The organism is Capnocytophaga genosp. AHN8471 (assembly GCF_016806945.1).
Taxonomy (GTDB): domain Bacteria; phylum Bacteroidota; class Bacteroidia; order Flavobacteriales; family Flavobacteriaceae; genus Capnocytophaga; species Capnocytophaga periodontitidis.
The window spans coordinates 1-230686 of sequence record NZ_JAESPJ010000016.1; the positions used below are offsets into that span (position 1 = coordinate 1).

General features: G+C 39.0%; 230 protein-coding genes, 1 tRNA gene and 10 pseudogenes. 125 read left to right on the plus strand and 116 right to left on the minus strand.

Annotation, left to right across the window (positions count from 1 at the left end; translation table 11 throughout):
• A pseudogene (locus JMN12_RS06620) lies at positions 1-209 on the minus strand (hypothetical protein); the annotation flags it as partial.
• Positions 210-959: 750 nt separating this feature from the next.
• Between JMN12_RS06620 and JMN12_RS06625 the strand changes: the two are divergent.
• The gene (locus JMN12_RS06625) at positions 960-2324 is read left to right on the plus strand and encodes an ATP-binding protein (protein ID WP_198465789.1); all 1365 of its coding nucleotides are present in this window, start codon (positions 960-962) and stop codon (positions 2322-2324) included.
• A gap of 135 nt (positions 2325-2459) precedes the next feature.
• Positions 2460-2597, plus strand: coding sequence for a hypothetical protein (locus tag JMN12_RS06630; protein WP_203138425.1), 138 nt, complete (start codon positions 2460-2462; stop codon positions 2595-2597).
• A gap of 108 nt (positions 2598-2705) precedes the next feature.
• Here the strand turns inward: JMN12_RS06630 and JMN12_RS06635 are convergent, their stop codons facing one another.
• From JMN12_RS06635 to JMN12_RS06715, 16 genes are all read right to left on the minus strand, one after another.
• Positions 2706-3233 carry a hypothetical protein gene (locus tag JMN12_RS06635; RefSeq protein ID WP_203138165.1) on the minus strand — a complete coding sequence of 176 codons (528 nt, stop codon included), beginning with the start codon at positions 3231-3233 and terminating at the stop codon, positions 2706-2708.
• A 12-nt stretch (positions 3234-3245) separates the two neighbouring features.
• Positions 3246-3695 carry a hypothetical protein gene (locus JMN12_RS06640; RefSeq protein ID WP_203138167.1) on the minus strand — a complete coding sequence of 150 codons (450 nt, stop codon included), beginning with the start codon at positions 3693-3695 and terminating at the stop codon, positions 3246-3248.
• A 15-nt stretch (positions 3696-3710) separates the two neighbouring features.
• Complete coding sequence (locus JMN12_RS06645; RefSeq protein ID WP_203138169.1) at positions 3711-4175, minus strand: hypothetical protein; 465 nt, start codon at positions 4173-4175, stop codon at positions 3711-3713.
• Positions 4176-4378: 203 nt separating this feature from the next.
• On the minus strand, positions 4379-4828 hold the full coding sequence (locus JMN12_RS06650; protein ID WP_203138171.1) for a hypothetical protein: 450 nt from the start codon (positions 4826-4828) through the stop codon (positions 4379-4381).
• Positions 4829-5374: 546 nt separating this feature from the next.
• Positions 5375-6508, minus strand: coding sequence for a clostripain-related cysteine peptidase (locus JMN12_RS06660; protein ID WP_203138173.1), 1134 nt, complete (start codon positions 6506-6508; stop codon positions 5375-5377).
• Positions 6509-6622: 114 nt separating this feature from the next.
• Positions 6623-6937, minus strand: coding sequence for a hypothetical protein (locus JMN12_RS06665; protein ID WP_203138174.1), 315 nt, complete (start codon positions 6935-6937; stop codon positions 6623-6625).
• 50 nt (positions 6938-6987) lie between these two features.
• A complete protein-coding gene (locus JMN12_RS06670; RefSeq protein WP_203138175.1) occupies positions 6988-7440 on the minus strand; it encodes a hypothetical protein in 453 nt (150 codons plus the stop codon).
• 51 nt (positions 7441-7491) lie between these two features.
• Entirely contained in the window at positions 7492-7851 is a 360-nt protein-coding gene (locus tag JMN12_RS06675) for a hypothetical protein (protein ID WP_238423836.1), read from the minus strand.
• A 124-nt stretch (positions 7852-7975) separates the two neighbouring features.
• Positions 7976-9586 (minus strand): C10 family peptidase, encoded by a 1611-nt coding sequence (locus tag JMN12_RS06680; RefSeq protein WP_203138176.1) that lies wholly within the window; start codon positions 9584-9586, stop codon positions 7976-7978.
• 142 nt (positions 9587-9728) lie between these two features.
• On the minus strand, positions 9729-10484 hold the full coding sequence (locus tag JMN12_RS06685; protein WP_238423837.1) for a YiiX/YebB-like N1pC/P60 family cysteine hydrolase: 756 nt from the start codon (positions 10482-10484) through the stop codon (positions 9729-9731).
• A gap of 26 nt (positions 10485-10510) precedes the next feature.
• A complete protein-coding gene (locus JMN12_RS06690; protein ID WP_238423838.1) occupies positions 10511-11023 on the minus strand; it encodes a DUF4878 domain-containing protein in 513 nt (170 codons plus the stop codon).
• A 355-nt stretch (positions 11024-11378) separates the two neighbouring features.
• Positions 11379-11723, minus strand: a complete 345-nt coding sequence (rplT, locus tag JMN12_RS06695; RefSeq protein WP_002674637.1) for a 50S ribosomal protein L20 — start codon at positions 11721-11723, stop codon at positions 11379-11381.
• 99 nt (positions 11724-11822) lie between these two features.
• A complete protein-coding gene (gene rpmI / locus JMN12_RS06700; RefSeq protein WP_002674635.1) occupies positions 11823-12020 on the minus strand; it encodes a 50S ribosomal protein L35 in 198 nt (65 codons plus the stop codon).
• A gap of 121 nt (positions 12021-12141) precedes the next feature.
• On the minus strand, positions 12142-12639 hold the full coding sequence (infC, locus tag JMN12_RS06705) for a translation initiation factor IF-3 (RefSeq protein ID WP_203138417.1): 498 nt from the start codon (positions 12637-12639) through the stop codon (positions 12142-12144).
• Positions 12640-12746: 107 nt separating this feature from the next.
• On the minus strand, positions 12747-14690 hold the full coding sequence (thrS, locus tag JMN12_RS06710) for a threonine--tRNA ligase (protein WP_203138181.1): 1944 nt from the start codon (positions 14688-14690) through the stop codon (positions 12747-12749).
• An 89-nt stretch (positions 14691-14779) separates the two neighbouring features.
• Positions 14780-15562 carry an NUDIX hydrolase gene (locus JMN12_RS06715; protein WP_198472996.1) on the minus strand — a complete coding sequence of 261 codons (783 nt, stop codon included), beginning with the start codon at positions 15560-15562 and terminating at the stop codon, positions 14780-14782.
• A gap of 389 nt (positions 15563-15951) precedes the next feature.
• Between JMN12_RS06715 and JMN12_RS06720 the strand changes: the two genes are divergently transcribed.
• The 8 genes from JMN12_RS06720 (at position 15952) to JMN12_RS06755 (ending at position 28663) form a co-directional block, all read left to right on the plus strand.
• Positions 15952-18327: a hypothetical protein gene (locus tag JMN12_RS06720; protein WP_203082279.1), complete on the plus strand. Its 2376-nt coding sequence runs from the start codon at positions 15952-15954 to the stop codon at positions 18325-18327.
• A 29-nt stretch (positions 18328-18356) separates the two neighbouring features.
• Positions 18357-18731, plus strand: a complete 375-nt coding sequence (locus tag JMN12_RS06725) for a hypothetical protein (RefSeq protein ID WP_203082280.1) — start codon at positions 18357-18359, stop codon at positions 18729-18731.
• A 63-nt stretch (positions 18732-18794) separates the two neighbouring features.
• Positions 18795-21650, plus strand: coding sequence for a glycosyl hydrolase (locus tag JMN12_RS06730; RefSeq protein ID WP_203082281.1), 2856 nt, complete (start codon positions 18795-18797; stop codon positions 21648-21650).
• A gap of 13 nt (positions 21651-21663) precedes the next feature.
• A complete protein-coding gene (locus JMN12_RS06735; protein WP_203082282.1) occupies positions 21664-22320 on the plus strand; it encodes a porin family protein in 657 nt (218 codons plus the stop codon).
• A 5-nt stretch (positions 22321-22325) separates the two neighbouring features.
• Positions 22326-24602 carry a beta-glucosidase gene (locus tag JMN12_RS06740; protein WP_203082283.1) on the plus strand — a complete coding sequence of 759 codons (2277 nt, stop codon included), beginning with the start codon at positions 22326-22328 and terminating at the stop codon, positions 24600-24602.
• A 3-nt stretch (positions 24603-24605) separates the two neighbouring features.
• Complete coding sequence (locus JMN12_RS06745) at positions 24606-26078, plus strand: NAD-dependent epimerase/dehydratase family protein (RefSeq protein WP_203138183.1); 1473 nt, start codon at positions 24606-24608, stop codon at positions 26076-26078.
• 12 nt (positions 26079-26090) lie between these two features.
• Positions 26091-28448, plus strand: a complete 2358-nt coding sequence (locus JMN12_RS06750) for a family 78 glycoside hydrolase catalytic domain (RefSeq protein ID WP_203138193.1) — start codon at positions 26091-26093, stop codon at positions 28446-28448.
• A gap of 20 nt (positions 28449-28468) precedes the next feature.
• On the plus strand, positions 28469-28663 hold the full coding sequence (locus JMN12_RS06755) for a hypothetical protein (RefSeq protein ID WP_203138195.1): 195 nt from the start codon (positions 28469-28471) through the stop codon (positions 28661-28663).
• A gap of 129 nt (positions 28664-28792) precedes the next feature.
• On the opposite strand, the gene JMN12_RS06760 is transcribed toward JMN12_RS06755, so the two are convergent.
• Positions 28793-30223: a hypothetical protein gene (locus JMN12_RS06760; RefSeq protein WP_203082288.1), complete on the minus strand. Its 1431-nt coding sequence runs from the start codon at positions 30221-30223 to the stop codon at positions 28793-28795.
• Positions 30224-30510: 287 nt separating this feature from the next.
• Between JMN12_RS06760 and JMN12_RS06765 the strand changes: the two genes are divergently transcribed.
• The 4 genes from JMN12_RS06765 (at position 30511) to JMN12_RS06780 (ending at position 36615) form a co-directional block, all read left to right on the plus strand.
• Complete coding sequence (locus JMN12_RS06765) at positions 30511-31437, plus strand: PfkB family carbohydrate kinase (protein WP_203138199.1); 927 nt, start codon at positions 30511-30513, stop codon at positions 31435-31437.
• 61 nt (positions 31438-31498) lie between these two features.
• Positions 31499-32785, plus strand: a complete 1287-nt coding sequence (hemL, locus tag JMN12_RS06770; RefSeq protein WP_203138207.1) for a glutamate-1-semialdehyde 2,1-aminomutase — start codon at positions 31499-31501, stop codon at positions 32783-32785.
• A 59-nt stretch (positions 32786-32844) separates the two neighbouring features.
• Positions 32845-34947 (plus strand): GH92 family glycosyl hydrolase, encoded by a 2103-nt coding sequence (locus JMN12_RS06775; protein ID WP_203138208.1) that lies wholly within the window; start codon positions 32845-32847, stop codon positions 34945-34947.
• Between the two features lie 120 nt (positions 34948-35067).
• Positions 35068-36615, plus strand: coding sequence for a DUF4301 family protein (locus JMN12_RS06780; protein ID WP_009414051.1), 1548 nt, complete (start codon positions 35068-35070; stop codon positions 36613-36615).
• A gap of 266 nt (positions 36616-36881) precedes the next feature.
• Here JMN12_RS06780 and JMN12_RS06785 read toward each other — a convergent pair whose 3' ends face one another.
• From JMN12_RS06785 to JMN12_RS06825, 9 genes are all read right to left on the minus strand, one after another.
• On the minus strand, positions 36882-38060 hold the full coding sequence (locus tag JMN12_RS06785) for a site-2 protease family protein (RefSeq protein WP_203083905.1): 1179 nt from the start codon (positions 38058-38060) through the stop codon (positions 36882-36884).
• Entirely contained in the window at positions 38060-39889 is a 1830-nt protein-coding gene (locus JMN12_RS06790) for a prenyltransferase/squalene oxidase repeat-containing protein (protein WP_203083904.1), read from the minus strand. Before JMN12_RS06790 ends, JMN12_RS06785 begins: the two co-directional genes overlap by 1 nt.
• Positions 39890-39893: 4 nt before the next feature.
• On the minus strand, positions 39894-41033 hold the full coding sequence (locus JMN12_RS06795) for a carboxypeptidase-like regulatory domain-containing protein (RefSeq protein WP_203082296.1): 1140 nt from the start codon (positions 41031-41033) through the stop codon (positions 39894-39896).
• Positions 41034-41102: 69 nt separating this feature from the next.
• Positions 41103-41294, minus strand: coding sequence for a hypothetical protein (locus JMN12_RS06800; protein ID WP_203082299.1), 192 nt, complete (start codon positions 41292-41294; stop codon positions 41103-41105).
• 486 nt (positions 41295-41780) lie between these two features.
• On the minus strand, positions 41781-42917 hold the full coding sequence (locus JMN12_RS06805) for a carboxypeptidase-like regulatory domain-containing protein (protein ID WP_203138217.1): 1137 nt from the start codon (positions 42915-42917) through the stop codon (positions 41781-41783).
• A gap of 22 nt (positions 42918-42939) precedes the next feature.
• Positions 42940-44106: a hypothetical protein gene (locus JMN12_RS06810; protein ID WP_203138218.1), complete on the minus strand. Its 1167-nt coding sequence runs from the start codon at positions 44104-44106 to the stop codon at positions 42940-42942.
• Between the two features lie 37 nt (positions 44107-44143).
• Positions 44144-45421, minus strand: a complete 1278-nt coding sequence (purD, locus tag JMN12_RS06815; protein ID WP_203138219.1) for a phosphoribosylamine--glycine ligase — start codon at positions 45419-45421, stop codon at positions 44144-44146.
• Between the two features lie 67 nt (positions 45422-45488).
• The gene (gene nadE, locus JMN12_RS06820; protein ID WP_203080501.1) at positions 45489-46259 is read right to left on the minus strand and encodes an NAD(+) synthase; all 771 of its coding nucleotides are present in this window, start codon (positions 46257-46259) and stop codon (positions 45489-45491) included.
• A 2-nt stretch (positions 46260-46261) separates the two neighbouring features.
• A complete protein-coding gene (locus tag JMN12_RS06825; protein ID WP_203138220.1) occupies positions 46262-46840 on the minus strand; it encodes a Uma2 family endonuclease in 579 nt (192 codons plus the stop codon).
• A 102-nt stretch (positions 46841-46942) separates the two neighbouring features.
• Between JMN12_RS06825 and JMN12_RS06830 the strand changes: the two genes are divergently transcribed.
• The gene (locus tag JMN12_RS06830; protein ID WP_203138221.1) at positions 46943-47812 is read left to right on the plus strand and encodes a hypothetical protein; all 870 of its coding nucleotides are present in this window, start codon (positions 46943-46945) and stop codon (positions 47810-47812) included.
• Between the two features lie 3 nt (positions 47813-47815).
• Here the strand turns inward: JMN12_RS06830 and radC are convergent, their stop codons facing one another.
• Both radC and JMN12_RS06840 read right to left on the minus strand, forming a co-directional pair.
• Positions 47816-48484, minus strand: coding sequence for a RadC family protein (radC, locus tag JMN12_RS06835; RefSeq protein WP_203092826.1), 669 nt, complete (start codon positions 48482-48484; stop codon positions 47816-47818).
• A gap of 139 nt (positions 48485-48623) precedes the next feature.
• Positions 48624-49592: a bile acid:sodium symporter family protein gene (locus JMN12_RS06840; RefSeq protein ID WP_203138223.1), complete on the minus strand. Its 969-nt coding sequence runs from the start codon at positions 49590-49592 to the stop codon at positions 48624-48626.
• Between the two features lie 656 nt (positions 49593-50248).
• On the opposite strand from JMN12_RS06840, the gene atpD reads away from it, so the two are divergent.
• Entirely contained in the window at positions 50249-51757 is a 1509-nt protein-coding gene (gene atpD, locus JMN12_RS06845) for a F0F1 ATP synthase subunit beta (RefSeq protein WP_203080506.1), read from the plus strand.
• A 105-nt stretch (positions 51758-51862) separates the two neighbouring features.
• Complete coding sequence (locus JMN12_RS06850) at positions 51863-52099, plus strand: F0F1 ATP synthase subunit epsilon (protein ID WP_009414279.1); 237 nt, start codon at positions 51863-51865, stop codon at positions 52097-52099.
• A 69-nt stretch (positions 52100-52168) separates the two neighbouring features.
• Here the strand turns inward: JMN12_RS06850 and JMN12_RS06855 are convergent, their stop codons facing one another.
• The 4 genes from JMN12_RS06855 to JMN12_RS06870 form a co-directional block, all read right to left on the minus strand.
• The gene (locus tag JMN12_RS06855; protein ID WP_203138225.1) at positions 52169-52726 is read right to left on the minus strand and encodes an AAA family ATPase; all 558 of its coding nucleotides are present in this window, start codon (positions 52724-52726) and stop codon (positions 52169-52171) included.
• Positions 52672-53349 (minus strand): nicotinamide riboside transporter PnuC, encoded by a 678-nt coding sequence (pnuC, locus tag JMN12_RS06860; protein ID WP_203138227.1) that lies wholly within the window; start codon positions 53347-53349, stop codon positions 52672-52674. The genes JMN12_RS06855 and pnuC overlap by 55 nt, the downstream gene beginning before the upstream one ends.
• A gap of 27 nt (positions 53350-53376) precedes the next feature.
• Complete coding sequence (locus JMN12_RS06865; RefSeq protein WP_088593139.1) at positions 53377-53637, minus strand: thiamine-binding protein; 261 nt, start codon at positions 53635-53637, stop codon at positions 53377-53379.
• A gap of 56 nt (positions 53638-53693) precedes the next feature.
• Positions 53694-53775, minus strand: a tRNA-Leu gene (locus tag JMN12_RS06870).
• A gap of 238 nt (positions 53776-54013) precedes the next feature.
• Between JMN12_RS06870 and accD the strand changes: the two genes are divergently transcribed.
• From accD to JMN12_RS06890, 4 genes are all read left to right on the plus strand, one after another.
• Positions 54014-54868: an acetyl-CoA carboxylase, carboxyltransferase subunit beta gene (gene accD / locus JMN12_RS06875; RefSeq protein WP_009414283.1), complete on the plus strand. Its 855-nt coding sequence runs from the start codon at positions 54014-54016 to the stop codon at positions 54866-54868.
• 29 nt (positions 54869-54897) lie between these two features.
• Complete coding sequence (locus JMN12_RS06880) at positions 54898-55137, plus strand: hypothetical protein (RefSeq protein WP_198472969.1); 240 nt, start codon at positions 54898-54900, stop codon at positions 55135-55137.
• Positions 55115-55402, plus strand: coding sequence for a type II toxin-antitoxin system RelE/ParE family toxin (locus JMN12_RS06885; RefSeq protein WP_009414285.1), 288 nt, complete (start codon positions 55115-55117; stop codon positions 55400-55402). The genes JMN12_RS06880 and JMN12_RS06885 overlap by 23 nt, the downstream gene beginning before the upstream one ends.
• An 81-nt stretch (positions 55403-55483) precedes the next feature.
• On the plus strand, positions 55484-56515 hold the full coding sequence (locus JMN12_RS06890; RefSeq protein ID WP_203138228.1) for a diphosphomevalonate/mevalonate 3,5-bisphosphate decarboxylase family protein: 1032 nt from the start codon (positions 55484-55486) through the stop codon (positions 56513-56515).
• Here the strand turns inward: JMN12_RS06890 and JMN12_RS06895 are convergent.
• The gene (locus tag JMN12_RS06895; RefSeq protein ID WP_203138229.1) at positions 56503-56841 is read right to left on the minus strand and encodes a DUF488 domain-containing protein; all 339 of its coding nucleotides are present in this window, start codon (positions 56839-56841) and stop codon (positions 56503-56505) included. The genes JMN12_RS06890 and JMN12_RS06895 overlap by 13 nt on opposite strands.
• 82 nt (positions 56842-56923) lie before the next feature.
• Between JMN12_RS06895 and JMN12_RS06900 the strand changes: the two genes are divergently transcribed.
• The 4 genes and pseudogenes from JMN12_RS06900 (at position 56924) to dnaG (ending at position 62018) form a co-directional block, all read left to right on the plus strand.
• Positions 56924-58717: a chloride channel protein gene (locus JMN12_RS06900; RefSeq protein WP_009414288.1), complete on the plus strand. Its 1794-nt coding sequence runs from the start codon at positions 56924-56926 to the stop codon at positions 58715-58717.
• A 60-nt stretch (positions 58718-58777) separates the two neighbouring features.
• Complete coding sequence (locus JMN12_RS06905) at positions 58778-59590, plus strand: DUF2262 domain-containing protein (protein ID WP_203138230.1); 813 nt, start codon at positions 58778-58780, stop codon at positions 59588-59590.
• 1 nt (position 59591) lies between these two features.
• Positions 59592-59906: pseudogene (rhuM, locus tag JMN12_RS06910) on the plus strand (RhuM family protein); the annotation flags it as partial.
• Between the two features lie 141 nt (positions 59907-60047).
• Positions 60048-62018: a DNA primase gene (gene dnaG, locus JMN12_RS06915; RefSeq protein ID WP_203138233.1), complete on the plus strand. Its 1971-nt coding sequence runs from the start codon at positions 60048-60050 to the stop codon at positions 62016-62018.
• Positions 62019-62172: 154 nt separating this feature from the next.
• Here dnaG and JMN12_RS15565 read toward each other — a convergent pair whose 3' ends face one another.
• Positions 62173-62241 carry a hypothetical protein gene (locus tag JMN12_RS15565; RefSeq protein WP_353936366.1) on the minus strand — a complete coding sequence of 23 codons (69 nt, stop codon included), beginning with the start codon at positions 62239-62241 and terminating at the stop codon, positions 62173-62175.
• A gap of 18 nt (positions 62242-62259) precedes the next feature.
• Here JMN12_RS15565 and JMN12_RS06920 point away from each other — a divergent pair, with 18 nt between their 5' ends.
• The 16 genes and pseudogenes from JMN12_RS06920 (at position 62260) to JMN12_RS06995 (ending at position 73722) form a co-directional block, all read left to right on the plus strand.
• Positions 62260-63150: a DUF4837 family protein gene (locus tag JMN12_RS06920; RefSeq protein ID WP_410494239.1), complete on the plus strand. Its 891-nt coding sequence runs from the start codon at positions 62260-62262 to the stop codon at positions 63148-63150.
• 9 nt (positions 63151-63159) lie between these two features.
• Positions 63160-64308: an ankyrin repeat domain-containing protein gene (locus JMN12_RS06925; protein WP_009414297.1), complete on the plus strand. Its 1149-nt coding sequence runs from the start codon at positions 63160-63162 to the stop codon at positions 64306-64308.
• Between the two features lie 133 nt (positions 64309-64441).
• Positions 64442-64648: a twin-arginine translocase TatA/TatE family subunit gene (locus JMN12_RS06930; RefSeq protein WP_096088330.1), complete on the plus strand. Its 207-nt coding sequence runs from the start codon at positions 64442-64444 to the stop codon at positions 64646-64648.
• Between the two features lie 60 nt (positions 64649-64708).
• Entirely contained in the window at positions 64709-65143 is a 435-nt protein-coding gene (locus JMN12_RS06935) for a DUF417 family protein (protein WP_088593150.1), read from the plus strand.
• A 181-nt stretch (positions 65144-65324) separates the two neighbouring features.
• Positions 65325-65423: pseudogene (locus JMN12_RS15570) on the plus strand (IS1595 family transposase); the annotation flags it as partial.
• On the plus strand, positions 65420-65737 hold the full coding sequence (locus tag JMN12_RS06945) for a heavy metal-binding domain-containing protein (RefSeq protein WP_203138234.1): 318 nt from the start codon (positions 65420-65422) through the stop codon (positions 65735-65737). The pseudogene JMN12_RS15570 and the gene JMN12_RS06945, both read left to right, overlap by 4 nt.
• A gap of 53 nt (positions 65738-65790) precedes the next feature.
• A complete protein-coding gene (mutY, locus tag JMN12_RS06950) occupies positions 65791-66810 on the plus strand; it encodes an A/G-specific adenine glycosylase (RefSeq protein WP_203138419.1) in 1020 nt (339 codons plus the stop codon).
• A gap of 168 nt (positions 66811-66978) precedes the next feature.
• Complete coding sequence (locus tag JMN12_RS06955; RefSeq protein ID WP_203083885.1) at positions 66979-67440, plus strand: hypothetical protein; 462 nt, start codon at positions 66979-66981, stop codon at positions 67438-67440.
• Between the two features lie 246 nt (positions 67441-67686).
• Positions 67687-68214 (plus strand): hypothetical protein, encoded by a 528-nt coding sequence (locus tag JMN12_RS06960; protein ID WP_203083884.1) that lies wholly within the window; start codon positions 67687-67689, stop codon positions 68212-68214.
• 126 nt (positions 68215-68340) lie between these two features.
• Positions 68341-69018: a hypothetical protein gene (locus tag JMN12_RS06965; RefSeq protein ID WP_203083883.1), complete on the plus strand. Its 678-nt coding sequence runs from the start codon at positions 68341-68343 to the stop codon at positions 69016-69018.
• Positions 69019-69141: 123 nt separating this feature from the next.
• Entirely contained in the window at positions 69142-69858 is a 717-nt protein-coding gene (locus JMN12_RS06970; RefSeq protein ID WP_203083882.1) for a hypothetical protein, read from the plus strand.
• A 112-nt stretch (positions 69859-69970) separates the two neighbouring features.
• On the plus strand, positions 69971-70537 hold the full coding sequence (locus JMN12_RS06975; protein WP_203083881.1) for a hypothetical protein: 567 nt from the start codon (positions 69971-69973) through the stop codon (positions 70535-70537).
• A 7-nt stretch (positions 70538-70544) separates the two neighbouring features.
• Entirely contained in the window at positions 70545-71096 is a 552-nt protein-coding gene (locus JMN12_RS06980; protein WP_203083880.1) for a hypothetical protein, read from the plus strand.
• Positions 71093-72307: a DUF2931 family protein gene (locus tag JMN12_RS15230; protein WP_238423842.1), complete on the plus strand. Its 1215-nt coding sequence runs from the start codon at positions 71093-71095 to the stop codon at positions 72305-72307. The genes JMN12_RS06980 and JMN12_RS15230 overlap by 4 nt, the downstream gene beginning before the upstream one ends.
• 63 nt (positions 72308-72370) lie before the next feature.
• The gene (locus JMN12_RS06990) at positions 72371-73021 is read left to right on the plus strand and encodes a hypothetical protein (protein WP_203138237.1); all 651 of its coding nucleotides are present in this window, start codon (positions 72371-72373) and stop codon (positions 73019-73021) included.
• 65 nt (positions 73022-73086) lie between these two features.
• Complete coding sequence (locus tag JMN12_RS06995; protein ID WP_203083878.1) at positions 73087-73722, plus strand: hypothetical protein; 636 nt, start codon at positions 73087-73089, stop codon at positions 73720-73722.
• 370 nt (positions 73723-74092) lie between these two features.
• On the opposite strand, the gene JMN12_RS07000 is transcribed toward JMN12_RS06995, so the two are convergent.
• On the minus strand, positions 74093-74938 hold the full coding sequence (locus JMN12_RS07000) for a hypothetical protein (protein WP_198465847.1): 846 nt from the start codon (positions 74936-74938) through the stop codon (positions 74093-74095).
• Positions 74939-75095: 157 nt separating this feature from the next.
• Here JMN12_RS07000 and JMN12_RS07005 point away from each other — a divergent pair, with 157 nt between their 5' ends.
• From JMN12_RS07005 to JMN12_RS07015, 3 genes are read left to right on the plus strand one after another with little or no spacing between them, the layout of a single operon-like run.
• Positions 75096-75518: a single-stranded DNA-binding protein gene (locus JMN12_RS07005; RefSeq protein WP_095901562.1), complete on the plus strand. Its 423-nt coding sequence runs from the start codon at positions 75096-75098 to the stop codon at positions 75516-75518.
• 56 nt (positions 75519-75574) lie between these two features.
• The gene (gldE, locus tag JMN12_RS07010; protein ID WP_203080552.1) at positions 75575-76867 is read left to right on the plus strand and encodes a gliding motility-associated protein GldE; all 1293 of its coding nucleotides are present in this window, start codon (positions 75575-75577) and stop codon (positions 76865-76867) included.
• A 13-nt stretch (positions 76868-76880) separates the two neighbouring features.
• Positions 76881-77219: a MerR family transcriptional regulator gene (locus JMN12_RS07015; protein WP_009414313.1), complete on the plus strand. Its 339-nt coding sequence runs from the start codon at positions 76881-76883 to the stop codon at positions 77217-77219.
• A 199-nt stretch (positions 77220-77418) separates the two neighbouring features.
• On the opposite strand, the gene JMN12_RS07020 is transcribed toward JMN12_RS07015, so the two are convergent.
• From JMN12_RS07020 to JMN12_RS07060, 10 genes are all read right to left on the minus strand, one after another.
• A complete protein-coding gene (locus tag JMN12_RS07020) occupies positions 77419-77985 on the minus strand; it encodes a hypothetical protein (protein ID WP_203138239.1) in 567 nt (188 codons plus the stop codon).
• Between the two features lie 4 nt (positions 77986-77989).
• The gene (locus JMN12_RS07025) at positions 77990-78520 is read right to left on the minus strand and encodes a hypothetical protein (protein WP_198465856.1); all 531 of its coding nucleotides are present in this window, start codon (positions 78518-78520) and stop codon (positions 77990-77992) included.
• Between the two features lie 38 nt (positions 78521-78558).
• On the minus strand, positions 78559-79089 hold the full coding sequence (locus JMN12_RS07030) for a hypothetical protein (RefSeq protein ID WP_198465857.1): 531 nt from the start codon (positions 79087-79089) through the stop codon (positions 78559-78561).
• Between the two features lie 161 nt (positions 79090-79250).
• A complete protein-coding gene (locus tag JMN12_RS07035; protein WP_203138241.1) occupies positions 79251-80165 on the minus strand; it encodes a glutaminase in 915 nt (304 codons plus the stop codon).
• Positions 80166-80213: 48 nt separating this feature from the next.
• Positions 80214-80987: a DUF695 domain-containing protein gene (locus JMN12_RS07040; protein ID WP_203138243.1), complete on the minus strand. Its 774-nt coding sequence runs from the start codon at positions 80985-80987 to the stop codon at positions 80214-80216.
• A gap of 14 nt (positions 80988-81001) precedes the next feature.
• Entirely contained in the window at positions 81002-82087 is a 1086-nt protein-coding gene (locus JMN12_RS07045) for an SH3 domain-containing protein (RefSeq protein WP_203138245.1), read from the minus strand.
• Positions 82084-82215, minus strand: a complete 132-nt coding sequence (locus JMN12_RS15470) for a hypothetical protein (protein ID WP_009412042.1) — start codon at positions 82213-82215, stop codon at positions 82084-82086. The genes JMN12_RS07045 and JMN12_RS15470 overlap by 4 nt, the downstream gene beginning before the upstream one ends.
• 86 nt (positions 82216-82301) lie before the next feature.
• Positions 82302-83465, minus strand: a complete 1164-nt coding sequence (locus JMN12_RS07050) for a YhcG family protein (RefSeq protein WP_203138251.1) — start codon at positions 83463-83465, stop codon at positions 82302-82304.
• 18 nt (positions 83466-83483) lie between these two features.
• Positions 83484-84239, minus strand: a complete 756-nt coding sequence (locus JMN12_RS07055; protein WP_203138252.1) for an ankyrin repeat domain-containing protein — start codon at positions 84237-84239, stop codon at positions 83484-83486.
• 175 nt (positions 84240-84414) lie between these two features.
• Positions 84415-85389 (minus strand): M23 family metallopeptidase, encoded by a 975-nt coding sequence (locus JMN12_RS07060; protein ID WP_009412045.1) that lies wholly within the window; start codon positions 85387-85389, stop codon positions 84415-84417.
• A gap of 142 nt (positions 85390-85531) precedes the next feature.
• Between JMN12_RS07060 and JMN12_RS07065 the strand changes: the two genes are divergently transcribed.
• The 3 genes from JMN12_RS07065 to JMN12_RS07075 all read left to right on the plus strand — a co-directional run bounded on the left by JMN12_RS07065 (position 85532) and on the right by JMN12_RS07075 (position 87851).
• Positions 85532-85792 (plus strand): twin-arginine translocase TatA/TatE family subunit, encoded by a 261-nt coding sequence (locus tag JMN12_RS07065; RefSeq protein WP_203138253.1) that lies wholly within the window; start codon positions 85532-85534, stop codon positions 85790-85792.
• 320 nt (positions 85793-86112) lie between these two features.
• A complete protein-coding gene (locus JMN12_RS07070; protein ID WP_203138254.1) occupies positions 86113-86901 on the plus strand; it encodes a lipocalin family protein in 789 nt (262 codons plus the stop codon).
• Positions 86902-87062: 161 nt separating this feature from the next.
• Positions 87063-87851 (plus strand): lipocalin family protein, encoded by a 789-nt coding sequence (locus JMN12_RS07075; protein ID WP_203138256.1) that lies wholly within the window; start codon positions 87063-87065, stop codon positions 87849-87851.
• A 146-nt stretch (positions 87852-87997) separates the two neighbouring features.
• Here the strand turns inward: JMN12_RS07075 and JMN12_RS07080 are convergent, their stop codons facing one another.
• From JMN12_RS07080 to JMN12_RS07095, 4 genes are read right to left on the minus strand one after another with little or no spacing between them, the layout of a single operon-like run.
• Positions 87998-88252, minus strand: coding sequence for a hypothetical protein (locus JMN12_RS07080; protein ID WP_203138258.1), 255 nt, complete (start codon positions 88250-88252; stop codon positions 87998-88000).
• Positions 88253-88309: 57 nt separating this feature from the next.
• On the minus strand, positions 88310-89275 hold the full coding sequence (locus JMN12_RS07085; protein WP_262896518.1) for an acyl transferase: 966 nt from the start codon (positions 89273-89275) through the stop codon (positions 88310-88312).
• Positions 89276-89285: 10 nt separating this feature from the next.
• Positions 89286-89819, minus strand: coding sequence for a DnaJ domain-containing protein (locus JMN12_RS07090; RefSeq protein WP_203138260.1), 534 nt, complete (start codon positions 89817-89819; stop codon positions 89286-89288).
• A 17-nt stretch (positions 89820-89836) separates the two neighbouring features.
• The gene (locus JMN12_RS07095) at positions 89837-90223 is read right to left on the minus strand and encodes a hypothetical protein (RefSeq protein WP_203080540.1); all 387 of its coding nucleotides are present in this window, start codon (positions 90221-90223) and stop codon (positions 89837-89839) included.
• Positions 90224-90411: 188 nt separating this feature from the next.
• Between JMN12_RS07095 and JMN12_RS07100 the strand changes: the two genes are divergently transcribed.
• The 5 genes from JMN12_RS07100 to JMN12_RS07120 all read left to right on the plus strand — a co-directional run bounded on the left by JMN12_RS07100 (position 90412) and on the right by JMN12_RS07120 (position 96077).
• On the plus strand, positions 90412-90591 hold the full coding sequence (locus tag JMN12_RS07100; protein WP_009412052.1) for a hypothetical protein: 180 nt from the start codon (positions 90412-90414) through the stop codon (positions 90589-90591).
• Positions 90578-91135 carry a GNAT family N-acetyltransferase gene (locus tag JMN12_RS07105; RefSeq protein WP_088593179.1) on the plus strand — a complete coding sequence of 186 codons (558 nt, stop codon included), beginning with the start codon at positions 90578-90580 and terminating at the stop codon, positions 91133-91135. Before JMN12_RS07100 ends, JMN12_RS07105 begins: the two co-directional genes overlap by 14 nt.
• Before the next feature lie 22 nt (positions 91136-91157).
• Positions 91158-93797, plus strand: coding sequence for a transglycosylase domain-containing protein (locus JMN12_RS07110; RefSeq protein ID WP_203138265.1), 2640 nt, complete (start codon positions 91158-91160; stop codon positions 93795-93797).
• Positions 93798-93860: 63 nt separating this feature from the next.
• Positions 93861-94907: an endonuclease/exonuclease/phosphatase family protein gene (locus JMN12_RS07115; RefSeq protein ID WP_203092788.1), complete on the plus strand. Its 1047-nt coding sequence runs from the start codon at positions 93861-93863 to the stop codon at positions 94905-94907.
• A 9-nt stretch (positions 94908-94916) separates the two neighbouring features.
• On the plus strand, positions 94917-96077 hold the full coding sequence (locus JMN12_RS07120; protein ID WP_203138267.1) for a 5-(carboxyamino)imidazole ribonucleotide synthase: 1161 nt from the start codon (positions 94917-94919) through the stop codon (positions 96075-96077).
• A 121-nt stretch (positions 96078-96198) separates the two neighbouring features.
• On the opposite strand, the gene JMN12_RS07125 is transcribed toward JMN12_RS07120, so the two are convergent.
• The 4 genes from JMN12_RS07125 to JMN12_RS07140 form a co-directional block, all read right to left on the minus strand.
• A complete protein-coding gene (locus JMN12_RS07125) occupies positions 96199-96756 on the minus strand; it encodes a hypothetical protein (RefSeq protein WP_203138269.1) in 558 nt (185 codons plus the stop codon).
• Positions 96753-97304: a stage II sporulation protein M gene (locus JMN12_RS07130; protein ID WP_203138271.1), complete on the minus strand. Its 552-nt coding sequence runs from the start codon at positions 97302-97304 to the stop codon at positions 96753-96755. Before JMN12_RS07130 ends, JMN12_RS07125 begins: the two co-directional genes overlap by 4 nt.
• Positions 97305-97306: 2 nt before the next feature.
• Positions 97307-98104, minus strand: a complete 798-nt coding sequence (locus JMN12_RS07135; RefSeq protein WP_203138273.1) for a M48 family metallopeptidase — start codon at positions 98102-98104, stop codon at positions 97307-97309.
• Between the two features lie 148 nt (positions 98105-98252).
• On the minus strand, positions 98253-98543 hold the full coding sequence (locus tag JMN12_RS07140) for a hypothetical protein (protein WP_203138275.1): 291 nt from the start codon (positions 98541-98543) through the stop codon (positions 98253-98255).
• Positions 98544-98790: 247 nt separating this feature from the next.
• Here JMN12_RS07140 and JMN12_RS07145 point away from each other — a divergent pair, with 247 nt between their 5' ends.
• From JMN12_RS07145 to JMN12_RS07160, 4 genes are all read left to right on the plus strand, one after another.
• Complete coding sequence (locus tag JMN12_RS07145; protein ID WP_203138277.1) at positions 98791-99180, plus strand: helix-turn-helix domain-containing protein; 390 nt, start codon at positions 98791-98793, stop codon at positions 99178-99180.
• 419 nt (positions 99181-99599) lie between these two features.
• Entirely contained in the window at positions 99600-100376 is a 777-nt protein-coding gene (locus JMN12_RS07150; RefSeq protein ID WP_203092783.1) for an acid phosphatase, read from the plus strand.
• 12 nt (positions 100377-100388) lie between these two features.
• Positions 100389-101600 carry an OprO/OprP family phosphate-selective porin gene (locus JMN12_RS07155; protein WP_203092782.1) on the plus strand — a complete coding sequence of 404 codons (1212 nt, stop codon included), beginning with the start codon at positions 100389-100391 and terminating at the stop codon, positions 101598-101600.
• A gap of 98 nt (positions 101601-101698) precedes the next feature.
• Complete coding sequence (locus JMN12_RS07160) at positions 101699-102985, plus strand: histidine-type phosphatase (protein ID WP_203092781.1); 1287 nt, start codon at positions 101699-101701, stop codon at positions 102983-102985.
• Positions 102986-103248: 263 nt separating this feature from the next.
• On the opposite strand, the gene JMN12_RS07165 is transcribed toward JMN12_RS07160, so the two are convergent.
• The 11 genes from JMN12_RS07165 to JMN12_RS07215 form a co-directional block, all read right to left on the minus strand.
• Positions 103249-104544 carry an MFS transporter gene (locus JMN12_RS07165; protein WP_203138279.1) on the minus strand — a complete coding sequence of 432 codons (1296 nt, stop codon included), beginning with the start codon at positions 104542-104544 and terminating at the stop codon, positions 103249-103251.
• 304 nt (positions 104545-104848) lie between these two features.
• Positions 104849-105253, minus strand: a complete 405-nt coding sequence (locus JMN12_RS07170; RefSeq protein ID WP_203138280.1) for a hypothetical protein — start codon at positions 105251-105253, stop codon at positions 104849-104851.
• Between the two features lie 76 nt (positions 105254-105329).
• Positions 105330-105647 (minus strand): hypothetical protein, encoded by a 318-nt coding sequence (locus JMN12_RS07175; protein WP_203138281.1) that lies wholly within the window; start codon positions 105645-105647, stop codon positions 105330-105332.
• A 3-nt stretch (positions 105648-105650) separates the two neighbouring features.
• Entirely contained in the window at positions 105651-106145 is a 495-nt protein-coding gene (locus JMN12_RS07180; protein ID WP_203138282.1) for a hypothetical protein, read from the minus strand.
• A 39-nt stretch (positions 106146-106184) separates the two neighbouring features.
• The gene (locus tag JMN12_RS15235; RefSeq protein WP_238423843.1) at positions 106185-106826 is read right to left on the minus strand and encodes a hypothetical protein; all 642 of its coding nucleotides are present in this window, start codon (positions 106824-106826) and stop codon (positions 106185-106187) included.
• Positions 106827-106924: 98 nt separating this feature from the next.
• Positions 106925-107665: a hypothetical protein gene (locus tag JMN12_RS07190; protein ID WP_203138283.1), complete on the minus strand. Its 741-nt coding sequence runs from the start codon at positions 107663-107665 to the stop codon at positions 106925-106927.
• Between the two features lie 20 nt (positions 107666-107685).
• Positions 107686-108198 carry a hypothetical protein gene (locus JMN12_RS07195; protein WP_203138284.1) on the minus strand — a complete coding sequence of 171 codons (513 nt, stop codon included), beginning with the start codon at positions 108196-108198 and terminating at the stop codon, positions 107686-107688.
• A gap of 94 nt (positions 108199-108292) precedes the next feature.
• Positions 108293-109195, minus strand: a complete 903-nt coding sequence (locus tag JMN12_RS07200; RefSeq protein WP_203138424.1) for a histone deacetylase — start codon at positions 109193-109195, stop codon at positions 108293-108295.
• On the minus strand, positions 109195-110517 hold the full coding sequence (locus JMN12_RS15240; protein ID WP_238423844.1) for a hypothetical protein: 1323 nt from the start codon (positions 110515-110517) through the stop codon (positions 109195-109197). The genes JMN12_RS07200 and JMN12_RS15240 overlap by 1 nt, the downstream gene beginning before the upstream one ends.
• Before the next feature lie 106 nt (positions 110518-110623).
• Positions 110624-111352 carry a YggS family pyridoxal phosphate-dependent enzyme gene (locus JMN12_RS07210; protein ID WP_203082159.1) on the minus strand — a complete coding sequence of 243 codons (729 nt, stop codon included), beginning with the start codon at positions 111350-111352 and terminating at the stop codon, positions 110624-110626.
• Between the two features lie 14 nt (positions 111353-111366).
• A complete protein-coding gene (locus JMN12_RS07215) occupies positions 111367-112101 on the minus strand; it encodes a hypothetical protein (RefSeq protein WP_203138285.1) in 735 nt (244 codons plus the stop codon).
• A 150-nt stretch (positions 112102-112251) separates the two neighbouring features.
• On the opposite strand from JMN12_RS07215, the gene hutH reads away from it, so the two are divergent.
• The 9 genes from hutH (at position 112252) to JMN12_RS07260 (ending at position 125995) form a co-directional block, all read left to right on the plus strand.
• Positions 112252-113760 (plus strand): histidine ammonia-lyase, encoded by a 1509-nt coding sequence (gene hutH / locus JMN12_RS07220; RefSeq protein WP_203138286.1) that lies wholly within the window; start codon positions 112252-112254, stop codon positions 113758-113760.
• A gap of 62 nt (positions 113761-113822) precedes the next feature.
• Positions 113823-114557: a 3-oxoacyl-ACP reductase FabG gene (gene fabG / locus JMN12_RS07225; protein WP_009411948.1), complete on the plus strand. Its 735-nt coding sequence runs from the start codon at positions 113823-113825 to the stop codon at positions 114555-114557.
• A gap of 328 nt (positions 114558-114885) precedes the next feature.
• Entirely contained in the window at positions 114886-118773 is a 3888-nt protein-coding gene (locus tag JMN12_RS07230; protein ID WP_203138294.1) for a DEAD/DEAH box helicase, read from the plus strand.
• A 262-nt stretch (positions 118774-119035) separates the two neighbouring features.
• A complete protein-coding gene (locus JMN12_RS07235) occupies positions 119036-119611 on the plus strand; it encodes a transposase (RefSeq protein ID WP_203084601.1) in 576 nt (191 codons plus the stop codon).
• A gap of 153 nt (positions 119612-119764) precedes the next feature.
• A complete protein-coding gene (locus JMN12_RS07240) occupies positions 119765-120160 on the plus strand; it encodes a hypothetical protein (protein WP_203084602.1) in 396 nt (131 codons plus the stop codon).
• Between the two features lie 235 nt (positions 120161-120395).
• On the plus strand, positions 120396-120920 hold the full coding sequence (locus JMN12_RS07245) for a HEAT repeat domain-containing protein (protein ID WP_203084603.1): 525 nt from the start codon (positions 120396-120398) through the stop codon (positions 120918-120920).
• Positions 120921-121158: 238 nt separating this feature from the next.
• Complete coding sequence (locus JMN12_RS07250; protein WP_203138295.1) at positions 121159-122523, plus strand: TlpA family protein disulfide reductase; 1365 nt, start codon at positions 121159-121161, stop codon at positions 122521-122523.
• Positions 122524-122689: 166 nt separating this feature from the next.
• On the plus strand, positions 122690-123637 hold the full coding sequence (locus JMN12_RS07255; protein ID WP_203138296.1) for a hypothetical protein: 948 nt from the start codon (positions 122690-122692) through the stop codon (positions 123635-123637).
• A gap of 84 nt (positions 123638-123721) precedes the next feature.
• Positions 123722-125995: a hypothetical protein gene (locus JMN12_RS07260; RefSeq protein WP_203138297.1), complete on the plus strand. Its 2274-nt coding sequence runs from the start codon at positions 123722-123724 to the stop codon at positions 125993-125995.
• Between the two features lie 47 nt (positions 125996-126042).
• On the opposite strand, the gene JMN12_RS07265 is transcribed toward JMN12_RS07260, so the two are convergent.
• Together JMN12_RS07265 and JMN12_RS07270 are read right to left on the minus strand one after the other, a co-directional pair.
• A complete protein-coding gene (locus JMN12_RS07265) occupies positions 126043-126498 on the minus strand; it encodes a PIN domain-containing protein (RefSeq protein WP_088593202.1) in 456 nt (151 codons plus the stop codon).
• A complete protein-coding gene (locus JMN12_RS07270) occupies positions 126495-126761 on the minus strand; it encodes a glutaredoxin-2 domain protein (protein ID WP_203138298.1) in 267 nt (88 codons plus the stop codon). The genes JMN12_RS07265 and JMN12_RS07270 overlap by 4 nt, the downstream gene beginning before the upstream one ends.
• 271 nt (positions 126762-127032) lie before the next feature.
• On the opposite strand from JMN12_RS07270, the gene JMN12_RS07275 reads away from it, so the two are divergent.
• A complete protein-coding gene (locus JMN12_RS07275) occupies positions 127033-127884 on the plus strand; it encodes a GyrI-like domain-containing protein (RefSeq protein ID WP_203138299.1) in 852 nt (283 codons plus the stop codon).
• 39 nt (positions 127885-127923) lie between these two features.
• Complete coding sequence (locus JMN12_RS07280) at positions 127924-128406, plus strand: hypothetical protein (RefSeq protein ID WP_203138300.1); 483 nt, start codon at positions 127924-127926, stop codon at positions 128404-128406.
• A 171-nt stretch (positions 128407-128577) separates the two neighbouring features.
• Here the strand turns inward: JMN12_RS07280 and JMN12_RS07285 are convergent, their stop codons facing one another.
• Positions 128578-129348, minus strand: coding sequence for a lipocalin family protein (locus JMN12_RS07285; protein ID WP_203138301.1), 771 nt, complete (start codon positions 129346-129348; stop codon positions 128578-128580).
• Positions 129349-129827: 479 nt separating this feature from the next.
• Between JMN12_RS07285 and JMN12_RS07290 the strand changes: the two genes are divergently transcribed.
• From JMN12_RS07290 to JMN12_RS07305, 4 genes are all read left to right on the plus strand, one after another.
• Positions 129828-132866, plus strand: a complete 3039-nt coding sequence (locus tag JMN12_RS07290) for a SusC/RagA family TonB-linked outer membrane protein (RefSeq protein ID WP_203138302.1) — start codon at positions 129828-129830, stop codon at positions 132864-132866.
• Between the two features lie 232 nt (positions 132867-133098).
• The gene (locus JMN12_RS07295) at positions 133099-134583 is read left to right on the plus strand and encodes a RagB/SusD family nutrient uptake outer membrane protein (protein WP_203138304.1); all 1485 of its coding nucleotides are present in this window, start codon (positions 133099-133101) and stop codon (positions 134581-134583) included.
• Positions 134584-134748: 165 nt separating this feature from the next.
• A complete protein-coding gene (locus tag JMN12_RS07300; protein ID WP_203138313.1) occupies positions 134749-136188 on the plus strand; it encodes a SusF/SusE family outer membrane protein in 1440 nt (479 codons plus the stop codon).
• A 190-nt stretch (positions 136189-136378) separates the two neighbouring features.
• The gene (locus tag JMN12_RS07305) at positions 136379-138118 is read left to right on the plus strand and encodes a glycoside hydrolase family 66 protein (RefSeq protein ID WP_203138315.1); all 1740 of its coding nucleotides are present in this window, start codon (positions 136379-136381) and stop codon (positions 138116-138118) included.
• 71 nt (positions 138119-138189) lie between these two features.
• Here the strand turns inward: JMN12_RS07305 and JMN12_RS07310 are convergent, their stop codons facing one another.
• On the minus strand, positions 138190-138555 hold the full coding sequence (locus JMN12_RS07310) for a DUF4377 domain-containing protein (RefSeq protein WP_126371163.1): 366 nt from the start codon (positions 138553-138555) through the stop codon (positions 138190-138192).
• Between the two features lie 260 nt (positions 138556-138815).
• On the opposite strand from JMN12_RS07310, the gene JMN12_RS07315 reads away from it, so the two are divergent.
• From JMN12_RS07315 to galE, 5 genes are all read left to right on the plus strand, one after another.
• Complete coding sequence (locus JMN12_RS07315) at positions 138816-141002, plus strand: glycoside hydrolase family 97 protein (protein ID WP_203138317.1); 2187 nt, start codon at positions 138816-138818, stop codon at positions 141000-141002.
• A gap of 419 nt (positions 141003-141421) precedes the next feature.
• Complete coding sequence (locus JMN12_RS07320; protein ID WP_203138319.1) at positions 141422-142579, plus strand: hypothetical protein; 1158 nt, start codon at positions 141422-141424, stop codon at positions 142577-142579.
• 69 nt (positions 142580-142648) lie between these two features.
• Complete coding sequence (locus tag JMN12_RS07325) at positions 142649-144265, plus strand: DUF6377 domain-containing protein (protein ID WP_203138321.1); 1617 nt, start codon at positions 142649-142651, stop codon at positions 144263-144265.
• Positions 144266-144597: 332 nt separating this feature from the next.
• Positions 144598-145692, plus strand: a complete 1095-nt coding sequence (locus JMN12_RS07330) for an SH3 domain-containing protein (protein WP_203138323.1) — start codon at positions 144598-144600, stop codon at positions 145690-145692.
• A gap of 25 nt (positions 145693-145717) precedes the next feature.
• Positions 145718-146743, plus strand: coding sequence for a UDP-glucose 4-epimerase GalE (galE, locus tag JMN12_RS07335; RefSeq protein WP_203138325.1), 1026 nt, complete (start codon positions 145718-145720; stop codon positions 146741-146743).
• An 85-nt stretch (positions 146744-146828) separates the two neighbouring features.
• Here the strand turns inward: galE and JMN12_RS07340 are convergent, their stop codons facing one another.
• From JMN12_RS07340 to JMN12_RS07450, 23 genes and pseudogenes are all read right to left on the minus strand, one after another.
• A complete protein-coding gene (locus tag JMN12_RS07340; RefSeq protein ID WP_002679563.1) occupies positions 146829-147062 on the minus strand; it encodes a hypothetical protein in 234 nt (77 codons plus the stop codon).
• A gap of 7 nt (positions 147063-147069) precedes the next feature.
• Complete coding sequence (locus JMN12_RS07345; RefSeq protein WP_198473892.1) at positions 147070-147273, minus strand: hypothetical protein; 204 nt, start codon at positions 147271-147273, stop codon at positions 147070-147072.
• Between the two features lie 292 nt (positions 147274-147565).
• Positions 147566-147700: pseudogene (locus JMN12_RS07350) on the minus strand (type II toxin-antitoxin system YafQ family toxin); the annotation flags it as partial.
• A complete protein-coding gene (locus JMN12_RS07355) occupies positions 147681-147956 on the minus strand; it encodes a flagellar motor switch protein FliM (RefSeq protein WP_203138327.1) in 276 nt (91 codons plus the stop codon). The gene JMN12_RS07355 and the pseudogene JMN12_RS07350, both read right to left, overlap by 20 nt.
• Before the next feature lie 40 nt (positions 147957-147996).
• Positions 147997-148862 (minus strand): annotated as a pseudogene (locus tag JMN12_RS07360) (SDR family oxidoreductase).
• A gap of 4 nt (positions 148863-148866) precedes the next feature.
• The gene (locus JMN12_RS07365; RefSeq protein WP_203138328.1) at positions 148867-150198 is read right to left on the minus strand and encodes an NAD(P)H-binding protein; all 1332 of its coding nucleotides are present in this window, start codon (positions 150196-150198) and stop codon (positions 148867-148869) included.
• Positions 150199-150201: 3 nt separating this feature from the next.
• Positions 150202-150816: a CDP-alcohol phosphatidyltransferase family protein gene (locus JMN12_RS07370; protein WP_106099218.1), complete on the minus strand. Its 615-nt coding sequence runs from the start codon at positions 150814-150816 to the stop codon at positions 150202-150204.
• Positions 150816-151106: a hypothetical protein gene (locus JMN12_RS07375; RefSeq protein ID WP_009413820.1), complete on the minus strand. Its 291-nt coding sequence runs from the start codon at positions 151104-151106 to the stop codon at positions 150816-150818. The genes JMN12_RS07370 and JMN12_RS07375 overlap by 1 nt, the downstream gene beginning before the upstream one ends.
• Positions 151107-151240: 134 nt before the next feature.
• Positions 151241-151471: a hypothetical protein gene (locus JMN12_RS07380; protein ID WP_203138329.1), complete on the minus strand. Its 231-nt coding sequence runs from the start codon at positions 151469-151471 to the stop codon at positions 151241-151243.
• A gap of 63 nt (positions 151472-151534) precedes the next feature.
• Positions 151535-151927 (minus strand): hypothetical protein, encoded by a 393-nt coding sequence (locus JMN12_RS07385; protein ID WP_203138330.1) that lies wholly within the window; start codon positions 151925-151927, stop codon positions 151535-151537.
• Between the two features lie 81 nt (positions 151928-152008).
• Complete coding sequence (locus JMN12_RS07390) at positions 152009-152656, minus strand: hypothetical protein (RefSeq protein ID WP_203138331.1); 648 nt, start codon at positions 152654-152656, stop codon at positions 152009-152011.
• 175 nt (positions 152657-152831) lie between these two features.
• Positions 152832-154025 carry an NADH-quinone oxidoreductase subunit J gene (locus JMN12_RS07395; RefSeq protein WP_203138335.1) on the minus strand — a complete coding sequence of 398 codons (1194 nt, stop codon included), beginning with the start codon at positions 154023-154025 and terminating at the stop codon, positions 152832-152834.
• Positions 154026-154320: 295 nt separating this feature from the next.
• On the minus strand, positions 154321-155127 hold the full coding sequence (locus JMN12_RS07400) for a CPBP family intramembrane glutamic endopeptidase (RefSeq protein WP_203138336.1): 807 nt from the start codon (positions 155125-155127) through the stop codon (positions 154321-154323).
• Between the two features lie 31 nt (positions 155128-155158).
• A complete protein-coding gene (locus tag JMN12_RS07405) occupies positions 155159-157498 on the minus strand; it encodes a TonB-dependent receptor (protein ID WP_203138337.1) in 2340 nt (779 codons plus the stop codon).
• A 290-nt stretch (positions 157499-157788) separates the two neighbouring features.
• Positions 157789-158576: pseudogene (locus JMN12_RS07410) on the minus strand (DNA-methyltransferase).
• Entirely contained in the window at positions 158576-159097 is a 522-nt protein-coding gene (locus JMN12_RS07415) for a PD-(D/E)XK nuclease superfamily protein (RefSeq protein ID WP_096088391.1), read from the minus strand. Before JMN12_RS07415 ends, JMN12_RS07410 begins: the two are co-directional and overlap by 1 nt.
• Complete coding sequence (locus tag JMN12_RS07420) at positions 159094-160017, minus strand: DNA adenine methylase (RefSeq protein WP_203138338.1); 924 nt, start codon at positions 160015-160017, stop codon at positions 159094-159096. The genes JMN12_RS07415 and JMN12_RS07420 overlap by 4 nt, the downstream gene beginning before the upstream one ends.
• 23 nt (positions 160018-160040) lie before the next feature.
• Complete coding sequence (locus tag JMN12_RS07425) at positions 160041-162212, minus strand: glutamine synthetase III (protein ID WP_203138339.1); 2172 nt, start codon at positions 162210-162212, stop codon at positions 160041-160043.
• A gap of 187 nt (positions 162213-162399) precedes the next feature.
• Positions 162400-163242, minus strand: coding sequence for a YwqG family protein (locus JMN12_RS07430; protein ID WP_203138340.1), 843 nt, complete (start codon positions 163240-163242; stop codon positions 162400-162402).
• Positions 163243-163456: 214 nt separating this feature from the next.
• A complete protein-coding gene (locus tag JMN12_RS07435; RefSeq protein WP_203138341.1) occupies positions 163457-164227 on the minus strand; it encodes a hypothetical protein in 771 nt (256 codons plus the stop codon).
• Positions 164228-164433: 206 nt separating this feature from the next.
• Positions 164434-165198, minus strand: coding sequence for a hypothetical protein (locus tag JMN12_RS07440; protein WP_203138343.1), 765 nt, complete (start codon positions 165196-165198; stop codon positions 164434-164436).
• A 178-nt stretch (positions 165199-165376) separates the two neighbouring features.
• Positions 165377-165958, minus strand: a complete 582-nt coding sequence (locus JMN12_RS07445; protein ID WP_203138352.1) for a Uma2 family endonuclease — start codon at positions 165956-165958, stop codon at positions 165377-165379.
• Positions 165959-166039: 81 nt separating this feature from the next.
• The gene (locus JMN12_RS07450; protein ID WP_088593235.1) at positions 166040-166453 is read right to left on the minus strand and encodes a hypothetical protein; all 414 of its coding nucleotides are present in this window, start codon (positions 166451-166453) and stop codon (positions 166040-166042) included.
• A gap of 111 nt (positions 166454-166564) precedes the next feature.
• Between JMN12_RS07450 and JMN12_RS07455 the strand changes: the two genes are divergently transcribed.
• The 17 genes from JMN12_RS07455 (at position 166565) to JMN12_RS07535 (ending at position 182836) form a co-directional block, all read left to right on the plus strand.
• Positions 166565-166915, plus strand: a complete 351-nt coding sequence (locus JMN12_RS07455) for a hypothetical protein (RefSeq protein ID WP_227002936.1) — start codon at positions 166565-166567, stop codon at positions 166913-166915.
• A 22-nt stretch (positions 166916-166937) separates the two neighbouring features.
• On the plus strand, positions 166938-168122 hold the full coding sequence (locus JMN12_RS07460; RefSeq protein WP_088593236.1) for a helix-turn-helix domain-containing protein: 1185 nt from the start codon (positions 166938-166940) through the stop codon (positions 168120-168122).
• A 75-nt stretch (positions 168123-168197) separates the two neighbouring features.
• Positions 168198-169364 carry a dicarboxylate/amino acid:cation symporter gene (locus JMN12_RS07465; RefSeq protein ID WP_203094612.1) on the plus strand — a complete coding sequence of 389 codons (1167 nt, stop codon included), beginning with the start codon at positions 168198-168200 and terminating at the stop codon, positions 169362-169364.
• Entirely contained in the window at positions 169364-170683 is a 1320-nt protein-coding gene (locus JMN12_RS07470; protein WP_203138353.1) for a DUF4280 domain-containing protein, read from the plus strand. Before JMN12_RS07465 ends, JMN12_RS07470 begins: the two co-directional genes overlap by 1 nt.
• Positions 170684-170703: 20 nt before the next feature.
• Positions 170704-171669, plus strand: a complete 966-nt coding sequence (locus JMN12_RS07475; RefSeq protein WP_203138354.1) for a pentapeptide repeat-containing protein — start codon at positions 170704-170706, stop codon at positions 171667-171669.
• A gap of 291 nt (positions 171670-171960) precedes the next feature.
• Complete coding sequence (locus JMN12_RS07480) at positions 171961-175407, plus strand: leucine--tRNA ligase (protein ID WP_203138357.1); 3447 nt, start codon at positions 171961-171963, stop codon at positions 175405-175407.
• Positions 175408-175466: 59 nt separating this feature from the next.
• Positions 175467-176177 carry a hypothetical protein gene (locus tag JMN12_RS07485; protein ID WP_203081030.1) on the plus strand — a complete coding sequence of 237 codons (711 nt, stop codon included), beginning with the start codon at positions 175467-175469 and terminating at the stop codon, positions 176175-176177.
• A gap of 15 nt (positions 176178-176192) precedes the next feature.
• Entirely contained in the window at positions 176193-176696 is a 504-nt protein-coding gene (locus JMN12_RS07490) for an STM3941 family protein (protein ID WP_203081029.1), read from the plus strand.
• Between the two features lie 6 nt (positions 176697-176702).
• A complete protein-coding gene (locus tag JMN12_RS07495; protein ID WP_009413048.1) occupies positions 176703-177392 on the plus strand; it encodes a hypothetical protein in 690 nt (229 codons plus the stop codon).
• A 229-nt stretch (positions 177393-177621) separates the two neighbouring features.
• Positions 177622-178194 (plus strand): hypothetical protein, encoded by a 573-nt coding sequence (locus tag JMN12_RS07500; protein ID WP_203138358.1) that lies wholly within the window; start codon positions 177622-177624, stop codon positions 178192-178194.
• 96 nt (positions 178195-178290) lie between these two features.
• Positions 178291-179001, plus strand: a complete 711-nt coding sequence (locus JMN12_RS07505) for a porin family protein (protein WP_203138359.1) — start codon at positions 178291-178293, stop codon at positions 178999-179001.
• A 121-nt stretch (positions 179002-179122) separates the two neighbouring features.
• On the plus strand, positions 179123-179545 hold the full coding sequence (locus JMN12_RS07510) for a SufE family protein (RefSeq protein ID WP_203093688.1): 423 nt from the start codon (positions 179123-179125) through the stop codon (positions 179543-179545).
• 54 nt (positions 179546-179599) lie between these two features.
• A complete protein-coding gene (locus JMN12_RS07515; RefSeq protein WP_009413044.1) occupies positions 179600-179923 on the plus strand; it encodes an iron-sulfur cluster assembly protein in 324 nt (107 codons plus the stop codon).
• Between the two features lie 21 nt (positions 179924-179944).
• Entirely contained in the window at positions 179945-180868 is a 924-nt protein-coding gene (locus JMN12_RS07520; protein WP_009413043.1) for a DUF3078 domain-containing protein, read from the plus strand.
• Between the two features lie 130 nt (positions 180869-180998).
• Entirely contained in the window at positions 180999-181562 is a 564-nt protein-coding gene (locus tag JMN12_RS07525; RefSeq protein ID WP_203081026.1) for a Crp/Fnr family transcriptional regulator, read from the plus strand.
• A gap of 75 nt (positions 181563-181637) precedes the next feature.
• Positions 181638-182312 carry an L-2-amino-thiazoline-4-carboxylic acid hydrolase gene (locus JMN12_RS07530; RefSeq protein ID WP_203081025.1) on the plus strand — a complete coding sequence of 225 codons (675 nt, stop codon included), beginning with the start codon at positions 181638-181640 and terminating at the stop codon, positions 182310-182312.
• On the plus strand, positions 182309-182836 hold the full coding sequence (locus JMN12_RS07535) for a Crp/Fnr family transcriptional regulator (RefSeq protein ID WP_203081024.1): 528 nt from the start codon (positions 182309-182311) through the stop codon (positions 182834-182836). Before JMN12_RS07530 ends, JMN12_RS07535 begins: the two co-directional genes overlap by 4 nt.
• Here the strand turns inward: JMN12_RS07535 and JMN12_RS07540 are convergent.
• Both JMN12_RS07540 and JMN12_RS07545 read right to left on the minus strand, forming a co-directional pair.
• Positions 182833-183363, minus strand: a complete 531-nt coding sequence (locus tag JMN12_RS07540) for a hypothetical protein (RefSeq protein ID WP_203138360.1) — start codon at positions 183361-183363, stop codon at positions 182833-182835. The genes JMN12_RS07535 and JMN12_RS07540 overlap by 4 nt on opposite strands.
• 11 nt (positions 183364-183374) lie before the next feature.
• A complete protein-coding gene (locus JMN12_RS07545) occupies positions 183375-183644 on the minus strand; it encodes a hypothetical protein (protein ID WP_203138361.1) in 270 nt (89 codons plus the stop codon).
• A 135-nt stretch (positions 183645-183779) separates the two neighbouring features.
• On the opposite strand from JMN12_RS07545, the gene JMN12_RS07550 reads away from it, so the two are divergent.
• From JMN12_RS07550 to JMN12_RS07585, 8 genes are all read left to right on the plus strand, one after another.
• The gene (locus tag JMN12_RS07550) at positions 183780-184793 is read left to right on the plus strand and encodes an Acg family FMN-binding oxidoreductase (RefSeq protein WP_203081022.1); all 1014 of its coding nucleotides are present in this window, start codon (positions 183780-183782) and stop codon (positions 184791-184793) included.
• Between the two features lie 361 nt (positions 184794-185154).
• Positions 185155-186366, plus strand: coding sequence for a beta-ketoacyl-[acyl-carrier-protein] synthase family protein (locus JMN12_RS07555; RefSeq protein WP_203138362.1), 1212 nt, complete (start codon positions 185155-185157; stop codon positions 186364-186366).
• A gap of 283 nt (positions 186367-186649) precedes the next feature.
• The gene (locus JMN12_RS07560; protein WP_203081020.1) at positions 186650-187117 is read left to right on the plus strand and encodes a hypothetical protein; all 468 of its coding nucleotides are present in this window, start codon (positions 186650-186652) and stop codon (positions 187115-187117) included.
• 15 nt (positions 187118-187132) lie between these two features.
• A complete protein-coding gene (locus tag JMN12_RS07565; RefSeq protein WP_203081019.1) occupies positions 187133-188257 on the plus strand; it encodes a FlgD immunoglobulin-like domain containing protein in 1125 nt (374 codons plus the stop codon).
• Positions 188254-188610: a hypothetical protein gene (locus tag JMN12_RS07570; RefSeq protein WP_203081018.1), complete on the plus strand. Its 357-nt coding sequence runs from the start codon at positions 188254-188256 to the stop codon at positions 188608-188610. Before JMN12_RS07565 ends, JMN12_RS07570 begins: the two co-directional genes overlap by 4 nt.
• The gene (locus JMN12_RS07575) at positions 188607-188963 is read left to right on the plus strand and encodes a hypothetical protein (protein WP_203081017.1); all 357 of its coding nucleotides are present in this window, start codon (positions 188607-188609) and stop codon (positions 188961-188963) included. The genes JMN12_RS07570 and JMN12_RS07575 overlap by 4 nt, the downstream gene beginning before the upstream one ends.
• A complete protein-coding gene (locus tag JMN12_RS07580; RefSeq protein WP_203081016.1) occupies positions 188960-189322 on the plus strand; it encodes a hypothetical protein in 363 nt (120 codons plus the stop codon). Before JMN12_RS07575 ends, JMN12_RS07580 begins: the two co-directional genes overlap by 4 nt.
• Before the next feature lie 154 nt (positions 189323-189476).
• A complete protein-coding gene (locus tag JMN12_RS07585) occupies positions 189477-190529 on the plus strand; it encodes an NAD(P)/FAD-dependent oxidoreductase (RefSeq protein ID WP_203138366.1) in 1053 nt (350 codons plus the stop codon).
• A 5-nt stretch (positions 190530-190534) separates the two neighbouring features.
• On the opposite strand, the gene JMN12_RS07590 is transcribed toward JMN12_RS07585, so the two are convergent.
• On the minus strand, positions 190535-191362 hold the full coding sequence (locus JMN12_RS07590; RefSeq protein ID WP_203138368.1) for a prephenate dehydratase: 828 nt from the start codon (positions 191360-191362) through the stop codon (positions 190535-190537).
• A gap of 416 nt (positions 191363-191778) precedes the next feature.
• On the opposite strand from JMN12_RS07590, the gene JMN12_RS07595 reads away from it, so the two are divergent.
• The 16 genes and pseudogenes from JMN12_RS07595 (at position 191779) to JMN12_RS07665 (ending at position 204151) form a co-directional block, all read left to right on the plus strand.
• On the plus strand, positions 191779-192561 hold the full coding sequence (locus JMN12_RS07595; protein WP_203138370.1) for a hypothetical protein: 783 nt from the start codon (positions 191779-191781) through the stop codon (positions 192559-192561).
• Between the two features lie 172 nt (positions 192562-192733).
• A complete protein-coding gene (gene prfH / locus JMN12_RS07600; protein ID WP_203081012.1) occupies positions 192734-193426 on the plus strand; it encodes a peptide chain release factor H in 693 nt (230 codons plus the stop codon).
• 111 nt (positions 193427-193537) lie between these two features.
• Positions 193538-194023: a hypothetical protein gene (locus JMN12_RS07605; protein ID WP_203138372.1), complete on the plus strand. Its 486-nt coding sequence runs from the start codon at positions 193538-193540 to the stop codon at positions 194021-194023.
• 17 nt (positions 194024-194040) lie between these two features.
• On the plus strand, positions 194041-194487 hold the full coding sequence (locus tag JMN12_RS07610; protein WP_203081010.1) for a hypothetical protein: 447 nt from the start codon (positions 194041-194043) through the stop codon (positions 194485-194487).
• Between the two features lie 9 nt (positions 194488-194496).
• Positions 194497-195888: an RtcB family protein gene (locus tag JMN12_RS07615; protein ID WP_203081009.1), complete on the plus strand. Its 1392-nt coding sequence runs from the start codon at positions 194497-194499 to the stop codon at positions 195886-195888.
• 131 nt (positions 195889-196019) lie between these two features.
• Entirely contained in the window at positions 196020-196301 is a 282-nt protein-coding gene (locus JMN12_RS07620) for a hypothetical protein (protein WP_034555482.1), read from the plus strand.
• 699 nt (positions 196302-197000) lie between these two features.
• Positions 197001-197672, plus strand: a complete 672-nt coding sequence (locus JMN12_RS07625; RefSeq protein ID WP_088593261.1) for an MIP/aquaporin family protein — start codon at positions 197001-197003, stop codon at positions 197670-197672.
• A gap of 121 nt (positions 197673-197793) precedes the next feature.
• Entirely contained in the window at positions 197794-200376 is a 2583-nt protein-coding gene (mutS, locus tag JMN12_RS07630; protein ID WP_203081008.1) for a DNA mismatch repair protein MutS, read from the plus strand.
• A 94-nt stretch (positions 200377-200470) separates the two neighbouring features.
• A complete protein-coding gene (locus JMN12_RS07635; RefSeq protein WP_088593263.1) occupies positions 200471-200767 on the plus strand; it encodes a preprotein translocase subunit SecG in 297 nt (98 codons plus the stop codon).
• A 103-nt stretch (positions 200768-200870) separates the two neighbouring features.
• A complete protein-coding gene (locus JMN12_RS07640; protein ID WP_203138376.1) occupies positions 200871-201533 on the plus strand; it encodes a hypothetical protein in 663 nt (220 codons plus the stop codon).
• 368 nt (positions 201534-201901) lie between these two features.
• Positions 201902-202180: a SemiSWEET family transporter gene (locus JMN12_RS07645; protein ID WP_002666358.1), complete on the plus strand. Its 279-nt coding sequence runs from the start codon at positions 201902-201904 to the stop codon at positions 202178-202180.
• Positions 202181-202299: 119 nt separating this feature from the next.
• Positions 202300-202416, plus strand: a pseudogene (locus JMN12_RS15575) (IS1595 family transposase); the annotation flags it as partial.
• Positions 202417-202584 (plus strand): annotated as a pseudogene (locus JMN12_RS15580) (IS1595 family transposase); the annotation flags it as partial. It lies immediately after the preceding pseudogene.
• Between the two features lie 26 nt (positions 202585-202610).
• Positions 202611-203130: pseudogene (locus tag JMN12_RS07655) on the plus strand (DUF3828 domain-containing protein).
• A 153-nt stretch (positions 203131-203283) separates the two neighbouring features.
• A pseudogene (locus tag JMN12_RS07660) lies at positions 203284-203451 on the plus strand (IS1595 family transposase); the annotation flags it as partial.
• A 34-nt stretch (positions 203452-203485) separates the two neighbouring features.
• Positions 203486-204151, plus strand: coding sequence for a hypothetical protein (locus tag JMN12_RS07665; RefSeq protein WP_203081004.1), 666 nt, complete (start codon positions 203486-203488; stop codon positions 204149-204151).
• Between the two features lie 48 nt (positions 204152-204199).
• On the opposite strand, the gene JMN12_RS07670 is transcribed toward JMN12_RS07665, so the two are convergent.
• Positions 204200-204712, minus strand: a complete 513-nt coding sequence (locus JMN12_RS07670; protein ID WP_238423847.1) for a lipocalin family protein — start codon at positions 204710-204712, stop codon at positions 204200-204202.
• A gap of 257 nt (positions 204713-204969) precedes the next feature.
• Here JMN12_RS07670 and JMN12_RS07675 point away from each other — a divergent pair, with 257 nt between their 5' ends.
• Positions 204970-205578, plus strand: coding sequence for a hypothetical protein (locus tag JMN12_RS07675; protein ID WP_203081003.1), 609 nt, complete (start codon positions 204970-204972; stop codon positions 205576-205578).
• Between the two features lie 173 nt (positions 205579-205751).
• Here JMN12_RS07675 and JMN12_RS07680 read toward each other — a convergent pair whose 3' ends face one another.
• The gene (locus JMN12_RS07680) at positions 205752-206459 is read right to left on the minus strand and encodes a helix-turn-helix transcriptional regulator (protein WP_203138378.1); all 708 of its coding nucleotides are present in this window, start codon (positions 206457-206459) and stop codon (positions 205752-205754) included.
• Between the two features lie 88 nt (positions 206460-206547).
• Here JMN12_RS07680 and JMN12_RS07685 point away from each other — a divergent pair, with 88 nt between their 5' ends.
• Entirely contained in the window at positions 206548-208776 is a 2229-nt protein-coding gene (locus JMN12_RS07685) for an FAD-dependent oxidoreductase (protein WP_203138384.1), read from the plus strand.
• 41 nt (positions 208777-208817) lie between these two features.
• Here JMN12_RS07685 and JMN12_RS07690 read toward each other — a convergent pair whose 3' ends face one another.
• Genes JMN12_RS07690 through JMN12_RS07700 form a run of 3 tightly spaced genes read right to left on the minus strand, consistent with a single transcriptional unit; the run spans position 208818 to position 209972 of the window.
• Positions 208818-209009: a hypothetical protein gene (locus JMN12_RS07690; protein ID WP_203138385.1), complete on the minus strand. Its 192-nt coding sequence runs from the start codon at positions 209007-209009 to the stop codon at positions 208818-208820.
• A gap of 32 nt (positions 209010-209041) precedes the next feature.
• A complete protein-coding gene (locus tag JMN12_RS07695; RefSeq protein WP_238423848.1) occupies positions 209042-209335 on the minus strand; it encodes a hypothetical protein in 294 nt (97 codons plus the stop codon).
• Positions 209336-209363: 28 nt separating this feature from the next.
• The gene (locus JMN12_RS07700; RefSeq protein ID WP_009413053.1) at positions 209364-209972 is read right to left on the minus strand and encodes a hypothetical protein; all 609 of its coding nucleotides are present in this window, start codon (positions 209970-209972) and stop codon (positions 209364-209366) included.
• A 139-nt stretch (positions 209973-210111) separates the two neighbouring features.
• On the opposite strand from JMN12_RS07700, the gene JMN12_RS15475 reads away from it, so the two are divergent.
• Positions 210112-210243, plus strand: a complete 132-nt coding sequence (locus tag JMN12_RS15475; protein ID WP_262896519.1) for a hypothetical protein — start codon at positions 210112-210114, stop codon at positions 210241-210243.
• 156 nt (positions 210244-210399) lie between these two features.
• Here JMN12_RS15475 and JMN12_RS07705 read toward each other — a convergent pair whose 3' ends face one another.
• The 9 genes from JMN12_RS07705 to JMN12_RS07745 all read right to left on the minus strand — a co-directional run bounded on the left by JMN12_RS07705 (position 210400) and on the right by JMN12_RS07745 (position 219057).
• Positions 210400-211467 carry a hypothetical protein gene (locus JMN12_RS07705; protein ID WP_203083638.1) on the minus strand — a complete coding sequence of 356 codons (1068 nt, stop codon included), beginning with the start codon at positions 211465-211467 and terminating at the stop codon, positions 210400-210402.
• 66 nt (positions 211468-211533) lie between these two features.
• Positions 211534-213663 (minus strand): hypothetical protein, encoded by a 2130-nt coding sequence (locus JMN12_RS07710; RefSeq protein ID WP_203138388.1) that lies wholly within the window; start codon positions 213661-213663, stop codon positions 211534-211536.
• 52 nt (positions 213664-213715) lie between these two features.
• Positions 213716-214285, minus strand: a complete 570-nt coding sequence (locus JMN12_RS07715; protein WP_203138389.1) for a hypothetical protein — start codon at positions 214283-214285, stop codon at positions 213716-213718.
• Between the two features lie 63 nt (positions 214286-214348).
• Positions 214349-215047, minus strand: coding sequence for a WG repeat-containing protein (locus JMN12_RS07720; protein ID WP_203138390.1), 699 nt, complete (start codon positions 215045-215047; stop codon positions 214349-214351).
• Positions 215048-215302: 255 nt separating this feature from the next.
• Positions 215303-215800 carry a YfbM family protein gene (locus JMN12_RS07725; protein ID WP_203138392.1) on the minus strand — a complete coding sequence of 166 codons (498 nt, stop codon included), beginning with the start codon at positions 215798-215800 and terminating at the stop codon, positions 215303-215305.
• 12 nt (positions 215801-215812) lie between these two features.
• Complete coding sequence (locus tag JMN12_RS07730; RefSeq protein ID WP_203138393.1) at positions 215813-216532, minus strand: hypothetical protein; 720 nt, start codon at positions 216530-216532, stop codon at positions 215813-215815.
• Positions 216533-216570: 38 nt separating this feature from the next.
• On the minus strand, positions 216571-217311 hold the full coding sequence (locus tag JMN12_RS07735; protein WP_203138394.1) for a hypothetical protein: 741 nt from the start codon (positions 217309-217311) through the stop codon (positions 216571-216573).
• A 14-nt stretch (positions 217312-217325) separates the two neighbouring features.
• Positions 217326-218117: a hypothetical protein gene (locus tag JMN12_RS07740; protein WP_203138395.1), complete on the minus strand. Its 792-nt coding sequence runs from the start codon at positions 218115-218117 to the stop codon at positions 217326-217328.
• Positions 218118-218310: 193 nt separating this feature from the next.
• Positions 218311-219057, minus strand: coding sequence for an acid phosphatase (locus JMN12_RS07745; RefSeq protein WP_203138396.1), 747 nt, complete (start codon positions 219055-219057; stop codon positions 218311-218313).
• A gap of 319 nt (positions 219058-219376) precedes the next feature.
• Here JMN12_RS07745 and JMN12_RS07750 point away from each other — a divergent pair, with 319 nt between their 5' ends.
• A complete protein-coding gene (locus tag JMN12_RS07750; RefSeq protein ID WP_203138397.1) occupies positions 219377-219709 on the plus strand; it encodes a hypothetical protein in 333 nt (110 codons plus the stop codon).
• A 144-nt stretch (positions 219710-219853) separates the two neighbouring features.
• Here the strand turns inward: JMN12_RS07750 and JMN12_RS15585 are convergent, their stop codons facing one another.
• Positions 219854-219919, minus strand: coding sequence for a Hok/Gef family protein (locus tag JMN12_RS15585; protein WP_227003004.1), 66 nt, complete (start codon positions 219917-219919; stop codon positions 219854-219856).
• A 51-nt stretch (positions 219920-219970) separates the two neighbouring features.
• Here JMN12_RS15585 and JMN12_RS07755 point away from each other — a divergent pair, with 51 nt between their 5' ends.
• Positions 219971-220612, plus strand: a complete 642-nt coding sequence (locus JMN12_RS07755; RefSeq protein ID WP_410494240.1) for a class I SAM-dependent methyltransferase — start codon at positions 219971-219973, stop codon at positions 220610-220612.
• 458 nt (positions 220613-221070) lie between these two features.
• Positions 221071-221586: an OmpH family outer membrane protein gene (locus JMN12_RS07760; protein WP_009413068.1), complete on the plus strand. Its 516-nt coding sequence runs from the start codon at positions 221071-221073 to the stop codon at positions 221584-221586.
• A gap of 99 nt (positions 221587-221685) precedes the next feature.
• On the opposite strand, the gene JMN12_RS07765 is transcribed toward JMN12_RS07760, so the two are convergent.
• From JMN12_RS07765 to JMN12_RS07780, 4 genes are all read right to left on the minus strand, one after another.
• Complete coding sequence (locus tag JMN12_RS07765) at positions 221686-222351, minus strand: LysE family translocator (RefSeq protein ID WP_203138401.1); 666 nt, start codon at positions 222349-222351, stop codon at positions 221686-221688.
• A 122-nt stretch (positions 222352-222473) separates the two neighbouring features.
• Positions 222474-223025 carry a hypothetical protein gene (locus JMN12_RS07770; protein ID WP_203138402.1) on the minus strand — a complete coding sequence of 184 codons (552 nt, stop codon included), beginning with the start codon at positions 223023-223025 and terminating at the stop codon, positions 222474-222476.
• A gap of 432 nt (positions 223026-223457) precedes the next feature.
• Positions 223458-225686 (minus strand): ribonuclease R, encoded by a 2229-nt coding sequence (gene rnr / locus JMN12_RS07775; RefSeq protein ID WP_203138408.1) that lies wholly within the window; start codon positions 225684-225686, stop codon positions 223458-223460.
• Between the two features lie 504 nt (positions 225687-226190).
• Entirely contained in the window at positions 226191-227075 is an 885-nt protein-coding gene (locus JMN12_RS07780) for an NAD kinase (RefSeq protein WP_009413073.1), read from the minus strand.
• Between the two features lie 100 nt (positions 227076-227175).
• Between JMN12_RS07780 and JMN12_RS07785 the strand changes: the two genes are divergently transcribed.
• Positions 227176-227598 (plus strand): hypothetical protein, encoded by a 423-nt coding sequence (locus tag JMN12_RS07785; protein ID WP_203138410.1) that lies wholly within the window; start codon positions 227176-227178, stop codon positions 227596-227598.
• On the opposite strand, the gene nrdG is transcribed toward JMN12_RS07785, so the two are convergent.
• Positions 227577-228059, minus strand: coding sequence for an anaerobic ribonucleoside-triphosphate reductase activating protein (nrdG, locus tag JMN12_RS07790; RefSeq protein ID WP_198466848.1), 483 nt, complete (start codon positions 228057-228059; stop codon positions 227577-227579). The two genes, JMN12_RS07785 and nrdG, sit on opposite strands and share 22 nt — an antisense overlap.
• Positions 228040-229830, minus strand: coding sequence for an anaerobic ribonucleoside-triphosphate reductase (gene nrdD / locus JMN12_RS07795; protein WP_015781873.1), 1791 nt, complete (start codon positions 229828-229830; stop codon positions 228040-228042). Before nrdD ends, nrdG begins: the two co-directional genes overlap by 20 nt.
• A 394-nt stretch (positions 229831-230224) precedes the next feature.
• Between nrdD and JMN12_RS07800 the strand changes: the two genes are divergently transcribed.
• Positions 230225-230557, plus strand: coding sequence for a phage baseplate assembly protein V (locus tag JMN12_RS07800; protein WP_238423849.1), 333 nt, complete (start codon positions 230225-230227; stop codon positions 230555-230557).
• Positions 230558-230686 lie beyond the last annotated feature (129 nt).

Here is a 230686-nt window from a genome sequence, read left to right on the forward strand (position 1 = left end):
TTAAGATTACCATTTTCATAGTAATCATAAAAGTAATGGTAATAGGCAGGTAAGGGAGGAATTACATCATAAAAGATATAGCCTTTTCCTCCATAAAAAGGGCGGAAAGAAGATCCATCTTTTAATTTGTAATAATCTCCATATTTAGGATCTTTCTCGAAATCTTTGTACCTTGTATTCCATAGGTTAAAATCAAATTTTTCGAACATAATTGTATCTTTTAAAGAATTTTTATTTTCTTGTGCCATCATATGATTTATTGTTAATACTACAATGTATAATAATATTTTCCTCATAAGAGATTTATTTTAATAAATAATGTTTTCGTATAGTTTCCCATTGCCATTTCCATAATTGAAAACGATTTATAGGACTTCGTGCGTTGCCAGATACAGGATCTTTTACTAAATGAGAATAGTCCATTATATTGAAGCTGTTTAAACTTTTTCCTATAATAAAATAAAAGTTCCCGAAAATTAGTAATTTTGTGTTTGAGAAAAAAAGAACACCAAAATTCAGGAACTTTGGGCAAAGATACAATAAATAATTGGATTATTCCCTTTTTAAGTGTGGGAAAGTAAAGATGTTAGCTTTCAGCGAGTATGGTTGAATCTATTAAGCAAGAAGAAAAGAAAATTAGATATGTCTTTCGTTCAATTTCCTCAAAAAAGTTTAAACACATTTGATATTTAAAAATTGCACTTACTACTGGAACTTACAGTAATTGATAAGGAATGAGCGACACGCTCTTATTATAGTAGGCACGAGCTACAAGCTCGCGCCAGCAGGTGATTTGTGCTTTGAAACTTTTTCAGAAAAAGCAAATTATTTCTTTGGATTTTTACAAAAAACGGCAATTTATTTCTTTGGATTTTTGCAAAAAACAGCAAATTATTTCTTTAGATAATTTTAATTTTGTATCTTTGTCGCCTGATATATAACTTTTTATATTTTATAAGATGTATTACCCAAGACTAATAGATAGCTATCTAAAAGAATGGGCTTTACGCCCTGCTCGCAAACCTTTGTTGTTAAGGGGTGCTCGTCAGGTGGGTAAATCGACAGCAGTAAGAGAGTTGGGCAAACAATTTGAGAATTTCGTAGAAATAAACTTAGAAAAGCAACCTTCATTTATACAACTCTTTCAGGGAGACCTCGATGTAAAGCGTATAGTACCTCAACTCTCGGCTATGGTGGGCAAGCCTATTGTTGCTGGACAAACACTGCTTTTTATAGACGAGATACAAGCGGCAGGCGAGGCAATTATGGCATTGCGTTTTTTTAAAGAAGATATGCCCGATTTGCACGTGATAGCCGCAGGTTCTCTCTTAGAGTTTGCCCTCGAAACATTGCCAACCTTTGGAGTAGGGCGTATCCACTCTATGTTTGTCTACCCAATGACTTTTGATGAGTTTTTAAGGGCTTGTGGCGAAACTTTGCTATTGGAAGCGCGCAATAGTGCTACTGCCGAAGCGCCTTTACCACTACCTTTATACGAGAAGTTAGTAGGGTTATTTCGCTCTTATATGTTGGTAGGAGGGATGCCAGAGGTAGTAGCCAAATGGGTAGCCACACGCGATTATTTGGCTTGCCAAGAGGTGCAAGACGATATTGTACTCACCTATCAGGACGATTTTCCTAAATACCGAAAGAGAGTAGACCCTACCTTGCTTAGACTTACCCTGCAAAGCGTAGCCTTACAAATAGGCAGTAAGTTTGTATACTCGCAAGTAGGAGGAGGGGGATACCATACTAATGACGTAAAAAAAGCGTTGGAATTGCTTATTTTAGCGGGTATAATCACCCCTGTAACGCACACCGATGCCAACGGGCTTCCGTTAGGGAGTGAAGCCGACCCTACTTATAGGAAAATGCTACTGCTCGACAGTGGGTTGCTACTCCGTTGGCTTGATATGACAGGCGACATCACAGAGCTTACAACCCAAATACTCACCCAAAACCCTACCGACTTAGTAAACAAAGGGGCGCTTACTGAGATGATTGCGGGGCTTGAACTATTGCGATACCGCACCCCCAATATGCGACACGAGTTGTTTTACTGGGTGCGCAGAGCCAAAAATGCACAGGCAGAGGTAGATTATCTCATACCCTACGAGTCGGCAGTATTGCCTTTAGAAGTAAAAGCAGGCACACAAGGAGGAATGAAGAGTTTGTGGCAGTTTATGCGCGAAAAGAAGCTAAAGAATGCCATAAGAGCCTCATTAGAGAACTTTGGAACGTTTACCTATACCGATACTGAAGAAGGAGCAGAGCGCACGGTGAGGGTATGTCCGCTATTTGCATTATCGCAAATCAGGCAGTAGGTATCCTTGAGAGTTTATTAGAAAATAGGAAGAGGAAAGAAGCATATTATATCATAAAAGAAGTTTGCCCAAAGAGGGATATGCTATGAATCTATTAGACAAACTTAAAAGAACAACTAATATATTTTTACCATTATGAAAGAATTATTTTCAATAAAGTCTTTTCCAGCTGAAGAGTTAAACAAACGAGATGTTGAGGATAGTACTGTAAGTGAGGCTCTGCAAACTATCTATCCTAAAAATAAATCGCCTAAGTTATATGCAGAATCCTAAAACGAAAAAGATGATATTGTTACTATTTACAAGAAAAGGTAGCAAATAGAGTCACTTTCTAAGCTATTTAAGCAAAACTTTCCTTTATACTATTCTACAGATAGGGGGTTAGATTTTTACACTTACACCAACTTTGAATGATAGTACATTGCCAAAAGCTACTTGTCCGTTGAGACCTACATTTTTAAAGATGAAGTAACGGAAGCCCAAGTGAACGTTCCACAATGCGAGATTATCGGGGTGTTCTCTTCTGAATTTTTCGGAGATAGGGGAGGAAGAGGTCTCACAACCTCCAGAACTATAACTATCAGGAGTGTTGCTTTGCCAAAAGCAGTAGCCTACAGAGAGACCGCTATACCAATCGGTAGTGATGCGATGATCAAAATGCAAATCGGCGCTGAGCTCAGGCACATAAGCGGTTTCGTACTTACTATTGAGGTTAAAACTCTGATTAGAAAGATTAGCGCCTACCGAGATACGAGGCGTCACTCCATAGTGTACACCTCCGCCAATAATTCCTCCTATAAACGAAGCACCTGTTTGTACATCAATAAATACATTGCCTTTGTTGTAGGCTTCTTGAGCACTTATTTGCAATGCAAAAAACAATAGCATAAAGAATAAGAGATTTTTCATAAAGGATAAAGGTTATTTTGCTAAATAATGATTTTCTACTTTTACACCGTCTACACGGATTTCATTGGTTACAGCATACTCTCCACACTTATCGTTTTCCATATAACCATTTACTTCTATCTTATAAGTTTTGGTAGCATTTTGAAGGTAGAGCGTTTCAGTTTTACCTGTATACACATCGTTCTCAAACCAAAGCTGAGTTCCTATATGCAAATAGGTGTTTCCTCGAGGGTCTGTTTCATAAAGAAATCCTATTGGATAGTTTTTCTTTGTATTACCTACTTGTTTATATAAGGCAATATGAGTAGAGTCAATATTTCCTCTTTCGTTGATAAATTCCCTATGAACCTCAGAGTTTTTGTTTACCCACATACTAAAAGTAGGAGGTGGTGGCGAACATATTTCACTATCCTTACAACTCAATAGAATAGCAAAGAGACAAAATAATAAGATTTTTTTCATAGGGAATAGGTTTAATTATTTTGTATTATCTATTAGATAGGTATAATCACTAATGAGGTTGAGCTCTATTTTTTTATGGTTGAAATACAGCTCTGATAAATAAGCATTATCTCCACAACCTGAATCGTCATAATAGATTCCTTTTATTTGCAAAGTGTCTACCTTGCTATTGTACTCTAAATAAAAAGTTTCTACGTTTGTTGTGTAGAAGTTTTTTAGAGCCCTTCCTGCACTTGCAATGGCTATATTTCCGTTAGCAACGTGGCATTTACTTATGTCTACTCTTTTATTATCTACTCTTTTGTATAGAGTAGCTTCTTCTGTTGCATTCCGAAAACTGTACACCAACTCCTTTCTATCCATTTTATTATTCATAACTATAATAGCTAAAGAAGTAGGCTCATTCATACATCTTTCGGTATTATCTTTACAATTAGTAAATAAAAGTAGAAAAGTTATGTAGTAAATCACTTTTTTCATAGTAGTTATTTTTATGGGGCTGTCCTAAAAGTTTTTCTTGAGGGGGGCGTTTGCAGCACATACCCAGCTATTGCTGGCTTTCCTACATAACACACTCTAAAAGTGATTGATTATCAGGTTTATAGACTTTGACAAAGTTTTGGGACTTTGACAAAGTTTATGATGCAAAAGCGATTTTTAGACTTTTCGGACAGCCTCTAAGGTTATTTCACTAAGATGAAATCGTTGTTTTTTACGCCATCTATATACATTTCTTGGAAATGAGCAGAACAGCATTCTCCAATAGTACCTAAAAACTCTATTTTATAGGTTTTAGCTTTATTTTTAAGGTAAAAAGTTTCTGTTTTTCCTGTGTATAGGAAAGGTGCCGAATTTATGTACACTACAGCATATCCTTCCTTTTTAGGAGTATGAATAACTGAAAAAGTGTCGTACTTTCTTTCCTCATTGTTGTTTAATAGCTGATAGAAATACACATTTTGTTTGTCAAACTCCCCTTTATCATCCAAAAAATCTTGATATAGAGAAGAAGATTTGTTTACGAATAGATGAAAATCGGGTGGAGGAGAACAGCATAGGTAGTTGTTTTCTCTGTTACATCCTAAAGTAAAGAATGTAATTATAACAAGGACTATTAAAGTTGTTTTTTTCATATTATTTAGATTAGTAAATGTTTGTTATAATATGATTTCTAAACTGGTAATCATAAAGAATAGCTATATCATTATTTCTACCTGAGCCATCTAAATTCAAATCCAATTTATTTTCCCAATTAGAACCCCAACCGAAATTATTATGAAATAAAATAAGATATTCTTGAGTTCTATTTATATATTGCCTTTGGTAGGTACGTAAGGCTTGCGAGTGTTGCCTTTTACTACTTCAATTGAGCCAATTTTTAAGGGAGCTTTGGTAACAGTACCCTCTACTTCACGCATTTGCATTGGGTTTGCTCTGTGAGAGCCACCCAACCTAAAAGTCCATCGTTGGAAGCCTTCGTTTCAGTATTGGGCAATACTGAAATATCGGTGTCGGTTGCGAACGGGGCATTAGCCTCTTCGCGTTAGCAGGAAAAGAAGAGTCCTGCAATGGTTAAAATAAACAGATGTTTTTTCATATAAGGTTAGTTTTTAGGATTACGCGACAAAGGTAGGAAATAATTAGAAAATTAGCAAATTTGAGAATTAGAAAATTATAAGCTATTTATACGAGAAATGAAACCTTGTAGCTCTATACCACGACAATTGTTTGTAATAGTTGTTCAGCGTTTCATTCTTGCCAAACAAATAGACACTCAGTCCGTTGCAATGTGTCAGCGCAATATTAGCAAATCTCGGTGTGTGTTTTTCAGCCTTACAGAGTTGTTGCCAAATAGGTTCTATAGCCACAGTAGCTTTGCTCTCCGAAAGCACTTGTTTGAGGTCAAACAAATACTTTTCGTTATTCCTACTGTATTGTTGCAAATGGGCTAAAGACAACTCAGAAGTGTTGAGTTGTTTGCAGAAAGAAGCTAATGCCTCCAACGGCTCACTATCTACCAAAGTAACCGTAGCCGACTGTCGTGCGCCCTCCAAAGCATTGTAATAGTTGTAGTAAGCCTCGGTTGCTTTTTCTAATTGTAATTTCCCTATAAGGTAAGGCAATAGGTGGTGATAAGGAAAACCATCGGCAAGAATTTCGGCAGGCGAAGCAATAAAATAACGGGCAGAATGTCGTAATTCATAGAGCACCTCTACCGACCCCATAAAGCAAGCGTCGAAAAGGATATAATCAAAACGATAAGGGCCTAAAACTTCCGCAAGGTCAGGAAGCTCCATAGCCCCCTCTCGCGGACTCATATCTTTTCCAAACGATTTCACCTCCACTCCTGATTTGTTTTCGGTTTCTATATGATAACCTTCCGGCAACCAAGCATTGCCGTGCGACCAAAGCACAAGTCCTTTATAACGATTGTCGCCTTTGTAATAGCCCAAAGCATCTCTCAACACATTGCTCATTACAGTTTTATCAGTTGAATTTTGTTCGGGGTAAGAAGCGATGATTTTAGAGGCTATTATCTCGGTGGTATCGTGTACAATTTCTAAAAGTACAGGGTGTGAAGGCAAAGCGGTAGAAGTATTACTATCGATATACACCAAGAGTTTGTCTCTTCCGTTAGGCACAAACCCGCGTTCTATTTCGTTGAGGTCTTTTAAGGCATAGGGAGCGAGGTCGTTATCAGCGACCATATACACGAGTGTGATTTCGTGAGGAGGTAAAGGCTCAGGAGTTGGGCTATCTTTTTGGCAAGAAAGTAACCCCAAGCCAATAAGAAGCAAAGAGTAATAACGCATAGTTTATTTTTTAGTCTTGCACAAAGTCAGCGAAAGCCCCCGTTCCCCCGAAGGGGGACAAGCTGGAAGAACAATTGTAAATCATAACTTTAATATATTAAACTGATACAAAAATTAATGAACAATACTAATTTTTCCTTTTGGGCAAATATCGATTGTGAGTTCACTTTTACTACCTTGTATTTGTACTGTGCTTTCCAAGCGTAGGCGTGAAGCCGTGATAGCTACTACTTTATAAGTACCTTTAGGCAAAGTAAATACCTTGGAAACAGTATTGGGTGATAGTTTTTCAGAAAAATGCTCACCTACCGAAACAGTTACTGCTTCAAAATAGCGGTTTTGAATACGAAGGGTATAGTTTTCGGGCTCTATGGCTTCTTTAGAGCAAGATAGGGCAACGACTGCAAATAGATATATAAGGTAACGCATAGAAAAATGGTAAAAACCTCTGGCAGGGTTACTGCCAGAGGGGTTAAGGGTTATTTTATTAAGATAAAATCGTTGTTTTTTACGCCGTCGATACGTATTTCTTGAATCTGTCCAGAACAACATTTACCGAGAGTTCCTAAAAACTCTATTTTGTAGGTTTTAGCTTTGTTTTTAAGGTAAAGCGTTTCTGTTTTTCCTGTGTATAGAAACATTGACTCATCCATTGCTACTTCTGCATAATCTTTCTTTTTAGAATTATCTGTAAGCAGCAAAGTGTGGTATTTCTTCTCTGTATTATTCACTATTTGGTAGAAATACACATTTTCTTTATCAGCTTCTCCTTTGTCGTTTAAGAAATTTTGATACTCTGAAGCAGATTTAGATATAAACAAGTGAAAAGAAGTGGGAGGAGAACAGCAAGGAGCTGGTGTTTCATCCTCTCTTGTGTTTTGGTTACAAGCTATTACTATAAATAGCATTGTAAAGAGTAAGAGATTTTTCATAACATACTTTTTATACTCTTTGGCAGGGGATTCACTGCTAAAGGGTTAAGGTTATTTTGTATTATCTATTAGATAAGTATGATCACTAATGAGGTTGAGCTCTATTTTTTTATGGTTGAAATACAGCTCTGATAAATAAGCATTATCTCCACAACCTGTACTATCATAATAGATTCCTTTTACTTGTAAAGTATCAACTTTACTATCATACTCTAAATAAAAGGTTTCTACGTTTGTTGTATAGAAGGTTTTTAGAGCCCTTCCTGCACTTGCAATGGCTATATTTCCGTTAGCAACACGGCATTTACTTATGTCTACTCTTTTATTATCTACTCTTTTGTATAGAGTAGCTTCTTCTGTTGTATTCCGAAAACTGTATACTAACTCTTTTCTATCCATTCTATTATTCATAACAATAATAGTTAGTGTAGGAGGTTCATTCATACAAATTGGATCACGAGATTCGGTATTTTCTTTACCACAGGCTATACTCATAGCTAAAAAAAGTAAAAACAACATTCTTTTCATAACTCGGCTATTTTATATTGATGATTATTTTCTTTTTGAACTGATAATTTCCTTCAGTTCCTGATTTGTAGGTATTAGAACCTGCTTGTCTACCTGACTTAGCATTGAAAACATTTATGTTATACCAGCCCGTACCGTCATAATAATCCTTATTCCATTTGAAGTCAGATCCATCAAGATTTCCTCCCCATCCGAAATTGTTATGTATTAACACTAAACCTTCTTTGCTTTGTTCTCTAACAGAATCTTCTCCGTAGTTACAATCAATTTGAACTGTTACGATTCTTTCTCTCCTTACATAGCCATCTAATAACCAAGCGTGTCCCTCTTCATAACTATAATCTGTATGTGATTTTTTCCAAAACCACCAGCCTGTAGTATAGGTATGGGGTATTTGATAAGAATATCCCTCAATATAAACAGGTCTATTATTTTTAATTTCAGAAACAAACTCCCCATTGTTATAGTCCACTAAGGAAGCACTACTATATCCTAAACTATGTAAGGCTTCTAAAGCTCTACTTGATCCACTCCCTTTATCACAAGTGTATTCCATAGCAAGTAAATCACTATCTCCCAAACGAGCTAACAAGTGTTGAATATCTTCTACAGCAGTTGGGTTACTCCAAATGCTATAGCTATTCATATTAGAAAACATAGCACCAGCATCTATTTTGGTCATATCGTCCCAATGCATTGTCCTACCTTTAAAGACAGCTGGTTTTTTGTGATAGGCTAATAGTTGTCCTACAGCTACGGCTACACAACCTACAGGAGCTTGATCATTCCCGCATTGAACAAAAACTTTGTTATTATAATCATTACTTTGTGCCCATAGAGTTTTTATTAGGGGACCTTTAACTTCTTTGGTTTCCCATTCGCCATAAGCAATTCTTCTTTCTTGACCATCACCAGGATCCTCTATATCATCAAAATAACAGATTCTTCTTGGCCTTTTGAATTTGCTCATTATCCTTTTCCCGTTTTCATCAAAGTAGCCTTCTTTAATCAGTTCTGCTTGTTGTTCTTTAGAAAGCTGTTTGAAAATGGCTTCTTCGGCTTGGGTAATGAGTTTTTCTTTATTAGCTTCAAAGGCGACACGCTGTTCTTCTATATATGCCTGCATATAGCTAAAGAGTATCGCTTGGCCTGGGTTGGTGATAGTATCACCGAGATGACCGTAGGAGTTGTAGGCTAATACACTAGGGATACGCCTATCAGCTGAGGTAATTACATAACCTTGGTTATTAGCAAAGTTTACAATGTACACATCGGCTTGTTCGGGTTTTGCGTTACCTTTGGTAGGTACGTAGGGCTTGCGGGTATCACCTTTTACTACCTCAATCGAGCCAATTTTTAAGGGAACTTTGGTAACAATACCCTCTACTTCACGCATTTGCATAGCGGTAGCAAGAGCGGTTTCTTGGGCTTCCTCCGCCGAAATATGGGTTTGCCCTGTGAGAGCCACCCAACCTAAAAGTCCATCGTTGGAAGCTTTCGTTTCAGTATTGGGCAATACTGAAATATCTGTGTCGGTTGCGAACGGGGTGTCTGCCTCTTCGCGTTGGCAGGAAAAGAAGAGTCCTGCAATGGTTAAAATAAACAGATGTTTTTTCATATAAGGTTAGTTTTTAGGATTACGCGACAAAGGTAGAAAATAATTAGCAAATTAGCAAATTTGAGGATTAGAAAATTATACAAAATATAGAAAAGGTAGATTTTTCTACTAAAAGTGAGAATTTAGTATTTTTCTATAAGCTTTATTGCTTTTTATTTGGATATGTATTGATGATAATCTCGAAGTATTTAGGGTTGTAGAGCGTCGTCATAGTGGTGAAAAGTTGTTGACGTTGGGTTTTATCGGTAGGGAAAGCGACGAAATGAAGGTCGTTGTCTAAAATTTGGTAGATAAGTTCGGTGCAATAAAGTTGAGAAGGCTCATCGATAGTGCCTAAATGGTCGAAAGGAATTTGAGCTTTGAGGTAGTGTTTGGCGCGTTGCACTACAGCACGACCTTGCTCAGGGGTGCTGTGTAAGGGGCGCACGATCAAGATTTTCTCGGGCATAGAGTATTTAAGAAAAGTGTTTAAGGGCTGTTCTTGCATACCATCGATGTTGCTTACATCGGAAGAGAGGGAGTGAATTACCCACCAATTGCCATTTTTGAGGCAGAGAATACCACAGTGAGTAACATCAAAACGACCGTCGTTAAGACGTTTAGCAATCAGATCGCTGAATATACCATAACCACGCCTAAGAATGATATCGCCCTCTTGTAGAGAATCGAGTTGGGAAGGGGTAAGACGGAGGGAATGCTCGTTCTCGGCAACTTGTTTTTCTTCACTTCGATGGTCGATATAGAAAAAAATGCGAAAAACAGCGTAGGAGAGGAGCAAGAGCGCTGCGAGGAAAAAGAGAAGTTTTTTCATTGTCAGAAGGTTAGGGATAAAAAGAACTTTGCCAAAGGTGCGAGCCGCACGGGCAATGCGAGCCGTAGGGGCAGGGAACTTTGGCAAAGTTGTAGTTTAAAAGTGTTGTAATCTTACTTGTTAGTAGGGGTAGTGGTTTGTGTTTCTACATCAGCAGGCATATCGGGGGCATCGAGGTCGATATTAGGCTGCATTTCTGGCATATCGTGGTCGTGACCATCGCCGTGGTCGTGAGCGCCACCGCCGTTTTCTTTATTTTCTTTGTTCATAGAAACAATCCATTTGCCGTCTACTTTTTTGAGGTCGAGGGCGTTTTCTTTGCCGTTGCTATCTTCGGTAGTGTAGAATACTTTAGCTGTATCGCCGTTTTCTTCAACTTTGGTAATTTTAAAACCTTTGAACAATTGTTCGTTTTTAGCATCGGATGAAGGCACGGATTTCATAAACTCGCTGAATGATTTGAGCAATTGAGAGGTTTGAGCATCGCAATATTTGCCAGCTTCATCAAAATTGTTAGCGTTTACAGCTGTCATAAATTTCTCGGCAACGGTTTTAGGGGAGTTGCCAGAACAAGAGGTAAGCATTAAACTTCCGATAAGGAAGAGAGATAAGAAAAGTTTTTTCATTTTATGAGTGTTTAAATTAGACATTAACTATTATTAACGTGAGTTCGGCGTAAGTAATTATTTAACAATCAGTAAATTATTTTTAAACTCCCACGAATTTCACGAATTTTCACGAATTTGAAATTGCATAAAACTCTTTGTATTATCTCACGAATTTTCACCTGACGGTGAATTTTTTGTGAATATATTATGATACAAAGTTGTAAATCAATAGTCTGTTATATCGAACTGACGTATTATTAGGGGCAAAGGTAATAAAAAAATACGAATTACGAGTTACGAATGACAAAAAAAAATAGGCTGTCTTTTTATGAGGCAGCCTATTTTATACGGAATTATATCGTTAGTTAAACGTTTATTTTACTTTTTCTACAATAGCTTTGAACGCTTCGGGGTGGTTCATTGCTAAATCGGCAAGAACTTTACGGTTGAGCTGGATATCAGCTGCTTTAAGTTTACCCATAAATTGAGAGTAAGACAATCCGTGCAAGCGAGCCCCTGCGTTGATACGCACAATCCACAAAGCGCGGAAGGTTCTCTTCTTGTTACGGCGATCGCGGTAAGCGTACTGCATTGCTTTCTCAACAGCGTTTTTGGCTACCGTCCAAACGTTTTTTCTGCGGCCAAAGAAACCTTTGGCTTGCTTCATTATTTTTTTTCTACGAGCTCTACGAGCTACAGCATTTACTGATCTTGGCATAAATTCCTTTTTTTAATTTTTGTAGCAGGTGGTTTGTGCTTAAAACAAACTCTTAGGGGTACCTACTCCACGGTTATTAATTTCCTACTATTTAAACAATTATTTTAAGCCTAATTGTTTCTTCACGCTTGCTTCGTCGTTAGAGTGAACGAGCGTAGCGTGGGTGAGTGCTAACTTGCGTTTTTTAGCTTTCTTAGTTAAGATGTGGCTTTTAAACGCGTGTTTTCTCTTGATTTTACCAGAGCCGGTGAGCTTGAAACGCTTTTTAGCTCCAGATTTAGTTTTAATTTTTGGCATTTGCTTAGATTTTTATTGATATAATTCCGTCCTCCCCCTGCCCCTCCCAAGGAGGGGAGTTGTGGGAGTTTATTTTTGCCCTCACTTTTATCCTCCCCTTAGGGGAGGGTTAGGGAGGGGATTATTTTTTCTTGGGTAAGGGTGCGAGGAACATCGTCATACGTTTTCCTTCGAGTTTAGGCATTTGTTCTACTTTGCCGTACTCCTCGAGGTCGGTAGCGAGGCGCAAGAGGAGGATTTCCCCTTGGTCTTTATAGATGATAGAACGACCTTTGAAGAATACGTAGGCTTTTACTTTAGAACCTTCTTTGAGGAACTTTTCGCCGTGTTTTTTCTTAAACTCATAGTCGTGGTCATCGGTTTGAGGGCCGAAGCGAATTTCTTTGATCACTACCTTAGTAGCTTTCGCTTTTAGCTCTTTATCACGCTTCTTTTGTTCGTAAAGGAATTTCTTATAATCGATTACCTTACAAACAGGAGGCGTAGCGTTTGGTGAAATTTCCACCAAATCGAGTTCTAATTCATTAGCAATTTCTAATGCTTTACGAGTGGGGTATACGCCACCTTCGACGTTTTCCCCTACCAAACGAACCTCAGGAACGCGGATGTCGCGGTTGATGCGATGAGGTTGTTTGTCATCTCTGCCCGGTGTGTTACTTTTTTTTATGATGGCTATTTAAATTTAAAATTACTTTCACTATTCTAATTTGGCGATTTAGCGATTGACTAATTACCAAATTGTTTGATCGATGCGGCTACTTCGTCGTTGATGAGTTTGGCAAATGCTTCTACGCTCATACTGCCTAAATCTTCACCACCGCGTTTGCGCACTGATACGGTGCCTTCTTTCTCTTCATTCTCACCGACAATGAGCATATACGGGATTTTTTGGGTTTCGGCTTCACGTATTTTTTTGCCCATAGTTTCGGCACGATTGTCTATCAGGGTGCGAATATCGGAATTTTCTAACAAACTCAAAACTTTTTGAGCATAATTTTCATATTTTTCGCTCAAAGATAGTATGATAGCTTGATTTGGGTTGAGCCATAATGGGAAGTTTCCAGCAGTGTGTTCCAATAAAATGGCTACGAAACGCTCCATACTTCCGAAAGGCGCACGGTGAATCATTACAGGGCGGTGCATTTCGTTATCAGCTCCTTTATACCAAAGGTCGAAACGCTCTGGGAGGTTGTAATCTACCTGAATGGTACCCAATTGCCAACTTCTGCCTAAGGCATCTTTTACCATAAAGTCGAGTTTAGGTCCGTAGAAAGCGGCTTCGCCTGTTTCGATTACATAATTCAAACCTTTTTCTTTCGCTGCGTTGATGATGGCATTTTCGGCTTTTGCCCAATTTTCATCACTACCGATGTACTTGCTGAGGTTTTCGGGGTCGCGCAATGATACTTGTGCAGTAAAATTATCGAATCCAAGAGAGCCAAATACATAAAGCACTAAATCGATTACGTGTTTGAACTCGTCGTCTAACTGTTCAGGAGTACAGAAGATGTGTGCATCGTCTTGGGTAAAGCAACGCACGCGGGTGAGTCCGTGCAATTCGCCACTTTGCTCGTAGCGATATACTGTACCAAACTCGGCGAAACGCTTTGGCAAATCTTTATAACTCCAAGGGTGTGAATTGTATATCTCGCAGTGATGCGGACAGTTCATCGGTTTTAGTAAATATTCCTCGCCTTCGTTAGGGGTGGCAATGGGTTGGAAACTATCTTTTCCGTATTTATCCCAGTGACCTGAGGTTACATATAAATTCTTATGACCGATATGCGGGGTAACTACCTGCTCGTAACCAGCTTGTTTTTGGGCTTTGCGCAAGAAGGCTTCGAGGCGTTCGCGCAAGGCAGCTCCTTTGGGTAACCAAAGCGGTAAGCCTTGTCCTACCTTGTTAGAGAAGGTAAAGAGTTCGAGTTCTTTACCGAGTTTGCGGTGGTCGCGTTTTTTAGCTTCTTCAAGCAGTTCGAGATATTCGGTGAGTTCTTTTTGTTTAGGGAATGAGATACCATATACACGAGTGAGCTGAGGGTTGTGCTCATCACCACGCCAATAAGCCCCAGCGGCGCTGAGTACTTTTACGGCTTTCACGAAGCCCGTGTTAGGGATATGTCCCCCACGACAAAGGTCGGTGAAGGTGCTGTGGTCGCAGAAGGTAATTGTACCATCTTCGAGGGCTTCGATAAGTTCGGTTTTGTACTCATTTTTGCCTGCATAGTACGACAAGGCTTCGGCTTTGCTCACAGGGCGCATCTTAAATTCGTGTTTGCCACGAGCGATTTCCAAGAATTTAGCTTCGATAGCAGGGAAATCTTTTTCGGAAATCGGTTTGCCGTTGAAATCAACATCGTAGTAGAAGCCATTGGCGATGGCAGGTCCTATGGTGAGCTTGATACCGGGGTAGAGCTCTTCGAGCGCTTGTGCCAAGATGTGCGCTGAGGAGTGCCAGAAAGCTTTTTTACCTTCGGGACTATCCCAAGTGTATAGGGTGAGACTACCGTCCGTCGTCAGTGGGGTAACGCTTTCTACAGTCTTGCCGTTGAAAGAGGCAGAGAGTACGTTACGCGCCAACCCCTCGCTGATGCTTTGTGCTACTTGAGCGGGGGTGATACCACTTTGGTATTCTTTTACTGAACCGTCGGGTAGTGTAATTTTAATCATTTTTATCGTTGATTTTTAGTATTGTTGAGTTTGAAAGTGCAAAATTACAAAATAATTATGAATTACGAGGTATGAATGAGGAAAAAAAATTAGAATACTATAAACTCATCACCTTTTGCTAAAGCGTCGTATTGCGTTTGGTTAAAGCGATACAAAAAAGGCGAACGGTGTTTGCCTATATTTCTCTTCTCGTCCAATTTTTCTATCAGTCCTATATTAGTCATTTTCTTTACAAAATTCCGGTTGTCTAACTTCTTCCCTAAAATTGTTTCGTACAGTGATTGTAGCTCTGGAATGGTAAACTTTTCAGGAAGCATCTCCTTTCCTATGGGGCTAACGTGTGAAAAGAAACGCAAGCTCAACAGCGCTTGGTCTATAATTTCTCGGTGGTCAAAAGCCATTTCAGGGAGGTTGGTAATGTCCCACCATTGGCATTCTTCGGCATAGAAACTACCTGTAGGTTTTACTTCGTAGTAATCTACTAAAGTAAAGAAAGCTACGGATATAAAATTATCTAACAACCAATGGTCAGTAGTTACCTTTTGTCCGGTAATAGTTGTTAAGAGTTCTGGGGTAAAGTGAGTATTTTTATTTCTTTCGGGGTTGCTAAAGGCAAAAAATTGATGTAAATGAAGTTTTTTTAAGTTTGTACGGTAGCGCACTACCCTATGAGCTGCTTTCTCTAAAGTTTCATCTTTTTTTACATATCCCCCAGGTAATAACCATTTTTCTTGAGAGGTGTTTTTAAAAAGGAGTACTTTTAATTCTCTTTCGTGGTAACCAAATATTACGTTGTCTACGCTTATATTTCTATAAAAAATCTTATCGCCGTTGAGGATATCATCTAAGATAATGCGTTCTTTTCTATCCATTGTTTATTTTTTTAGGTTGCAAAGGTATAAATAATTTGCTAATTTGCTAATTTGTAGATTAGCCAATAAGCGCTGTGTTATTCAGATAAGTTTTTATTTATTTCTGTTGAAAATTAATTTTAACACATCATAATTCCATAAAAAAAACAAAAAGAAATCTGTTTATTACGTATTTTTTACGTAAAACAACTTCATTGTAAATAATTGATATATAATTTATTAAGTTACATGTGTTATAGATTTAACAAAATAAATATATTGCGTATATTGTACGTAATAAATTCTTTTATACCTTTGCATCGAAATTAAACAACAATAAATATAAACAAACAAAAAGGTATTTTATTTATCACACGAAAAATCTCATAACGAATTAATACATTACCGATATGAAAACGCTCATAACAAACTTTACTTCGCTTTGCCTTTTGGCTGTTACCTCAGCCTTTGCGCAAGAGCCCGTCACTCAGCCAACGGATACTATAGTACCTGTGGTTACTATGGATACCGTGCCTCCCGCACCTAAAGTAGATTCTTTACCTTCTACTTCTCCTGTTGCACCTAAAAAAGATGTTTTAGGTAAAGATGTGAAAGAACGCGATACCGAAAACCGCAACGTAATGCTCAACGCTAGTAGTGCTACCACTCCTCGTCAGTTGAACATAGGCTTGCCTTTTAACGGTGATATTCTTATCCTTGAGAACGACATTCCTGTAGTATACACCTTTTGGACACAAATACCTACCACCGCGTGGCGCTATGATAGCACCGTAGGGCGCATCGGGATGATGTCGTTCCAAGATGGTGCTCTTACTTATGGCAAAGTGGGTTATATCGTTACCTCTTGGGACAGAGAACCTGGTCGCAAGTTGCAAGGTTATGCTTCTACTTATTTTACCAATTATGGTAGTAGCCATCTCGACGCTTCGGTAACAGCCCCTATCGGCAAAAAAGGTTGGGGCTTTATGGCAGGCTTCAACGAAACTTTTGAACGTGGTAGTGGTGGTAATTACCAATTCACTCCTTTCCAAGACCGTTTTGAAATGTTTAAAATAGGAGTCTCTAAAAAGTACAGCAAAGGTTTTGTACGCGCTTACTACAAACACGCAACCGATATACCGATGCTCGGCGCTTATAGTCCTTTTGTGTACAAAGGCAAAGGTAAAACTAAAGCTATAGATGGTTTTGATTTAGGTAGAGATGTGTATATGCCTAATGATGGTCTGTTTCCATATAAGGACTACAACACAGGTGAAACCAAACTTGGCAACCTCAATTCGGATGAAGCCTCTAAAAACATCACTAATGCTATCTACCTCACTGGTGAACACCGCTTTAATAATGGTTGGAAACTCAACTACGCTAATATGTATATGAACTCCAAAGCTGCCTTTACCATTCTATACCCTTTGAGTATGTTTATTACCGACCCCGACCAACAAACAGGTATGACTTTTAAATACGTAGGCACCAACAAAGAGTACAAAGGTGCGGTACAACTCAATTCAGTGCAATACTACCCTCAGGTAGAAATCAACACTTGGATCACTCGTTTAGAGGCTACTAAAAAATTTGACAAACACAGCCTTAGATTAGGTACTACTTACCAATATTACCACGCTCCTGAGATACAACACAACGGTATGTTCTATCAAACGGTAGAAGCGAATCCTAAACGCTTAGATGCCTATGTAGGGGGAGGAACGGTTAATATTACCCCTCAATATGGTATTTTAGGAGACTCTTATGGAGGTTATAAAGTAACAAGTGATAAAAAGTTAGCTTTCTACGCTTCTGATGATATCAAACTGAACGACCGTTTCGATATTGGTTTCGGCGCTCGTATTGAGAGATATTACGACTATAGTACTCGCGATCCTTATACAAATCAATACGTGCAAAACCGCGATTTTATAAAGAAGAAATTCAAGGACTGGAACAAAGTAGGCTATTTCAACTTTGTAGCCAAAGTATCTAACGAGTTCGGTTTCTTGGGTGATATTACTTATAACGATTGGGCTGCACGCTATTGGGATAATGCTAATAACGAAAAAGACACTAATGGCAAGGAAATATTTGCGACTCCTCATACTACTACCCAAAGCGTACTGAACTACGGTGGAGGGGTGTATTGGAATCACGGCGATCTCATAAGTTTGGTATCTAAAGTAACTCGTATCTACAAAAAGAACAATATCGCCTCTGAGTCTATCGTAAATCCAGCAAATCCCAGCGAACAAAAAACTTTCTACCCTTTGTTCTACGATATTGCTACCCTTGGTTGGACTACCGATATCGTTTCTAAGCCGTTTAAGAATTTCAACTTGCACTTCCTACTCACACTCCAAAAACCAGAGTATAAAGACTATGAGTACAGTGCCTACGGGGTAAGCTATAGCTATAACGATAAAATCATTCCTGAGCTTTCAAAAACTCTTATAGAAATAGACCCCAGCTACTTTATGCTCAAAGGCGACCTCCGCTTGTGGCTCAGTTTCCGCTACTTTGGTAAGCAGTACGGTAACCCTACCAATGCGATTTCGTACAACGGCTGGTGGGAAAGCTTTGGAGGGGTGGATTACAAGCTCAACCGCAATATCGACCTCAAATTCCAAGTAGTAAATATTTTGAACGAAACAGGTATCAAAGGCGCTCTCGTAGGGGCTAATCAAATTCTCGACGATACTAATTACAAAGGTCGCAAAATCGTAGCAGGCGCTATTCGCCCGCGTACTTACGAACTCACTCTTAATTTCAAATTCTAAAACAGTAACATTTTTAATATTTTATCATTATGAAAAACATTCAAAAACTTTTAATCGTAGCAGTCCTCTTTTTTGCAGGATTTGCAGCTGCACAAGCACAATCTGAAGCCGAAAAATTCTTTGTAGGCAAATGGAAACTGATGGTCTATGGACTTCCTAACGGCGACAGCGAGATGGTTCTCAATATCACCAAAAACAGCGATGGTACTCTTGGTGGTACTATAGGTGGTGACGATGCCAATGCTAACAAACTCACTAAGGCTGAGATTGAGGGCAATACCTTCTATGCCAATTTCATTGGTAACGGTTACAACGTTCCTCTTTATATAGAGAAAAAGGGTGACAAAAATGTAGAAGGTAGTATGAACGATATGTTTGATATCGAAGGTACTAAAATCAAGTAGTCTTTCTTAAACCAAAGGAGGCGTTAGCTTGCGCCTCCTTTTTCACCTCTTATTTCTTAGCTTATGAAACGCTTATTTCCTTTTATACTCTTGGCAATCACCCCACTCAAGGCACAAACTCAAGCCGAGAAATACTGGTTGCCGTCGGTAACTTTCTCTGCTGAAAACTTTGCACATCCGGCACCTCAGTTTGCCCCTTTTACTCGTTGGTGGCTACCAGGGAACGATATCACTCCCGAAGAGCTAAAACGGGAAATCAACCTCTTTGCCGACAATCACTTCGGAGGGGTGGAAATCCAACCTTTCGCTTTAGTAATGCCCACGCGTGGCAAAGGTCGTGCCGACCGTATAATGAACTACGATACTCCTGCTTATTACGAAAACATCAAGCAAATGCTCGCTGAAGCTCAAAAACGCAACGTTACTGTCGATTTCACCAACGGCAGTGGCTGGCCTCCTGGTGGGCCACATATTGCTAAAGAAGAAGGTAATCTTACCCTTGAGTTTGGCATTGCTAATCTGGGTGCGCAACCTATTGCCCTGCCAAGAGCATCACATTCCGATGACCCTACTGCTAAATTAGTAGCTGTATTGGCTGGTAAATTCCTAAATGATACTACTGCTACCGATAAAACCTTCCGTATAGACCCTAAAACGCTCATCAATATTACCGATAAAGTAAAAAACAACACTATACAATACAGCGCTCCCAAAGGGTGGAAAGCCATCGCCTTTTGGTCGGTGCCTACTCAGGAAACGCCTATGCTCATCGCCAAACGCGAAGCGGGCTACGTGTTCAATCATTTCGATTCACTACAAGTAAAGAAAAATTACGACTATTTCTTTGGTAAACGTACAGGCTTAGCCCCTTATTTTGGCAAACCCGTACGTGCGATTTTCAACGATAGTTATGAGTTTAAAGCCAACAGACATTTCTCTGATGATTTTATCCGCATTTTCAAGCAACAACGCGGTTATGACCCTACCCCTTACCTGCCAGCTAATATGTGGCGTGGTTATAACAATATGTACGAACGTATGGCACATCCTGCTAATGCTCCCTATTTTAGTTTAGGAACTGACGATTGGCGCTTGCGTTACGACTACGACCTTACCCTTAGTGAGTTATTGCAAAAGCACTTTTTAAAAAGCTCTAAACATTGGACAAATGCTCGCAACCTCTTGCACCGCACTCAAACTTATGGACTCAATATGGACATAATGGCAGCGGCAGGCTTGGCTTCTATCCCCGAAGTAGAAACGATGCTTTTCTCCAAAGGTTCTGAAAATGGTTACAAACTCATTACTTCAGGAGCACACCTGTACAATCGCCCTATCATTAGTTGTGAAACAGCCGTTTATTTTAAACGCGCTTATATGACCACCCCTCACAAACTCAAGCTCACTTTCGATAAGCTCTTCAGTAGTGGGGTAAATCAAATTATCTATCATGGCACTCCCTATCGATATTTCCCTGAGGGCTACCCAAAAGAAGGGTGGTATCCATTCTACAATTCAGCCTTAGGCATTGACTTTTCATCGAATATCAATGAAAACAATCCTTTCTGGAAATATATTAGCCAAATCAACCAATACGCACAGCGCGCTCAATACGTATTGCGTTCTGGCAAACCTCACGCCGATGTGCTGATATACTATCCTTTCTTAAACTATAGCGAAGAAGTTGCCAACCCGCGCGAGGTAATGATAGCGGGTGAGTTGAAGGATACTGAGCCTCCACTTCCTGCCGAAAACAAAAATGTAGCCTATAGTCGTGCTATCGATACTGAATGGTTAAAACAGATAATGCCTCTTATTGATGAACTCAACCAGCTTGGCGTCACTTGGGATTGGATCAACGATGCTTCTTTGCGAGAACTTTCATTGTTACACAACAAACGCCTTAGCATACGAGGTAATGAGTACCAATCGCTCATATTGTTTCGGTTGCCATATATCCAACTCAAGAGTGCTGAAAACTTACAAAAGTTAGCTAAAAAAGGAGCAAATATATTGTTGATAGGCGATGTACCTACCCAACAACCTAACTATTTCAATTATCAGAAAAACGATATAAAAACCCAAAAAGCAATGCAGGCACTCGCTAAAACTATTGGCAGCCATCATATCAAAGAGCAAGCAGAAATGCTAAACAATTGGTATTCGTCTATTCAGTTGCCTATTACGTATATGCAGCCTAACCCCGCCTTGCGTCAGCAGCGCCGTAAGCTCTCAGACGACAGTTATGCACAATTCATCTGGAACGAAAGCGACAGTTGGCAAGAGGTGCCTATTCAAACTGAAAAAGGTTTGGGATACGCTTATTGGCTTGATGCTACCGATGGCAGTATTCGCGTTGCCAATCTTGAAAAAGGCGCTTACCGCTATCAGTTGCCACCTTATAGCAGTATTTTCTTTATGGTTTCTAAGCAGATGACCGAGATGCCTCTCAGCTCAAAAGTGCTTTACAATCCATCGGTTGCTAAAGCTGTAGCTACTCCTGAAAAGTGGCATATACAAGCAGGGACTATAAAAGTGGAAAACACCGCTCTTTTCGATTGGAAAACTCATCCACAGCTGAAGTACAACAGCGCTCCTGCTGTTTATACTACTGAGTTTGTAATCAGCTCACTCAGCCCTTCCAAACACTATTTCCTCAGCTTAGGCAAAGTGTATTACGCTACCGATATAGTAGTGAATGGCAAAAAAGTGAGCTCAGAAGTGTTTATGCCTTTTGTAACCGATATTACTCCTTATCTTCAACAAGGTAGCAATACCCTCGAAATTACTATCACAAATGCCGCTTACAACGATTTTGTAGGGCAAGCTGAAAAAGGAGAAAAAGTATTCAAAAAGCTCAAAGGCAGTGATACTATGAGTGCTGGGCTCATAGGTCCCGTACAAATAATGGAACAATAAAGCTTATTATGAAATGAAAAAGATATTATTTTTAACACTTGCTCTATGTGTTTCTATAACATTTTCGCAAGAAACTCGCTTTTCTTTTGGAGTAAAAGCAGGAAGTAACATTTCTAATATAAATGATACAAGCCAAACAAAATACAAAGTAGGCTTTGTAGGAGGTGTTTTTACAAATTATAAAATACTCCCATCTCTTAGTTTACAACCCGAAGTACTATACTCTATGCAGGGATATAAATCTAACATTACAGGAGATTATAGAGGAACTCCCGTAGTATATACAGATAATGTAAAAATGGATTATATCGGCATTCCTGTAATGGTACAATATACTTACAGAGGATTTTATGCCGAGGCAGGGCCTCAATTTGCTTTCAATGTAAAAAACTCACTTGATTACGAAGTTTCTCTTTCTTACTTTGGAAATAAAGTTACTTATAGCGACAAACTAAAAGACATTGCAAAAGATTTTGATTTTGCTATAGGTGTAGGTTTAGGATACCATATTCCTAATACAAAATTCAGTATAGGAGCTCGCTATACCTTTAGTTTAACATCCTATTATACTGATGGAGGTACTACCAGTGGAGGATATAATTTTATTGATCACGATAGTGGAAATCCTAAAAACCGTGTTTATTCATTGTCAATATCATATAAAATATAACAGCTATGAAAAATGTAATAACTATCACAACAATTTTAGCCTTTTCGCTAAGTTTTGCACAACCAGCCCCACAGCTTCGCAAAAACAACATTGACGAAGTAATCAAAGCGATGACACTTGACGAGAAAATAGCCCTGCTAAGCGGTATTGGCCTTTCAGTATCACAAAGCAGCGATGGTACTGTTGCGGGGCGTATTGAAGGAAGAGTGCCTGGGGCTGCAGGCGCTACTACAGCCATTCCGCGCTTGGGTATCCCTTCAGTAATAATGGCAGATGGGCCTGCAGGATTGCGTATAGACCCTACGATCGTCAACGGTGAAAAAATCTATACCACTGCTTTTCCTGTAGGTAGTTTGATAGCGAGTACTTGGAATACCACACTCACCACTTCGGTAGGTAAGGCGATGGGCAACGAGGTAAAAGAAATGGGAGTAGATGTACTTCTCGCCCCTGGTATGAATCTTATTCGCAATCCTCTATGCGGTCGTAACTACGAGTATTACGCCGAAGACCCTGTGCTCAGCGGTGAGATGGCTACTGCAGCGGTAAATGGTGTCCAAAGTCAAGGGGTAGGTGTATCTGTAAAACACTTTGTAGCTAATAATCAAGAGTCTAATCGCAATAGTGTGAGTGCTTTGGTGAGCCAGCGTGCTTTGCGTGAACTCTATCTTCGATCTTTTGAAATTGCTATCAAAAAATCTAATCCTTGGACAGTGATGAGCTCCTATAATAAAATCAATGGTACTTATGCCTCCGAAAATTCCGATCTGCTCACTGCGATTCTTCGCAATGATTGGCAATACAAAGGAATGGTTACTACCGATTGGCTCGCGGGACGCAAATACGCTGACCAAGTGAAAGCAGGTAACGACCTGCTAATGCCAGGGCGCAAGCAAGAAACAAAAAAAATAAAAGAAGCTATTGAAAACGGTAGCCTGCAAGAAGCTGAACTTAATCGCAATGTACAACGCATATTAGAATTAGTAGTCAAAACACCTACTTTCAAGCAATATCCGTACAACCAAAAACCCGATTTTACTACTAACAGAGCCATAGCTCAACAAGTAGCTGAAGAAGGGATGATTCTTTTGAAAAACAAGGCTGCTCTTCCCTTATCAGCCGGCAAAATAGCTCTCTTAGGTAACGCTTCTTACGATACTTTCGTAGGGGGAACTGGTAGTGGTGAAGTACAATCAGCCTATACGATTTCTTTTTACGACGGACTTAAAAAAGCAGGTTTTTTGTTAGACGAAAACCTCAAAAACGCTTACCTCAACTACATCATCGAAGAAAAGGCAAAGCGCCCTAAACGTGTGAGTATCTTAGATGTTGTCAAACCTGTAGAAGAGTTTCCTATAAGCGAACAACAACTTCAACAGATGTCACGCAATTGTGAGGCAGCTATCATCACTATTGGAAGAAGTGCCGGTGAAGGCTCCGATCGCAGTGTCGAAACTGATTATGTTCTCAACGACAAAGAGCTTGCCCTTATTAAAGCTACCGCCAGCGCTTTCCACGCTCAAGGTAAAAAGCTTATCGTTGCTCTTAATATCGATGCTTTAGTAGAGGTTACTTCTTGGCAAGACCTTGCCGATGCGCTACTCATCACTTGGTTGCCTGGTCAAGAAGCGGGGAATGCTTTTGCTAATATCCTCACCGGCAAAACCAATCCTTCAGGTAAGTTGCCTCAAACGATGGCACTTTCTTATAGTGATATCCCTTCGGCTACTGCTTTCCCTGGACTGCCAAAACGCACCCCTACTGAAAGTGTTTACAACGAAGGTATTTATGTAGGTTATCGCTATTTTAGTTCTTTTGGTAAACCTGTAGCCTATCCGTTTGGTTACGGACTTTCGTATACCCAATTTGAAATGAAAAAGCTTAAAGCGCCTACTAAATTCAGCAAAAAACTCAGTTTAAGTGTAGAAGTAACCAATGTAGGTGAAGTAGCAGGTAAGGAAGTAGTACAAGTATACCTTTCAGCTCCTGCAAAGTCTATGGATAAACCAGCCTTAGAACTCAAAGCTTTTGTAAAAACTGAACTACTCAGCCCTAAACAATCACAAACACTCAGTTTTACCCTCACCCCCAAAAGTCTTGCTTCTTTTGATACCGCACGCTCAGCTTGGGTAGTTGAAGCAGGTACTTACACTGTAAAAGTAGGCAATTCAGTCGAAAATATTTTGCAAACAGCAACTTTTACCGTACCTAAAGAAATTGTAGTGCAAAAAGTAGCTAATGTGCTCAAACCTAACAAAGCGTTCGATGAACTAAAGAGATAAAAAATGAAAACCGTATTTCTCACAGGTGCTACAGGCAATATGGGTAGAGAAGGAATGAAAGAACTCCTCAGCCGTAGCGACCGTTTTCAAATAAAAATATTAGTACTCCCTCACGAAAAGAACAAACCTTTAGTGCAAGAATGGGAGCAGAAACCCAATGTAACCATTGTTTATGGCGACCTTACCAATTACGACGATGTACTCGAATGCGTTACAGGAGCAGACTATGTGTTACACGTTGGCGGTATGGTTGCCCCTATGGCTGATTATCACCCAGCTCTTACCACCAAAGTGAATATTGGGGCAGCAAAAAACATCGTAAAAGCTATCCAGAGTCAGCCTAATAAAGATGCCATAAAACTCGTTTATATAGGCACAGTGGCTCAAACAGGCGACCGCAATCCTCCTATTCATTGGGGGCGTACTGGTGACCCTATCAAAATAAGTATTTACGACAACTATGCTCTTACTAAAACCATTGCCGAACGCGAGGTGATTGAATCTGGACTCAAATATTGGGTGTCGCTTCGCCAAACAGGAGTGCTCTACTTCGATTTGATGAAGAACACTAACGACCCTATTATGTTTCACGAACCTTTGAATGGCGTATTCGAGTGGGTAACTGCGCGCGACTCAGGCAGAATGCTCGCCAATGCCTGCGAAGACAGTGTGCCTGAGGATTTTTGGTGTCGTATTTACAACATCGGGGGAGGTGAAAAATACCGCTCTATGAATTGGGAGTTTATGCAAATGACCAGCAGCTTGGTAGGCGTAAAAGACTTTCGCAAGATATGGGAACCTAATTGGTTTGCCACCCGCAATTTCCACGGACAGTGGTATCTCGATTCCGATGAACTCGAAAAATACCTGCATTTCCGTTCAGGGTCGTTAGAAGAATTTGTTGCCGAAATGAAAGAGCACGCACCTAAAGTCGCTAAATTAGCTAAATATATCCCGTCGTGGGTAATTAAAAACCTCGTGTTTAAACCCGTTGCCAATAAGCCTTTTGGCACTTTGTATTGGTTCAAACACCATTGCGAAAACCGCATCACTGCTTTCTTTGGCTCTAAAGAACAATGGGAACAAATCCCCTCTTGGGAACACTTTACTTTTGAGCAGGCGTCTAAAGAACCTAAAAAGTTAGATCACGGCTACGACGAGAGCAAACCTAAAAGCGAATTAGACCTCAGCGATATGCAACAAGCAGCAGCCTTCCGCGGAGGTAAATGCCTCTCTACCGAAATGCAAAAAGGAGACCTCAAAACAAAATTGGAATGGGAATGTGCCTGCGGTCATCACTTTCAGGCGAGCCCTACACTTGTTTTGCTCGGCGGACATTGGTGCCCTGAGTGCCTCCCTATGCCTTGGAATTACGACGAGGAAGCCAAACGCAATCCTTTCTTTGCACAAGTTTGGACTCCCCTCCACAATCCCGATGAACACAACGTATACGAGGCTTCTATTTTAGATGAATAACAATTTAACGCTATGAAAAACCTATTCCTTCTTTTTGCTTTTCTCAGTCTTTCGGCAGTAGCTCAAACAGTAAACCCTGAGTTGCTCACTAAAAACTGGCGCGCTTTCTGGGTGTATGTACCTAATACTGACCCTAATGACTATGGCGTATATCACTTTCGCAAAGTGCTCTCGCTCGAGGCCAAACCTGCTACTTATGTGGTTCACGTCTCTGCCGACAATCGCTACAAATTGTTTGTAAACGGTCAGTTAGTCTCTTTAGGTCCCGCTCGCGGTGACCTCTACCATTGGCATTACGAAACAGTAGATATTGCCCCTTACCTAATGCAAGGCAACAATGTGATAATGGCTACCGTGTGGAATGATGGCAAGCACAAACCTTTGGCGCAAATCAGCTCACGGACAGCTTTTATACTGCAAGGTGATGGCAAAGCCGAAAGTGCTTTGAATACAAATGCTTCTTGGAAGTGTGTGCACGATACTGCTTATGCGCTTGTAAAACCCAACGCTATAGGCTTTTTTGTAGCTCCTTATGGCGAGTTTATCGATATGAACAAAGCTGTGCTCAATAGCGAAAGCCCTGAGTACAACGATAGTCATTGGGAAAAAGCTGCTACTATAGGCGCAGGGCTACCTAAAGGAGTCAATACGATGGGCGCTAACGACTGGATGCTCGTCCCTTCTGCCATTCCTCAAATGGAACGCACTCCTCAATACGGACTCAAAGTCAGAAAAACTGAAGGGCTCAGTCTCCCTAAAAAAATGCCTGTTGGCAAACTCAACTTTACCGTCCCTGCAAACACAAAAGCTACTATACTTTTAGACCAAACTTTTAACACCAATGCCTACCCCGTATTGCAATATAGCGGTGGCAAAAATGCGACTATCGCGCTCAAATATGCCGAAGCTCTTTACGATAACAATTACGATAAAGGCAACCGTGATGAAATAGAAGGCAAAAAGCTACAAGGGGTTACCGACAGCCTGATTGCCAATGGGAAAAAGCAACAAACTTTCACCCCCTTATATTGGAAAACCTTCCGCTATCTACAACTCTCGGTACAAACGGGTAGTGAACCTATTACTATCGAACAACTCTACAGTCTCGCAACGGGCTATCCTTTCCAAAGAGCAACTACTTTCTCTTCCGATGATCCACAGCTCACTCAAATACTAAATGTAGGTTGGCACACCGCTCGTATGTGTGCGATGGAAACTTATATGGATTGCCCTTACTATGAACAATTACAATACGTAGGTGATACCCGTATACAAGCGATGATTACCTACTACAACACTACCGACGATCGCCTTGCACGTCAAGCTATCAACGCAATTAGCGATTCTCGTTTGGCAGAAGGTGTTACCCAAGGGCGCTATCCTGCATCGGGCGATAATATCATTTCTACTTTCTCACTGATGTGGATAGGAATGTTGCACGACTATTACCGCTATTGCCCCGATAGTGATTTTGTAAAACAACACCTGCCTGCAATGCGCCAAATTCTCTCTTTCTACGAAAGCTATACCCAACCCGATGGTACCCTCAAAAATGCACCTTATTGGAAGTTTGTAGATTGGCCTGAGAATGCCAAAGGTTGGAAAATGGGCGAACCTCCTCTCAATCCCGATGGCGGTAGTGCCGTGTTAGACCTCCAACTGCTATGGGCTTACCAATGGGCAAATGAGTTAGAAATGGCGCTTGGCAATAGGGGGTTACAACAGATGTACCAACAGAAAGCTGCTCAATTGGCTCAGAGTATTCACGACAAATATTGGGATAACACTCAACAACTTTTCGCCGATACCCCTGCCAAAAAGAACTACTCTCAGCACGCTAACACTTTGGCGATTCTCACCGGTATTGTAGAGGGACAAGCTGCTCAAGACCTTTTCAAGCGAATGATGAACTTCTCTAATATCACACGAGCTTCTATCTATTTCCGTTACTATGTAAATCAGGCACTTGCCAAAGTAGGTTTAGCCGATGAATACCTACAACAATTGGACGTATGGCGCGATTACCTCAAACTTGGTATGACTACTTGGGGTGAAGATTCTAATATCAAAGCCACCCGCTCCGATTGCCACGCTTGGGGTGCCAGCCCCAATATAGAATTCTATCGTATGTTATTAGGCATAGATACAGCAGCCAAAGGTTTTGCCGAAGTGAAAATAGCCCCTCATTTAGGTACCCTTAAAGAAGTGTCTGGCTCTATGCCACATCCTTACGGCACTATCAAAGTAAGTTATAAATTGGATAAAAAGGGAAGCTCAATGCTAATATCACCCTACCCGAAAAGCTCAAAGGCACTTTTGTATGGAAAAACACAACAAAAGAACTCAAAGCGGGGAATAATACTTTTATAATGTAATTAAACTGAAGTCTTATGAATACAACCCTCAGTATCCTCCTAATGGCAATAGGCAGTATTTTATGTGCCTATAGCTGGATTTTCTTACAAGATGTACACAATGTACCCGTAAGTTCTTTATGGCAAGAAAATGAGGGGAAAGACATAAGAGCGTTTATCAAAAAAGGAAGTACTGCCGTAATAGCGCGAAATCTATCTTACAAGGGATAAGTATGGGCAAAATGGTAGCCATCAACGATGCTCAAGTAGCAGAACTGCGCGAGTATTTTAAGGCTGTGATGAGAATCTGCTAAATAATAGGCGCGTTGAAGATGTTCTCCTAACGCGCCTGATTTTTTATTATTTGCACTTTGCGGTGTAATCGTTGATGAGTGCTATGAGGCTTTCTTTATTTGTGGTGTTATAGTCAGCGGGGTTAATTGCAGGGCATTGGAGATAGTTTGATACAAGTTTTTGCACCTCTTCAGGAGTTTTAATACGTCGGAAAGAGTCTTTATCACCTACATACAGAGCAGGTTTGCTACCTATTTTGATGAGGTATGCCTCGGGCATTTTAGGATGTGAAAGCACGTAATTACCGTTGTTAGCATAGAGAATTTCGTAGAAATAAATATTTGTTTCACCTTCCACCTTAAAGATATAGCCCACTTCACGCCCGCTATCAGTACCTAAGAAAGTTCTATCACCTACCCCAAAAATTACGTTATCGGCGGCATTGTATTTAGTTTCTTTACCATCAGTAGTTTTAAGTTTTACTATATCGTTATCTACATTGGCAAAGACTACATTTTTATCGAGTATTGGAGCAATTGATTCAAATTCAATAGTGATAAGTCCATTGAGTTTATTGCCTTGGGAGTCTAACACATAACCCTCTACGTTGTATAAATTTACACTCTGTTTGCGAGCTTCAGCTATTCGCTGTTGTTGAAATGCGTTTTGAGCTGCTTTTTTATCTTCTTCATATTGGGCGAAGTAAGGAGCCATATCGCCAAAAGGATAACCGTTGGCATAGAGCTTCATCACTAAGCGTTTTTCTAAGTCACTTGAAAAACCGATGAGAGGCACAAATACGGGGAGTGTTTTGCCATCAAAAGTTTGGATAAGATAATATTCTTTATCTACCATTGAGGTAAAATTAGAAGAGGCTATTTGTCTACCCGTAATGTCATAGAAAACAAATTCATAGACAGTCATAGCTCCACCCATAGGAGTGATTTTTTTAGAGTAAGAACCTATCTTCATTTCTTTTCTAAAAATATTTCCTTCTTTTACTAAAATCTTATCTGTGTTTTCTAATCTATCTTCAACTTTGATTTCAGCAGTTACTTTCTCAAAAATAGGATCCCATTTTTGAGAGAATTGGCGGTCTTCGGTAGAGAAGAAAGCTTTTACTACTTCAGGGTCAATGCCTTTAACAGTAAGCAGGCCAGTGTTAGATTTGAGCATATTATCCACAATAGCTTTTTCACCCGAAAAGGTAAATTTTAGTTTATCGGGCAAGGGGATTTCCCGCACTTTACCATTGTTGCCAGTGAGTTCCACCCAGCGATGAGGAGCACGATTGTTTTGAGCAGTTTTTTCGGTGAGTACCGCTTTGTACATAAAATTACCGCTAAGGTCACTAAACTCGTACTTGCCCTCTTTCTTTTCTAATTTGGCTACCGGAGTACCTTCAATTTGTAACTCTCCCTTTTTTACTTTATAGTCTTGAGCCTTGAGGCTAAAAGTAATACAAGACAATAGGTATAATAAAAATATTCTTTTCATTAAAGTGTATTTTTTGTTATTTGTAACAAAAGTATAAAATAATTTTTAAATTACAAATCACGAATGATAAAAAACTTTAGTAAAGGTTGTAGCGTGAGAACTATTGGAAGTTTTGCAAAACACTCTTCTTGTAGAAAAATACACTATCTTCTTCAGGAAAAATTAGAAAAATACTACAATTCCCTTCGTTTATAATCCGTATTTCGTAATAATTTTGTACTTTTGCCCGAAATTTGCAAAGAGTAAGATTACTATATTTCTTACTTCTTATCTCTTACTTAAAATAAATGAGCAAACTACTTATTCTCGGAAGCATCGCTTTCGACCAAATAGAAACACCTTTTGGAAAAAGCAACTCTATTATGGGGGGCTCGGCTAACTATATAGCGCTCGCTGCCGCTCAGTTTGAAATCCCTGCTGCGGTCGTCTCTATCGTAGGCGACGACTATCCTCAAGAGTATCTACATCTACTAACTGAGCGCCGTATTGATGTGTCGGGCATTGAGATTGTACACGGTGGTAAAACACTCTTCTGGAGTGGCAAGTATCACAACGATATGAACCAACGCGATACCCTCGACACTCAGTTGAATGTTATCAACGATTTTAAACCCGTAGTCCCTGAGGCTTTTCGCGATGCCGAAGTACTTCTACTCGGCAACCTCCACCCTACCCTACAAATGGACGTGCTCAACCAAATGACTCAGCGCCCCAAATTAGTGGTTATGGACACGATGAACTACTGGATGAACCACACTTGGGATTTGCTAATGGAGGTAATCGCCCGCGTAGATGTGCTCACTATCAACGATGAAGAAGCACGACAGCTTACCAAAGAGTATTCACTTGTGAAAGCTGCTCAGCGCATTATGGCAATGGGTGTGAAGTATGTAGTGATTAAAAAAGGTGAACACGGCGCACTCTTATTCTACGACGATAAAGTGTTTTTTGCTCCTGCCTTGCCTTTAGCCGAAGTATTTGACCCCACAGGTGCTGGCGACACTTTTGCTGGTGGTATGGTGGGTTATCTCACTAAAACTCGCGACTACTCGTTCACCAACTTGAAAAACGCTATCGTTCAAGGGGCAAATATAGCCTCGTTCTGTATTGAAAAATTCGGTGCTGAACGACTGCTCTCCCTCACCCACAACGAGCGAACTGCCCGTTTACAACAATTTAGAGACCTTACACAGTTTGATATTCAACTTAAGTAAGAGATAAGAAGTAAAAGCGTTATCTGCTGCCTCTTATCTCTTACCCCTTACCTAAAAAGATATGCTTTACAAAAGAAGTAGCGAATTATTCGCAGCTGCACAACAAGTACTCCCTGGTGGAGTAAACTCTCCCGTACGCGCTTTCAATGCTGTAGGGGGACATCCTATTTTTATAAAAGAAGCCCAAGGCGCTTATCTCACCGATGAGGATAACCGCAAGTACATCGATTATATTGCCTCTTGGGGGCCTCTCATCTTAGGCCACGCCTACGCCCCTGTAATTGAGGCAGTAACCGAGCGCGCTAAAAAAGGCACCTCTTTTGGCATTCCTACTGAAGTAGAAGTGCAAATCGCCGAATTGGCGGTTGCAATGGTGCCTAATATCGATAAAATCCGCTTTGTGAATAGCGGTACAGAGGCTTGTATGAGCGCTATCCGCTTGGCACGTGGCTATACCGGTAGAGAGAAAATTATCAAATTCGCAGGTTGCTACCACGGACATTCCGATGCTTTCCTCATTGAGGCGGGTAGCGGTGGCGCCACTTTTGGCAGCCCTAATAGCCCTGGGGTAACCCAAGGCACGGCTAAAGATACACTTTTAGCAAACTACAACGATTTAGCATCGGTGAAGACCCTTTTTGAAGCCAATCCTCAGCAAATTGCTTGTGTGATTATAGAACCTGTGGCGGGCAATATGGGCTGTGTGCCTCCTGCCGAAGGATTTTTGGAAGGATTGAGACAACTCTGTACTGAAAATGGTGCCCTTTTGATATTTGATGAGGTGATGACCGGCTTCCGCTTGGCTAAAGGCGGAGCTCAAGAAGTCTTTGGCATCAAAGCTGATATTGTTACCTTTGGGAAAGTGATTGGCGGCGGACTCCCCGTAGGGGCTTTTGCTGCTAATAAAGAAATTATGGGTTACTTAGCACCTGAAGGGCCTGTATACCAAGCGGGAACCCTTAGCGGTAATCCTTTGGCGATGAGTGCTGGTTTGGCGATGCTCACCGCTTTGAATGAACAGCCCGAAGTGTTTGATAGTTTAGCGAAAAAAACAGCTTACTTACACGAAGGATTTGACAATGTGCTAAAACGTGCGGGCATTCCTTATCAAATCAACAGTTTTGGCTCTATGTTTACCCTTTTCTTTAACGAAAATCCCGTAACCGATTTCGCTTCTTCGGCTAAGAGTGATACAGCGCGTTTCCGCAAGTATTTCCACGGAATGTTGCGCGAAGGCGTTTATTTGCCACCAAGTGCTTTTGAAAGTTACTTCCTTAACGATGCGCTTACTTACGAGGATTTGGATAAAACCATTGGCGCTCTTAACAGAGTGATTATGGAGCTGTAGGAAATTAGAAAATTAGCAAATTTGGAAAATCCTGAAACCTAATACCTAATAACAAACTAATGAAACCATACCTTTACCTTTTGGCATTTGCCTTGGTAGCTTGCCACAGTCCGTCAGAGCAAAAAGAGCCAGCTACAGAACAACTCACTAATTATGTAAACCCCTTCATCGGTACCGATGGCACGGGGAATACCTACCCTGGGGCAATGACGCCTTTTGGGATGGTGCAACTCAGTCCGGATATTGGTATCCCAGGTTGGGATAGAATTTCGGGCTACTTCTACCCCGATAGCATCATTACCGGCTTTTCACACACCCACCTTTCAGGTACGGGGGCTGGCGACCTCTACGATGTACTCATTATGCCCACCAATAGTAGATTTAACGAGCGCATTGAGGCAAATAACCACCTGCCTTTCTCCTATTTCTCTCACAAACACGAAACCGCCACCGCCGGTTATTACAGCGTTGATTTGCTGAGTTATGGCATCAAAGCCGAACTCACTGCTACTCCGCGCGTAGGCGTACAACGCTATACTTTCCCTAAGGACGAACAATCCAAAATTACCGTAGATTTAGGTTATAGCATCAACTGGGATAAACCTACTGAAACTTATTTGAAAGTGGTAGATAACACTACTTTGGAAGGCTATCGCTTTTCTACCGGTTGGGCGCGTAACCAAAAGGTGTATTTCGTTATCAAGCTCTCCAAACCCTTTTTTGATAAGGAATTTACTGAAGAAAAAGAAAACGGCAAAGCTAACCGCTCTAAAATTGTGCTCCGCTATGCTACTGCCGAAAATGAAACTATAGTAGTAAAAACAGCACTTTCTATGCACAGCATTGCAGGCGCTTATAAAAATATGGAAGCCGAAGCTCCTCATTTTGCTTTCGACGACTATCGCGAGGCGGCTCATAACCTCTGGGAACGACAATTACAGAAAATTACGGTAGAAGGGGGAACTGAGGAGCAAAAAACAATTTTCTATACAATGCTCTACCAATCGATGTTGGCGCCTAACCTCTTCAGTGATGTCGATGCCCCCGAAAAGCGTTACGATACTTTCTCACTTTGGGATACTTTCCGCGCGGCTCACCCTCTCTACACCTTGTTGCATCGTGAGGCATCCGCCGATTTTATCAAGAGCTTCTTAGCGCACTACCGCGAAAATGGCACTTTACCGGTATGGAGTATGCAGGGCGGTGAAACTAATATGATGATAGGCTATCACGCTGTTCCTATTATCGTAGATGCTTATTTTAAGAATATCCCGATGGATATCCCCTTAGCTTATGAGGCTTGCAAACAAAGTGCAATGGTGAAAGAACGCGAAATTGGTCTTTACCAGCAATATGGTTATGTGCCTTACGATTTAGATAAATCAGGAGAAAATTGGTCGGTGTCTAAAACCTTAGAGTACGCTTACGACGACTGGTGTATTGCGCAATTTGCCAAATCACTCGGCAAGGAACAAGATGCGGCTTACTTTGCCAAACGCGCTGAAAATTGGCGCAACCTCTTTGACGAAAAAACAACTTTCTTCCGCCCTAAAGATAGTAAAGGACAGTTTATCAAGCCTTTCAATCCTAAGGATTACAGCAAATACTTCTGCGAAAGCAATGCTTGGCATTACCGCTGGTTTGTGCCTCATAACATTCTCGGCTTGCGCGATGCGATGGGGGGTACTGATGCTTTTGAACAGAAACTCGATTCGATGTTCACTTTAGCCGTTACTCCCGATGAGAAATTGCCTATTTTCAGTACCGGAATGATAGGACAATACGTGCACGGCAACGAACCGAGTCATCACGTGGCTTACCTCTATCATTTCACGAACCACCCCGAAAAAGTATCTCAACGCGTCACCGAAATATTGAATACTCAATACAAAAATACCCCCAGCGGGCATTGTGGCAATGAGGACTGTGGACAAATGAGCAGTTGGTATGTGCTCTCAGCCTTAGGCCTCTACCCTCTCAACCCTTCCGATGGCAGGTATTATCTAACCCCCCCTTTGTTCGATAAAGCTACCCTTCACTTAGAGAACGGCAAAATCTTCACTATCGAAAAGGGTAAAAAGGCGGGCGAAATACGCTTCAATGGCAAGCCATTTCATAGAAATTACATCAATTACGACGAAATTTTAACCATTAACAATTGACGATTGATAATTAACAATTAAAACTTTTTCAACTTTTTCTTGCTTTTGTCTTTTTTTGTTTATACCTTTGACGTCTCAAATAATCGTAAGTATTAGAATGTTGAACGAAACTATTATATTATGAATGAATTAACAGAAAAAGACCGTCAGCTACTGATCAAAAAAGGTATTACCGAAGCAATGCTCAATGCCCAAGTAGCACAATTTAAACAAGGAGTACCCCCTATCCAGCTCTACAAAGCTGCTGTGATAGACGATGGTATCATCCCGTTTAGTAAAGAAGAAGCTGCCAAATACGCTGCTATCTACCAAAAACGCAAACAAGGCAACACTATCCTGAAATTCGTACCTGCCTCAGGAGCGGCAACGCGTATGTTCAAATCGCTCTTTGCCTTTAGAGACGATTTCCAGCCCGACCGCGAATCGTTTGTAGCCTATATCGGTAGAACTGGCAATAAGGAAGTAAAAACTTTCTTTGATGGGCTTGAACGCTTTGCTTTCTACCCCCTCCTCAAAGCAGCTATCGACAAACAACACCCCGACTTTTCCTCACTAAACGAAGATATCCAAAAACACATTATCGTCAATACCCTCCTTAATGAGGATGGTTTGGGCTATGGCAATATGCCCAAAGGACTACTCCCTTTCCACAAACACTCCGAGAAAATCGCTACCCCTTTTGAAGAACACTTCCGCGAGGCAGTGCTCTACGCTTCCGACGAGCAAGAAGCTCACTTGCACTTCACTATTACCGAGCAACATACCGAAGCTTTCTACAAAGAACTCAACCTCATTAAACCGGTGCTCGAAGAGCGTTACAACATCACTTTTGATGTAGATTTCTCTTACCAAAAACCAAGCACCGACACAGTTTCGGTAACCGAAGATAACGAGCTTTTCCGCGATGAAGAAGGCAATCTCCTTTTCCGCCCTGCTGGCCACGGCGCCCTGTTGAGCAACCTCAACGACATTGATGCTGATATCATTTTCATCAAGAATATCGACAATGTGGTAGTAAAAAAATACACCGATGAAACGGTGTTCTACAAAGAAGCTCTCGCGGGTAAACTATGTGAAGTACAGGATGAAATCTTTAGAATCTTACGCCGTATCGACAATAATAAGATTAAGAAAAAAGAGGTGAAACACATCCTCGATTTTCTAAAGGAAATCAATATCACTGTTCCTGATTACATCTATAAATTCCGCCGCCAATACGCTATGGAGTTCATCAAAGAACAGCTCAATCGCCCTATACGCGTGTGTGGAATGGTGAAGAATGAAGGTGAACCTGGTGGAGGTCCATTCTGGGTGAAAGACGGTGAGGGCTACAGCCTCCAAATCATCGAATCTGCCCAAGTAAATATGGCGGATGCTAAGCAAAAGGAAATCTTCCAACAGTCTACTCACTTCAACCCTGTAGATTTGATTTGTGGCACTAAAAACTATAAAGGCGAGAAGTTCGACCTACAACAATACGTAGACCCTAACCAAGCCTTTATCACCTCCAAAACCTATATGGGTCGTCCGCTAAAAGCATTAGAACTCCCCGGTTTGTGGAATGGCTCAATGGCACATTGGATTACCCTATTCGTTGAAGTGCCTATCATCACCTTCAACCCTGTGAAAGTAGTAAATGACCTGCTCAAGAAAACCCACCAAGGGTGAGGGGCAGGTGTCAGGTTTCAGGGGACAGGTTTCAGGTGTCAGGTATCAGGGGTCAGACGATTGGTAAAGCCAGTATTGGGTATGTGAGTAACTCACAAAAACTGAAAAAATTGAGTAAAAGTATTGTAAGAGATAAATCGAAAGATTTTACTGTTAGAATGCTTGTACCATCAGTTAAAGCATTGAAGCAAAAACAGCTCGATGAATAAAGAAAAAAGCACTGCTATAATTAAAGAGTAGTGCTTTTTTATTAAGTAGTAATCTTTTTATATTTTCTTCTTTCTCAATATACTCTTTAAAAAGCTGAACAAGAGATAAAAGAATAGCATTGGTACAATCAACTCACCAAATGATACCAAACTAATGGTAGCGTCCTTATTACATAAACTTTTAAGGAAATGATATAAGTTCTGTGGAAAGTTTAATATAGAATGAGGGTTTTTAAATAGTACGTAATACACAAACAGTACAATAAAACTATAGCTTATTAAACCGTAGACTAATAAGAGAAAATCTATTTTCGTCCACTGTACTTTTTTACCTTTGATCATTTTGAAAACATCACCTATTTTGCGGAAAGAGTGTTGCAAAAGGTTAGGTTTATTTGTAATATCTGAGAGTATCCAATAGCCATCGCTTCTAAGAAATGGATTGAGATTAAAAAAAGTGTGTAAGCAAACGATAATAGCAATGAGGGTCAGACTTATTTGTCCTAACAATAACCCTACTAATGAGAGCAAAGTACAGAAAATGATTTCAAAATACATTCCTGCACAATTTACCACCACCCGTTGCCATTTTTTGAGTCGCCATACATCAGTAACATCGGCAAAATAAACAGGAGTAAACAGATAGAAACCGCCGCCAATTCCTCCGTGTTCTGCCCCAAAATGGCTTGCTGCAGTAGCGTGCCCCAATTCGTGAAAGGTAACGCTTATAGCCATTACAACCAAAAAGAAAATAACACTTTCTTGCACCTTAAAACTCTTATAGCCATCTAAAAGTAAATAAAGCTCTGTACCTATCACCATTGTACAGACGAATAAGATAAGCCAAGCGATTTTCTTGCGAAAAAGAAAATGTAGTGAAGGGGTGATTTTAGCAATAAAACGCTTGCTAAAAATGATAAAACTCAGCTTGAGATAGGAAGGCTTTTGATAAGGTTTTATTTGTTCTTCTTCGCCTACTAAGAGTCCATACTTCGAGAGTTTGTCGTAAAGAAGAAAGTGCAGAGCATTTACTGTAAGTTCCTTTTCAGATTGCTGGTTGTGTAGTTCACATATCTCTTGAAGAGAGCGCTCATTGTCAATGAGTGAAAGGAGATCATAAGTATCTTTATTGATTTTCAAATAATGCTTATGAAGGGTGTTACAGAGAATAAACTCGTTATCGCTGAGTTTATTGAAAGTAATAGAGGGATTAATATGTGGAATTTTTTTTTGCATTAGAAGCAAAGGGCTTTAAGGGCGTAAGCAGTAGTGAGCGTTTCGCTTTTATAAGGTTCGTACGCTTTAGGTTTGATAAAGTTCATAGCTTCCCACCCTCCTAAGATATTTTGAGTAGCAAGCAATTGTTTTTGTAGGATTATAGCAGTTTCATCAGTTTTGAGTCCCACTGTTTTTAAAGTGAGTAAAGCCAATGCTATAGAAAGGGGTTCAGTAGGGAGATGAGTTTTGATATAATTGACAGCACACTGTATCTGGTTTGTATATTGGTCACCAAAGCATTGCAACAAGCGCACACAAACGTAAGTACCGTAATAATTGCCGTAATACCAACGACTCTCCCAATAGCCTTCTTCTTTTTGTTGAGAGAATAAATAACTAATTCCTTTTTGGATAACAGACAAATAGGCTTTTGGGTCATAAAGATGGAGTGCATACAAGAAGTTAGCTACTACCTCCACATCGGGACCTGTGCCCCACTTGCTTTCGTTGAAATACTGTTGCTTTTGCTGTAAAGATGTTAGGTCGTGCTTGGGGAGTATCCACGTTTCAATGCCCCCATTCGCACAACTTCTACTATTGATAGCAGTATCAATGGCTTTTTGACAGTGCTTAGCAATCTCATCTTTTTTGCCAATATGAATAAAGAACTGCATTATTTGCGCCAAATCGTCAATATCAGGAGCTATTTCTTGTACGGTGGGGAAGTATTGCCAAGCACCTACTTCGGGATTGATACGCTCCATAAAGTAGTGGTATTCCTCCTCAAAGAAAGATGTAATGGGCAACTGGTATGTTTGAGCAATAGTGTACAAACAATCGTCTAATAGTGCACGCTGGAAAGTATCGGAAGTATGTACCTGACAAGTGTTCTCAAAGCCTTCGGCATTACCTAAGTACATAGTATGTTTTAGTTCAGCGTAATGCTGACGGAAATCTTGCTCTATAAAATCCAAGCCTTTGTGTATGCTCTCTTCTTTTACTGCTGAAAAATTGAAAAAAGAGGCAGTATTTCGTTCTTTTTTAAGAGCAAGAGTGGTTTTTAGCACCGCCAAATAACCTTCGGTAGTTTCCAAATAGCTTTGGATAGTGCTAATCATCTGCTCAATAGTTTGCAACCACCCGCTGGGAATATTCAGCTCAGTTACTACAGCTTTTGCCTTTTCAAACTGCACAATAGCTTCTTTCAGCAAGTCTTGCCCCACGCCTTTTACAAACAAATATTTGTGAAGGGTGTTAGGCTCGTGTTGTTCTCCTGCAAAATCTACTTTTTGTTGTAACTGATAGACTGCCCAATTGAATTGCCCACGGCGTACATCACGTGCAAAATCCTTTACATCGTCATAGAGCTGAAACCCTACTGAAAAATAGCGATGTGACAATAATAATTTTTCGTACACAGCCTTGTTTTGAGTGTTGCTTTGTACCCAAAGGCTATCTATAGCTATTTTGCCAAAAGCCGACTTATCATCTGCTAAGCTACTGTATTGTTCAAACGATACCTCAGGAATAGTAAGCAGGCGTTTTTCGGTTTGTATAGCCTTAAAGTACTCTGCTTTACGCTGTTGCCATAGTTCCCAAAAGGGCGATTTATAACCGTAAATACTCGTGAGGATTTTAATTGTTTCCTCTTGCAAGGCAAGCATTTCCACCAATGCTTTTGTATCGCCCTCGTCTACCAAGGCGTCTAAACAAAGCACTGCATTGTAATAGGTATAACCCGCTTTGCAGAGCAAGCGCAAGGTTTCCGCACTTACAGTAGGAAAATAAGTGTGAAACAAAGCGGGGTAATGCTTGTAAAATTCTGGAGATTTCTCGATGGTAGGCATAAGGCTATTGGTTTATAAATTCTTGTTCTTCTTTAGTAAGTAAAAACTTGGCTTCACCTTGTTTATGAGGGGTAACGTATTCAAAGAAAGGTTTTTCTACGTCTATTCTATTTTCTTTTTTGATATGCTTGTTTTGTGTACCTGTGCGTAAAAAAGATTGCTCAATATTAACATAATCTTGCTTGTTTTCATACTGAAACATACAACTCATTTTTGCAGTAAATGAACTGAATAATAATTTATTGTTATAAGAGGTAAAGGTCAGTTCCCAAGTGCCTTTGTTATTAATTGTCTTATATGGTATCTTTTTCTTTTCTGACACTCCCTCTCCATTTATAGGTTTTTGAGTGAATGCAATTCGCTTGATAGCATTAGTAGTATTATCAAAATAAATTACTGAATTTGCAAACTGTATTATTTCTTTATTGGAAATGATGTCAGAATCAAAAGTTACAATAGTATGCTCTTTATCTTTTTCTACTTTTTTGATTTGTATATTCTTAGCATTATACAAAAACACTAAATATGGATTGAGATGAAGATACTGAAAAATAAAAGCAGGTTTAAAAAATGCTGAATTAGTTCCGTCTTCAAGATTAGAAATCTTGGAGTAATCAGTATTTTTAAGGTGTATTTGTATATTTTTATTTAATGGTTCTTTAGGCTGATATACATAATTCTTACTCCACCAGTCTAATTGTATTTGGTAAAGTCTTCTTAGAGTATCATTTCTTATCATCTTTTCTCGATAGGTACACTCCAATATCTTAGACTTAGTATCATACAGCTTAAAGTAATTATCAATTACATACTTCACTTTTTTCTTCAAATCAAAATTATACAGTACTACTTCGTCAAGTTGTATTTCCTGAGGATTGAGACAGACAGTTGCTTTAGTAAAAGTTTTATCTGTAAAAATCTTTTTAGTTGCATAGCCTATATGACTTAAGGTAAGCGTATCATTTTCTACAGTAATGCGTAACTTACCTTCCTCATTGGTAATAGTACCGTTGAGAGAGCGTGCATAATAGGCTTCGACATTGGAGATGGGCTGCTTTGTAGAGATATCAAGCAGGATGAGTTCGGCTACTTGGGCGGGTAAGGGTGTGGCTGCGAATAAAAGGATAAGGAATAGTGTTTTCATATTGTTATGTTTTTTAATAATATAGGGTAACTAAGATGATCCTTAATTACCCTATGTACTTAAAGTAGCTTAAAAAAATCCATTAATTTCTAATAGATATTCAGGTGATCTATCTGGCCCAATAGTTGCCTTAGCGGATGCACTACCACTTTTAAACCAACCTAACTCATAGCGTTTTTCAAGTTCTTCAACTTCAAACGCATTTACTAAAGCTTTTTCGTCAAACTCAAGAGCTTGCACTTTGTTTACATTTGTTTCCATAACTATTTATATTTTAATACTGGAAAATCAAACCTTCTTTGGGTAAGGCATCGGTTACTTCCTTTTTACGGTACAAAGATAAAGAAAAGTATTTTAAAGTAACCATAAGAAAAATATAGTTTAACGCAAATTTAACAGTAAATTCTTTATAAAATAAACAATTGCAAAGGTATAATCTACTAAAACTCGCAAAACTCTTAAATTTTTGAAGAAATGATATGTTTGGAAGGTATTTTTTTAACAACTTAGTAAGGATAGTGTAAAAATACTACTTTTTTAGTGGTAAAATAGGGAATTTTTTTACGAAAAATTCAACGTAAAAAAATCTAAATCAAATGTGGTATTTGATATTTTTTTCTATAAATAATGTGTGTGTAAGAAATATAATTTACAAATTTGAGGTTTTGTGTGATTTTGTATTTTATAAATTAGTGTGTATATAGTATTTTGTATAAGTTTGTTATGTTAAATGTTTAGATATTATGGTTATTGGTTTATAAAATCTTGTTCTTCTTTAGTAAGTAAAAACTTAACTTCGCCTTGTTTATGAGGGGTAACGTATTCAAAGAAAGGTTTTTCTACGTCTATTCTATTTTCTTTTTTAATGTATTTATTTTGTATGCTTGTTCGTAAATAGCTTTGCTCTATTTGATAGGTATATACTTTACCTAGAATTTCAACAGTCGCTTTTGCTCCTACAGAAAAAGAACTTAAAAGCAATTTATTTTTATAGGGAGTAAAAGTAATTTCCCAAGTAGCCTGTTCTGTAGTTGATGTGTAAGGTATTTTTGATTTTCTTGATATTCCTGTATTGGTAGAGGGCTTTTGACTGAAAATAATTTTCCTAATAGTATTAGTACTATTATCAAAATAAATAACAGAATTAATGAGAGTTAGGTCTAGTTTTGTAATATCAGCATCAAAAGTTACAATAGTATTTTCTTTGTTCTTTTCTACCTTCTTAATATCAATACTCTCAGCGTTGTACAAAAATACAAGGTAAGGATTCAAATATAAGTACATTATAAGAGTCTTTTGCTCTAAAGTTAATTCATTGGATACATCTTCCTCACTGCTCATTATTTTAGCATAGTCAGTATTCTTGAGTTGTATCTGTGAGAATTTGCTTAAAGGCTCTCTAAAATGATAAATATAATTCTTAGTCCACCAGTCTAACTGTATTTGATAAAAGCGGATAATATGACCATCTTTAAGCGTTTTTTCTCTATATGTAGCCTCTAATATCTTAGTTTTTGTGTCATATAGCTTAGAGTAATTGTCAATTACATACTTCACTTTCTTCTTCAAATCAAAATTATACAGTACTACTTCGTCAAGTTGTATTTCCTGAGGATTGAGATAAATTGTTGCTTTAGCAAAGGTTTTATCTGTAAAAATCTTTTTAGTTGCATAGCCTATATGGCTTAAGGTAAGGGAGTCGTTCTCCACCGCAATACGCAGTTTGCCTTCCTCATTGGTAATAGTGCCGTTGAGGGAGCGTGTGTAATAGGCTTCGACATTGGGAATGGGCTGCTTTGTAGAGGCATCCAGCAGGGTGAGTTCAGCTACTTGGGCGGACAAGGATGTGGCTGTGAATAATAGGATAAGGAATAGTGTTTTCATATTGTTGTGTTTTTACATTACTTTAGAAATTAGATATCACGCGGTATTCTTTTGTGTTGTGGGGTTTATTGATAAAATCGCACATTTCATTGGTAAGGGGGAGTTGGTTTTGGGTCTCCCAAAATTCTTTGTTATAGGGTACATCTAATTTAAAGAGCTCTTTTTTGCCATTTACATTGGCTTTAAAAGTACTGAAATCTGAAAATGGGTGAGTAACAATGAGCTCGAAACTTACGTCATATACGATTCTTTCACCTTGTGTATAAATCTCTATCTTTTGACTCATTATAGCATTGGTTATAAAATACTTATTCTTATCCGTGTCCTTCTCACTTTTTTCCTTCAAATAGTAATCAATAACCCTATGTTTTCCTGACAACTTTTTAGTAAAAGGTATTTTATCTACCACTTTAGGATTGATTTTATAAAGGCGTTCTTTGATAGCATAATCATCTGTACTGATGATAAAATGACCTATTCCTTTTTTGTAATCCTCTTCATTTTTAGAAGTATGACTTACCTGATGATGTGTTTCATCTATAACTTTAAGGAATGAAAAACGGTACTCCTTTGGATCTAAGAAGAAGTAATTACTATACCAATCAAAAAGACCATCTAAGGAAAGAAGTTCAAAATCATCTGTCCGTAATCCTTTCTTTTCTATACCGAACTTCCTCATATTCAGAATCTGAAAAGCATATTCTTTTTTCACACCAAACAATTTATCTCGTTTGATACGACCACTAAAATCTTCTATTTTCACAAGTTCACCATTGCGTTTGAGGATACAACGCAAAAAGAAATCTTCAACAAAAGGTTCCATAGGATAATTGGTAGTTGCGTGATTATAGGCTTCTTGTATAATGTTTTTGTTAGAAAGGGTTACTTCGTCTAACTGAAAAGGTTTTGGGATAAGGTATAAGGTGTCTTTTGTACGACTGAGGGCTTTGAAAGTGCTTTTGAAAGTTTCATAACCTAACATTTTTATAGTAATGCTGTCATTGGTAGAATAGAATACAAAGTGCCCGTCGTCATTGGTAACGGTATAATCGTTCGCATTATGGATGGTAGCACTTTTTAAAGGAGCTTTAGTCTCCTTATCCACAAGGTATTTGGAGAGAGTGTTTTGAGAGAAAGATAGAGGAATTAGGGTTATATAGGTGAGGACTGCGATTATATTCTTTTTCATATTTATAAGGATTAGTAATTTTTGAGGTGGCTTTTTGTTAATTGGAAAGGTCTTTCCCGATGTCTTTTCGCCAGTAAGCACCTTCAAAATGTATTTTTGCGATATTGTTGTAGGAGCGTTGTAAGGCTTCTTTGAAATCATCACCTAAAGAAGTTACAGCTAACACACGACCGCCAGCGGTGAGGAGTTTACCGTTTTTAAGGGTGGTACCAGCGTGGTATACAGTGCTATCTGTTACTTTTTCAGTGCCTGTAATCTCTTTTCCTTCCTCGTAATCCTCAGGATATCCACCTGATACCATTACCACTGTAGTAGCGCTCTGTGGGGTTACTTTTAGCTCTTGTGAAGCCAAAGTGCCGTTGTACAACGACTGGAATAGCGGAATGAGGTCGCTTTCTATACGTGGCAATACGGCTTCAGTTTCGGGGTCGCCCATACGTACATTGTATTCTATCACGTAAGGCTCACCATCTACTTTTATGAGTCCGATGAACACAAAGCCTTTATATATAATGCCTTCCTTGTGCAATCCTGCAATAGTAGGCTTTACGATGCGCTCTTCAATCTTCTGCATAAAAGCTGCATCGGCAAAAGGAACGGGTGAAACAGCCCCCATACCGCCCGTGTTGAGCCCTGTATCACCTTCACCTATGCGCTTGTAATCTTTGGCAGTAGGCAATATTTTGTAGTTTTGTCCATCGGTGAGTACAAAGCAGCTGAGCTCAATGCCTTTTAGGAACTCTTCAATCACCACCTTAGTACTTGCTTTTCCAAATTTCTCGTCGATGAGCATACGGCGTAATTCGGCTTGGGCTTCTTGTAAATCTTCGAGTATCACCACCCCTTTACCGGCTGCCAAACCATCGGCTTTGAGCACATAAGGGGCTTTCATCGTGCTGAGGAAAGCACAACCTTCGTCTACTGTATCCTTGGTAAAACTCGCGTATTTAGCCGTGGGGATGTTATGGCGCACCATAAATTCTTTGGCAAACTCTTTACTGCCTTCGAGGGTAGCACCTTGCTGTGAGGGGCCTATCACTTGCACGTGAGAGAGTTCTTTATCGTTGGCAAAGAAATCGTATACCCCTTGCACTAAAGGGTCTTCAGGACCTACCACTACCATTGCAATCTGTTTTTCAAGCACAAAGGCTTTGAGCGCGGAGAAGTCGGTAGGGTTGATCGCCACATTGGTAGCTACGGTGTGAGTGCCTCCATTGCCAGGGGCGATGTATAAGGTGTCGCAAAGCGGACTTTGGTGTAGTTTTACGGCAAAGGCGTGTTCACGACCGCCAGAGCCAAGGATAAGTATGTTCATTTCTATTAATTAGTCAATTTATCAATTAGATAGTATTGCTATTCATTGGCAAATTTGCTGATTTTTCTCATCTGCTTATTTTACAAATCGGTATGGGTTGCATTTTGTGTTGGTTAGCACGATTGAGGCGGGTGTATATCTCAAATACTTCACGCTCTCTACCGCTAAAATCTTCCGCTTTTTTGCCTTGTTCGGTTTGGAGCATAGCCCATTCCAGTTCATCATAAGTAGCTTTGAGCTGGTCTTCATCGCTGCGGTCATCGCCAAAGAGACCATCGGAGGGTTTTGCTTTGAGGATGCTTTGCGGAATTTGCAAGTATTTACCAAGTTGGTATACCTCGCTTTTCATCAGGTCGGCAATAGGACTGATGTCTACCCCCCCATCGCCGTATTTGGTAAAAAATCCTACCCCAAAATCCTCAATTTTATTACCCGTGCCTACCACTATATAACCTTCGAGTCCCGCAAAATAGTAGAGGGTCGTCATTCTTAGGCGTGCGCGGGTGTTGGCAAGAGCCATTTCATAAGTAGATTTATCGGTAGGGGGTATTTGTGCTACAAACTGGTCGAATACAGGAGTGAGGTCGGTGCGCAGGTTGCTCACATTGGGGTAGTGAGCTTTGAGGAAAGTGATGTGCTCCTCAGCGCGACTCACGTGACTTTCAGCTTGGTGAATGGGCATTTCGAGACAGAGCGTTGGCAAACCCGTACGCGCACAAAGCGTAGAGACGACTGCCGAGTCTACCCCGCCCGATACACCTATAACTAAGCCCTTTACACGAGCATTTTCGGCATAAGTTTTTATCCAATGAACGATTTGTGATGCTATGTTTTCCATTTTTAAAAAATATCTTCAGTATTAAGTTTTAACGTAGGAAATTTTACTGAGGTGATGTTTTTGCCTTCTACAATAGGAGGTAAACCATAGTATTTGCCTTCTTGCAAAACATACACGTTTATTTCTTTGCTCTCGGGACGCACTATCCAATATTCAAGTACACCAGCTTCCTCGTATAGATGAAATTTAAGGTCTAAATCGCGTGTGAAGTTATGAGGTGAAAGAATTTCTACCACTAAATCGGGAGCTCCTACACAACGCTTGCCATCAGCTAATTTTTCTGGATCACACACTACACAAAGGTCGGGTTGCACTACTGTATCTTCTTTGCCATTAGCGTTAGGTAAAATTACATCAAAAGGAGCTGTGAAGAGTTCACAAGTCTTTCCTTTGAAGAAGTTGTATAACTCCCCCGATAGTTTGCGTGATACTCTTTGGTGTGTAATGGCTGGCGCGGGGCTCATTTTAAAAATCTTCCCTTTGATGAGTTCTAAGCGCTCTTCAAACTTCCAAAGTAGATAATCGGCGTAAGTATAAAGACCATTAGTTACATCCAACTGATTGATATTGGTAATTTCCATACTCCTCTTGTTTTAGAATCGCGACAAAGGTACTAAATAATTGCGAATAACGAAAAACTTTTATACTTTTGCGGTATAAATTAGTAAAGTTGCTATCAAACTATGAAAAAACTCTTTGTTTTGCTGTTTTTCTGTAGTATTACCGCTCAGGCACAGCTCTCGTCATACCGCTATAAACAAGCGATTGAAAATCTCAACCAAAGCGGTTGGCATTCTCTCACTTTACCCATTACTATCTTCGATCGTATGGAGAGTTATAACGATTTGCGCCTTTATGGCATTTCGGTTACCGATACTATTGAAGTGCCTTATATGATAGTTGATACAGTGGTCGCTACTCAAACTATTACGCACTTTGCTGTAAAGAACGACAAAGCGTCTAAACATACGATTATCGATGTGAAACTTCCCGAAATTTTACTTCTTGGCAAAGTGGCGATTCACCCTGCAACAACTTATGATTATTATCGTTCTGTGAAGATTTTACAAAACGAAACCACCGATGACACCTATCTGAGCAATGTGGCTAAAGGGGTACTTAATTCTAAGGGGAATAACACATATACTTTTTCGTCACAACTGTTTAAACATCTGCAAATCGACATTGATAACCAAGATAATACCCCTCTTGCAATTTCTGAAATTACCCTCTTTCCTATCACTTATAAACTCACAGCGCGTTTCCCCGATACGGCTCATCACTATTTTTTAGTGTATGGCAAACCTAACGACATAGCGCCTCAGTACGACATTACTCATTTTGTAAAGAATATCCCTAAACAACTTCCCTCAATTCATTACAATGAAACTGTAGAATATGTAAAGAATCAGCCTATTACTATAACGACTTCAGTTACTAAAAGCCCTACCAATGGTACTTTTGTGTCGGCTAAGCCACTTCTATGGGCAATTATGGGGATTGTTGTGCTACTCATCTTTGTTTTTTCAGTGAAAATGATGAGAAACAAATAACAATTAACAATTGTCAATTGAATAGTATTCTTTTTCTGTAACGATTACGTGGTCTAAGAGTTTGATATCCAAAGTATCACCAGCGTTTCTCACACGTTCTGTGAGTTCTATATCCTCTTTGCTGGGGGTGGTGCTCCCCGAGGGGTGATTATGCACTAAAATCAGTGAGACAGCGCCTTGTTCTAAAGCATTTTTGAAGAGCAGTCGTATATCCACAGTAGTATGAGTGATGCCCCCTGAAGAAAGTCGGCATTTGTGAATCACGCGGTTGGCACTGTTGAGGTAGAGCACCCAAAATTCCTCGTGAGGCAGGTCGCCAATAAGGGGTTGCATCAAGGTAAAAACGTGTTGAGGAGCTTCAATTTTAGGTTGAGGTTCAGGAGTTTCGGCAGCGCGCCGGCGTCCCATTTCGGTAGCGGCGAGAATCGTAATTGCTTTGGCTTCACCAATCCCTTTGAAGGCAGTGAGTTGCGCCAATGTTTGTTTGCCTAAAGCCGTGAGACTGTTGCCTACTGAAGCCAATATACGTCTGCTCAAAGCAACAGCACTTTCATTGGCAGACCCTGAACCTAATAAAATAGCCAAAAGTTCGGCATTGCTCAAAGCTGTTTTCCCCTGAGCCATCATCTTCTCACGAGGCTTATCGGTATCTTCCCAGTTTTTGATAGTCATAATTTTAGTTGTTAGTTATCACATAAACTTCAGGTATTTACATAGCCTTTGTTTATCTTCTTTGTTTTTTACGTTGTGATTGATTTTTCAGTGTAATATAAACCATTGAGCATTAGCTGAATTGTTACTCACATACCTGTCACCTATTCCCTATTTTATTTGCTAACCAACTTACATAAAACAGCTGAAAACTGTGATATAGCATAATTGGTAGCAGGAACATCACTTTGTTGTCATCGGGAATACCCAAAACCATCATAAAGAGACTCCCGTGTACCAACGATTTTTTTGAACCACAGAAAGTGGTTGTAATCGTGTCCTCACGATTGAAGTGCAAACGCCTTGACGTCCACCCCAAAAGGTGATACACTATAAAAAATAAACCTACTGCAGCTAAGACAATAATCGCGAAAGTAATAGGCGGCACACTGCTAAACACGCGATTTACAAAAGCTGTTGAAAAACTCTCGTAAACAATGAGTAAGATAATGAATCTGTCAAACTTACCGATGAGCTTGCCATAGCGTTCTATAAATTTCTTGCACAGCGGATTGAGCAACAAACCTAACACAATGGGCAACAATACTTTCAGTAGCAATTGTTGAATGATTGCCCCTTGATCTACAGCTGCTCCGCTACTGTTTTCCAAAAAAGGCTGCATCAGCATAGGAGTAGCAAAAATACCGATAAGTCCCGAAATAGAAGCGTTGAAAATTGCTGAAGGCACATTCCCTTTGGCGATAGAAACCATCACCACCGATGATGAAACCGTAGAAGGCAAGCACGCCAAGAAGTATATCGAGAGCCATAACACATAAAAATCAGTACCCTGTGCTATCTTGTAGAAAGGCATCACCAAAAGCGGAAACAGTACAAAAGTAGCTGCCTGCACCAAGAGGTGTAATTTCCAGTTTTTGATGTCGTTCAATACCTCACGGAGATTTAGTTTGAGTCCGTAGAGCAGGAAGATAATCACAATCCCCCAATCGATAAAAGTACCGAGGTTGAAATAAGCATTATAACTTTCGCGATAGGGGAGGAGGTAACCGAGGAGCACCATTGCTACCAAGAGCCAGAGAAAAGTGTTTTTAGTAAATATTTTGTTCATATTCTTTTATCCATTAATGTAATTAAGATAAACGGAATTTATTTTGAAAACCGTAAACAGTGTTTACGATTTTTTTTTATGATTGTAATAACTAAGAAAGATTTTGGTAAACAGTTCATTTGTCCCTTTGTTAAATAGTGTTTCACTCATTTGCTAAGTTTGATTTTGCAAAGTTAATAATAATTTTGCGATTGAAAGCAGAAAACCCTATAAAACAACAATTAGCGCCCTTAAAAAAACTACCTCGCATAATTCCTCAATGTTTGAAAATGAACCCCTATTACTCTTAAATTAACATTTTAACATTAAAGATTATAAGATTTAACAGTAATTTAACATAATGGGGGGGTAAAATTTGTATCTTTGCCCCGAAATATTTGCTTTTATTTTAAAGTCCTGATTTTTTTATCTCCTTTCATCTATTCTCTGTAAAGAAAAATCAGGCAATTACAAAGAAAAGTAGGGGATACTCTTTTCTCTCTTATCCCCGCTTTTTCTTTGTAATACTACAACGAGTATCACTCCTTAATAAAAAAATCTTTTTTTATTTGTTACTTTACAAAAAACTTCCTACATTTGCGCGATATTAGAAAATAGAAATTAGGAAATAGGATTTTTTCTTACTTCCTACCTCTTAACTCTTAACTGAAAAAAATATGTTTCAAAAAGGAAAAGTAGCTCAAGTTATTGGTCCGGTGGTAGACGTAGAATTTGCATCGGATAAACAACTGCCTCGCATTTACGATTCTTTAGAAATCACCAAACCCGACGGCACTAAACTTATATTAGAAGTACAATCGCACATAGGCGAAGATGTAGTACGCGCTATCTCTATGGACTCTACCGAAGGGCTTAGCCGTGATACCGAAGTAATCGCTACCGGTAGCCCTATCAAAATGCCGATAGGACACGATATTTATGGTCGCCTCTTCAACGTAATTGGCGACGGTGTGGATGGCCTTGGCAACCTGCCCAAAGATGGCGATAACGGTTTGCCTATCCACCGTGAAGCCCCTAAATTTGAAGAACTTTCCACTACTACCGAAGTGCTCTTCACCGGTATTAAAGTCATCGACCTTATTGAACCTTATGCCAAAGGAGGCAAAATCGGTCTGTTTGGCGGTGCTGGTGTAGGTAAAACGGTGCTCATCCAAGAGCTTATCAACAACATCGCCAAAGGTCACGGCGGTTTATCAGTATTCGCTGGGGTAGGCGAACGTACCCGTGAAGGGAATGACCTCCTCCGCGAAATGATTGAATCAGGCATCATCAAGTATGGCGATGCATTTGTAGAATCAATGGAAAAAGGTGGCTGGGACTTGAGTAAAGTAGATAGAAATGCTCTTAAAGAATCTAAAGCAACTTTCGTATTTGGGCAAATGAACGAACCCCCTGGAGCACGTGCGCGTGTAGCTCTTTCTGGACTTACCATTGCTGAGTACTTCCGCGATGGCGCTGGTGAAGGACAAGGTAAAGACGTGCTTTTCTTCGTCGATAATATCTTCCGTTTCACCCAAGCAGGTTCTGAAGTATCTGCTTTGTTAGGGCGTATGCCATCAGCAGTGGGTTACCAACCTACCTTGGCTACCGAAATGGGGGCAATGCAAGAGCGCATCACCTCTACCAAACACGGTTCTATCACCTCAGTACAAGCGGTATATGTACCTGCCGATGACCTTACCGACCCTGCGCCGGCTACTACCTTTGCCCACCTCGATGCGACCACCGTATTGTCGCGTAAAATCGCTGAGCTCGGTATCTACCCTGCAGTAGACCCACTCGACTCTACTTCACGTATTCTTACCCCCGAAATTCTTGGTAAAGAACACTACGAGTGTGCGCAACGTGTGAAAGAACTCTTGCAACACTACAAACAATTGCAAGATATCATCGCTATCCTCGGTATGGAAGAACTTTCTGAAGACGACAAAGTTGCGGTAGCTCGTGCACGCCGTGTACAACGTTTCTTGTCACAGCCTTTCCACGTAGCCGAACAATTTACCGGATTACCAGGAGCTTACGTAGATATCAAAGATACTATCAAAGGCTTTAATATGATTCTCGACGGTGAACTCGACCACCTTCCTGAAGCTGCCTTCAACCTTAAAGGTACTATTGAAGAAGTAATTGAAGCTGGTGAAAAAATGCTTGCTGAAGCGAGTTAATTAGAATATCATATACTTTGTCAAAGTCCTTAATTGCGCCTGTGCGGCTTGCACCTTTGACAAAGTTTTAAACAATAACAAAAAAAGCCCGTGCGGCTCGCACTTATGACAGTAGAAATCCTCTCTCCCGAAGCCCTTTTGTTTAAAGGTGAAGTAACCGCAGTGAATGTTCCTGGGGCTAAGGGACCTTTTGTAATATTAGACCACCACGCCCCTATCATTTCAATGCTTACCGCGGGCGAGGTTACCCTTTTTGAAGGTAAAAAAGAACTGAAATCTTTTACAATTAGCGGGGGCACTTTGGAGTGTAATCACAACAAGGCTGTCATCCTCGCCGATTAATTAGTATTGTAGTAATTCACATAAAAAATCCCAAGTGTTATTTTCAACAATACTTGGGATTTTTATTTTCTATTCCTTATATCCTAACCCTCTATCTCCTACAAAAAGTATCCTCTCTTCAACACTTCCTTTTAAAATTTGATATTTTATACCTCGGTCGTCTAATTGTTTTTGAAAGAAAGTAAAAACACTTTCACGTTCGTAAGGTTTGTCGCGTAGGTCGTCGGCTTGCCAAGGTACATCTATATAGGTAAGGAAAATAGCATCGTAATGATGGGCAAGAGCGGCGTGCTCTATCAATGGGTCGCAATAGCCATAGTAAAGATACGAATAAATCATCAGTTCTAACAGACAAGTATCACAGAATAACACTTTATTAGCTTGCTCAATGCGCTTGTTTTCAAGAGCTATTTGTCCGCGGGCGATAGGCAGTAGGTCATCGGGGGTACAAGTGAGGCGCTGGGTATCCCACTTGTGCTGCAAATAAGTGCGCATATACTCCTCAACCCATACGGTTTGGTAACGCTCGGCAAGGGTACGACTCAGCGTAGTTTTGCCCGTACATTCAGGACCTATAAAGACGATACGTTTGAGGTCACTCTCTCGTTGCGCAAGTGTTTTTTCCATTCTATATAGCCCATTATGGCGATGATAGTGAATAATAAATACTGAAAAGAAGTGAAAAGCATTCCTTTTTTGAAGTAGAGCGGCACCGAAATAAGATCTCCGAGAATCCAAAAAATCCAATTCTCTATCTTGCGTTTTGCCATTAGCCACATTCCTACTAAGAAAATGGCAGTAGTGAACACATCAACATATTCGGTAGGGAGGAAGTTGTGAAAACCTAAGGAAATGCCCTGCATTGAAAAATCGTTTTTGATATAAGGTTTGAGGTAATATACTATGGTTACAAAACTCAAACTAAACAGCCCCAGAAGCGCACATATTTGCCAATCACGGCGCGTAGTAACCGAAATGGTAATTACATTATTCTGTGCGTTCTTTGCCCACAACACCCAGCCGTAGATACTCATTGCTGTATAATAAGCATTGATGAGCATATCACCCCACAACACATAGTGCCATAGCAAGTACACAAAGAGCACCGTGCTGATAATACCCGTAGGGTATACCCAAATATTTCCTTTTTTAGCATACCACACACTGAGGAATCCAAAGATAACCCCAATAATTTCGAGTACCACCAAATGTGTCTCTACTCCTCTATATTGCGCAAAAAAATCAGTCATTCGTCATTCGTAATTTGTCATTCGTCATTAGAAAAATGGTTTATACTCGTGGCGGTCGGATTTTACGATTTTTATGTACATCAATCCGCGTTCTACCAGCTCGAGGGCTTCTTCTATTTCGGTAGTGAGTACGCTCATTACTTGGGCGTAGTCGCCATACACTTGAGTGCTAAGAGGATTTTCTTGCACGATAAGCCCAGAGGCGCGCAATTTTTTGATAAAATGAATGATAGGTTGCTCGAAATCATCTTGCAACGGACTGAAGGTAAGTTCTACTGATACTTTCATACTTATTATTGATTAATAACAAAAAAGGCTGCCTGATGTAGGCAGCCTTTTGCAAGTGCGGGTGAAGGGACTCGAACCCCCACGCCGTGAAGCACTAGATCCTAAGTCTAGCGTGTCTACCAATTTCACCACACCCGCAAAATGATGAACTTTCGTTTGATTGACGCGGCAAAGGTACAACAGTTTTTTGAATCTGCAAATTTTTTCAAGATTTTTTTATCTACTGCCAATTCCTCAAGTGATTTTTTCAACTTCCCCTATTAATAGAACAAATCTTTAGTTTTTTTTAACCTTTAGCAATCATACTATTTGTTAGCTAAAAATTGCTATTTAAAAAAAACTTCGTACTTTTGCACTTCACTAAAACTAATTGATTATGTCTTGGTTTAAAAGAACAGCAAAAGGAATACAAACCTCAACTGAGGAAAAAAAAGATATCCCTAAAGGATTATGGTATAAATCTCCCAGCGGTAACATCGTAGAACAGGACGAGTTAGCCACCAACTTCTACGTAAGTCCCGACGATGGTTACCACGTGCGTATAGGCAGTAAAGAGTACTTCCAAATATTGTTTGACAACAACGAATTTCAAGAACTCAACCCCGAAATGACTTCTAAAGACCCCCTCAATTTCGTGGATACCAAAGCCTATACTCAACGCTTAGAAGAAGCTACCCAAAAAACAGACCTTAAAGATGCCGTACGCACCGCTGTCGGTAACTCCAAAGGCAAACCTATAGTAATAGGCTGTATGGATTTCGCTTTCATCGGGGGCTCTATGGGAAGCGTAGTAGGTGAAAAAATCTGCCGCGCTATCGACTATGCTATCAAACACAAACTCCCCTTCTTAATGATTTCTAAATCAGGAGGCGCCCGAATGATGGAAGCTGCCCTTTCGCTAATGCAAATGGCTAAAACCTCTATCAAACTCGCTCAGCTCGACGAAGCCAAACTGCCTTACATCTCCCTCTGTACCGACCCTACTACGGGAGGTATTAGCGCTTCATTTGCAATGTTAGGCGACATCAACATCGCCGAACCAGGCGCCCTCATAGGCTTTGCAGGTCCGCGTGTAGTGAAGGACACCACAGGGCAAGACCTCCCAGAAGACTTCCAAACTGCTGAGTTCTTACTCGAACACGGTTTCTTAGACTTCATCGTAAACCGCAAAGAACTCAAAGACAAGGTAAATCTCTACATCGACTTAGTGATGAACCGCCCAGTGAGATAAAGGGTAACCCCAAAAAGACCAACAACAATATGAACACACTTGTCTTAAACAAAAATATTAATTTTGAAGAGTATCAACAAATAGTTGATTACTTTGCTACAATAGGGATTGAGGTAACCAATCCTTATGAATACCCCTCTCTAATTACTGATGAGGATAGAGAAGCAATTGCTTTAGCTCGCGAAGATGTTAAAAATGGTAATTGGATTGATGGAGGAGAATTGTTTGAAATTATCAGAAAAAAGTATACGAGTAAAATGGTCGGGTAAGGCAAGAACAGAATTAGAAAACACTTTAGACTTTTGGAGTGAAAACAATAAATCCGATACTTATTCTGTGAAAATAGCAATTGAAACAGAAAAAGTTCAGAAAGAAATAGAAGAAGATCCTTATTTTTTAGCTCAATACATAGAAGAAGAAAATGTTTATCAACGCATTTTCTTTAAAAAGAAGTTTATACTTTACTATGAAGTCAAAGAAGATATTGTAATAATTCTCAGATTCAGAAGCGCTAAACAAAAACCCTTATTTTAAATCAAAGTCCTCGCTAACTTTACTCACATACCCAGCTGCGCCAACTCGCTGGCTTTACTTGTTACCTCTTACCTAATAAAAATGACAACATTCAAAGCACCCAGTAACATTGCCCTCGTAAAATATTGGGGCAAAAAGGGAGAACAACTCCCCGCAAACCCTTCTATTAGTTTTACACTTACGCATTGTTATACCGAGACTTCTATCGATTACGAACGTAGAAGTGAATCTTCTATAGTTTCAGGCGATCCTTTTTCTTTTAACTTTAGCTTTGATGGACAACCTAAACCATCCTTTCACCCTAAAATCAGCACTTTTTTCGAGCGTATTCTTCCTTATCTACCTTTTTTAAAGGATTATCACTTCAACATTGCCTCTCATAATTCATTCCCACATAGTAGTGGTATTGCCTCTTCAGCGAGTGCTATGGCTGCCCTTTCGGTATGTTTGATGAAAATAGCTGAAGAATTAGGCGAAACTTATACCGAAGAAGCCTTTTGGCAAAAAGCGTCTTTCTTAGCGCGCTTAGGTTCGGGTAGTGCTTGCCGTAGTGTAAAAGGCAGTATCGTTGTATGGGGCGAACACCCTGCTATTACAGGCAGTTCAGACGAGTATGGCATTACTTACCCCCTACCCGTTCACGAAGTTTTTCAAAATTACCAAGATACTATTTTACTCATCGACCGCGGTCAGAAACAAGTGAGTAGCACCGTTGGGCACAACCTGATGCACGGTCATCCTTTTGCCGAGGCTCGTTTTGCACAAGCCAACGAGCATATCAACCAACTAGTTAGCAGTTTTGCTTCCGGTGATTTAGACCATTTTATGGAGGTTGTTGAAAGTGAAGCCCTCACCCTTCACGCGATGATGCAAACCAGCATTCCGTACTTTATCTTAATGCGTCCCAATACCTTAGAAGTTATTCAGCGTATTTGGCAATACCGAAAAGACACCAAAGTACCCCTCTGCTTCACTCTCGATGCAGGCGCCAATGTACACTTGTTATACCCTAAAACTTCTATTACAGAAGCAAAATGGTTTATAGAAGAAGAATTAGCGCAATTCTGTGAAGGACGACTCTACATTCACGACGAAGTAGGTCAGCTTATTTGAGATAGCAAGATAGGTAAGGCACTCCTGTCGATCTCTTTGCTGGCAGTGAGCAAGGTTACCACTTTGTGTGCTTTCAGCGTTTCGCAAAAAGCCGGAAAATCCACATTGTGTTTTAGTTCTTCGGTATAATCCTTTTTAAAAGTGTCGAAATCACCATCTTGGTGATAGCGTTTGCGCAATTCGGTGCTTGGGGCAATTTCCTTTGCCCAAAGGTCTAAAGCAAGTGCTTCTTTTTTAATGCCGCGTGGCCAAAGGCGGTCGGCAAGTACTCTAAAACCATCGTTAGGGTCGTTTTCTTCATATACGCGTTTGAGATGTATTTCCATTGTTTATCTGTATTAGTTCGCACAAAGGTAGTGAAAAAAGTAAATATTTCGTACTTTTGCCGCTGATTTTTCAATATAAACAATGACTACCCACCCACAACATCTTCTCAAACGTCTTTTAATTTGGCGTGTAAAACATATTTCCGATAGGCATTTCATCCTCATTCTCAGCGGGGTAATAGGTATTGCTACAGGCTTAGCAGCTTTGGCAATGCGCTCGTTCACACACCTTATTCAGTGGCTGTTAGACGGTAAACTCGCACAAACAATTACCTACGGTTTTTATTTTATCCTCCCGATGTTAGGTTTTGCCATTGTCTATTTAGTAAAAAAATACGTAATACGCCACGATGTAAATCACGGAATTCCCTCAATTCTCTATGCAGTAGCGCATCAAAAAGGGATAATGAAACGTTATCAGGCGTATGGCAGTATTCTCACTGCGCCTATCACTATTGGCTTTGGAGGGTCGGTAGGGCTCGAAGGGCCTATGGTAGTAACAGGAGCAGGCATAAGCTCTAATATCTGTAGATTTTTTCACATCAACCAATCTAACCGAATGTTGCTCTTAGCGTGTGCCTGTGCAGCAGCTTTGGCAGCTATCTTCAAAGTGCCTATTGCAGCCATATTGTTTGCTATTGAGGTTTTTGGCTTAGATTTAACGCTTTCATCGCTCATACCACTGTTTATTGCTTCCCTTTGCGGGGTATTCACTTCTTATTTCTTCTTTGGTAGTGAAGTGCTAATCCCAATGACGATTACACGAGCTTTTTCATTGCAAGGCATTCCGTTTTACATTCTTTTAGGGGTTGTAGGCGGACTGATGTCGGCTTATTTTACCTATATTTATGAAAAAATCAACGCTGCTTTCAAAAAAATCTCCTCCCCTTGGCTGCGAATTGTGGTGGGTGGAGCTCTTTTGGGGTTGCTTATCTACATAATGCCACCACTTTACGGCGAAGGACACGAGATTATCAATCATTTGAAAGAGGGTCACCCCGAATTATCACTGAGTAGCAATATTTTCGGTTGGGATTTATCCAAAGCGTGGGTGATTATCCTACTTTTAGCAGCGCTCACCTTTGCCAAAGTTGTCGCTACCTCGCTCACCTTTGGTGCAGGAGGTGTTGGGGGTATCTTTTCGCCTATGTTGTTTATGGGCGGAGTAATGGGCAACTGCTTCGCACGGATTATCAACGAGTTTCCTATCTTGGGTTACAAAGCTGCTTTGCCTAACTTTACTTTGGTGGGAATGACTGCCCTAATGACGGGCGTATTGCACGCACCACTTACAGCCGTTTTCCTCATCGCAGAGGTAACTGGAGGTTATTCGCTGTTAGTACCCGCGATGCTCACCGCTGCGGTATCGTTTTCGGTAGCCAAATATTTCAATAAATATTCTATTTACACAATGGAATTAGGTAGAAAAGGGGAACTCATTTCGCAAAATAAAGACCAATCTATACTCACCCTAATGGATTTCAACCAAGTGATAGAGCACAATTTCACCCCCGTATATACCGATATGAAACTCCGCGAGGTAGTGTACAATGCTGTGCGCGAATCAAACCGCAACATCTACCCCGTACTCGACCGCGAAACGGGTACGCTACAAGGCGTAATCCTGCTCGACGATATCCGGCACTTGATTTTCGAAACCGATTATTACGACAAGATTCCTGCCGTAGAACTAATGCAAAAACCACCTGCTATCATAGAAATGGGCAAGGACAAAATGAGCACTGTAATGGATAAGTTTCAACACACCGGCGCGTGGAATCTGCCCGTAGTGAAGGACGGCAAGTACGAAGGATTTGTTTCCAAATCAAAATTACTGAGCATTTATAGGCGAAAATTAATCTACTTCACCCAATAAAATATTGCTTTTTCAAAATAATTGTATAACTTTGCCTTTGCTTTTTAAAACCTTACAACTATGAGCCCACAAACTGTACAGAAATTCTCTGATGAGTTCCTTCCCGAAGAAAAGGAGCTTATCGTGCTCATTGAAAGTCCTACCAATGGAGCAACTTATTATAATGGAGCTTGGGTTCCTTCTAACAACCCTTTGGCATATATTGATGTAAAAACAGGTGAACTTTGCGAAGAGAATATCCGTTTGGAATGGTTAGCAACTGATGAAAGTAATTGGCAGTATTACTTCGCTCCGTTAGAAGCTTTCCGCATTAAAGTACGCCCTAAGAAACCTGAATTCTCACACCCTGAGCAACGTTGCTTTATGTTGGTAGCAGTCTTGGAAGAGAACGTAACCGAACCTCGTTTCGACCCTATTATTGAGGAGTACAACACTGAAGTTACTTATGAAGATGAGGATTTTAGTTTAGATCTCGACCGAGAACAAGATTGGTTTGAAGGTGATATTCTCTATACCGATAAACAAATAATATTTGGTGTAGAAACTACCGAACTAAGCACACTACAAAACCTCTTAAAATCTTTTAAAAATCTTACTAAGGATAATTTTAATCTGTGGATAGAACACCTGAAAACCTTTGCTGCCGAAAAACTTACCGACTTAGCTAATAAGTGGCTAAAAGAAACAGGAGTTACTACCCCTATGATTACTCAAAAAAGCTTTGCTTATCGTATAAACATCTCTAGTATAATCCTCTTTGATGACGAGCGTTTCTGTATCTATTTTGATGACGACGATATGTTCTGGGGGCACGCCATTGCCGTATACGGGAACCTCAACGGAGAGCTCGAAGAGGCTACTATCGAGGGGTAAAATGATTGACAAACAAATAAACCCTATGGACTCACAGTTTCTCATATACCAAAATCAAGAAGGAGATGTTAAGATAGATGTACGCTTCCAAGATGAAACAATATGGCTTTCATTAGACCAAATGGCTACTCTTTTTAGCCATGACAAATCTACTATATCACGACATATTAAAAACATTTTTGAAGAAGGAGAACTATACAGAAACTCAGTTGTTGCAAAATTTGCAACAACTGCCACCGATGGTAAAAAGTATCAGGTAGAATATTACAATCTCGATGTGATCATCTCAGTAGGTTATCGAGTAAAATCACAACAAGCCCATAGAGAAATCTGCTCAAGAGTATGAAAAATACCAAACTAAGCAACGCCAAATAGAACGTGTGAACAGCCTTAAAGAATTGGAGGACGACCTGAAACAATTAACAAATTAATCCTTTCTTCCTTAATCTAAAAAACAGTGATTTCAAAAAATACCATAGATAAAGTATACGACCAAATGCGGGTGGAAGAAGTCATCGGCGACTTCGTCCAACTCAAACGTGCAGGCTCTAATTACAAAGGGCTGAGTCCGTTCTCTAATGAGCGGACGCCCAGCTTTATGGTCTCACCCGTAAAACAAATATGGAAAGACTTCAGTAGTGGCAAAGGCGGGAATGCTATTGCCTTTTTAATGGAGCACGAGCACTTCACCTACCCCGAAGCTATTCGCTATTTGGCTAAAAAATATCATATTGACATTGAGGAAACCCAGCAATCTACCGAAGAAAAAGCACAAGCCGATGAACGCGAGAGTCTCTATATTGTCTCAGAATACGCCCAACAATATTTTCAGGATACCCTCTTCAATACCGAAGCTGGCAAAGCTATCGGTATGACCTATTTCAAAGAGCGCGGTTTTACCGAGGAAACCATCCAAAAATTCCGCTTAGGCTTCTCCCCCGACGAGTGGACTGCCTTCACCGATAACGCCCTTGCCAAAGGTTATCAGTTGGAGTTCTTAGAAAAAACGGGGCTCACCATCGTCAATGGCGACCGTAAGTTCGACCGCTTCAAAGGGCGCGTAATGTTTCCCATTCACTCTATGAGCGGACGCGTATTGGGCTTCGGAGGGCGTATCCTCACCAACGACAAGAAACAAGCTAAATACCTCAACTCCCCCGAAAGTGAGATTTACCACAAGAGCAAAGTGCTGTATGGCATCTTCTTCGCCAAACAAGCTATCGCCAAAGCCGATAACTGCTATCTGGTTGAAGGATATACCGATGTGATTCAAATGCACCAAAAAGGCATCGAAAATGTAGTAGCCTCGAGCGGAACAGCACTTACACAAGACCAAATCCGTCTCATTCACCGTCTCACACCCAACATCACGGTGCTGTACGATGGTGATGCCGCTGGCTTACGTGCTTCCATTCGTGGGGTAGACCTCATCTTGGAACAGGGTATGAATGTGAAAGTCTGTACCTTCCCAGATGGCGATGACCCCGATAGCTTTGCTCGCAAAACTGCCTACGAAGACCTTGTGCTATACCTCGAAAACAACGCTACCGATTTCATTCGCTTCAAAGCCTCCCTCCTAATGCAAGAGGCGCAGAACGACCCTATCAAAAAAGCCGAAACCATACGCGATATGGTAGAGAGTATCTCTAAAATCCCCGACCTTATCAAGCGGGAAGTATATGTGCGCGAGTGCGCTACCATTATGGACATCTCGGAACAGGTGCTCTTCTCTACTTTGGCACAAATCCTCAAAAAGGACTTTTATGAGGGACAAAAAGTAGAGCGTAAGCAAAAAGCCGCGATGCAAGTAGTGCAAACGCCAGAAGAAGCACAGAAACGCACCGTAAACCGCTTAGAAGTCTTAGAGCACGACCTCATCAAAAACCTTTTGCTCTACGGCAATAGAGAATGCGTATTCACCGATACCATACTCGTGGAAGAAGAAGACGGCACCCTCAAAGAACAGCAGATACAGCAAACGCTGAAAATCTACGAAAAGATATTCCTCGAACTTCAAGAAGACGAAATAGAACTCGCCAACCCCGATTTCAAACAAATTTACGAACTGTTGATGGGCAAACTCAGCGAAAACCCTAATTATGACGTCAATCGCATCGCCAACGAGTTGCCTATAGAACTAAGCGAAAAAGTATCGGGAATGTTGTTAGACGACGAAAACAATCAGCTACACGATTGGAGCAAACGCGACATCGTCCCCAAAGCAAAAGATGCTCATCTTGAAACTATTGTAGGCGATATCATTCTCAATATCAGGAGTTTGTTAGTACACCATCTCATCCAAAGTCTTACACAGCAAATGGCGCAAGCTAACGAGGAAGAAAAGAAAGAACTTTTAGAGAACGTAATGAACTACATCCAGCTGCAAAAACTCTTAGCCAAACGCCTCAATATTGTAGTGAATTATTAATCATTTTTAATGAGTTTGAGACTCTCTTACCTCTTATCTCTTACCTCTTACCTAAATATCACCAGCTTTTTTCTTAGAAAAATATCACTTTGGAACGATTTTAGCTACACATTTTTACGAAAAGCAGAAAATTATCTTTTTTATGAAACGCCTATTATTCTTTAGCGTGTTGAGCGCTCTCCTTTTTGCAGCTTGCAACGATACTAACAACGGTAAAAACGATACCTACTTGCCCCCTTCAGTGGGTCCTATCAACAGCGTAGCTGTAGTGATTGACAACGACTTATGGGAAGGCACCATAGGTGATACCATTCGCCGTTACTTCGCTGCCCCTGTCGACGGGCTACCTACCGAAGAACCTACCTTCACTCTCCATCAAATTCCCCCCCAAGTATTTGAAGGCAATACCCGCAATAGCCGCAATATCCTCATCGTTCAACGCGGTGATGAGAAAAAAGCGTTTGTAAAAGAAAATCTCTTCGCTAAACCTCAAGTAGTATGTGTAGTACAAGGCAAACAAGTACGCGACATCGCTTGCAAAGTTGAAGAATACCACAAAGAGTTTGTCAATGAGTTCAAAAATAATGAACTTATCGAAACACGCAAACGCTTTGATAACTCCCTTAGCAAAGACAAACAAGTAGAAAATACCTTAGGTGTTAAATTCACTATGCCTAACGTGTTTAATATCCAAAAGTACGGCAACAACTTCTTTTGGATGGAACGCCCTATCAAAGGCGGTAAAGCAAGCATCATCCTCTACGAAATGCCTCTTGGTAGCATCCCTACCGATGAGGAAGGTCGCGCCAAAGCTATTGTGAAAATGCGCGATTCTATAGGCGAAAAATATATCCCAGGCCCCGAAAAAGGTATGTATATGGTTACCGAAACCTACCTTGCTCCCAGCATCAGCGAGGTGATGATCAAAGGACATAAAGCTATTGAAAGCAAAGGTTTATGGGAAGTAAAAGGCTTCGCTCTTGGAGGTCCTTATATCAACTACATCATTGAGGATAAAGCCCATAACCGACTCTTAGTTGTGGAAGGTTTCCTATATGCTCCAGGAGTCGCCAAACGCGATATGCTCTTTGAACTCGAAGCGATTGTCAAATCAATTGAATTTACTCGTTAGTAACTAACTATGAAACACTTTACAGAACGTTACTCCCGCGAACAATTTCAAACTAAAAGTGACATCCTAAGCACTTATCACTCATTAGATAGAAAAATTAATTACTCCCCTTATCTTTTGAGAAGCCTAAATGATTTTCAAAAAGCTTACTTCTTTGCAAAATTTGATAAAAAAGAACTCCCTACAGAACTTTGTGTACGTAGCGCAAAGTTTAACTTCGCTTTACAAGTATGGGAAGTAGCCCAAAAACTCACTCAGCAATGGTACCCTTTCCATCTCAATCATGAATGGGTAAAAACTAAAGACCCTCTAAAAAAATTAGTTTTTACCCACAACAAAAGAGCTGAAGCTGAAAACTATTTTAAAGAAATGCTCATCGCCCTATGCGACAGCCCGCTAATCATATCTTCTGAAAGCATTCATTTCTCCCAAAATAACGAGACCTTACAACTGAACGCTTGTGTAAATGAACCCGAAATCAACAACAACATTATAAATAAAATTGCTGACCAATATCGAAACAACAAAACATCTTACTTCTTCAATCAATATAACTGTAGGTTTTCTTATGATGAGATAAAAGACTTTTTTGTATATTGCGATACCGAACTTTTAACTCTCCTCTACGCCAAAGAAACAACCCCTACCCTCACAAAAGAAGAAAATAAACTCTTTAATGCTGTAGATAATTTTGATTGGAAAAATATTGAAAAAACAGTCTCCGAAGGAACAAACATCAACTGCATCAACCACTTAGGATGTACTCCCTTTACCCAATTATTCGATTCTGCTACTTGCAAAATAGCCGAAAACACACCCAACGCTAATGAAGATCTAATTGTACAGCAAACTATCTCTTTAGCCGACAAAATGCTTTCATTAGGTGCTGATATCAACTTCTTTGGTTATGATGGCATCAATGCGCTACAAGTTACCTCATATACTCACAACCCTAAACTGATGAAATATCTACTCAGTAAAGGCGCTAATCCCAATATCAATTATTTCTTAGAAGATGGTGACTACTCCATTATTTCCTCAGCGTTAGACAATATCTTAAGTGACTATGGCATTGAAATAAACGAAGATGAAAAAACAAATTTAGACGCTTGTAAAAGTTTGCTAATAGACGCAGGAGCTATTCGCGAAAAAAACTAAATTCTAAAATCCAAAAATTTCTTCATTATTCATTGTTAATTATCAATTGTTTTATACCTTTGCACCACAAACAAGTAACAGCTAATAGGTAGCACATTACCTCTTATCTCTTACCTCTTAACTAATAGAAACTATGCTAAGTATATTTTTAGGGGTCGTAGGACCTTGGCAAATCGTCATTATTGTAGCCCTTATATTATTGCTCTTTGGAGGCAAAAAAATCCCTGAACTAATGCGCGGTTTGGGCAGTGGCATCCGCGAGTTCAAAGATGCCGCTAAAGACCCCAACGAAAAGAAACCCGAAAACACTGAGAAATCAGAAATTGAGACGTCAAAATAATTTCATATAACTCAAATTCAATAGGTACCTCAGTAATTTTTACTTAAAAAATCGCAAGAAATGAAAAATAGTAGTATCTCCCTATGTTACAAAATAGGGTATTACATCAGTCTTTTTGGAGTGGCAACTATTCTGCTTTGGATAGGCGCATTCAAGTTTACACATGCCGAGGCAGAGGGAATTAAATCCTTGGTAGAACAAAGTTTCCTACTATCATGGCTTTATAAAATTCTAAGTTTGCAAGGAGTTTCCAATCTCATCGGCGTAATAGAGATAGCTATAGCAGTAGCACTGATAATAGGGATATTCTCTCCCATAGTGCGTAAATTAGCCTTTGTAGGTTGTACAATTACTTTTCTTATTACTTTGAGTTTTCTTTTTACTTCTGCTAAAACCTTTTACTATATAGAAGGAGTTCCCGTTACTGATTTCTTTATTTTAAAAGATATTCCTATGTTAGGCTTTGGAATGATAAGTATGAACAAGCCTAAGTAGCTTCTTTAAAATGGAAAGAAGGATATTGCTGTAGCAAATGTAGTCATAAAAAAATATCAAGTCAGAAAAGATTTTTATGGATTTGACACAGAAAGTCCTACTGCAGAAACACTATTTTATGCAAAAAGTCCGTGAAGCTATGAAATCCATCGAATTGCACAAATTGAATGATAGCGTTTAGGTTGATGAATTTAGCATAGACCGATATTTAGCGGAATACAGTTTTAGAATCAATCGCTCACAAAATAAAGATACTATCTTTAACAATTTAACACTATGATTTTAACAACAACCCCCACTATCGAAGGACAACCTATCAAACAGTATTTAGGTATCGTTACTAGTGAAACTATCATCGGAGCAAATGCTTTTAAAGATTTTATGGCTGGACTTACCGACTTCTTTGGCGGACGCTCCTCTACCTACGAAAAAGTCCTTATCGAAGCTAAAGATTCAGCCCTTGCTGAACTCCAACAACGCGCTGCCCAAAAAGGCGCTAATGCGATCGTTGGCATCGACCTCGATTATGAAACCGTAGGCGCTAACGGCGGTATGCTAATGGTTACTGTTAGCGGTACAGCTGTAGTTATCTAATTAGCAAATTCACCAATGAGTAGCAACACTCTCTAACACCTAAAACCTAACCCCTGAAACCTATTTCCGACAAATTAGAAAATTGGTATGCCACCGCCCAGCGCGAATTGCCTTGGCGTGGCACTACCGACCCCTATAAGGTGTGGCTCTCCGAAATTATCCTCCAGCAAACACGTGTGGTACAAGGGCTGCCCTACTATCAGCGCTTTATTAGCAACTACCCCACCATCACCGATTTGGCAAAAGCCCCCGAAGAAGAAGTCCTCAAATTATGGCAGGGCTTAGGCTACTACTCCCGCGCCAAAAATCTGCACCACACCGCCCAATATATCGCTATCGAACTGGGCGGTATCTTCCCCAAAACCTATAAAGAACTCGTAAAGCTCAAAGGCATAGGCGACTATACAGCCAGTGCCATCGCCTCTTTTTGCTATAACGAACCCTGCCCCGTAGTCGATGGCAATGTATACCGCGTACTCTCACGTGTGTTTGGCATCGCAACCCCTATCAACAGCACTCAAGGAGCAAAAGAGTTTAAAGCCTTGGCACACGAGTGTTTAGACAAAGCCAATGCGGGTGTTTACAACCAAGCAATAATGGAGTTTGGCGCACTGCAATGCACTCCCCAGAGTCCCGATTGCGCTAATTGCGTATTGCGCGACCATTGTTGGGCATTCCACCATAACAAGGTAAACGAATTACCCGTAAAACTCAAGAAAATCACTATCAAAAAACGCTATTTCAACTACCTCGTATGGTTAAACCCCTACGGACAAACCCTCTTGCAAAAGCGTGAAGGCAAAGATATATGGCACGGACTCTATGAGTTTCCGTTACTCGAAACACACACACCAGCCACTGCCGAGACCATAGCTGCCGCTCACCCCACAGCTACCGTGAGTTTATACAACGAAACACCCGTAATCCACAAACTCACACATCAGCATATCTACACTTCTTTTTGGATTATCACCACCCCCGAACCCCTTGATAACAGCATACCCATCACCGATATACACCGCTACCCCGTATCGGCACTCACTGCAAATTTCATCACCAAGTTTTGGAAATAGGAAAAATAGAAATTATTTTATACCTTTGTAGGCTAAATAAAGTCCTAATTTTTTATTTGATGGTCATTTGATAGAAAAGCCCTTTTAAAAATTAAACCGCTGATAATCAATTAGTTTTTATTTGATGGTTATTTGATAGAAATGTAAAAATATTAAAACTTATACTCTATGAAATTAACACTCTTATTCGTTATTGCTTGTTTTGCCAATACCTTTGCCCAACTCTCACCACAAGCCTTAGACTCCTTACAGCAAGTGAAGTACATCAAAGCAAAGTATGTATTGCACGCCAATCAAAACATCTCTTTAGCCCCAAGCAGACTCTATACGTTAAAAGGTGAAAAATATTATGGCGAATATGTAACCAAATACGACCACCGAGGCAGCGCTCTGGAATTTTACAGGGGAGGTTCAGAAGGTTATATCCCTTACAAACGCTACAGCACCTATGGCAAAGACCTGCCTTTTGAAGCCGATATGTACGAATACCATATCAAAATAGACAAAAAGCACGGCACCATCATCGACAATGGGGAAACACGTCGCAATTTCCACTTCATCAAAGGCGAAAAGAAAATAAAAGTCCCCACCAACTCCCAAGGTCGCTTTATCATTTATGAGTATTTATAGGCACTATTTCTTATCTTTGTACACTGCATAAGAGGAATTAAATGATTTTAAACAAATTCACAAACACACTTCAATAAAACGAAGTGTTTATTAATACAAATCAAGAGTTGAAAAATAATAATCCCTGATTAACAGAATGTTATCGCTTTTGCATCGCATCTCCCCCTTTGGAGGGGGCTGGGGGGAGGTTTTAAATCAACAAGTTAATTTAACCCTTGATTGGCATTATTAATTTACATTAAAAGTATGAGAACAATCACAACATTAGCATTCGTTTTTATCAGTACGTTTTCATTGTTTTCGCAAACTATAAAAAAGGAAATAGATTTTTGTAGAATTATAGGAAAGCAAGATAGTGTAATGTATTATGTTTCCTATATGAAAATGGGGAAAGATAGTATCAATGTGTTTATGAAAAGTGATAATCTATTAGAACATTTTATAGGAAGACCGAGTACTGACAAAGAATTGAAACAGTTCAGGAAGGATTTCTTAAAATTGGAGAAGCAAAATCCTATTATAGAATTTAACGGAACAATAATTCCATTGCATATATCAGATTTTGAAAGAACTTGTTACCCTTCTTTCATCGTATATAAAAAGAAAAAGAATAAAACATTTGTAAATGTAAGGTTGTCAAATTTTTCATATACAACCATTGGAAATTTCAACTATCTTATTTTTCTTACCTTTGAAGATGATAAACTAATAGACAAAAAGGTCAAAATAAAGCAGTTCTCAGAATATAAACAAAATGATAACATTGAGTTTTAATAAATTCGGTTATACTAAATTTATAACAGAACTTTACCTTTCAACTCTTTAAAAGTTAAATAAAGATAAAAATTCTATATTATCTAAATTTAAATCAAGAAGTATAATTCTGAAAACCTTATAAAGATGATAAATCTTCTAATTAAATTTGTTTTTTATTTCTTTGTGATGTCTGCTTTTTTTAAGGGCATCTATCCTATCAAATTTGATAAGGAATTAAACAAAAGAGCAAAAATCGAAAATATAGATACTATTTTTGCTCCTAAGGATATTTTTAAATATAATTGCAACTATGATGTAAAGCAATATGAAAAGCGTTATAATTATCATATTTCTAAATTTTACATTATAGGAGATGAGAATGTTCTATCTAACAATGATAGTTTAGCCACATTAACCCCTTTTTATATTGAAGGTTGGGGAGATTGTTATCCTGAGAAAATCCACAAAAAATTACTTATTATACACTGTAAGAACATAAAAAACCAAAATAAAACAAAAATCTACAATGATGTCTTATATCCTGATATACATCAAGAAATATCTAAATATAAAGAGGGATTTGTAATAGAAGTTTATATGTCTGGCGTTAGTGGTTTTCGGTCGGACACTTATGTAAATTCTCAATATTGTATAGACAGCATTCATATTGAATCGTGGGGACATCATCAATATGAAAAGACTTATAAATATAAGAATTTTTCATTGGATAATTTTACCTATCATCACATTGATAATCTACGTAAAAAAAACAACAAAATGGATAATATAAGGCGTAAAAAAGAAGGACTTCCCATATTATAGAATTGGTTATACTAAATCCACATCGCAACACCCCGATAATCAATCACTTTTAAAGTGTGTGGTGTACGGGCGTTTTGCAAACGCCCCCTAAAAACAAGCCTATTTTCGTTTAACTATAATTTTATGAAAAAGATTTTTTATATATTAGTAAGTATTGCTTTTGTAGTTCTGACTATTATTTTTATAAGCAAAAAGAATTCAATAAAATTAGATAACAACACTCACAAGAACCTTATTCTTGCAACTCAAAAAGTTAAATCAAACGATAAATACGATACGATTATAACTCCAAAAGATTATGATTGTAAGGAAGATTTTCACAGATATTCTAACTACCAAAAAAGATTTAATCTTTATATCTCTACTTTTTATGAAATTGATGAAGCTATAAAAACCTCCAATAATGATAGCATTGCTATATTGAGACCTTATTATTCTACACTTGGAGCAACAAATTGCCTTCCTAACAGAGAGTATGAATGGTTACTTTTGATAAAAAAAGGCAATGATGAAGCTAAGTATAAAATCTATAAACAAGTTTTATATTCTGTTGGTTATCATAGTATTCATTCGTTATCAACTTATGAAAATGGATTTATAATAAATGTAGATATGTCTGGCAATAATTATTTTGGCTCAAAAATCTATGTAAATTCTCAATATTGTATAGACAGTATTCATATAGAATCGTGGGGACATCATCAATACGAAAAGACTTATAAATACAAGAATTTTTCATTGGATAATTTCACCTATCATCACATTGATAATCTACGTGAAAAAAGCGACAAAATGGATAATAAAAAACGCAAAAAAGAAGGACTTCTTCCTATATTATAGAATTGGTTATACCTAATATACAAAGTGATACGCAAAATATCTTTTGTTTTTCATTAGGCTCTTTACTATTTTTTATTATCTTTGTACTTAAAACAAAAATACTTAATTGAATATGAAAAACAACCTGTTTTTAACTATTTCCCTGCTTATAGCATTCTCTTGCTGTGCACAAAATAGTATTAGAAGAGTGGATGATAATTATTATTTTATAGAAATCCCTTCTAAAAATGGTAATTTTTATTGTAGAGAAGATAGTACAAAATTGTGTAATAGGTATTATGTGCTTGAAGAAACTTTCTTTAAAGATAAAATAAAACTTTTTATGGCAGAAGATAATGACTATTTCAATGAGAAATCTTCTCCCTTTGCTCTCCTTGATGCAAATCTTAAAGAAGAGCTTTTAAAGTTAGGTAGAAAGAGAGCAAAAATTCAGTTTAACGACCATTTTGTCATTTTAGATACTACACACATAGAGACTATTTATAGTTGTGTTCCTATGCAAATTAAGTATCAAAAACGTAAAGACAAAACGCTTTTAAAGTTAGATCTAACAAATTTCTGTCATTCACCTGTGGGGAACTATCACTATTATATCTATCTTGAATATAAGAATAATAAACTATCTCTTTCAAAGATAGAGGAGATTCCTTTTTCTGAATTGAAATCACATAAGTTTTAACAAGAATATGAGAACAATCACAACATTAGTATTCGTTTTTATCAGTACATTTTCTTTGTTTTCACAAACATCAATAGAAAAACGCATTGATTATTGTGTAATCTCAGTTCCTTGTGGTGATGGAAATTTCTGCGAATTATATTATATAGCAGATATTCATCTTCTAAAAGATAATATAAAAATTTTTATAAAAACAGAGAATTCTATAGCTATTTTAGAAAGGAAATGTGCCTTATCATTAGAAAATGAAACGACAACTACAAGAGAAGAATTGAAGAAACACAATCCAATTATTGAGTTTAATGGAAATAAAATCTACATTCCATCCAAACCCGACTTTACAATAACAACTTGTATACCACAGAGGATTAAATATACCAAAAGGAAAGATAAAACTTTTGTAAGAATTCAATTAGAAAATTACTCTCATTCGACTGTGGGTGAATATGATTATTTTATTAGCTTAGAATTTAAAAACAATAAGTGTATTTCCTCAAAGATAGAAGAAGTGCCTTGGTCAGAATTAGATAAATCTGGAAAATATAAAAAACAGCGATGAAAAATCTAATCATAACCCTATTAGTTTTACTTTTATCATTGACTTCTTGTAAAGAAAAGGAAGATATAAATAAAAAATATCATTGGGTCGCTTATGTAAAACCAGTAGCGGGCTATCCTATAAGAGTTTATCGCGGAGTAGTATATGGAAAAGATGGAGCTAGTAAATTTGGAACAAGTTCAAATTTTATATTTGAAAACGATTGTCCTTTTCCTCTTTTTTCAATAAGTAATGGAACGCCAGGTCTTTTTAAAAATGCCGAAGAAGGTGAAGCTAAAGGTATCCCTACTCACTTGGATGTTTCTTGGCTTTCGTATGTAGAAAAATGTCAATATCTCTTAGAAGATCAGCCTTTAGACAGCGTTAAGATAGCAGAACTTTTAAAAGATAAGGTGTATACTCTTTCTCTTAATGAGAATGATACTGCTCCAAAAATAGAAGAGTATAATATATCTGTAGGTTTAGCCCCTGGGGGAGTGGTTTTTGTTTGGTTACACAACTATGGTAGGGTTGTAGAAGTAGGGCGTTACCAAGCAAAAAAGACAAAAGATATTGATTTTGTAACTAAAGAAGAAGCAAGTCAATATTATAAAAGAACAGGAAATGTTGTTTTGGATGAGCATACTATAGAAAATAGAGATTATGCTATAAAATTAGGACTCCCAAAAGAAAAAATACGAATGCAGTATCAACAGTGTGGGACACCTGTTACTGAACCTCTTGTTATAGATGATGTTTTTAAGATTCCTTATGGATTATGGGATACCTTTAGAAAACGTTATCCTTGGAAGATGACACTTATTACCAAAGACAGAACAAAATTCATTCACTCTTATTATTACCAAGGTCTTAATCGTGAAATAGAAGAATTATTTGGCGAAAGAATATGGGGTGAAAATCAAATAGAAAAATATAGTATCCCTGAAAAATTTCGATACACAACCATTGCTCAAAGGTCAGTACCCTTTGTTGTATATATTAAGTTTTATGATGAAAAAGGCATTATTTATAAAGCTTCTATCAAGTTCAATGTAAAAGAAGCAATGGATGTTTTTGAGAAAGCATTTAAGGGGCAAGAAGATAAGGCAGGAGAACTTATTATAGAAGTCAATGAAACAAAGACAGATATCAATGTTCGTTTAAAAGTGGGAAAAAGAGAAGTAGAGATTTGCAATGGTAGTTTTTCTATATCTGAAGATGATGAATGGTAATTATAAAAAATAATTTTCAAGATATTCCGGCTGGTTATGATTTGATTAAAAACTACATTTCAGATGAAACATCTCATATCTTTATTATGTTTGCTAATAATAGCTTGTAATCATCACAAAACTCTTGTTGATACAGAAAATTTTGTAGTAGATTATGATCGTGATTCTATTTTCTATCTCTTAGATGTAAAAGAGGATGATCACAATAGTAAAGAGAAGCTACTTGTAACACGCCAAATTATGGCAGGTGATTCTATTTTTGGATATAATGGATTACAACAAAATAGGGATAGAGCGTGGGATTTCTACTATGCAAATGGAGAGGAAAGTAGGTTTCGCCCGCGTTATCTTTATACTATTTTTATCGAAGAAGACAATGTTTATAAAGAAATTGTACAAATAGGCTATGTTGAATTAGAATATACAGTAATCCTTAGACAAGGATATGTTTATGATCGTTTTAACAATAGACCTGAGGATTGTTGTAGTCAGGGACAATATTTGCGAATAATGCGAATGAATGAAAATGATATGAATAGCAAGAGTATAAATGTTTGTTATAATAACGGAAGATGGAATGTTTTTTCAGAAGAAGAGATAAAAGTAGATTATTTCAATGAAAAACAAGATAGGAAAGTTCAATACTATATAGATTCCACTTGTGTTGGAGCTGAAGAAATCAATAATGTTTATGATTTATCTGATGGATTCTAAAAACCTGAAAAAAGTTTTAGAATAAAACTGTTTGAATATGAATAACTATAAATACAATTGTTCAAATGAAACATCTCATATCTTTATTATGTTTGCTAACAATAGCTTGTAACAACAGAGAAACTACAAATACTATCGTTTTTGATGATGAAGACAAAAAACTAACTAAAGATACGACTTACATCAGTGAAGTTTTATCGTGGCGTTCTTGCCAAGAAGATTTAGTAAAACTAACAGTGAATGACAACTACCCTCATTATTATTTAGAGTACAAAAAACAACGCTATCCCTTATATAGTTATGCTGAAATATTAAGTGTACCTATAGTATTTTGGTATGATTTATTTGAAAATAGAAGTAAAAATTGTTCTTTTGTGCTTTTTAATGGCAGCAATATAGCAGAAGGGCGATATAGTTATACCATTTTTAATATAGCTCCTAATGATTCTTTAACGGTTTCTGGTTTTTACAGAATCAATGAACGAGTGCCTGCAAATAGTAAGCAAACAAACAACGACACTCTTGCTATAATGGAATATGCAAAAATATCGTATAAAGCAACTGATTTTCTTTCCTCTTCTGATAAATTCCCCGAAACAAAAGCAATTCACTATTTTTTAAGAAAAGATGAATGGACGAGCCAACAAAAAAACAAAGAAGAATATCTGATAATGAAACATTATGAATTTGTAAAGGAATAATTTTTATCTTTACTCTTGCTTGTATTGCCAATGCATCACTACACTTTGTCAAAGTCCCAAAACTTTGACAAAGTCTATAAACCTGATAATCAATCGCTTTTAAAGTGCGTGGTGTACGGGCGTTTTGCAAACGCCCCCTAAAAACAAGCCTTTTTATTCAAAACCTATTTTTGTTTAACTATAATCTTCATCATTAGCAATGGCTTTTATTAATGATATGAATCAAGAGTTGAAAAACGATAACCCTTGATTAACAGGATGTTATCGCTTTTGCGTCGCATCTCCCCCTTTGAAGGAAGTCCGCAAGAGCGGAGTATGTGAGGGGGGATGTTTTAAATCAATAAGTTAATTTAACCCTTGATTGGCATTTTCAATAGTAGGTTATTTCTCTTTTTACAGCAGCCATTGCCTTGCCGTTCACCACAAAGCGCTTTTCCGTCCAATTGCCTTTTGCATCCCATTGATATTCATAGCTACAACGCGTAGGGGCGCCTCCATCAATAACCGTTACTTGTTCTGTTGGGAAGCCCATTTTATCAGTATAAGCAAAAGTCGCCTCTAATTTATAAATTGTACTGCCGTTTTGGGTTACTTCAGTAAGTTCCTTTACAATTTGGTTCTGAGCATTATAAGTAAGGAACGTGCTAATCACCACACTCCCGTTCATTCGTTCTTTGATGTTGGCAGTTATTTTGCCAGCAGCGTTGTACTCAAAACGCTCTTTTTGGATAATATCCTTCTCATTAGGAAAATAATCAGTGATTTCTATAGGGCGTTTACGCTTGTCGAACACATATTTGGTAGGATAAACCGTATGCATTTCGGCAACGACAAATCGTTTGGCTATTGCCTCAGTTTTCTTTTTATTGTACACCAGTGTACGTACCTCATTAGCAAGCAAATTGTTTTTATCCGTAATCTTCATTTCAGTTAAAAAACCCTTCTTATCAAACGAAAACACCTGTGTACCATCTTCTTGACCATCATCTTTATATAAAGTTCTACTAACAACTTTTCCTTGCTCGTCAAAATACACTTTTTGGTGTTTGTACAAATCGTTGTTTTGGTCTAATGTAACTCCAGGCTCTAAGGACACCATTGTAGTATAGAGCATTTTCACTTTGCCCTTGAGTTCAAAAGGCACTTCTTTCGTAAACGACTGAGCCGAAAGCGCCGAGCAACAACACAAATGTAAAAAGAGAAGAATTATTTTCATTTTATGAGGTATTATCAAGCGACAAAGATATTGAAAAATTCACAAATTAGCAAATCAATAAAAAATAAATTTCATCTCCAAATTTTGGTAAGTAGAAAAAAAGTTGTACTTTTGAAAAATATTTTGATTATCAACTCTATATTTATATATTTTATCAATGAACGGAACTTTAAATAAAGTTATTCTCATAGGTCGTATGGGAGATGTTGTAAAACTTACGTATTTTAGCGAAGGCAACTGCATCGGTCAGTTCCCCTTAGCCACTGATGATGAGTATACTAACCGCGCTACTAACGAGCGTATGAGCAGTACCGAATGGCATACCATCATCGTGCGCAACAAGCTCGCTGAACTCGTAGAAAAATACACTCACAAAGGCGATCTTATCTATGTGGAAGGGCGCATCAAAACGCGCAAATGGCAAACGGAAGACGGCGCGATGCGCTATATGACTGAAATCCACGCTACTGATGTAACTTTCCTACCAAACCCCAAACGCGACGGGCAACCTAAACCCGCCCCAAAAACGGCGGAACCTAAGGCGTATGAACCTCCGGTAAGCACGCAGCCGCCTTTCTAAATGTATAACGAAATAATAATATTTTGGAAACAGAACCTTTGTCGGTACTCGCATTGATGCCTTTTTTAGCTATCGATGTGAGTATCGTTATTCAATTTGCAGTGTTTGTAGTACTATTGCTGTGCTCGGCTCTCATCTCAGGAGCCGAAGTAGCCCTTTTTTCGCTCACCCCTGCCGAGATAAATACCCTCCGCGACGAAAAAACAGCTACCAGCAATATCATCGCCAAGCTCGTTGACAATCCTAAAAAACTATTAGCGACGGTGCTCATTGCCAATAATTTGGTAAACATCTCCATCGTACTCCTCTTCGTGGATTTAGGTAACTTTCTCTTTGGCGGCATCACCACCCCTTGGGTGCGTGCCGTGCTTGATGTGGGGGTAGTTACTTTTGTACTCTTGCTCTGCGGCGAAATCTTGCCTAAAATCTATGCCAATCGCAACAACATACAATTTGCACAGCGTGTCGCCTACTTCATCTATACGCTCGACACTTTCTTTACGCCCATCAGCGCACCGATGAAAGCCTTTACAGTATGGATTCAGAAGAGTTTAGGCAAACAGAAAAGCAATATTTCAATAGGACAACTCTCACAAGCCTTAGAACTTGCCTCGGAAGAAGACACCACCAATGAAGAAAAGAAAATATTGGAGAGCATCGTGTCGTTTGGCAATACCGAAACGCGCGAAGTAATGGTGCCCCGTGTAGATATCTTTGCCCTCAGCGAAGATCTCTCTTATCAGGAGTTGCTCAACGAAATTGTAGCCATAGGCTATTCGCGTATTCCCGTATATCACGAGAATTTAGACCATATCACAGGGGTGATTTACATCAAAGACCTCTTGCCTCACTTAGATAAAACCGACTTCGACTGGAATAGTGTAAAACGCAATGCCTTTTTCGTGCCTGAAAACAAAAAACTCGACGATTTGCTTAGCGAGTTCCAAGAGAAGAAAATACACCTCGCCGTAGTGGTTGATGAGTATGGAGGCACTTGTGGAGTGATTACCTTAGAGGATATTATTGAAGAGATTGTAGGCAGTATCAACGATGAGTTTGACGACGATGATGTAACCTACTTCAAAGTAGACGACAACACCTTTATTTTTGAAGGAAAAACAGTGTTAAAGGATTTCTATCGCATCCTCGATTTCAACGATGAAGAAGAGGCTCTTTTTGACGAAAAACGCGGTGATGCCGAAACTCTTGCCGGCTTCCTTTTAGAGATTGCAGGTAATTTCCCTCAAAAAGGCATTCCTATTCTTTTCAACAACTACAAATTCATTGTAGAAGCCTTTGATAAAAAACGCATCAAGCAAATCAAAATCATCAGAACCCCTAACCCCTAATCCCTATCCCCTAATGCCTAATATTGACTTACCCGAAAAACTCTATTATAGTATCAACGAAGTAGCGCAGGCATTTGGCGTAAATGCCTCGCTGATACGCTTTTGGGAAAAGGAGTTTGAGATTATCAGTCCGCGTAAAACAACCTCAGGCAGTAGGAAATTTTCAGCAGACGACATTCAAAAACTCAAGCTGATTTATCACTTAGTAAAAGAGCGCGGCTTTACCCTTGAAGGCGCGCGCCAACGCCTGAAAGAAGAAAAACAAAAAACACTTGATAATTTCGCCCTTATAGAGAAATTAGAACATATCAAACAAACACTCATCAATATCAAAGAGAGTTTAGGGGAATGAAAAAATCGGCTATCTATAAAAGTTTTATTTATGTGGGCGTTTGCAAAACGCCCCTACAGCGTAACTAAAAAATTAAAGACTTTAGTTACTATTCACGTAAAGGTCTGTAGCTTAAATGATGACCTAATAGAACATCTGTAAACAACTCCACCAAGCTTTTCGTTCTTATTCTCAGGCTTTGCGCTACAATATTCTTCTTTTACCACCCATTCGTTGTAGGTGTAGGTTTTGTAGACTTCTGTGGCTTTTCATAATTTTTTAAATACCACTCTTTCAATCTTTTGTATAGTCGTAAACGATTGTTATAATTGGTCGTTTTATCTTGAGTGTGAAACAAAATAGCTTGTAAATGATCATACATATAAGCATCAGATTTATATTCTTTTTTAAATTCCTTTAAAACAACTTCTTTATAAATATCTCTTTTACTTTTCAATGCATAAGGCAACATAAAAAACGCATAATCTCCCTCTGTAAAATTACAAATTTCAGCATATCTAAAATATGTAGGGGTTGTATCTTTCACTTTTTCAATGAGACAGGGAACCAAAACTTTCCCCATCTGATTAATTTGATCAAAAACCTTACCTGTAAATAAATAGTCATCTGTATATTCAATGTATCCCAAACTATCTAAAACAGGATATTTATCACAATCTAAATTAGTAAAAACAGATTGTTTTTTCGTCGCACAAGCCATTAAACAAACGACTATTATAGAAAATAAAAATAGTTTTTTCAAGGCTGTTTTAGTATACTCTTTCATATTTTTACTTAGGGTTATAATGCCCTTCATTTTTATAGATGATCCAATTAGAGTGTTGGGTAAACTCCTCCTCTCGATTCACATATTTAAAACGAATGCTAGCACGCATTTTTATGTTGGGTTCTGTTATTTTAAAAATTTCCTCACATTCTCTCATTACAGCCATAGAAGAAAGTGTTTCTATTTTAGCATTAGGAGCTAAAATAGTATCATATTCTCTTATGTTAATGGGACGCATAGGTGGAGCTACACAAGTCATTTCTCTTATAGTATCATTTGCCTGAAATTCTAAAACCAATATATCTGTATATATCACAAACATATTTGTGGAAATAGGTTCGTCTAAGTAATTAGCAATTGTTAGTTTTGCCTCTTTGTTATTGATTTTATCTAATTGTACCACCACTTCTTTTTTTAGGTGAGGAGCAGGAGTAATAATCACATTTTCTTGTTGCTTAGGTGTGTTGTTAGTGCAATTAGCTCCCCCTAATAGTAAAAACAGAAGTGCACTAAATTTATTTATAGAATTTTTCATATCCGAAGCTGTTTAAATAAAGTAAAAGTCCACATTTGTTATTTTTGAGGCATATTCAATTCTTCTTCTGTAAAAACATCTTGATTCAAATAATATTTACCATCAGAATAAAGATAATATCTGCAATTTTTCCAAATGAGTTTATATTTATCGGGGTCTTTGCTAATAATATGTAATTCCCATCTGTCTGACCACTCTTTTAATAAGTATAAGAATTGCTTATCTTTTGAAAAACCTGTATCTGCTAATTTTTCATACGTATCTCTATCTACAATGTCCTTTATTTTTAACTTATCAGAGTTCATAGCGTAAAGCTCTGATATATATATTGGACGAGAATAGTAAAAGATCATATTGTTAGTTCCTTGTATATACAAATTCCCTTGTTTATCTTCAAAAAGATTATCTTTCACTTGCTTATAATCTTCTGTTATCTTTATATATTGACAACCTTGACTGTCTATATATACATCATTTTCAAAAAAACTATTACCTACTTTTTTTATATTTACATTTTTAGAGCAAGCTATGAATATTAGTAATAAAAGGAAAAATACAATTCTTTTCATAGTTCTATTTTTATATAGTGAAACAAAAAAATTATCAACAGATTGATCATCAGAATGGTCAACTTTGCCTAAGTTTCCAGCCTATGCGGCTCGCACCTTTGGCAAAGTGTAGCGACACAAAAGTGATTTTGAGACTTTTCAGACAGCACCCTACAATGTAACTAAAAAATAGAGGTATGCGTTTGGGCGGTAAACATTTCTAAGAACTTCATTCCTCTATACGAATTGCCTTTGTCGTTGAGTTTGGGACTCCACACTGCTATACTGTAATGATTGGGCAATAGGGCAACAATCCCCCCTCCTACTCCACTCTTCCCCGGTAAACCTACTTTAAAAGCAAACTCTCCGGACTCGTCATAAAATCCGCAGGTTTGCATTATGGCGTTTACGCGCTTGGTACAGGTTTCGGTAAGGATTTGTACGCGGTCGTGCATACGGATACCGTCATTGGCAAGAAATGAGAATATATACGCCATCGATTTGCAAGTGAGTTCCAAAGAACAGAGTTTAAAATAGAAGTTAAGCACCTCAATAGGGTCGTTTTCTATATTTCCGAGCGATTTGATGTAATAACACAAGGCAAAATTGCGATACCCTACTGATTTTTCGGATTCGGCTACTAAAATAGAATAGTTGATGGTATCGTCGTTAGCCAATTCGCGTACAAAAGTAAGAAAATCGGCTTCGGCATCTTCTAAAATAGAGAGCAAAATATCACACACTACTATCGCCCCTGCATTGATGAGCGGGTTACGCGGAATACCATTATCGGCTTCTAACTGGACGAGAGAGTTGAACGAAGTACCTGAGGGTTCTACATCTACACGTTTCCACAATTGGTCGCCTATGATGCTATACGCCAAAGAGAGGGCGAGCACCTTGGCGATACTCTGTGCTGAAAAATTTACATCGCAATCGCCTATGCCATAGGATTGCTTGTTGAGGCTATAGAAATACACCCCAAACTGTTCGGGGTTCACTTGTGCTAATTCGGGGATATAGGTAGGGACGGTGCCGGCATTTTCGCCCTTTAATACTTCCTCATAAACGGTATCGATTATTTTTGAATACTTCATTTTTCAATTAACAATTGACAATTAATAATTAACAATTAGCTGTACTTCTTATCGTACGTTTACACAGCCCCAGCCGTCGTAATTACCTTCAAAAGGAGAGGCGAGTTCTAACAAATCCCATACGATATCATCAATATCCAACGGACTATCTTCACGGGTGGCTTCTACCATATAGGGATATTCTTTTCCTTCTGCTTTTCGCTCTTCCACAAATTCATCATCGTTAAAACGCACTTTAAAACCTTTGGCTTCAGCTTCTTTGGCAAAAGCCTGTTGCTGATCCGCTTCTTTGAAGTAGATAAAATGGTCGATTTCGCGAGGCACCTCCATCTTATCGCCATTCTTTTCGAGTTGCATTAGCACTTTGCGGTTTTGCATCGTTTGGTAAGAAAACTCATCGGGGTAGAGGAAACCAAAATAATCTTCCCACTCGGGGTCTTCGGCTATATTATACCCCGACTGATAGCCCTCAAAAGTTTGTAATGCTTCTTCACAAGTTTTTGCCAAAGCCTCAGCATTTTGGGTATAAAACCAGAGTTCTAAAAACCCTTCCGATTTCACTACCCCTGCTAATACAGCCCCTATAGCTCCCGCTTTTTCGCCTATAGCATCCTCTATATCACAGAGGATAGGATATTCTTCATTAGAAGAAAGTCCGTCGGGTCTAGGGTTTTTCATTTTGATACAGAACTGCAAGCGCTGTGTGAGCCCTTCGAGAGGAGCGACCTCAATCAAGGCTAAGTTGGTGCGTATAGAGGCAGGAGCGCCTTCAATACGGCACATAAAGAAATCCCAATTTTGGGGGAGATTTTTATTATTCATATAAATTTGATTTATTATTTAAGACTGATACAGATATACTGACCTCGTGGGTTATAGTACCCTTTTTGATCCCAACGAACAGAGACATTAATTACTTTAGCATAGAGACTTCCATTGCTTCCCATAAAGACTTGTTCTCTATCCTTTTCATCTAATACTAATGCCCACTGAGTAAAAGTGGTTGAAAATACTTTCTTTATTTTATTTGTCTCATCAATACTATAAAGTGAAAAGTCTGCAACTCCTTCATAGACATTGTCTAATAGAGTCATAAAATATTGTCTATCAGGAGTGATATAAGGATAAGCAGCTAAAGTAAACTTTTTACCTGTAGTTTTGTCAATCAAGGTATAATCCCAATCTTCATAGTATGTAGTACTGATAAGATATTGATTTAGAAAGGGTATTTCCCCTATATAGGTATGCTCTATTCTATTGTCATCGTACTTAGGCGCAAGGCTATCAATATATGTAATATATTTGTTTTTACACTCCTGACAAGGAAGGCGCAGTTTCCCTTTTACTTTTTTGAATGTGTTGGTAGTATCTATAAAATCAACCGCATTGGTTTTTTGAACGAGATATTCGTCTTTAGTCACAAAACGAATGTTTATTTTCTTGAGCGGTTTCTTGTCTTCAGTAGTAATCAGCTCTTTATAGTTGAGTTTTATTTGGCTAATATCGCCCGTTTGTTCTCTCTTTATAAAGAGTTTTTCCCATTGCCACAAGATAATCTCCTCGCCATCGCGTTTGTACTTCCTTTGGGTGCGCTGTTTTATGCCATACCAAGAGTTAAGTTCTTGAACTACCTCTACTTTTTCAGCATAAGGCAATTTGCCAAGACGTGTGCTTTTGTCGTAGGCTTCTTCATAAAGATCAATACTATCGCGGGTGGTTACATAAACTTCTTTAATGGTAGGTGCATTATAATCAATAGGGTTGCCTATTCTTTTGCCTTCAGAGTGTGTATACTCAACTGAATCCTTCTTTTCTGTATAAACCACATCAGCGGTGTTGATTACCTCCTCTTGGGCAGGAGAGGATGAGAAATATTGGCAGCTGCAACAGAGGAGTAATATGGCGCTTAAGAGGGGTTTCATTTTGTTAAATCGTTTTTGAGTTTGCCGATTTCTTTTTGGGTATCGGCAATGAATTTGGTATCTATATCGGTGGTTTGGTGGATAGATTGTTCGATTTCGGTTTTAATTTCGTTGGTAGCATCACACATTTGGCGTATGGTTTTGCCTAAGGCGCGTGCCTGAAAAGGCTTGTTGTACGATGTGAATGAGGTGTTGAGGGTTGCTCATCATAGATTTATTTATCAGTAGGTTGATTTGACAATACTTTGCGCAACTCTTCTATATTAGGTAATACACGCTGAAACTGTTCAGGCATTTCGGCAGTAGTGGTATAGCGAGCCACGCCCATCGGTTTGTGATAGTCTTGAATGACATATTCTACGAAATCTTTATTAAAGTCTTTACAAAGAATGATACCAATGGTAGGATTTTCGTGTGGTTTCTTTACTGTGTCATCTAAAATCCGCAAATAGGCGGTGAGCTGTCCTAAATAAGAGGGTTTAAAACCTCCTTTTTTGAGTTCTACACACACCAAACAGTTAAGTTCGCGGTTAAAGAAGAGCAAATCGGGGTATTGTTCAACCTCAAACACTTCCAAATGGTATTGATTACCTACAAAAGTAAAGTCCTTGCCAAAAGTCATAATAAAATTCTTCACATTATGGATAATCTGTTGTTCTACTACTCGTTCATCTATATCAGCGAGGTCGCGTTCCCCCATCTCTTCTACATTGATAAAATCGAGCAAGTACTCATCTTTGAACATTTCAAGTGCTTTACGCGCTAAATTCTTAGAAGGGAGCGTTTGGGAGAAATTATTAGGGATAGGTTGAACATTATAAATATCTGTTGCAAGAGCACGTTTTAAAGAAATCACAGAAGCTTTATTTTCAATCGCCCAACGAATATAATACAGACGTTGCTTATTATCTTTTACTTCTTTTAAAATCTCAAGATGATGGGTAAAAGGTAGTGATAGAAAAGAAGAGGCTGAAAGCGTATCAAAATGTGGAGATAATACATTTTGTAATTTGGAAATCGTGATTTCCAAATTAGTATCTATTTTATTTCCAATAACTTGTAATTCGGCAGTTGCAACTGCTGAATTGATATCTAACTCCTGCCACGCCTCATAAAAGGCTCTCATATTACGCAAATGCCGAGCTCCAAACCCACGAAGTCCTGGCAGTTCTTTGTGAAGTTGCTCTGCTATTACTTCAATAGCTCCTGTACCCCATACTCCTTTGCGGGTATTTTGAGAGACATAGCGCCCTACGCCGTAATACAAGGAGAGTTGTACGGCATTTACTTGCTTAGCAGCCGTATATTGACTACTGAGAATAGCTTCTTTTATCTGCTCAGTAGCAGTGGTATAAGAGGTTTTGGGAGTATTCATCATAATGATTTGCTGATTTTCTCATTTGCTGATTACTTTTTCTATTGAATATAAGTTGTTTTCATCTAACAATCTATCTAAAAAAGAATTCTTGAGAAGGTACGTACTGCTTTTCTTTATTATTTTTATATAATCCTCATTTTTCAAATCTACAAATGAAATTTCGTTGTTTTTTTCTTCTTTAAAAACATATTCCTTATCATTACTTTTATCATAAGTTTCTATCTGTAAATGAGCAATATTATCACCTATTTTTACTAAGATTTTTCCCCAAGCACGAGGGTCTGCCTTTTCTTCTTTTAAATATAAAAAATGACCTGAGTATGTTGCCAACCAATCTGAAGAGTACTTAATTGCACCTTGTTTAATAAGATACGAAACAATCTCTTTGTCTCCTATTTTACGAGCTAATCCAAGAGGTGTTAGTCCTTCTTCTGTATATATTTGATTTATATCTGATATGTTGTTTTCTACAAGATATTTAACAATAGGCAAATGACGATTTTCTATAGACACAAACAAGGCATCATATATCAAATAATCATCTTTTTTTGCAAATTTACTATTCGCTCCTTTAGCAAGAAGTTGTTTTACATTGTCCAAATTTCCTATTTTACACTCTATACCCAGCTGAGTATATTTAAATATATTTTCTTTGTGATAAAAAGAGTCAATAGCAATTGAATTTTCTTTGATATCAGCAACATAAGTTTTCTTATGTTGTCTACAAGCTGTTATAAAACTGCTAAAAATAAAAAGAAATAGTATTTTTTTCATCTAATTATAGAATTTTGATTTCAATTTGCTAAAGCCTCTAAGTTCTAGCAGTTCTTTGTGGAGGTTTCTGGAGTATTTTTTAGAGGTTGTTTGGAGGTAAGAATATCTGACAAGTCAGACTCCTCTGACGAGTCTGAAACCTAACACCTAAAACCTGACACCTAACCTCTAACCCCTAATCAAGCGATTGGTTTTCTTGGGTAGAGACGTGTAGCATATCGGCGTATTCGCTGGGGGTGAGGTTGCCATAGTAGAAGTGAATAGGGTTGATATGTTCGCCGTTTTTGATAACCTCGTAGTGCAAGTGAGGTGCTTCAGACCTACCAGTACTTCCTACTTTACCGATGAGGTCACCGCGCTTCACGTGCTGACCGGCGCGCACATTGTAGGCAGAAAGGTGCCCGTAGAGGGTTACATAGCCATAGCCGTGGTCGATGCGGATGTGGTTACCATAGCCTGAAGCGTTGCTATCGGCACGGACTACCACGCCATCGCCAGCAGCATATACAGGAGTGCCTTGAGGTGCAGCGAAGTCCATACCATAATGGAACTTACGGGCTTTGGTAAAAGGGTCGGTGCGCCAACCATAGCCTGAAGCCATATGTTTTAAATCTTTGTTGTTGATAGGCTGAATAGCAGGAATAGAAGCGAGAAATTTTTCCTTTGCCTTAGAGAGTTTGGTAATCTCATCAAGCGATTTAGATTGTACAACCAACTGTTTGCGCAACACATCTAAACGCTCATTGGTACTAGCAACAAGTTTAGAGTTGCCAAATTTTTCGAGGTCTTTATAGCGGTTGGGGTTTTTAAGGCTCTTGCGGATACTATCGGGGATGATAGGAGCGTTGAAGTATAGGCGGTACATATTGTTGTCGCGCTCTTGGATATCAGCAAGCACCTCTTCCGCCAATTCCATTTTTTTGTTGAGGATTTGGTAGTTGGTTTCGTAGGTTTTTATCTCGCGTGCCAACACCACCTCACGAGGGGTGAAAAACAGACGTGAGTTAATCATTACCAAAGAAAATAAAATCCCAAAGAGAGCTGCTGCCGTGAGGAATATCAGGGCATTGCGCACCTTTGTACGCTTGCGATTGCGAATGCGTTTATACGAGAGCGTCTCGGGGTCATAATAATATTTTACCTTTTTCATACGGGCAAAAGTATAAAAAAAATATGATATTTACTATTTTGTGACAAAAAAAATGTAATTTTGCAGTGAGTTAGGTGTCAGGCATCAGGTGTCAGACATCAGATAATTGTTAATTGTCAATTGTTAATTATTAATTGAATTTATGGGTATTTCAGAGATTATATTTATACTTTTTATGGTTTTAATACTTTTTGGGGCTGATAAGCTCCCAGAGGTTGCACGTGGTTTGGGCAAAACAATGCGCCAATTGCGCGATGCTACTGATGAGATTAAAACTGAAATTCATCATCATATCAATCACACGGGAATAGACACTACTATCATAGAAGACACCCAAAAAGAGATTGAAGAACTTAAAAAAACAATTGACAATGAAGAATTGACAATGAACAATGAACAATAAACCTACACTTAGCCAAAGGTGCGAGCCGCACAGGCAATAAATGTAACTTAAAAACCTCCGCTTGTAGTACAAACTGCAAGAGGAGGTTTTCTGTTAATGATTAATTAGCAATACAAATTAGGATATAAAGATATTTTTTATTACCTTTGCCCCCAATGTCAGGTTTTAGGTCTCAGGGGTCAGGAATCTGACTGGTCTGACACGTCTGACTTGTCTGATAAATCATAAACAACAAACATTATTTTTTAACCCCTCTTAACCAGATTGCCCCTCTCTCCTTGGGAGAAAGGGAACGGCAGAGAGAATAATACAAATATTATATGAAAAAACTAATTTTTTCGGCATTCATTGCCACAGCATTATTTGTTTCCTCTTGCGGGAAAGACGACGACAACGGCGGAGGTAGCACTTCGCTCACTGGGGATTGGTATCTTTACAGCATTTATAATGACCCCGATGGTTATGGATCTCGATGGACAAATCCTAACAATTGTGCTCAAAAAACTTATTGGTCTATTTCCGATAAAAAAATAAAGCACGAATGGTATTATTCAAAGGGTTCTGAATGCAAACACACTCCAAAATATTACGATTATACGGCTACTAATGGCGTTTTTGATATGACGGTTGCCGATGATTCACCTAATGAAAGAAAAGGAGGTAAAACCTCTATAAAATATGAAATAAAGGACAAGGAACTTATCCTTCGCTTTAAAAATATTCGACAACAGAACGAAATACAAGTCCTTCGCAAAAAAGGGGTAGACTATAGTTCTCTTGATCCTTTTGTGGGATATTGGCAAATGACTAAAGCTACCGTAGGACAAACAGAAGCTACTGTAAAGCAAGGTGAATGCTTGAATGGAGAGGTAGTAGCCAGTTCTTTTGGATTTACACTATATCTTAATGTTCCTGAGCAAAGCGGGCAATGCAAAAAAACTATCAATACCTACGAGTGGGTAAAAGAAGGCAATAAATATTACAATGTTACCGATCCTCAAAACAAAGAGGAGTTGGCACTTGTGTTTTCAGAAAATAACACCAAGCTTTCCTACAGCGAGCAAACCCAAAACGGCTTAGTAACCCTTTATTTTACCAAAGTAAAATAGGCCTCAGGGGTCAGGGGACAGGAATCTGACTTGTCTGACACGTCCGACTTGTCTGATAAATCATAAACAACATTAAACATTATTCTTAATACCCTCTTAACCAGATTTTCCCTCTCTCCTTGGGAGAGAGGGAACGGGAGAGAGGATAATACAAATATTATATGAAAAAACTAATTTTTTCGGCATTGGTTGCCACAACATTATTTGTTTCCTCTTGCGGGAAAGACGACGACAACGGCGGAGGTAGCACTTCGCTCACTGGCGATTGGTATCTTTACAGCAATTTTAATGGTCCCGATGGAAACGGACGGAACTGGACAAGTTCTAACGATTGTGCTGAAAAAACTTATTATTCTATTTCGGATAAAAAAATAAAGCACGAATACTATTATTTAGAAGGTTCTGAGTGTAAATACTATCCTATATATTACGATTATACGGCTACTAATGGCGTTTTTAATATGACGGTTGCCAATGATTCGCCTAACGTAAGAAAAGGAGCTAAAACCTCTATAAAATACGAAATGAAAGGGAAAGAGCTTTTTATATATTTAAAAAATAATCAACAACAGGAAGTAATAGAAATCCTTCGCAAAAAAGGGGTAGACTATAGTTACCTCGATCCTTTTGTAGGATATTGGATAATGACCAAAGCTACCGTAGGAAAAACGGAAGTGATAGTAAAGGAAGGAGAATGTTTGCAAGGTGCTGTAGTGAGTAGCTCCATAGGGTTTACAATATATCTTAATGTTCCTGAGCAAAACGGGCAATGCAAAAAAACTATCAATACCTACGAGTGGGTAAAAGAAGGCAATAAATATTACGATGTTACCGATCCTCAAAACAAAGAGGAGTTGGCACTTGTGTTTTCAGAAAATAACACCAAACTTTCCTACAGCGAGCAAACCCAAAACGGCTTAGTAACCCTTTATTTTACCAAAGTAAAATAGGGGTCAGGGGACAGGTATCAGGTGTTAGGAATCTGACTGGTCTGACACGTCCGACTTGTCTGATAAAAACAGTAATCAATTAATAAAATAGTTACTTTACTTAAAAAAAATCCCTTGCAGTTTTGCACTGCAAGGGATTTTTTCTGTTAAAATAAGGGTTGTTGTTTTGAACTTCTAAAATATTGAGTTTCTTTAAAAACATCGTCATTGCTTGTAACCATACCGAGTTTTCCTTGCTCTTTTGAGAGTGCAATGGCTTTGAGGTCTTCAGGAGTAAGAATATCAAAGGCGTCTTCTTCTTTTTCAAAGTTGATTTCGGTAGCTGAAATACCTTTTAAAAACCTTTCTAAGTATGGAATATCAAATTCTTGTACTGTTGCTTGTAATCTTACTGTGCCCATAATTCTTATATTTTCGGCAAAAATAAAAAATAATTAGCAAATTAGCAAATTGGTAAATTAGCTAATGAGCAAATTACACCCTCTGATATCGGCGTTGTCGAAGCGTCCTAATACTTCAAAAGTACCATCGGGGTGTAGCTTTCCTAAATCTTGAGTAGCGATAAAGCTACACGATTCTCTATTAGCCAAATCGATGATATTAAGTCCGCCGGTTTTGCCAGTAGGCAGATAACTAAGCGCATCATTGGTATCGCGTATAAGCACTTTGAGCCAAGGTACACACTTATAAATCCCCTTACCAGCAGAATAGGCTTGCGAGAGCAGTTCGGTCATTCCGTATTCCGAGTGAATCATTGCTACCCCAAAGCCTTGGCAGAGCATAGCGTGCAACTCTTCTCGCACGAGTTCTTTACGCCGACCTTTCATTCCGCCAGTTTCCATTACAATGGTATTTTTTAAGGAAAAAGTATGCTTTTCAACAAGGTCGAGTAAGGCAAACGATACCCCTATGAGCAGTATTTTTTTACCCGAAGCATCGAGGGTTTGCAAACGCTCGGCTAAGCGGTCGTATTCATTGAGATAGAAACCGCTATACTCACTACCTGAGCGCTCAATAAGGTCGGCTACCATAGTGATGAGCGATGAGCCCGTGCGTTCTAAATACGAAGGGAGGAGGGCTAATACTACATAATCGCGGATATCGCCATAGAAGTATGCAAATCCTTTGCGAAAGCTCTCTTCGTAAATAGTGAGGTCTTTCACATAATGTCGGGAAGTTTGTGCGCCTGTAGTGCCACTGCTGGTGAAGATTTGCTGGTGAGGCGCACTGCCACAATACACTTTATGCGTTTTGAAGCATTCAATAGGCAAAAAAGGGATATGCTCGAGGGCAGTTACTTTTTCGGGAGTGCGCTGTAATAGGGTACAAAAACGGTGGTATACCTCGTTATTTTCGTATTGATAGCGAAAAGTATCCAAGGCAGTAGCCGTAAAATCCGTTTCGTTGTGTATGTTAATTGTCAATTGTTAATTGTTAATTGAGGAACATCATTGCCACAACAACTCCTGCGATAAAGAGCAACAGAGCTATAAATGTTACCCAATTGATATATTTTTTGCGTGGAGAAGCGAGAAAACTGTCGTATTGTTTACGTGCTTGGAGGGTGATATCTCGTTTTTTGAAATACATATCCACCAAGGTGTGCATATCCTTAATTTCCTCAGGGCGAGGTTGTGAAGGTTGCTCGGGCTGTGAAAATTCATCAGGTTGTGAAGGTTTTGACGCGTTGTTAGAAGATTTATCCGCCTTTTTCGATTCTTTTTTAGTATTTTTCTTGTTATAGATATTTTGGCGCGCCAGCTGATCGTCGTATTCTTTGCGTTTATAGCTATCCGAGAGCACATCGTAGGCCTCTTGGAGGTCTTTAAATTTTTCTACGTAAATAGGGTCACCCTTGTGTTTATCAGGGTGATTAGCTTTAGCGAGTTTACGGTAGGCGGTGCGTATTTCTTCAGTAGGGGCTTCAGGGGTGAGTCCCAGCACTTGGTAGTAATCTTTTACTGTCATAGTCCTGTTATTTGGAGTTATTTATCATTGGTTTCCCAGCCTATAAGTCGGCCGCTCTGAAAGCTAAGCACGACAGATTTGTAGAACCAGCGTTCGGTAGGGATGCCGTGGAACACTACGGGCTGGACGCTCACAGGGCGACCGATAGCCATTTTCACGAGATAATCGGGCATACTTTCTTTGTATATACCTTTTTCAATACTACTAACCGTTGCCTCACCAAAAGTTTTTTTGATGAATTCCATAATGGTCTCTTTAGTTCGTTTTTCGTCGATAAGGGCATTTTGCCATTTTTCGCGTAGTTCATCTTTTGCTTTTTCGCGCTTAAGATTTGCAATTCCTTGCATAATAAGCAGATAAAGCAGCACAACCACGCCTAAGGAAAGAAGTACATAGTATATCATCACACTTATTTTTATAATCCTTTATTACTGAAGCGGCAAAAGTATAAATTTTTTAGTAAATAACAAAAAACCTATATCAAAAACTTTTTCTCGCTAATCTCTCTCTGCACCCAAATTTTATTCTCCATTACTTGGTAATTATTAATTAATTTGTACTTTTGCATTGTTGAACAATTATTTTTATAAAAATGGCAAGAGAGATTAAACCTACTCCCGTGTTAGAAGGACAAGATGTAATTAATTTTTACAAAAAATTAGCTTCTTTTAAAGATGATGTAAAAAAGTTAGGAATTACTCGTGAAAAAATAGAAGAAGAAGCTAAAAAATTTAGAGCTTTGTTTAAAACAAACAACTATGAAAATAGATAATTTTCAAGAAGTATCAGTTTTATTACTTACAGAAACTCATACCATCAAACCTTTTGATTGTGAAGACGACGATTTAAACGATTTTTTATTTAACGAAGCTATTCTTTATAAAAAAGAACTATTAGCAACTACTTTTGTTATAGAAAATAATGAACGTACATTAGGATACTATAGTTTGCTAAATGACAGCTTACAACTAAAGGAAGAAATGTTTCCCTCTGTAAGTCAATACAATAAATTTCGAAAGGGACTACTACCTTATCCTAAAAGACATCTAAAAAGTATTCCTTCCTTAAAAATAGGTCGTTTAGGAATTGATAAAAGTTGTAAAGGAAAGGGATTAGGAAAAATGATATTGTTTTCTATAATAAGTAATTGCCTAAAGTTTAATGAAAATCAGGCTTGTAGACTTATCACTGTCGACGCTTATAATCAAGCCATTCCTTTCTACCAAAAAATGGGTTTTAAATTTCTTACTAAAGAAATTGAAAATGAACACACACAATTAATGTTCTTTGATATAACTACATTTATTAATAACTAATCTGTAGTTCACATATATCTATATGAAAATAAAAAATATATCATTCAAAAAACTTATTACCCAAGGGCTGCTCCTGATAGCTCCCCTCCTTTCTCTAATGATGGAAGGGATTTTGGCTTTAGGTTCTATGGTATATAAACTACTGCGTTACTGCCTCAAATACACTTGGTATGCCCTTGTATTACTGCTTATTGGCATTCCCTATTTATTTTATAAACTCTTCAGCGGCAAGCGCGAAGGCAAACAACCCCGAAACTACAAATTCTACCTCAAATGGGCAGGTATTGCTGTAGGAGCAGGGGTAGCAATGTTGTTATTGCTCTTCTCTTTAGTATATTTTGGTGCTTTTGGCAAATTACCTACCGAACAAGAACTCAAGGAGCTCCGTCAAGCTGAAGCGAGTCTCATCTACGACGACCGCGGTGAATTCTTAGGCAAATTCTACATTTTCGACCGCACTAAAGTTGAATATTCCGATTTTCCTCCTTACTTGGTAAATGCCCTCATCTCCACCGAGGATGAGCGTTTTTACAGCCACAGTGGCGTGGATATGCGAAGCCTCTTTAGGGTATTTTTCAAAACACTGCTCTTGCAAGATGATTCTTCGGGTGGGGGTAGTACCCTTACGATGCAGTTGGCTAAAAACATTTTCGGGCGTGGCGAGCGCTACGGAAAACTCTCAATGCCCGTGCATAAAATCAAAGAGATGATTATCGCCAGCCGTATTGAGAAAGTCTATACTAAAGAGGAAATCATCACCCTCTACCTCAATACCGTACCTTTTAGCGATAATACTTACGGCATAGAGGCTGCTGCTCATCGATTTTTCAACAAACACACCAAAGAACTCACTCTCAACGAGGCAGCTACCTTAGTAGGCTCTCTCAAAGCTAATAAAAACTACAATCCGCGTACCTCGCCCAAGCGAAGTGAAGAACGCCGCAATGTAGTATTAGCTAAGATGAAAAAAAATGGACTCCTCTCCGATAAAGACTTTGAAGTCCACAAGCAAGACAGCCTGAAAATTAGCTATAACAACATCGAAAACGAAGGTCTCGCTCCTTACCTCCGCGAACAAATACGCTTGCAACTCCCCGAATTGTTGAAAGACGTTAAAAAAGAAGACGGTACGCCCTATAATATCTATAAAGATGGGTTGCGCATCTACACCACCATCGACCGTACTATGCAGCAATACGCCGAGACTGCCGTGAAAAAACACTTAGAACGCCTACAAAAAGATTTTGAAACTGCTTATGGCAAAAACCCTCCTTGGAAAACCGATAACGACTGGCTACTCCAAGAAGCTAAAAAACTCCCCGCTTATAAAGAACTAAAAGCCCAAGGTCTCAACGATGAAACTATTTGGAAAAAACTCAGCGAGAAAAAACCTATGGACTTGAGTTTCTACACTCAGGACGAAGTGCAAAAGCACAGCACCCTCGATAGTTTGTCGTTTTATATTCGCTTGCTCAACACGGGTTTTGTGAGTGTGAATCCACAGACGGGAGCTGTAAAAAGTTATGTAGGAGGTGTTGATTTTGAGCACTTCAAGTACGACCACGTATTGCAAAGTAAACGCCAAGTTGGGTCTATTTTCAAACCTATTGTCTATGCTACTGCCTTAGAGGTAGGAATGCCTGTATGCACTCACTTCTCACCACGCGCCCTCACCTACGCCGATGAAAAATTCTGGACACCGCGCAACGCCTCTAAAACCGACGACGACCCTTATACCTACTACTCTGTAGGCAAGGCGCTTAAAGAATCACTGAACACCATCGCTGTGCAAACGCTCTTCTATGCAGGACTCAACAATGTCATCAGGAAAGCGCGCGCAATGGGTATCCAAACAGCAATGCCTCAAGTACCCTCTATCGCCTTGGGTTCAGCCGAATTATCAGTGATTGAAATGGCTAAAGCTTATACCACCTTTGCCAATAACGGCGTACCCTCACAACCGTATTTTATAGAAAAAATCACCGATAAAAAAGGAAAAATTATCTGGCAACACAAACCTAAAAAAGAAGCCGCTGCTATCAGCCAAACCACTGCTCAACAGATGATCCAATTGATGCGCGCTACAGTGAATGAAGGAACTGCCGCCAGAATGCGCGGACAATACGGACTTACCAACGACCTCGCTGGTAAAACAGGAACTACCCAAGATAATAAAGACGGTTGGTTTGCAGGGCTCTTGCCTAACTTGGTGATGATTGTTTGGGTGGGTAACGACCAGCAGATAGGCTTCCGCGCTACCTATTTGGGGCAAGGAGCTAACTCAGCACTGCCTATTGCAGCCCTCTTTGTATCACAACTCAACCGCAACAAGCAGTTCAACACAATCACCCGCGCTACCTTCTCCGTCCCCGACGAGATACGCGAGGAGATAACCAATTGTGAACCCGTGGTAAGAGAAGGTTTCCTCGACCGTCTCCTCAGCAATAGCAATGCTGTAAAAGATACGATTAGAGCAGGCGAAGTGCATTACCGCATCTACGAGCGCAAAGGCAAATTAAACGATATAGATAATGGTGAGGAAGAAATTTCTATAGATGATGTAGTAAACCCTTCGGCAGCAGCCAAAAATACCGCCTCCTCCACCCAACAAGAGGAAGACAAACCTAAAAAGAAAGGCTTTTTTGGAAGAATATTTCAATAATTTGCTAATTTACTAATTTGCTGATTAAGCCCAAAACTAAACACCTAAAAAAACAAATTATAAATGAAAAGAATTGTAACTTTAACGGTATCGCTTGTACTTTTAGCGGTACTCAATGCCGAGGCTCAACAAAAAAAATTTAGTGTGAGAACGATTGCTTTTTACAACGTGGAGAACCTTTTCGACACTATCAACGACCCTAATAAATTCGACGACGATCGCACCCCTGAGGGCGCCGACCGCTGGACTTCCAAAGTCTATAACGACCACGTACAGAAAATTGCTAAAGTCATTTCCGAAATCGGCAACGATGTAACGCACCACGCCCCCGATATAGTAGGACTTGCCGAAATAGAAAATGAGGCAGTAGTGCAAGACCTTATCAATACCGAGTATCTCAAACGTTACAACTATGGCATCGTGCACTATGATTCCCCCGATGCACGTGGGGTAGATGTAGCGCTCATCTACAAAAAAGGCGTGTTCAAGCCCGTTTCTTCTTTCGCACACCCCCTACACCTCACTAAAGATGACGGCAAACCCCTCTACACTCGCGATCAACTGCTCGTAAGCGGCGAGTTAGACGGCGAAATGATACACTTTATCGTAAATCACTGGCCCTCACGTTTAGGAGGAGAAGCCAAAAGCCGCCCCAGTCGTGAAAAAGCAGCCGCTCTGAACAAGCAAATCATCGATTCTCTACTCAAAAAAGACCCTAACGCCAAAGTTATTGCGATGGGCGACTTCAACGACGACCCTATCAATTCTGGCTTTAAAAATGTACTCAAAACAAAAGACAAAAAAGAAGATGTAAAACCAGGGGAGCTGTTCAACCCTATGGAAGCGATGCTCAAAAAAGGTATGGGCACTCTTGCTTATCAAGACGGTTGGAATCTTTTCGACCAATTCTATTTCACCTATGATTTGCTTAAAGAAGACAAAAGCAGTTATCGCTATTGGAAAACAGGTATCTTCAACCGCCCTTATTTGGCAAACCCCAAAGGGCGCTACAAAGGCTATCCTTTCCGCAGTATGAGCAATGGCAACTACACTTGGGGCTATTCCGACCACTTCCCCGTGTATATGTATTTGATTAGAGAATTGAAATAAAGCAACCTTATGCCTCACTATTTTTCATCAAACTTTACTTTAGGAATCCTTGGTGGCGGACAGCTCGGCAAGATGCTCCTCACCGAAACCCGTAAGTTCGACATCACCACTAAGGTGCTCGACCCCTCTGCCGATGCGCCTTGTCGCATTGCCTGCAATACCTTTGTACAAGGCTCCCTCACCGATTTTGACACCGTCTATCGTTTTGGAAAAGAGGTAGATGTACTCACTATCGAAATTGAAAATGTGAATGTCGATGCCCTTAAAAAACTACAATCCGAAGGGGTAAAAGTATATCCCAGCCCTCAAACTATTGAGTTGATACAGAACAAAGCTACCCAAAAACAATTCTACACCACTCACAATATCCCTACAGCGCCTTTCCACAGATTTGAGAGTTTAACAAATCTGCAGCAGGCAGTAGCAAACGAGCAAATAACCCTGCCTTTCGTGTGGAAATCAGCGCGCTTTGGCTACGATGGCAATGGCGTGAAAATCGTACGACAATTACCCGACCTATCCCTTCTACCCGAAGGAGAGTGTATCGCCGAAAATTTAGTGCCTTTCGCTAAGGAATTAGCCGTGATTGTCGCCCGCAATGTGAGCGGTGAGGCAACCACTTACCCCGTGGTAGAAATGGAGTTTCACCCCGAAGCCAATCAGGTGGAATATGTGTTGTGTCCAGCGCGTATCAGCGAGGAAATCGCCCAAAAAGCACGTGCAATAGCCGTACAAGTAGCCGAAGCTTTTCAGGTAGTAGGACTTTTAGCCGTAGAGCTTTTCCTAACGGCTGAAGACGAGGTGTTAGTAAACGAAGTAGCTCCACGCCCACATAATTCAGGGCATTACAGCATAGAAGCAGCTTACACCAACCAATTTGAACAACATTTGCGCGCCATTTTAGACCTCCCATTAGGCAACACCGATAGCAAAGTAGCAGGTGTAATGGTAAACCTCGTAGGGGCTGAAGGCTACCAAGGCGATGTGATATACGAAAATATAGAACAAATATTAGCAATGGAAGGCGTTACCCCTCATATCTACGGCAAACGCGAAACCCGTCCGTTTAGAAAAATGGGACACGTAACTATCGTAAATAAAGACATTGAAAAAGCCCGAACCATTGCTGAAAAAGTAAAACAAACAATAAAAGTAATCGCTACCCCGTAATCCCTATCTACTACTAACTCCTATCCCCTATTCCCTTTTTATGTGTGCCCTCTCCCTTTTTTGGTATTTATAACTGAAAAGAAGTAATAGAAATACAATATTACTTAAATATTAAAATATTTTATAACAAAACTATTAATATTGATCCAAGAAATATAATAAAAGTTGTAGCTACTAAAAATTTCATTGTTTTTTTCTTTTTATAGCAATAAACAAAAAATACTAATGCAGATATAATAGCACATATAACCTTTATTACTCTATCATATTTCCACCAAGTACTTTTTTTAATTTCTTCTGTCATCTTATCAACATCTGTAATAGAAATTATAGCTTTATCAAAGTATAAAAGAGAAACAAACATCTTTAAAATTTCAAAAAAACATAACGTAATTACATAGTAAATTATAGCCTCAATAAAAATAACTAAATCATCTTCTTTTTTATCATATTGTGCTATAAAATTAGCTAACACAAAAGGCGTTGCAGCACATATCATATAGATAAGGCTATTAAATAATAAAGAAGTATAAGCAGATATTTCAGCAATATCAGCAACTACTGGATCTAAAATTTCTAATAAAGAAATAACCCTCATTGTCCCTGAAACTATAATTATTACAAAAAGGACTATAACAAGTACTAATAATTCTGATTTAACTTGTTTTATTGATGTCATAACACTTCAATTATAGATGAGATAAACAATAATAATGTTGGAAGAATAAAGTCTGTTATTTTTGGAAATAAAAGCTTAGAAATATTTTTTTTGTAGTATATGTTTTTGTAGAAATAAAAGCCTTTTAACCCTATAACAGAAAATAATAAAAGAGCAAATATTTCAGTCGGAGCATGTTTAAGATAATATATAATCTCTTCTGTAGACAGTATTTCAGTAGCCATATATAATATATTACCGAGTATAAAGCCGTTCCAAAACAATGAAATAAGAGTTAATATTCCCCCAGAAAGAAAACCTAAAACAGATAATTGTATTCCCACTTTCATATTATTCATAAAGATATAAAAAGCATTTTTTGCTTTTTGCAAAGCTGTATCATTGAGAACTCTGTTGTTTTCTTCCACTATTGTAGTTGATTGATTTTTGACATTATTTAAGTCTTCATTATATACTAAGACATAAGTTAAAAGCCCAAAAAAGAAAAACAATATTGATAGAAGCATCTTTTTTATATCAATATTCTCTGTATACTTTTGTAACTTCATAATTACGAATCTATTTCTAAAACATTTTCTATCCTTTTCTGTAAAGAAGGATGCGCAACATCTCCTTTTATCATTTTATTTCCTGAAAGAACATTCAAAGTATTTAACATCTGTATATAAGTTTCTACTCCAACTTTTCGTGCTGCAAAAGTATCAGCTTGTAATTCCATTCTTCGTTGAAAAATAAAAGGAATTACTACAAAAGTGAGTAACCCATATAATGAACCTGACAAAATTACCAAAATAGGTTCTATAAACGTCCCTATAAAACCATATACTTCTGTTATTTTAAAGCGTATAATTACTAAAAACATAAAAAATATAGTACATAGTAAATTTAAAAAGAACATCTTAGTAATATGACCTAATTTAAGATGTCCTATCTCATGATAGACAACTGCTTTGAGTTCTATCGGTTTCATCTTCTTATAGAGAGGTTCTCCTATCAGTATAATTTTTGTAAAAGGAAAAAATCCAGTAGCATAAGCATTATTTCTTTTTCCTTTTATAATTCGTATATAGTAAGAAACATTTTCTTCTTGTAACATTTTTTCAAGCTCATTATCCTTTAAATACTGTTTTTTTTGTAAAAGAGCGCGCAGTGGAGTAGCTAAAAAATAATAGGAACTTATAAAAGAAACAAATACAATAGAAAATAAATATATAATCATCTCATCATTAGCTATATAACTAACAAGTTTCGCAAAGACAACTATGATAAGAGCTATTACTAATGAATCTATTATCTCATCTCTATAAATAAAAATATCTGAAAAATATTTCTCATTAGATTTATTCATCTTGAATGACAAAAACACAGACAATATTTTTATACCAAAAATAGACAGAAAGCATATAAGAAAAAAATAAAAAGCACTCATTGTTAAATCTATTTAATAAGAGAGATTAGAAAATAACTCTAATCTCTCTTTAATAAAAACTATTTGATTAAAAGGCTCCTACTACAGCCCCTACACAAGCTCCTGCGGGACCTCCAATCCAACCGATAGTAGCCCCATACTTAGCACCTAGAAAGCCTCCCATAGTTCCCATACCGGTAACTGCCATAGCTTCTACTGCTGGGTGAGCTGGTGGTATTTTAGGCACATGGCATACTGCCCAACCCACTTGTGCTTCCATAGCATTTGTTGCCTTTACATCTCTTGATTTAAAGATGTTCGCAACACATAATAGTCCTAATAAAAGAACTAATCCGAGATAAAATCTACTTCTTTTCATACTATAAAAATTATAAATTACACTTACTCTATTGTTTAAAGTCGTTTTTTAGTTTCCTCGACTGAGATTTTCCTACTATGTATACATTAATTTAAAATCACGCCACAAAGGTAAATATAAAAACACAATATTAGCATTACTTTTTGGGAGAAAATAATTACTTTTTATAAAAATAAAAACACTTTTAGGACAAAAATTTGTTTATAGTTATATTTTTAGTATCTTTGCACCGTAAAACTTATAGACTATGGAAGTAGAAAAAATATTAGAAAAGATTACCCAAAAGAGAAGTCAAAAAGGGTATACTTATGAAAATATGGCTGATGATTTAGGTCTTACCCCCTCTGGATATAGAAAAATAGAAAAAGGAGAAACTAAACTTTCAGTAGAAAAGATGTTCCAAATATCTACTGTTTTAGACATCCCTATAAATGAACTGCTTGATATAGGAGAAAATTGGATACAAAACAACAGTTACAATAAAGATTCTAGTATTTCAGCTCAAAAAATAGAGCATTTTTATCAAGAAAATAAAGAAATGCTAGAGAAACTTATAGCTTCCTACGAAGCTCGTCTAAAAGATAAAGAGGAACAAATAGAGCTATTGAAAATCTTCATTTCTAATTCTAAATTGTAGAATATCTATTAGATAAGGGTTTTTGTGTTTTCACACTTCCTCTTCCTCAAAATGAGAATCTCTGCAGTAAAGTATTGATAAAATTAGCTGCAATTAAGTACCAATACTATCAAGCAGGAATACAATAATGCAAACTACACCCCTCACAACAAGCCATCTTCAAAAAAATAAATTCTCCTTTATTCATTCAATACTCAATTACAAATATATCAACAGTGAACATTTAGTCCTTAGAGGAAATTGTAAAACTATCAAATCTTTACAGTCAACTAAAAAACAGTATATCATCATTTTAATTTCTTTTTCTTCTTTTTTACTCAAATTTCTTCCGAAATAATTTGTCCGTTCTATTCGTTATTCTTACATTTGCAGTAAAAATAACGAATATCTTAATTTTATTTTAAAAACACATAATTATAATGAGAAAAAAACTTCTATTCGTAGCCTTGCTATCGGTGATGGCAACTACATTCGCACAAGAAAAAATCAAAGACGTAAGAACTAAACCCGACCTCTATTTCTTGCAAATCGGTGATGTGGCAAACAGCCTTGAACTCCTTCCTCCGCCACCTCAACCGGGTAGTATACTCTTCCTCAACGACGAAGCTCAATACCAATGGGGCTTAATGCAACGCCGCACTCCTCGTGGCGACCAAGCCGTATCCGATGCTCGTGTAGACGGAGCTGGCGTGCCTAATGCTTTCTCCGAAGCCTTTGGTATCAAGATTTCTAAGGAAACTACCCCTGAAATCTTCAAACTCGTGGTGAATATGCGCGAAGATGCTGGTGACCTCGCTACTCGTGCTGCTAAAGAGCACTATATGCGCATACGTCCGTTTGCTTTCTACGAAAAAACTACTTGCAACCCCGAGCAACAACAAGAACTTTCTACTAATGGTTCTTATCCTTCAGGACACACCGCTATTGGCTGGGCTACTGCTTTGGTGCTTGCCGAAATCAACGTGGATAGACAAAACGAAATCCTCAAACGCGGATATGAAATGGGACAAAGTCGCGTGATTTGCGGTTACCACTTCCAAAGTGATGTAGATGCGGCACGCCTTGTAGCCAGTGCTGTAGTAGCGCGCCTCCACGCCAATGATGCCTTTATGAAACAACTCGAAAAAGCTAAAAAAGAGTTTGAAGGTCTTGTGAAAAAAGGCAAAGTAAAGAAAAGTGAACGTATGACCAAATAAACTGCTAAAACGATGAAAAAGATACATTTTATGGCACTCAGCCTGATGGCTGTGGGCTACGCCTATGCCCAAGAAGTGCCTACTACCGTTACAGAAACCACCGAATTGCTACCTGCTCCTGCACAAGAAGCCCCCAAACCAGAGCCTAAAATTGAAGTGAAACCCGCAGGACGTATCTTGATAGACGCTGGCTATTTCAATGCCAACGAACAAAAAGATAAGTTCGTAAGTGGGGTAGCCATCCCCGATGCTCGTGCGGGCTTGGGCGTGCGCTATGGCAATTGGAAAGCCAAAGTAGATATAGGTTATGCCTACGGAAAACTCTCTCCTAAGGATATCTTTATTGAGTACGGCTTTAGCAAGCACACCCTATTGCGCGGAGGTTATTTCGTACATCAATTTGGGATGCAAAGCGCTACCAGTTCTTCTTTCAAAATATCAATGGAAGAACCCCAAAGTAACGAGGCTTTCTTCAACTCTCGTTTGATGGGATTGATGCTCTTGCACCAAAAAAACGACTTTATGGGTACCCTTAGCCTCTTTGCCGAAGGAGAATCGATGAAACAAAGCTCTGATGCTACGGGCGACCAAGGTATGGGTATGATGTCGCGCTTGCTCTATCGCCCACAACGCGAAGAAGGTAAGATTTTCCACGTAGGACTCTCAGGAGCTTTTGAGACCCCACGCTACAACAAAGAAGCTGCCCTTAACCACAGTTCTTATGTACTCAAAACACCTTTCCCTACTCGTATCGCTAAAGTAACCGCCCAACAAGCGACTATTGACAACGCTACTTTCCTCTACAAATTCTCTCCCGAATTGCTCTTTGCACGGGGTCGTTTAGGTTTGGAAGCCCAATATTACTATGTGAATGTAAACCGCAAGAATGGATTTGAGAATTTCAAAGCAAGTGGTGCTTATGGAATGTTCCGCACTATTGTGAAAGGAAATCCTTATGAGTACAATGAAATCGACGGTGGTATCGCCACCCCCAGACCAGGAGCGTTAGAACTCGTTGCCGGCTATAACTACACCGACTTATCCGACCCTAAAGCGGGTATTTTGGGAGGTCACCTCAACGACTATTCACTTACTTTCAACTACTATATCAATAAGTATATGATTTGGCGTGTACGTGCTTCCTACACCGGTGTTACTTACCGCGCTGGAGTTCCCGATACTAATTTAGGACTTATAGAAACGCGTTTGCAAATCAAGTTTTAAGTGGTGTGATCCGCACGGGCAATTGTCACAAACTTTGTCAAAGTCCAAGGACTTTGACAAAGTCTTCAAATTTGCTAATTTTCTAATTAAAATACCGTATGAAAACAAGAATCATAACTCTACAAGCATTACTACTCCTCTTGTGTCCGCTTTTAGCGATGGCACAACTCAACCGCTCCGAAAGTTTTAAAAGCCAATACAAGCTCAAAGAAGTGGTTATTCTCAGTCGTCATAACATTCGCTCCTCTCTATCAGTGAACGGGAGTACCTTACAAAAAATGACGCCTCACGAGTGGATAAAATGGAGCGCTGCCCCCAGTGAACTCACCCTCCGTGGGGGAGCTCTTGAGACCATTATGGGTCAGTTTTTCCGCAAATGGACAGTAGCCGAAGGTCTTTTTACTGAAAACGCTGTTCCCTCTGTTGATGAAGTGAATTTCTATGCTAATAGTATGCAACGCACCATTGCTACCGCGCAATATTTCTCCTCAGGATTTATGCCCGTAGCCAATTTGCATATCAACCACCGCTTTACCCCCAGCAAAATGGACCCTGTGTTCTTCCCTGCGCTTACCAAAAGTAGCCCTGCTTTCAAAGCACAAGCCTTAAAAGAAATTGCTGCTATGGGCGGCAAAAAAGGCATTGTAGGCATCAACGAGGGGTTGAAAGACTCTTACCAACTCTTGGAAAAAGTACTCGATTTGAAGAACTCACCCGCTTGTAAATCAGGTGAAGTGTGTGCATTCAACGATTACAACACCCAATTGAAACTCGAAAAAGGCGATGAACCTAATATGAAAGGTTCTTTGAAGTTAGCCAACTCCGCTTCCGATGCTTTTATCTTGCAATATTATGAAGATAAAGACCCTGTGCAAGCAGCATTTGGCAACAACCTCACCACCTCCGATTGGGAGAAAATCGCTAAAGTAAAAGATGTCTATGGCGATGTACTTTTCACCGCTCCTATCGTAGCTGTAAACGTAGCGCACCCATTATTAGTGTATATGAAAGACGAGCTCAACGCCAAAAACCGCAAATTCACTTTCCTTTGTGGTCACGACTCTAACATTGCCAGCGTGAATGCCGCTTTGGAAGTAGAAGAATACAGCTTGCCAAAATCTATTGAGAAGAAAACCCCGATAGGTAGCAAACTCGTGTTTGAAAAATGGGTAGACAACAGCGGTAAAGAGTTTGTATCGGTGAATATCGTATACCAAACCACCGAACAATTGCGTGGCATAGAGTTATTGGATATGCAAAATCCGCCAGTGGTATTCCCACTAAAACTTAAAGGCGTACAAGCTAATGCCGACGGTCTCTACACCTTAGAAAGTGTAAACGACCGCTTCGACAAAGCTATCCGCGCGTATGAAGCTATAAAATAACATCAGTTCGATATAACAGAACATTGATTTACAGATTTGTAATTCACCGTCAGGTGAAAATTCGTGAGATAATATAAAGTAAAGGGTTTTTTAGAGTCCTTATTTCGTGAAAATTCGTGAAATTCGTGGGAGATTTAAAACATTTTACTGATTATTTAATAATTACACGTTAAAGTAAATTAAGAACCCCTTAAAAACAAAACTGCCCAAAGCACCTAATGGTCTTTGGGCAGTTTATTTATATTATAGTACAATCATTTTCGTTAGTCTACTTTGATATCGGTATTTACGTTTTTGCTACCTACAAGTGCGTAGAACAATAAGTAAGCAAGAGCAATTACTATTACCCAGTAACTTTGCATATAACCTACTACATCGGCTACAGCTCCTTGGATAGCTGGCAAGATACCACCACCACATACCATCGCCATAAAGATACCTGAAGCGGCGGCAGTGTATTTACCTAATCCTTCGGTAGCGAGGTTGAAGATACCTCCCCACATTACTGAAGTACACAAACCACAAAGTACAAGGAACATAATGCTCATTGGCACTTCGGCTAAACCAAAAGATATATCCGATTTGAACACAGGCATATTTACTACTTGTGTATCAGGGATTACTATAGATAAGATTACAAAAAGGATACCTAAAGAAGATACAAAAGTAAGCATCCCTTTACTTGAGAATTTAGCTCCTAATGAACCTCCTGTCAAACGACCTATAAACATCAAAAACCAATAAGTGCCTACTACCGAACCTGCAGTAGTAGTATCAATACCTAAACCATTGGCTTCATTACTACCGGTCATAAATAAATTGGCAATATTAGGGATCCCTACTTCAATACCTACATAGAGGAAAATAGCAATCGCTCCTAATATAAAGTGGCGGAACGACATAGGGCTGTGAGCGTCTTTTACAGTAGCTACATTGGCTTGAGCTGCGTGAGGTTCGGGTATTTGCATAGAGAAAAGTACGATAAATGCTAAAGCAAAAATACCCATCGCTAAGAAGAGTGCAGGGTTAGCATCGGCAATTGAAGTGCCAGCGCTAATAGTACCAATGAGGTAACCTACCAATACAGGTACAATGGTTGCTCCAATAGAGTTGATAGCCCCTCCAAACTGCAAGAGTTGGTTTCCGCGTTTGCCGCCACCACCAAGAGTGTTGAGCATAGGGTTTACTACCACGTTGAGCATACACATAGAGAACCCCGAAATAAAAGCCCCTGTGAGGTATACGGCAAAACTACCTGCAATACCTGAAAGGAAAGTAACACACACTCCAGTAAAACCTACCACAATAGCGGTTAAAGCTGTTTTTTTATAACCAATGCGTTGTAACATTTTCCCTGCTGGTATACCCATAAAGGCATAAGCAATGAAGTTGGCTAAGTTCCCCAATTGTGACTCGAGGTTGCTCGCCATAAATTGGTTTTTCACAATAACCCCAAAAGGGTTTTGCAAGCCTGTTACGAATGATATCATAAAGAATAAAGCGAACATCATTGCAATAGGCAATACGTAACTTTTGTTTTGTTGATTTTGGTTTTCCATTATTTTAAATTATTTATTTTTTAATTAGTTGAAAAGAGATAAGAGGTAAGAATGGTAATACTTCACTTGTTACCTATTACCTGATACCTGATACCTGACACCTGATTTTGACGGCAAAAGTAAATAAACCAAAATTAAAACGCAACAAAAACGAAGACTTTTTTAAGGTTTATTTATGATTTTTTAAAAGAAGTAAGTGTTAGGTATTAGGAATCAAGGGGTAGGAGAAAATAGAGCGCAAATGTATGTTAGCAATAATTTTAAAAAGTATAACATTATTTTTCAATGAAATTCCATAATTTTTTCATTTCTTCTCTCTTTTTAAAACAATAGTGTCATTATATCCTCTATATACAGAATCCCATTCTTTTATTTCTTTATTATAGTAATGAATGGTATCTGTAATATAATCTTTCTTCTTTAAGATAATAGCGTGAATAAACACCTCTTTTTCTCTTGTTATTTTGAAAAATCCAACGCTATCTGTACGAGTGATGATTTCATTGTTATAATCAAAGAAAGTAACACTGTCAATAGGTTGTTTTTCTGTGGTTACTACAATTCCTAAACGAGTAAGGCAATTATTAGCTTTTTCAGCTTCTATGGCTTCTATCCTATTTTTTAAATAGCCTTCATCAAAAGTTGATATTGCATATATGAAAAAAGCTATTCCACAAAGGATAAGTATTAAAAATATTCTCTTTATCATTCCTTACTGATGTTATTTTGTGATATTACTCAAATTATAGTACATAAACGCATAAATTTATTGGCAAAATTTAGTTCTATTTTGTAATATATGAGTTTATAATATAAAATAGCCAATCATAAAAAGAAAATGCGGCAATCCATACAACAAGTGTGTAAATAGTGAGTTCAAAATGTTCTTTTTCTAATTTTTTAGTTGTCTTTAAAACCATTTGATAGATAAAGAAAAAAGGAAAAAGCAGAAAAACACTATAAATAATCCAACTTATGAGTTCCCCTATAGAAGTAGATTCTATTCTATTTGGATAAGCAAAATAATTTATCCAAAGTAAAAAAGGAGCTATGATTGTACAAGATAAGAACAGAATACTTAAATACTTATTAGATTTTTTCATTCTTTATTTAGGTGAGAAAATCAAACTATCTTTTTGTTTATCATATAGATATAAAAATTTATGATATGCAACTGTACTACTTCTGCTATCTATTTGCTTGGTAAATGCTACATAAAAAACTATTCTTTTTAGATTTTCATTCTTGTTTAGAATACTATCTTTTATATATAGACTTTCTTGTTTGAAATCGCTAAGATACCTTTCTTTTTCATTTTCAAAGTCTATTCGAATCCTATAGGAAAAGGGATGTTTTAAAAAATCTTTTTTTATAAAAGTATCTTCTTCTTTTGCTGTGATATTATAGTAAGATCTATTGATTTCTGCACAATGATATTTCTTTTTTAGCTTTTCCAAAAAGAGTTTTTCAGCGATAGAATACTTAGGTTGTTCGGGGAATTTAGGCATTCTATAAGCAAAAGGAAAAAATATAATAAATACTATCAGTAGTATTATTGCCGCAAAAACTATCCCAATAAGTATTTTGAATATTTTATTCATCATTTTACAGAGTTAAGTTTAATAATAGACTATTGGGACTTATAAGTCAGTAAGCATTTTATCAGTAAGTGTATCTAATAAAAAACTTTTATGGGTAACGGCTTCAACTTTTTGTATATCATCAGCGTTACAATCCCTGCGTGTGCCTTCTGTTTTCTTAACGGAAACTTGGTTCTTATTTACCTTATAAGTATAGGTTATTATGCTTATCATTTCATTACCAAACATACAATTTCGTTCCTTTAAAGGTAGTTGCACTTTTAATAGGACAGTATCTTTCTCAACCTCATAAACTGCCATATATTCGGAATAGGCTAAACAACCTGATGCACATTGTCCGTAGTATTCCACAATATTTTTCTTTCCATCGTGATTCCAATCTTTGTATTTAAAGCTCCTCTTTGCGTGATATATCGATAATGCATCTTTAAAGATAACTGATTTGTCTCTCACAACAAAATCATATTCTGTATCTCCTAAGGTAAAGACAGACAACCATAAATTAGGTTCTAAAGGTGTTTCTTGATAGTTGATTTCTACCGAGTTATATAATGAGTGGAGTTCTTTTCGTAAGTCGGTATTTTCGCTTACAAGAAAATTGAAGAATTTAGTAGCTTTGTATTTTTGGACAAGGCTATCAGGCAATGGAGGGGGTGAAGGAATATCGCTATGATTGCTCACCTTTAAATTATTATCCTTCACGTTATTGCATTGAAATAAGCATAAAGAGCTTAAAAATAAAACTATTATTTTCATTGAGTTGTTTTTTTAACTACAAATTAAATCACCTCATAAGTTTCTGTATAAACACTCGTTTCTCCTCCTACTTCCTTTATAGTTGTGATGATTTTACTTATAATATTATTGTTATAAAAATACTCTCGAATGTAATGAAAATCTTTGTAAATAGGGTTCGCCATTTCGGGGTCTTTCTTTAGGAGAAGTTCTAAACGAATGGGTTTCTTTTTATCATTAAATTTAATTTTAACCCAAGCAATATTTTTATAGTTTCTATCACTTTCAAAAGGTAGTCCTGTATTTGAATAGTAATTAGTATAAGAAGAACGCCCAAAAAGACCTGTTTCAAATTTTAATTGATTATCAAAAAACAATTCATTAGCTTTTACCTTTCTTTCTCCTATTATGTTTTTTATTAAGGCATTGTCATAAAATAAATTATCCCAATCGTCAATAGAGTTTATGTGCTGTAATAAAAAATGTTCTCCTTTCAGCTTTTTAGGATTTTCATAATCTATTTGATCAGAAAGTTTATACCCATACCCATCAGAAATATATCTCTTAATGCCTGTTTTATAGAAAGCAAGCGAATCGCGAGAAATATCTTTTTTATCTAAAGATAAATACACACGTGCATATTCTTTCCCCTTTGGAGTAAGATAATACAAAATTTGTTGTTCCCAGCCTTTCTCATCAGCATATCTAACTATTTTGTTTTGAGAATAGGTAAAACCTAAAGAAAGGAAGAAAAAGAATGTTGTTAAGGCATAAAAATTTCTCATTTTTTAATTCTTTTTCAATATTATTTTCTGACTTCCAAAGGCTTTTTTCCTTCTATAAACCTATGGATATCTACACGACCTAAGTTGAGATAATCTCCCATAAATAGTTGAATTTCTTCGTCTTCTATATAATTATTTCGGTTACTGATAGTCTGTATATAACACTGTTTGAGTTTTCTCTGGTTATACAAAAGAAAACACTGATTGAGTTTTTCAGCATTGTTATTCAAAACCTTCAACTTACTCTCATAAATATCAAAAGTGTTTTTTAGCACTTCCTTATTTAACAAACGGGTAAGCGCTGAACAGCGATTGTAGTAATCTATATATTCACCCAAAAACAAATCTTCTTCATTTTCTAAAACACTGTTAATACAATGGCACAGCCCTAAATATTTAAACTCTTCAAAAGATTCTTTATCTTTTTTAAATTTTGTAACAACCTTTACGAATAAATCATTCTCTATCCTTGTAGTTTGTGCTTGTATTTGAGTATGTAGAATTATCAATAATAAAATTAGGATTGTTCTCATTGTTTTCTTATTTTAATAGACTTTAACGACGAGCAATTAAAACTTTGGCAAAGTGTAGTGACTCACCTGAAACCTATTCCCTGACACCTGAAACCTATTCATAAATCCCACTCGCTATGGCAAAGGTTTGGGTATGTGCTCGTAAAATGGAGGCGAGTCGTGGGGAATACCCTCCTCCCATTGAGCATTGTACGGGCAGGTGATACCGATAACACGTTTCAAAAACAAGGCGATCGCGTTCACCGCAACCTTCTACAGTAAGCGATAACTTACCAAACTTATCGGTTGCCAGCACATCCACCCCTGCTTGATAAAACACAAAATCGGGTTGATGGGCTTCTATGAGCTGTGGCAAAACGCTGCGCAATATATCTAAATAGGTTTTGTCATCTGTGCCATTGGGCAGAGCTATATCTTTATCCGATTGTTCCTTTTCAAAAGGGTAATTAGCTTGTGCGTGCATTGAAAAGGTGAAAACTTCGGGGGTATTTCTAAAAATTTCAGCAGTGCCATTGCCTTGGTGTACATCTAAATCTACAATAAGCACCCTTTTCACCGCTGTGTGGTGTAGCAAATAAGCGGCAGCAATAGCTTGATCGTTGAGCATACAAAAGCCCTCCCCGCGGTTTGAAAAAGCGTGATGCGTACCCCCTGCTATATTAAAGGCGACTTCTCTCGTACGCAATGCCCACAAAGCGCCTTCTACAGTGCCTTGCACTAAGGTAAGTTCGCGATCTACTAACTGCTGACATTGTACAAAGCCAATAGGTAGCGCTTCTTTATGTGAAAGTGTTAAGTGTAAGAAATTGTGTAAGTAAGGTTGCGTATGCACCAAAGCGGCTGTAGCTTGGGTAGCTTTTTCGGGGGTGTGAAAGTTAGTCGCACTAGCGATGCCTTCATAGAGGAGTTGTTGAGGCAAAAGGGCATACTTTTGCATTGGAAAACGATGGTTTTCGGGCACTGGATGATTGTATAATGGGTGATAGGCGATGTACATTATTTTTGTTGTTTTTTCCATTCTTCTTCACTTAAGGGTTGATAACCCGGACCGCAACTGCCTTCGTATTCACATTCTGATAAATAATATTCGGCATAAGCGGCTTTATCCCACCATTCTTTAAACTTTGGCAGACCGAAATATTGTTTTTCCTTTAGCCAACGGTCATCTCCATTTAAAAAATAACGCAATCGCCCCATCGGAAAATAAATGATTTTATAATGATAATCTTCTCGGCGGTAGTTATCTAAGTCGTATTGTTGGGCAAAATAGGCTATATGGGCTAAAATTTGGATGTATTCATTTTCAGTGAGTTGTTCTTTTTTAGATTCTTCATCGGCGGACATATCGTTCCCTAAATAGTTGATATAACCATCCAAACCATCAGATATTTCGGCTATTGCTTCTGTACTATATAGGTTTCTTAAAATTTTAAAGGTATTCAGATGTATTTTCACGCCACCAGTCTTGCAGTTTTTTGTCCAAAAAAGTCTGCCGTAATCTTGAGGGTTATCCTTTTCGTAGTGAGTGTTTTTGATTGCCCATTCCAAAAGTTTTTCATCTTCAGTATAACCTATTTTTTTCACCAATTCACTCATAAAATAAGCATCGTTTGCTATAAGCCATTGGAAAGAAGCCTTATCATCGTTGAATAGATATTTGTTGCGATGTACTAATTTATCAATATTTTTCTCGCGTCGCTCTTTCAAATCGGGAATTTGTTGCCATTGGTAAACTTCATAACGTTCTTCACCATCTTTGTCTTTTAGAAGGCGCGGCATTTTTTGTTCTAAGGCGTATAAATCGGGGTAAAGCGCTTGGTAGTCTATCAGTTCTGGAATAGCGTAGAGTTCGGTTATAAAATGTTCTTTTTTGCTGAGATAGTACGAATAAGGGGTAATATCTACCGACTTGTCATTTCTATAGTAGCTAATTTGCTTCTCACAAGGGATTTCGGTTTGCACATACAAGAAAGAAGTAAGTAGTTTAGGGTCTATTGTCCTGCCAAAAATCTTCTGTACACGTGCTATAAATTCCGGTTCTGTAGGAAACTGATAGCCTTTTTTCTGCAATATTTCTTTTGCCAAAGGAAAAGTAACTTCCAAATCGTTTTTACCATATTTATAGAGTTCTGCATCAAAGGAACCGTCTACAAGTACTGAAATTCCGTTTTCCAATTGGGCTTTCAAGCAGTTGTATAAGGCAGGAGTTTTTTCAAACTGAAAGTTGATAGTCTCTTCCTGAGATGTAGTGCCAGAGGGCTTTTTTTGCTCACAAGCTATGGCACAGCAAATAAAGATTAAAAAAACAAGGTGTTTCATAAAATTAGAAAATTAGCAAATTGGTAAAGAGACTCATCGAACGGGGCAGACAAGTCGGACAGGGCAGACCCTGAAACCTAACACCTGAAACCTATCCCCTGACCCCCTACGCCTTCTCATTCCAATAATAACTATCAGGGTAGATGCGCTGACCGAAGATAGCCGTACCCACGCGCACGATAGTAGCGCCTTCCTCGATAGCGGTTTCGAGGTCGCCACTCATTCCCATTGAAAGCTCTTTGGGGTCTACATTGGGGAGGTTAAGGGCAATAATATCCTGCTGGATGCGTTTGAGGAGTTGAAAGCAGGCGCGTACCTTTTCGGTTTCGGCACTAAACAAGCCTATTGTCATCAGTCCTTTGATATGGAGAGTAGGCAGGGTCGCCACTTGCTTTACAAGGTCAAGCACTTCGGAAGGGTCGGCGCCAAATTTACTTTCCTCATTAGAAGTATTCACTTGGATAAAGATGTCGAGTTCTTTGCCCTCACTAGCGAGGCGATTGTGAAGTTTTTGGGCTAAATCAAGGCGATCTACCGATTCTACACAACTCACTTCATAGCGCAATATTTCTTTGATTTTATTGGTTTGCAAATGACCGATAAAGTGATTCGTATGGGGAGTATCTTTCAGGGCTTCGTACTTCTCTTTGAGTTCCTGCACTTTGTTTTCGGCGATGAGGGTATATCCTGCCTCAAGTGCTATTTTGATGCGTTCAGGAGTTACGGTTTTGGTGGCTAAGAGGAGCTTTACCTCCTCAGGTTTGCGACCTACCTTAGCACAGGCTTTGGCGATGCGTTGTTGTATTAATTCGATGTTTTGCAGAATGTTTTCCATTATTTTTATGTTTCTTAATAATATTCAATAATGCGTTTAGCGGTACTTTTGAGTTTGCCGTTTTCGTATTTCTTTATTTCAATAGCACTGCCGTGAGTGTCGTATTGGTACTCGTAGGTAATTTTTGTTTCCTTTTTGTCAGCGTTTTGCGAAAGAACTGTAGTTGCAAAACCTCGACTATTATAAGTGTAAACATTTTTAGTTATAGGAAGAGGATCATCATCTTTAAAAACCTCTTTTATCATCGGAAATCCCTCTTTGTTATATGTAATGACTTGTTTTATATTTATTGTTTTGTTATCAGATACAAGAGTTGTTTTGTAATCTTTAGGGTCATAGCGATAATAAAATTTTACTTTTTCAGTGTCATTCAGTCGCATTTCCATTTCAATGGGAAAGCCTTTTTTATTTAATTTTACCACATTCCCATCAATCTCCTTTCCTTCTTGATTATAAACTATAGTAGTTGCTACGGCTCCTTGACGTTCAAAAATTGTTTTAAATGCTTCATTAATAGGTTCTCCTTGCAATGTTCGTGTTTCGCTTTTGGTTATAAAACCATCCTTACCAAAAGAATAGAAAACAGTATCAATAGCACTAAAAAAAGGTGCTTCATATTCAATAATTTCCTTCACATTTTTCACTTTTCCATTCAACTGATGTTGTTGCACATCTGTTATCAATCTAAAATTCTGTGCCTTTACACTGAAAAAGCATAAACTGACAATCATAAGAAGTAATAGTTTCATAGTAAGAATGCCCATCAAGGGTTGAAAAGTTAAAAAATAAAAAGTTGCCTGATAAACCAGACTATGGCGACAAAAGTAGTAAAAATATCTCATATTTGCTAATTTACCAATTATTTACTACCTTTGTCGCTCATATTAAAATTTTTTCAGTTGGAAACACTACGTACTTACGAAGATTTTAAAGCCATTGTTTTTCACAAAAAACAAGTAGCGATTAGCAAAGAAGCTAAACATTTGATTGAGGAGAGTTATAACTTTCTAAAAGAATTTGCCAACGATAAAATTATCTATGGCGTAAATACTGGTTTTGGTCCTATGGCACAATATCGCATAGAGCCTGAAGACCAATTGCAATTGCAGTATAACCTCATCCGTAGCCACGCTTCAGGCTGTGGAGAAGTATTTGATATAAAAACAGTACGCGCAGCGATTCTCTGTCGTTTGAACAGTCTTTCTCTTGGTAAATCGGGGGTGCATATAGAGGCTATTGAGCTGATGCGCGACCTATTGAACTACCGCATTACCCCGCTTATCTTTCAGCACGGTGGAGTAGGCGCCAGTGGCGACCTCGTGCAGTTGGCTCACCTCGCCTTAGTACTCATAGGCGAAGGCGAAGTGTTCTACAAAGGCTTGCGTCGCCCAACGGCTGAAGTATTTGCCGAAGTAGGTCTCAAACCGCTACAAATACACTTGCGCGAGGGTCTTTCGCTGATGAACGGCACCTCGGTAATGACGGGCTTGGCAGGGGTGAATTTGTATTACGCTGAAAAACTATTGGACTGGACTGTAAAATTTAGTTGTGCTATCAATGAGCTGGTACAGACTTATGACGACCATTTTTCAGAAGAGTTAAACAACGCCAAACAGCATACCGGTCAGCAGGATATCGCTAAGCTAATGCGTGAGTTTCTCGCCGATAGTAAGCGCACCCGCAAACGCGCTGAACACCTTTACCAAGGGCAGCACAACGAGACTGTTTTCAAAGAAAAAGTACAAGAATACTATTCATTGCGCTGTGTGCCACAGATATTAGGTCCTGTGTTAGACACTTTGCAACACACCCAGCGCATTGTAGAAGAAGAACTCAACTCGGCTAACGACAACCCTATCGTAGATTTGCCTACCCAGCAGGTGTATCACGGAGGAAACTTCCACGGCGATTATATTTCTCTTGAAATGGACAAGCTCAAACTCGTGGTTACCCGTATGGCGATGCTTGCCGAACGACAACTCAACTACCTATTGAATCCTAAAATCAACGAACTTTTACCGCCGTTTGTGAATGCAGGCAAGCTGGGCTTTAACTTCGGTATGCAAGGGGTGCAATTCACTGCTACCTCTACCACCGCCGAGTGTCAAACCCTCTCTACCTCTATGTATGTGCATAGTATCCCGAATAATAACGACAATCAGGATATTGTGAGTATGGGTACCAATGCCGCAACGCTCACCCGCAAAGTGATAGAGAACGCTTTCCAAGTACTCGCCATTGAAGCGATTACCATTGCGCAGGCTATCGATATTTTGGGCTGTTATGACCAGCTTTCAAGCACTACCAAAGAATGGTATGACGAAATAAGGGAGATTATTCCGTTCTTTAAAGAAGATATGGTGTTTTATCCTTATTTGAAGGGAACAGCGACGTGGTTGAAGAAATAGAACAATCGGACGAGTCTGACTTGTCAGACTTATCAGACAGAAAAACTAAATAAAAAAACAAAATGAGAAAGTACGCTATCATTACAGGCGGTTCGCGAGGCATAGGGCGCGCTATATGCGAAAAACTCGCGCAAGACACCGATTATCACCTACTCATTACTTACCAAAGCAATGAGATAGCAGCCCTTGAAACCCTCGCCCATATCAAGAAATTAGGGCGTGAAGGAGAGATTATCCGCTTTGATGTTTCTAATCACGAAAGCACCACCAAAGCCCTCACCCAATGGCAACACGACAATAAAGATGCTGTGGTAGAAGTGATTGTGAACAACGCGGGTATCAATCGCGACGGACTTTTTATGTGGATGCCTCAAGAGGATTGGAGCAAAGTAATCTCTACTACCCTCGATGGCTTCTACAACGTAACGAACTTCTTTATCCAAAAAATGTTACGCCATCGCTACGGACGTATTATCAACATTTCATCGGTATCGGGAGTAAAGGGAACTGCAGGGCAAACGAACTACTCGGCTGCTAAAGGCGCTATCATTGCTGCTACCAAAGCCTTAGCTCAAGAAGTGGCTAAACGTCATATCACTGTAAATGCCATTGCCCCAGGGTTTATACGCACCGATATGACTTCCTCTCTCAACGAAGAAGACCTCGTAAAACTGATTCCTGTAGGGCGTTTTGGCGAAGCTGAAGAAGTAGCCGACCTCGTATCGTTTTTAGTGTCTAAAAAAGCCTCGTATATCACCGGAGAAGTGATAAATATCAACGGGGGAGTATATAGTTAAGTGAAAAGTGAAAAAGCTGTTCAGTATCCAACTGAACAGCTTTTTCTTATTTGCTAATTTGCTAATTTGCTAATTTGCTAATTATAAATTACCTATCGTATGAAAAGAATCTTTAATTTTTTATGAGAAAGAGTTCAACGCAACCATAACCGAGCACAAAGTTTCACCCAATGCACAGTGGCATTATGAAGTATATGCTACCAACACCTTGCATTTTGCTTTCTTTGATGACGTGAGTCGTTGGGATTACCTCATTGAAGTTTGGGTAGCTCCTACAAAAAACGACCTGATAAAAGCTATCAATGCAAATAAAAAATAAACCCTTAAAATGAATCAAGAAATCTTCACCGCTCTACAAAACAAACTCAAAGTAGGCAACCGCCGCGGCGTGCACCTAAACGCTATTCCTGCTGCTTCGCGCTATAAATTTGATATTGCACGACTTTCGGCTATCTTCAAAAGCTTGCCCGAACGCTTTATCCTCGACCTCCTCACCCTGCGCAACCTCAACTTTTCGTTTTCTATTCACGATACCGAAAGTACTGATATAGACCGCCGTAGCACCTCTTCCGAGAGCCGCAACAACAGCTTTGAACGCAATCCCGCCCTCGAAAAACTCGTAGATAGCATCGAAAACCTGATGTTCCAAAGTGAGGTCATCACTTCCGAAAAAGGGGTGAACACACTGGGCTTTGGCTTCCCCATACTGTTGCGCCGCGATATGGGCGACGGACAGCTCACAGCAGCACCTATCCTAATTTGGTCGGTGAAGATAAAGCCTGCTACCCAAATGAATACGTGGGTGATAAGCCGCAATGAGGACGACCCTATCTACCTGAACGAGGTGCTCACCAACCACCTGCAAAACGATTCGGGCGTAAGCCTCAAACCTATCCCCGACGAGATGCTGGAAGACGGAAAAATCGATAAACCTGAACTGCACTCTCTTTGCTCGGATATCCTCAACCAACTGAAAGTTACCCAAAACTTGGATTTCCTGCTGAACAACTATACCGAGATTCTCCCTCTAAAAACCAAAGCGGAGTACGAAGAACTTTTGCCTAACAAAGGTGATGCCTTTATTGAAAAATGCGGTATCCTCTCCCTCTTTGAAGTCCAAAAGCAGAACATCATCAACGATTACGAATCGCTGAAAAAGGAATTTGTACCTTTGCAGGCAACAGCCAACGAACAATTCCAATCGCTGAGCGCTATTGAAACCGACCCCTCTCAACAGTCGATTTTGGAATCACTGAAAAGTCAGCAGAAAATACTTATTCAAGGTCCTCCAGGTACGGGCAAGAGCCAAACGCTCACGGCGATTCTCATTAATGCTTTGGAAAACAAACAGAAAACATTAGTAGTCTGCGAAAAGCAAACTGCCCTCGAAGTGCTCTACAACGCCTTGCAAAACAAAGGTTTGGGTAAGTATTGCACAATGATAAAAGATGCTATTGCCGATCGCAAGCTCATTGTAGACGCCGTGCGTAACCATATTGATAATGTCGAGTTTAAAAAAGAAACACCAGCCTTCCCCGAAAATCTCCTTGCCGAACAAGTGCAAGCAATGCGCAAAATCACAACGGATATCAATGCTATTCACCACAAACTCAACCAACCGCTCCTCAACCAACTGTCGTGGACAGATGTAATGGCGGAGCTAATGCGTTATGAAACTGATAGAGAAGAACTCGACCTCTCGGCTTTCTCTTTTCAATTTACCGATGAAGAATTCGCCTCTCTCGCACCCCTTTGGCAACAAGGTGAGGCGCTCTATCAGCGGTATGCGCCCTACGCTCAAAATCATCTGTTTAACCCCCAAAAACTCACCGCTACCAATCTGTTTAACACCCAGCAACAAGTAGCCGAAGCCTTCAAGCAATACGCACAACAGTGGGAGGTTATCCAGCAACAAATAGCCGTTTATAAAGCCTATTACTTGCACAAACGCAAAGAAGAATTTATACAGCAGCTGGATACCTTAGCGCAATACCGCAATGAGTATGAGCTGATTACCGCTACCCTCCCCCCTACTTCACAGGTGTATCAACCAGAGGTAACCAAAGGATTTTTCTATAAACTCTCAGCACTCTTTTCTGCCGAGAAAAAGCAGGTGCTGAAAACCCAAAAACGCTTGCAAGAACTCTGTACTGCGATTAAAGCACTCAGTTTGCACCGCAATTTTTCGTCGATTGCTATTTCGGATAACTTATTGCTCAACAAAACTGTTATTGCCGAGTACACTCCTGCTATTGCGCAAGCGCAAACCGATTTCGACAGCAAAGCCAATGCTGATTTTGCTGCCTTAGACCTGCTGAATTACTACGAACGCTCGTTTGTAAACGCCGATTTAGACAAGCTCATAAGCGAAGTAAAATCGCTTAAAAACCGTATAGAAGCTGATAGTTGGCTCGACACTGTCAATTTTGGCAATACCTTTGCCGAGTTTGAAGCCTTTATCACCCGCAGCTTGGCGACTTACAACAGCTATCAAGCCGACCCTGCACAGCCTTTGGTGGCTCAGTACGAGTGGTTTGCATTCTTTCAATCGCTTAACGATTTCCAAGAGCGCATCGTTTTATCACTTACCAAAGTAACGCATTGGGAAGCCTCCTTCCTCCACGCCTATTACACCTTGCTCTTGCAACGAAATGCCGATGATTCGTTAAACTTCAACGAGCAAAATTACACCGACTTTAAAAAGAAAATACACTACTTTGCCTCTACCCAAAAAGATTTTATCGAGGGCTACTGGAATACCCAACAACGCAAAGCTGTAAAAACGTTTGAAGAGACCAACAAAGAACTCACTGTGGCGAACCTCTACAACAAGCGCAAAAGTGAAAAACACAACCGACTTACTTTGAGACAAATAGCGATGAAAGACACCGACCTCTTTACGAGTTTCTTCCCTATTATCCTCACCACCCCCGATGCTTGTTGCAATCTATTTGAGGGCAAGAATTTCTATTTCGACAATGTGGTGTTTGACGAGGCGAGTCAGCTGAAACTCGAAGACAACTTGCCGGCTATGCTCAAAGGCAAGACGATTATCATTGCAGGTGATGAACACCAAATGCCACCGTCTAACTACTTTAGCAAAGTATTCGACGGTAGTGCTGAAGATGAGGACGACAACGAGGAAGAAGACGAGGTGCTCACCTACAAAAACGCAATGCTGAACATAGAGTCGCTCTTGGATTACGCTTTGGAGTACCAATTCAGTAAGAACCATTTAGATTTTCACTATCGTTCTAAACACCCTTATCTGATTGATTTTTCTAACCACGCTTTCTACAACGCCCGATTGCGTCCGCTACCCAGCACCGAAAGTCGTATCCCTATCCATTTCACTCAGGTAAATGGCACTTTTGATGAGCATATCAACCGTGAGGAAGCCGCCGAAGTATTGCGTATCCTCTCACAAATAGAGCCTCGTGCCGACGGTAGTTACCCATCGGTGGGGATTGCGACCTTCAATATCACCCAGCGCAACTACATACGCAAACAGATACTCCAAAAGCAAAATGACCCTACCCAAACAGCTTTCCGCGAGAAAATCAACGCCTTAGAACAAGCAGGACTCTTTATCAAGAACTTGGAAAACATACAAGGTGACGAGCGCGATATCATCATCTTATCGGTAACTTATGGCAAGAAGAAAGGGGGCAAGTTCGTACAGAGTTTTGGTCCGCTGAACTTCTCCAAAGGCTACAAACTGCTAAACGTGATTATCACCCGCGCCAAGGAACAGATATACGTGTGTAACTCTATCCCCGAAGAATTGTTAGCCACCTATAAAGAGGCTTTAGCGCAAGAAGGCGCTAACAACCGCCGCGCTGTGCTCTACGCCTACCTCGCCTACGCCCGTGCCGTAAGCGACGGCAATGATGCTATTCGCCGTGAAATCCTATCAGAACTCGACCTCTACGGACACAAACACACCGATATCGACCAACAAAGTAAAAGTGCTTTCAAAGAACAAACCTACCGTCAGCTTAAAGAAAAATATCCCGACCAACGTATTACAATGGACTACGAGTTTGGGGGTTATACTATCGATATTTTGTTAGAGCCCAAAGAAGGCAAGCCCGTAGCTGTAGAATGCCTCAGCAAACCTCTTTACAACAACGATTTAGCCTATTTAGAAGACCTGCACAAGGAAAAAATATTACTCAACGCCGGCTTTGACTACAAAAGGAAATGGGCGAAATGATAATGACGAGGAACGAGAGACGAATGACGAGAGACGAATGACGAGGAACGAGAGGTATTTCATTGTGTAGGGGCGTTTTGCAAACGCCCTAACAATAACAAACACACAAACAATAACAATGTCCACTCACAATAGGGCGTATACCATACGCCCCTACAATGCATAACACAAAAAAGACTGAATGTTACATCTCTTTTACATCTCGTTGTGTAGGGGCGTTTTGCAAACGCCCAAATAGCAACAAACGCATTATTTTTAAAATATGATAAAATTTGATCCTTTTATTCATCACAGACATAGTACTCGCCTAAACAACTATGACTATTCTCAACAAGGGTTGTACTTTATAACCATTTGTTGTAAAGATGGTTTTTCTTTTTTTGGAGAAATAAAAGAAGGAGAAATATATCTTAGTAAAATTGGTGAAATCGCTTATAATGAATGGCTAAAAACTGAACTTATACGAGATAATATCAAACTTTATTCTTTTGTAATTATGCCTAACCATTTCCACGCTATTGTAGAAATTCTTTATCAAAACACAACTTATACAAACAAAAATACTTTTGGTAGCCCTTCAAACACTATTGGTAGTATTGTAAGAGGTTACAAAGGAGCAACATCTCACTTAGTAAATGATAATAATTTATGGGAAAACCTACCTAATTTAGAATTATATAAGAGTTCTAATTCTTCTGTTTTTACAGAAAAAACTCCAACACTTTGGCAGCGTAATTATCACGATCATATCATAAGAAATTACGATTCATTTAAGAAGATAACTGATTACATCATTAATAATCCTAAAAATTGGGATAAAGATTGTTTTTATCGATAATAACATCTCCCCCGATACTTGTTCCTATTACAACAAGAGTTTGTATACATTCACGTAGGGACAAAGTTCAAAAAAAGGTAATGTATCAAATATATCCTTAACACCCCAACAACCTAATTGACAAACAGCACGAGCGACACGCAAAAAGAGAAAATGGAAAACAAAATAAATAAAATAATAAATATTTTATACTATTTTTTAGTATTTATAGTGATTGTTACTACTATAATAATCATTGTAAATGGAAGTTCGCTTGACTTTTTTTGGTACTTATCAAAAGAATGTCACACAAACAACAATTCTTTAGTTTGTGGATATTGGTTCTATTATACCTTTGGATATTTAAGCATAGCACTTTCTTTTGTAATCAATAAAGAAGGGGTTCCCCCAATCATTGATCATATTCTTTTTAGTATAGGAGCTCTTGTTGCTGGCTGTTTGTGGTGGGGTATATGTTTTCTGCTTAAAAAAGGACTACAAAAAGGTTCAATTTTAATACTAACTCTCATTGAAAAGTGGCGAAATGCGCATTCTAACAGAAGAAAATAATAAATCAACGTCAGTTTGATATAACAGAACATTGATTTACAACTTTGTATCATAATATATTTACAAAAAAACTCACCGTTAGGTGAAAATTCGTGTTTTACATACCCAGCTACGCCAACTCGCTGGTTTTGTGGGAGATTTAAAATATTTCGCTGATTGTTAAATGAATACTTACGTCGAACTCACGTTATCTTAGAGTTTAGGTTTGTAAAAGAAATTAAAAAATACGAGAAATATGGAAACTGTTGATATTATAAATAATATAATGGATAAATATTATTTTACAGAAGAAATAAAAGATGATGAAGAATTGAAAGCTATTCTAAAAAAAGAAATTGATAAATCATCATTTAATAATGCAATATATACATTAATAGAAAAAAAGGACTTAGAAACAGTACAAAATGTTATCCTAACGGGGTGGTTTTTAAATTGTTTTAATCCCTCTAACGAAGAACCTTTAAGGAGATTGCTTTTATTGAATTTTCATAATTCCCACGAAGATATTGTTGATTTATTTCAAACAATGTGGAATAATAGTACCAAAAATATACCTATTCTATTAAAAGCAATAGATAATATCCCTAAGTATTTAGAAGACAATGATTTCAAATATCCTTATATACGAAAAATCATCTACGCTATAGGAGCTCAACCACAGCCTGAGAGTCTTTTAGCATTAGAAAAATTAGCAGCTGAAACTAATGATACCGAAATAAAGGAATTAGCTTTGCACCAATTAGAAAAAAGGAAGGAATAGATAATTAGAGGTAGACTATTGTATTTCTTGTTAAAGGGTTATTATTTGTTTTTGTTTAAACAGCTTTAATATATAGAAACATTGAAAGTTAGTTAGATATGGGGTAATGTATCAAATACCTTGTTGAATTCTAAGCAGTACAATAACCTAATTGACAAACAACACGAGCAACACAAAACGCACCTATGCGAGATGCAAGCCGTTTTTGATAAACACTAATAAAATACAAATAAACAATATGAAAAAAATCATTACAACCCTAACAACGCTTGTTTTATTAGCTCCTTGTGGCGCCCAATCTCTCCAAAAAGGAAAGGATTATGGGGTAATCTCTGGAAAATTAGACTTCTCTACACCTAATCAAAAGATGCGACTTATTCATAACGATAAACTCTTTAAGGAGATTGCTGTTGGCAATGATGGTTCTTTCCGAGATACCATACCCGTTATAAGCAATGATCATACCTACTATCTTGAGGATCCTATATCGCTTTCTTTGTATATAGATAACAAAACCAATATAGAGATTTTTATGAGTATGCAGCCTCTTAAGATAACCGTATCAGGAGCGCAAGCCGAGCAAACTCAGTATTTCATAGAAAGGGATCACTTCTTTAAAGAAAAAATATCCGATGTGTATAACACCCTCTTCCTACAAGAACCTCAGGAGTTTAAAAAAAACATTAGGGCGCTATTAGGCGAATTGAAAACAAAATTAGAAAGCTATAATTTTGACAATGAATTCCTCAAAAACCAACAAAATTGGATTGACTACAACTATGTATATGCTTTGATAAAATATCCTGATATATATAAATTCTTCATCCGTAAGGAAGTGGAACTCCCCAAAGATTTCTATGCCGAAAGAGATGCGATAGACTTTGATAATGCACAAGAATTTGAGCGCAATGAAGTCTATAGAACTTTGGTGAAAATCAAATACTTTGAACAAATAGGTGAAAACCCCAACAATCCCGAGCGAATAGATAATTTCATAAAGCTAATAAGCACTCTCAAATCGGATAATATTCGTGCTTATTTTGCGGAAAACTTGGTACTCTTGATAAAACCTGGCAATACTGAAAATAAGAAAATACTGAACTTTATACTCCACAATGTAAAAGATAAAAAAGTAATACAAGATGCTAAAGAAGCTTATCACAAAACGCTGAAATTAGCTCCTGGAAAACGGGCTCCGCTATTCACCAACTATGAAAATGCTCAAGGAGGGACAACTTCTCTTACAGATCTCAAAGGGAAACGCTTGTATGTGAGTATATGGACTACTTGGTGCCTCCCCTGTAAAACAAAACTTGCTGACCTTAGGGTTTTACAGGAAAAACTCAAAGGAGAAAACATTGAGTTTGTAAGTATCGCTATAGACAACGATAAGCAAGAGTGGCGAGAAATGGTAAAGAAAAGAGAATACAAAGGGGTGCAACTCATTGCCGATAAAGCCTCTGAATCTCAATTTATTAAAGAATGTGACATCACACAAATCCCTACTTTTCTCATTATAGATGAGAAAGGAAGAATTGTAAGTCTCAATGCGCCCCAGCCTTCCGACCCTGATATAGAGAAAGTATTAAAAGGTAAAAAGTAACAGGTTGATGCGTCGCTACATTTTGTGTCGCTACACTTTGATTGTCAACAGATTTTGTAGTATGTTATGTAGGGGCGTTTTGCAAACGCCCACATAAATAAAACTTTTCGGACGCCCCCCTAAAAACAAGCCTAATTATTCGCAATCTATTTTTATTAATCTTATAATGAAATACCTCTTTCTAACACTATTACCCCTTTTTGCCTTTGGTCAAACCGATTCTATACCTATTGCGCCTCCTCCTCCCCCTCCTATGCGGATAAGAGTGATAAGCGACATCGTTCGAGACCAAGAAAAACTATTAGTTGTGCTCTCTCAACCTAACGACAAGAAAAGGTCTAAACATTACGACGATTACTGGAACGACTATATAGAATCACACCCTAACGACCAAGATTTAGAAGGCAAAAAACCTATTTACTACTACTTTTTTTACTTAGTAGATGAAATTGACGACGCTCAATGGCTCAAAAAAAATGGCATTCCTACTGATAAAAACGTGTATGCTGTATGTGATTATGATGGTGACGTAATGTATTATAAAGAAGCTACTATACCCGAAATGCATCGCAAAAAATTGTTCTATGACGATACTGAAGCTGAGGTGCGCACTACTGCCACTGCTCGTCTCATCGACAAAGTGCTTACCAACCCCCAAGCTCCTATAGAAGATGTAGAAAACGCTTTTCACAAAATGGTGACCAACAACTATGATTTACAACTACAAAAGGTAGAAAATTACACCTTAAAGCTAACCCCTAAACAACTGCGCTGGCAGTGGAAACGCTTAGTGGATACTCATTATCGCGATAGAAAAATAAATGAGGAGTATACCCGTTTACTCATACGCAACTACACTACATTCTACAACCAGAATTTCCTGCAAATTATCTTTCACACCGAATACATCCCTGATGCTACCGACCTAAAGGCTATGGCTTACTTTATCAAATTCTATGAAGAAGCTGTAAAAATTCCTGATGCTGAGAGACTATTTCTCTATAGATATGATCTCTATGAATTCTTTCAAAAACTCACCACAGCCCATCGCGAGTTACTCCCCGATATAGAGATTGTTACCGCCGAAGCCAAAAGAAAAGGAATTATAGATTAATCCTTCCTTTTTTACAATATACTAAATGCTCTGGCTCACTTTTTGCTGCTAAGCCCTAAAGACTAAATTAACTAATATCTAAAAATGAAAGTACTCCCCTTATTAGCGCTCTTGCCGCTCTCTTTGGCTGCGCAAACCCCCATTCCTTCAGGAAATTATAAAGCCAACTCTCTTGGCAATGCTTTAGAATTGAGATTCCTCCCCAACGGCACTTACGAACTCATTGCTACCTCGGGTGAGTACGTTCTCAAAGATAAAAAAATACTTTTTCAACCTCAAACCTCTTCTTTTGTTGTTGAGAAAAAACAAGGCGACAGTCAGCAATTGCAAATCACCCTCAAAACACCGCCTCGCACAGGTGCCGATCCGCGTTATCTCTACATAGGGTATGAAAATGCTAAAGGAGAAGTGGAGTACGTATGCGTTTATAACAAAATCGATTCTTTAGAGAATATTGAAGAAAAAAAGGATAGCAATGGCGAAACTTACTATGTGCTCGAAAGTTTTGAAGTGCCCCGCACTGCTAATCTCTACTTAGTTGATGCTCACCAAGCTGCCTACAGCAAAAACAAGGAAGTAAACATCCAAAAATTCCCTATTGGCAAAGATACAAATGCTGTGGAAATCGCTGTTTTAGCAGGTGGTAATTCCTTCAACCTCAACGGGGTTTACAATCCCGACAAACAAACTATTTCGGTTTCGGAAGGCAATAGCAGCAATGCCATTGTCTTTAGCAAACCAAACGACAAACCCAATCCTAACCAAGTACCTGTCGCTTCTAAAGAAAACGTAAGTCAATGGGCTCACTTCATCGACTTTGAAAAAGAACGCGATATCCCTCGATACGACCCCGATAAAAAAGCCAAAGAAAAAGCCAAAGCCGTAGTTTCGGTGCCTAAAAACCTCAATGCTGCCCTCGCTTCAGCCGATAAACAAAGTCGTTTAGTGGTAGTGTTCCAGCAACCTGATAACTCAAAAGCAAAAGCTGAATTTGATGATTTCTTCGCTAAATACAAAGACGAAGGTAGCGTGAGCTATAACGACGATGATGACGATAACAGTCCGCTTTATCCTTACGAGTTCTATTTGGCTACTGCCAAAGACCTCAAAACCCTCAAAGCCAAAGGAGTTCCTGCAGGTAACCAAGTAGTTTTGTTAGACGTTGCAGGTAATGTGCTCTATTCACAACCCGCAACCATCAGGGAGGTTGCCAGTGATGAGCTCTTTACTTCTAACGAAAATGTAGCCCGTTTCAGCACTATTGCAATGGCACGCGCGCTCGATAAAGCCTTGAGTAACCCTAAACTACCCGTAAAAGAACTGCAAAACATTTTCACCACTTTCCTAAAAAAGGACAGTCAGCGTGTGTATTTATTAGCAAAGAATCGTCCGGAACAAAAAACCGGCGACAGCAATGAGGAAGAAGCTTTTGACTATATTGCGCAAGAAGCCGAAGATTATTTCTCTAATCTCAAGAATCCCAAAGGTATTTACCAAATGCAACTCACCCCAGAGCAGGCAATCGCCCAATGGGAACGCGTGGTAAACGCTCATAAAAAGGACAGCAAACTCGACCCTGAGTACGCTTTCTTGCTCTCTCTCAACAATGCCGAAAGCAACTATTACTATCGTATTTTCAACGCTGAAAAACCCGCAACTACTGCCGATATAGATGCCGTTGCTTATTTGGTGAAATTCGCCGATGAAATCAAAGCCTACAACAAAAAAATTGAAGGTAACGACGACAACTATATGGGCTATAACGAACGTTTGAAAAAAGGAATCATAGAAGTGCGTTATGGTGAGCTCTCTAACCAACTCGACCGTATCGTTTTCAACGACAAAAAACTCTTTGAAGCCGTAAAAACTGTTTATAAAGAAGGTTTGAAAAAGAAACTCTTCTCTGATGACAACTACATCGATTTTCTCTATGAAAACAATGTAGATGAGGCTGCAGCTTACTTCAGTGAATACTACAAAAATCTATTGCAAAAGGATAGCAATCTCATCGTTGCATTAGACAAGGCTTTCTCCGAAGGCGATGATGAGAACAGTTGGAAATACTACAAAATGCGTTTTGCAAATCGCGCCAATAACATTGCTTGGAAAGTGTTTGAAGAGCACAAGCAAAACCCCGATAAATTGAATGAAGCTTTCCAATGGTCGAGTTCGGCAGTACAATTAGAACCCGAAAATTCTTTTTATTTAGACACTTTTGCCCACCTTTTGTACGCACGTGGTGAAAAGCAAAAAGCCTTAGAAATAGAAGAAAAAGCCGTTAAAAATCTCCCTGTTGGCGACGATGAAAAATCAGAGATTCAAACCAATTTTGAAAAAATGAAGAAAGGAGAGATTTAGGGGGGCAGTCACTACACTTTGTCAAAGTCCAAGGACTTTGACAAAGTCTATAAAATACTTTCTTTTTTGTGATAAACTTTTGTTTTAAGCTCTTGGGTTGTTATACATATATCATAACCTTCTTCTTTTAATCCATTCAAAAGTTTGAAATCACAAGTCCAGATTTTATGGCCTTTTTCCAAATGAAGTGCAACAAAAGGATAATCGTCAGGGTCTATGCTTTTGACTATATTTTTAGCTTTATCTATATATACTCTTGGAATATCTTTTACTTTGAAGAAAATAATATTTTGTATAAATCTTTTGAGAAGGACATTAGCTTGCCTTTTGGTCAAATGATTATCTTTCATAATTTCAGGTAAATGTTCATTAACCTCATCTAAAAGGTAATCAGGGGCAATAAATTGAATTGTTTTCTTTTTATCACTCAAAATGGTAGCTATAACTCCTTCTGGTTTATAGAAACAGCTATAAATAATGTTGGTATCCGAAATAACTATCATATAGCTTGTTTTTCTTCCATTTTAGCAAGTTCTTCATCCCAACGACGTGCAATGTTTTTATTAGATTCTTTTGACATTGCCATAATTTTATCGCGGTATTTGATAGGAATACCATATTCATCTTCTTCGAGTTCTTCAGTAGCAATTGCTTCTTTTTTAGTTTCCTTTATCTTGGTAACTTTAACAAAATCAAGAGTTTTTGCGTACTTTATAAAACTCATAGCCATTGGGCTATTATCGTTAATGGTTATAGTATAAGTCATAATAATTCAATTGACAATTAATAGTTTATAAGCCTCAAAAATTGCGCCAAATTAGGCGTTAGGTCTCAGGGGTTAGGTTTCAGGGGTTAGGAATTACAGGATACTTTTGACAGCCTTGTTTGCCTCCTATCTGACTTGTCCGAGTCGTCTGACTTGTCTGACCTTGTCCAACTTATATTGTAATAACAAACAACAAACAATAAAGCAATATAGGAAAAGTCCCCTTGAGAAAACTGCTGTATCTTTGCCCCAGAAATTCAAATCACACCCTATGAAATCCATCACTCATAACGATTACACCCAGCGCATCAACAAAGTGGCGGAATACATCAACCGTCATCTCGATGAGCCCATCGAACTGAAAACATTAGCCGATATAGCCCACTTGTCGCACTTTCACTTTTGTAGGATTTTCAAAGTGCTGAAAGGTGAATCGCCTATCGCTTTTATCGCTCGTTTGCGCATAGAAACCGCTGCCCAACTGCTGCGCTACTCTACCGTTCCTATAGAGCAAATAGCTTTCAATATAGGCTATGAAACCCCTGCATCGCTCTCCAAAGCCTTTAAAAACCAATATGGTATTACCCCTACCGAGTACAGAACTAATAAAGATATCTACATTATGAAAAAAGAAATCATCAACCCCGATTTGGCTCTCAAAGCTCCTAAAATAATGGAACTCGAGCCTAAAAACCTCATCTATGTAGCCCTTACCGGCGGATATGGCTCTTTAGACTACGGCAAAGCCTACGAACAACTATGGGCTGTTGTAAAATCGCAAAAGCTATTTACCAAAGGCATCGAGTCGATATGTGTATCGTACGACGACCCTAAAATTACCGAAGCCTCTCTGCAACGCTCGGATATAGGTTTGGCTATTCACAAACCTGCGCTCCCCGAAGGAAATGTGAGTTGCAAAACCTTAGCTGGAGGCAAGTATGCCGTCTTTTTCTATCAAGGCAGTTACAGTCAGCTTTCTGCCGTTTGCGATGCTGCAATGCGTTGGGTAGTAGAAAGTGAATACGAACTGCGCGATGAGCCTATGTTCGAGAAATACCTCAACGACGCTCGCCGCACCCCCGAAGAAAAACTAAAAACAGAAATCTATATTCCCATTAATTAACGAATTTGCTAATTCTCTAATTTACTAATTTTTAACATTATGCTTCTTACAAAAACTGAAAAAACCGCAGGGATTGTTTTGGCAATCCTCTTATTATTGCTCACACTTTCAGGGAGTGGTTATTTCTTCTTCACTTTGAAAGTAAACTTTGTGCAATGGCTTGCTTACAACGCTTGCTCCCCCAGCAGCTTAGTGTATTTAGCTTGTTTTATCGCCTTTTGGCTCACCAAAAAGAGCTTTTGGCTACCCCTTGCCTTCCTGCCGATGTACTATTTCGGCACTATGGGACTCTTCACATTCACGTGGAGTGGTGCCAATATCTTTGCCCAACTGTCGCATATCACAATGACGCTCAACTTGCTATGGGCAGGCTACACCCTTTATCGCAGCGGTGATTACAAAGGTTTTGCACAAGGTTCGTTGTGGAGTATATTATTATTTGTGCCTTACATCGCTTTTGTGATGTACTACTGCCGCACCCACGCCGAGGAAATTAGTAACTTGCTACAAATGACACCTTAAAAATGCTATCGGTTTTATTAGACCTTTCTGTTCATCATCAGACTCCTCAGACTTGTCAGAGTCGTCGGATAACTCTGATAAAACCGACTTTATTCAAAAGTAAAAAAATCCCTTGCAGTTTTACACTGCAAGGGATTTTTTTTAAAGTAAAGTAACTATTTCATTAATTGATTACTGTTTTTGGAAGAACATTGTAGTTCCTCCAAGGCTAAGCGTAAGTGCTCGGTTGTTGTTGCTAAAGCTAAAAGGGATAGGTACTTTTTGTCCGTTAGAAACGTTGTAATATTTGCCTCCTTCTTTTACATAGTCGTAGCTTTTCACTTCTCCAGCTTGACATTGTGTATTGTTCTCAGGCAGGGTATAGTAGAGCGAAAAGCCTATAGAGCTTGCTACTATACTACCTGTAAAACAAGCAGGAGTACCCGCAGGATAAGTAGTACCTCCTGCTTCTATTTTGGTAAGTTTCCAATAACCTACCAAAGGGTCGAGATAACTATAGTCTACTCCTTTTTTGTGAAAGATTTGTATTGCATCATAACCTCCTGATTTATGATAGATGATTAGCTCTTTACCTTTCATTTCATATTTGACAGAAGATTTAGCACCTATCCTTTCATTAGGAGAGTCCTCGGCTACAGTCACATTTATAACCCCATTATTAATCGTGTAATTGTAATATATAGGAGTGTATTTGCAGTCTGAACCTTCTAAATGATACCATTCGTTCTTTATTTTTTTATCGGAAATAGACCAATAAGTTTGTAGGGAACAATTATCAGGAGTTATCCATCGCAATCCTTTACCATTGAGGTTATCATAAAAGGTATAAAGATACCAATCCCCATTGATCGAAGTGCTACCTCCGCCGTTGTCGTCGTCTTTCCCGCAAGAGGAAACAAATAATGCTGTGGCAACTAATGCCGAAAAAATGAGTTTTTTCATATAATATTTGTATTATCCTCTCTCCCGTTCCCTCTCTCCCAAGAAGAGAGGGGCAATCTGGTTAAGAGGGGGTTAAAAAATAATGTTTAATGTTGTTTATAATTTACTATCAGACAAGTCAGATTCCTGACACCTGACACCTGAAACCTGCCCCCTGACACCTAACATTGGGGCAAAAGTAACAAAAAATATCTTTATATCCTATTTTTTTAACTTATTTTATATTTCGTCTCTCGTCGTTCGTCATTCGTCATTCGTAACTCGTCTCTCGTCATTCGTAACTCGTCATTTCCTTACATTCTTTCTATATTTTTCGCTCTTGTTTTCTTTTTATTCTGTTGTTTATCAAACTGCTACATTTTTAGTTATCTATATTTTCACTATCCAGTGTTTTAGTATATCTTTAACGTTTTATCTTTGCGGCAGAATTAGGTATTAGGTGTCAGCTCTTACCTCTTACCTCTTAACTTTTAACTAAAATGAAAGGAAAACAAAGAACTTTATTAAACAGTATTGGCAAGCTCACCTTGCTACTACTTTTTAGCTTGCTTTCTACCGCCCTTTCTGCCCAAAACAAAAAGATTAGCGGAAAGGTAATCGATGAAAAACACCAGCCCGTGCTGGGGGCATCGGTGGTGGTGAAAGGTACTACTAAGGGTACTACTACCGATTTCGATGGGAATTTCACGATAGATGTACCTGCTAAAGCCACGCTATCGGTTTCGTTTATAGGGTATCACACCCAAAATGTAGCGGTAGGCAACCAAAACCAACTCACTATCGTGCTCAAAGAAGAACAAGAGCAGTTAGACGAGGTAGTGGTGGTAGGCTATGGTACTGTCCGCAAGAAAGACCTTACGGGGGCGGTTACTTCGGTGTCTAACAAAGCCCTCAAAGAGAAACCTATTGCCAACGCTGGGGAAGCACTCCAAGGGCGTGCTGCTGGGGTGCAAGTAACCTCGGCGGGAAAACCTGGTGACAACGTGTCGTTTCGCATTCGCGGTATCAGTACAATTAACAACAGCGAACCGCTACTGGTTATCGATGGGGTACCTACCGACCTCGGTATCAACGCGCTCAACGTAGATGATATAGAAAATATCGACGTGCTAAAAGATGCTTCGGCAACTGCCATTTACGGCTCTCGCGGTGCTAATGGGGTGGTGCTCATCTCTACCAAAAAAGGGAAAAATGGCGACGGCAAACTGTCGTTCAGCACCAATGTAGCCCTTCAACAAGCTACCAACTTACCCGTGATGCTCAACGCCCGCGAGTTTGCTTCTTTTCACAACGAAATGATTGCCAACTACAACCGCACCCCTGGGGTAAGTCCGCTTACACAACGCCCTGATTTTGCCAATCCTGAGGACTGGGGGGAAGGCACCAACTGGCTCAAAGCGCTCTTCCGTCCTGCTTTTATGCGCAACTATTCGCTTTCATACTCAGGCGGTAACGACAAGAGCAATTACTACGTATCAGCTGGGGTGTTCGACCAAGATGGGATTATCCTCAACACTTCTTACCGCCGTTATACAGTGCAATTCAACGGCGAGTCGCGCGTAAAACCGTGGATTAAGTTTGGCAACAACCTCACCCTCAGCCACGACGAAAAGAAATCGGGCGACTACAACATCCGTATGGCGATGGCTTCTTTGCCTACACAACCTATTTATAATGAAGACGGTAGCTACTCAGGCCCGGATTCGCCAGCTCATCAGTACAGCGATATCCGCAATGTGATTGGTACTGCCCTTATCAACGGACAAAACACTACCAAAGGCTATAACATTTTGGGGAATATCTTTGCCGAGATTACTCCTGTAAAACATTTGGTATTCAAAACCACTGGGGGGCTTGATTTTAAATATTGGGACAACCGCAGTTTCTCCCCTAAATACAACTGGAAACCAATACCTAATCCGCTCTCTAACCTCTACCAAGATGCTAACAAGAGCACTACCCTCCTCTGGGATAACACACTCACTTATACCAATACTTTTGCCCAAAAGCACTTCCTCAATGTAATGGTGGGCACCAGTGCGCAAAACAACGTGTATAGCAAAATCAACGCGAGTGTGAGCAACTTCTTGAGCGACCAGCAAAACCAACTCAGCAAAGGCTTGGAAAACCCTACGGTAGGTGGCACAATGAACGATTGGGCTATCCTCTCCTTTATCGGGCGACTCAACTATACCTATGCCGATAAGTACTTGCTCACTGCTACCGTGCGTCGCGATGGTTCTTCGCGTTTCTCCAAAGAAAACCGCTGGGGTACTTTCCCTTCTTTCTCTTTGGCGTGGCGCGCATCGAATGAGTCTTTTTTCCCTAAAAACAACTATGTAAACGATGTGAAATTGCGTGTGGGTTACGGTATGACTGGTAACCAAGGCGGTATCGATAACTATGCTTATTTCACCAAATTGCGCACAGGGCAATATGTGTTCAACAACAATTTGGTTTCTACTCTTTATCCTCACGTGATGCCTAACCCTAATGTGAAATGGGAAACCGTAGAGCAATTCAACGGGGGTATTGACCTCGCGCTACTCAAAAACCGCTTGAACCTCACTTTTGATGCCTATATCAAAAACACCAGTGATATGTTGGTGCCAATGGCGGTATCAGTAAGCTCTGGCTATTCGGATATTGCGGTGCCGAGTATCAACGCTGGTAAAGTAGAAAACAAAGGGGTAGAGCTCACAGTGTCATCAGTGAATGTGAATAAAAAGGACTTCCAATGGAATACTGATGTAAACGTATCGTTCAACCGCAACAAAATCGTGAAGATGAACGACGGTGTGCCTTTGTTCACTGGTTTTGAGGCGTTCCTCACCAAATTGCAAATCCTCTCCGAGGGTCACCCTGTAAACGCTTTCTATGGCTATGTAATGAACGGACTTTTCCAAAACCAAGCTGAGGTAGATAACTATGCTACTCAAGTGGAAAACGGTACCGCCCCTGGTGATGTGAAGTTCCGCGACCTCAACAACGACGGGGTTATCAATGCCGAAGACCGTACTTATATCGGTAATCCGTTCCCTGAATGGACGTTCTCTATGAACAACAATTTCAACTACAAAAACATCGATTTACAGATATTTTTACAAGGCGTAGCAGGCAACGATATCTACAATGCCAACCGTATATGGCAAGAGGGAATGTCGGTGCCACAAAACCAAATTGCCAAAGTAAAAGACCGTTGGACTGGCGAGGGCACTAGCAATAGCATTCCGCGTGCTATCTATGGCGACCCTAACCAAAATGCGCGTCACTCTACCCGCTTTGTAGAAGATGGTTCGTATTTGCGCATCAAAAACGTAACTTTGGGGTATACACTTCCTAAAGAGGTTACTCAAAAATTCCACACCGATATGTTGCGCGTATATCTGTCTTGCCAAAACCTCTATACTTTCACCAAATACAGCGGTATGGATCCCGAAGTAGGCACTGGTGGCGTTGATAGCGGTACTTACCCTGTAACCCGCACAGTTAGCTTTGGATTAAACGTGCAGTTTTAATAGCCCCCGTTCCCCCGAAGGGGGACAATCTGAAGAAGTGAGTATTTAATTCTTACTTGTTATCTTTGGAGATTGTTTCCTTCTCTTTAAAAAGTCCGCAAAAGCGGAGTATATGGAAACGGGTGAAGACAATAAAAACACAATTATAAACAAAAAAAATTACCCCTATGCAGCCTTAGTGGCTTGCCCCCTTCCCTTCGGGGAGGGGGAACGGGGGAGAGGAATTAATATTATGAAAAAGATATTATACATCACGCTATTGGCATTTCCGTTCTTCACGGCTTGTTCTAAGTTTTTAGACAAGACCCCTTACGAAGATTCAAGTGCTGAAAACATAAGCGATGCGGCATCGGCAATTGCCCTTACCAATTCGGCTTATAAACCCTTGCAACGCTCTAACCTCTACAATATGCGCCTCTGGACGCTCGACATCGTAGCAGGTAACAGCATCGTAGGTGCTGGAGGTGGTAACGACGGACTCGAAACTATCACTCTTTCCAACTTCAACGCAACTGCCGATAACCCTTTGGCGCTCGAAATATGGCGCGGTTGTAACCCTGGTATTCTCTATTGCAATACGGCTCTAAAAGCTTTGCCTTCTGCCAATATCCCTGAGGATATCAAAAACCGCTGTATCGGTGAAGCCAAATTCCTCCGCGCGCACTACTATTTCCTTTTGGTGCAACTCTTTGGAGATGTGCCTCTTCAGCTCGACCCTAAAGAGAGTTTGACTAACAAAACGCCTTTCCGCCAAAGCAAGATGAAGATATACAACGAGGTGATTATCCCCGACCTCAGAGAGGCTTTCAACCTATTGCCTACACGCGAGCAATATAGCAATGCTGATAAAGGTCGCGCAACCAAAGGGGCTGCTGCGGGTATGCTCGCCAAAGTATACCTCACTTTGGGCAGATATAGCGAAGCTCTTGAAATGTGCAACGCTGTCGAAAACCTCGGCTATACCCTCAATCCTGATTATTCCGATTGTTTTGGCGCTGCCGAACGCAACAAAAACACTGCCGAGTCCATCTTTGAAATTCAGTATTACGGACTTACCAAAGACGATTTCTGGGGCGAAGAAAACCAAGCCTCTTGGCTCAGTACTTTTATGGGTCCCCGCAACAGCGGTTGGGTAGGGGGTGCTTATGGGTGGAATCAGCCTACACAGGAGTTTGTAGACCAATACGAGGCTGGCGACCTCCGCAAGGATAAGACGATTCTCTATGAGGGTTGTCCTAATTTTGAGGGGAATGCGTACCGCGCTTCAATGTCTAACACGGGCTACAACGTGCGCAAGTTTTTAGTGCCATTAAGTCAGTCGCCTGATTTCAATACCAACCCTGCCAACTTTGTAGCGCTCCGCTTTGCCGATGTACTCCTAATGAAAGCGGAAGCCCTCAACGAATTAGGTCGCACCACCGAAGCCGAAGTGCCTTTGTACAAAGTGCGCACCCGCGCTGGGCTTACCCATCGCGCCGATATAGAGAACCTCACTCAAGCGCAAATGCGTGAGAAAATACGCCACGAACGCCGTATAGAACTCGCTTTTGAAGGGCATCGCTGGTTTGATATGATTCGCTGGGACAATGGTCAGTATGCACTCAATTTCTTGCACTCTATAGGTAAAACCAACGCCCGCGAGAAACACCTGCTCTTGCCCGTCCCTCAAAAAGACCGCGACGCCAACCCCAACCTCACCCAAAACCCTGGTTGGTAAGTGCGAGCCGCACGGGCAGTATAGCCCCCGTCCCCCCGAAGGGAGATAATCTGAAAAAGTGAGTATTAACAAATAAAAACAATTTCACCCTTGTCGCTTTTGCGGCTTCCCTCCCCCTCGCCTTCGGAGAGGGGGAGAACGGAGGGGGTGAGGACACAAACTAATATGAAACCATACCATTTATACATTGCCTTCCTCTTACTGCTCCTTACGGGCTGTAAAAAAGAGGACTATATGGAGCTCTTCAAAGAGGGAAAACCCTTTGAATTGAAAGCTCCTAAAGAAAACGTAGCCTTAGACGCTGCCAACCCCGAACAAGAAGCGATCAAGTTCACTTGGACGGCAGCTTCCAATCACGGCACCAATGCCGCTATCACCTATACTTTCCAAATGGATGTGCAAGGCAACAACTTTGCGGGAGGTATCAGCGAGAATGTAGGTCGTGAAGCCTATGAGAGAGTGTATAAAAACGAAGAACTCAACAATCTATTGCTCAACACTTTCAAGGTTGCGACAGACACCGAAGTTACGATGGAAGTACGCATCATTGCCCAAGTAGCCTCTGGCGAAGGAATGAAACAACACTCCAATGTGAAGACGGTGGTTTTCAAAACGCATACCCCTATCAGCAATACGCTCTATATCATCGGTAGTGCCGCCCCTCACGGTTGGAGTGCCGATCAAGCCGAAGAGATGAAACCTGTTGAGGGTACTCCTAAAGCCTTTGCCTGGTCAGGACGATTGTCTGCTGGCGAAATCAAGTTTATCACTACCAAAGGTCAGTTTATACCATCGTATGGCAAAGGTAGCAATAATAGTGAGTTGCACTTCCGCAAAACCGATGCCGACAATAGTGATGAGAAATTTACAATTGCCGAAAGTGGTGTCTATACCGTAAAAGTGAACCTCATCAACCTCACTATAAGCATCACCAAAGGCGAAGCGCCTGAATATACCGAGTTGTGGTTCGTAGGTGAACCTACTGGTTGGAGCTTCAAGAAAATGACTGTAGACCCTGCCGACCCCTTTGTGTTCCACTACAATGCCGATTTAGGCAATGGGGGTGAGTTCAAAATAGGTACTAAAGAAGGTGATTGGTCAGCAGTATTTTTCCGTCCTAAAGAAAATAATACTGCTGAAGGTAGCGACCTCCCTGTGAAGAAATGGGCAGGCGACCCCGATTACAAATGGAAAATTGCAGCTGGCACTTACAAGATTACGCTCAACACTCGTACGATGAAGATTGACATTGTGCCTTTCACCCCTTATGCAGGAATGTATATGATTGGTAGCGCTACCGATGCTGGTTGGGATATCAACAATCCTATTGCTATGACTGTCGATAGCAGCAATCCTAATGTCTTTACGTGGGAAGGCGACTTGAAAGCAGGCGAACTCAAATTCTCTTGCGACAAGAAAAGCGATTGGGGTGGCGACTGGTTCTTAGCTGCTAAAGCTGATAAAGCACCCGCCGGTGTAGAAGAACCTATGATTTTCAGCGCCCACGGCTCTAACCCCGATAATAAGTGGAAAATCACTGAAGCAGGCACCTACAAAATCACCCTCAACCAACTCACCCAAAAGGTGATAATCAAAAAGCAGTAAGTTGAAAAGTCTCCACATACCCAGCTGTGTGCACTCGCTGGCTTCCCCCAAGGGGAGGGAGTTTAAGAGAGTTCAAGAACAAAACATCTTTATACGTGTTAAACAACCCTCCTTTCCGTTCGCATCTGCGGATTGCCCCTCTCTCCCAAGGAGAGAGGGAACGGGAGAGAGGAATAATTATTAATTGAAAATGAAAGCTTTATATACTTTATTCTTCGCCACTACGCTCAGCCTCTTCTCTTGCGAGAAGAATGATACGCCCAGCAACAACCCTATTACTTATGGCGAAACTTATTTGAAAATAGACATCAGCACCGATAAGGCGGTCTATACCCCTGGTAGCACGGTGCGCTTCACCTTGGCGAGTATGCCTTCTGGTTCCTACAAAGTGCGCTACTCTCACTTAGGCGAAATCATTAAAGAAGAACCTCTTACCTCCACCTCTTGGCAATGGGTAACCCCTGCCGATGACTATCGAGGTTATTTGGTGGAAATATACCAAGAAGCAGGCGGTAAACAAAATACTTACGGCAGTATCGCTGTGGATGTATCTTCCGATTGGACAAAATTCCCTCGCTACGGCTTCTTGTCCTCTTACGGCAAAAACGAGCCTATCGAGAAGAACATCGACTTTATGAATCGCTGTCACATCAATGGTATTCAGTTCTACGACTGGATGTACGACCACCACAAACCGCTGGCCGGTACCCCTCAAAACCCTGCTAATGAGTGGCCTGACCTCTTCAAACGCCCCACTTTTCTTTCTACTGTACGTGGCTATATCAGTGCTGCTCATAGCAAGGGTATGAAAGCGATGTTCTACAATTTAGCTTTTGGGGCGCTCAAAAATGCGGAAGCCGATGGGGTTGCCAAAGAGTGGTTTCTCTACAAAGACAACCAACACAAAGAGAAAGATGCACACCTGTTAGGCGACTTTGCCCGCAGTAGTATCTACCTCACCAACCCTGGTAATGCACACTGGCAAAACTACTTAGCAGGACGCAACAGCGATGTTTATGCCGTTTTTGGTTTCGATGGCTATCATATCGACCAACTCGGAGGGCGTGGCACGGTGTACGATTACAATGGCAATAGCGTAGACCTCTTGCCTCAATACGCTTCGTTTATCAATGCGATGAAAAGCGCACACCCTAACAAGCGCCTTGTAATGAACGCGGTAGGGCAATATGGTCAAACTGAAATTGCAGGTACCAATAAAGTGGATTTTCTTTATACCGAAGTATGGGACGAAAAAACCTACGACCAGTTGGCAAAAATTATCCTTGACAACTACAATCGTAGCAATAACCAACTCAAAACCGTGTTGGCTGCCTATATGGATTACGAAAAATCTAAGAATGCAGGTTTTGTAAACGAAGCTGGCGTATTGCTCACCAATGCCGTGATTTTTGCCTTTGGAGGGGCTCATTTAGAGATAGGCGAACACTACCTCGCCAATGAGTATTTCCCTAACAAAAACCTTCAAATGAAAGCCGACCTCAAAAAAGCACTCATCACCTACTACGATTTCTTGGTGGCTTACCAAAACCTCTTGCGCGACGGCGGTAGCTATACCTCAGCGCAGGTAACTGCCGAAAATGCTACAATAGCGGCTTGGCCTGCAGCGAAGGATAAAGTGGCGGCTCTCACCAAAACCGTGAACGGCAAGGATATAGTGCATCTTATCAATTTCAACGGGGTAACCTCTATGGACTGGCGTGATACCAACGGTACTCAAAAGAAACCTACTACAGTAACTGACCTTAAAACTACTGTTGCTGTAACTGTACATCCCAAAAAAGTGTGGTTCGCTACCCCCGACCTCTTTGGCGGTGCTCCCCGTGTGGTAGAATTTACCTATAACAACAACCAAATCACCTTCACCCTCCCCTCCCTCAGCTATTGGGATATGGTGGTGATAGAGTATTAATGAAAAAATTAGCAGATTAGCAAATTTTCTCATTTGCTAATCTGCTAACTAATAAAATAGGCTAATTATACTTATAGTTTTTCTTTCTTTAAAACCTCTAAAACAGTATAGTGAGGTGGATTTGTCTCATCTTGATAGGGTTCTCGGTTAAGAATTTTTTGTTCGCGAAGTACTTTTACAGTATAACGATAACCCGCTTCATAAGTATTGAATTCTAAATCTCCTTCGGCGAGCCTGAAAGTTTTGTTAGATTCATCAGTAACCCTATAACATTTTGTTTCGAAGACACCTGTAAACATCCGAAAAGAGCATTCCTCTAAATGTCCATCAATCACAAAAGTGTGATAGCTCTTTTGAATTTCAAATTCAGGTTTTTCTTTTTTACAAGAAAGCAAAAACAACAAGGTAATAAGTGTGTAAAAAATAGTATTTTTCATAAGGAATAGATTTTAAATTCGAGACAAAGATACTGTTTTATTTCTATAAATACAATTTTAATTTTTATTTTCGGAGATTATTCCCTTTACTTTTAAGAATTGTCCCCTTTCGGGGAAGCAAGCGAAGGCTCATAACTGAGTATATACACAAGAATTGTGAGTAAGTGAATAAGGGGACAATCCACAAATTAGAAAATTAAAAATGCCTATATGGCTCATACCAAATTTGCTAATTTGCTAATTAATAAATTTGCTAATTTATGAGATTTCTTACTTTCATAACAATAACTATCCTCTCCTGTGCTACAGCAGTAGCGCAGGAGTTATTTTCGCCTAACAAAGCGCTGAAACTCTCTTTTTCACTCAACGCGGAAGGCACTCCTACCTATTCGCTTTTTTACAAGGGAAAAGAAGTAGTTAAACCGAGTAGATTAGGTATTGAACTATTTAGCTCCAATGAAGTGAAATTTGGTGCTGAAATCACCAAAAAAGAGGGGGCAAACACCTCTCTCTACCATAACTTTGAAGTGGTGAATACCCAAAATACAACCGTTGATGAAACTTGGCAACCCGTATGGGGCGAAAGCCAAAACATTCGCAATCACTACAACGAGCTATTGGTGAGCCTCAAACAGAAGGACACCCACCGAGAAATGAACCTGCGTTTTAGATTGTTTGACGACGGATTGGGCTTCCGCTATGAGTTCCCCGAACAAAAGCAAATGCCTTACTTTGTGATTAAAGAAGAACGCACCGAGTTTGCAATGACGGGTGATCACCAAGCGTGGTGGATACCAGGGGATTACGATACCCAAGAGTACGATTATCAGCAGTCGCGCCTCTCCGAAATACGCGCGATCAACCAAAAAGGGCGTCAGGCAAATTTAGCACAAACAGGCTTTTCGGATACGGGTGTACAAACCGCTTTAATGCTCAAAACTGACGATGGTTTGTATATCAACCTGCACGAAGCTGCTTTGGTGAACTACGGGGCGATGCACCTCAATCTCAACGATAAGACCTTCGTGTTCCAATCGTGGATTACCCCCGATGCCAACGGTGCCAAAGGTTATATGCAAACCCCTGCCCAAACGCCTTGGCGCACAGTGATTGTAAGCAACGATGCCCGCGATATTTTAGCTTCGGATATCACCCTCAACCTCAACGAGCCTTGCGCTTTGGCTGATACTTCGTGGATTCACCCGATGAAGTACGTAGGGGTATGGTGGGAAATGATTACCGGTATGAAAGAATGGTCGTATACTTACGATGTGCCCAGTGTGCATATCGGTAAAACCGATTACACCACCCTCAAACCCCACGGCAAGCACGGGGCTACTACCGAGAATGTGAAGAAATACATCGACTTTGCCGCCGAAAATGGTTTTGATGGCGTACTGGTAGAAGGTTGGAACATAGGGTGGGAAGATTGGTTTGGACACTCTAAAGATTTGGTATTCGACTTCCAAACACCTTACCCCGATTTTGATATCGAAGCTATTCACCAATACGCTAAAAGTAAGGGAATTAAGATGATTATGCACCACGAAACCTCCTCGTCTATCCGCAACTACGAGCGTTTTATGGACAAAGCCTATCAGCTGATGAACAAATACGAATACCCCGCTGTAAAAAGCGGTTATGTGGGCAATATCATTCCGCGAGGCGAAAACCATTACAGTCAGTGGGTGAACAATCACTACCTTTATGCTATTAAAAAAGCTGCCGACTACCGCATTATGGTGAATGCACACGAGGCAGTGCGCCCTACGGGTTTGTGTCGTACCTATCCTAACCTTATAGGTAACGAGTCGGCGCGCGGAGGTGAATACCAAGCCTTTGGCGGTAGCAAGCCCAATCACGTGTGCGTGTTGCCCTTCACCCGACTTATTGGCGGACCAATGGACTATACCCCTGGCGTGTTTGAAATGGACATCAGCAAGAACAACCCCAACAACCATTCACACTGCAATGCCACTTTGGCAAACCAATTGGCATTGTATGTAACGATGAGCAGTCCGCTACAAATGGCTTCCGACCTGCCTGAGAACTACCGCCGTTTTCCCGATGCTTTTCAGTTTATCAAAGAAGTTGCCCTCGATTGGAGCGAAAGCCACTATTTAGAAGCCGAACCAGGGGCATATATCACTGTGGCACGCAAAGCCAAAGGCACTCGCAATTGGTTTGTAGGCAATACTGCCGGCAAGGATTTTACGTCCAAGATTCATTTCAGTTTCTTAGAGCCCAAAACTACTTATGTAGCCACTATCTACGCCGATGCCAAAGATGCCAACTATCAAACCAATCCGCAAGCCTATACCATTCAAAAAGTATTGGTAACCAACAAGAGCAAACTCACCCTGCACTCAGTAGCAGGCGGGGGTTATGCCATTAGTTTGTACCCCCTCACCGATAAGGCACAAGCCAAAGGATTAAAAAAACGATAGCAATTACAGTAATATAATAGTGAAAAAAAGCTGCTAAGCGACGTGCTTAGCAGCTTTTTAAATGTTAATTTTTTGTGAAAAATCTTTTTCTGTTGTACTTTTGGCACGCTGTTGAAAGTCGACAGTGCTGGATGTAAAGCTAGCAAGGTCTTTACACAATAAAAAAAGAGATATACAAATAAAACTGTACTTTAAATGCAAATCCCTTATTTTAATTATTAAATTTTCTTTAAAGAAATTTAGGTTATTGTAAGGTGAATGGGTGGAGGTCTGACCACCTCCGCCCTATCTCTTTTTTATTTTATGGGGCAAAGATAATACATTTTTTTGTACCCACCAAACAAATTTACCAATTTGTTAATTGACAAATTGGCAAATTGACAAATTTTCCTTATTTTTGCCTTTAAAAATAAAATACTATGAAAAAAGACCTCTTTTTCCCTGCACTAATCGCTGGCATTGTCTTTTCTGCTTTCTTTATCTTCCTTGTCAATCAGTTTGCCACAGGCTTATATACACAAGCGTGGTTTCTTTTTCTCCCTATCCCCTTGATTTTAGGGACATGGACATTCTATGCTATCTGCTGCAAGCACAAAATATCCTCCGTTATAGCGATAGGTTGCACCATTGCTTTTTTTGCGTGGATAATGGACGAATTAGACGTTTCTTTCTCTAAACTGAGAGCAGAAAAAAACTTGCCTATAGCTTACAGAGATTATGAAGATTTAGACTATGAAATATCTGTTTGCGCCCAAGAAGGAGGAAATTGTATTCACGAAGTTCCTACTAATGAATCGGAAGATTTAACAAGTTGTTTTCTCAATCGCCGAAATGAAGTGGTTATGGTTCAAGATGATAGAATATCTTCTTATATTTTGAAATTCGACACCTTAGGCTATCAACAATCAATGGATATTGCAACTGATAGAGACCATAAAAAAGCTGCTTATATTTTAGATGATTATGTAATCAATATAGATAAAAATACCTATAGCACATTCTTCCTAAACGATGATGAAAATTTCCTACCAATGACCTTTATCGAAGCATCTAAAAAATGGACGCCAGTACAGCAACAAAACTTTTTTGAAAACAATGTGAAAACTAAAGCCTCTTGTTTTAAAATAGTAAAGGGAGAACAGAATAAAGTCTTTTTCTTAAAAGACGACAAATGGCAATATTTCTACACCGATATAGAACGTGCTTCCTTTGGCAAAGACACCCTAAAAACCCAGTACAATTACCCTGAACTATTCGATGAAAAACGTTTTCCTAAACAAGAAAAAAGCTTAACTCGCAACTATATACGTCCGCAGTACGTACAAACCTACCGAGATAACTTTGACTATACTACCATTTTGTATTATCATATTGTGAAACCTTCACTTACCTATCATCTAAAAACTCGTTTCAAAACTGTAAAATCTCAAGAAGAACTTCGCACCCTACCTACCTATTACTTTAAAAATGATACCGAAACTATAGAAACTTTTGGGTGGATAAGTCTGTATAGCCATAAACATTTGCAATATCAATTATTGAGAATAGGAAATCAAACATATAGAATAGGAAACTAAAATCTAATTCTCTAATTGGCAAATTGACAAATTTTTCTTACTTTTGCCTCTGAAAATTAATGTTTGAAAATGAAGTACAAAAGCCTTATCATAACCCTCCTACTACTCCCCTACTGCGCTTTGGCTCAAATGGCGCAAAATCAAAAGCTCATTCACAACCTCACTGCACTTATCAAACAGAAAGATAACTACACCCAGCAAAAAGAACGCAAAATAAAGGAAGCTATCGACTTGTTACGAGTGCCCAATGCCTCTGCTGAACAACGTTATGCTATCAACCAACGCCTCTTCGACGAGTTTAAAACTTATATATCCGACTCGGCGGTGTACTACGTGAAAGAGAATATCCGCATCGCTGAAGAACTCCAAAAAACCGACCTCCAAAACGATTCCCGCCTTTCCCTTGCCTCTCTCTACATCATTTCGGGCAACTACTTAGATGCTGCCGATCTGCTCAGGGCTATTGATAAAGAACAACTGCAAGAACCTCAGCTCATTCAGTACTATAACTGCTACCTCAACCTCTACAACAACTATGCTTTCAACAATCCCGATGCCAAAACCTATATCGCCAAAAGCGATGCCTATCGCGACCTCCTCCTCAATTTAGTTGATAAGAATTCCACTCACTATATCCTCCTCTATGCCGGTGTGCTCACCGATGCCGGCAGGTATGACGAAGCCGAAAAACTCCTCCTCGACCGCTTTGCGCTAATGCACACCGATGAACACGAAAAAGCCGTATTAGGCTATGTGCTCGGCACGCTCTACAAAAAGAAAAAGAATGTCCCTAAACAAATAGAATACTTTGCTATTTCGGCGAGTTGCGACATCAAAGATGCTATTAAAGAAAACGCCTCGATGCTTGAACTTGCCTCAGCGCTCTTTCAATTAGGCGAAGTAGAAAATGCTTACACTTGCATCAAATCGGCGATGGAAGACGCTACTTTTTGCAACGCTCAACTGCGTTCCGATGAGGTGATGAAGATTTTCCCCATCATCGAAAAAGCCTATCAGGAACGCATTCACAGTCAGAATACCAAATTGCGTAACGCCCTGCTGTTAGTAGGGTTGTTCGCCGTTTTCCTCATCATTGCCGTAGTATTGGTTACCCGCCAAATGAAGCGCATCGCCAAAATACGCAAGGAACTCTACCACAAAAACCAAGATTTAGAGCAACTCAACGAACACCTGCGTGAGGTAGTAACCCAACTCAACGAAAGCAACGAAGTAAAAGAAGCCTATATAGGCGAGTTTTTCAACTTGTGTTCGGTGTACATCAGCAAATTAGAAAAATATCAAAAAATGCTTACCAAAAAAGCAAAAGACCGCAATTGGGACGAACTCAACAAAGTGCTCCGCTCTACCGAGATGATAGAGCAAGAGCTGAAAGAGTTCTACAAGCTGTTCGACGATATTTTCTTGCATCTATTCCCCCACTTTATCACCGAGTTCAACGCTCTATTAGCCGAAGACGAGCGTTTTGCCCCCAAACCTCACGAAATGACCCCCGAGTTGCGCATCTTTGCCCTTATCCGCTTAGGTATCACCGATAGTTCTAAAATAGCCACTTTCTTGCACTATTCCACCAATACGATTTACAACTATCGCACCCGTGTGCGCAACAAAGCTATCGTACCGAGAGAAAATTTTGAAGAAATGGTAATGAAAATAGGCAAGAAATAACATAAAAAACAAGCTACTTTATTGCCAATCATTTTCTTTTTTGTAATTTTGTAGCGATAAAATAAAAACAAATGACTTACACAATCACCATAGACAATAGTCCGCAAGCTTTATCATTTATAGAATTCGTTAAGAATCTTGATTTTGTGTCGATTACTAAAACTAAAAAAAAATAGTACAAAATCAAATGTTGTACTTAATGAACAAAAAGAACTCAAAAAACGTTTTTTTAAAGCGTTAAAAGAGGCTGACGACATACGTGCTGGTAAAAAAGAAGCTATTGATTTAGACGATTTGCTCAATGAACTATAAACTCACAATAATTAACACTTGTGAACCCCTATAACAATTATTCACATACACGCTTATTACTAATTTTATTCATCAGTTGTTGTTTATTCAGCAGCTGTGAATATTTCTCATCCTCTACTACCCAAGAAGAGACAAGCAAAACAGCTGATGAGATTTATACAGAAGAGGAGAATTCAGCTGAGAATATAAACTCTGAAGATGAAAAAATAGGCAATCCTATTGATTATGAAACACCCACTATCAAGAAAGTATTTGTTACCACTCGTGATGGCATTGAGTTTTACGAGGGAGCTGATGATAAAAGTACTCGTCTTGGCAAACTACCTTACGGAGAAAAAGTGGAGGTCATAGAAGAACTTATGTATTGGTACGCCATAAAGTATAACATTCAAAGGGAATACAAGACGCCTAGTGGAAATAATGTAACTATGTGGCAATGGGAAAAAGTTTTTATAAAGCAAGTGCAAACTGGCGATATTAGCCAGATTAAACTCAATTACAAAGACCTGATTACTACTGAAGACAAGAAACCATTAAAGAAAATAAGCATTCGCTTTGTGACTAAAGACGAATATCTCACCGAAAAAGCAAACGCTGTTGATTTTTTAGATACTACCAATGTCATCAAACCGGTAAAAGGGAAACTACGATTGCCTTGCGAAGAATGCAAACAAAAATATATTACTTATCTTGATAGCCTTCATTCTTATATGGGTGAAATACCTCCTCTAAACCAATATCTTATTAGTGCTATGTACTATGATAGTTGGGGGTGTGCCTTGGTTGATAAAACCACAGGTAGAAAACTTATCTTATCTGGCTATCCTTATATCACCCCCGATAAACAGCATTTTATAACCCTTGATGATATTGATCCCGAAAAAGTTATGGAGTTTTCACTTTATAATGTTGATGAAACAAATAAAATAAAGAAAGTATTTTCAACTACTTTTACTAAATGGATTGTTATGTATGATAAAGAGGGAAAAGTAGAAAGGTTTATGGGTAGTAATGGAAAACTATATGCCAAAGTTTTTTACGCATATATTAGTCTATTTGAAGATATAGATAAATACAATCAATATGGACAGTACATCTGTATCAGCCTTAAATAATAAATGTGACTCAATTAATAAACAAATGAAAAAAATAGTAGTAACCGGTGGATTGGGCTTTATAGGCTCTCACACTGTAGTAGAATTGCAAAACGCTGGCTTTGACGTGGTTATTATCGATAACCTTTCCAATGCCCAAGAAAGCGTGTTAGAACACATTACTAAAATCACTGGCAAAAAGCCTCTCTTCGAGAAATTCGACCTCCGCGACAAAGCCGATGTACAAGATTTCTTCAAGCGTCATCGCGATGTGCAAGGGGTGATTCACTTTGCTGCCTCTAAAGCAGTAGGTGAGAGCGTGGAGAAACCGCTTTTGTATTACGAAAATAACCTTACCAGCCTTGTATACCTCTTGCAAGAACTGAGCAAGTTGCCCAAAGCACACTTCATTTTCAGTTCGTCTTGCACCGTATACGGTCAGGCAGATGAGTTGCCTATCACTGAGAATGCTCCTGTGAAAAAAGCCGAATCACCTTATGGTAATACCAAACAAATCAGTGAGGAGATTATCGGCGATACTTGCAAGGTTACTCCTTCGCTCAATGCGATTGCCTTGCGCTACTTTAACCCTATTGGGGCACACCCTTCGGCTGAAATAGGCGAACTGCCCTTAGGCGTACCTCAGAACTTAGTGCCTTATATCACCCAAACGGCTATAGGTTTGCGCGAGAAAATCTCGGTTTTCGGTGGCGACTACCCTACCCCCGATGGCACTTGCATTCGCGATTATATTCACGTAGTGGATTTGGCGAAAGCTCACGTGATTGCGCTTCAACGTTTGTTAGAAAGCAAGAATACTGAAAACTATGAGGTCTTCAATATAGGAACAGGGAAAGGCAGTACTGTTTTGGAAGTTATCCAAAGTTTTGAACGGGTATCGGGCAAGAAATTGAACTACCAAATTGTAGGTAGACGCGCAGGTGATATCACCGCTGCTTATGCTAACACTGATAAGGCTAATAACGTACTCGGTTGGAAAGCCCAAAGTTCTTTAGACGATGCAATGCGCTCGGCTTGGCAATGGGAACAGAAGGTGAGAAGTGAGAAGTAAAGCCCAGCAGGGTCTCACAGCTGGATATGTGGTGAAAAGTTTAAAAAAATGGCTGTTCAGGCGAGGACTGAACAACCATTGTTGTTTAAAGGTTTAAATTTTTCAATTCCTGCTCTACATCAATATTGAGGATATGATAAAGCGTTTTGCGCGAAATAAAGAATTTAGGATAGATAAACTCTCGCCAAATTACCGTAATAGGGATATAACGCGCATCGTGAGCGTTGAACTCATTCATTACCGCTTGGTAGCGCAGTAGTTGGTTGCGACGGCAAGTCTCCCGACTCCCGTTGCCTTTAGATTTCATTGTTGTTTTCATTATACTGCTAATTGTTGTTGTTGTTGATAGTTCTGCCAAAGTGTTTTAGCTCTTGCAAACTTCTGCCTAAACCGCTAATATGGTGAGGCAAGAAGCGTGAGGGGCGTTGCATTTTTTTTGCTTGAGCCAATACTTCGAGGGCACGTTGCTGGTGGAGCCTATCAAAATACTCCTGCTGTGCCATTTCATTAGGTTGTATATAAGTCTTCATTTTGTTTAAATTTACTGTTATACAAATAGTTGTAACACATAGAGAAACACTAAAAAGGCGGTGATCTATTCATAGTTTTTGCGATTTATTAACCCTGCAAAAATATAGACTTTATCTCTAAATAACAAATATTTTTAGAGTATTTTTCTAAAAATATTAGAGTGGTAGTTTTAATATATTAATTCTCAAGATATAAAAAACCTCCCCTTACTTTTCACTATTCACTTCCTGTTTGCCCTAATAAAAAATCCCCTTGTATTAAAATACAAGGGGATTTTTGTTTCTTATATCATCAACTAAATAGCTCAGAATGTGTGCCTATTCTGTTTAGTGTGATCAACTTTTCTTCTTCATATTGCTTCCAAATCAATAGCAAATCAGGTTCTATATGGCACTCCATACAACCTTTATAATTTCCGGTTAGTAAAAATATCATTTAGCATTTCCTTTGCGTTGGTATAGCCTTTTACAAGTCCTTTTTTATATTTTGCTACTAACATATCGCCTTCTTCAATAGATTCAATGGTTTTTTTGTTGGGCACATACTCCTCAATAGGTTCAGCTACTATATTCACTGGCTCTACAATCACATTGTACTTCTTGAAAAGAGACTCAAAAATAGGCACTTCTGCCTCAGGAATACTTACATTGTAATTTATCATATTATAATTTGTAGTTCTCATATCTTTCTATTTTTTGGCAAATATACAATTATTTTTTTGATTAACAATCTTTTATCGCTTCAAAATGCGCCTTCAATCGGTGTTTTCCTACTTTTAGAGGGGTTACCGAATCCATTGCCATTACAGTGAAAACAAACTCTACAGTACCATAAGCGCTCTTTGGCATCAAATATTTGCCTATTTTCAAAATAAAACGTCGTAACCAGTCGGGTGAATAGGTTATTTTCACAGGTTTGTGCAACACTTCAAAAGCTAAGCGGGCAATTTCGGTATGCGTAAAGACCTCAGCACCCCCTACATTCACTTCTTTTTCAGCACTTTCTAATTGTGCCACGCACACTTCGGCTAAATCTTCGCCGTGAATGGGGTTCATTGCGTATTGTCCTTTGCCAAACAAACGCACTTTTCCCCCTTTTGCCATCTTTAAAAAGTTACCCATATCGCTGTAAAAACCGCTGGGTCGCACAATGCAATAGTCTAAGCCACTGACTTTAAGAGCATCTACAAAACGCTCTTTGACAGCCCCAATAGCGATATGTCGCATCATTTCACCTTTGAATACCGATACGTACACAAATTTCTGCACGCCTTCGCGCAAAGCCTCATCGAGGAGGTTTTTGTTAGCTCCATAATCCACTTGTTCGTAGGTAAGTCCGTCCTTTTGTTGGGTAATCCCTACGGTTGAAATTACTTTGCTCACCCCTTTGCATACGCCTTGTAAGGTTTGGGGTTGGGTTACTTCGGCTTCTACGACTTCCAATAGCGGGTGAGTGAGTAGGGCGGGTGCTATTTTTGACTTATTGCGCACCACAATACGGGTAGGGTATTCTTTTTTAGGAGCTCAGCCAATATATACTGACCTAAATAGCCGGTCGCTCCTGCTAATAATATCTTTTCTATTTTCATTGGGTTAATCTTCTTCTGCTAAGTCTAAAAAGTCTTCAAAATATTCCTCAAAAGAATCAAACATAGGAGTAGGTTTGTCTATTTCAAATTCCCCTTTATCATTGCAAAATACCTCTGCTTCGAAGACCTTCGCATCTTTTAGGCGTACCCCATTAGAAACTTTATATAAGGTTAGGAAATCGTCCACCTCGTAATGTAGTACGATAAAATCCTCTGAGAGATGTAAATCGTCTCTTAGTTGTTTAGTTAGTTCCACAATAGGATAAGATATACTGTCTTTTTCTTTGTAAATACCATTGATATACACATCGCCATAGTTGCAGGAACCACATTCTGAAAGAAAATTTACATATACTTCAGGAAGCAATATGCCCAATTCCTCTTCTATATGCTTAATTTCTTCAGCATTAGCCCCTAGAGAATACTCAAATTCTCCACTCTGTTTTAATCGTTTTAGATAATATCTATCAGCTGATGAATTTATAGATTCAAAAAACGCCTTTAACCGATGTTTGCCTACTTGCATAGGAGCTACAACATCCATTGCCATAATGGTAAGGACAAATTCCATAGCACCATAGATACTTTTAGGGAGGAGGTATTTGCCCATTTTTAGGATCAAACGCCGTACCCAGTCAGGCAAATAAATTATATTGGCAGGTTTATGGAGTACCTCAAAAGCCAAATGAGCCATCTCCGTTTGTGTAAAAATCTCAGCTCCTCCTACATTGACTTCCCGTTCGTAACGCTCCAATTGGGCGACACAGACCTCAGCCAAGTCTTCCCCATGAATGGGATTCATGGTATATTGTCCTTTGCCAAATAGGTGTATTATGTCCTTCTTATCCATTTTGAAAAATAGAGTCATATAACTATAGAAAACGCTGGGGCGTATGATACAATAGTCTAATCCACTAGCCTTAAGAGCATCAACAAAACGTTCTTTAGCGGCTCCAATGGCTATATGTCGCATGGCTTCTCCTTTGAATACGGATACATATATGAACTTACGTACTCCTTCGCGTAAGGCTTCATCAAGTAGGTTCTTGTTGGCTTGGAAGTCTACCTGCTCATAGGTAAGTCCATCTTTTTGGCGGGTAATCCCTACAGTTGAAATCACCTTATGCACCCCTTTACATACGCCTTGTAGGGTGTCAGGTTGGGTTACTTCGGCTTCTACGACTTCCAATAGCGGGTGCGTGAGTAGGGCGGGTGCTATTTTTGCCTTATTGCGCACCACAATACGGGTAGGGTATTCTTTTTTTAGGAGCTCAGCCAGTATATACTGACCTAAATAGCCGGTCGCTCCTGCTAATAATATTTTTTCTGTTTTCATTTGTTAATTAAACAACTTGTGTTTCTTAATTTCTTTTCCTTTTCTCAGCAGATAAGCGTGGTAGCTACTCGGGATATCGTTCTGCCATTTGGGTAGTAACAAAATGATAAGAATGACGTCCAATTGCGAGAAAAGTCCCCAATAGACCGCCAAGAGCAAGGGGAAACCTCCATAACCAAAGCCGATGAGCGAGATAAAAGCTACTAATAAGCATACGCCCCACAGTTTGGAAAGAAAAGCGTGTGTACAAGTTTCTTTGCCAAATCGCCAAAAGCTCACCCCGTAGCAGAGTCCTTCCATTACAAAAAGGGCAATAATTTCATACCGATAGGCTGCTATCAAAGTGGGGTTGAGATGATAACAAGCCACGCCCACACACAGCCAAAATATCAAATCTGTTTGGCTATCCATTCGTCGCATTGCCACAGTGCAGACCCCCATATAGCGCGCAATAATCCCATCGAAGATATCCGACAATAGTCCTAAAACGATAAAAACTACTATCCATAGTCTTGCGGTGGGTTCTTCTGCCTTATACGCCACCCACAGAATAGTAGGGGCTAACAAAAACCGAAATAATATCAGTAGGTAGGGTAATTTTTTTAATAGTGTTTTCATTATTCAAATACGATTTTTCCTACCAATCTTGCCCCTTCATAGACCTCCATTTCTTCCAGTTCGTCCAAAATATATTGCGGGGCGTGCTCAAATAAAAATCTGACTTTGCACAAAGCACTATACATTCCTTCTTTTATAGGCTCGTCAAAGGTAATTACGATACTCCAATGAGGCTGCTCCAATTGCGCAATATGAGTGGTAGGATAATAGACTTTACATATAGGTGGGTGCTGTCGTCCGCCTTCTTCTTGGGTGAGAAAATGAATAATACCCGCTCTTTCTTTCTTCATAATCACAATATAATTTAACACTACAAAAGTAGTTTATTATTAGATAAAAAAACGCACATAGCTTACTTTAATTCTTTTACTCTAAGAGAATCTATGTATAGTTCAAGTTTCTTACTGTTGTAAAAATCTATACATTAGCATTTACAAAAAGCTACATTTTTAAGTATCAACAAATCATCTTCTAATGTTTTATCTTTCTTCATTGTCAATACTTCATTGTCAATTTCTTCCTCTTGCTTTATTTCCTTTGTTTGAGCAGAAGAGGTTTGGGAGGAAGTTTCCTTTAGCAACTTCCCTTCACTATTTTGTTTGTTATTACAACAAAACAAAAAACTCGATAACAATATAAATAAAAAGTATTTCATATAATTTTAATTTGTTTATATCTATTAGTTTATTTTGCACTGCTTGGCAGGTTGAGGGGGTATTTATTTTTTAAAAGAAACAATATCTTTTTCTTCTAACCATATAGACTCATCATTAGTAGTTATTTCTCCTGTATTGGCATCTATCCAAATACCAAAAACGGCTACCCTTTGCATAACTAAATTCTGAAAAGAATATACATAATGATCATCAATAATTAGGGTTGGAGAAAGAAGCGTTTCATCATAATCTAAATCCTTGCTTTTTTTATTATCATATAAATATTTGACATATAAATCATTAGCTTCTTTAACACTAATTTTATACTTCTTTTCTTGAACAATTTCCTTAGAGTATAGGAAAACTTTATGGCTTTTTAAGTAATTCTCACTTGGATTACAAGCAAATAATAAGGTAATAAGTGATATAGTAATAATGATTCTTTGTAATTTCATAAATCTTTCATTTTTGTTTAATTGTATTATAATGTTCTGTTCATTCTTATATTGCCCACGCGGATTGCACCAGCGCGGGGTTTACCAATCAGGAGTACCTGTAAGGGTATCTACTTTTTGTTTGATATACATAGCACAACAAAAATCTTCTTTGTCTCTTGTCCATTTTTTATAATTAGCAGGAGGTATAGGAGTCTTTTTTCTACGAAATCTACTAAAAACATAGATTGTATCACCTCTTATCACTCCCATTCTTTCGTCATAACGAGCTGATGTTGGCGAATGAGCTACAAATTCTTCTAATTCAACCTTGTTGGGGTTATGCATCTTATAATAACCAGCTGTCCATTGTTTTGAGGGGGCATTATATTGTAAAGAATCTCCATAAGGCTGTCCAGAAGCACAACGCCCATTAGCAAAAAAACGTAAAAATACAACATAAGGTTTCCTATTATAATCATAACCTCTATCCTTATTTATGTATATAGCTGTTGTATCTATATTATCTCCTTTTTGCAATTGGTAAGGAGTAGGATATGCTAACCAAAAGCAAGGATCTATAGGGCGAGCTCCATCTCCTTCTAATGAATAATAGTTTCTCCCCACAGGAATGGGACAGTGAAATAGACGTGTATTACAACTAGAACTTAAAAATATTATTGTTATTATCAGGATTCCAGAAAAACTGAATAGACGGAATCGTTGGTTCTTTTTGATGTTGAATTTCATTATCATTAATTTTTCTTGTTTTTATTAATTAGGTTTTGCTTCTTCTGCATTGAGCTACTTGGCAGGTTGAGGGGGGGATAATAGGCACGAGCTAAAGTCGCTGAATACCTGCAAGCGAGTATGTGACTTGCGCCAGCGGGGTTTTCATTAGTTTATTTTAATTCTTTTTCTCCTATTATTCATCCTTAATGATGTAAGTTCTACCTCTATCATTAAACAGTTTATAGTGCAAATTCTTATTACTATAGAGTTTCAGGTGAGCAAAAACCTCCATAGTTTCTGTTGGAGTAGTGAAATAAGTAGTAGGCAAATGTAGGTTAGTTTCCGTTTCTCTATAATCACTTATATTAAAAGTAACCTTATCTATTACCAAATCGTAGTAAAAATCTTTGTTATTATTAGCTATATATTGCAGTTGTATGCCTTTACGTTGCTTACTATCACGTTTGGTAGTCTCCCATTCTTCAAAATTCATAAAGCTTTTTACTTTATTTTTAGAGATAAGACCTCGCAGAAAATCATATTCATCGCGTTCTTCATATTTTCTGTTAAACGGAAGAAAGAAATAGTACCACTCATTGTCTTTGCAGAAAATAACCTTCAAATCATTTAACTGCTTATTTTCGGGTTCTTTTCGGTATATATAGCCTTCATTATCAATAAAAAAAGCATCAGTTGTTTGTTTCATTTCTTCAAAAAAAGCTTCACTTTCACTATCATTCCATTGTTCAGATTCTTTTAAAAAAGTTATAGGTTTTGGTACAGTATCACCATCAATAGCCCAAGTAAGGTATTTGTTATTACGCGAGTCAAAGTAACAGCTCTTCATCACATCATTTGCGTAATATCCTTGCCTAATGTAGTATTCGGCAATGAGGTTGCCATAAGTATCATATTTATAGAGTCTTTCAGCTCCTTCTATCAAGATAAGTTCATTTTTATCATTCAAGAAAACAACAGTAGTCGTACTACCATACCCAGGACCTTCGCGTTTAGAAAGAAAGCTAATAGTCTTGCCTTGTTTATGATAAGGTACACTATTAAACAAGTTATTATAGTTCTTGTATTTCTTCGGAGTTATCTTATCCGAATAATAATCTATAATATCATTATGAAATAAATTTAACAACGGAATAGCTGTAAATAGTATAACTGCGGCCAAGCCCCAGCGTGCCCATTTGTAATACACACTAAAGTAAGTAAAGAACAGGAATGCTATAACAATACTAACTGCCGATGCAAGGATAAAAATATAAATAGCCCCCCACCCCCCTTCAAAAATAAACATTAGGGAGGCAATTAGCATTATAGCAAATATAACAAAAAATACTACTATACCTAGTTTTTCAGGATTTGGTTTTGCGTTCATATAATTGATATTGAATATTTTGAGATGTTAGACTAAGTGCATATTAACTAATGTTAGAAAATAAGGTGTTTTTGCTCTACAAAAGTAAGTATTTATTCACTAATAACCAAATCCTTCCCTTTTCACTCAGGGCGTTCACATTTAAAAGCCTAACCCCCGTTCCCCCTTCCCGAAAGGAAGGGGGCAATCCGCAAAAGTAACTTTTTAAAGAGAAAACATCTAATATTCCCTACTATTTTTTGTAGTTTATTAATAAAGTATAAACCTATTATCTTAAATGCAAATGCCGTGCTTTTCACTCTTTACTAAAAAACAATCGTCTCTCTTTCACTAATATATATCCCACGAGTAGGGCGAATAAACCTGTTTGTATCAGTTTGCTATCGGGGTGGGTGGCGAAGATTTCGTTAGAAACATTGGCTACCAAATGGAATAATATGGCTACCAACACGTTGCGCCCCGATTTGTAATACAGCCAGTTGATGATAAACACAAAGGCAAACAGACTCACAAAAAAGTTAGCTGTATAAATCCACCCTTCCGCTTGTACATTGCTTTGGTAATAATCTTTTACGAAGAACAAGGGCAAATGCCATAACCCCCAATATATGGTAAAGATAACCGATGAGGTAAAAAGCGTCCACCTACTGCGCAAGGCATCAGTGCCGTAAGTATGCCAAGCCAATTCTTCGACCACTGGCGCCAAACAAAGTACAAACCAAGCGTTGAAAGGCGCTGAACTGAAACTAGGCTTTCCCGAAATGTAAAACTGGTCAAGACTATGCCCTAAATCGAGTGAAAGTAGCTGTGCCACCACAATGGAAAGGGGTGAAAACAAGAGGGTAATCCAAAAATAGCGGTTGGCGAGCAAATTTTTGCCTACAAAACGTCCTTTAAGGTCGGATAATAGTTCCTTATTGCGTGTAAAGAGGTAGGTAGCCACACCCATAGGCGCTAACAAGCCTGCCAATTCAAAAAAGCCTGTCCAAAAAGCATTAGGTGCTTTGGGTTGGTGACTCCAATAAGCCACCACAAACCACAATACCCAAGGAATCACAAAGGAAAGGGTGAAAAACAAAATAGGGTGATTATATTTTTTCATTTTATTTAGATAGGAGATAAGAGGTAAGAAGTTAAAATTCTATTTTATAACTGATATTAGGAATCACCAAAGTAGCTTTGCTAAGCTCTATCTGTCCGGTTTGGTAATTGTAATTATGGTCGATATAGATAGGCGCTCCGAGTATATTCTTCATTTGGAAAGAGAACACACTACTGCTCTTGCGGTGGTTGATGCGGTAATTCACAGTAAGGTCGGCGTAGGTAAGAGTGCGGAATTGCTCGCTAAAAGCCCGACTTTCATCGTATATCACACGTTTTTGGGCTAACGATTGGCTTTCCAAAATCGGACTGTAACGCTCGCCTCCGGTTACACTCACACGCGCATTCACATCAAGCACCTTACGGTTATTGGCAAAATAGAACTCTTTACCAAAGAGGGCATTCAGCACAAAACCTTTGTTATAGCGCGTATTACGCCACACATTATCCCCCGCTTTATATTCGGATTTGAAGATAGACCCCGTAATGAGATAGTAATAATTATCACCCAAAAAGCGCTCCAAAGTAAGGTCGATACCATAATTGCGTCCTTTGGTATTATTCACGAGTGCTTTGTTGAGATACAGCGCCCGTCGCAAATTGATAAGCGAGTAGCTGGTACCCTCTTCCCCTGGTATATTCCACAGATATTGATAATAGGCTTCGGCTTTGAAACGCAATTTATCGGTAAGCATCCAGTCATAGCCTAACACAAAATGATGTGCATCGCTCAGCTTCAAATTCTTATTCACAGCTACACCCCCTACTTCTATCATATACACATTCAAATCTTCGGGCTGAGAGTGTTTGCCATAGCCGAAACTCAAACTGTGTTTGTCGGAAAGTTTCCAAGCCAATCCTGCTCTACTTTCAAGAGAGAGTTCTTTATTCAAACCAAAATAGTGAGTGCGCAACCCTACGTTAGCCAAAAGGGCAGGCGATAACTGGTATTTCAGTTGGGCATAGCCCTCAGTAAGGTTGGTACTACCCGCTGAATTGACGATGCGCGCATAAGTGGAAGGCACATAATCCTGTGCAGCGCTGAGGTTATACTTGTAGAAGAGTTGTTTAGATGAAATCCCTACTTTTAAAGTAGCCAAAGGAGAGAGTTTATGAGTGAGCGAGGTCGCCAAAGTGAGCGTTCCGTTTTGTTTTTTAAGTCGGCTATCGGGGGTAAACACAGAAGCATCATCGGAAAGGTAATCGGTGCTAATACGGTCGTCAGTACCCGAAAAAGCGAGGTGTGATTCTACAAAACTGCGCTCGCCAGCGGTGATTTGGTGACGCAAACCCACAGTACCCACGTAAGTATCCCAATTGTTATTCACGCGGTCGATATCAGTTTTCCAGTCGGCAGGAGCGCTCAAAGCATCTTTATGAGTATTGTCAATCCCTCCGATACCCCAAAGAGAGAATGTTCCGGCTTTTTCGGTAGGGAAATTCAATTTAAAGGAAAGGTCTTGGTACTTAATACGCTGACCGGTTTTGTTGATTTTCAAATCGCTGAGTAATCCCAAAGTAGAATAGCGATAGTTGAAGAGATAAGAAGAACCTTTGGCACGTGAAAGCGGACCTTCGGAAGCAAAGTCGAGCCCCAATACGCCCACTTGTGCCGTATGTTCATAGCGGGAAGTATTGCCGGTGCGCATTTTCACATCAAAAACAGCTGCAAGCGCATTGCCATACTCGGCAGGAAAAGCCCCTGTAAGAAAATCGGAATTGCCAATCACCTGATTGCTAAAAAGCGTCACTAATCCGCCCCCGATGACATTTCCGCCAGAAAAATGCTGAGGCGAAGGAATTTCCACGCCTTCCAATCGCCATTGCACGCCTTGCGGAGCATTACCGCGCACGACAATAGAGTTGTCCTGCAAGTTACCCGTAGAGACCCCTGCAAAGGCAGAAGCCAAGCGCGCAGGGTCACTAAGTCCGCCGGCATAGCGCTGTGTTTCCTCTACCGAAAAGGTGCGGGCACTCACGGTAGCCATTGCATTGAGAGCTTTCTCCTTGCGGATACCCGCTACTACCTCTACGCCTTCAAGCTCAGTGGCGGCTTCTTTCAGGGCAATACTAAGCACTACTTCTTTGGCTGAAGTAATGAGCAGTTCGGGAATCACACGGCTCTCATAGCCTATATAAGAAATTTCCAAACTCACCCTTCCTAAGGGGAGGTTAGTAATCGAAAAATTTCCCGCCTCATCGGTAGTTGTACCGATAACAGGATTAGAGTTCTGCACCACTATGGTAGCCCCGATGAGAGGTTCGTGAGTACTTTGGTCATAAATAGTACCCCTAAGTGTTTGGGTAATATCTTGCGAATGTGCTACGAGCGGAAGCACCAAAAAAAGGGCGATGTTCAAAAAGGTTTTCATTGCGTAATACTTTTAAAATTCTGGGGCAAAAGTACGGCGCAAAAAGGGGTGCATCGCCCAAGCGTGAGGGAATGGACGCTTTTTTAATGACGAATTACGAATGACGAGAGACGAGAGACGAATGACGAGGAACGAATGACGAATGACGAATGACGAGAGACGAGGGACGAATGACGAGCTGTATGGGTAAGAAATTTTAGCAAAGTTGATAGCTCTGATAATCATTTACTTTTAGAGTATGTTATATAGAAAAATATACAAATAGAAAGCTATAGCTATTAGTTTTTTGTTTATAATCGGGATTTGTATTTTTTAAATATATCAGGGTTTTCTATTTCTAATTTTCTGTTTTTACTCAGCTCTAAAAACTCTTGTTCTTTATCAATACCAACAAATTTTCTACCTTGCAAATTAGCTGCAATACCTGTAGTTGAACTCCCTGTAAAAGGGTCTAATATCCAAGCATTAGGTGGGGTAGAAGCTAAAATAAGTCTTGTAAGTACTGATAAGGGTTTTTGAGTGGGGTGCTTGCCACACGACTTTTCCCAAGGAGCAATCGCGGGGAAACGCCATACATCTTTCATTTGCTTATTAGTTTCATTAGTTCGTAATTGAAGTAATGAGGCGTTTTTTCTTCTTTTCTTGCCCAAATGATTTGCTCAGTAGAATGGGTAAAGTACCTACAAGAAAAGTTTGGGGGTGGATTGGTTTTCTCCCAAGTGATAATATTGAGTATTTTAAAACCTAATTCTGTAAGTATTTGCCCTACTGAAAAGATGTTATGCATCGTACCACTAATCCAAATAGTAGCCTCTTCTTTCATCACTTCGCGTACTAAAGTAAGCCATTGTCTATTAAAATCATTTACAAAAGCTATCCCTTTTGATTTATCCCAATCTCCTTTATTAACGCTTACAATCTCGCCATTATTTACAGTAAATCCTCCGTTTGATAAAAAATAGGGAGGATCTGCAAAGACCATATCAAACTTACGATGAAACTGTGGTAACAGCTCCATCGTATCTCCGTGAAGGAGGTAAAATGATTTGTCTTGAGATTTGAAATAGGGGGTAAGCATTATTCAGGAACAGGTAAACCTAATTTTATTAATGGAATATACTCAAAGAAATAATAACAATGTACACTATGAATATAGTCTAAAACATCTTTGTATTCAGGCTTCCTAAACCAATCACTTAATAGATAAATGTATTCTACTTCTATATTTGCTTTTGATAAAAGTTTTTGGTATTGTTTTCTTTTAAAATCACAAGTTTGCAATTTTTCATCTACTGACCCTGCTACTTGTTGGAATTTGCATTCAATTATGAATAATGTATTTGCTATAATTACAAATATACTATCATCGGGTAGTAATCTTTTAGAAATTAATTGTTTCCAATCAATATCTAACTCTTTTAGGAAATCATAGAAACCGTATTTTTTAAAAATTCTTCCAACAAGTTCACCTTTATAGAAAACATTATTTTCTTTTACTTCATAACCTTTTTGAGAGTTTAGAAATTCTGCTAAATCAGTTTTACCTTCAAAAACTAAACCTGTTTTTGTATTTCCTCCTCCTCTTCCTCCGTAAATCATATAGTTAAAAAATTATTAGTATAGTTGTTAATTAATAATTCATTTAATACTCCTCTTTTTTCAGGATTGGCATTGATACTTCTCTTAGCCAATACGCGTTTTATTTCAAAGTCAGCATATAGTTCATCAAAAAAATGATTGTTTTCGTCTTTTCCTTTTACATCTGAATTACTGAGTATCCAATAGTGATTCAAGTTGTCTAATTTTTGGCAGAAATCTCTTAATCTAATTTGTTCGTTATCGTCAAAATTGTCTTTTGCATAAGCATTGAAGTTAGAGGTCTCGCTCAAAGGTTTGTAAGGTGGATCAAAGTAGAACAAGGTGTTCCCCTCGGCATATTGAATGGTTTGCTCGAAATCACCACAAATAATTTCCACCTTTTGCAATGCTTTACTTACTGCTAAAATGTTTTCTTTATCGCAAATCATAGGTCGTTTGTAACTCCCTATGGGCACATTGAACTCATTTTTACTATTTACACGATATAAACCATTGAAACAAGTGCGATTTAAGAATATAAATAAGGCTGATTGCGTTAGTTTGTCCTCACTCCTGCTATTAAACAAGGCTCTTTTCTCATAATAGTATGCTTTTTTAGCCTCTTGTTGATCTTCTAAAGCGTGGTATTCTCTTTGTAAATGCTCAAGAATGGTTATTAACGGCTCAGGATTTTCGGCAATAGTACAATAAGTATCTATCAAATCTTTGTTGATATCATTGATTATTGCTTTTTTCATATTAGGAAACTCATTGAGTAACCAAAATAGGACAGCTCCACTCCCTACAAAAGGTTCTATATAGGTAAAGCTCTCATTATGAACAAAACTAGGTAAATTATTTTTGATTTGTTCTATGAGCTGTGTTTTACCTCCTGCCCATTTTAAGAAAGGTTTTGCTATGTGATTTGTGTTTTTTCTCATTTAATTTTTATCTACGCTTTTGTTTAGTTAAACAACAATTCACGGTATTTCGTCAGTGTCCAAAGTTCGTCGTCTACCATAAGCTCGAGTTTATCGCAGTGGTAGCGTATTACCTCAAAGAAAGGTTTCACCTCATTGCAATAGGCATCGGCTTTGGCTTCAAAGTCGGGTAGGTGATTGGCGTGCTTGCGCGCCTCCACCATTGCCTCTACCTGACTGTGGATCACCTTGATATGCTCCGAAATATGGCGTATGAGCTCTAATTGCTCGGCAGCTACTTCTTGGTAGCTATCGCCAAATATTTCTTTTAAGCCTTTCACGTTCTCAATAAGGGTGTTTTGGTAACGCACCGCTGTAGGCACCACGTGATTACGGGCAATATCGCCTAATACACGCGATTCTATCTGTACGGTTTTCACGTATTCTTCTAAGCCAATTTCATAACGCGCTAAAAGCTCTACTTTGCTGAGGACTCCTGTACTTTCAAACAAAGCCACAGCCTTCTCACTAATGTTTTCTTTCAGTGCCTCAGGTGTCGTTTTATGATTACTCAAACCGCGACGGGCAGCTTCCTCTTCCCATTCTTTGCTATAACCATCGCCCTCAAAGCGTATTTTCTTACTTTCCTTAATGTAACGGCGCAATACTTTAAAAATCGCATCTTCTTTCTTCTTGCCCCCCTCTATAAGCGCATCAACGGCTTTCTTGAAGTCGGTGAGTTGCTGAGCTACAATGGTGCTCAGTACCATTGTAGGCTTGCCACAGTTGGCTTTAGAGCCCACTGCACGGAACTCGAACTTGTTGCCCGTAAAGGCGAAAGGCGAGGTGCGATTGCGGTCGGTAGTGTCGAGGAAAAGGTCGGGTATTTTGCCTACTACGTTCAGTTTGAGGTCGGTTTTTTCCTCAGGAGATAAGTTATCGGAGGATACTTCTAAGGCGTCCAACACTTGGGTAAGCTGTTCGCCTATAAACACCGATACGATAGCAGGGGGTGCTTCATTGGCGCCTAATCGGTAATCGTTAGTCGCCGATGCCACTGAGGCTCTTAACAAAGGTTCATATTCACATACTGCCTTGATAGTGCAGATGAAGAAAGTGAGGAATTGCAAGTTCTTTATAGGCGTTTTGCTCGGCGCTAAAAGGTTTACGCCCGTATCGGTAACTAATGACCAGTTGTTATGCTTACCCGACCCATTCACCCCTGCAAAAGGTTTTTCGTGGAATAGGATGACAAAGTCGTGGCGCTCGGCTACTTTGCGCATCACGTCCATCAGCAAAGAGTTTTGATCGACAGCAAGGTTGGCTTCTTCAAAGATAGGCGCCAACTCAAACTGATTAGGCGCGACCTCATTATGGCGTGTTTTCACGGGGATACCGAGCAATAGGCACTCTTGTTCCAAATCGCGCATAAAAGCCAACACACGGCTGGGAATTGCCCCTAAATAATGATCGTCCAACTGTTGTCCTTTCGCCGCTTGATGACCTAAAAGCGTTCTGCCGGTAATCATCAAATCGGGGCGGGTATTGGCAAGAGCTTTATCGATGAGGAAGTACTCCTGTTCACAGCCTAAGGTAGTGGTGACTTTGCTCACATTTTTATCGAAATAGCGGGCTACCTCGGTAGCAGCTTGGTCGAGAGCACTAAGGGCTTTGAGCAAAGGCGTTTTATTGTCTAATGCCTCACCAGTATAGGCGATAAAGATTGTAGGAATACAAAGCACGGTGCCATATACAAAAGGCGGTGAAGAAGGATCCCAGGCGGTGTAGCCACGTGCCTCGAAAGTATTGCGGATACCACCATTGGGGAAACTGGAAGCATCCGATTCTTGTTGAACGAGCTGTCCGCCCCCGAAGCGTTCGATAGCACGGTCACGGGTAACGGGCTCAAAGAAAGCGTCGTGTTTTTCGGCAGTGCCCCCTGTAAGAGGTTGAAACCAGTGAGTGTAATGGGTAGCGCCTTTGGAGATTGCCCAATCGCGCATAGCGGTAGCCACTTGGTCGGCTACACGGCGGTCGATTTTAGTGCCATTGTGAATGGCGTTCATTACAGCGGCAAAGGCATCGCGGGTCATCAGTTGGCGCATAGCCTCTTCGTTGAATACATTTTGGGCAAACAGTTCTGAGCGTTTGCCATTTTCGGGTACCGCCACCGGTTTGCGGTTTTGTGCGGTAGTAAGAGCGGTGAATCTTAGCATAGGTAACAGGTAACAGGTAATAGGTAACAAGCCACACGGGCAGTTTTATTAAAAAGGTTGAGTGAGTAGGATTAGGGCGGACGGGGCGGACGTAGTTTTTAGTATCAACTTTGGCAATCTCGACCATTTTCGTGAGGTCACGAAAATGGTTATTTACATTGATTTGCTGTGACTTAAATTTGTTGGTTTAATAATTATCTTCCCAGTGAAAAAGCACATCATCGAACTTATAATTTTTCAAATCTTCAGGACTGATAAAGAAATTGGCTACGCCACCTCCATTTCCCCAATAAATCTCTTCTCCTTCAACGTTATCAATATCTATTTGTAGGAGAAGGAGTGTATGAGGGTCGTTTTCTTCACGTGGGTCATACTCAATAAAGTAAGGATACCCCCCTATTTTGTGTCCTGTGGGTTCTTTCAGGAGAGAAGCATTGATTTCCTCACAAATATCATTAGGTACTTCCTCGAAAAATTCATCAATAGTGGTTATTTGGGTTGAAAAGGCTTCATTCCACTTCTCAAAGAAGAGTTGGTTAGCAGCCCTTTCTTCTAAAGAAATACTCTCGGTATCTTTTCTGAAATGCAAAGCAAATTGTTTCCCAGAATTGAAAGGCAGATTCTCGTTATTGAAAGTGTAATCATCGATAAAATCATCTATAGGCAAGGCTTCCCCAATAGTAGGGTAATAGAGCACTCGTTTATTATCATTGCTACAAGGGTCGTCGTAATTCAACCCATATAGAGGGTCTTCACTATCAGCAATCCAAAACTGCAAGAGTCCTTTTTTAGGATATAGATTGTTTTCGGGCAATTGCTCGCAGTTGATTTGCGCTAGCATAAAGAGGGGTTTACCCTCGGCACTGGTAGGGAGGGATCCTCCTTGGGGGATGTAGGGGAGTCCGCCGAACTTGCTATCGGTAAGGGCTAAATTATCGGCTAAGGATAGCGAAATGCGGATTACCTCACGCTGTGTGGTAGCGTTGAGGTGAGCGATGAGTTGCTCGATTTGGGTTTGTGTTGGGAGCATATATTGATTGTTGTTTTTTTATCGGACAAGTCGGACTGGTTGGACGAGGCGGACGCAGTTTTTAATATCAAATTTGGCAATCTCAACCTTTTTCGTGATCTCACGAAAACGATCATCTACATTGATTTGCTGTGACTTAAATATGTTGGTTTAATAATTATCTTCCCAGTGAAAAAGTACATCGTCAAACTTACAATTTCTCAAATCTTCAGGATTATTGTCTGAACTTCTTTATTTCGGCTTCGGTACAGTCAAAAAAGCAAGACATTTCTTTATCTTTTGCATCATAACAATTTTCTTGTATTACATAGGTTATAGTTTCTGTGGTGAGGTCTTTTACCGCAAATACCCAAGCCGCTCTATCTTCTAATTGGTTATAAGCAAGTATCTTGAATTTTTTCAAGTGAAGTATATCAGTAGCATATTTCTCTACTTGCGTAGGTAATGCTCCTATATATTTAAATTTAGTTTCCACCTTCATTTTTGTTTCATGTTTATATACTACATCTTCCTTTATAGCGGTTACTAACAAATAGTTTTTAGCCTTTTCTTGATCTTCTTTTTCATTTTTTGAAGTGCTTTTCACTAAGAAGATTTTCTTATCTGAGACTTTGTATATGTAATAATCGGCGGTATCGTTATGCAACTTTTCGTTTTTCTTTTTGCAATTGCCATATTGCTCAAAAGTTAGGGCATTGAGGCGCACATACGAGGGGGCAATAAGTTTAAATGTTCCTGTTATAGAAGAGAAACAGTCGTAGCCACAAGGGGCAAAGTAATACGACCTATATTGATTTTTGTCGTTCTTTTCAAATTCCGTTGCAATACCTGATATTTCATCTTCGTCTTTCGTAAGTTCAAATAAGTTGCTGTCTTTTTCTTTGAATTTACCCAACAGAGAGTTAGTTATCCATTCGCCTTTTAAGGGATTTTGTGCGTATACAGAAGGCGCACATAGTAACAAAGTTATTAAAATATGTTTCATAGTTGTTTATTTATCGGACAAGTCGGACTGGTCGGACGAGGCGGACGCAGTTTTTAATATCAAATTTGGCAATCTCGACCATTTTCGTGAGGTCACGAAAACGATCATCTACATTGATTTGCTGTAACTTAAATTTGTTAGTTTAATAATTATCTTTCCAGTGAAAAAGTACATAGTCGAACTTATAATTTTTCAAATCTTCGGTGTTACTCTCTGAACTTTTCCATTTCGGCTTCGGTACAATCAAAAAAGCGAGCGACCTCTTTACCTCCTGTATCAATATAATTTTGTTGTGTTACATAGGTTATAACTCCTGTGGTAAGGTCTTTTACAGCAAACACCCAAACTGCTGCCCCTCTTAATTTGTTATAAATAATGATCTTGAATTCTTTTAACTGGAGTATATTGGTGGCGTATTCCTCTATTTGTGCAGGTAATGGTGCTATACCCTTAGTCTCAACTTTCATTTTGTACTTTCTGTCATACACTAGATTGTACTTTATATCGGTTACTAACAGATAGTTTTTAGCCTTTTCTCCGTCTTCTTTTTCATTTCTTGAAGTGCTTTTTACCAAGAAGATTTTCTTATCAGAGAGTTTATATATGTAATAAACGGCGGTATCATTATGCAACGTTTTATTTTTCTTTTCGCAATCGCCATTTTGCTTAAAATTTAGGGCATTCAGACGCACATACGAGGGAGCTATAAGCTCAAATGTTCCTGATATAGATTTGAAACAATCGTTGCCACAAGGGGCAAAATAATACGAAATATATTGATTTTTGTTGTCCTTTTTAAATTCCGTTGCATAACCAACTCTTTCACCTTCTCTTTGTGTAAGTACAAGCAGGTTTTGGTATTCCTCTTTCAGATTACCAAACAGAGAGGAAGTTATCCATTCACCTTCTAAGGGATTTTGTGCGTATATAGAAGACGCACATAGTAATAAAGTTATTAAAATATGTTTCATAGTTGTTTATTTATCGGACGAGGCGGACTGGTCGGATGAGGCGGACGCAGTTTTTAATATCAAATTTGGCAAAGGTCGTAGCACGACGAGCATATCAACTTTGGCAAAGTCTAAAACTTTGCCAAAGTATAGTGACGCAAAGTGTAGTGACACATCCTATCCCCTGACCCCTGACCCCCTAACTACTAAATATCTCACTTAGGTTTATCTGCAAGTCGGGGAATTTTTGTGGGGATACTACTTCGCCTGCAAAGCGTGGTTTGAGTCCTATATAGCCATTATCTTGTAGTACAAAGATATCTAATTCCTTTTCTTCGGGACGTAGCACCCAGTATTCTGCCACCCCTGCTTCTTCATAGATATGCATTTTTTTGCTTAGCTCTTTTTCTACATTGCTGGGTGACACAATTTCCAGCACCCAATCAGGGGCTCCATAGCAGCGTTTGCCATCGGCGAGCTTTTCGGGGTCGCACACTACACAAAGATCGGGTTGTAATACGGTATTATCTTCACCATTAGGGTTTTTGAGCACTACATCAAAAGGCGCTGCAAAGACTTCACACCGCTTGCCTTCTAAATAGTTGTCTATCTTAGTAGATAGTTTTCTTGACACTCTCTGGTGGTCGATAGAAGGTGCTGACATCTTGAAGAGCTTTCCTTTGAGGAGCTCTACACGTTCTTCAAATTTCCATAGCAGGTACTCTGCATAGGTATACAGCCCATTGATAGGGTCTAACTGATTGATGTTTGTTATCGTCATATTTTAATTTTATTGAGTGAATGAGGAGGGCAGACAAGACGGACACTATTCCCTGACGCCTGACACCTGAATCCCTGAACCCTACAACTGCAATGTAATAGGGGCGTTGTCCTTTGATTTGAGGGTAACGGCTTTGCTGGTTTTCAAAGTGTTTTCAGTTACATCATCACCTGAAAGATTCTGCTTGTTTTGGTTGTAATAGACTACAAAATGATACACTTCACGCTCTTCAAATTTATCTACACTGAGGGTGAAAATTGCTTTTCCTTCATCGTCGGTTGCTGTTGATTTGGCGTGGAAAGTGGGTTTTGAGCCACCTTTGTGTTCCCAAGCCCACTGGTCGTAGGCGTAGACTACCCAATTTTTTAGAGGGGCACCATTGGTGTCTTTTAAGTAGAGAGTTACATCTACTTTGCCTTCCATTTTCTTAATGTCTTCTTTGCTACAAGCTACGATAGCAAGTGCAATTAATAGTGTTAAAATTGTTCTTTTCATTGTTTTATTATTTAGTTGTTAGTTGTTAGACAATGCAAAGGTATTACATAATGAGCAAAAAAGCAAGGAGATAGAAAAATATTCTTACCTTTGGCATAAATTATGTAGTTTATGAAATTATTAGTCTCCTTATTGCTTTTATTACCTTTGTGGGCAGAAGCGCAACTAATGGAACCTCTTGACAGATGGGGTATACGCACTGCTTACACACATACTAACAGCAACAAGAGTTTTGTTTTTGTAGGTGCTTCACTCAATAGTATAGATGTAGATGCCAGTGGTTTGGCTGCTGCAGGTGCCGATGCCTTCTTTATCTTGCCTGTAGGAGCAGGTGTTTCAGTAAATACTGAAGCAATAACACCCCGTGTAGGTATTACACTCCTGAATGCTATCGAATTTTACTGGGGATACTCCATTCCTTTTAAGGGAGATAACTACTTTAGGGGCGCACATTTTCGGTGATTGTAAATTTGTTTAGTGGATTATGAGTAGTCTTTTTGTTATTGGCATCTTTTTGTGCTTTTTCTTAGCGATACTGCTGTTTTCTAAAAAATCTCCATCGTTGTCTGACAAGGTATTGGGGGTGTGGCTTATGTGCATTGGCGTTTACCTGCTGAACTACTATCTGCACTATCTGGGTTATTGGGAGAAATACCCGCATTTGGTAGGAGTTACCCATCCTTTCCCGATGCTTTTTGCGCCTTTTTTGTATTTGTACGTATCGGTGTGCGCGCGTGAAGACCAACGTTTTCATTGGCGCGACACTTTGCACTTCCTACCCTTTATACTGGGCTATATAGTGATGTTCCCCTTTTTATTTGGCTATTCAGCAGAAGAAAAGGCAATAACTGATAGTGCTGATTATCACAGTGATTATCAGTGGTTTTTTACACTTTCGTTTATTACTTTTGTAGTAGTGAGTGGGGTGTATTTTGTATTAGCTTATCGGAAAATTAACCTCTATGAGCGGGTGATAGGTGAGAATTTTGGCTATAATGAGGGGATTAGCTTGCAGTGGTTGCAGTTGCTATTGTTAGGTTTTGTGGCTATTGTAGCTGTATTGGTAACGGTGTATGTGGTAGAATATTCTTTAGAAATAGACACAGGATTTAATATAGAAATCATAGCCTTTGCGCTGTTTATATTATTTATTTTTGCGATTGGTTTTTGGGGCATACGCTATCAGGGGATTTTTAGTGCGAGTGGTGCAGGGAGGGTAACAAATCTCTCAGACAAGTTGGACGGGACTGACAAGGTGGAGGAAGTAGAGAATTTTAATAACTTTGAAGAGGAGACTAAAGCGCCAGAGTATCGCAAATCGGGATTGAAAGCTGAAGAAGCGCCCGAACTACACCAACAGCTTTTACAACTAATGCAAACTGAAAAACCTTACCTCGAGCCTAAACTCTCTTTGGCGCAATTAGCGGAAAGGTTAGGCGTATTGCCTAATCACCTATCGCAAATTATCAACCAATACGAAGAAAAGAATTTTTACGATTTTGTGAACAGCTACCGCGTGGAAGAGTTTATCGATTTGGCTAAAAAAGATACCGACAAGAGTTTTAACCTCTTAGGACTTGCTTTTGAGGCGGGGTTTAACTCTAAATCTTCTTTCAATCAAGTTTTTAAAAAATTTAAAGGTAAAACCCCAAGTGAGTTTTTAAGCTGAGAGGTAAAATTTGCTAATTCGCTAATTATTTTATACTTTTGTCGCTTTCAAATAATTATAAAAACATTTTGTGTTATGAAAATCTTCAACAATCTTCTCGTGAGGGTGATTTGTGGTATTCTTTTAGGGATACTCCTCGGTAACTATGCACCAGAATGGTTATACCGCATACTTCTCACTTTTCAATCATTATTTAGCAATTTTCTCAAGTTTGCTATCCCCTTGATTATGATGGGGCTCATTATGCCTTCTATCGCCGATTTAGGCAAGAATGCGGGTAAATTGTTGCTCATCACGGTAGGGATTGCTTATGCTTTTACTCTATTTTCAGGTTTTTCTACTTATTTGGTGGGCGAGGCTATCTTCCCTTCACTCTTACAAGGCGAACAACTCGCTTCTCTTGCTGAAAACAGTGTGAAATCTGCACCTTATTTTACGATTGAAATGCCCCCACTTGCCGATGTGATGAGTGCTTTAGTTTTCTCATTTATCATAGGGATAGGTTTATCGTTCAACGAAGAATCTAAACTCACCGATGTGATACGCGAGTTTGGCGATATTATCAAATGGTTGATTATCAAAGCTATTATCCCTATATTACCTTTCTACATCTTGTGTATTTTTGCTGAAATTACCTATAGCGGACAAGTGGTTGCTATAATGAAGGTGTTCTTCAAACTAATCGTTATCCTCTTTGTAATGCACATTTGCTTGCTCATCATTCAGTATCTTATTGCAGGGGGTATTTCGGGCAAGAATCCTTTCAAAGCCTTGGGTACAATGCTACCTGCGTATGCCACTGCTTTGGGTACTCAATCGTCGGCTGCTACCATACCTGTAACGTTGCGACAATCACTAAAATTAGGGATTTCACAACGCATCGCAGGCTTTGTAATTCCGCTTTGCGCCACCATTCACCTATCGGGGAGTACAATGAAAATCACTGCTTGCGCCCTTGCATTGATGATGCTCCAAGGGGTACCTTACGATTTTTCTCTCTTTGCCGGCTTTATACTGATGTTAGGCGTGGTGATGATTGCTGCTCCTGGTGTTCCTGGAGGGGCAATTATGGCGACCTTAGGAGTACTGAACACTATCCTCGGTTTTGACGAGAGTATGCAAGGACTGATGGTCGCTCTCTACATCGCTATGGACAGCTTTGGCACTGCCTGCAACGTTACTGGCGACGGTGCTGTAGCACTGATTGTTGATAGAATTGCGAAGAGAGGGGATAGGAGATAGTGGCCAGGTGTCAGGGGAGAGGCTCTATACATTGCACTGCAGGAGCTCTCCCCTGCCCTATAAAAGCAAAAGATAAGGGTGTAATGCTGGGCGATAAAACGTCGTGCTCTACTATTGATAATGACCCTATACAAAACAAATTCGACTTTGGTATATGCAAAATAACCAAACAACCTTGTGTTAACAATATTAAGTTGGGTAATTGGGAAAACTATAAAAAAGATCTCTATTTTGATGAACATCCTGCCCTTACCAATCGCTCTACTATAAAGTGTGCTATGGGGGGTACTATTAAATTTAATACTACGGGGCAAATAGGAGAAGTTCCAGTAGTTTCGGGCGTAAAAACTTATGGTGATAAGGCTAAAACCGAAGCTGAAATACAATTTACCAAACTTGCTTTTCACACTAAGTATGATGTGTGCAGTGATGAAGTAACCGATTTTGTGGATTACAAAAACTTTTATGTACTTACGGATAATAACGAATGTTATCACTGGTTGTTTCTCAGAGAAAACCCCGATGATTACAGCACTATAAAACCCGAAAGTATTCCTTTTACTTGGGAAAGTAATAAGCCCTTAATACTTACCACTACCTTTCAAGTGATAAGTGATGAAGCTATTGAAAAAGTACCTCTTTTACGACTACAACAGCAAGGTGAGGGAGGAGAAAAATATCTATTCAAAGAACGAAAGGCTAAAAGAGCTAAAGGCAAGCGAAAATGTGATGAGTTTACAGTAACATTTATCAGTAAAAATACCCCTTTTAAAAATAGCGTACAGTACATAGAAAATTTTGTACTTATGGTAGAATGTTCTTGGGATGATGGAAAAACTTGGCATAAAGTAGGTAGTAGCCAAAACACTTTGTACATTACTTGGCGAAAGCCTTTGTGGGACAGATTTAGAAAACTTAATTCTGAATGGACTTCTACACAAGTGAAAAATATGAGCGATAATGCCAAACCTTGTATTTTAGAGACTTTATTATACTTGGGCTGCAAACAAGCTCATAGTATACAGTTAGGAAAAGAATATCCTTCAGAGTTTGAAGAAGCTGTAACTATAGAAATATTTAAAGCTTTTGAAGGATTAGAAGTAAAACGCGCTCGAGAAGATACTCCCTATAGAACCCCTTTAACCAATGGTTGTATGGGGTATTGGAGAGGAATTAGTGTAGCAGACTCAGGAAACCCTATAACAAATAATACAGATCCAAGATCAAAAATGTTTTATGACAAACCTAAAAATGTAGTCTACCAAGTAGGACTTACTTACTACTTCAATCCCGATGTTTGGAAAGATAAGAAAAATTAGAGAATTGGCAAATTAACCCTATGGCAATACCCATAAAACTCAAAAAACGTTGGGATATCTATCTCACTTTGCAAGAGGTGCTTACAGCAACTCAAAACCTTAGTGTATCCCCCTTCGGAGTTACCAAAGAAGGCTTGCAGGACTTTCGTGGGATAAAACTGGAATTCTTTCATGACAAGTATTATTACGATTATTTTGAACTCATTATCACGGGAATGCAAAAATGTGATTTTTCAGGCTCAAAATGGCTTAATTTCTTACTTGTTTCAGAAGTGTATGAAAACCCTAGTACGATTGAAAACTGTATCTTCAACGAGACGCTTTTCGATACGAGTCTTGCTAGTACAATGATATTTAAAAACTGCTCTTTTGATGATTGCGCGATCAAAGACTATACTTTTTTCGGTATCTTACAATCTTGCTCATTTAAAGGCATACGCAAGAAAAACACCAAGTTATTTTTTAACTGCGACCTGATAAAAGACTGTTTGTTTGAAGGCGAAATGCGAAAAATCAACTTTTGGGGTTCTCCTTTAGAAGATTGTGTTTTTAAAGGAACGCTGTATGATTGTTCGTTTGACGGTCTAGAGATGGGGTCTGAAAAATGGAAAAAAGGCTACGTAACTCCCGAAGAGGTAGATAATCGCTTTGATCGTATAGATTTCTCTCAGGCTGAAGTGATAATGAGTAACTTTGTCGATTGTTGTTACTTAGACCGCGTGAAACCCTCGCCAAACAACTGTTTGGTACATCTCACAGATGCTTTTTTTAATAAGCTTTGTGAGCTGGTAGAAGCAAAAGCGAGCGACGATGAAAAGATTATGAGTTATAAATCGTTTTATCGTCGGCACCCGCGAAGACCTTATGCATTCGCTCACCCTAAAGATTTTACAAACCCTAAAGAACCCGAAAGTTTTGTCTTTGCACAGCGACTCTACGACCTTGTTTGCGAGGCAGCAGAAGCCACCAATTGCAGAATAAAGTAAGGTTATAATAGGTTTTGGCAAAGTCCCAAAACTTCGCCAAAACCTATTTTCTTATCTCTTATCTCTTACCTAAAAAACCGCCCGTGCGGCTCGCACCCCATTACTCCCCGCTGGCGCGAGCTTGTAGCTCGTGCCTACTATAAATAGAGCTTGTAGCTCCCCAAAAAATTGCCCGTGCGGCTTGCACCCCATTACTCCCATTATTCCCACTACTCTCACCCCAAATTTGCATATCTATCAATTATACACTACCTTTGCACCCTAATACCTAACACCTGAAACCTAACACCTATGGTATATAATCACAAAGAAATAGAAGCCTTTTGGCAAGAATATTGGGCTAAACACCAAACTTTCAAAGCCCAAAACAATAGTACCAAACCTAAGTACTATGTACTCGATATGTTCCCTTACCCCTCAGGAGCGGGTTTACACGTAGGGCATCCGCTGGGCTATATCGCCAGCGATATCGTGGCGCGCTACAAGCGTCACAAAGGGTTCAATGTGTTGCACCCTCAGGGGTACGACAGCTTCGGTCTGCCAGCCGAGCAATACGCTATCCAAACAGGGCAACACCCTGCGGTTACTACCGCGCAGAACATCGCTCGTTACCGCGAGCAGCTTGATAAGATAGGCTTCTCATTCGATTGGAGTCGCGAGGTGAAAACTTCCGACCCCGATTACTATCGTCATACCCAGTGGATATTCATACAGTTGTTCAACTCGTGGTATAATAACGAAACCGACAAAGCAGAGCCTATCGAAACGCTTATCGCTCTCTTTGAAACAGAAGGCAATAGCAAGGTCAATGCTGCCTGCGACGATGATACCCCCACCTTCACTGCTGCCCAATGGCACACAATGACAGCTGAAAGCAAACAACGTCATTTACTAAAATACCGACTTACCTACTTGGCAGAAACCGAAGTAAACTGGTGTCCTGCCTTAGGAACTGTACTCGCCAACGATGAAATTGTCAATGGTGTATCCGAACGTGGTGGTCACCCTGTGATTCGCAAGAAGATGACCCAATGGAGTATGCGCATCACGGCTTATGCTGAACGCCTTTTGCAAGGCTTAGACACCATCGATTGGAGTGAGAGCATCAAAGAAAGCCAACGCAACTGGATAGGAAAATCAGTAGGGGCCTCTATCGACTTTGTGCTTAGCCCCCTATCCCCCGAAGGGGGAAAATCCGCAAATGCAGCGGATGAAACAATAGATATGGTTTCAGAAGTGATTTCAGATGGAAAATTTGGTTATATGACTTCTAGAGATAATTTTCATTTCTTAGAACAGAAAGCTAAAGAAATGAGAGAAAATATGACTGAAGCTGAAACAGTTCTTTGGGAAGCTTTAAAATCAAAACATATAGGAGATAAGTTTAGAAGACAACATATTATAGGCAATTTCATTGCAGATTTTGTATGTCTTTCTAAACGTTTAGTAATTGAAGTAGATGGAGGTTATCATACTGATGACACTCAACAAGGTTTAGATGAAGGAAGAGCTGAAGAACTCAAACAATTAGGTTTTGAAGTAATTAGATTTACCAATGAAGAAGTATTAAACAACCTTGATAAAGTTGTTCACCAAATCACTGAAAAACTTTCTTCTCTTCCTAATCAAAAGGAATTGAGTAAAGCTATTGCATCAGGTTCTACCATCGCTACTACATCAGATTCTACATCAGGTTCTACCATCACCACTGAGGCTTGTCCCCCTTCGGGGGAACGGGGGCCTATCACAGTCTTCACCACTCGCCCCGATACCCTCTTTGGCGTTACTTACCTTACCCTTGCTCCTGAGCACCCCTTAGTATTGCAAATCACTACTGAGGAGCAACGTGCTGAGGTAGAGGCTTATATAGCAGCTACTGCCAAACGCTCAGAGCGCGACCGTATGGCAGATACCAAAACCGTATCAGGAGCTTTCACAGGGGCGTATGCCGTGCACCCACTTACCGGCAAGCAAATCCCTATCTGGATAGGCGATTATGTATTGGCAAGCTATGGTACGGGGGCTGTTATGGCAGTTCCTGCTGGCGACGACCGCGATTATGCTTTTGCCAAACACTTCAAGGGCGCTAAAGGAATGCCCGAAGTGATTAACATTTTCGATAAAGATATTTCGGAAAACGCCTTTACCGACAAAGAGGGAATGACTTACCAAAATTCGGATTTCCTCAATGGTTGCACTAACTTTGGCGAAGCGATTGACAAAGTGTTAGCAGCCTTAGAAGCCAAAGGGGCAGGTACGGCCAAAGTGAATTATCGTCTTCGCGATGCCGTATTCTCACGTCAGCGTTATTGGGGCGAACCTTTCCCTGTATATTACAAAAAAGAAGAAAATACATCTTCTTCTACCAGCTTGTCCCCCTTCGGGGGAACGGGGGCTATCCCACAGATGATAGGCGAGGAGCACCTCCCTATTCTCCTACCCGAAGTAGAGAAATATCTCCCTACCGAAGAGGGCAACCCGCCATTAGGCAATGCGACCACTTGGGCGTGGGATACCGCAAACCATAAGGTAGTGAGCAATGACCTTATTGATAATGAAACCGTATTTCCGTTAGAACTCAATACAATGCCAGGTTGGGCAGGCTCTTCGTGGTATTGGTTAGAGTATATGATGGAAAAAGACGCACGTGGAACCTTCCCTACCAAAGCCATAGTAGATTACTGGCAAAACGTAGACCTCTACGTAGGGGGGAGCGAACACGCCACAGGACACTTGTTATACTCTCGCTTCTGGAACAAATTCCTCAAAGACCGGGGTTTTGCCCCTACCGAAGAGCCTTTTAAGAAACTGATTAATCAAGGGATGATATTGGGTATGAGTGCCTTTGCGTATAGATTAGAAGGTACCAATACTTTTGTATCTAAAAATCAAATTAAAGGGCAATCGGTGCAACCTATTCACGTAGATGTTTCTCTTTTAAAAGATACTTCTGATGAGTTAGATATTGATAAATTTAAAGCGTGGCGTAAAGAGTTTGCCAATGCTGAATTTATTTTAGAAGAAGATGGCAAGTATATCACAGGTCGCGAAGTAGAAAAAATGTCGAAATCCAAATACAACGTAGTAAACCCTGATGATATTTGCGAGCAATACGGTGCTGATACTTTGCGCCTCTACGAAATGTTCTTAGGTCCTTTGGAACAAGCCAAACCTTGGAACACGGCAGGTATTTCGGGGGTATATAACTTCTTGCGCAAGCTATGGCGTTTGTATTTCAATGACAACGGCTGGCAAGTAACTGACGAAGCCCCTACACCCGAGATGCTCAAAGCACTCCATAAAACGATTAAAAAGGTAAATGAAGATATCGAGAATTTCTCATTCAATACCTCGGTGAGTCAGTTTATGATATGTGTGAATGAGCTATCAACGCTAAAATGCCACCATAAAGACGTTTTAACGCCTCTTGCGGTACTAGTAGCACCCTTTGCTCCACATATCGCCGAAGAGCTCTGGAAAAGGCTTGGAAATACCGAAAGTATAACTTATGCACCTTATCCCGTACACGAGGATAAGTATTTGCAAGAGGACAGTAAGGAATATCCCGTATCGTTCAACGGCAAAGTACGCTTCAAACGCGCTTATGCTACTAGTATGAGTGTGGCAGAGATAGAGCAAGCCATTCTCGCCGATCCTCAAACCGCAGAACAGCTACAAGGCAACACCCCTAAAAAGGTAATTGTAGTGCCTAATAGGATTATCAATATCGTAATGTAAATATAAAAAGTCGTTAGTCATTAGTGATTAACGACTTTTTCTTTTTTTACATCAAAATTATGGATACACTTTTTCTCTTTCCGTTTTATATTTTTCTCTTGATGCTCCCCATTCTCGGGGTTATTATGTACTTTGTGATGGTACGCAAAAACGCCTTTGAAGAGCGCTTGGTGCTTTATCGCCCTCAGCACCAGCTGTCACAAAAGCGGGAGGCTTATTTGAAAGGGGCACGAAAGTTCCGACTTTGGATTATCGGTATTGCTATTGTGATGTTCACCGCGCCTTTGCTTATCTTTTTTATAGTGATGTTACAAGAGGCAGGGATAAGAGCTGCCTTGTATTCGTTCTTTCCTAATGAAATGATAACCCTAGTTATTTATCTTATTGTTTTTTTGGTGTATTGGCTTCTTTCTTACGTGTTCAAACGCAACGAAAAAGCCCTGCGTATGCTAGTAGAACAAATGAGTGATAGTGATTTCGACCTATTGCTAAAAGTAAAAGACTGTCTGTCATTGGACAATAGGTATAGTCCGCCGTTTGTGTTGTGCAATCATCAATTATATATCTTTCTCTTCTATACAATTCGCGAGATTGACCCTGCCAAAATTACTGATATGAAATGCAATTGGGGGTGGGGGCGTAGTAGGAATAGTGTGTTTGTACGAATTAAATTGTCGAAGAAAACTATCGGAATTGTAATGCCGGAGAAGGCATTTCCCTATTTTCAAAAGGTTGTTGAACAATATACGAATCAAAAATTTTATTATTAACTAAATACAAAAAAAATGAATCACACTATCATCCCGTTTAGCAAAAAGAAAATGCTCAAACTAATAGGCTTATATATCCTTGTAATGCTTGGTATTGCTGCCATTATTGTCTTTATTCTGTCAGCTGATAGGATAAAAATATTCTATATAGCACTATTTGTAGTTCTTTTTATAGCAGGAGCTTATCTTTTTTATAAACACATACAAGAATTATGGCGCTCGAACAAGAACGAAGCTCTTATCCTCACCCCCGAATACCTCAAAAGCAATGTGACTCCTCTGGGTAAAAGAGTAGGAGAAATCGCTTGGAGTGAAATCGCTTCTATAGAGAAAGCAAATTATTATGGACAACATATCTATATTAAACTCAAACACCCTGAAAAATATGTAAATCGGCTCAAGGGTATGAGCAAAGACTTCACAGGTATTTATCTAAACGATAGCGAACTGGAAATCAGTTTTGAAGAATTAGAAAAACTAATTATTGATTATTTTCTGAAATATGGCGAGAAATCTTAACTAAAAATGAGCATATTCTATATTTTCTATTTTATACTTCTTATAGGCATTTCAATTCTTTTTATTTATATTGGCATACTGCGCAAAAATGATTTTGAAAAACGCGTCGATATTTTTTACCCTTACCGCCAGCTATCAGAAAAGCGTGAAGCCTATATGCGGAAGGTTAGTAAACATAATCGTATAATGTTTGCTTTGCTTTTACTGCCTTTTTTTGTTTTAATCTATGCGCTGTTAAGAGATGATTATCAAGAAATAAAGGAAGCAGATGCCTCAATTATCAATCATCATTTTCTGCTACTATTAGCCGCTTTGCTTCCTGTTTTGATGGTGTACTATATAATTTACTATGTGCAGCAGCGCAGTAAAAAAGCCAAACGTATGCTTTTAGAACAAATGAGTGATACCGATTTTGAACTGCTGCTCAAAATAAGAGACAATTTCTCTTTTCCCTACAAATATGACCCGCCATTTGTGTTGTGTAACAATCACTTATATATTTTTCTTTTTCATACGATTAAAGAAATTGACCCTACCCAAATCATCTCAGTAAAATGGTATAGTACTAAATATGGGTTTTTAGTACGCATTAAAGACCCTAAAGCTAAAGTTACCGTTTTTAATATATCTAAAAGTGCATTACCTCTCTTTTTACAAATTGTAGGACAGTATACAGAACTTAAATTCAATTATTAACTAACAAGGAATTCTCCTATTAAATAACGTCAGTTCGATATAACAGAACATTGATTTACAGCTTTGTAACATAATATATTCACAAAATAATTCACCGTCAGGTGAAAATTCGTGAGATAATAAAAAATAAAGACATTTATACACTCCCAAATTCGTGAAAATTCGTGTAATTCGTGGGAGCCTATAATTTATAGAAATCAATACACCAATAGTATAATCCAAAACTAAAATGAACAACACTCTCCTCTCTTCCGAAAGACAGCAATATGTTGAAAACCAAAACAAATATATCAAACAAGTAGCTGTCTTCTTTGCCTGCACACCCATTGTTACAATAGCGTTTTTTGCAGGACTATTATTCTATTTCATTCCAGATAAATCTCAGATTTACAATCTTTTGTTGGCAATCTCAGTCGCCGAAATTTTAGCGCTCTACTTTAACTATCGCGTATTAAAAAAGAAAATGCAAAACCAACAAGAACTCATTGCGCAAATGTCGGATACTGATTTTCAGCAGTTGCTCAATACCCAAAAATATTTGTTCCCTTTGATGAAATACAACCCTCCATTTGTGTTTTGTAGAGATAAACTCTACTTGTTTCCCCTTTTTAATATCAAAGAAATCAACCCTACAACTATCAAAATACTGAGTTGGAGGTATTATAACAGACAAAAACGAGGAATGACTTTTATCAAATCGCCTAATACTACCGATGTTGCCAAAATGACAAAAGAGCTATTCCAGCATTTCGCATCGATTATCAAACACTACAACCCCAGTGTACAAATCAAAATGCTTTAAAACGCCACTGCTAACTGTTAAAAAAGTTAATTGTTAATTGCTAATTGTCAATTGTTTTTTATCTTTGCCCTCAAAATAACGCTAAACAATAAAAAAATGAACAGAATTATTACCACTATTGCGGTAGCATTTGCTACCCTTACCGCAGTTAACGCCCAAGAGTTTAAAGTAGGTGCTAAAGCAGGATTAAACCTTTCTACACTATCTATTCCTACTTATTCATACGTAGAAAGAGATAGGAATTTTTTAAACACTGAAAGTGTAGACACTAAATTAAAAGCAGGTTTTCACTTTGGGGGCTTTGTAGAATACGGTTTTAATGAGAAATTATGGGTTGAAGCAGGGGTAGATTACTCCTTTCAAGGAACTAAAATCAAATCTGTTGAATATAAAAGAACAAATTTAACTTCAGGACAAATAAAAACTGGAAAAACTGAACCTGATGTTTCTATAAACACTCAACAGCTCAATGTTCCACTTTGGGTGAAGTATGATATTGCTGGTTTCCGCCCTAAAGTAGGGGTAAACTTAGGTTTCTTGACAAAGGCAGAATATAAAGGAAAAGATGAAAATGGTAATTCAAAAACTGTATCGTTAGATCCTGATAAAACATTCGACTTTGGACTCGGTGTCGGTGCTGAATACAATTTGCCTTTTGGTTTATTCTTTGATGCCACCTTTAATTTAGGACTTAGCAAAACATCTTTAAAATCAAAATATGAAAAAAATGGGAATGTTACTTTAGACTTCCCTGGAATAGAATTTAAAAACCGCGTAATCCAAATAGGCGTAGGTTATAAATTCTAAAAAAAACTATACATCATAACAAAAGAGACTGCTATTAAAGGCAGTCTTTTTTGTTAAAAATGTTAATTGTTAATTGCTAATTATTATTTGTTTTTTATCTTTGCCCCCTAATTTATTGCAAATGACTATCGAACATATTCAAAATGAGCTCATTGAAGAGTTTTCATTCTTTGAAGATTGGACGCAACGTTACGAATATCTTATAGAACTCGGCAAGTCGTTGCCTCTAATAGATGAACAATATAAAACTGAAAATTGCCTTATCAAAGGATGCCAAAGTCAGGTGTGGTTGCACGCCGAAAAGCAAGGTAACGAACTCGTATTCACCGCCGATAGCGATGCGATTATCACCAAAGGTATTGTCGCTCTCTTAATAAGAGTATTCTCTCATCAAACCCCCGAAAATATCCTCAATGCCGATGTAAGTTTTATTGATAAAATCGGTCTTAAAGACCACCTTTCACCCACCCGCGCCAACGGCTTAGTGAGTATGATTCAGCAAATGAAACAGTATGCTCGGCAGGATTTAGAAAAAAGGAATTAGGAATTAGAAAACAGGAATTAGAAGTCTTACCTCTTATCTCTTAACTAAAAAAAGATGGACGAAATCATAAACACCGAAGTACTCGGCGAAAAAATCGTTGAGGTACTCAAAACTATATACGACCCCGAAATCCCTGTAGATATCTACGAACTCGGACTTATCTACGACGTTTTCGTGAACGAAGACCGCGATGTAAAAATACTAATGACCCTTACATCACCTAATTGTCCCGTCGCCGAATCTCTCCCTATGGAAGTGAAAGAAAAGGTGCAAAGCATTGACGAAGTACACGAAACACTTGTAGAAATTACCTTCGACCCCCCTTGGAATCAAGATATGATGAGCGAGGTCGCAAAACTCGAATTAGGACTTTTGTAAACTAAATTTAATAAATCACTTATGAAAAAACTTTTATTTTCAGCTCTATTACTGTCTTCAGTAGCTACTTTCGCTCAGGAAGACGAAACTAATGGCGGTGTAGCTCAAGATCCTACAGCTGCCCCTACCGAAGAAGCTCCTGCTCCTCGTTGGACAAAAGGTGGTAGCGCTTCATTGTTGTTCTCACAAGCTGCTTTCAACCACGATTGGACTGGTGGTGGTTCTAACAACGTTGCTGCTAACCTCGCTGTTAGCTATGCTTTCAACTACAAAAAAGACAAATGGGCTTGGGATAACAATATCTTCATCGACTATGGTCTCACCAAAGTAGATGGCGATGAATATACTAAAAAAACCACCGACCGTTTTGAAGTAAACTCTGTACTTGGTTACCAATTGAACAACCCTCAATGGTACTACTCATTCTTCTTGAACTTCAAAACTCAAATGACCGATGGTTACAAGTATGTAGATAGCCAAAACCGCACCCTTATCAACAAATTGCTCTCCCCAGGTTACTTGCAATTTGGTCCTGGTATGTTGTGGAAAAAGAGTGACAACCTAAAAGTGAACATTGCGCCTGCAACTTCTAAAATTACTACTGCACGCAAGGAGTTTACTTCACCTACAGGAGCTCACTACACTCATAACTTCTACGGTGTGGAAGACGATAAAAACATCCGTTACGAACTCGGTTTCTACTTGAACGGCTATGCTAAAGTTAATGTATGGGAAAATGTATCTATCGAGAACATCCTCAGCTTGTACAGCAACTATTTAGATAAACCACAAAACATAGATTTGGATTACACTGCTAACGTAGTGATGAAAGTAAATAAATACTTATCAGCTAACTTTACTTTCCAAGCCATCTACGACGACGATGCTGCACGCGCTTTCCAAATCCGTGAATTGTTAGGATTAGGTTTAAGCTACAAATTTTAATGACGAATTACGAATTACAAATTACAAAAGGACTGTCTTATTAGGGCAGTCCTTTTTTCATTATGTATCTTGGTATTTAGAAAAATAATACTACTTTTGCCTCACACATTATTGCTGAATTACAGAAGATTTGGAAAAACTTATTGCATACATACAAAAAACGATTCCTAAACTAAAAATAGAGGAAAAACTCCTTGGCGAGGCTTTCCAAAAAGAAGTTCTTACTAAAGATACTTTGTTGTTGGACTTCGGACAAGTGTGTGAACATTATTACTTTGTAAACAAAGGGGCTCTTAGGATATTTTTTTACGATGATAATGGCGAGGAATACACCAGTTGGATAGCTTTTGAAGATTACTTCTTTACAGAGCAATTTAGTTATACAAATTCTTTGCCTTCTCGTTATGCTATTACAGCTATTGAAGAGACTGAAGTGCTGAAAATACATAAGCAACAAATGGACAAACTACTCCAAAATAATTATCAGTGGCAACAGTTCTTCATACAAAATGAGCAACAAACAATACTACGGCTGATGGAAACTATTGAACTCTTCCAAAGGCAATCGGCTAAAGAGCGATATGAAGCCTTATTCAGCTTTCCCGCCTTTATACAAAAAGTGAAACAAAAAGACCTTGCCACAATGCTCGGGATGACTAAATACTCTATCAGCAGACTAAAATCTTATAAGTAAAGAGAGGAAGTTGCCAAATAGCAACTTTTTAGTGTATTGCAGTGCGTAATTTTGCATTTATAAAACAAATGTAAAATGAACCAAGAAGAACAATACAGTTTTAGCCCGCTGGACAGCTATCAGTGGATAAAGAAAGAGGCTTTTGCTTATATAAAAGCCCAACAATGGATAGATGAAGCGTTGTTTGAAGACTTTTCAAACGCTTTTGAAGATTATTTTAAGCACTCATTACAAAAAGTATCTCATCTTATCGAGAATGAGTTGGATGAAGGGAATGTGCAATTTGCGGTTTTGGTAGTAGCTTTCTATGAAGCTTTTGTGAAGATAGGCAAGGAAGAGAAAGAGGCTTTCAAATATGTGTGTCTTGCTATCAATGAGCCTATAGCCCCTTTTATGGAGCAGAACACTGAGGCTTTCTTAACAGCTTCGGAGCGCCCTTTTAAGGCGATTGTGGAGATATCAAAAGCACGAGAAGCGTATTATTTTGGCAAGAGTTTTGGCTTTGAACGCCTTATAGATAATAATTACGGTTATGTATTGCAAATTAAAAAGTGCTTGTTTCACGAAGTACTAAAAGCCCTTGAACATACTTTTTTGCAAAGAATTATATGCCAAGTAGACTGCGGTTGGATAAAAGGCATTAAAACAGATCTACACAACTTACATTTTGCACGACCCACTACTTTTGCTACGGGCAATACCTGCCAAATGTGGTTTATAAAAGAAGAAAAAACAGAAGATATACAATGACCCTAAACCTCGATTTCCTCAGTCAGTATTTTACCGAAGTACATTTCGATAAAGATGCCCTCATCACCCGTGCAGGCGATGTGGAGCACTCGCTCTATTACCTCAGCGAGGGCATCGTGCGCTTCTTTTATTACAACCCCACAATCGACAAGGAAACTACCGTAGATATCCTCTTTGCCGAGCAGTTTTTTATGTCGTATGCCTCGTTTGTAAAGCGTGAACCTTCACTCTTCTCTATTCAAGCACTCAAAGAGGTTACTGCCTATAAAATAGGGCGTGAACACTTGGAACACCTCATTGAAAAACAAGAATACTTACAAATAAAAGCTGATATTTTAGAACATCTGCTGATTGAGAAGATGCAACGTGAGGCGCAATTCTTATTGCAATCACCCGAAGAGATTTACCGCAATCTATTGGAAAAAGACCCTAAACTCATCCAGAATATCCCCCTGAAATATATAGCTTCTTATATTGGCATCACCCCCCAAGCACTGAGTAGGATTAGAAAAAGAATTTTCTAAAAGGTTACTTTCTCATTGAGTTCTTTTAATAATTCTTCCACAAGAGAGAAATGAACTCTTGGATATGTGTCTTTTTCCTGTAGGATTGTAGTCAAGCGAAACCGTAATTTCATACAAAGCTCTGTTCCTAAGGTAGTGTACTTTAAATCCTCTTTCAGCAAATGAGCCAAATTATTATAGTTTTCATCTTCTAATGTGATGATAAGCCATTTCACTTTGCCAAAAAAGTCTCTGGAGATATGTTCTTGGTAGAAGGTGTCAAATAGTTCAAAGAAAGCATCTAAAGCCTTTTCTTTGGTTTTGAACTTATAGAAAAGTATATTTGCCCAGCCTCTACTATCCCTAAGATGATATTTCTTGCGTAACCAATAGTAAAAGTCTTTATAGAGTATATTTGCTTTTACCTCTTCTTCTTGATTGCGATAATACCAACCATTTAGGAAAGCTTCTAAGCAGAATATATCGTGTTCGCCAATAAATAATTCAGGACGAGGCTTGATAAGGTTAATAAGTTCTATGATGTTCATTACTTATTTCTTTAGCGTGTTAAAAGGAGGTCATTTATCTGTTTTTCAGCACCTTTAGGCATAGGGATCGTTTTGCTGACGTCAGCAAAATGATAGGCTATATTTTCGCCTACACTACTGCAGGAAACCTTTGCTTTTTGAATAATAAGTTCAAAATTACGCCACTGAGAGTATCCCAATAGGGTTTGTAACTCTCTGGCAATCCAGCATTCTATGCCTTCTACTTCTTGGGCGGCTTCCTCAATTTTCTTAAAAAGAGCTTTTATTTCTTCTGCTTTCATTTTGGTATAATGGATTATTTTTTCCGCAAAGTTATGGTTTTATTCTTATACTGCCAAAAGCATTTCTTAACCCAAGTTCATTTTTTTAGCGTTTTTTCGCCGTTCCTTTGCAACGTAAAACAAATACAAACTAAAATGAACTTAAAAATGTTACCTATCACGTTTATGATGGCGCTTGCTACACTTAAAGCTTCCGCCCAAAATCCCGATTTTTTGACCCTTATCAAGGCTGCTACACAAGCACCTTCAGGTCATAACTCTCAGCCTTGGTGGTTTGAAACCTCCGACCACAGTATCGTTATCAAACCCAACTTCGAGAAAGCCCTCCCCGCCGTCGATGGTCAGCATCGCGAACTCTTCATCAGCTTGGGTTGTGCGCTCGAAAACCTCTGTATCAAAGCCTCTGAGCTACAGTACCAAACTAATGTAACCCTCACTCCCGAGGGGGTCATCACCATTGACTTACAAAAATCAGAAGCTGTTGCCCCTGACCCTTTGGCGAGTGTGATTGAAAAACGACAAACCAACCGCTCGGTGTACGACAACAAGCACATCGACCCTGCGCTATTGCAAAGTCTTGTAGCGCAAACAGGAGCAACGGGTATCTTTACTTTTGCCAATGGCACTCCGCTCTTCGAGAAACTCACTGATGCCGTCTTGCAAGGCAATACCGCTCAGATGTCCGATCCTGCTTTTAAAAAAGAACTGCTTTCGTGGATTCGCTTCAACAAAAAACATTCTGAAAGCACTCACGACGGACTCAGTTATGCGGTACTCGGGGCGCCTAACTTACCCCGTTGGGTTACAGAGCCTATCGTAAAAGGAAGCCTCAAAGCAAAAACCCAAAACAAAACCGACCTGAAAAAGATTCAATCCTCTTCGGATATGGTGCTCATCACTACCGCTACAAACGATATCCCCACGTGGATAGCCACCGGTCGCACCCTCGAACGCTTTTTGCTCTTGCTCACCCAAGCAGGCATCGCTCACGCCTACCTCAATCAGCCATGTGAAGTACCCGAAGTAAATACTTCTCTACGCGAAAAACTCACTGAAAACAATGTCTATCCTCAAATTCTTTTGCGTATCGGCTATGCCAAACCCGTCGCATACTCCAAAAGAAAAGACGTTAAGGAAGTGATGAGATAATTTGCCAATTTGTTGATTCGCCAATTTGTCGATTTGCGTCGCTACACTTTGCCAAAGGTGCGAGCCGCACGGGCGATTAAAGAATTGCTACAGAGGCTGTCCGAAAAGTCTAAAAATTGCTTTTGCATCATAAACTTTGTCAAAGTCCCAAAACTTTGACAAAGTCTATAAATCTGATAATCAATTACTTTTAGAGTATGTTGTGTAAGAAAGCCAGTGATAGCTGGGTATGTGCTGCAAACGCCCCTATACATTTTCTAACGCCTAATTTCGTCATTCGTAACTCGTCATTCGTAAATATTTATTACCTTTGCCCCTACATTTGCTAATCTGCTAATTTTCTAATTTACTAATTGAATTTATGAGAGTAGTTATCACCGGAATGGGTATTTATTCCTGCATAGGCACTTCACTGGGCGAAGTGCGTGATTCGTTATACCAAGGTAAATCGGGTATTGTTTTCTTGCCCGAACGCAAAGAATATGGCTATCGCTCTGCCCTCACAGGCTTTGTAGAAAATCCTGCCCTCAAAGGTCTCTTGGGTCGCCGCGAGCGTATTTCTATGGGACAAGAAAGCGAATTTGCCTATATGGCAACCCTCGAAGCACTTAAAAATGCAGGTATCGATAGCGATTTCTTACAACAAAACGAAGTGGGCATCCTCTATGGCAACGACAGTGTAGCCGAGTCGGTGATTCTTACTAACGACAAGATAAGAGAAAAGAAAGACACCACACTGGTTGGCTCTGGAGCGGTGTTCCGCACGATGAACTCCACTGTAACGATGAACCTCTCAACTCTCTTCCAATTGCGAGGGGTAAATATGAGCATCAGTGCCGCTTGTGCCAGTGGCTCACACTCAGTAGGTTTAGGCTACTTGCTGATACAAAGCGGTATGCAAGACTGCGTAATATGTGGCGGAGCTCAGGAAATCAACAAGTATAGTATGGGCAGTTTCGATGGTCTTGGGGTCTTCTCAATGCGTGAGGACGAACCCACTTTGGCTTCTCGTCCCTTCGATGCCGGTAGAGACGGCTTAGTGCCCAGTGGTGGCGCGGCTACTTTAGTGTTAGAAAGTTACGAATCGGCAATGAGACGCGGGGCAACCCCTATCGCTGAGGTCGTAGGCTATGGCTTTTCGTCTAATGGCGGACATATCTCTACCCCCAATGTAGAAGGACCTGCCCGTGCGATGGCACGCGCCCTCAAAAATGCAGGAATGCAAGCGGGTGAAATCGACTATATCAATGCGCACGCCACTTCCACCCCCATAGGCGATGCCAATGAAGCAAAGGCTATACACGAGATTTTTGGCAGCCATATCCCTGTGAGTTCCACCAAATCAATGACCGGACACGAGTGCTGGATGGCAGGAGCCAGCGAAGTGATATATTCCGTACTGATGATGCAAAACAGCTTTATAGCCCCTAATATCAATTTTGAAACTCCCGATGAAGCTTCTGCTAAGCTGAATATCATCGCCGAAACTGTAGAACGCCCCATCAATGCCTTTTTGAGCAACTCTTTTGGCTTTGGCGGTACAAACTCAGCTTTGGTAATCAAGAAAATTTGAGAATTATAGTCTATCATAATTGATTTGCAAAATTTGTATTGCTACACCCCTGCCCGTGCGGCTCGCACCTTTGGAAAAGTCTATAAATCTGATAATCAATTGCTCTAAAAACAAGTCTATTTATTTTTGTTTAACTATAAACTAACAAAATAACTGTAAACCAATTTCTGTACGTGACACTACTTCCAATTCCTAAAAAAAATCTTCGTTTTTGTTGCGTTTTAATTTTGGTTTATTTATCTTTGTCCCATTATTTAATAAATATAGTAATTAATCAAAAGAGATGTCAGTAATAGCCAAATTGTACTTCGACGGGGGAGAAAGAACCCTCCTAAGTTATAACTTCCAAGCAAATAAGAGTTTAGGGAGAGATGGTCACCCCTCTTTTTTAAAGGAAATGGTATTCAATGTATCCTTTTACCCTGAAAAAGGTGATGAATTTTTTTACCGCTGGGTACTCAATAAAAGTGAAGAACCTCAGCGGGTAAAAATAGTATTATACGATATAGTTTGGAAACGTGTAGTAGAACAACACGAGATTATTTATTCTACAGGAGTACAGTTTAATAGTGATTTTGATCACCAATGGGGCACAGTAAACCATTTAAGGATACCTGCATTAACTCTTATTACCAACGAAATATACTATACTGATATACGTTTCGGAGGTTACCTTACTGGGGAAATTGAAAGACAAAAGAAAAAACAACAAGAAGAAGATTCTTTTAGTGTAAGTATTAATATAGAATAGTAAAATTAAATTATTATGTGCTCTACATTCGTACCATTAGGAATAAAATCATTTGATAATAAGTTCGAAAATAAATATATAAGTTTATCTTATACATTGTCAGATAATGCTCAGGAAGTAACTTTGCAAATACGAGACGGAGAAGAAGAAATCTACAAAAAAGTAATAACTTCTCCAAGTGAAGTTTCTAAAGGGCAACATTTTTGGTCTTGGGATGGATTTGATAAAAATGGCATTTTAGATACTGCAAGACTTACTAAAGCTAAGAAACTAAACTACAAAATATCTGTTAAACGAAAAAATCATATTTATTCAGAAACTCAGTACTTCAAAATATCCTATAGTGAAGTAAATTGGGTAGATGTGAAAATAAATCGCCCTAAAAAAGAAATTTATGTCACTTTAAGAGTAAATTTAAGAGATGGAGGAGCAGAGGGGCTAAAAGGTTTTCGAATACAGCAAACTAGCTCATTTGGAACTTATACAAATATTGAAATAGATCCTCCAAGAGATGTCCCTGCTACAATTTTAAAAAAATGGGGACATCCTCCTATAACATCTCGTACACGTAGTTTTGAAAACTTAAGAGATTTAGCACTAAAAGGTATAGAAAAATACTGGTCGCGCCATTCTCTTAACATAGGTAAAAACATAAAAGTAAACAGCGAAACTTATCAGGTTTTTGTAGAAGCAATTTACGATGAAAAAGGAATGATTGCCCCTAAAATAATTTTCTTTACAAATAAGAAAGATAGCAATCTCAATCGTTCTCGTAATTGGTTTCTATCAAGGGAATTATACTATAAAGTAGGATATATCCAGCCAGATGATAATAATTGGAAGTATATTAACGAATCGGAAGCAATTGTAGATTTTCAAGAAACAGCTGCGCACGAGATAGGACATAAACTGTTAGAAGAATATGGAGATATGTGGTATTCTTATAAACACAAAGACACTTCTACTCTTGTTACACAAGTTCCTCTTGAAAATACTCCTTATCCTATAATTGGAGAGATAGATTTAATGAAATATTCAAGTGATATGTATAGACCCTCTGATTATTACGATAGAGTAATCCTTTCAGAAAAAGATCTAAAAGGACTGTTATGGTTTACTAAAATGAAAATAGAAAAATGAAAATAATATTATTGTATTTATCTGTATTATGCATTACAATAGGTTGCAACAACTGTCAAAATACTGTTGATGAGAGAATCATCAGTAGAGAAGGTTGGGTAGTAGATACAGAAGGAAATCCTATTGATAGTGTGAAAGTGGTAAATTTCAAGAATGAGATAATGACCTACTCTGATTGCAAAGGGTATTTTAAAATAGAAACAGAAGAATATAAGTTTTTCCAAGATGTTTTTTTTCAAAAAGACTGTTACATTACTGATTCTATTAAATATTATGGTCATTCCGATTGGCGTGGTGGGTGGTTACCTTATTCGGGGCTTGATACTATTGTTTTAAAAAGAGAGGAGAAGTGAAAATAATATTATTGTATTTATCTACATTATTCATTACAATAGGTTGCAGCAACTGTCAAAATACTGTTGATGAGAGAATCATCAGTAGAGAAGGTTGGGTAGTAGATACAGAAGGAAATCCTATTGATAGTGTGAAAGTGGTAAATTTCAAGAATGAGATAATGACCTACTCCGATAGCAAAGGGTATTTTAAAATAGAATCAGAAAAATATAAGCTTCACCAAAAAGTTTTTTTTCAAAAAGACTGTTACATTACTGATTCTATTTTATATTATCTTTATTTTGAATGGGAAGGAGGCTGGAAATCTTGCTCAGGATGTGATACTATTGTTTTAAAAAGAGAGGAAAAGTGAAAATAATATTATTCTATTTATCTGTATTATTCATTACAATAGGTTGCAACAACTGTCAAAATACTGTTGATGAAAGAATTGTCATTAAAGAAGGTTGGGTAGTAGATACAGAAGGAAATCCTATTGATAGTGTGAAAGTAGTAAATTTCAAGAATGAGATAATGACCTACTCTAATCGCAATGGATATTTTAAAATAGAAACAGAGGAATATAAGTTTTTCCAATATGTTTTTTTTCAAAAAGACCATTACATTACTGATTCTATTGCGTATTATATAAATATAGAGAGGTTAGGAGGTCTAAAGCCTTGTATAGGAATTGATACTATTGTTTTAAAAAAGAAAGAGAAATCAAAATAAAATTATTGTATTTATCTGTATTTGCCCGTGTGGCTAAAGTCTATAAATCTGATGAAAACAATTATCAAACAGAAGAATACTCACAAGAAAACTTATTAACAGATATACTAGTGAGATAATTATCACACAACCTCTTATCTCTTACCTGAATAAAATGTACGACTTTATCATCATAGGCGCAGGACTTGCAGGCGTAAGTTTTGCCCATACCCTCGAAAAAAATGGCAAAACCTTTTGCCTCCTCTCCGACCACTCTCAAGTGGCGAGCCTCATCGCGGGAGGAGTTTATAATCCCGTCGTTTTAAAGCGATTTACCCCCGTTTGGCGTTCTGAGAATATAATGAATGGTGCCAACCGTTTTTACGACGAAATTGAGGCTAAAATGCAATGTCAATTCCGCGTTCCTATACACGTAGTGCGCAAATTCGCTTCTGTAGAAGAACAAAACAATTGGTTTACAGCTTCCGATAATCCGCTGCTCGCTCCTTATTTGAGTCCTGTGATATTGCCCGCTCTCAATGAGGCGCTACCAGCACCCTTTGGCTTAGGCGAAGTGCTCCACACGGGGAGATTGGAGGTACAACACTATTTAAACGAAAGTATAAAACGTTGGCAAACAGAAGGGTTGTGCTACGAGAAGACTTTTGTGTACGACGATTTAGAAGTATACGATACACACGTGGTTTATTGTGGAGTTACTGCCCGAAATATCATTTTCTGTGAAGGCTGCGGTATTGCCAAAAATCCGTATTTCAGCAAATTGCCTATGCGTCCGTGCAAAGGGGAGACCCTCACTATCAGCGCTCCTCATTTGCAGTTGCAACACATCTACAAAAGTGATGGAGTATTGATTCCGTTAGGGGATGATAAATATATACTTGGGGCTACTTACGACCCCGAAGATTTAACTGAAGTAATTACCGAAGCTGCCCGTGCCGAACTTTTAGAAAAACTCCACAAAATGACGAGTGTTCCTTATGAAGTGCTAAGTCATCAAGCGGCGATTCGCCCTACAGTAGCCGATAGGCGACCCCTTTTAGGGCAACATCCTCAGCACTCTCATCTGTGGGTGTTCAACGGTTTAGGCACCCGAGGCGTGCTCAATGCTCCTTACTGCGCCCAAATGCTCTACGCCGCCGCTTTTGAAGAAATAGAAATCCCCCACGAAATGAATATCAACCGCTTCGCCAAGAGATTTAGGCATTAATCTTCTTACCTCTTACCTGATATAAATTTTCCTAAAACCTTCAGCTCCTCTGTCATTATCTCCAAAAGTTGCATAGCTTGCTCAAATTGGGCGTAATGTTCAAACCCTACATCCACGAAAAAAGCGTATTTCCAAGGCGTTTCTATCACTGGCAACGATTGTATTTTGGTCATATTTATATCGTGGTCGCGCAACACGTTCAGCACAGTGGCGAGACTTCCGCTCTTGTCGTATACTTGGAATTTTAGGGTTGCTTTATCAATTTCTTCTTTTGGCAGATGGTTGTCAGTAGTAGAGAGCACCACAAAGCGGGTAGCGTTGCGCTTAATAGTTTGGATACTTTCAGCTAATATCGGCAAGTGGTAAAGTTCCGATGCCGAGGTTGAGGCAATTGCAGCGACACCTTTCAGCTGCTGCTCGTGAATTTCTTTAGCTGCTTGAGCTGTGTTAGTAGCTTCTACCAAACGGATATGAGGATATTGCTCAAAAAAATCTTTGCACTGCAATAGTGCCATATAGTGTGAGCGCACTTCGGTAATATCGGCTAAAGTTTGATTGCCAAGAGCCATTAGGTGGTGCTGAATATTCATATAGTACTCGCCCGTGATGTGCAAGTTGTTGCGGTCGATAAGCGCATAGTTAGGCAGTATAGCCCCTGCAATGCTGTTTTCAATCGCCATTACCCCCCATTGGGCTTCCCCATTTAAGAGTTTTTTCACCACTATATCAAAATTGCGACATTCTATAACGTCTATATCCTTACCAAAATAGGCTTCAGCTGCCTGATAATGGAACGAACCTTGGGTACCTTGTATGGCTATTTTTTCATTCATAGTGCAAAAATACATATTTTTTCTTGCATATTCAAAAAATTGTTGTACCTTTGCCCCCGATTTTAAGAATTATCGTTTAACTAAATACAAAAAATACGCACGAAGAAATGACCTATATCAAGTTACATATCGCATCTGTATTACCTTTGCACAAGGTAACGCTTCGTGGCGTATCCGCTTGATTAGAATAATAGTATAATATATAGAAGAGCCCGAAGCACCCGCTTCGGGCTTTTTGTTTTTCCTCACAGTTAAAACTTTTAGGACACCTTCCTATCACATTTTCCCGAAGCAATTAAATTGTAAGTTAGAACAATTTGCCTTTTGAAAATATCCTTATTTGAGGATTGTCCCCCTTCGGGGGTTCGGGGGCTGATTAATTTGTTAATTATTAATTGTCAATTGTTAATTGAAAAATGGGAAATCTATATATTACCCCCGAAGGTGTCTCTCGCCTTCGCTCTTTGCGTTCTCGCAAGCGCATTGCTCGAACCGATTACGAGAAATATCTGCGCAAATGCTGTGATCGCCATCCTGAATTAGAAAAGCAGAAACGAAACCTGCCTCTGGTACCACTCGAAAAACCTTACCAAAAGGGCTATGTGCGTTTCTTTGTACTCAGGAAAGATGTGCGACAAGGCAAGCAAGCCGACTTTTTCGCTACGCTCTTAGAGAAAATCAACACCTATCAATATGCCGATACGCGTAAGTTTCAGAAGAAGAAAAAGCGCCGTGGCAAGCGTGTCTATGTAGCTCGTAAGCAGGAATTGTACGCTTTTAATCAATGGGAATGGCAAAGAGCCCTTGAAAGGGGAAAGTTCACTGAAAAGGAACGCGCCTATTTTGCGAGGATAGAGTGTTTCAATCGCCAAAAAGACCGTTTTGAAACCTATTACGAGTTTACCGAGGCGTGGCGTTTTGAACTGCGCGTAAAGCCTAATATGATCACCCACTACCGTCCGGTAGATGTAGCCATAGAGCGAGAACTCGCCGAGCTTGATAAGATCATAAATGACCATAAGAACTGGGGGATTATCCATAGCAAAATCTATGGAGGCAGTTATTCGTGGAATCAATTCCAAAAGCGCTATACGCCTAAGGAAAAGTACAAGCGCACCCCGCTGAAAGAAATCGCAGCCCTTAAGTATCACACCTCAGCAATGGAAATCGCTGATATCCTTTTGGAGGTCAATCTTTAATCCCAATCCGACCAGTCTGCCCCATCTGATTTCCTAAAGGGACAAACTAAAAAATACAAAATTTATAAACTTAAAATTCGTGCCTCTTTGCGGATTGCCCCCTCTCTTTCGGAGAAGCCAGCGAGGGCTCACAGCTGGGTATGTGGGAACGGGGAGAGGATTCTTAGAAAAAATGCAAGAAAAAATCATACAAATCACCGCAGGTCGCGGTCCTTTAGAATGCCAATGGGTAGTAGCCAAAGTACTCAAGACTTTCCTGCAAGAAGCTACTCAAGCGGGTATTGACTATACTATTCTCAGCCGAGAGGAAGGTGATGCTAATCTCACTGTAAAATCGGTTACCCTGCAACTCAAAGGCAAGGAATTAGCATCGTTTTTGAAAAGTTGGCTCGGCACCGTTTGCTGGATAGGCAAGAGCACTTTTCGCAAGTTTCACCAGCGCAGCAACTGGTATATAGGCGTTTTTGAACTCGACCAACTCCAACGCCAGACTTTCTCAGAGCGCGATGTACAGTTCCAAACCACTCGCTCGCAAGGCAATGGCGGACAGAATGTGAACAAGGTAAATTCGGCAGTGCGCGCCACCCACCTGCCTACGGGTATCAGCGTATTGGCACAGGATTCGCGTTCGCAGCTGGACAATAAGAAACTCGCCCTTACCCGCCTTAAAGAAAAACTCGCTGAAATAGGGTTTCAGCAACTCGCCGAGCAAGCACAGAGTCATTGGAGCAATCACACCCAAGTGCAACGTGGCAATCCTGTACGCACTTTCAAAGGTACCGATTTCAAAAGCACTTATGTAGAAAAAAGCTATAAGAAAGAACGTGCCGCTGCCAAGAGGGAAATTAGGGAATTTGTCAATTAGCAAATGCTTGTCGTGCTACGACCTTTACCAAAGTTGAAAAGAATTTCAGCAACCCTCCAAGTTATTCTGAGTTTCTCCGAGATATCAGCATCTCTCAAAAAAACAAACTTTATGACAGGAAGAACGTACCAAGACACCCATTTCAACCTTACCATACTCAATGGTTTGCCCATAGAGCAACTCAAGGTATGTGTAAATCCTGATGATGAAAATATCTGTTTAGTTTATCTAAAAGCGGAAGGACAGCCTATTTTTGAATTCTATTTAGAATTGGGCTTTGCTTTCTGTCAATGTTGGAATGAGTATGAAATAGATGAGGACGATGATGACTATCGCTTTGATGACCTTACGGAGGTTTGGCAACTCAAAGGCAAACACATTAGCGCTATTTTTGCCGAAGAAGTAGCCGGAAATAGTGAGATTACCTTTCTTTTGGAAGAAGGTGAAAAGCTCCTGCTCTACTATTGCCCCACAGAAGATAAGAGCTATTTCATTAAGGACAATCAGGTAATTTGCCGATTTGCTAATTTGTCAATGAGTACGTCTCACAACTCGGAGATATTCCAAGTTTCTCCAAGTTTCTCAAGAAAATACTAATAACCCTATTCATTACTATGGAAGAACAAATACAAGAACTTTTAAATAGTATTCCTCAAGGAGTTACTTATACTACCTTTCCTGAAGAACTCGAACTAGAGGATATTTCACAAGAGCGCATTGACGGTCTTAAGGAACTACTTACCCACGAAGATGTTTTTATTGAGCTTTCTGCTGCTAAATTGCTTTGTGCGTGGGGAATAGATGAAGGTTTTAGGGCTTTGATACAACTGTATGAAGCAGGAAAAACCGAAGGTTATTTTACTCATCGTTTGCACGGTTATGAAGGAACCGCAGAACAACTGCTTTGGGTACTATTGTGTTATCAATCTACTAAAGAAGAGATTTCAGAAGAAGCAGGCGAGAAATCCCTCCAACAAATTCGCCCTTATGTAAAACAATTGCTGCAAAAGGTACATAACCCAGAGCAATGGAAAAAATATGTAGAGGGTATTATCAATTGACAAATTATTATGGCAAATTTAAAACTCAAAGGGAAAGACCTCCTCAAGTTAGGCTTCCCGAATAATCAATCTATCAATGTAGCGTTAGAAGTGATGAAGCGCAATTACGCTACTAAAAACTTGGCGTATGTAAAATCCGTACTCGAAGATATTTTAAAAAATCCAGCGCAGTACGAAGGACATCTTACTTTTGGTCAGATAGCCGAAGCGTTGCTTTCGTCTACCAAAACCGAAAAACGACAGCTCAACGCTACCCGTGCCCCTTATCACATCTTTGGCGACGACATCACCGAAGAGGCAAAAACGCAACTCTACACCGCTCTCAAGCTCCCTATTTCGGTAGGCGGAGCCCTAATGCCTGATGCCCATAGTGGCTATGGATTGCCTATAGGGGGCGTATTAGCGGTAGAGAATGCCGTGATTCCTTATGGCGTAGGCTTGGACATTGGTTGTCGTATGTGCCTCAGTATCTTGGATATCCCTGTATCCTACCTTTCGGGCGCGCGCGATAAGTACGAGAAAGCCCTTGCCGAGCATACGAAGTTCGGGATGTACGAAACCCACAAATCGCACATAGAACACGAGATTTTCGACCGCGATACTTTTTCGCTTATCCCTATCCTCAAACGATTGAAAGATAAGGCAATCAAGCAGATGGGTACTTCGGGCAGTGGCAATCACTTTGTGGAGTTTGGCGAGGTAGAACTCTTGGCAGACGACCCACAGATAGGTTTGCCCAAAGGAAAATATCTCGGTATACTTTCGCATAGCGGGTCGCGTGGTTTTGGTGCTGAAATCGCTCAGTATTACGTACGCGTAGCAGCCGAACAATGTCCGCTACCCAAAGAAGCCCAACAGTTTGCGTGGCTCGACCTCTCGACCCACTTAGGGTTAGAGTATTGGACGGCTATGAACCTCGCTGGTGATTACGCTTCTGCCTGCCACGACGATATCCACCGCCGACTCATTCGCGCTGTGGGCGGTCGATTAAGAGCGCGCATCGAGAACCACCACAATTTTGCGTGGAAAGAAATTCACGATGGCAAAGAAGTAGTAGTACACCGCAAAGGAGCGACCCCAGCAGAGGAAGGGGTATTAGGTATTATTCCCGCCTCGATGACCGATGCCGGTTATATCGTGCGGGGCAAAGGCAATGCCCAGAGTTTTAGTTCGGCTTCACACGGTGCAGGGCGCGCTTTCTCGCGCAATGAGAGCAAGAACCGCTTTACCAACTCCGATATTAAAAAAGCTCTCAAAGCCAAAGATATCACCCTCATCGGAGGCAATGCCGAAGAAGCTCCTATGGCGTATAAAAACATAGAAACCGTAATGGCTTCCCAAAGCGATTTAGTAGATATCATCGGTACTTTCCAGCCACGCATTGTGCGAATGGACAAGTAATCAGTTATTTTTGAATTATGTTATGATATAGGGGCGTTTTGCAAAACGCCCCTATAAATAGAACTTTTTGGATAGTTTTTATTTGCTTATATGCTAATTATCTTGTATCTTTGCCAAAAATAGAAAATATTATGCCTTATACAGTTACCATTACCGATAACAATCCACAAGCACTACACCTTGTGAGATATCTTAAAACACTTGATTTTGTAAAAGTTACAAAGCAAAAAGAACCTAAGTACTCTCAGGAAGTGTTGGACGCTTCTAAAATATTAAAAATGACCCCTGAGGAAATAGTAGAAGCTGCTAAAGAAGAAGAAATGACCCCTGAGGATTACGCGTTTGTGATGACAATCTCTAAGAAGATAAATCACAATATAGCTAAACGTTGGGATGAACACTTTAATATTTAATATGATATGATTATCATTGCCGACAGTAACATTTTTATGAGTGCTCTTATAAACCCCTCTGGTCATAAAGCTTTAATATTGGCTGAAAGGAAAAAGGTTACGGACATTTCTTTATTTCTACAGAAGAATTGAGTGAACATCTCTACAAAAAATAAAACCTCTAATTTACTTATTTTCAGTTGAAGAAACGCTCCTCTCACATAAAGGATATGCTATATGTTTTGTTGCTTCCGCTGCTTTTCATTGGTATATTGTTTAGTCGCTTTTTTGATAAGATGGACGAAAAAATACATATTCGCACTATACTCGCTTGGATATTCTCGCCCATTACTGCCCTATATATAACGTCAGTTCAATATAACAGAACATTGATTTACAGCTTTGTAACATAATATATTCACAAAATAATTCACCGTCAGGTGAAAATTCGTGAGATAATAAAAAAATAAAAACTTTTATACACTCCCAATTTCGTGAAAATTCGTGTAATTCGTGGGAAATTAAAAATATTTTACTGATTGTTAAATAATTACTTACGACGAACTCACGTTATATATAGGGTTGCGATGGATAGTGAAAAAACTTTTTGGACAAAGCAAATTCTAATAGTAAGACTTTTTTGATAAGAAAAATTGTTTTTCTATGTATTTTTTATACCTTTGTCATTAAATAATAAATACGTTTAATTAAAAAAAAAATATGAAAAAGTATTTAGCAGAAATGTTTGGCACTATGGTGCTCGTTTTAATGGGATGTGGTGTAGCTGTGAGCTTAGGTTGCACAAATGCTGATCCTTCAACAGTAATTGGTACAGCGTTAGCTTTTGGTTTATCGGTTGTAGCAATGGCTTATACCATAGGAGGCGTTTCAGGATGCCATATCAATCCAGCCATTACGTTGGGAGTATTCCTTTCAGGAAGAATGAATGGCAAGGATGCTGTGGGGTATATGATCTCACAGGTTATTGGAGCGCTAATTGGTTCAACGCTTTTGTTTGTTTTGACCTCTAATGCAGGTTTAACAGGCACTGGTGCTAATGATTTGCAGGATGCAAATGTAACTGTTTTAGGCGGTCTGTTGGCAGAGATTATTTTCACTTGCGTGTTTGTGCTCATCGTTTTAGGAGCAACATCAAAAGAAAATGGTGAAACCAACAAATTTGCTGGCTTAGCTATTGGTTTAGGTTTAGTACTTATCCACTTGGCTTGTATTCGTTATACAGGAACTTCAGTGAATCCTGCGCGTAGTATTGCTCCAGCTCTCTATGCTGGTGGCTCTGCTTTAGAACATCTTTGGATTTTCATTGTAGGTCCATTTATTGGTGCTTGTTGCGCTGCAGGTATTTGGAAAGTGATTGAAACCAAAAAATAAGAATTGTTTAGGTTTTATAAAAAAACAAGGTGTCACAAACACCTTGTTTTTTTATGTCATCAATTTGATAATTATCAAATAATACGTACCTTTGCCCTTTCAAAACTTTTCACTAAAATATATGGCAAAAGAAACCCCCTTAATGAAGCAGTACAATCAGATAAAAAGCAAATATCCTGATGCTTTACTGCTGTTTAGGGTAGGCGATTTCTACGAAACCTTCGGTGAAGATGCCGTAAAAGCCGCTCATACCCTCGACATTGTGCTCACCAATCGCAACAACGGTACCGAGCGCAGTGAATTGGCGGGTTTTCCTTACCATTCAATCAATACCTATCTCCCCAAGCTCGTAAAAGCGGGCTACCGCGTGGCAATATGCGACCAGTTGGAAGACCCTAAACTCGTGAAAGGCATCGTAAAACGAGGCGTTACCGAACTCGTTACCCCAGGAGTTGCCCTCAACGACGATATATTGCAAAGCAAGAGCAACAACTTCTTAGCCTCAGTATGGTTGGGTAAACAAAGTTGCGGTGCTGCATTCCTCGATGTTTCTACGGGTGAGTTCTTGGTAGCGCAAGGCGATAAAACTTATATCGATAAGCTCTTACAGAACTTCCGCCCCAGCGAACTGCTCGTTGCTAAACACCAAAAAAAGGAATTCGCCGAGCATTTTGGCGACGACTTTCACTGTTTCTACTTGGAAGATTGGGTCTTTAAAGACGATTACGCCCAGCAGGTACTCACCAAACACTTCCAAACCAACTCTCTCAAAGGCTTTGGCGTAGACGAACTCACCGAAGCGATTCTTACCGCAGGGGCTATTCTCTATTACTTATCCGAAACCCAACACCATCAACTGCAACACATTACTGCCATTCAGCGCATCGCTGAAGAGGCTTATGTATGGCTCGACAAGTTCACCATTCGCAATTTGGAACTCTATGCGGGCAATACCACCCCCTCGGTGAGTTTGCTCGATGTGATTGATAAAACGCTATCGCCTATGGGCAGTCGTACCCTCAAACGCTGGTTGGCGTTACCGCTGAAAAAGTTAGACAAAATCCGTCAGCGTCACGAGGTGGTCGATTACTTTTTGAAACACATCGATGTATTAGAGCAGGTGAAAACTGCCCTCAGTCGTATGGGTGACATCGAACGACTGATTTCTAAGGTCGCTACCCTGAAAATCAATCCGCGAGAGGTAGTGCAATTGCGCGCTTCCTTGGAACATATCCCCCTGATAAAACAGTTGTGTTTGGCTTCTGCCAATGAATCGCTTACCCTTTTGGGCGACAAGCTCCACAGTTGTGAACAGCTTAGCGCACGCATCGCCGAAACACTTAGTGAAGATGCCCCTGTGAACATCGCCAAAGGCAATGCTATCGCCAAAGGTTTTTCGGCAGAATTGGACGAACTACGCGGACTCTCGCATTCGGGCAAAAGTTATTTAGACGATTTGCTCTTGCGCGAAAGCCAGCGCACAGGTATTCCTTCTCTGAAAATAGATAACAACAACGTGTTTGGCTACTATATCGAAGTGCGCAACACTCATAAAGATAAAGTCCCGCCTGATTGGATACGCAAGCAAACCCTTGTGAATGCCGAGCGTTATATCACCGGAGAACTCAAAGAATACGAAGCTAAAATATTAGGTGCTGAAGAAAAAATCGCTCAGTTAGAGCAATCGCTATACGCCGAACTGATTGCTTTTATCAGTGAGTATATTGGTCAGGTACAAACGAACGCTACCCTTATCGGTCAGCTGGATTGCCTCTGTGGTTTTGCTACTTTGGCGATGGAAAACAACTATCACCGCCCCGAGATGAACGAGGGGTACGCCATTGACATTAAGGATGGTCGTCACCCTGTGATTGAAAAGCAATTGCCCGTAGGTACGCCCTACATCGCCAACGATGTGTATTTAGACCGTGAACGCCAGCAAATCATAATGATTACCGGACCTAATATGTCGGGTAAATCGGCTATCCTGCGGCAAACTGCCCTGATAGTCCTCTTGGCGCAAATAGGCAGTTTTGTGCCTGCTGCTACTGCTCAATTAGGTATAGTCGATAAGATATTCACTCGCGTAGGAGCAAGCGACAATATCTCTATGGGCGAATCTACTTTTATGGTCGAGATGAACGAAGCAGCCCTTATTTTGAACAACATTTCCGATAGAAGTTTGGTGCTCTTGGACGAAATCGGACGTGGTACTAGCACTTACGACGGTATTTCCATAGCGTGGGCAATCGCCGAATATTTGCACGAACACCCCAGCAAAGCCAAAACCCTTTTTGCGACCCACTATCACGAACTCAACGAGATGAGTGAGCAGTTCGAGCGCATCAAGAATTACAATGTATCGGTAAAAGAAACCAAAGACAGCGTGCTTTTCTTGCGCAAACTCACCGAGGGTGGTTCAGCGCACAGTTTTGGGATACACGTAGCGAAGATGGCAGGGATGCCCCAATATGTGATTCAGAAGGCGAATAAAATGCTTAAAAAGCTCGAAGAGAGTCATAATGTAATTCCTACTTCCGAAGTGGTTAAAAACGCCCAAAAAGAAATGCAATTGAGCTTCTTTGATATGAACGATCCACTCTTAGAAGCCCTAAAAGACGATTTACTCAGTCTCGACATCAACACCCTCACCCCCGTAGAGGCACTGATGAAACTCAACGAAATGCGTAAGCGAATTAGCTAATTAACAAATATGAAAATTAGCAAATGAGTAGTATCACTACACTTTGTCAAAGTCTATAATTACACTAATCCCTGAAACCTAAAATCTAATTATTATGCGATTTTTTAGATATTCATTGCTTTTATATAATGCACTCTCTGCTATAGGAATTTTCTTATTAGTGATAGCAGGATTTTTCTATGCAATTCTTATTTTAAGTATTCCTTTATATGCTACCTATAGAGCCTTTACTGATAAAGACCCTGTGATCAGGAAGAGATATACCTTTTCTGCTATTGCTAGTGCTATTACTTTCTTTTTAATAGGAATTCTCGCCCTTATGATTTCCAAAGGTATTCAAAAAGATAGAGAAGAACAGAGATTGCAACAACTACAAGAGTCTGTTAGGTAATTAGTAAATGACGAGTTACGAATGACGAATCACGAGTAGCCTCGCTACACTTTGGCAAAGTCTCTATGCCCTAACCCCTGAAACCTAAAAATAAATAATAAAAATGAAAAAAATAATTCACACACTTTGTACAGGCGTATTTGCCCTGTTTACCATTATCGGATGTTCTAAATCTGATGATAACGACAGCAAAAAGGACAAGGATAAAAATGGTATCGAAGTTACAAACTTCAACATTCCTAAGGAAGCTAAAGCCATTTTGCCCGACAAAACTCTTACCGAAATGGTTGCTAACGGAATGACCATTCACGAAGGAACTAATCCGCCTAATATCGAGGGTATCTATTTGCTCGACAACCTCAAATTCCTTTACACCAGTGACCCCGACGATCATTACTTTACCAAAGGACAACCAGCTGCCGATTATAAATATAAGTTTTATGATCAACAAGGAGTAAAGGTGAAATCGAATTACAAAGTACTGAAATTTGGTGTGTTTGACACAGCTACAGGCTCTGGTGCTATCATTTCAGGTAGCGGTAACAAGTTCACCGTTTTCCTAAGCCACGCTGCTAATACAGAAGGTGTAAAGAATAACGATATAACTCTAATTTCAGGGGAACTCACATCTCAAGGTATTAAGAATTTGGTTTATGTGCTAACAGTTACTCAAAAAGATGACAGTAACAATAAAATAATGAAGGTAGGTACCTATCGCATTTTCATTCACTACGAAAGTATCGCTCAAAAACAAACAACATATTAAATATCAAAAAGATATAGTGAGGTGTTGTATTGAATATTGTACATTTGCCTCCAATTTTTAAAAATAAACAAATTAAGGTGTCAAAATAATTTCATATATTTGCACTCTGAAAATTAATGTATTATGGAATTACTTAAGGGACAAAGCCTCTTAGAGTTTACTGAACGCTTTAAAACAGACTTAGATTGCGAAGAATATCTAGCTTCCTTTAACAAATTAATGAAAAGAATTGTAGAACGTTCTCCCGTTTCCCAAAGTCAATTAGTATGTAGCTAAATAGACACCTCAAAAAATTTTTTCTAATTATTTTTGAGATTTCTTTGCAAAATACGAAAATTATTACTATATTCGCAGAAAACCATATTATTATGAACGAAAAAAGAAATATCAAGCAAAAAATTAATTTGTTTATAGGTTCCATAGGAGCCTTTATAGGAGTGGCGGTATTTGTAGCCTATATTCCTCAAATTATGGCCAACTTAGAGGGGCACAAAGCACAACCTTGGCAACCTTTGTTTGCAGCGGGGTCTTGTCTTATCTGGGTGGTGTATGGCTGGACAAAAGAGCCTAAGCCAGATTATATTCTCATTATCCCCAATTTGGTAGGGGTAGTTTTAGGATTCTTAACTTTTATTACTTCGCTTTAAAGCTACTTGTATGTTTTTGCTTTGTCCTTAAAAGCAAAAACGATCACTAATCCCTACTTTGGAATAATTTGAGGTGTCAAAATAATTTCATATATTTTCACTCTGAAAATTAATGTATTATGGAATTATTTAAGAGACAAAGCCTCTTAGAGTTTACTGAACGCTTTAAAACAGACTTAGATTGCGAAGAATATCTAGCTTCTTTAAAGTGGGAAGATGGATATTGCTGTCGCAAATTACGAGATATATATTCTTGGGTTTCAGAATTTAACTTAGACCGCTATTTAGCGGAATACAGTTTTAGAATCAATCGCTCACAGAGCAAAGAGACTATCTTTAACAAATTAATGAAAAGATTGCTTGAAAGAGAACCTATTTTCCAACCTCTGTTAATATGCCATTAACTTGACACCTCAATTAAAATATTCAGATGGTAAAGATTTATTATTTTATTTCAGCGTGTTTATTGTTGTTTTCTTGCAATAATAACAATACCCAAGTATCATCTTCTGATGATATTAGAGATACTATTTCCTCTATCAAAAGAGATACCATAGTAGAAAAAGATACAATTGCACCAATTCAAGTGCCTAAAGAAGAAACTGATGAAGCTACAAAGATGATTTTAGAATTTTATGACAAGTATATCAGGCTGCAAGATAAAATGCTTTGTCATGATTGTCAAGAAGAATTGATAAGAATTAAGAAAAGATATTTATCAAGTAAATTAATAAAAAAAAATAGAGCCCACTGAAGATAGAGATATAGATTATATTGTAAATGCCCAAGATGTTTTCATAGAATGGTTGGACTCTATTAAGGTAAAGAAAATAAATTCAAAAAGATATAATGTGTATCTTTTTAACTTTTATGATAACAGATATGATAGCATACAATTAAAAGTTGCTAAAAAGAAAGACAGGTACATCATTGATGACATTATATTTTAAAATATTCAGATGGTAAAGTATTTTCATATATTTGCACTCTGAAAATTAATGTATTATGGAATTATTTAAGGGACAAAGCCTCTTAGAACAGACTTAGATTGCGAAGAATATCTAGCTTCTTTAAAGTGGGAAGATGGATATTGCTGTCGCAAATTACGAGGTATATATTCTTGGGTATCAGAATTTAACATAGACCGATATTTAGCTGAGTACAGTTTTAGAATTAATCGTTCACAAAATAAAGATACTATCTTTAACAAATTAATGAAAAGATTGATTGAAAGAAAACCTATTTTCCAATCTCAGTTGGTATGCCCTTAACTTGACACCTCAAAAATATTAAATAATAATAAAAATGAAAAAAACAATTTACACACTTTGCGCAGGCGTATTTGCCCTGCTTACCATTATCGGATGTTCTAAATCTGATGACAATAATGGAGAAGAGAAAAAACAAGTAAAAACTAGTAATTTCAATATTCCTAAGGAAGCTAAAGCTATCATTCCTGAGAAGTTTATAGGAGAAATGGCTGCCAACGGAATGACCATCAACGAGGGGACTAACCCGCCTAATATCGAAGGTATTTTTGCTACGGGCAAATTGGAACTGACCTACATAAGTTCAGAAGACAATGGTTATCCGATAGGGAAACAGATTGAAGGCTATCGCTATAAGTTTTACAACCAAAAAGGAACAAAGCTAAAAGCTGATTATGTACACGAAAGCCTTCTAAGTGATGATAGAGCCTCAGGTAAAGGCGTAATCATTTCGGGGTCAGGCAGTAAGTTTACTGCTTATTTGCAGCTAACGGGGTCTCTTTTGGGGGCTACTTACACACAGGTAGCCGTGTATTCGGGAGAGATGACAGCGAATGGCGTGAAAGATTTTCAATGGGCGCTTTGTTTGGTTGACAAGAAAGATGACACCTTGAATAAGTTGATGCCTATAGGCGGTATGCGTATTTGGGTTGATACGAGCAAATTGGCGACAAAGAAGAAGAACTTCCCTTACGGCGACTAATAAACAACAAATAAAAAAACTTCTCATCAAGAGAAGTTTTTTTTATTTTTAAGGAGCCTTATACTCCATTGCTCTAAGGGCTGCCAATTCTTTTTCGGTAATTCTTTTATAGGTAGTGGTAGAAGGTTTTTTGTTTCCATCTACATCTATATACGCACCCTCTATCACAAGTTTACCCTCAGTAATGGTAAAAGTGGTAGTGCCATTTTTGGTTGTAAAGGTATTCCCTGAAAGTGTATAAGGCAAGAGCTCTTGCTTTTCATAGCCGCAATTGCCATTTCTCTTCTTAAACGAAAGAAGTTCTATTGTCTTTTCAGTAAAAACAACCGTTTCTTTTATTGTACATTCTGAGACTGAAATTGGTTTCCCATCTATGGTAGACGATTCCATTTGCCACACTCCTATAATTTCAGAAGACTTTTGAGGAGGTGTTGGTATGTCATTATCCTTTATAATTTCAGGAGATTTTTCAGGAGGTGTGGGTGTGTCATTATCCTTGCTTCCACAAGAAGTTACAAGTGTTGTGAGTGCTATAAAAGCACCTAATAAAATTTTTTTCATATCCGTTGTGAATTTTTAGTTAGAAAGTACAAAAGTAAGAACTATTTGTCAATTAGGCAATTCATCAGTTAGTTTTTTACAACATTGGATGTTTTCTTATCAAAAAAAAGTAACTTTTGAGTGAAAATAATCCTATATCGATTATATTTCGGCACTTTGGCAGTAGCACCAGTGTCTGTTAAATTGTTGTTAAAAGATTTGGAAGTGTTGTATTGGAAATTGTACATTTGCCTCCGATTTTTTTTAAAGAAACAAAAATGAAAAGAACAATCTACGCACTTTGCACAGTGGTATGTGCATTATTTGTAATGACTTCCTGCTCAAAATCAGATGATGATAAAGGAGGCAATGGTGGAATTGTAAATAATAATTTCTCTTCTGAGGTAACAGCCGTTGCTTCTAAGGAAACTATCCAAAAAATGGCTGCTGGTAAAGCTACTATCTATGGAGGTACCACCCCTCCTGAGGTTAAACTTCCTTCTGGGTTCCTTTTTCATACAGGAGAAATAGTGCTTAGCCATACTACTCTTGGAGATAAAGATCCTATCATAAACAAAGTTCAAGATGGATTTTTTTATAGATTTTACAATCAGAATGGCTCTAAACTAAAAGTAGATTATTTCAACCAATCAGGAAGAACCTATGCAGCTAATGGTGTAGATGCAGTTATCTCAGGAGAAGGAAATAAGTTTACTATTTTCTTTCTCAATAAAGAAAGAGATTTAGTTGCCCTTTCAGGTGAATTTACTGGAGATGCAATAAAGGATTTTCAACAATCAGTTATTAATAAAGTAGAAGAGCCTATAGGAACAGTACGCGTTTTCAAAAGCAAAAGTGGCTATGCCGAAAGTACACGTGAATTCTAATGAGTAAATTTGCTAATTAGTAAATAAATAAAAAACTTCTCTTTATCTAAAAATAAAGGGAAGTTTTTTTATATCTATCCCCTGATCCCTGATCCCTGACACCTGATCCCTGATCCCTGACACCTGATCCCTGACACCTGACCCCTGACCCCTGTCCCCTGACACCTAATACCTTACAAAACCCCTTTTCTCCTCGCGATGTTAATCGCTTCTATAAGGCTTTCGGCATTGAACTTTTCTCGTATATTTTGTCGGTGTCTATTCACTGTGTAAGTGCTGATGAAGAGTTTTTCTGCTATTTCCTTGCTCGAAAAACCTTGAGAGGCAAGTGTGAGTATTTCCTTCTCCCGCGGGGTAAGCGCAAAAGCGTCCTCTTCTTCTATTTTTATAGGGATAATCTCCCCCGTTATACAGTGTTTCATTTGCACCCTTACCGGCAAATTCTCCGATTGGTCAGGGGCAATTTCTATAATGCCTAAGGCGAGGTAATTATCGTCAGTAACTTCCAAGAGTTGCACCTCGTTAGTCACCCGCCCATAAGTGCCATCGGTTGCCATTCCGCGATAGTCGTAAATGTATTTGTAGTGCACTTGTTCTTCTTTGGGTAAGGACGATAGAAACTCGTAAATCTTCTCATCTATGAGCTCTTTCATCTCCAAATCATCGGGGTGAATGCGTTGTTTTAGCGGATAATCTTGTATTTCGTTGCTGTCGTTTTGAGGAATATCGTCGTAACCAAAGAGTTTAAACTTATCGGAAATAAAATAGAAATGCTCGTTTTTATCTACTATAAAAACAGCATTATTCCCTATTTTTGCAAGCATTTTGGCATAAGGGATATACTTCTGTGCCAAGATTTCCATAGAGGCTGAGGTGCTCATCGTCAATTAAAAATGGTTATTTTTGCGTATTGCCACACTTGCGCAACCGCCGTAATTTTGCCCCAAAATTAATAATTATTTCTCAAAGATGAAAAATTACAACAGTATTATTATAGGCAGTGGCTTGGGCGGACTCATCACCGGAGCTACTTTGGCACTCTGGGGCAAGAAGGTAATTGTGCTCGAACAACACTACATCGCTGGCGGTTGTGCCACCGCTTTCAAACGCAAAGATTACTTGATGGAAGTAGGGTTGCACGAAATCGACGGACTCCACGAAACCGACCCTAAACGTCCTATCTTAGAACTTTTAGGGGTGTTTGAGGAAGTAGAATTTCTAAAAGTACCCGAATTCTACCATTTGAAGAAGCAAAACTTCCAGTGTACTCTACATCACGGGGCAGAAGCCAAAGAAAAACTCATTGCCGATTTTCCTGATAGTAAAGTCGAAATCGAGCGTTATTTTCGACTCATCAATAGGCTTTACACCGAAATGCGCCGACTCCCCCGTAGCAAATGGCTCAATATATTGCTCTACCCGCTGATGCCTTTCTTGATTCCCACGATCATCAAAACTTCTACAATGAACACAGGTGATTGGCTTGATGCAAATATCAAAAATGAAGCGCTCAAAAACGTGCTTACAGCTAATTTAGGTTATTATACTGATGACCCTTATAACCTCTCACTGATGTACTTCCTGATGGCACAAGGTAGCTATCTAAACGGAGGGGGCAACTTTGTAAAAGGGGGTTCGCAATCGCTGTCTAACTACTTGGTGCGATTTATTGAAAAGCGTGGCGGACAAGTGCTTACGGGTAAATTTGTAGAAGAGATTTTGGTGGAAAACAACCAAGCGGTGGGGGTGAGCTATCGCGATACGTTCAACACTTCGGCAGCTAAGCAATCGCTCTATGCCGATACTGTGGTCGCCAATGCCGCCCAACCTATAGTCGCCCAGATGCTCCCCGAGCCTTATCGCTCTAAATTAGCACAAAAGGTAGCACCTTTAGAACTCGCCTGTTCCTTGCTCACCATTTATTTAGGTTTCAATACCGATTTGAAAAAATTCGGCGTAAACCACTATTCTACCATCATTCAAGGTCAAAACGACTATAAACTGAAAGATGTAAAAGCCGATTCGCAAGGTAATTGGGCTCAAAAATCATTTACTTTTGTGAATTACGGAATACTAGATGCTCAGTTAGCTCCTGAGGGAAAGACGGTAGGAGTAATTTGTGCCATTGATTACCTCAAAGAATGGGAAGGACTCAGCGAAGCGGAATATCAGCAGAAGAAAGAAAGAGTCGCACAGTTGTTTTTAGCGCGTTTAGAAGCTGAATTTCCCACTATTCTTGATTACTTGGAGTATTATGAGGTAGCGACTGCCAAAACGATAAAAAGATACACTTTAAACCCGCAGGGCACCCCCTATGGCTATGTGCAATCGGTGAAACAAACTTATCCTAAACGTGATAAGCTCACCACTTCACCGCTGAAAAACTTGTACTTTGCTTCAGCTTGGGCGCCTTCAGGTGGGGGATATTCAGGGGCGATTTACAGCGGTTTTATGACGGCAAACAAGATGAAAACCCAAGTGAAATGGCGTAACTACGCACCCTCAACGCTCACCGATGAACGCTGTGTAAAACTCTTAGCCAAAGACTTCATCGCCGATAATACTATCTTGCTCACTTTTGAAAAACCTAAAGATTTGGCGTATAAAGCAGGGCAGTATGCCGTTTTGCGCCTCGATAACCCTCGTTATACCGCATTGGATATACCTTTGCGTCCGCTTTCAATGGTTTCTCATCCTAAAGATGACACATTGCAATTTGCAATGCGCCTCAGCGATAGCAGTTTTAAGAAGAGTGTTGCCGCAATGGCGATAGGTGATACTGCTACGATATTCGCTCCTATGGGTAATTTCACTCTTAAAGCAGAAAATAAACGCATCGTGTTCCTCGCCTCAGGTATTGGCATTACCCCCGTACTCCCGATGCTGAAAACCTTAGCACAACAGCAATTTGCAGGTGAAGTAGTAGTGTTTTACTCCAATAAAACCAAAACCTCAGCCGCTTTTCACAGCGAATTACAACACAGCACTTTGGCTAACTATAGCTATCTGCCCGTGTTCACCGCCACCCAAAAGCGCCTCAACGCTGCTTTCTTAAAGGAGCATCTCCACACCCTCACCGATTGTGAGTATTACATCGTGGGAACCCATAGCTTTACCAAAGCAATGCAGGAACTCCTTCTCAACGAAAAAGTCCCTGCAGAGTTTATTTTTAAAGATGATTTTGGTTCAGCTTCTTAACGCCTTATTACCTAGAGCCAAGAAGCCTTAGGCTCTAGGTCTTACCAACCTTTATCCTCAGTACTGTGCACTCTCCATTCTTGATAGCCATTAATAAGCCATTCTTTTGTGCTGATATCATACTTTATTACTTGATAGCTTAGTGGATTGTTTTCATCTTTATAGAAAAGATAAATATTACCATCTCCACGAATATTCAAAGCGCGAATATCTTTTAAGTAACCGTAATACACAAATCTATCTTTTTCTTTAAGGAGTTTATGTTTTACAAATTGGTTTTTAATTTCTTTAGAAAGATTTTCTTTTTCAAACGAGGAGTAAAAGTTTCGGTTTCTGCAATTTGAAAGTTTTGCCATAGCGAACCTGAGAAATCAGAATTATTAAGAGAAACGTTGATACATTCACCTTTACCAATGAGTTTGATACCGCGAAAATCTTGTAAGTCATCGTCTATTGTAGTACCAAAAGGAGACACACTAAGGTTTTGAGTTGCTGTAAGCACCTCTTGCAAAGTGAGATAGATATCCCAACGTTTTTTGAGTTTTATGGGTGTTGCCATAGGATTAATTTGCTAATTTGCTAATTTGCTAATTTTTCTTATCTTTCCAAACATCGGGATTGAAGTAGTAAGTAAGTCCTACTTGGTAGACTACATTTTTAGGTTCGTAGCGGAAAGGGTATTCACGCGTATAATCATCTTTTGTAACACTCCATCGTCCACCTTTGATACGTGCTTCAAGAGAAAGTTGTGGATTGAGGTATATTTCAAGTCCCATAAATCCAGCGATGTCCATCATACGTTGGTCGGGGATTTGAGCATCCTTGCTTAGAGCAAAATCAAGAGAGCCTCCGCAATCTAAGCGCATTCCTTTAAAGAATCTAAAACTCATTACATACCCCACTGATAGATAAGGGATAGAGTAGGAAGTGTTGATACCTTTTTCGGAGTATTTGTATTTACTACCTTGACCTGAGTAGGTGAGCTCAAATTTACCTGCAAGAAATTCGTATACATAGTCGGTATAGACAAATCCGAAGTAAGGTTTTTGAACGGGATCGTAATCACCATCACCTCTGAAAGAAAGGTTAGCAAAGTTTATTCCACCTTTAGCACTCAAGGTACTATAGCGCAACCAATCATTTTGTGCTTGTGTGGTAAGGCTTAAGAGCAAAAACAAAGAAGTGATATATTTCATAGTTGATTTACTAATTAGCTAATTATAGGGCAAAAGTAGAGTATAATTCGCAAATGAGCAAATTTGCACGAGCTACAAGCTCTATTTATAGTAGGCACGAGCTACAAGCTCGCGCCAGCGGGGGAATGCCTCGTTAGCGGTGCCTACCACCGAACATTTCTATCCGCTATTGGTTGCCCTTGGTGCCGCAGGAAAAGAGCGAAAAGTTACTGTATGGAATGAGTACAGAGAATTGGGGAGTATGTTGATGACCTCCTATTTGTTTGAGTAGTAACAGACTTTTTGAATATCTTTTCTATTTCTGAAATATCCATATTATATACAACAGAAAGAGTTTTCTCTATTGTTACCATTTGTGCAACAGCTTGTTGCATAAATGTATCTTTCTGTTTTTCAATACGCTGTACTTGAGTATGTTCTATAATGGTTATTCTCTATTTTTGATGATAAATACGTCATTACGATAGTAAGTATTGTGAGCGAACAAAGCAAATTTCAATTGTGGGTGAGTATAGACATCGTATTTCCCACAATTTTCCAAAATACCTCCGTACATCTGAAAGTAATTGGTCTTATCTTTCATTACATTTGTATGGCGAATAGGACTATTATAGATACTTTCTTTGTTTTTAAGACCAAAAGTTTGTCCGTTTACTTGTAGTGTAAAGAAGAAGATACCATTTTTCCAAGTGGTAAGATAAGATCCAGAACCACCGCCAATATTAGACCCCCAATCACCATCCCTTTCTTCTACTTTAAAATATTCAGGGATAATTTTATCGCGCTTTTTACTTTTCTCTTTGGGCATAAACTCTCTTTTATCACGTGAGAAGATGCTAATACATTTTCCTTCTTGTAGTTCTTTTTCATCAGAGTCTTCCCCCCAACCATATTTTAGATGTAAAATATGATAATAGTACATATTTTCAGGAAAATAGCTCCATTTATTATCTTTAAAAAAGTAAAAGTTACCATCTACAAAATCGTAATAAGGCGATTTACCTTTTATCTCTGTTAAGTAAAAGTTATACTGAGCTTCTTCATCCCACTCTTCAGAATGAGGAACTAATTCCATTGCTTTAAACGACTTATCGCCGTCTATTAACCAAGAACAATAACGTTTCCCCTTAAAATCCATAAGATAATCTCCATAAAATCCATCTAAAAGACTTTCTGTACCATCTGATTGTTTGGTTTCTATTTTATCAATAACATTTGCATAAACGTCATACTTTAAGTAACCTAAGGGGTTGTCATCACCTACGATAAGTTCATTTTTTTGATTGACAAAAGCACCTCTCATCATTTTAAATTTCACCATAGTATTTCCTTCATAAGAAATAGAATCTTGATGAATATCCGCATATTTTTTGTACTTTGAAGGTAAGATTGCATCGGAAATTCTTTTCTCAACAGCATTGGTTAAAGAACATCCTACTAAAATATATACCACAAATACAATTCCTACGATTAAAAAGCATATTTTTAACATCATTCTTATTTTAAAATTGAATTAACACCACAAAAATAGCAAATAATTTCAAATTGGCAAATTAGCACATTATTTAACCTCCTTCATTTTATTTAAGTTTTCTTCAAAAGCGCGCAGAGTCTCAGGGGTTGCGTTAGGGTCAGTTTTGATGAGTTCCATTGCTTTTTCTTCCAGCAATAAGCCTTGTTCACGGTAGCCTTTGTACAGCCAGAAGTGTGCCATAGTATCCAAATAATAAGGGTTTTCAGGGTACATATCCAAAGCCGTTTGCGCCCACTGAAAGGCTTCTGTCATTTGGGTAGCATCATTACGATGGTATTTATACACCTGATAAGCAGCGTTATTAGCCATACGAGCAAAATACTCTTTATACTGCTTCCAACTCTGGTCTTTATCCTTTGCTGATAACTCTTTATCCAACGCCAAGATGATGTTTTTCTCCTTGGCAGTGAGTGTTTTGTAATAATTTGCAAAATAACTAATAAAGTCTTTAAGGTTGAAATTCTCCAAAAAACGAATATAGGCATCCTTAGTAACTTTTCCTATTTCTACATCGCTTTTCACTATCTTCTGAACGGCAGGGATAAGACTTTTATTTTCTGTTGCAAACTTGTATAACAGGGCATAATTATCAACCGCATCTTTGTATATATGATTAACTTGCAAAGGGTGGGTATCCTTAAAGTTGATAAAAGGCATTTTTTGTATGTACGCTTTAATTTCTTTGGCAAACTTACGCAGATACTCATAAGCTTGTACATCGGCAGTATCTGGAGTTTTCTCTCTGTTGAAAAACCTACTAAAATAAGATTTATTCCGTTCTTCGTAGTTATATGCTATAAGGGCTGCATAAGGTATATCAAGCTGAGTATCATTGTGATGTGATGCCACAAGGCGCGCCCACTGAGCATTGAGCTGTTCGGGGGTAAGGCGCAAATGGTAGATTTCTGAACGGTTTGTTAAAGGAAATTTGCTGAGCTCCTCAGTTGCCTTTTCATTGGTAGTAAACCAATATAACTTCTGATCTTCCAGCATAATCTCAGTGAATAAAGCCTGTAGTTCCTTTATAGGTGTTTTGGGATTACACAACGTTCTATCTATCTTGCGTGCACAAGCCATCTCATAGAAAAAATAACTTATTTTAAAGTCTTCATAAAAAAGCTTGCTGGTATTGCTATACACAAAACTGTCTTCTTTTTCTTGTGTATAGAGCAGTTTGCCTTCTTGGTCGAATACAGCAAAGGTATTTTCTTTAGGGAGAAATCCCTTCTGTTCAAGGCGTTTTTTATCCTTTTTAGTAGCCAAATAAGGCTCATAAAAAATATAAGTGCCATCTTTTTTTGGCAGAGGATTTCGCTTTAAAAGTTCGTAAAAACTGCTATAGTTGTAATCGAGGTGCTCTTCGGTAGGTTCGTAGAAGACCACCAGCAGTCGGTTTTCTTTTTTGGCACGGGCTTCAGCCTCAGCAAGGGTAGTAGCACAGGGAATAGTTTCTTCTTTTTTTTTGACTGAAAGCACTAAGTGTTTCCAGTTTTTCAGTGTTTGGGCAGTGTCCAAAGGTACTTGTCCTGTACCTCCCAATTTCTTATAGTGCATCCTATTAACCTCGCCATAAATAGGATGAGGCAAGTTTATTGAAAAGATCTGTTTTTCCTCGTTGTAAACAGCCATTATAGATTTTGTTTTTTGCAATTCGAGTACTGTGATTGCCACAGCATTGGTGTTTTTGCCAATGGTATATTGCTCTATACGCACCTCGTTGTCTTGGTAGTGTCGTAGAGCATAAGCCAAGTAGAGATGTTCGGTACGTGGAATCTCAAAAGGAGGTTGTTGGTTTTTGAGATATATATAAGTAGGCTCACCTTGCGGATTATCATAGCCTATATAAAGTTTCTCGTAACTGTCTTCGTGGGGCAGTTCGTCAAACGAAATGAGCAATTTCTCACTATTGCCTTGTTTTTTGGTTACTACAAACAGAGGAGGAGGTGCCACAACAAATGATAGAACATTATCGGTAGCGCTATAAGTACCCTTAGATTCGATAAGCTCAAACGTATTATCAGGGTTTATTTGCCACTGAATGTTTTCTGCGCGATTTTCTATAGCATCAATAGATCGATAGGTACCCTGCCAAGGTGTAGGCTGGGTATAAGCTCCCAAAGAAAGGAGAAAAACGATAAAAAAGAGAGGGGATTTCATACTATTCACTGATTTTTCGATTTGTTTTTAGATAAGAGGTAATAAGGGGATATTAGTAATAAATGATACTCCTTGTGTAATGCCGTACACAATCAGGATAGGTACCGGCTTGTTTGTGAATCCAATTGCCGTGATCATCATACTCGTAGGTAGTGGCAGGTTGAGAGCGCAAGATACCATTTTTGTAAAAACTCGTAAATGTACGGACTTGCTCTGTGTAGGGTACTCTACGATTCTGTTCAGTATGTTCTATTTCTTTCTCTATGCGTTCCTCTTCGCCTCTTTTGTAGTGATAGGTTTTAGTTTTTGTTATTTTATCTTCCTTGTAAAGATGAATCGTTAGTGTTACTTTCTCTCCTTGATAGGAGTAAAAGTGCTCTTGTGAGGACTCTTCCCAAGCATACCAAATGTTCTTCACTACATTTCCTTGAGTGTCAAACTCAGTGATACACGTCCATTGAACATAGTCTATACAAGCTGCACACTTTCCTGAATAGGAAGCAGTAGTGGCTTTTACTTGTTTTACTTTTCCTTTGAGGTCATACTTTTCCCAATCAGTTTGCTGAGCTTGCAAGCTGAAAACAAATGTTAGAACTATAAGGGGTAAGAATATATTTTTCATAGGGTTCTTGATTTTAGGTAAGAGATAAGAGGTAAGAAAATAATAATACATTGATAATCAGAATTATAAGAAATTACCTTCCTTATCAATCGTTAGCTCTTTGCCATTTTTGATGAGCATATAATAATAATCTTCCCATTCTTCGGTAGATTCCGTATAAGGCTCGGCGTGTTCATATTCAAATGGGAGTTTTGTATTTCCTTTTTTGTCAATCATTCCCCATTTGCCCTTGTATTTCACCATTGCATAACCACTTTCGTTAAAATGATCTGCGTCATCGTATACAAATGGCAGTACGAGCTCTCCTTTAGGATTTAAAAAACCGTAATACCCTGTATTTTTGGCAAATGCCAAACCTTGGTAAAACACATCAATTTCGTCAAACCAAGGGGTAAGACTTTTGTTGTGGCTATCCAAAAGTTGATAACTATCGTTCAGTTTTACCACAAATACGCCTTGTGAATACCAAATAAAATCATACTTAGCAGGGATAATTTCCTCACCTGAAGGCTTGATGATTCCTCTTAAATTGTTGATAGTAACATCGTAAAAAGGCATATCTTGAGGGGGATTGGTATCAATATAATCGTATTTCACGGGGGTGATTTCCAATCCTTTAGGGCTTACAAGTCCGTATTTATCGCCTTTGCGTACCATCATATTCTCGGTGCGTGTGGGGAGTACTTCATCGTACTGTTTGCGCCAATCGCTGTTACAAGCTACACAGCATAGCGCTAAGGTTGTTATTAAGAATTTTTTCATTATATTGTTTATTTTGGTTATTCTATTAAAAAATGTTACAAAGATATTGATTATCAGTTTTATAGCCCCCGTTCCCCCGAAGGGGGACAAGCCGGAAAAAGAGACTTTTATGATAACTCTCAAAATGCTCTTACAAAAAAACTACAAAAGCTATTGATAATCAGAGTAATCAACTTTGCCAAAGTGTGAAACTTTAGCAAAGTGTAGCGATGCAAGAGTAAATTTGAGACTTTTTGAAAAGACTTATACTTTCCTCTAAATCAGGAAAGTAACTATCGCCTCTCCCCTACTGGCTGCCGTAGCAAAAAAAGATTGAAGTGCTTGAAAATGAAAATACAAATACTCAAAATCTTCCTCATTCCAATCCAATGAAGGGTATAATTCCTCCTCTTCATTCATTGCCTCAGTATCGTAACGCGCTTTTAGATCAGCTTCTGTAAGTGAAGCTATTTTGCGATGAATACCCGCTACTTGCTCAGGAGTAAGGTAATGAGCAGGTCCGTAGCCTACATCCATATCTTCATCAAAGAATTGCGCACTGAAAAAGATACGATTTAGGCTATCTACTTCATCCTCAGGACTTCCAGAGGCAAATGCCTTTCCAGTAAGCAGATATAAAATACCGCCCCACGCTTTATCGATATCCATAGAATAAGCGTCATCTACTCTATTTTCCAAAAAGAGAGCAGGCTTATCTATATAACTTTCAAGCTCCTGCTTAGAGATGCGGAGCAAATACATAATCATTCCCATAGTTTTTAATATTTAGTCGTAATAAGTTATTTCTCTGCGTACAATTTCAGGAAATCTATCTTTTGGTACTGGCTTCTCAAAGATTTCTTCTCGCTCTATCCAATTGCCTTTATCATCATATACATATTTATAATGATAGTGTAAAAGTTTAATTCCTTTTAAGTTATATACCTCTATATCAGTTATTTGACCTTTATTGTCATAATGATAAACACTCTTTATATCGCCTTGAAGTGTATAATCTACCTGTCCGTTATCTTTGTAATAGATGTCATTTTCTATTGTGGTACGCCCTTTCACAGTATACGATGTATACGATATTTGAGTATGAGTACCAAAATACCGATAGGTTGTACTTTCAGATTCGCCAACTTTTTCTACCAAATAAGTACCTGCTTTATCATATAAAAAGCTGATAGCCGTTTCTTCTCCCTCATCAGGATAACTAATTCCCTTATCAAGATAAATAATTCTTTTACCGCCTTTTAAGTGATTGTGCGCATCATATTCATAAGAGTATACAATATCGCCCCTAATATTCTTTTCCACAAGATTTCCCTTTAGGTCAAAACGGTAAGTGATAGGTACTACTACTATCATTTTAGTTGTCGACAATTCAGGAGGATACTTTTGAAGACCCACTTCTGTAACCGATTTTACTTTCCCTTTAAGGTCTAATCTTGCGGTTGTATATTCCTTTTGTGCCTGCAAATGAATTGTTTCTATAAACATAAAAATAAAAAAAAGATACCTCATCATAAGATTATATATTAGTCGTAATAAGTTATTTCCCTACGTACAATTTCAGGGTATTTATCTGGTATAGGAGTCTGAAAAGTTTGCTTCTTCTCTACCCAATTGCCTTGCGCATCATACACATAATCATAACGATAGCTATTACTCACTTCACCTTTTTCGTCGTAGAAAATAATCGTCGCTACCTCGCCTTGGTCGTTATAAGTATAGACTTCCTTTTTCCCATCTCGAAGTATGTAATCAATTTTGCTATACGTATACGAATAAGGTTTTTGGTAGTAAATCTCCTTCTCATCAATCACTTTTCCAGCAATGGTATGAGTTATTTTACAGTGAACAGGTGACAAATAATCTATTCTCAATTTCTCTGTCATCTTTTTATAAAAAGTAAGTTCTTCCCAAAAAGCCCCATCTTTAACGCGTATAAACATTATATCTGCCTTTATTTTATCAGAATAGACATACTTTTTACCACCCGATAAATAATGCTGATAGCGATCGTATTGATACACATACTTGATATCCGCTCCTATGCTTTTCTCAGTGAGGTCTCCTCTTTGGTTAAAAGAATAAAGCGTAGGGATAGGGCTTTGCATTTTCATAGTAGCTAATTTTTGAGGAGGATACGCATACTGAGTAGTTTCAGCAATGCTTTTCACCTTCCCTTTGAGGTGCATCTCAGCACACGAATATTCATTTTGCGCCAACAGCCCAAAATGTATGGTAAATACTATGATAAAGATAATATTTTTCATAAACAAATCTCGCACTAATTGGTAGTTTCTCTCTCCACATACCCTACGATAGTCCCATTCACAAAGATAGTACGGGTAATCCAATTACCTTTTTTGTCGAAGGTATGCTTAAACTGTTGATTATTTGTACCCGTTGGGATACCCTTTTTGTCATACGTATAACGTAATACTTGTGGGGGAGTGTTGCCCTCAGCAATACTGCGCTCCACTACCCTACCCTCACGGTCGTAACGCACTTCTATGCGTATTTCGGAAGAGGTATCACCCTCGGTAACCATCTTGAGCAAAGTGCGCTGGTTGTGCTTATTAAACTCTTGCCATACCTTTGCCTTATCCTTATCCGTTTGCAAAACACCTTCAACGGGGTTGCCATTACTATCCCACTTACTAAAAGTATAGACTTGCGTAGGCGATGCGCTCCCCTGCATTAGCATACGATAAGAAAGCAATTTTCCTTGAGCATCATACTCATATTTACCCGTAGAAATGAGCGAACCACCGTGAGCCGTTTTGGTAATCGTTACCTCCAAAGGATGTTGTGCAGCATCATACGCATACTGGTAACGCAAACTATTACCGCTATAACGCTGTTCAGAGTCTGTAGCGTATCCCGCTTTATCAAACACATAACGATTTTCGGTAGCAAGGCGTTTTTGTTTCAGGTCGCCGCGATACACATCATACGTGCGTTCCACCATCGTTTTCACCTCCCCTTTCAGCTCCTTATCAGCGCGAGTAATAGGAGGATTGACAATTTGTGCCATTCCTAAAAAAGGAACAAAGCACAGAAAAAGCATTTTTTTCATATATTATTAGTTATTAATAGCAATCAAAAGTTGAGTTAAGTACCTTTTAAATATAGCCCTCGAATCCCCGAAGGGGGAGAAGGTGCAAAAGCAATTCTCACTGTAACTTCTAATAAAACAATATATCTTTTTTTAAAAAAAATTCTTGATTTATTTTATTAGTGTTTAGTCGTTAGTATCTAACTCCTGAAACCTATCGTCTATTACCTGATCGTCCTGAAAGTTTAGCAAATTCTACTTTTGCTTTAGTGAGTTGTTCCATAAACTCTTTATTGGCGTGCAAGCGAGCAACTACAGCACTAGCAACAAGTCTGCCTGCATCTACATCACTTTGAAAGTGATAACCACAAATCACTCTACTCTGTCCGATTTCATAACCGCGTTTAAGGATTTCATTTTGTCGTTCTACATTGATTTCAGCCAACACCAAGGCAGTAGCCCAACCAATAGCCGTATGTCCTGAAGGATAAGAACCGTTAGTAGAGAGTCCTTGTTGTTGTTCGGTGTTACAAGTATCTTCATTGTAGAATGTAAACGGACGCATACGCATATAGTGTTCTTTAGCACTACGGGTAGCATAATCGCCGGCATCTTCACGAAAATGACTAATGAGCTTGTAAATTTCTGGAGTTGCTTCTTTAGAAATTGTCATCCCAAAAGCCTCCGAAAACGATTTAGCTACTCCATCACCGTAAAGGCGTGCATCGCTCACGGCTTGGTCACCGCGCAGTGTAGGGCGTTGCATTTTGCCCCAGCGGTATTGAGCCTCATCATTCAAGAAAAGAATACTATTCACAGCAGGAGGAGGGGGCAGAAGTTCTAAACTACTTGCTACATCTTCCAAAGAGAGGTAATGATGTGATTCTTTTTCCTGTGCTTGTACAAAAGTACCAAGGGTCATAAAAGCAAAGAAGCTTACCCAAATAGAATGTTTTTTCATACTAATATTGTTTTTATGGTTAAAATACGCCGACAAAAATAAGAATTAATAAATAAAAATACAAGCAATAAAAGAATAAATCTCAAATCATAAAATATCCTGAATTTTTTAATTAGGGATAGCCCTGCACATACCCGCTGTAAACACTCGCTGACTTTTCTAAAGAGGAACAAGCTGGAAAAGAGAATGTTTATATAATGTTCCACGTGGAACATTTTTTTTAATTAACAATTCACAATTGCGAATTGTTAATTATAAATTGATAATTGTTAATTAATTTATTACCTTTGCACCATCTTATCTCTTAACTCTTACCTAAATGAAACGTTTTATCGTAAATAAATTTTTCGTACCCAAAGGCTTCGCAGGAATTACCCTCTATCCTTTTGTATTTACAAATAATCCGCAACTACTAGAAGACCCTCAGTTTATCAATCACGAACGCATACACCTCGCTCAACAACGTGAACTCTTAGTAATTTTCTTTTATATCTGGTATCTCATAGACTTCGGAATTAAATACCTAAAGTACAAAGATAAATATCGCGTCTATCGCAATATCATCTTTGAACGCGAAGCCTACGAAAATGATGACAACCTCCACTATCTAAAAACACGAAAACTATACGCCTTTCTTCGAGGTAAAAGATAAGAAGTAAGAAATGTTCCACGTGGAACATTTTTTCAATTAACAATTAACAATTAATAATCAAAATGCCCGTGTGGCTCACACCTGATGACAATTAAAGATTACAGTGTATCACAAGAGGAATTTACTCTTGTATATGATTCATTATTAGAACTTTACAGAACAAATCCCGTTCCTGATGAGCTGGGTAAATACTACGAAAGTGAGGCATATATCTCACATACCGATAGCCGTAAAACGCTATTCGACAGACTCTATCAATGGGTGAAAAGCTATAACCTAAAGCATAAAATTGCACTCATCAAGCAATACAAAAAAGGAAATATACACCTCCTCGACATAGGAGCGGGTACAGGCGACTTTGTATTGAGTAGCAAAAAATACGCTCATTGGGAGGCTATAGGCATCGAGCCCAGCGAGAAAGCACGTACCAAAGCAGAAAAAAAAGGCTTATTGCTACAAGCTAATTTTAACCAACTCCTCCCCCACTCTTTTGATGTGATTACTATGTGGCACGTACTAGAACACGTACCCGATGTAGCACAAGAAATACAGATTATCAGCAACTTACTAAAAGAAAACGGCATTGCTGTAATAGCAGTGCCCAACTATCGCTCGTGGGATGCTCAGCACTATAAAGAACATTGGGCTGCTTATGATGTACCCCGACACTTATGGCATTTCTCCAAAAAGAGTATCGAGCAACTTTTTGCTAAAGAAGGTTTTGAACTCCTCGCTACTCGCCCTATGCTCTTTGATGCCTTCTACGTGAGTATGCTTTCCGAACAATACAAAACAGGAAAGAAATCATTTCTTAAAGGTTTCCTCAACGGACTCCGTTCTAACTACTACGGTTGTCGCAAAGGAGAATACTCATCGCAGATTTACGTGTTAGGTAAGAAGTAAGAGATAAGAGGTAAGAGTTGCCTATTTTTTATATTTCTGAGACTAAAAATAGTAAAAACTTTAAATAAGGCGTTTTTACGATACTTCTCTCCTATCAATAACTAAGTATATCACTTTTTAAAAATAACGCTTAAAAACGGCTGTAATAAAGTTGGTTTTAATAAAGTATTTTTATAGACTTTTAATTTAAAATAGAAAATGATTATTTTTAGGGAGTAAGGGTCAGGGGTCAGGTTTCAGGAGGCAGGGGGTAGGAGAAAGTTGCTACACTTTGCCAAAGTTTCAGATTTTGGCAAAGTCTATAGAGGTTTCACGTGGAACAATAAAAGACAAATGACAAATTACAAGGAATGGAAAATAGTATTTTACTTTTTTAAGTAATAAAATTAAAAAATATTTCATTTACACACAAAACTTTCTTATTTTTGCGACCTGAATTGAATTAAACATTATAGAAAATGAAAAAACTCATCTTAACAGGCGTAGCAATCCTCACTCTTACTGCCTGCACCGATAAGGTGGCTTTCGTGGATAACAGCAAACTCTTAAACGAGTACCAAGAGAAAAAAGACATCGAAGCTAAATTGAAAACTGAAGTTGATGCCTATAAGAAAAAACGCGATAGTATTTCTGTAGCATTCCAAACTGAAGCACGTGCTTTCGACGCTCAGGCTAAAACCCTCCCTCAGAACGTGGCTCAGAAAAAATACAATGAGTTGATGCAAAAGAGTCAGATATTGCAACAACACTTGCAACAAGAAGAAGAAAGATTGCAATTGGAAAGCCAAACTCAAATGGATTCTCTACTTAGCAAAGTGAAGAAAAACATTAAAGAATATGGCAAACAAAAAGGGTACACCTTTATCCTTGGTGCTAACGACGGCGGTAGCGTACTCTATGGTGCTGATAACAAAGATATTACTAAAGAAGTTACTGAATATTTGAACAATCAATATAAATCAGGTAAGAAGTAACAAGGTCACAGGCATTAGGTCATAGGCAATAGAAAATAGATTTTGTCAAAGCTCATAGCACTAGAGGCTATAGTTTTGACAAAGTTTTTTTATTGATAGCTAATCAGTTAATTGTAATACGTTAGGAAAGAACGCTTGGAGTATCAAGAAAACTCCAAAGACTAACAATATAATGCTAATCGCACGTTTGATTTTGTAGATATGAAAAGCGGTAAGTCGGTTTTTGAGTTTCTTAGCAATGAGAATTTTAAAGATATCTATGCCAAAGTATACTAAAATAATAGAAGTAAAAAATACAAATATCCTACTGGCATTCATATCAAGTTTAGGACCAAAAACGATGATAATTCCTAACCAAAAACCTAAAACCCCTATGTTGATGAAATTCAGTAGAAAACCTTTGATAAAGAGGGCTACATAGTTCACTTTTTCAGCTACTTGCAAATGTGCATTCTCCTTATTTTCCATTGTTTTCTTAAAGTCTTTTTTCAGTTTTATGAATGAGATAAGTCCGTAGGCTACCATTATGAGTCCGCCGGCAAAGAAGAGTTTAGGGTCGTCCTTAATTTCGCGCAACAGACTGCTGGTAGTGAAATAGACAATGAGAATGAAGACAGCATCGGCTAATACTACCCCCGAATTGAAAGCAATAGCTGCCCTAAATCCTTTGGTAATAGCTGTTTCCAGCAATACAAAGAAGACAGGACCTATGGTAAAAGCTAACAACAAGCCTAAAGGTAATGCAAGCAATACATCCGCAAACATCTATTTCTACCTAAAATTTGATTAATTGCACAAAAGTACTAAAAAACTGCTGAATTACAAAAAATAAGGGAGAAGTTTTTAGTACTTCTCCCCTACTCTATTGGTATTGTGATAATTATTAACTATGATTTGATAACCTCATTTACTTGTTTTAGAGTTTCTTCATCTTTCAAATCAACTAATTCTTTAAGGTCTTTAGAAAGATAGAAAGCTTTTACATCAGGTACATAAACTAAATAATTATCGATACCCTCAGTATAATAATTAAAAAGCAATTGCTTAAAATTACTAACTCCATTACAAGTTTTCTCTAAATTCTCACCATCATTATTTGCATAAAATACGGTATAATTATCTTTTTGATTGTGAGAAAGTTGTTGTTTTTCATACTTACCAGCCACATCAAAACCTACACCCCAGCTTGATTCAGCAATGATACTTGATAACAAAGTGATGGTGTTGTCTTCTTTGTTTAACTTATAGGAGATAAGTAACACTTTTTCATCTGGAATAAAGTTTACTGCTTGTTCTGATACAGTTTCAAAGAACTCTTTATAAGTCAATGACTTATCTTGCAAATCTTGCAATGAATTTTGATTTTTATCCTTAGAACAAGACACTAATGCTACTACAAAAAATAGCACAAAAAACGAAATTTTTATTATTCCTTTCATACTAATTCATTTTTAAATTCATAAAAATATTTCTTTTGCACGCTCTTTTTTATGAAGACAATAACCCGTAGCTCAGTTAGGGGAAGTTATTTTTAAAGAAAAATTCTCACTATATTTTGTTTATAGAAGAAAACAACAAAATATATCTCCAAAGGAAAGAATATCAATATCAGTCATAGGCATTAGGATTTCATAGGACAAAGGTATATTATATTTTTATAACTTCCAAATATTTTTATAACTTTTTCACTATCATTCTACAAAATAGCTTATAATTATTTATATATCAATATTTTAAAAATATATTAGTAAATATACATTGTTACTCAATATATTATTAAAAGCATAAAAAAACTTTGCCAAAGGTACGAGCCGTACGGGCAAGAAACTTTAGCAAAGTATGTGATGCAAAAACTGCTTGCTGTGCTATGACTAATCTACCAATTCAAAGTCTAATTGCTTTTTCATCAAATCGGTGTTTTTCACACGTATCATTACTTCATCGCCAAGCTGATAGGTTTTGCCAGTGGCTTGCCCTACCAAGGCGTATTGTTGTTCATCAAAAGTGTAATAATCGTCTTTGATGTCGCGAGCGCGTACCAATCCTTCGCATTTGTTTATGGTAATTTCTACATAAATACCCCATTCGGTTACACCCGAAATCACTCCTGCAAACTGCTGGTTTTTATGGGCTTCCATATATTTCACCTGCATATATTTGATAGAATCACGCTCGGCTGAAGCTGCTAAACTTTCCATTTGTGACGAGTGTTTGCATTTGGTTTCATATTCGGCTTCGGGTTGTGAGGGGGCATTATCTAAATAGAGTTGCAAAAGGCGGTGTACCATCACATCGGGATAACGGCGTATAGGCGAAGTGAAATGGGTATAATAATCAAACGCTAAACCGTAATGTCCTATGTTTTTGGTAGTATAAGTAGCTTTTGCCATCGAACGTATTGCCAAAGTATCGACTAAATTCTGTTCTTTCTTGCCCTTTACTTCTTCTAAGAGATTATTAAGTGAATCGGTAGTGGTTTGGCGGTTTTTCAAATCCAAACTATAGCCAAATCGGTTAATAACCGTGTTGAACTGTTGTAGTTTTTCGGCATCGGGTTCATCGTGTACGCGGTATACGAAAGTCTTTTTCATTTTGGCTACATACTCGGCTACCTTTCTGTTAGCCAAGAGCATAAACTCTTCAATCAGTTTGTTGGCTTCCTTGCTTTCTTTGAAATATACCCCTGTAGGGTTGCCGTTTTCATCGAGGTCGAATTTCACTTCTACTTTATCAAAAGTAATAGCTCCTAAACGCATACGCTTACCGCGCAATTTTTCGGCTAAAGTATTGAGTGTGAGAATAGCCTCTACCACATTAGCAGGTACTGAGCGCTCTTTATCGGTAATGGAAGTTTCGGCAGGAATGGTGTACCCCTCCCCTACTTTGGCTTGCTCTATTACTGATTGTGCTTCTTCGTAAGCAAACCTAAATGACGAGTGTGTTACAGTACGTCCTATCCAAATATCTACCACTTCGGCTTTCTTATTCATCTCAAACACTGCCGAAAAGGTGTATTTATCTTCATCGGGACGGAGTGAACAAGCAAAGTTACAGAGTATTTCGGGCAACATTGGCACTACCCTATCTACTAAATATACTGAAGTAGCACGGTTGTAAGCCTCTTCATCTAATATAGTACCTTCTTTCACGTAGTGCGATACATCGGCAATGTGTACGCCAATTTCGTAATTGCCATTTTCTAATACTTTGAATGACAGTGCATCGTCAAAATCTTTTGCATCACGAGGGTCGATAGTGAAAGTGAGGGTTTCACGCATATCACGACGACGGGCAATCTCCTCATCAGTAATGGAAAGGTCTAACTTTTTAGCAAAGGCTTCTACCTCTTCTGGATAGGTGTACGGCAGACCATATTCGGCTAAGATAGAGTGCATTTCAGTAGTTTGTTCACCTGGTTTACCGAGTATCTGTTCCACTACCCCCATAGGCGAATCACTTTTGTCTTTCCAATCTTCTATGCGTACAATTACACGGTCGCCGTCCTGAGCGCCATTGAGTTTGTCTTTCAACACAAAGAAATCAGTATACATACGAGCATCAGTAGGGACAACAAAGGCAAAATTCTTGTGCATTTGCACAGTACCTACAAAGCGCACTTTGTTGCGTTCTAACACCTTGCTGATTTCTCCTTCCATCTTATTGCGATTTCTAAAACGTGGAAATACATACACTTCTACCAAATCGCCGTGGAGGGCTTTATTTAGAAAATTCTGTGCTACAAAAATGTCGTTGTCTAAACCATCAACTATTACATAGCCATTACCACGCGCACTCACATCAAGCATACCCACATAATAGTGTTGCATAGGGATAGCTTGATACTTTCCGCGATCGATTTCTACAATGCGTTTTTTTTCTTTCAGTTGTACGAGTTGTTTTACCAGCATATCACGACGTGGTGCATCGGTAATGTGGAGTTTAGCAGCGATTTGCTTGTAGTTGAACCCCTCTTCGGGATGTTCTTGTAACACCGAGAAAATCGCTTTGATAAGCTCGTGTTTGTTGCGCTTAGCTAAACTCTTATTCTTTTTAGATTTTCCTTGTTTTCCTTGTTTTTGAGTTTTATTTGTTTTTTTCATAGTAATTTCTTTTTTAGATGTGAGCCACACAGCAATGTGACTAAATGCAAAGATAATCATTTTTGAGTTATCAACAATCTCTAAATTATAAACTGAAAAAAAATATTTTTTTAAAAAAAGAAGGTTATTATTATGAGGGTGTGAATAGGGGGTAAAAAAATAGGCTTAAAAATTTGCTTTTTTCAGTTGATGTGATTTATGATTAGTTATTAACAATAAAAAACGATTTACGGCTTTTAAAATGAATATTTTAGGCAAAACTGTTGATAACTGTCCAACGATTATTTAACTGCATTTTGTGGATAATTTTTTAAAAGGGCAATTGTGAATAACTGTTGTATCACTGTTGATAATTTTCTAAAAAATAAATTTGCTTATTTTAGACTTGGATTCGTATATACAGAAAAGCGAGAGAAGCAAATTTATTTATCATTTTTTAAGTAATAGTTATAAACAAGTTTTTAGGGGATAGGGGTCAGGTGTCAGGGGTTAGGGGGTATTAAGTTATTTGTTTCTTCTGTCTTCACCCCAGAGTAGTTTGTATCTTAGTGTATTGATAAAACTATCGCCGTCTAATCGTATCATTTTCACTACAAAAGGTGCTTTGCGCACAATAATAGAGTGCTTTTTGTCTACCGATTTGATATGAGAATCTAACGATAAAAGGAATTTCTTTTCCCGTCCTGAGATAGTGAGTTTAATTTCAGTATCTTCGGGGATGATCAGCGGCCGCATATTGAGGTTATGCGGTGCGATAGGGGTAATGACAAAGTTTTTAGCTGTAGGTAAAATTACGGGGCCGCCGCAGCTCAGCGAGTAGCCTGTAGAGCCTGTAGGGGTAGAAATGATAAGTCCGTCAGCCCAATACGATGAGAGGAAGTCACCGTTTAACTCAGTATCGATAGTAATCATTGAGGCTGTATTTTTTCGTGTAACGGTAATTTCGTTGAGGGCGAAATTTATAGGGTCTACCGGATCGCCACTATCGGCATAGACAGCTTCTATCACCGAGCGTTCCACTACTTCGTAAGTTTTGTCGCGCAATTGCAGAAAAACGTTTTGCAAGTCGTCTTTATGAGCATTTGCTAAAAAACCTAAACGCCCTGAATTGATGCCTAAAATAGGTATTTGTAAATTGCGGAGATAAGTAATACCTTTCAGCAGGGTACCGTCGCCCCCAATGGTGAGCATTACCTCGTACGAATTATCGAGGTCGGCAAATGAGCTAAAAGGTTTAGCTTTGAGGAATTGGTGAGAGCGGATATTCAGTTCTTTAAGGATTTCACATTCAATAAATACCTCGTCATCGGGCAAGAGGTGAGAGAAGAGTTCGCGCAGTATAGCTTCATTTTCGGTAGAATATTGTCGGATATAGATTGCTATTTTCATTGATTTGCCAATTGGTATGGCAAAGATACAAATTAATTGATAATAAACAATTGACAATGAAGAATTTTTACTATTTTTGCATTTTCAACCTCTCCAATATATGAAATACATTCCCCTTTCTCTTTTACTATTAGCTACTGTTAGTAGTTGCGACGGCTGTAAAAATAAATCAACCTCTACTATAGACGAAATTTATGTGTTTGATAGTATAAAAGAATATAGCCCAGAATCTCAAATTATCCAATATAGTCAAGACCCAGAAAACACTGATACTCCTATTGATACTACAAGCATTGAATTTGAAAACATACCCACTGCTTCTGTTGCCGATAGTATCAATTTGTATATCGCAGGACTTGCTCAGAATGAAAAAGCGATCCACGTTTCTTTTTCTGATATATATCAAAACGACACCTTAGATGTGCCCCCACATTATATCAAGAACCAAAAGAAATTAGGAAAGGAATTTATGAAGTATTTTCCCTTAACAGGCAACTATTTTTATCTTTTACCTTTTTTATAAAACAGCTTATTCATCACCTCTCCGGTTTGCAGATTTAAAAACTCTTGATTGGTGGTGGGGCTGTCTAAGCCACCGAGTTTAGGTAACCACTTGCCGGTTTTAATGTAGTCTAAACACCCTAACAGTTCAGGGTATTTGCGCTGTACTTGCTTGAGGTTAAGCCCTGTATAGAGTGCCGTTTTCAGCCGTTTGCACTTCACTTGGAAGATAAGCGAGAGCAGGGTCTCTACCTGCCACTCGCCTCCCATAAACAGCACACAGCTTATCATATCTTCATACTTGCTAAGCAGTTGTTCTAAACCTTCATTAGTAAGCGCACAGCCTTTGCTACCGTCCCAAATATATTCGGAATGGCAACCCTCGCACGCCAACGGACACCCTGTGATGGTAAAACACAGGGATATCTCGTTGGGTACTTCTTGGAGGACTATATCGTAACTGCTATACCGTAGCGTTCCCATAGTAACGTATTTTAGCTTCTTTTTGTCGGTCTTTAGAGAAATTAGTAATGCGTTTGAGATAGCCTATCACCCGTGTCGCGTGATCGATATTTTCAGAACCACAATGGGTGCAGTGGTCGTGCGTGTGTTTATCGATATAGCCACAATCGTTGCACACGGTTACGCATATATTAAAGCAGAAGTAGTTACAACCCGTTTTAGCGGCTACATTTAGCAACTTATAAAAACCTTCGGCAGTGGTGTATTCTTCGAGATTGCAGTGATAAGCCGAACCGCCGTCTAAGTACTGTATATAGTCGTTTCCGTGTAAATAGAACTTATCGATAAGGTTTTGAGAGCTATCTTCCACAATGTAGAAATACGAATTGTAGCAATCACGTGGCACTTGCAAGCCATCGGCTTTGTCCCAAGCAGCATTCTTTACGCCTAAGTTCTCGGCAGGTACAAACTCGGTATTGAACATAAAGCCGTATTTGGCTTTAGCTTCCTTGTTTTTGTCGTAAATTAGTTTGAGGTTTTTGTTGATGAATGCTTTATAGTCGGGGTTGTCGGAAATGCGAATGCCTAAATACTCGGCAGCTTCCACCATTCCGTTGATACCAACGGTGAGGAATTGTTTATCAAGTGAGATAAAGCCGGCATCGTACACCGGTAACATACCCGCATCTTTGTACTCTTGCACAATGGCACGGTAAGCTACTTGGTATTTATGGATATTATCTAAGGTGCGTTCCAACGATAAGTGTTTTTGGTATAGGCGATTCATATTAATGGTTATCACATTAATACTACCGGTAGAAACACCTCCTGCCCCAAGTGAATAGCTAAAAGTATTATCGGAAATTTCATTGCGCAAACGACAGCAACTTGCTAATGAATCGGCGTTGTCCGATTGATATATAAAGAAGGCATTCCCTTCGCTGAGTTCTTTGGCACAGAAGCGCGCAAAATGCTCGTCGTACACGTGTTTGTCCTTAGTGAGCATTGCTGCGGTTACCACAGGGAAGGTGAGTATCGCCTTGGTGCGCTCGATATTAAACCAATGCATAAAGAACTGTTGGAGCTTGTCTAAAGACTCATAAGAAGGTTTGCTACCATCGGGGTAAACGAATGTACCGAACATCGAGTCGAAATAAGGGCGGTCATACAGCGATATGTTCCAAAATACTGACTGATAGCCACGTGCTGCTGCTGGCTGATTGATAGCGTATACTACGTGTTGCAGTTCGTTTTCTATCACTTCACGGTGGGTATTGAGATAATCGTCGCCATAGTCTTTGCGCGCAAAATGGTCGAAGTACATTAGGAACTCTACCGTTGCTACCGCTCCTGCAAACTGAGAGGAAACGGAAAAGAGGAAGTTCACGAACGACCCGCAATAGCTTGCCAAGTGTTGCGGAGCTTTGCTTTCACCGCCGAGTTTTACGAGCCCGTCCAAGAGCAAAGGATACATCGAAACGCTCACACAATAAGGTTTGAGGCTCGTTTCGTCGTGCACATAGATTTCGTGTTCCTCAATCTGACGGATATACTCATCGGCTAATTCTTTGCCAAAGAGTTGTTCGATTTTATGAGACACGAGCGAACGGTTCACTTGGATATTGATATCTTTATTGAGTTCTGCCTCCATTGTAGCGATGTTTTTATGTGCCACATTGGCATTGGCATCGAAGAGAGACCCCGTAGCGGCATTGTGAGATTGTAGGTAATTTTCGATGAAATTACGCTTTGTTTGAAGCTGTTCAGCTGTAAGCTTAGTGAATTTAGACATAATTTTTTATTTATTATTATTTCGTTCAGGTGAAAAAGAGTGCTGAGGGATTTATATAAACCTCTCATATATAGTACATTGTATAATATTGCTTTTTATAAATTCCCTAAAAAGGGGAAGTGATTTTTTCTTAGTTGCTGGTGCAAAGGTACAGAATAAAGTAATAGGTTATCAACAAAATTAAAATAGTTATCAACAAAGTTATTAACAATTTTCGTTACTTATTCATACTTAGGAGTTAAAGAGAAAAAACTCCGTTATTAAAATTTTGTAACAAAAATAGGATTACATTTATTATAAAGTAACGTGAGTTCGATTTAAGCAGCAACGAGTCTTTTTAGATCAACAATGTCTTCTTGCAAATTAATAGAAGGCTTTTTATCAGGGTATCCCTATGATGCGCACGCCTGCGGATTACAATGCCGAGGCTTTCCCCAAAGCAGAGCAACAGCCTGCCATTGTTAAAGATAACAACGATCCTCAAGGAATGGGACGTGTACGGGTACAGTTCTTTTGGCAGAAAGGCGATGAGCTAAGCCCGTGGATCAGAATGATACAACCCTACGCAGGCAATGGCAAAGGTTTTTATTTTATCCCTGAGATAGGCGAAGAGGTAATGGTAGACTTTGAGAACGGCAATGCCGAACGCCCGTTTGTGCTGGGGGCGCATTATAATGGCGCGGCAAAGAGTGGGTATAAACCAACGACCAAGGCTATAACATACTGAGAGTGGTACAAAAATTGTACTTAACGATGAAGATGGGAGTATAAAAATTGAAGATGCAGTAGGCAACAGCCTCATTTTTGATGGCAATCAAAAGATAACTCTCAGTAGTTCTATTTTTGAAATCAATAC

What these genes read in the sequence shown, in the direction of transcription:
- JMN12_RS06625 (WP_198465789.1), top strand. Translation starts at nt 960, where the DNA reads ATGTATTACCCAAGACTAATAGATAGCTATCTAAAAGAATGGGCTTTA.
- JMN12_RS06630 (WP_203138425.1), top strand. Translation starts at nt 2,460, where the DNA reads ATGAAAGAATTATTTTCAATAAAGTCTTTTCCAGCTGAAGAGTTAAAC.
- JMN12_RS06635 (WP_203138165.1), bottom strand. Translation starts at nt 3,233, where the DNA reads ATGAAAAATCTCTTATTCTTTATGCTATTGTTTTTTGCATTGCAAATA.
- JMN12_RS06640 (WP_203138167.1), bottom strand. Translation starts at nt 3,695, where the DNA reads ATGAAAAAAATCTTATTATTTTGTCTCTTTGCTATTCTATTGAGTTGT.
- JMN12_RS06645 (WP_203138169.1), bottom strand. Translation starts at nt 4,175, where the DNA reads ATGAAAAAAGTGATTTACTACATAACTTTTCTACTTTTATTTACTAAT.
- JMN12_RS06650 (WP_203138171.1), bottom strand. Translation starts at nt 4,828, where the DNA reads ATGAAAAAAACAACTTTAATAGTCCTTGTTATAATTACATTCTTTACT.
- JMN12_RS06660 (WP_203138173.1), bottom strand. Translation starts at nt 6,508, where the DNA reads ATGCGTTATTACTCTTTGCTTCTTATTGGCTTGGGGTTACTTTCTTGC.
- JMN12_RS06665 (WP_203138174.1), bottom strand. Translation starts at nt 6,937, where the DNA reads ATGCGTTACCTTATATATCTATTTGCAGTCGTTGCCCTATCTTGCTCT.
- JMN12_RS06670 (WP_203138175.1), bottom strand. Translation starts at nt 7,440, where the DNA reads ATGAAAAATCTCTTACTCTTTACAATGCTATTTATAGTAATAGCTTGT.
- JMN12_RS06675 (WP_238423836.1), bottom strand. Translation starts at nt 7,851, where the DNA reads ATGAATAATAGAATGGATAGAAAAGAGTTAGTATACAGTTTTCGGAAT.
- JMN12_RS06680 (WP_203138176.1), bottom strand. Translation starts at nt 9,586, where the DNA reads ATGAAAAAACATCTGTTTATTTTAACCATTGCAGGACTCTTCTTTTCC.
- JMN12_RS06690 (WP_238423838.1), bottom strand. Translation starts at nt 11,023, where the DNA reads ATGAAAAAACTTTTCTTATCTCTCTTCCTTATCGGAAGTTTAATGCTT.
- rplT (WP_002674637.1), bottom strand. Translation starts at nt 11,723, where the DNA reads ATGCCAAGATCAGTAAATGCTGTAGCTCGTAGAGCTCGTAGAAAAAAA.
- rpmI (WP_002674635.1), bottom strand. Translation starts at nt 12,020, where the DNA reads ATGCCAAAAATTAAAACTAAATCTGGAGCTAAAAAGCGTTTCAAGCTC.
- thrS (WP_203138181.1), bottom strand. Translation starts at nt 14,690, where the DNA reads ATGATTAAAATTACACTACCCGACGGTTCAGTAAAAGAATACCAAAGT.
- JMN12_RS06715 (WP_198472996.1), bottom strand. Translation starts at nt 15,562, where the DNA reads ATGGATAGAAAAGAACGCATTATCTTAGATGATATCCTCAACGGCGAT.
- JMN12_RS06720 (WP_203082279.1), top strand. Translation starts at nt 15,952, where the DNA reads ATGAAAACGCTCATAACAAACTTTACTTCGCTTTGCCTTTTGGCTGTT.
- JMN12_RS06725 (WP_203082280.1), top strand. Translation starts at nt 18,357, where the DNA reads ATGAAAAACATTCAAAAACTTTTAATCGTAGCAGTCCTCTTTTTTGCA.
- JMN12_RS06730 (WP_203082281.1), top strand. Translation starts at nt 18,795, where the DNA reads ATGAAACGCTTATTTCCTTTTATACTCTTGGCAATCACCCCACTCAAG.
- JMN12_RS06735 (WP_203082282.1), top strand. Translation starts at nt 21,664, where the DNA reads ATGAAAAAGATATTATTTTTAACACTTGCTCTATGTGTTTCTATAACA.
- JMN12_RS06740 (WP_203082283.1), top strand. Translation starts at nt 22,326, where the DNA reads ATGAAAAATGTAATAACTATCACAACAATTTTAGCCTTTTCGCTAAGT.
- JMN12_RS06745 (WP_203138183.1), top strand. Translation starts at nt 24,606, where the DNA reads ATGAAAACCGTATTTCTCACAGGTGCTACAGGCAATATGGGTAGAGAA.
- JMN12_RS06750 (WP_203138193.1), top strand. Translation starts at nt 26,091, where the DNA reads ATGAAAAACCTATTCCTTCTTTTTGCTTTTCTCAGTCTTTCGGCAGTA.
- JMN12_RS06755 (WP_203138195.1), top strand. Translation starts at nt 28,469, where the DNA reads ATGAATACAACCCTCAGTATCCTCCTAATGGCAATAGGCAGTATTTTA.
- JMN12_RS06760 (WP_203082288.1), bottom strand. Translation starts at nt 30,223, where the DNA reads ATGAAAAGAATATTTTTATTATACCTATTGTCTTGTATTACTTTTAGC.
- JMN12_RS06765 (WP_203138199.1), top strand. Translation starts at nt 30,511, where the DNA reads ATGAGCAAACTACTTATTCTCGGAAGCATCGCTTTCGACCAAATAGAA.
- hemL (WP_203138207.1), top strand. Translation starts at nt 31,499, where the DNA reads ATGCTTTACAAAAGAAGTAGCGAATTATTCGCAGCTGCACAACAAGTA.
- JMN12_RS06775 (WP_203138208.1), top strand. Translation starts at nt 32,845, where the DNA reads ATGAAACCATACCTTTACCTTTTGGCATTTGCCTTGGTAGCTTGCCAC.
- JMN12_RS06780 (WP_009414051.1), top strand. Translation starts at nt 35,068, where the DNA reads ATGAATGAATTAACAGAAAAAGACCGTCAGCTACTGATCAAAAAAGGT.
- JMN12_RS06785 (WP_203083905.1), bottom strand. Translation starts at nt 38,060, where the DNA reads ATGCAAAAAAAAATTCCACATATTAATCCCTCTATTACTTTCAATAAA.
- JMN12_RS06790 (WP_203083904.1), bottom strand. Translation starts at nt 39,889, where the DNA reads ATGCCTACCATCGAGAAATCTCCAGAATTTTACAAGCATTACCCCGCT.
- JMN12_RS06795 (WP_203082296.1), bottom strand. Translation starts at nt 41,033, where the DNA reads ATGAAAACACTATTCCTTATCCTTTTATTCGCAGCCACACCCTTACCC.
- JMN12_RS06800 (WP_203082299.1), bottom strand. Translation starts at nt 41,294, where the DNA reads ATGGAAACAAATGTAAACAAAGTGCAAGCTCTTGAGTTTGACGAAAAA.
- JMN12_RS06805 (WP_203138217.1), bottom strand. Translation starts at nt 42,917, where the DNA reads ATGAAAACACTATTCCTTATCCTATTATTCACAGCCACATCCTTGTCC.
- JMN12_RS06810 (WP_203138218.1), bottom strand. Translation starts at nt 44,106, where the DNA reads ATGAAAAAGAATATAATCGCAGTCCTCACCTATATAACCCTAATTCCT.
- purD (WP_203138219.1), bottom strand. Translation starts at nt 45,421, where the DNA reads ATGAACATACTTATCCTTGGCTCTGGCGGTCGTGAACACGCCTTTGCC.
- nadE (WP_203080501.1), bottom strand. Translation starts at nt 46,259, where the DNA reads ATGGAAAACATAGCATCACAAATCGTTCATTGGATAAAAACTTATGCC.
- JMN12_RS06825 (WP_203138220.1), bottom strand. Translation starts at nt 46,840, where the DNA reads ATGGAAATTACCAATATCAATCAGTTGGATGTAACTAATGGTCTTTAT.
- JMN12_RS06830 (WP_203138221.1), top strand. Translation starts at nt 46,943, where the DNA reads ATGAAAAAACTCTTTGTTTTGCTGTTTTTCTGTAGTATTACCGCTCAG.
- radC (WP_203092826.1), bottom strand. Translation starts at nt 48,484, where the DNA reads ATGACTATCAAAAACTGGGAAGATACCGATAAGCCTCGTGAGAAGATG.
- JMN12_RS06840 (WP_203138223.1), bottom strand. Translation starts at nt 49,592, where the DNA reads ATGAACAAAATATTTACTAAAAACACTTTTCTCTGGCTCTTGGTAGCA.
- atpD (WP_203080506.1), top strand. Translation starts at nt 50,249, where the DNA reads ATGTTTCAAAAAGGAAAAGTAGCTCAAGTTATTGGTCCGGTGGTAGAC.
- JMN12_RS06850 (WP_009414279.1), top strand. Translation starts at nt 51,863, where the DNA reads ATGACAGTAGAAATCCTCTCTCCCGAAGCCCTTTTGTTTAAAGGTGAA.
- JMN12_RS06855 (WP_203138225.1), bottom strand. Translation starts at nt 52,726, where the DNA reads ATGGAAAAAACACTTGCGCAACGAGAGAGTGACCTCAAACGTATCGTC.
- pnuC (WP_203138227.1), bottom strand. Translation starts at nt 53,349, where the DNA reads ATGACTGATTTTTTTGCGCAATATAGAGGAGTAGAGACACATTTGGTG.
- JMN12_RS06865 (WP_088593139.1), bottom strand. Translation starts at nt 53,637, where the DNA reads ATGAAAGTATCAGTAGAACTTACCTTCAGTCCGTTGCAAGATGATTTC.
- accD (WP_009414283.1), top strand. Translation starts at nt 54,014, where the DNA reads ATGTCTTGGTTTAAAAGAACAGCAAAAGGAATACAAACCTCAACTGAG.
- JMN12_RS06880 (WP_198472969.1), top strand. Translation starts at nt 54,898, where the DNA reads ATGAACACACTTGTCTTAAACAAAAATATTAATTTTGAAGAGTATCAA.
- JMN12_RS06890 (WP_203138228.1), top strand. Translation starts at nt 55,484, where the DNA reads ATGACAACATTCAAAGCACCCAGTAACATTGCCCTCGTAAAATATTGG.
- JMN12_RS06895 (WP_203138229.1), bottom strand. Translation starts at nt 56,841, where the DNA reads ATGGAAATACATCTCAAACGCGTATATGAAGAAAACGACCCTAACGAT.
- JMN12_RS06900 (WP_009414288.1), top strand. Translation starts at nt 56,924, where the DNA reads ATGACTACCCACCCACAACATCTTCTCAAACGTCTTTTAATTTGGCGT.
- JMN12_RS06905 (WP_203138230.1), top strand. Translation starts at nt 58,778, where the DNA reads ATGAGCCCACAAACTGTACAGAAATTCTCTGATGAGTTCCTTCCCGAA.
- JMN12_RS06925 (WP_009414297.1), top strand. Translation starts at nt 63,160, where the DNA reads ATGAAACACTTTACAGAACGTTACTCCCGCGAACAATTTCAAACTAAA.
- JMN12_RS06930 (WP_096088330.1), top strand. Translation starts at nt 64,442, where the DNA reads ATGCTAAGTATATTTTTAGGGGTCGTAGGACCTTGGCAAATCGTCATT.
- JMN12_RS06935 (WP_088593150.1), top strand. Translation starts at nt 64,709, where the DNA reads ATGAAAAATAGTAGTATCTCCCTATGTTACAAAATAGGGTATTACATC.
- JMN12_RS06945 (WP_203138234.1), top strand. Translation starts at nt 65,420, where the DNA reads ATGATTTTAACAACAACCCCCACTATCGAAGGACAACCTATCAAACAG.
- JMN12_RS06955 (WP_203083885.1), top strand. Translation starts at nt 66,979, where the DNA reads ATGAAATTAACACTCTTATTCGTTATTGCTTGTTTTGCCAATACCTTT.
- JMN12_RS06960 (WP_203083884.1), top strand. Translation starts at nt 67,687, where the DNA reads ATGAGAACAATCACAACATTAGCATTCGTTTTTATCAGTACGTTTTCA.
- JMN12_RS06965 (WP_203083883.1), top strand. Translation starts at nt 68,341, where the DNA reads ATGATAAATCTTCTAATTAAATTTGTTTTTTATTTCTTTGTGATGTCT.
- JMN12_RS06970 (WP_203083882.1), top strand. Translation starts at nt 69,142, where the DNA reads ATGAAAAAGATTTTTTATATATTAGTAAGTATTGCTTTTGTAGTTCTG.
- JMN12_RS06975 (WP_203083881.1), top strand. Translation starts at nt 69,971, where the DNA reads ATGAAAAACAACCTGTTTTTAACTATTTCCCTGCTTATAGCATTCTCT.
- JMN12_RS06980 (WP_203083880.1), top strand. Translation starts at nt 70,545, where the DNA reads ATGAGAACAATCACAACATTAGTATTCGTTTTTATCAGTACATTTTCT.
- JMN12_RS15230 (WP_238423842.1), top strand. Translation starts at nt 71,093, where the DNA reads ATGAAAAATCTAATCATAACCCTATTAGTTTTACTTTTATCATTGACT.
- JMN12_RS06990 (WP_203138237.1), top strand. Translation starts at nt 72,371, where the DNA reads ATGAAACATCTCATATCTTTATTATGTTTGCTAATAATAGCTTGTAAT.
- JMN12_RS06995 (WP_203083878.1), top strand. Translation starts at nt 73,087, where the DNA reads ATGAAACATCTCATATCTTTATTATGTTTGCTAACAATAGCTTGTAAC.
- JMN12_RS07000 (WP_198465847.1), bottom strand. Translation starts at nt 74,938, where the DNA reads ATGAAAATAATTCTTCTCTTTTTACATTTGTGTTGTTGCTCGGCGCTT.
- JMN12_RS07005 (WP_095901562.1), top strand. Translation starts at nt 75,096, where the DNA reads ATGAACGGAACTTTAAATAAAGTTATTCTCATAGGTCGTATGGGAGAT.
- gldE (WP_203080552.1), top strand. Translation starts at nt 75,575, where the DNA reads ATGCCTTTTTTAGCTATCGATGTGAGTATCGTTATTCAATTTGCAGTG.
- JMN12_RS07015 (WP_009414313.1), top strand. Translation starts at nt 76,881, where the DNA reads ATGCCTAATATTGACTTACCCGAAAAACTCTATTATAGTATCAACGAA.
- JMN12_RS07020 (WP_203138239.1), bottom strand. Translation starts at nt 77,985, where the DNA reads ATGAAAGAGTATACTAAAACAGCCTTGAAAAAACTATTTTTATTTTCT.
- JMN12_RS07025 (WP_198465856.1), bottom strand. Translation starts at nt 78,520, where the DNA reads ATGAAAAATTCTATAAATAAATTTAGTGCACTTCTGTTTTTACTATTA.
- JMN12_RS07030 (WP_198465857.1), bottom strand. Translation starts at nt 79,089, where the DNA reads ATGAAAAGAATTGTATTTTTCCTTTTATTACTAATATTCATAGCTTGC.
- JMN12_RS07035 (WP_203138241.1), bottom strand. Translation starts at nt 80,165, where the DNA reads ATGAAGTATTCAAAAATAATCGATACCGTTTATGAGGAAGTATTAAAG.
- JMN12_RS07040 (WP_203138243.1), bottom strand. Translation starts at nt 80,987, where the DNA reads ATGAATAATAAAAATCTCCCCCAAAATTGGGATTTCTTTATGTGCCGT.
- JMN12_RS07045 (WP_203138245.1), bottom strand. Translation starts at nt 82,087, where the DNA reads ATGAAACCCCTCTTAAGCGCCATATTACTCCTCTGTTGCAGCTGCCAA.
- JMN12_RS15470 (WP_009412042.1), bottom strand. Translation starts at nt 82,215, where the DNA reads ATGTGTGATGCTACCAACGAAATTAAAACCGAAATCGAACAATCTATC.
- JMN12_RS07050 (WP_203138251.1), bottom strand. Translation starts at nt 83,465, where the DNA reads ATGATGAATACTCCCAAAACCTCTTATACCACTGCTACTGAGCAGATA.
- JMN12_RS07055 (WP_203138252.1), bottom strand. Translation starts at nt 84,239, where the DNA reads ATGAAAAAAATACTATTTCTTTTTATTTTTAGCAGTTTTATAACAGCT.
- JMN12_RS07060 (WP_009412045.1), bottom strand. Translation starts at nt 85,389, where the DNA reads ATGAAAAAGGTAAAATATTATTATGACCCCGAGACGCTCTCGTATAAA.
- JMN12_RS07065 (WP_203138253.1), top strand. Translation starts at nt 85,532, where the DNA reads ATGGGTATTTCAGAGATTATATTTATACTTTTTATGGTTTTAATACTT.
- JMN12_RS07070 (WP_203138254.1), top strand. Translation starts at nt 86,113, where the DNA reads ATGAAAAAACTAATTTTTTCGGCATTCATTGCCACAGCATTATTTGTT.
- JMN12_RS07075 (WP_203138256.1), top strand. Translation starts at nt 87,063, where the DNA reads ATGAAAAAACTAATTTTTTCGGCATTGGTTGCCACAACATTATTTGTT.
- JMN12_RS07080 (WP_203138258.1), bottom strand. Translation starts at nt 88,252, where the DNA reads ATGGGCACAGTAAGATTACAAGCAACAGTACAAGAATTTGATATTCCA.
- JMN12_RS07090 (WP_203138260.1), bottom strand. Translation starts at nt 89,819, where the DNA reads ATGACAGTAAAAGATTACTACCAAGTGCTGGGACTCACCCCTGAAGCC.
- JMN12_RS07095 (WP_203080540.1), bottom strand. Translation starts at nt 90,223, where the DNA reads ATGATATACTATGTACTTCTTTCCTTAGGCGTGGTTGTGCTGCTTTAT.
- JMN12_RS07100 (WP_009412052.1), top strand. Translation starts at nt 90,412, where the DNA reads ATGGCAAGAGAGATTAAACCTACTCCCGTGTTAGAAGGACAAGATGTA.
- JMN12_RS07105 (WP_088593179.1), top strand. Translation starts at nt 90,578, where the DNA reads ATGAAAATAGATAATTTTCAAGAAGTATCAGTTTTATTACTTACAGAA.
- JMN12_RS07110 (WP_203138265.1), top strand. Translation starts at nt 91,158, where the DNA reads ATGAAAATAAAAAATATATCATTCAAAAAACTTATTACCCAAGGGCTG.
- JMN12_RS07115 (WP_203092788.1), top strand. Translation starts at nt 93,861, where the DNA reads ATGAAAAGAATTGTAACTTTAACGGTATCGCTTGTACTTTTAGCGGTA.
- JMN12_RS07120 (WP_203138267.1), top strand. Translation starts at nt 94,917, where the DNA reads ATGCCTCACTATTTTTCATCAAACTTTACTTTAGGAATCCTTGGTGGC.
- JMN12_RS07125 (WP_203138269.1), bottom strand. Translation starts at nt 96,756, where the DNA reads ATGACATCAATAAAACAAGTTAAATCAGAATTATTAGTACTTGTTATA.
- JMN12_RS07130 (WP_203138271.1), bottom strand. Translation starts at nt 97,304, where the DNA reads ATGAAGTTACAAAAGTATACAGAGAATATTGATATAAAAAAGATGCTT.
- JMN12_RS07135 (WP_203138273.1), bottom strand. Translation starts at nt 98,104, where the DNA reads ATGAATAAATCTAATGAGAAATATTTTTCAGATATTTTTATTTATAGA.
- JMN12_RS07140 (WP_203138275.1), bottom strand. Translation starts at nt 98,543, where the DNA reads ATGAAAAGAAGTAGATTTTATCTCGGATTAGTTCTTTTATTAGGACTA.
- JMN12_RS07145 (WP_203138277.1), top strand. Translation starts at nt 98,791, where the DNA reads ATGGAAGTAGAAAAAATATTAGAAAAGATTACCCAAAAGAGAAGTCAA.
- JMN12_RS07150 (WP_203092783.1), top strand. Translation starts at nt 99,600, where the DNA reads ATGAGAAAAAAACTTCTATTCGTAGCCTTGCTATCGGTGATGGCAACT.
- JMN12_RS07155 (WP_203092782.1), top strand. Translation starts at nt 100,389, where the DNA reads ATGAAAAAGATACATTTTATGGCACTCAGCCTGATGGCTGTGGGCTAC.
- JMN12_RS07160 (WP_203092781.1), top strand. Translation starts at nt 101,699, where the DNA reads ATGAAAACAAGAATCATAACTCTACAAGCATTACTACTCCTCTTGTGT.
- JMN12_RS07165 (WP_203138279.1), bottom strand. Translation starts at nt 104,544, where the DNA reads ATGGAAAACCAAAATCAACAAAACAAAAGTTACGTATTGCCTATTGCA.
- JMN12_RS07170 (WP_203138280.1), bottom strand. Translation starts at nt 105,253, where the DNA reads ATGATAAAGAGAATATTTTTAATACTTATCCTTTGTGGAATAGCTTTT.
- JMN12_RS07175 (WP_203138281.1), bottom strand. Translation starts at nt 105,647, where the DNA reads ATGAAAAAATCTAATAAGTATTTAAGTATTCTGTTCTTATCTTGTACA.
- JMN12_RS07180 (WP_203138282.1), bottom strand. Translation starts at nt 106,145, where the DNA reads ATGAATAAAATATTCAAAATACTTATTGGGATAGTTTTTGCGGCAATA.
- JMN12_RS07190 (WP_203138283.1), bottom strand. Translation starts at nt 107,665, where the DNA reads ATGAGAAATTTTTATGCCTTAACAACATTCTTTTTCTTCCTTTCTTTA.
- JMN12_RS07195 (WP_203138284.1), bottom strand. Translation starts at nt 108,198, where the DNA reads ATGAGAACAATCCTAATTTTATTATTGATAATTCTACATACTCAAATA.
- JMN12_RS07200 (WP_203138424.1), bottom strand. Translation starts at nt 109,195, where the DNA reads ATGTACATCGCCTATCACCCATTATACAATCATCCAGTGCCCGAAAAC.
- JMN12_RS15240 (WP_238423844.1), bottom strand. Translation starts at nt 110,517, where the DNA reads ATGAAACACCTTGTTTTTTTAATCTTTATTTGCTGTGCCATAGCTTGT.
- JMN12_RS07210 (WP_203082159.1), bottom strand. Translation starts at nt 111,352, where the DNA reads ATGGAAAACATTCTGCAAAACATCGAATTAATACAACAACGCATCGCC.
- JMN12_RS07215 (WP_203138285.1), bottom strand. Translation starts at nt 112,101, where the DNA reads ATGAAACTATTACTTCTTATGATTGTCAGTTTATGCTTTTTCAGTGTA.
- fabG (WP_009411948.1), top strand. Translation starts at nt 113,823, where the DNA reads ATGAGAAAGTACGCTATCATTACAGGCGGTTCGCGAGGCATAGGGCGC.
- JMN12_RS07230 (WP_203138294.1), top strand. Translation starts at nt 114,886, where the DNA reads ATGAATCAAGAAATCTTCACCGCTCTACAAAACAAACTCAAAGTAGGC.
- JMN12_RS07235 (WP_203084601.1), top strand. Translation starts at nt 119,036, where the DNA reads ATGATAAAATTTGATCCTTTTATTCATCACAGACATAGTACTCGCCTA.
- JMN12_RS07240 (WP_203084602.1), top strand. Translation starts at nt 119,765, where the DNA reads ATGGAAAACAAAATAAATAAAATAATAAATATTTTATACTATTTTTTA.
- JMN12_RS07245 (WP_203084603.1), top strand. Translation starts at nt 120,396, where the DNA reads ATGGAAACTGTTGATATTATAAATAATATAATGGATAAATATTATTTT.
- JMN12_RS07250 (WP_203138295.1), top strand. Translation starts at nt 121,159, where the DNA reads ATGAAAAAAATCATTACAACCCTAACAACGCTTGTTTTATTAGCTCCT.
- JMN12_RS07255 (WP_203138296.1), top strand. Translation starts at nt 122,690, where the DNA reads ATGAAATACCTCTTTCTAACACTATTACCCCTTTTTGCCTTTGGTCAA.
- JMN12_RS07260 (WP_203138297.1), top strand. Translation starts at nt 123,722, where the DNA reads ATGAAAGTACTCCCCTTATTAGCGCTCTTGCCGCTCTCTTTGGCTGCG.
- JMN12_RS07265 (WP_088593202.1), bottom strand. Translation starts at nt 126,498, where the DNA reads ATGATAGTTATTTCGGATACCAACATTATTTATAGCTGTTTCTATAAA.
- JMN12_RS07270 (WP_203138298.1), bottom strand. Translation starts at nt 126,761, where the DNA reads ATGACTTATACTATAACCATTAACGATAATAGCCCAATGGCTATGAGT.
- JMN12_RS07275 (WP_203138299.1), top strand. Translation starts at nt 127,033, where the DNA reads ATGAAATCCATCACTCATAACGATTACACCCAGCGCATCAACAAAGTG.
- JMN12_RS07280 (WP_203138300.1), top strand. Translation starts at nt 127,924, where the DNA reads ATGCTTCTTACAAAAACTGAAAAAACCGCAGGGATTGTTTTGGCAATC.
- JMN12_RS07285 (WP_203138301.1), bottom strand. Translation starts at nt 129,348, where the DNA reads ATGAAAAAACTCATTTTTTCGGCATTAGTTGCCACAGCATTATTTGTT.
- JMN12_RS07290 (WP_203138302.1), top strand. Translation starts at nt 129,828, where the DNA reads ATGAAAGGAAAACAAAGAACTTTATTAAACAGTATTGGCAAGCTCACC.
- JMN12_RS07295 (WP_203138304.1), top strand. Translation starts at nt 133,099, where the DNA reads ATGAAAAAGATATTATACATCACGCTATTGGCATTTCCGTTCTTCACG.
- JMN12_RS07300 (WP_203138313.1), top strand. Translation starts at nt 134,749, where the DNA reads ATGAAACCATACCATTTATACATTGCCTTCCTCTTACTGCTCCTTACG.
- JMN12_RS07305 (WP_203138315.1), top strand. Translation starts at nt 136,379, where the DNA reads ATGAAAGCTTTATATACTTTATTCTTCGCCACTACGCTCAGCCTCTTC.
- JMN12_RS07310 (WP_126371163.1), bottom strand. Translation starts at nt 138,555, where the DNA reads ATGAAAAATACTATTTTTTACACACTTATTACCTTGTTGTTTTTGCTT.
- JMN12_RS07315 (WP_203138317.1), top strand. Translation starts at nt 138,816, where the DNA reads ATGAGATTTCTTACTTTCATAACAATAACTATCCTCTCCTGTGCTACA.
- JMN12_RS07320 (WP_203138319.1), top strand. Translation starts at nt 141,422, where the DNA reads ATGAAAAAAGACCTCTTTTTCCCTGCACTAATCGCTGGCATTGTCTTT.
- JMN12_RS07325 (WP_203138321.1), top strand. Translation starts at nt 142,649, where the DNA reads ATGAAGTACAAAAGCCTTATCATAACCCTCCTACTACTCCCCTACTGC.
- galE (WP_203138325.1), top strand. Translation starts at nt 145,718, where the DNA reads ATGAAAAAAATAGTAGTAACCGGTGGATTGGGCTTTATAGGCTCTCAC.
- JMN12_RS07340 (WP_002679563.1), bottom strand. Translation starts at nt 147,062, where the DNA reads ATGAAAACAACAATGAAATCTAAAGGCAACGGGAGTCGGGAGACTTGC.
- JMN12_RS07345 (WP_198473892.1), bottom strand. Translation starts at nt 147,273, where the DNA reads ATGAAGACTTATATACAACCTAATGAAATGGCACAGCAGGAGTATTTT.
- JMN12_RS07355 (WP_203138327.1), bottom strand. Translation starts at nt 147,956, where the DNA reads ATGAGAACTACAAATTATAATATGATAAATTACAATGTAAGTATTCCT.
- JMN12_RS07365 (WP_203138328.1), bottom strand. Translation starts at nt 150,198, where the DNA reads ATGAAAACAGAAAAAATATTATTAGCAGGAGCGACCGGCTATTTAGGT.
- JMN12_RS07370 (WP_106099218.1), bottom strand. Translation starts at nt 150,816, where the DNA reads ATGAAAACACTATTAAAAAAATTACCCTACCTACTGATATTATTTCGG.
- JMN12_RS07375 (WP_009413820.1), bottom strand. Translation starts at nt 151,106, where the DNA reads ATGAAGAAAGAAAGAGCGGGTATTATTCATTTTCTCACCCAAGAAGAA.
- JMN12_RS07380 (WP_203138329.1), bottom strand. Translation starts at nt 151,471, where the DNA reads ATGAAATACTTTTTATTTATATTGTTATCGAGTTTTTTGTTTTGTTGT.
- JMN12_RS07385 (WP_203138330.1), bottom strand. Translation starts at nt 151,927, where the DNA reads ATGAAATTACAAAGAATCATTATTACTATATCACTTATTACCTTATTA.
- JMN12_RS07390 (WP_203138331.1), bottom strand. Translation starts at nt 152,656, where the DNA reads ATGAAATTCAACATCAAAAAGAACCAACGATTCCGTCTATTCAGTTTT.
- JMN12_RS07395 (WP_203138335.1), bottom strand. Translation starts at nt 154,025, where the DNA reads ATGAACGCAAAACCAAATCCTGAAAAACTAGGTATAGTAGTATTTTTT.
- JMN12_RS07400 (WP_203138336.1), bottom strand. Translation starts at nt 155,127, where the DNA reads ATGAAAAAATATAATCACCCTATTTTGTTTTTCACCCTTTCCTTTGTG.
- JMN12_RS07405 (WP_203138337.1), bottom strand. Translation starts at nt 157,498, where the DNA reads ATGAAAACCTTTTTGAACATCGCCCTTTTTTTGGTGCTTCCGCTCGTA.
- JMN12_RS07415 (WP_096088391.1), bottom strand. Translation starts at nt 159,097, where the DNA reads ATGATTTACGGAGGAAGAGGAGGAGGAAATACAAAAACAGGTTTAGTT.
- JMN12_RS07420 (WP_203138338.1), bottom strand. Translation starts at nt 160,017, where the DNA reads ATGAGAAAAAACACAAATCACATAGCAAAACCTTTCTTAAAATGGGCA.
- JMN12_RS07425 (WP_203138339.1), bottom strand. Translation starts at nt 162,212, where the DNA reads ATGCTAAGATTCACCGCTCTTACTACCGCACAAAACCGCAAACCGGTG.
- JMN12_RS07430 (WP_203138340.1), bottom strand. Translation starts at nt 163,242, where the DNA reads ATGCTCCCAACACAAACCCAAATCGAGCAACTCATCGCTCACCTCAAC.
- JMN12_RS07435 (WP_203138341.1), bottom strand. Translation starts at nt 164,227, where the DNA reads ATGAAACATATTTTAATAACTTTGTTACTATGTGCGCCTTCTGTATAC.
- JMN12_RS07440 (WP_203138343.1), bottom strand. Translation starts at nt 165,198, where the DNA reads ATGAAACATATTTTAATAACTTTATTACTATGTGCGTCTTCTATATAC.
- JMN12_RS07445 (WP_203138352.1), bottom strand. Translation starts at nt 165,958, where the DNA reads ATGACGATAACAAACATCAATCAGTTAGACCCTATCAATGGGCTGTAT.
- JMN12_RS07450 (WP_088593235.1), bottom strand. Translation starts at nt 166,453, where the DNA reads ATGAAAAGAACAATTTTAACACTATTAATTGCACTTGCTATCGTAGCT.
- JMN12_RS07455 (WP_227002936.1), top strand. Translation starts at nt 166,565, where the DNA reads ATGAAATTATTAGTCTCCTTATTGCTTTTATTACCTTTGTGGGCAGAA.
- JMN12_RS07460 (WP_088593236.1), top strand. Translation starts at nt 166,938, where the DNA reads ATGAGTAGTCTTTTTGTTATTGGCATCTTTTTGTGCTTTTTCTTAGCG.
- JMN12_RS07465 (WP_203094612.1), top strand. Translation starts at nt 168,198, where the DNA reads ATGAAAATCTTCAACAATCTTCTCGTGAGGGTGATTTGTGGTATTCTT.
- JMN12_RS07475 (WP_203138354.1), top strand. Translation starts at nt 170,704, where the DNA reads ATGGCAATACCCATAAAACTCAAAAAACGTTGGGATATCTATCTCACT.
- JMN12_RS07480 (WP_203138357.1), top strand. Translation starts at nt 171,961, where the DNA reads ATGGTATATAATCACAAAGAAATAGAAGCCTTTTGGCAAGAATATTGG.
- JMN12_RS07485 (WP_203081030.1), top strand. Translation starts at nt 175,467, where the DNA reads ATGGATACACTTTTTCTCTTTCCGTTTTATATTTTTCTCTTGATGCTC.
- JMN12_RS07490 (WP_203081029.1), top strand. Translation starts at nt 176,193, where the DNA reads ATGAATCACACTATCATCCCGTTTAGCAAAAAGAAAATGCTCAAACTA.
- JMN12_RS07495 (WP_009413048.1), top strand. Translation starts at nt 176,703, where the DNA reads ATGAGCATATTCTATATTTTCTATTTTATACTTCTTATAGGCATTTCA.
- JMN12_RS07500 (WP_203138358.1), top strand. Translation starts at nt 177,622, where the DNA reads ATGAACAACACTCTCCTCTCTTCCGAAAGACAGCAATATGTTGAAAAC.
- JMN12_RS07505 (WP_203138359.1), top strand. Translation starts at nt 178,291, where the DNA reads ATGAACAGAATTATTACCACTATTGCGGTAGCATTTGCTACCCTTACC.
- JMN12_RS07510 (WP_203093688.1), top strand. Translation starts at nt 179,123, where the DNA reads ATGACTATCGAACATATTCAAAATGAGCTCATTGAAGAGTTTTCATTC.
- JMN12_RS07515 (WP_009413044.1), top strand. Translation starts at nt 179,600, where the DNA reads ATGGACGAAATCATAAACACCGAAGTACTCGGCGAAAAAATCGTTGAG.
- JMN12_RS07520 (WP_009413043.1), top strand. Translation starts at nt 179,945, where the DNA reads ATGAAAAAACTTTTATTTTCAGCTCTATTACTGTCTTCAGTAGCTACT.
- JMN12_RS07530 (WP_203081025.1), top strand. Translation starts at nt 181,638, where the DNA reads ATGAACCAAGAAGAACAATACAGTTTTAGCCCGCTGGACAGCTATCAG.
- JMN12_RS07535 (WP_203081024.1), top strand. Translation starts at nt 182,309, where the DNA reads ATGACCCTAAACCTCGATTTCCTCAGTCAGTATTTTACCGAAGTACAT.
- JMN12_RS07540 (WP_203138360.1), bottom strand. Translation starts at nt 183,363, where the DNA reads ATGAACATCATAGAACTTATTAACCTTATCAAGCCTCGTCCTGAATTA.
- JMN12_RS07545 (WP_203138361.1), bottom strand. Translation starts at nt 183,644, where the DNA reads ATGAAAGCAGAAGAAATAAAAGCTCTTTTTAAGAAAATTGAGGAAGCC.
- JMN12_RS07550 (WP_203081022.1), top strand. Translation starts at nt 183,780, where the DNA reads ATGAACTTAAAAATGTTACCTATCACGTTTATGATGGCGCTTGCTACA.
- JMN12_RS07555 (WP_203138362.1), top strand. Translation starts at nt 185,155, where the DNA reads ATGAGAGTAGTTATCACCGGAATGGGTATTTATTCCTGCATAGGCACT.
- JMN12_RS07560 (WP_203081020.1), top strand. Translation starts at nt 186,650, where the DNA reads ATGTCAGTAATAGCCAAATTGTACTTCGACGGGGGAGAAAGAACCCTC.
- JMN12_RS07565 (WP_203081019.1), top strand. Translation starts at nt 187,133, where the DNA reads ATGTGCTCTACATTCGTACCATTAGGAATAAAATCATTTGATAATAAG.
- JMN12_RS07570 (WP_203081018.1), top strand. Translation starts at nt 188,254, where the DNA reads ATGAAAATAATATTATTGTATTTATCTGTATTATGCATTACAATAGGT.
- JMN12_RS07585 (WP_203138366.1), top strand. Translation starts at nt 189,477, where the DNA reads ATGTACGACTTTATCATCATAGGCGCAGGACTTGCAGGCGTAAGTTTT.
- JMN12_RS07590 (WP_203138368.1), bottom strand. Translation starts at nt 191,362, where the DNA reads ATGAATGAAAAAATAGCCATACAAGGTACCCAAGGTTCGTTCCATTAT.
- JMN12_RS07595 (WP_203138370.1), top strand. Translation starts at nt 191,779, where the DNA reads ATGGGAAATCTATATATTACCCCCGAAGGTGTCTCTCGCCTTCGCTCT.
- prfH (WP_203081012.1), top strand. Translation starts at nt 192,734, where the DNA reads ATGCAAGAAAAAATCATACAAATCACCGCAGGTCGCGGTCCTTTAGAA.
- JMN12_RS07605 (WP_203138372.1), top strand. Translation starts at nt 193,538, where the DNA reads ATGACAGGAAGAACGTACCAAGACACCCATTTCAACCTTACCATACTC.
- JMN12_RS07610 (WP_203081010.1), top strand. Translation starts at nt 194,041, where the DNA reads ATGGAAGAACAAATACAAGAACTTTTAAATAGTATTCCTCAAGGAGTT.
- JMN12_RS07615 (WP_203081009.1), top strand. Translation starts at nt 194,497, where the DNA reads ATGGCAAATTTAAAACTCAAAGGGAAAGACCTCCTCAAGTTAGGCTTC.
- JMN12_RS07620 (WP_034555482.1), top strand. Translation starts at nt 196,020, where the DNA reads ATGCCTTATACAGTTACCATTACCGATAACAATCCACAAGCACTACAC.
- JMN12_RS07625 (WP_088593261.1), top strand. Translation starts at nt 197,001, where the DNA reads ATGAAAAAGTATTTAGCAGAAATGTTTGGCACTATGGTGCTCGTTTTA.
- mutS (WP_203081008.1), top strand. Translation starts at nt 197,794, where the DNA reads ATGGCAAAAGAAACCCCCTTAATGAAGCAGTACAATCAGATAAAAAGC.
- JMN12_RS07635 (WP_088593263.1), top strand. Translation starts at nt 200,471, where the DNA reads ATGCGATTTTTTAGATATTCATTGCTTTTATATAATGCACTCTCTGCT.
- JMN12_RS07640 (WP_203138376.1), top strand. Translation starts at nt 200,871, where the DNA reads ATGAAAAAAATAATTCACACACTTTGTACAGGCGTATTTGCCCTGTTT.
- JMN12_RS07645 (WP_002666358.1), top strand. Translation starts at nt 201,902, where the DNA reads ATGAACGAAAAAAGAAATATCAAGCAAAAAATTAATTTGTTTATAGGT.
- JMN12_RS07665 (WP_203081004.1), top strand. Translation starts at nt 203,486, where the DNA reads ATGAAAAAAACAATTTACACACTTTGCGCAGGCGTATTTGCCCTGCTT.
- JMN12_RS07670 (WP_238423847.1), bottom strand. Translation starts at nt 204,712, where the DNA reads ATGAAAAAAATTTTATTAGGTGCTTTTATAGCACTCACAACACTTGTA.
- JMN12_RS07675 (WP_203081003.1), top strand. Translation starts at nt 204,970, where the DNA reads ATGAAAAGAACAATCTACGCACTTTGCACAGTGGTATGTGCATTATTT.
- JMN12_RS07680 (WP_203138378.1), bottom strand. Translation starts at nt 206,459, where the DNA reads ATGAGCACCTCAGCCTCTATGGAAATCTTGGCACAGAAGTATATCCCT.
- JMN12_RS07685 (WP_203138384.1), top strand. Translation starts at nt 206,548, where the DNA reads ATGAAAAATTACAACAGTATTATTATAGGCAGTGGCTTGGGCGGACTC.
- JMN12_RS07695 (WP_238423848.1), bottom strand. Translation starts at nt 209,335, where the DNA reads ATGGCAACACCCATAAAACTCAAAAAACGTTGGGATATCTATCTCACT.
- JMN12_RS07700 (WP_009413053.1), bottom strand. Translation starts at nt 209,972, where the DNA reads ATGAAATATATCACTTCTTTGTTTTTGCTCTTAAGCCTTACCACACAA.
- JMN12_RS07705 (WP_203083638.1), bottom strand. Translation starts at nt 211,467, where the DNA reads ATGATGTTAAAAATATGCTTTTTAATCGTAGGAATTGTATTTGTGGTA.
- JMN12_RS07710 (WP_203138388.1), bottom strand. Translation starts at nt 213,663, where the DNA reads ATGAAATCCCCTCTCTTTTTTATCGTTTTTCTCCTTTCTTTGGGAGCT.
- JMN12_RS07715 (WP_203138389.1), bottom strand. Translation starts at nt 214,285, where the DNA reads ATGAAAAATATATTCTTACCCCTTATAGTTCTAACATTTGTTTTCAGC.
- JMN12_RS07720 (WP_203138390.1), bottom strand. Translation starts at nt 215,047, where the DNA reads ATGAAAAAATTCTTAATAACAACCTTAGCGCTATGCTGTGTAGCTTGT.
- JMN12_RS07725 (WP_203138392.1), bottom strand. Translation starts at nt 215,800, where the DNA reads ATGGGAATGATTATGTATTTGCTCCGCATCTCTAAGCAGGAGCTTGAA.
- JMN12_RS07730 (WP_203138393.1), bottom strand. Translation starts at nt 216,532, where the DNA reads ATGTTTATAGAAACAATTCATTTGCAGGCACAAAAGGAATATACAACC.
- JMN12_RS07735 (WP_203138394.1), bottom strand. Translation starts at nt 217,311, where the DNA reads ATGAAAAATATTATCTTTATCATAGTATTTACCATACATTTTGGGCTG.
- JMN12_RS07740 (WP_203138395.1), bottom strand. Translation starts at nt 218,117, where the DNA reads ATGAAAAAAATGCTTTTTCTGTGCTTTGTTCCTTTTTTAGGAATGGCA.
- JMN12_RS07745 (WP_203138396.1), bottom strand. Translation starts at nt 219,057, where the DNA reads ATGAAAAAACATTCTATTTGGGTAAGCTTCTTTGCTTTTATGACCCTT.
- JMN12_RS07750 (WP_203138397.1), top strand. Translation starts at nt 219,377, where the DNA reads ATGAAACGTTTTATCGTAAATAAATTTTTCGTACCCAAAGGCTTCGCA.
- JMN12_RS07760 (WP_009413068.1), top strand. Translation starts at nt 221,071, where the DNA reads ATGAAAAAACTCATCTTAACAGGCGTAGCAATCCTCACTCTTACTGCC.
- JMN12_RS07765 (WP_203138401.1), bottom strand. Translation starts at nt 222,351, where the DNA reads ATGTTTGCGGATGTATTGCTTGCATTACCTTTAGGCTTGTTGTTAGCT.
- JMN12_RS07770 (WP_203138402.1), bottom strand. Translation starts at nt 223,025, where the DNA reads ATGAAAGGAATAATAAAAATTTCGTTTTTTGTGCTATTTTTTGTAGTA.
- rnr (WP_203138408.1), bottom strand. Translation starts at nt 225,686, where the DNA reads ATGAAAAAAACAAATAAAACTCAAAAACAAGGAAAACAAGGAAAATCT.
- JMN12_RS07780 (WP_009413073.1), bottom strand. Translation starts at nt 227,075, where the DNA reads ATGAAAATAGCAATCTATATCCGACAATATTCTACCGAAAATGAAGCT.
- JMN12_RS07785 (WP_203138410.1), top strand. Translation starts at nt 227,176, where the DNA reads ATGAAATACATTCCCCTTTCTCTTTTACTATTAGCTACTGTTAGTAGT.
- nrdG (WP_198466848.1), bottom strand. Translation starts at nt 228,059, where the DNA reads ATGGGAACGCTACGGTATAGCAGTTACGATATAGTCCTCCAAGAAGTA.
- nrdD (WP_015781873.1), bottom strand. Translation starts at nt 229,830, where the DNA reads ATGTCTAAATTCACTAAGCTTACAGCTGAACAGCTTCAAACAAAGCGT.
- JMN12_RS07800 (WP_238423849.1), top strand. Translation starts at nt 230,225, where the DNA reads ATGATGCGCACGCCTGCGGATTACAATGCCGAGGCTTTCCCCAAAGCA.